Annotated in this window: 209 protein-coding genes, 1 tRNA gene and 1 pseudogene (1 of these 211 only partly in view); 120 read left to right on the forward strand and 91 right to left on the reverse strand. The window is 62.5% G+C overall.

Features of this window, described 5'->3' with window-relative positions; translation table 11 throughout:
• Window positions 1–3,611, reverse strand: a 3,611-nt coding sequence (locus D886_RS27155) for an Ig-like domain-containing protein (RefSeq protein WP_033694288.1), incomplete at its 3' end; no start/stop codon positions are given.
• 188 nt (window positions 3,612–3,799) lie between these two features.
• A complete protein-coding gene (gene norR, locus D886_RS0119545; protein WP_027595501.1) occupies window positions 3,800–5,350 on the reverse strand; it encodes a nitric oxide reductase transcriptional regulator NorR in 1,551 nt (516 codons plus the stop codon).
• A 154-nt stretch (window positions 5,351–5,504) separates the two neighbouring features.
• Here norR and hmpA point away from each other — a divergent pair, with 154 nt between their 5' ends.
• The 15 genes from hmpA (at window position 5,505) to D886_RS0119620 (ending at window position 19,293) form a co-directional block, all read left to right on the forward strand.
• Window positions 5,505–6,683, forward strand: a complete 1,179-nt coding sequence (gene hmpA / locus D886_RS0119550) for an NO-inducible flavohemoprotein (protein WP_027595502.1) — start codon at window positions 5,505–5,507, stop codon at window positions 6,681–6,683.
• 455 nt (window positions 6,684–7,138) lie between these two features.
• Entirely contained in the window at window positions 7,139–7,645 is a 507-nt protein-coding gene (locus tag D886_RS0119555) for a disulfide bond formation protein B (protein ID WP_027595503.1), read from the forward strand.
• Between the two features lie 557 nt (window positions 7,646–8,202).
• Window positions 8,203–9,147: a ubiquinol oxidase subunit II gene (gene cyoA / locus D886_RS0119560; protein ID WP_027595504.1), complete on the forward strand. Its 945-nt coding sequence runs from the start codon at window positions 8,203–8,205 to the stop codon at window positions 9,145–9,147.
• Window positions 9,148–9,150: 3 nt separating this feature from the next.
• Window positions 9,151–11,169 (forward strand): cytochrome o ubiquinol oxidase subunit I, encoded by a 2,019-nt coding sequence (gene cyoB, locus D886_RS0119565; protein ID WP_027595505.1) that lies wholly within the window; start codon window positions 9,151–9,153, stop codon window positions 11,167–11,169.
• A 3-nt stretch (window positions 11,170–11,172) separates the two neighbouring features.
• The gene (cyoC, locus tag D886_RS0119570; protein WP_027595506.1) at window positions 11,173–11,796 is read left to right on the forward strand and encodes a cytochrome o ubiquinol oxidase subunit III; all 624 of its coding nucleotides are present in this window, start codon (window positions 11,173–11,175) and stop codon (window positions 11,794–11,796) included.
• Window positions 11,796–12,128: a cytochrome o ubiquinol oxidase subunit IV gene (cyoD, locus tag D886_RS0119575; RefSeq protein WP_027595507.1), complete on the forward strand. Its 333-nt coding sequence runs from the start codon at window positions 11,796–11,798 to the stop codon at window positions 12,126–12,128. The genes cyoC and cyoD overlap by 1 nt, the downstream gene beginning before the upstream one ends.
• A gap of 11 nt (window positions 12,129–12,139) precedes the next feature.
• Window positions 12,140–13,027, forward strand: coding sequence for a heme o synthase (cyoE, locus tag D886_RS0119580; protein WP_027595508.1), 888 nt, complete (start codon window positions 12,140–12,142; stop codon window positions 13,025–13,027).
• 317 nt (window positions 13,028–13,344) lie between these two features.
• Entirely contained in the window at window positions 13,345–14,553 is a 1,209-nt protein-coding gene (alaC, locus tag D886_RS0119585) for an alanine transaminase (RefSeq protein ID WP_027595509.1), read from the forward strand.
• 115 nt (window positions 14,554–14,668) lie between these two features.
• The gene (locus tag D886_RS0119590; RefSeq protein ID WP_027595510.1) at window positions 14,669–15,796 is read left to right on the forward strand and encodes a hypothetical protein; all 1,128 of its coding nucleotides are present in this window, start codon (window positions 14,669–14,671) and stop codon (window positions 15,794–15,796) included.
• Window positions 15,797–15,967: 171 nt separating this feature from the next.
• Window positions 15,968–16,354 (forward strand): YkgJ family cysteine cluster protein, encoded by a 387-nt coding sequence (locus D886_RS0119595; protein ID WP_027595511.1) that lies wholly within the window; start codon window positions 15,968–15,970, stop codon window positions 16,352–16,354.
• 442 nt (window positions 16,355–16,796) lie between these two features.
• Entirely contained in the window at window positions 16,797–17,045 is a 249-nt protein-coding gene (locus tag D886_RS0119600; protein ID WP_172960340.1) for a hypothetical protein, read from the forward strand.
• Window positions 17,042–17,293, forward strand: a complete 252-nt coding sequence (locus D886_RS0119605; RefSeq protein WP_027595513.1) for a DUF3077 domain-containing protein — start codon at window positions 17,042–17,044, stop codon at window positions 17,291–17,293. Before D886_RS0119600 ends, D886_RS0119605 begins: the two co-directional genes overlap by 4 nt.
• Window positions 17,294–17,638: 345 nt before the next feature.
• Entirely contained in the window at window positions 17,639–18,202 is a 564-nt protein-coding gene (locus D886_RS0119610; protein WP_027595514.1) for a GNAT family N-acetyltransferase, read from the forward strand.
• 144 nt (window positions 18,203–18,346) lie between these two features.
• On the forward strand, window positions 18,347–18,886 hold the full coding sequence (locus tag D886_RS0119615; protein WP_027595515.1) for a hypothetical protein: 540 nt from the start codon (window positions 18,347–18,349) through the stop codon (window positions 18,884–18,886).
• Window positions 18,887–18,906: 20 nt separating this feature from the next.
• Window positions 18,907–19,293 (forward strand): lysozyme inhibitor LprI family protein, encoded by a 387-nt coding sequence (locus D886_RS0119620; protein WP_027595516.1) that lies wholly within the window; start codon window positions 18,907–18,909, stop codon window positions 19,291–19,293.
• Window positions 19,294–19,512: 219 nt separating this feature from the next.
• Here D886_RS0119620 and mnmH read toward each other — a convergent pair whose 3' ends face one another.
• Together mnmH and selD are read right to left on the reverse strand one after the other, a co-directional pair.
• Window positions 19,513–20,625, reverse strand: a complete 1,113-nt coding sequence (mnmH, locus tag D886_RS0119625; RefSeq protein ID WP_027595517.1) for a tRNA 2-selenouridine(34) synthase MnmH — start codon at window positions 20,623–20,625, stop codon at window positions 19,513–19,515.
• A complete protein-coding gene (gene selD / locus D886_RS0119630; RefSeq protein ID WP_027595518.1) occupies window positions 20,625–21,659 on the reverse strand; it encodes a selenide, water dikinase SelD in 1,035 nt (344 codons plus the stop codon). The genes mnmH and selD overlap by 1 nt, the downstream gene beginning before the upstream one ends.
• A 127-nt stretch (window positions 21,660–21,786) precedes the next feature.
• On the opposite strand from selD, the gene D886_RS0119635 reads away from it, so the two are divergent.
• The 4 genes from D886_RS0119635 to phnE are packed head-to-tail and all read left to right on the forward strand — an operon-like array spanning window position 21,787 to window position 25,038.
• Window positions 21,787–22,641: a putative selenate ABC transporter substrate-binding protein gene (locus D886_RS0119635; RefSeq protein WP_027595519.1), complete on the forward strand. Its 855-nt coding sequence runs from the start codon at window positions 21,787–21,789 to the stop codon at window positions 22,639–22,641.
• A gap of 11 nt (window positions 22,642–22,652) precedes the next feature.
• Complete coding sequence (locus D886_RS0119640; RefSeq protein WP_027595520.1) at window positions 22,653–23,453, forward strand: ATP-binding cassette domain-containing protein; 801 nt, start codon at window positions 22,653–22,655, stop codon at window positions 23,451–23,453.
• On the forward strand, window positions 23,447–24,274 hold the full coding sequence (locus D886_RS0119645) for an ABC transporter permease (protein WP_027595521.1): 828 nt from the start codon (window positions 23,447–23,449) through the stop codon (window positions 24,272–24,274). Before D886_RS0119640 ends, D886_RS0119645 begins: the two co-directional genes overlap by 7 nt.
• Window positions 24,271–25,038 carry a phosphonate ABC transporter, permease protein PhnE gene (gene phnE, locus D886_RS0119650; RefSeq protein ID WP_027595522.1) on the forward strand — a complete coding sequence of 256 codons (768 nt, stop codon included), beginning with the start codon at window positions 24,271–24,273 and terminating at the stop codon, window positions 25,036–25,038. The genes D886_RS0119645 and phnE overlap by 4 nt, the downstream gene beginning before the upstream one ends.
• Window positions 25,039–25,067: 29 nt before the next feature.
• Here the strand turns inward: phnE and D886_RS0119655 are convergent, their stop codons facing one another.
• The gene (locus tag D886_RS0119655; protein ID WP_027595523.1) at window positions 25,068–25,958 is read right to left on the reverse strand and encodes a bestrophin family protein; all 891 of its coding nucleotides are present in this window, start codon (window positions 25,956–25,958) and stop codon (window positions 25,068–25,070) included.
• Between the two features lie 222 nt (window positions 25,959–26,180).
• Between D886_RS0119655 and D886_RS0119660 the strand changes: the two genes are divergently transcribed.
• Window positions 26,181–26,474 (forward strand): type II toxin-antitoxin system RelE/ParE family toxin, encoded by a 294-nt coding sequence (locus D886_RS0119660; RefSeq protein WP_033694289.1) that lies wholly within the window; start codon window positions 26,181–26,183, stop codon window positions 26,472–26,474.
• Window positions 26,471–26,767: an addiction module antidote protein gene (locus D886_RS0119665; protein ID WP_027595525.1), complete on the forward strand. Its 297-nt coding sequence runs from the start codon at window positions 26,471–26,473 to the stop codon at window positions 26,765–26,767. The genes D886_RS0119660 and D886_RS0119665 overlap by 4 nt, the downstream gene beginning before the upstream one ends.
• A gap of 10 nt (window positions 26,768–26,777) precedes the next feature.
• Here D886_RS0119665 and D886_RS0119670 read toward each other — a convergent pair whose 3' ends face one another.
• The 3 genes from D886_RS0119670 to D886_RS0119680 all read right to left on the reverse strand — a co-directional run bounded on the left by D886_RS0119670 (window position 26,778) and on the right by D886_RS0119680 (window position 28,605).
• Entirely contained in the window at window positions 26,778–27,257 is a 480-nt protein-coding gene (locus tag D886_RS0119670) for a GNAT family N-acetyltransferase (protein ID WP_027595526.1), read from the reverse strand.
• A 93-nt stretch (window positions 27,258–27,350) separates the two neighbouring features.
• The gene (locus D886_RS0119675; RefSeq protein WP_027595527.1) at window positions 27,351–27,998 is read right to left on the reverse strand and encodes a trypsin-like peptidase domain-containing protein; all 648 of its coding nucleotides are present in this window, start codon (window positions 27,996–27,998) and stop codon (window positions 27,351–27,353) included.
• Between the two features lie 522 nt (window positions 27,999–28,520).
• Window positions 28,521–28,605, reverse strand: a tRNA-Leu gene (locus D886_RS0119680).
• Between the two features lie 106 nt (window positions 28,606–28,711).
• On the opposite strand from D886_RS0119680, the gene queA reads away from it, so the two are divergent.
• The 6 genes from queA (at window position 28,712) to D886_RS0119710 (ending at window position 34,784) form a co-directional block, all read left to right on the forward strand.
• On the forward strand, window positions 28,712–29,761 hold the full coding sequence (queA, locus tag D886_RS0119685) for a tRNA preQ1(34) S-adenosylmethionine ribosyltransferase-isomerase QueA (RefSeq protein WP_027595528.1): 1,050 nt from the start codon (window positions 28,712–28,714) through the stop codon (window positions 29,759–29,761).
• 14 nt (window positions 29,762–29,775) lie between these two features.
• The gene (gene tgt, locus D886_RS0119690) at window positions 29,776–30,891 is read left to right on the forward strand and encodes a tRNA guanosine(34) transglycosylase Tgt (RefSeq protein WP_077068621.1); all 1,116 of its coding nucleotides are present in this window, start codon (window positions 29,776–29,778) and stop codon (window positions 30,889–30,891) included.
• Between the two features lie 42 nt (window positions 30,892–30,933).
• On the forward strand, window positions 30,934–31,269 hold the full coding sequence (gene yajC, locus D886_RS0119695; RefSeq protein WP_027595530.1) for a preprotein translocase subunit YajC: 336 nt from the start codon (window positions 30,934–30,936) through the stop codon (window positions 31,267–31,269).
• A 64-nt stretch (window positions 31,270–31,333) separates the two neighbouring features.
• Complete coding sequence (gene secD, locus D886_RS0119700) at window positions 31,334–33,196, forward strand: protein translocase subunit SecD (RefSeq protein ID WP_027595531.1); 1,863 nt, start codon at window positions 31,334–31,336, stop codon at window positions 33,194–33,196.
• Window positions 33,197–33,206: 10 nt separating this feature from the next.
• Complete coding sequence (secF, locus tag D886_RS0119705) at window positions 33,207–34,115, forward strand: protein translocase subunit SecF (protein WP_027595532.1); 909 nt, start codon at window positions 33,207–33,209, stop codon at window positions 34,113–34,115.
• Between the two features lie 120 nt (window positions 34,116–34,235).
• A complete protein-coding gene (locus D886_RS0119710) occupies window positions 34,236–34,784 on the forward strand; it encodes a glycine zipper 2TM domain-containing protein (protein ID WP_027595533.1) in 549 nt (182 codons plus the stop codon).
• 156 nt (window positions 34,785–34,940) lie between these two features.
• On the opposite strand, the gene D886_RS0119715 is transcribed toward D886_RS0119710, so the two are convergent.
• Window positions 34,941–36,365 carry a class I adenylate-forming enzyme family protein gene (locus tag D886_RS0119715; RefSeq protein WP_027595534.1) on the reverse strand — a complete coding sequence of 475 codons (1,425 nt, stop codon included), beginning with the start codon at window positions 36,363–36,365 and terminating at the stop codon, window positions 34,941–34,943.
• A gap of 351 nt (window positions 36,366–36,716) precedes the next feature.
• On the opposite strand from D886_RS0119715, the gene D886_RS0119720 reads away from it, so the two are divergent.
• Complete coding sequence (locus D886_RS0119720) at window positions 36,717–37,433, forward strand: LuxR family transcriptional regulator (protein ID WP_033694291.1); 717 nt, start codon at window positions 36,717–36,719, stop codon at window positions 37,431–37,433.
• Between the two features lie 3 nt (window positions 37,434–37,436).
• Here the strand turns inward: D886_RS0119720 and D886_RS27160 are convergent, their stop codons facing one another.
• A complete protein-coding gene (locus tag D886_RS27160) occupies window positions 37,437–37,667 on the reverse strand; it encodes a hypothetical protein (RefSeq protein WP_027595536.1) in 231 nt (76 codons plus the stop codon).
• A gap of 138 nt (window positions 37,668–37,805) precedes the next feature.
• Between D886_RS27160 and D886_RS0119730 the strand changes: the two genes are divergently transcribed.
• On the forward strand, window positions 37,806–38,399 hold the full coding sequence (locus D886_RS0119730; RefSeq protein WP_027595537.1) for an acyl-homoserine-lactone synthase: 594 nt from the start codon (window positions 37,806–37,808) through the stop codon (window positions 38,397–38,399).
• Window positions 38,400–38,522: 123 nt separating this feature from the next.
• Here D886_RS0119730 and suhB read toward each other — a convergent pair whose 3' ends face one another.
• A complete protein-coding gene (gene suhB / locus D886_RS0119735; protein WP_027595538.1) occupies window positions 38,523–39,341 on the reverse strand; it encodes an inositol-phosphate phosphatase in 819 nt (272 codons plus the stop codon).
• A 151-nt stretch (window positions 39,342–39,492) separates the two neighbouring features.
• Between suhB and trmJ the strand changes: the two genes are divergently transcribed.
• From trmJ to D886_RS0119840, 21 genes are all read left to right on the forward strand, one after another.
• A complete protein-coding gene (gene trmJ, locus D886_RS0119740; protein WP_027595539.1) occupies window positions 39,493–40,248 on the forward strand; it encodes a tRNA (cytosine(32)/uridine(32)-2'-O)-methyltransferase TrmJ in 756 nt (251 codons plus the stop codon).
• A 3-nt stretch (window positions 40,249–40,251) separates the two neighbouring features.
• Window positions 40,252–41,037, forward strand: coding sequence for a serine O-acetyltransferase (gene cysE, locus D886_RS0119745; RefSeq protein ID WP_027595540.1), 786 nt, complete (start codon window positions 40,252–40,254; stop codon window positions 41,035–41,037).
• Between the two features lie 179 nt (window positions 41,038–41,216).
• Window positions 41,217–41,708, forward strand: a complete 492-nt coding sequence (gene iscR, locus D886_RS0119750; RefSeq protein ID WP_027595541.1) for a Fe-S cluster assembly transcriptional regulator IscR — start codon at window positions 41,217–41,219, stop codon at window positions 41,706–41,708.
• A gap of 47 nt (window positions 41,709–41,755) precedes the next feature.
• Window positions 41,756–42,970, forward strand: a complete 1,215-nt coding sequence (locus D886_RS0119755; protein WP_027595542.1) for an IscS subfamily cysteine desulfurase — start codon at window positions 41,756–41,758, stop codon at window positions 42,968–42,970.
• 46 nt (window positions 42,971–43,016) lie between these two features.
• Complete coding sequence (iscU, locus tag D886_RS0119760) at window positions 43,017–43,403, forward strand: Fe-S cluster assembly scaffold IscU (protein WP_003248539.1); 387 nt, start codon at window positions 43,017–43,019, stop codon at window positions 43,401–43,403.
• 28 nt (window positions 43,404–43,431) lie between these two features.
• Window positions 43,432–43,755 (forward strand): iron-sulfur cluster assembly protein IscA, encoded by a 324-nt coding sequence (iscA, locus tag D886_RS0119765; protein WP_027595543.1) that lies wholly within the window; start codon window positions 43,432–43,434, stop codon window positions 43,753–43,755.
• 8 nt (window positions 43,756–43,763) lie between these two features.
• Window positions 43,764–44,285, forward strand: coding sequence for a co-chaperone HscB (gene hscB, locus D886_RS0119770; protein ID WP_027595544.1), 522 nt, complete (start codon window positions 43,764–43,766; stop codon window positions 44,283–44,285).
• A 42-nt stretch (window positions 44,286–44,327) separates the two neighbouring features.
• Window positions 44,328–46,190 carry a Fe-S protein assembly chaperone HscA gene (gene hscA / locus D886_RS0119775; RefSeq protein WP_027595545.1) on the forward strand — a complete coding sequence of 621 codons (1,863 nt, stop codon included), beginning with the start codon at window positions 44,328–44,330 and terminating at the stop codon, window positions 46,188–46,190.
• A 3-nt stretch (window positions 46,191–46,193) separates the two neighbouring features.
• Window positions 46,194–46,535: an ISC system 2Fe-2S type ferredoxin gene (gene fdx, locus D886_RS0119780; protein WP_027595546.1), complete on the forward strand. Its 342-nt coding sequence runs from the start codon at window positions 46,194–46,196 to the stop codon at window positions 46,533–46,535.
• Between the two features lie 10 nt (window positions 46,536–46,545).
• Window positions 46,546–46,746, forward strand: a complete 201-nt coding sequence (gene iscX / locus D886_RS0119785) for a Fe-S cluster assembly protein IscX (protein ID WP_024762959.1) — start codon at window positions 46,546–46,548, stop codon at window positions 46,744–46,746.
• A 90-nt stretch (window positions 46,747–46,836) separates the two neighbouring features.
• On the forward strand, window positions 46,837–47,262 hold the full coding sequence (gene ndk, locus D886_RS0119790; RefSeq protein WP_012316140.1) for a nucleoside-diphosphate kinase: 426 nt from the start codon (window positions 46,837–46,839) through the stop codon (window positions 47,260–47,262).
• A 28-nt stretch (window positions 47,263–47,290) separates the two neighbouring features.
• Window positions 47,291–48,436, forward strand: coding sequence for a 23S rRNA (adenine(2503)-C(2))-methyltransferase RlmN (gene rlmN, locus D886_RS0119795; RefSeq protein ID WP_027595547.1), 1,146 nt, complete (start codon window positions 47,291–47,293; stop codon window positions 48,434–48,436).
• Window positions 48,437–48,449: 13 nt separating this feature from the next.
• Window positions 48,450–49,211: a type IV pilus biogenesis/stability protein PilW gene (pilW, locus tag D886_RS0119800; protein ID WP_027595548.1), complete on the forward strand. Its 762-nt coding sequence runs from the start codon at window positions 48,450–48,452 to the stop codon at window positions 49,209–49,211.
• Window positions 49,208–50,239, forward strand: coding sequence for a RodZ domain-containing protein (locus D886_RS0119805; RefSeq protein ID WP_027595549.1), 1,032 nt, complete (start codon window positions 49,208–49,210; stop codon window positions 50,237–50,239). The genes pilW and D886_RS0119805 overlap by 4 nt, the downstream gene beginning before the upstream one ends.
• Before the next feature lie 3 nt (window positions 50,240–50,242).
• Entirely contained in the window at window positions 50,243–51,352 is a 1,110-nt protein-coding gene (gene ispG, locus D886_RS0119810) for a flavodoxin-dependent (E)-4-hydroxy-3-methylbut-2-enyl-diphosphate synthase (RefSeq protein ID WP_027595550.1), read from the forward strand.
• 25 nt (window positions 51,353–51,377) lie between these two features.
• The gene (hisS, locus tag D886_RS0119815; protein ID WP_027595551.1) at window positions 51,378–52,667 is read left to right on the forward strand and encodes a histidine--tRNA ligase; all 1,290 of its coding nucleotides are present in this window, start codon (window positions 51,378–51,380) and stop codon (window positions 52,665–52,667) included.
• A 39-nt stretch (window positions 52,668–52,706) separates the two neighbouring features.
• Window positions 52,707–53,348 carry a tetratricopeptide repeat protein gene (locus D886_RS0119820; RefSeq protein ID WP_027595552.1) on the forward strand — a complete coding sequence of 214 codons (642 nt, stop codon included), beginning with the start codon at window positions 52,707–52,709 and terminating at the stop codon, window positions 53,346–53,348.
• A gap of 1 nt (window position 53,349) precedes the next feature.
• Window positions 53,350–54,492, forward strand: coding sequence for an outer membrane protein assembly factor BamB (bamB, locus tag D886_RS0119825; RefSeq protein WP_027595553.1), 1,143 nt, complete (start codon window positions 53,350–53,352; stop codon window positions 54,490–54,492).
• A 117-nt stretch (window positions 54,493–54,609) separates the two neighbouring features.
• Window positions 54,610–56,073, forward strand: coding sequence for a ribosome biogenesis GTPase Der (der, locus tag D886_RS0119830; RefSeq protein ID WP_027595554.1), 1,464 nt, complete (start codon window positions 54,610–54,612; stop codon window positions 56,071–56,073).
• Between the two features lie 211 nt (window positions 56,074–56,284).
• The gene (locus D886_RS0119835) at window positions 56,285–57,433 is read left to right on the forward strand and encodes a pyridoxal phosphate-dependent aminotransferase (protein ID WP_027595555.1); all 1,149 of its coding nucleotides are present in this window, start codon (window positions 56,285–56,287) and stop codon (window positions 57,431–57,433) included.
• Window positions 57,421–58,212 carry an amidohydrolase gene (locus D886_RS0119840; RefSeq protein WP_027595556.1) on the forward strand — a complete coding sequence of 264 codons (792 nt, stop codon included), beginning with the start codon at window positions 57,421–57,423 and terminating at the stop codon, window positions 58,210–58,212. Before D886_RS0119835 ends, D886_RS0119840 begins: the two co-directional genes overlap by 13 nt.
• 113 nt (window positions 58,213–58,325) lie before the next feature.
• Here D886_RS0119840 and D886_RS0119845 read toward each other — a convergent pair whose 3' ends face one another.
• On the reverse strand, window positions 58,326–60,881 hold the full coding sequence (locus D886_RS0119845; RefSeq protein WP_027595557.1) for a sulfite reductase flavoprotein subunit alpha: 2,556 nt from the start codon (window positions 60,879–60,881) through the stop codon (window positions 58,326–58,328).
• A 260-nt stretch (window positions 60,882–61,141) separates the two neighbouring features.
• Window positions 61,142–63,448 carry a TonB-dependent siderophore receptor gene (locus tag D886_RS0119850; protein WP_027595558.1) on the reverse strand — a complete coding sequence of 769 codons (2,307 nt, stop codon included), beginning with the start codon at window positions 63,446–63,448 and terminating at the stop codon, window positions 61,142–61,144.
• Between the two features lie 221 nt (window positions 63,449–63,669).
• On the opposite strand from D886_RS0119850, the gene D886_RS0119855 reads away from it, so the two are divergent.
• Window positions 63,670–64,350, forward strand: coding sequence for a Fe2+-dependent dioxygenase (locus tag D886_RS0119855; RefSeq protein WP_027595559.1), 681 nt, complete (start codon window positions 63,670–63,672; stop codon window positions 64,348–64,350).
• Between the two features lie 3 nt (window positions 64,351–64,353).
• On the forward strand, window positions 64,354–65,103 hold the full coding sequence (locus D886_RS0119860) for a tetratricopeptide repeat protein (protein ID WP_027595560.1): 750 nt from the start codon (window positions 64,354–64,356) through the stop codon (window positions 65,101–65,103).
• 156 nt (window positions 65,104–65,259) lie between these two features.
• Here D886_RS0119860 and D886_RS0119865 read toward each other — a convergent pair whose 3' ends face one another.
• Entirely contained in the window at window positions 65,260–66,423 is a 1,164-nt protein-coding gene (locus D886_RS0119865; RefSeq protein WP_027595561.1) for a type III PLP-dependent enzyme, read from the reverse strand.
• Window positions 66,424–66,928: 505 nt separating this feature from the next.
• Between D886_RS0119865 and D886_RS0119870 the strand changes: the two genes are divergently transcribed.
• The 3 genes from D886_RS0119870 to D886_RS0119880 all read left to right on the forward strand — a co-directional run bounded on the left by D886_RS0119870 (window position 66,929) and on the right by D886_RS0119880 (window position 70,929).
• Window positions 66,929–67,411, forward strand: coding sequence for a sigma-70 family RNA polymerase sigma factor (locus D886_RS0119870; protein WP_027595562.1), 483 nt, complete (start codon window positions 66,929–66,931; stop codon window positions 67,409–67,411).
• 17 nt (window positions 67,412–67,428) lie between these two features.
• Window positions 67,429–68,391: a FecR family protein gene (locus D886_RS0119875; RefSeq protein ID WP_027595563.1), complete on the forward strand. Its 963-nt coding sequence runs from the start codon at window positions 67,429–67,431 to the stop codon at window positions 68,389–68,391.
• A gap of 108 nt (window positions 68,392–68,499) precedes the next feature.
• Complete coding sequence (locus D886_RS0119880; protein ID WP_027595564.1) at window positions 68,500–70,929, forward strand: TonB-dependent receptor; 2,430 nt, start codon at window positions 68,500–68,502, stop codon at window positions 70,927–70,929.
• A gap of 96 nt (window positions 70,930–71,025) precedes the next feature.
• Here D886_RS0119880 and D886_RS0119885 read toward each other — a convergent pair whose 3' ends face one another.
• From D886_RS0119885 to D886_RS0119900, 4 genes are read right to left on the reverse strand one after another with little or no spacing between them, the layout of a single operon-like run.
• A complete protein-coding gene (locus D886_RS0119885; RefSeq protein WP_027595565.1) occupies window positions 71,026–72,183 on the reverse strand; it encodes a betaine/proline/choline family ABC transporter ATP-binding protein in 1,158 nt (385 codons plus the stop codon).
• Window positions 72,180–72,833, reverse strand: a complete 654-nt coding sequence (locus D886_RS0119890; protein ID WP_008090677.1) for an ABC transporter permease — start codon at window positions 72,831–72,833, stop codon at window positions 72,180–72,182. Before D886_RS0119890 ends, D886_RS0119885 begins: the two co-directional genes overlap by 4 nt.
• Window positions 72,830–73,741: a glycine betaine ABC transporter substrate-binding protein gene (locus tag D886_RS0119895; RefSeq protein ID WP_027595566.1), complete on the reverse strand. Its 912-nt coding sequence runs from the start codon at window positions 73,739–73,741 to the stop codon at window positions 72,830–72,832. The genes D886_RS0119890 and D886_RS0119895 overlap by 4 nt, the downstream gene beginning before the upstream one ends.
• 13 nt (window positions 73,742–73,754) lie before the next feature.
• Window positions 73,755–74,468 (reverse strand): ABC transporter permease, encoded by a 714-nt coding sequence (locus D886_RS0119900; RefSeq protein WP_027595567.1) that lies wholly within the window; start codon window positions 74,466–74,468, stop codon window positions 73,755–73,757.
• A 546-nt stretch (window positions 74,469–75,014) separates the two neighbouring features.
• On the opposite strand from D886_RS0119900, the gene D886_RS0119905 reads away from it, so the two are divergent.
• A complete protein-coding gene (locus tag D886_RS0119905; protein WP_027595568.1) occupies window positions 75,015–76,598 on the forward strand; it encodes a peptide chain release factor 3 in 1,584 nt (527 codons plus the stop codon).
• A gap of 344 nt (window positions 76,599–76,942) precedes the next feature.
• Here D886_RS0119905 and D886_RS0119910 read toward each other — a convergent pair whose 3' ends face one another.
• Window positions 76,943–78,349 carry an FAD-binding oxidoreductase gene (locus D886_RS0119910; protein WP_027595569.1) on the reverse strand — a complete coding sequence of 469 codons (1,407 nt, stop codon included), beginning with the start codon at window positions 78,347–78,349 and terminating at the stop codon, window positions 76,943–76,945.
• 64 nt (window positions 78,350–78,413) lie between these two features.
• The gene (locus D886_RS0119915; RefSeq protein WP_027595570.1) at window positions 78,414–79,223 is read right to left on the reverse strand and encodes a nuclear transport factor 2 family protein; all 810 of its coding nucleotides are present in this window, start codon (window positions 79,221–79,223) and stop codon (window positions 78,414–78,416) included.
• A gap of 232 nt (window positions 79,224–79,455) precedes the next feature.
• Here D886_RS0119915 and D886_RS0119920 point away from each other — a divergent pair, with 232 nt between their 5' ends.
• On the forward strand, window positions 79,456–80,346 hold the full coding sequence (locus D886_RS0119920; RefSeq protein ID WP_027595571.1) for a hypothetical protein: 891 nt from the start codon (window positions 79,456–79,458) through the stop codon (window positions 80,344–80,346).
• Window positions 80,347–80,556: 210 nt separating this feature from the next.
• Here the strand turns inward: D886_RS0119920 and D886_RS0119925 are convergent, their stop codons facing one another.
• The 9 genes from D886_RS0119925 to D886_RS0119965 form a co-directional block, all read right to left on the reverse strand.
• Window positions 80,557–81,525: a peptide ABC transporter ATP-binding protein gene (locus D886_RS0119925; RefSeq protein ID WP_027595572.1), complete on the reverse strand. Its 969-nt coding sequence runs from the start codon at window positions 81,523–81,525 to the stop codon at window positions 80,557–80,559.
• Complete coding sequence (locus tag D886_RS0119930) at window positions 81,525–82,493, reverse strand: ABC transporter ATP-binding protein (protein ID WP_027595573.1); 969 nt, start codon at window positions 82,491–82,493, stop codon at window positions 81,525–81,527. The genes D886_RS0119925 and D886_RS0119930 overlap by 1 nt, the downstream gene beginning before the upstream one ends.
• A 10-nt stretch (window positions 82,494–82,503) precedes the next feature.
• Window positions 82,504–83,430 (reverse strand): ABC transporter permease subunit, encoded by a 927-nt coding sequence (locus D886_RS0119935; protein ID WP_027595574.1) that lies wholly within the window; start codon window positions 83,428–83,430, stop codon window positions 82,504–82,506.
• 10 nt (window positions 83,431–83,440) lie between these two features.
• Window positions 83,441–84,451 carry an ABC transporter permease subunit gene (locus D886_RS0119940; RefSeq protein ID WP_016485006.1) on the reverse strand — a complete coding sequence of 337 codons (1,011 nt, stop codon included), beginning with the start codon at window positions 84,449–84,451 and terminating at the stop codon, window positions 83,441–83,443.
• Window positions 84,452–84,542: 91 nt separating this feature from the next.
• Window positions 84,543–86,138, reverse strand: coding sequence for an ABC transporter substrate-binding protein (locus D886_RS0119945; protein WP_033694295.1), 1,596 nt, complete (start codon window positions 86,136–86,138; stop codon window positions 84,543–84,545).
• Window positions 86,139–86,222: 84 nt separating this feature from the next.
• Window positions 86,223–87,602: an OprD family porin gene (locus D886_RS0119950; protein ID WP_027595576.1), complete on the reverse strand. Its 1,380-nt coding sequence runs from the start codon at window positions 87,600–87,602 to the stop codon at window positions 86,223–86,225.
• 188 nt (window positions 87,603–87,790) lie between these two features.
• The gene (locus D886_RS0119955) at window positions 87,791–89,383 is read right to left on the reverse strand and encodes an ABC transporter substrate-binding protein (RefSeq protein ID WP_027595577.1); all 1,593 of its coding nucleotides are present in this window, start codon (window positions 89,381–89,383) and stop codon (window positions 87,791–87,793) included.
• Between the two features lie 153 nt (window positions 89,384–89,536).
• The gene (locus tag D886_RS0119960; protein ID WP_027595578.1) at window positions 89,537–91,162 is read right to left on the reverse strand and encodes an ABC transporter substrate-binding protein; all 1,626 of its coding nucleotides are present in this window, start codon (window positions 91,160–91,162) and stop codon (window positions 89,537–89,539) included.
• Between the two features lie 398 nt (window positions 91,163–91,560).
• Window positions 91,561–92,277 carry an SIMPL domain-containing protein gene (locus tag D886_RS0119965; RefSeq protein WP_027595579.1) on the reverse strand — a complete coding sequence of 239 codons (717 nt, stop codon included), beginning with the start codon at window positions 92,275–92,277 and terminating at the stop codon, window positions 91,561–91,563.
• Between the two features lie 202 nt (window positions 92,278–92,479).
• On the opposite strand from D886_RS0119965, the gene D886_RS0119970 reads away from it, so the two are divergent.
• The 4 genes from D886_RS0119970 (at window position 92,480) to D886_RS0119985 (ending at window position 96,858) form a co-directional block, all read left to right on the forward strand.
• Complete coding sequence (locus tag D886_RS0119970) at window positions 92,480–93,736, forward strand: ATP-binding protein (protein ID WP_027595580.1); 1,257 nt, start codon at window positions 92,480–92,482, stop codon at window positions 93,734–93,736.
• Entirely contained in the window at window positions 93,736–94,296 is a 561-nt protein-coding gene (locus tag D886_RS0119975; RefSeq protein WP_027595581.1) for a response regulator transcription factor, read from the forward strand. The genes D886_RS0119970 and D886_RS0119975 overlap by 1 nt, the downstream gene beginning before the upstream one ends.
• Window positions 94,297–94,504: 208 nt before the next feature.
• Complete coding sequence (locus D886_RS0119980) at window positions 94,505–95,446, forward strand: AEC family transporter (RefSeq protein WP_027595582.1); 942 nt, start codon at window positions 94,505–94,507, stop codon at window positions 95,444–95,446.
• 56 nt (window positions 95,447–95,502) lie between these two features.
• Window positions 95,503–96,858 carry an amino acid permease gene (locus tag D886_RS0119985; RefSeq protein WP_027595583.1) on the forward strand — a complete coding sequence of 452 codons (1,356 nt, stop codon included), beginning with the start codon at window positions 95,503–95,505 and terminating at the stop codon, window positions 96,856–96,858.
• A gap of 25 nt (window positions 96,859–96,883) precedes the next feature.
• Here D886_RS0119985 and D886_RS0119990 read toward each other — a convergent pair whose 3' ends face one another.
• From D886_RS0119990 to gatC, 5 genes are all read right to left on the reverse strand, one after another.
• The gene (locus D886_RS0119990) at window positions 96,884–97,927 is read right to left on the reverse strand and encodes a calcium/sodium antiporter (RefSeq protein ID WP_027595584.1); all 1,044 of its coding nucleotides are present in this window, start codon (window positions 97,925–97,927) and stop codon (window positions 96,884–96,886) included.
• Between the two features lie 61 nt (window positions 97,928–97,988).
• Window positions 97,989–98,363: a septal ring lytic transglycosylase RlpA family protein gene (locus D886_RS0119995; protein WP_027595585.1), complete on the reverse strand. Its 375-nt coding sequence runs from the start codon at window positions 98,361–98,363 to the stop codon at window positions 97,989–97,991.
• Between the two features lie 145 nt (window positions 98,364–98,508).
• Window positions 98,509–99,954, reverse strand: coding sequence for an Asp-tRNA(Asn)/Glu-tRNA(Gln) amidotransferase subunit GatB (gatB, locus tag D886_RS0120000; protein ID WP_027595586.1), 1,446 nt, complete (start codon window positions 99,952–99,954; stop codon window positions 98,509–98,511).
• 11 nt (window positions 99,955–99,965) lie between these two features.
• Window positions 99,966–101,417 (reverse strand): Asp-tRNA(Asn)/Glu-tRNA(Gln) amidotransferase subunit GatA, encoded by a 1,452-nt coding sequence (gene gatA / locus D886_RS0120005; RefSeq protein ID WP_027595587.1) that lies wholly within the window; start codon window positions 101,415–101,417, stop codon window positions 99,966–99,968.
• Window positions 101,418–101,432: 15 nt separating this feature from the next.
• Complete coding sequence (gatC, locus tag D886_RS0120010) at window positions 101,433–101,720, reverse strand: Asp-tRNA(Asn)/Glu-tRNA(Gln) amidotransferase subunit GatC (RefSeq protein WP_027595588.1); 288 nt, start codon at window positions 101,718–101,720, stop codon at window positions 101,433–101,435.
• Between the two features lie 205 nt (window positions 101,721–101,925).
• On the opposite strand from gatC, the gene mreB reads away from it, so the two are divergent.
• The 8 genes from mreB to tldD all read left to right on the forward strand — a co-directional run bounded on the left by mreB (window position 101,926) and on the right by tldD (window position 113,023).
• Window positions 101,926–102,963, forward strand: a complete 1,038-nt coding sequence (gene mreB / locus D886_RS0120015; RefSeq protein ID WP_003255163.1) for a rod shape-determining protein MreB — start codon at window positions 101,926–101,928, stop codon at window positions 102,961–102,963.
• 195 nt (window positions 102,964–103,158) lie between these two features.
• The gene (gene mreC / locus D886_RS0120020; RefSeq protein WP_371098497.1) at window positions 103,159–104,172 is read left to right on the forward strand and encodes a rod shape-determining protein MreC; all 1,014 of its coding nucleotides are present in this window, start codon (window positions 103,159–103,161) and stop codon (window positions 104,170–104,172) included.
• Complete coding sequence (gene mreD, locus D886_RS0120025) at window positions 104,172–104,660, forward strand: rod shape-determining protein MreD (protein WP_027595590.1); 489 nt, start codon at window positions 104,172–104,174, stop codon at window positions 104,658–104,660. The genes mreC and mreD overlap by 1 nt, the downstream gene beginning before the upstream one ends.
• A gap of 33 nt (window positions 104,661–104,693) precedes the next feature.
• Window positions 104,694–105,305 (forward strand): nucleoside triphosphate pyrophosphatase, encoded by a 612-nt coding sequence (locus D886_RS0120030; RefSeq protein WP_027595591.1) that lies wholly within the window; start codon window positions 104,694–104,696, stop codon window positions 105,303–105,305.
• A gap of 54 nt (window positions 105,306–105,359) precedes the next feature.
• Entirely contained in the window at window positions 105,360–106,817 is a 1,458-nt protein-coding gene (gene rng / locus D886_RS0120035; RefSeq protein ID WP_027595592.1) for a ribonuclease G, read from the forward strand.
• A gap of 82 nt (window positions 106,818–106,899) precedes the next feature.
• A complete protein-coding gene (locus D886_RS0120040) occupies window positions 106,900–110,715 on the forward strand; it encodes a YhdP family protein (protein ID WP_027595593.1) in 3,816 nt (1,271 codons plus the stop codon).
• A 14-nt stretch (window positions 110,716–110,729) separates the two neighbouring features.
• Window positions 110,730–111,581: a carbon-nitrogen hydrolase family protein gene (locus tag D886_RS0120045; RefSeq protein WP_027595594.1), complete on the forward strand. Its 852-nt coding sequence runs from the start codon at window positions 110,730–110,732 to the stop codon at window positions 111,579–111,581.
• A gap of 2 nt (window positions 111,582–111,583) precedes the next feature.
• Window positions 111,584–113,023, forward strand: coding sequence for a metalloprotease TldD (tldD, locus tag D886_RS0120050; protein WP_027595595.1), 1,440 nt, complete (start codon window positions 111,584–111,586; stop codon window positions 113,021–113,023).
• A gap of 117 nt (window positions 113,024–113,140) precedes the next feature.
• On the opposite strand, the gene yjgA is transcribed toward tldD, so the two are convergent.
• On the reverse strand, window positions 113,141–113,659 hold the full coding sequence (yjgA, locus tag D886_RS0120055; RefSeq protein WP_027595596.1) for a ribosome biogenesis factor YjgA: 519 nt from the start codon (window positions 113,657–113,659) through the stop codon (window positions 113,141–113,143).
• A 108-nt stretch (window positions 113,660–113,767) separates the two neighbouring features.
• Between yjgA and pmbA the strand changes: the two genes are divergently transcribed.
• The 6 genes from pmbA (at window position 113,768) to D886_RS0120085 (ending at window position 119,165) form a co-directional block, all read left to right on the forward strand.
• Window positions 113,768–115,114 carry a metalloprotease PmbA gene (gene pmbA, locus D886_RS0120060; protein WP_027595597.1) on the forward strand — a complete coding sequence of 449 codons (1,347 nt, stop codon included), beginning with the start codon at window positions 113,768–113,770 and terminating at the stop codon, window positions 115,112–115,114.
• A 251-nt stretch (window positions 115,115–115,365) separates the two neighbouring features.
• Entirely contained in the window at window positions 115,366–115,767 is a 402-nt protein-coding gene (locus D886_RS0120065) for a hypothetical protein (RefSeq protein WP_027595598.1), read from the forward strand.
• On the forward strand, window positions 115,760–117,136 hold the full coding sequence (locus D886_RS0120070; RefSeq protein WP_027595599.1) for a lyase family protein: 1,377 nt from the start codon (window positions 115,760–115,762) through the stop codon (window positions 117,134–117,136). Before D886_RS0120065 ends, D886_RS0120070 begins: the two co-directional genes overlap by 8 nt.
• A gap of 49 nt (window positions 117,137–117,185) precedes the next feature.
• On the forward strand, window positions 117,186–117,647 hold the full coding sequence (locus tag D886_RS0120075; protein WP_027595600.1) for a hypothetical protein: 462 nt from the start codon (window positions 117,186–117,188) through the stop codon (window positions 117,645–117,647).
• 1 nt (window position 117,648) lies between these two features.
• Window positions 117,649–118,260 (forward strand): superoxide dismutase, encoded by a 612-nt coding sequence (locus D886_RS0120080; protein WP_027595601.1) that lies wholly within the window; start codon window positions 117,649–117,651, stop codon window positions 118,258–118,260.
• Between the two features lie 11 nt (window positions 118,261–118,271).
• Window positions 118,272–119,165, forward strand: a complete 894-nt coding sequence (locus D886_RS0120085; RefSeq protein WP_027595602.1) for a ZIP family metal transporter — start codon at window positions 118,272–118,274, stop codon at window positions 119,163–119,165.
• A gap of 324 nt (window positions 119,166–119,489) precedes the next feature.
• On the opposite strand, the gene D886_RS0120090 is transcribed toward D886_RS0120085, so the two are convergent.
• The 10 genes from D886_RS0120090 to D886_RS0120135 all read right to left on the reverse strand — a co-directional run bounded on the left by D886_RS0120090 (window position 119,490) and on the right by D886_RS0120135 (window position 126,491).
• Window positions 119,490–119,762, reverse strand: a complete 273-nt coding sequence (locus D886_RS0120090) for an HPr family phosphocarrier protein (protein WP_027595603.1) — start codon at window positions 119,760–119,762, stop codon at window positions 119,490–119,492.
• Window positions 119,763–119,782: 20 nt separating this feature from the next.
• Window positions 119,783–120,637 (reverse strand): RNase adapter RapZ, encoded by an 855-nt coding sequence (gene rapZ / locus D886_RS0120095; RefSeq protein ID WP_027595604.1) that lies wholly within the window; start codon window positions 120,635–120,637, stop codon window positions 119,783–119,785.
• 2 nt (window positions 120,638–120,639) lie between these two features.
• The gene (gene ptsN / locus D886_RS0120100) at window positions 120,640–121,104 is read right to left on the reverse strand and encodes a PTS IIA-like nitrogen regulatory protein PtsN (protein ID WP_027595605.1); all 465 of its coding nucleotides are present in this window, start codon (window positions 121,102–121,104) and stop codon (window positions 120,640–120,642) included.
• A 12-nt stretch (window positions 121,105–121,116) separates the two neighbouring features.
• Window positions 121,117–121,425 (reverse strand): ribosome hibernation-promoting factor, HPF/YfiA family, encoded by a 309-nt coding sequence (hpf, locus tag D886_RS0120105; RefSeq protein WP_003255135.1) that lies wholly within the window; start codon window positions 121,423–121,425, stop codon window positions 121,117–121,119.
• Between the two features lie 79 nt (window positions 121,426–121,504).
• Window positions 121,505–122,998 (reverse strand): RNA polymerase factor sigma-54, encoded by a 1,494-nt coding sequence (locus D886_RS0120110; RefSeq protein WP_027595606.1) that lies wholly within the window; start codon window positions 122,996–122,998, stop codon window positions 121,505–121,507.
• 175 nt (window positions 122,999–123,173) lie between these two features.
• Window positions 123,174–123,899 (reverse strand): LPS export ABC transporter ATP-binding protein, encoded by a 726-nt coding sequence (lptB, locus tag D886_RS0120115; protein WP_027595607.1) that lies wholly within the window; start codon window positions 123,897–123,899, stop codon window positions 123,174–123,176.
• Entirely contained in the window at window positions 123,900–124,424 is a 525-nt protein-coding gene (gene lptA, locus D886_RS0120120) for a lipopolysaccharide transport periplasmic protein LptA (protein WP_027595608.1), read from the reverse strand.
• Window positions 124,411–124,983, reverse strand: coding sequence for an LPS export ABC transporter periplasmic protein LptC (lptC, locus tag D886_RS0120125; protein ID WP_027595609.1), 573 nt, complete (start codon window positions 124,981–124,983; stop codon window positions 124,411–124,413). Before lptC ends, lptA begins: the two co-directional genes overlap by 14 nt.
• An 8-nt stretch (window positions 124,984–124,991) precedes the next feature.
• Window positions 124,992–125,516: an HAD family hydrolase gene (locus tag D886_RS0120130; RefSeq protein ID WP_027595610.1), complete on the reverse strand. Its 525-nt coding sequence runs from the start codon at window positions 125,514–125,516 to the stop codon at window positions 124,992–124,994.
• Window positions 125,517–126,491 carry a KpsF/GutQ family sugar-phosphate isomerase gene (locus tag D886_RS0120135; RefSeq protein WP_027595611.1) on the reverse strand — a complete coding sequence of 325 codons (975 nt, stop codon included), beginning with the start codon at window positions 126,489–126,491 and terminating at the stop codon, window positions 125,517–125,519.
• 246 nt (window positions 126,492–126,737) lie between these two features.
• Here D886_RS0120135 and D886_RS0120145 point away from each other — a divergent pair, with 246 nt between their 5' ends.
• The 10 genes from D886_RS0120145 to hisC all read left to right on the forward strand — a co-directional run bounded on the left by D886_RS0120145 (window position 126,738) and on the right by hisC (window position 134,740).
• Complete coding sequence (locus D886_RS0120145; RefSeq protein ID WP_016501329.1) at window positions 126,738–127,547, forward strand: ATP-binding cassette domain-containing protein; 810 nt, start codon at window positions 126,738–126,740, stop codon at window positions 127,545–127,547.
• Window positions 127,547–128,344 carry a lipid asymmetry maintenance ABC transporter permease subunit MlaE gene (gene mlaE, locus D886_RS0120150; RefSeq protein ID WP_027595612.1) on the forward strand — a complete coding sequence of 266 codons (798 nt, stop codon included), beginning with the start codon at window positions 127,547–127,549 and terminating at the stop codon, window positions 128,342–128,344. The genes D886_RS0120145 and mlaE overlap by 1 nt, the downstream gene beginning before the upstream one ends.
• Complete coding sequence (gene mlaD, locus D886_RS0120155; RefSeq protein ID WP_027595613.1) at window positions 128,344–128,829, forward strand: outer membrane lipid asymmetry maintenance protein MlaD; 486 nt, start codon at window positions 128,344–128,346, stop codon at window positions 128,827–128,829. Before mlaE ends, mlaD begins: the two co-directional genes overlap by 1 nt.
• Window positions 128,830–128,838: 9 nt before the next feature.
• Entirely contained in the window at window positions 128,839–129,486 is a 648-nt protein-coding gene (locus D886_RS0120160) for a phospholipid-binding protein MlaC (protein ID WP_027595614.1), read from the forward strand.
• A complete protein-coding gene (locus tag D886_RS0120165; protein ID WP_027595615.1) occupies window positions 129,483–129,785 on the forward strand; it encodes a lipid asymmetry maintenance protein MlaB in 303 nt (100 codons plus the stop codon). Before D886_RS0120160 ends, D886_RS0120165 begins: the two co-directional genes overlap by 4 nt.
• 119 nt (window positions 129,786–129,904) lie before the next feature.
• Complete coding sequence (locus D886_RS0120170; protein WP_003255121.1) at window positions 129,905–130,144, forward strand: BolA family protein; 240 nt, start codon at window positions 129,905–129,907, stop codon at window positions 130,142–130,144.
• Between the two features lie 23 nt (window positions 130,145–130,167).
• Window positions 130,168–131,433 carry a UDP-N-acetylglucosamine 1-carboxyvinyltransferase gene (gene murA / locus D886_RS0120175; RefSeq protein ID WP_027595616.1) on the forward strand — a complete coding sequence of 422 codons (1,266 nt, stop codon included), beginning with the start codon at window positions 130,168–130,170 and terminating at the stop codon, window positions 131,431–131,433.
• A gap of 170 nt (window positions 131,434–131,603) precedes the next feature.
• Window positions 131,604–132,239 (forward strand): ATP phosphoribosyltransferase, encoded by a 636-nt coding sequence (gene hisG, locus D886_RS0120180; protein WP_027595617.1) that lies wholly within the window; start codon window positions 131,604–131,606, stop codon window positions 132,237–132,239.
• Window positions 132,240–132,365: 126 nt separating this feature from the next.
• Entirely contained in the window at window positions 132,366–133,691 is a 1,326-nt protein-coding gene (hisD, locus tag D886_RS0120185; RefSeq protein WP_027595618.1) for a histidinol dehydrogenase, read from the forward strand.
• A 2-nt stretch (window positions 133,692–133,693) separates the two neighbouring features.
• Window positions 133,694–134,740 carry a histidinol-phosphate transaminase gene (gene hisC, locus D886_RS0120190; protein ID WP_027595619.1) on the forward strand — a complete coding sequence of 349 codons (1,047 nt, stop codon included), beginning with the start codon at window positions 133,694–133,696 and terminating at the stop codon, window positions 134,738–134,740.
• Window positions 134,741–134,834: 94 nt separating this feature from the next.
• On the opposite strand, the gene D886_RS0120195 is transcribed toward hisC, so the two are convergent.
• Entirely contained in the window at window positions 134,835–136,016 is a 1,182-nt protein-coding gene (locus tag D886_RS0120195) for an alkaline phosphatase family protein (RefSeq protein ID WP_027595620.1), read from the reverse strand.
• A gap of 138 nt (window positions 136,017–136,154) precedes the next feature.
• Here D886_RS0120195 and D886_RS0120200 point away from each other — a divergent pair, with 138 nt between their 5' ends.
• From D886_RS0120200 to D886_RS0120215, 4 genes are all read left to right on the forward strand, one after another.
• On the forward strand, window positions 136,155–136,805 hold the full coding sequence (locus tag D886_RS0120200) for a FadR/GntR family transcriptional regulator (RefSeq protein ID WP_027595621.1): 651 nt from the start codon (window positions 136,155–136,157) through the stop codon (window positions 136,803–136,805).
• Between the two features lie 13 nt (window positions 136,806–136,818).
• Complete coding sequence (locus D886_RS0120205; RefSeq protein WP_027595622.1) at window positions 136,819–138,099, forward strand: MFS transporter; 1,281 nt, start codon at window positions 136,819–136,821, stop codon at window positions 138,097–138,099.
• Between the two features lie 177 nt (window positions 138,100–138,276).
• Window positions 138,277–138,753, forward strand: a complete 477-nt coding sequence (locus tag D886_RS0120210) for a nuclear transport factor 2 family protein (RefSeq protein ID WP_027595623.1) — start codon at window positions 138,277–138,279, stop codon at window positions 138,751–138,753.
• Window positions 138,754–138,770: 17 nt separating this feature from the next.
• Window positions 138,771–139,055, forward strand: coding sequence for a GIY-YIG nuclease family protein (locus tag D886_RS0120215; protein ID WP_027595624.1), 285 nt, complete (start codon window positions 138,771–138,773; stop codon window positions 139,053–139,055).
• A gap of 25 nt (window positions 139,056–139,080) precedes the next feature.
• On the opposite strand, the gene yejK is transcribed toward D886_RS0120215, so the two are convergent.
• A complete protein-coding gene (gene yejK / locus D886_RS0120220; protein ID WP_027595625.1) occupies window positions 139,081–140,088 on the reverse strand; it encodes a nucleoid-associated protein YejK in 1,008 nt (335 codons plus the stop codon).
• Between the two features lie 394 nt (window positions 140,089–140,482).
• Between yejK and D886_RS0120225 the strand changes: the two genes are divergently transcribed.
• The gene (locus tag D886_RS0120225) at window positions 140,483–140,764 is read left to right on the forward strand and encodes an HU family DNA-binding protein (protein WP_003255106.1); all 282 of its coding nucleotides are present in this window, start codon (window positions 140,483–140,485) and stop codon (window positions 140,762–140,764) included.
• Between the two features lie 51 nt (window positions 140,765–140,815).
• On the opposite strand, the gene rlmF is transcribed toward D886_RS0120225, so the two are convergent.
• From rlmF to D886_RS0120250, 5 genes are all read right to left on the reverse strand, one after another.
• Window positions 140,816–141,766 (reverse strand): 23S rRNA (adenine(1618)-N(6))-methyltransferase RlmF, encoded by a 951-nt coding sequence (gene rlmF / locus D886_RS0120230; protein ID WP_027595626.1) that lies wholly within the window; start codon window positions 141,764–141,766, stop codon window positions 140,816–140,818.
• 174 nt (window positions 141,767–141,940) lie between these two features.
• Window positions 141,941–144,787: a valine--tRNA ligase gene (locus D886_RS0120235; protein ID WP_027595627.1), complete on the reverse strand. Its 2,847-nt coding sequence runs from the start codon at window positions 144,785–144,787 to the stop codon at window positions 141,941–141,943.
• Window positions 144,788–144,971: 184 nt separating this feature from the next.
• Window positions 144,972–145,337 (reverse strand): hypothetical protein, encoded by a 366-nt coding sequence (locus D886_RS0120240; RefSeq protein WP_027595628.1) that lies wholly within the window; start codon window positions 145,335–145,337, stop codon window positions 144,972–144,974.
• A gap of 5 nt (window positions 145,338–145,342) precedes the next feature.
• Window positions 145,343–145,771: a DNA polymerase III subunit chi gene (locus D886_RS0120245; RefSeq protein WP_027595629.1), complete on the reverse strand. Its 429-nt coding sequence runs from the start codon at window positions 145,769–145,771 to the stop codon at window positions 145,343–145,345.
• 50 nt (window positions 145,772–145,821) lie between these two features.
• Entirely contained in the window at window positions 145,822–147,315 is a 1,494-nt protein-coding gene (locus tag D886_RS0120250; protein ID WP_027595630.1) for a leucyl aminopeptidase, read from the reverse strand.
• Window positions 147,316–147,616: 301 nt separating this feature from the next.
• On the opposite strand from D886_RS0120250, the gene lptF reads away from it, so the two are divergent.
• Both lptF and lptG read left to right on the forward strand, forming a co-directional pair.
• Window positions 147,617–148,732, forward strand: a complete 1,116-nt coding sequence (gene lptF, locus D886_RS0120260; RefSeq protein ID WP_027595632.1) for an LPS export ABC transporter permease LptF — start codon at window positions 147,617–147,619, stop codon at window positions 148,730–148,732.
• Window positions 148,725–149,786: an LPS export ABC transporter permease LptG gene (gene lptG, locus D886_RS0120265; protein WP_027595633.1), complete on the forward strand. Its 1,062-nt coding sequence runs from the start codon at window positions 148,725–148,727 to the stop codon at window positions 149,784–149,786. The genes lptF and lptG overlap by 8 nt, the downstream gene beginning before the upstream one ends.
• A 222-nt stretch (window positions 149,787–150,008) precedes the next feature.
• Here the strand turns inward: lptG and D886_RS0120270 are convergent, their stop codons facing one another.
• The 12 genes from D886_RS0120270 to D886_RS0120325 all read right to left on the reverse strand — a co-directional run bounded on the left by D886_RS0120270 (window position 150,009) and on the right by D886_RS0120325 (window position 163,233).
• Entirely contained in the window at window positions 150,009–150,497 is a 489-nt protein-coding gene (locus D886_RS0120270) for an RDD family protein (protein WP_027595634.1), read from the reverse strand.
• A gap of 96 nt (window positions 150,498–150,593) precedes the next feature.
• The gene (locus D886_RS0120275) at window positions 150,594–150,806 is read right to left on the reverse strand and encodes a cold-shock protein (RefSeq protein ID WP_027595635.1); all 213 of its coding nucleotides are present in this window, start codon (window positions 150,804–150,806) and stop codon (window positions 150,594–150,596) included.
• A 356-nt stretch (window positions 150,807–151,162) separates the two neighbouring features.
• The gene (gene gcvT, locus D886_RS0120280) at window positions 151,163–152,287 is read right to left on the reverse strand and encodes a glycine cleavage system aminomethyltransferase GcvT (protein ID WP_027595636.1); all 1,125 of its coding nucleotides are present in this window, start codon (window positions 152,285–152,287) and stop codon (window positions 151,163–151,165) included.
• 24 nt (window positions 152,288–152,311) lie between these two features.
• Entirely contained in the window at window positions 152,312–153,688 is a 1,377-nt protein-coding gene (locus D886_RS0120285) for an L-serine ammonia-lyase (RefSeq protein ID WP_027595637.1), read from the reverse strand.
• A gap of 138 nt (window positions 153,689–153,826) precedes the next feature.
• The gene (gcvP, locus tag D886_RS0120290) at window positions 153,827–156,682 is read right to left on the reverse strand and encodes an aminomethyl-transferring glycine dehydrogenase (RefSeq protein WP_027595638.1); all 2,856 of its coding nucleotides are present in this window, start codon (window positions 156,680–156,682) and stop codon (window positions 153,827–153,829) included.
• Window positions 156,683–156,693: 11 nt separating this feature from the next.
• Entirely contained in the window at window positions 156,694–157,077 is a 384-nt protein-coding gene (gcvH, locus tag D886_RS0120295; protein WP_027595639.1) for a glycine cleavage system protein GcvH, read from the reverse strand.
• Window positions 157,078–157,372: 295 nt separating this feature from the next.
• Entirely contained in the window at window positions 157,373–158,566 is a 1,194-nt protein-coding gene (locus D886_RS0120300; protein WP_027595640.1) for a multidrug effflux MFS transporter, read from the reverse strand.
• Between the two features lie 48 nt (window positions 158,567–158,614).
• Window positions 158,615–159,214, reverse strand: a complete 600-nt coding sequence (locus tag D886_RS0120305; RefSeq protein WP_027595641.1) for a thermostable hemolysin — start codon at window positions 159,212–159,214, stop codon at window positions 158,615–158,617.
• A 10-nt stretch (window positions 159,215–159,224) separates the two neighbouring features.
• Complete coding sequence (locus D886_RS0120310) at window positions 159,225–160,706, reverse strand: AMP-binding protein (RefSeq protein WP_027595642.1); 1,482 nt, start codon at window positions 160,704–160,706, stop codon at window positions 159,225–159,227.
• Complete coding sequence (locus D886_RS0120315) at window positions 160,703–161,635, reverse strand: TauD/TfdA family dioxygenase (protein ID WP_050580772.1); 933 nt, start codon at window positions 161,633–161,635, stop codon at window positions 160,703–160,705. Before D886_RS0120315 ends, D886_RS0120310 begins: the two co-directional genes overlap by 4 nt.
• 127 nt (window positions 161,636–161,762) lie before the next feature.
• The gene (locus D886_RS0120320; RefSeq protein WP_027595644.1) at window positions 161,763–162,701 is read right to left on the reverse strand and encodes a LysR family transcriptional regulator; all 939 of its coding nucleotides are present in this window, start codon (window positions 162,699–162,701) and stop codon (window positions 161,763–161,765) included.
• 25 nt (window positions 162,702–162,726) lie between these two features.
• A complete protein-coding gene (locus tag D886_RS0120325) occupies window positions 162,727–163,233 on the reverse strand; it encodes a MarR family winged helix-turn-helix transcriptional regulator (protein WP_027595645.1) in 507 nt (168 codons plus the stop codon).
• A gap of 122 nt (window positions 163,234–163,355) precedes the next feature.
• Between D886_RS0120325 and D886_RS0120330 the strand changes: the two genes are divergently transcribed.
• Window positions 163,356–164,168 (forward strand): alpha/beta fold hydrolase, encoded by an 813-nt coding sequence (locus D886_RS0120330; RefSeq protein ID WP_027595646.1) that lies wholly within the window; start codon window positions 163,356–163,358, stop codon window positions 164,166–164,168.
• Window positions 164,161–165,330 carry an MFS transporter gene (locus D886_RS27165; protein WP_033694297.1) on the forward strand — a complete coding sequence of 390 codons (1,170 nt, stop codon included), beginning with the start codon at window positions 164,161–164,163 and terminating at the stop codon, window positions 165,328–165,330. Before D886_RS0120330 ends, D886_RS27165 begins: the two co-directional genes overlap by 8 nt.
• Here the strand turns inward: D886_RS27165 and D886_RS0120340 are convergent.
• The 6 genes from D886_RS0120340 to arcD (D886_RS0120365) form a co-directional block, all read right to left on the reverse strand.
• Window positions 165,325–166,833: a sigma-54-dependent transcriptional regulator gene (locus D886_RS0120340; protein ID WP_027595647.1), complete on the reverse strand. Its 1,509-nt coding sequence runs from the start codon at window positions 166,831–166,833 to the stop codon at window positions 165,325–165,327. The genes D886_RS27165 and D886_RS0120340 overlap by 6 nt on opposite strands.
• A 149-nt stretch (window positions 166,834–166,982) precedes the next feature.
• Window positions 166,983–167,351, reverse strand: a complete 369-nt coding sequence (locus tag D886_RS0120345) for a DUF5064 family protein (RefSeq protein WP_027595648.1) — start codon at window positions 167,349–167,351, stop codon at window positions 166,983–166,985.
• Window positions 167,352–167,407: 56 nt separating this feature from the next.
• Window positions 167,408–168,337, reverse strand: coding sequence for a carbamate kinase (gene arcC / locus D886_RS0120350; RefSeq protein WP_027595649.1), 930 nt, complete (start codon window positions 168,335–168,337; stop codon window positions 167,408–167,410).
• Window positions 168,338–168,513: 176 nt separating this feature from the next.
• Entirely contained in the window at window positions 168,514–169,524 is a 1,011-nt protein-coding gene (locus D886_RS0120355; RefSeq protein WP_027595650.1) for an ornithine carbamoyltransferase, read from the reverse strand.
• A gap of 69 nt (window positions 169,525–169,593) precedes the next feature.
• A complete protein-coding gene (arcA, locus tag D886_RS0120360) occupies window positions 169,594–170,847 on the reverse strand; it encodes an arginine deiminase (protein WP_027595651.1) in 1,254 nt (417 codons plus the stop codon).
• Window positions 170,848–170,879: 32 nt separating this feature from the next.
• Window positions 170,880–172,307 carry an arginine-ornithine antiporter gene (gene arcD / locus D886_RS0120365; RefSeq protein WP_027595652.1) on the reverse strand — a complete coding sequence of 476 codons (1,428 nt, stop codon included), beginning with the start codon at window positions 172,305–172,307 and terminating at the stop codon, window positions 170,880–170,882.
• A 433-nt stretch (window positions 172,308–172,740) separates the two neighbouring features.
• Between arcD (D886_RS0120365) and arcD (D886_RS0120370) the strand changes: the two genes are divergently transcribed.
• Window positions 172,741–174,168: an arginine-ornithine antiporter gene (gene arcD / locus D886_RS0120370; protein WP_027595653.1), complete on the forward strand. Its 1,428-nt coding sequence runs from the start codon at window positions 172,741–172,743 to the stop codon at window positions 174,166–174,168.
• Here the strand turns inward: arcD (D886_RS0120370) and D886_RS0120375 are convergent.
• The 6 genes from D886_RS0120375 to gap all read right to left on the reverse strand — a co-directional run bounded on the left by D886_RS0120375 (window position 174,148) and on the right by gap (window position 181,040).
• Complete coding sequence (locus D886_RS0120375) at window positions 174,148–174,561, reverse strand: YbaN family protein (RefSeq protein WP_027595654.1); 414 nt, start codon at window positions 174,559–174,561, stop codon at window positions 174,148–174,150. The two genes, arcD (D886_RS0120370) and D886_RS0120375, sit on opposite strands and share 21 nt — an antisense overlap.
• Window positions 174,562–174,615: 54 nt before the next feature.
• Window positions 174,616–175,209, reverse strand: a complete 594-nt coding sequence (locus tag D886_RS0120380; protein WP_027595655.1) for a biliverdin-producing heme oxygenase — start codon at window positions 175,207–175,209, stop codon at window positions 174,616–174,618.
• Between the two features lie 293 nt (window positions 175,210–175,502).
• The gene (locus D886_RS0120385) at window positions 175,503–178,091 is read right to left on the reverse strand and encodes a TonB-dependent receptor (protein ID WP_027595656.1); all 2,589 of its coding nucleotides are present in this window, start codon (window positions 178,089–178,091) and stop codon (window positions 175,503–175,505) included.
• A gap of 150 nt (window positions 178,092–178,241) precedes the next feature.
• Entirely contained in the window at window positions 178,242–179,204 is a 963-nt protein-coding gene (locus D886_RS0120390; protein ID WP_027595657.1) for a FecR domain-containing protein, read from the reverse strand.
• A gap of 91 nt (window positions 179,205–179,295) precedes the next feature.
• Window positions 179,296–179,808, reverse strand: a complete 513-nt coding sequence (locus D886_RS0120395) for an RNA polymerase sigma factor (protein ID WP_027595658.1) — start codon at window positions 179,806–179,808, stop codon at window positions 179,296–179,298.
• A 230-nt stretch (window positions 179,809–180,038) separates the two neighbouring features.
• The gene (gap, locus tag D886_RS0120400) at window positions 180,039–181,040 is read right to left on the reverse strand and encodes a type I glyceraldehyde-3-phosphate dehydrogenase (RefSeq protein WP_027595659.1); all 1,002 of its coding nucleotides are present in this window, start codon (window positions 181,038–181,040) and stop codon (window positions 180,039–180,041) included.
• 263 nt (window positions 181,041–181,303) lie between these two features.
• On the opposite strand from gap, the gene edd reads away from it, so the two are divergent.
• The 10 genes from edd to D886_RS0120450 all read left to right on the forward strand — a co-directional run bounded on the left by edd (window position 181,304) and on the right by D886_RS0120450 (window position 193,297).
• Entirely contained in the window at window positions 181,304–183,130 is a 1,827-nt protein-coding gene (edd, locus tag D886_RS0120405; RefSeq protein WP_027595660.1) for a phosphogluconate dehydratase, read from the forward strand.
• Window positions 183,127–184,086, forward strand: coding sequence for a glucokinase (locus D886_RS0120410; protein ID WP_027595661.1), 960 nt, complete (start codon window positions 183,127–183,129; stop codon window positions 184,084–184,086). Before edd ends, D886_RS0120410 begins: the two co-directional genes overlap by 4 nt.
• A 223-nt stretch (window positions 184,087–184,309) precedes the next feature.
• Window positions 184,310–185,035: a two-component system response regulator GltR gene (gene gltR / locus D886_RS0120415; RefSeq protein WP_027595662.1), complete on the forward strand. Its 726-nt coding sequence runs from the start codon at window positions 184,310–184,312 to the stop codon at window positions 185,033–185,035.
• Window positions 185,016–186,470, forward strand: a complete 1,455-nt coding sequence (locus D886_RS0120420) for an ATP-binding protein (protein WP_027595663.1) — start codon at window positions 185,016–185,018, stop codon at window positions 186,468–186,470. Before gltR ends, D886_RS0120420 begins: the two co-directional genes overlap by 20 nt.
• 143 nt (window positions 186,471–186,613) lie before the next feature.
• On the forward strand, window positions 186,614–187,900 hold the full coding sequence (locus D886_RS0120425; protein ID WP_027595664.1) for an ABC transporter substrate-binding protein: 1,287 nt from the start codon (window positions 186,614–186,616) through the stop codon (window positions 187,898–187,900).
• 135 nt (window positions 187,901–188,035) lie between these two features.
• A complete protein-coding gene (locus D886_RS0120430; protein ID WP_027595665.1) occupies window positions 188,036–188,944 on the forward strand; it encodes a carbohydrate ABC transporter permease in 909 nt (302 codons plus the stop codon).
• A complete protein-coding gene (locus D886_RS0120435) occupies window positions 188,937–189,782 on the forward strand; it encodes a carbohydrate ABC transporter permease (RefSeq protein WP_027595666.1) in 846 nt (281 codons plus the stop codon). Before D886_RS0120430 ends, D886_RS0120435 begins: the two co-directional genes overlap by 8 nt.
• Window positions 189,783–189,785: 3 nt before the next feature.
• Entirely contained in the window at window positions 189,786–190,940 is a 1,155-nt protein-coding gene (locus tag D886_RS0120440) for an ABC transporter ATP-binding protein (RefSeq protein ID WP_027595667.1), read from the forward strand.
• A gap of 41 nt (window positions 190,941–190,981) precedes the next feature.
• On the forward strand, window positions 190,982–192,325 hold the full coding sequence (locus D886_RS0120445; RefSeq protein WP_027595668.1) for a carbohydrate porin: 1,344 nt from the start codon (window positions 190,982–190,984) through the stop codon (window positions 192,323–192,325).
• A 117-nt stretch (window positions 192,326–192,442) separates the two neighbouring features.
• On the forward strand, window positions 192,443–193,297 hold the full coding sequence (locus tag D886_RS0120450; protein ID WP_027595669.1) for a D-hexose-6-phosphate mutarotase: 855 nt from the start codon (window positions 192,443–192,445) through the stop codon (window positions 193,295–193,297).
• Here the strand turns inward: D886_RS0120450 and hexR are convergent.
• Window positions 193,290–194,153, reverse strand: a complete 864-nt coding sequence (hexR, locus tag D886_RS0120455) for a DNA-binding transcriptional regulator HexR (protein ID WP_172960401.1) — start codon at window positions 194,151–194,153, stop codon at window positions 193,290–193,292. The genes D886_RS0120450 and hexR overlap by 8 nt on opposite strands.
• 211 nt (window positions 194,154–194,364) lie before the next feature.
• Here hexR and zwf point away from each other — a divergent pair, with 211 nt between their 5' ends.
• The 3 genes from zwf to D886_RS0120470 are packed head-to-tail and all read left to right on the forward strand — an operon-like array spanning window position 194,365 to window position 197,232.
• Window positions 194,365–195,834: a glucose-6-phosphate dehydrogenase gene (zwf, locus tag D886_RS0120460; RefSeq protein WP_027595671.1), complete on the forward strand. Its 1,470-nt coding sequence runs from the start codon at window positions 194,365–194,367 to the stop codon at window positions 195,832–195,834.
• Window positions 195,821–196,534, forward strand: coding sequence for a 6-phosphogluconolactonase (gene pgl, locus D886_RS0120465; RefSeq protein WP_027595672.1), 714 nt, complete (start codon window positions 195,821–195,823; stop codon window positions 196,532–196,534). Before zwf ends, pgl begins: the two co-directional genes overlap by 14 nt.
• A gap of 17 nt (window positions 196,535–196,551) precedes the next feature.
• Complete coding sequence (locus D886_RS0120470; RefSeq protein WP_027595673.1) at window positions 196,552–197,232, forward strand: bifunctional 4-hydroxy-2-oxoglutarate aldolase/2-dehydro-3-deoxy-phosphogluconate aldolase; 681 nt, start codon at window positions 196,552–196,554, stop codon at window positions 197,230–197,232.
• Between the two features lie 228 nt (window positions 197,233–197,460).
• On the opposite strand, the gene leuA is transcribed toward D886_RS0120470, so the two are convergent.
• The 5 genes and pseudogenes from leuA to D886_RS0120490 all read right to left on the reverse strand — a co-directional run bounded on the left by leuA (window position 197,461) and on the right by D886_RS0120490 (window position 203,689).
• Window positions 197,461–199,134, reverse strand: a complete 1,674-nt coding sequence (gene leuA / locus D886_RS0120475) for a 2-isopropylmalate synthase (RefSeq protein ID WP_027595674.1) — start codon at window positions 199,132–199,134, stop codon at window positions 197,461–197,463.
• Window positions 199,135–199,547: 413 nt separating this feature from the next.
• Window positions 199,548–200,375, reverse strand: a complete 828-nt coding sequence (locus D886_RS0120480; RefSeq protein ID WP_027595675.1) for a M23 family metallopeptidase — start codon at window positions 200,373–200,375, stop codon at window positions 199,548–199,550.
• A gap of 3 nt (window positions 200,376–200,378) precedes the next feature.
• Window positions 200,379–201,758: an exodeoxyribonuclease VII large subunit gene (gene xseA, locus D886_RS0120485; protein WP_033694301.1), complete on the reverse strand. Its 1,380-nt coding sequence runs from the start codon at window positions 201,756–201,758 to the stop codon at window positions 200,379–200,381.
• 418 nt (window positions 201,759–202,176) lie between these two features.
• Window positions 202,177–202,425, reverse strand: a pseudogene (locus tag D886_RS28620) (RHS repeat-associated core domain-containing protein); the annotation flags it as partial.
• Between the two features lie 382 nt (window positions 202,426–202,807).
• Window positions 202,808–203,689: a LysR family transcriptional regulator gene (locus D886_RS0120490; protein WP_027595677.1), complete on the reverse strand. Its 882-nt coding sequence runs from the start codon at window positions 203,687–203,689 to the stop codon at window positions 202,808–202,810.
• Between the two features lie 97 nt (window positions 203,690–203,786).
• Here D886_RS0120490 and D886_RS0120495 point away from each other — a divergent pair, with 97 nt between their 5' ends.
• From D886_RS0120495 to guaA, 4 genes are all read left to right on the forward strand, one after another.
• The gene (locus tag D886_RS0120495; protein ID WP_027595678.1) at window positions 203,787–204,542 is read left to right on the forward strand and encodes a sulfite exporter TauE/SafE family protein; all 756 of its coding nucleotides are present in this window, start codon (window positions 203,787–203,789) and stop codon (window positions 204,540–204,542) included.
• 46 nt (window positions 204,543–204,588) lie between these two features.
• Window positions 204,589–205,146, forward strand: a complete 558-nt coding sequence (locus D886_RS0120500; RefSeq protein WP_027595679.1) for a hypothetical protein — start codon at window positions 204,589–204,591, stop codon at window positions 205,144–205,146.
• Between the two features lie 86 nt (window positions 205,147–205,232).
• A complete protein-coding gene (gene guaB, locus D886_RS0120505; RefSeq protein ID WP_027595680.1) occupies window positions 205,233–206,702 on the forward strand; it encodes an IMP dehydrogenase in 1,470 nt (489 codons plus the stop codon).
• Window positions 206,703–206,780: 78 nt separating this feature from the next.
• Window positions 206,781–208,358, forward strand: a complete 1,578-nt coding sequence (gene guaA, locus D886_RS0120510) for a glutamine-hydrolyzing GMP synthase (protein ID WP_027595681.1) — start codon at window positions 206,781–206,783, stop codon at window positions 208,356–208,358.
• A gap of 275 nt (window positions 208,359–208,633) precedes the next feature.
• Here the strand turns inward: guaA and D886_RS27985 are convergent, their stop codons facing one another.
• Both D886_RS27985 and D886_RS0120520 read right to left on the reverse strand, forming a co-directional pair.
• Complete coding sequence (locus D886_RS27985) at window positions 208,634–208,882, reverse strand: hypothetical protein (protein WP_081717537.1); 249 nt, start codon at window positions 208,880–208,882, stop codon at window positions 208,634–208,636.
• Window positions 208,883–208,956: 74 nt separating this feature from the next.
• Complete coding sequence (locus D886_RS0120520; protein WP_027595683.1) at window positions 208,957–211,917, reverse strand: membrane-targeted effector domain-containing toxin; 2,961 nt, start codon at window positions 211,915–211,917, stop codon at window positions 208,957–208,959.
• Between the two features lie 197 nt (window positions 211,918–212,114).
• Between D886_RS0120520 and D886_RS0120525 the strand changes: the two genes are divergently transcribed.
• Window positions 212,115–213,497 carry a multicopper oxidase family protein gene (locus D886_RS0120525; protein WP_027595684.1) on the forward strand — a complete coding sequence of 461 codons (1,383 nt, stop codon included), beginning with the start codon at window positions 212,115–212,117 and terminating at the stop codon, window positions 213,495–213,497.
• Window positions 213,497–213,982 carry a tRNA adenosine(34) deaminase TadA gene (gene tadA, locus D886_RS0120530; RefSeq protein ID WP_027595685.1) on the forward strand — a complete coding sequence of 162 codons (486 nt, stop codon included), beginning with the start codon at window positions 213,497–213,499 and terminating at the stop codon, window positions 213,980–213,982. The genes D886_RS0120525 and tadA overlap by 1 nt, the downstream gene beginning before the upstream one ends.
• Before the next feature lie 25 nt (window positions 213,983–214,007).
• On the opposite strand, the gene D886_RS0120535 is transcribed toward tadA, so the two are convergent.
• Window positions 214,008–214,541: a hypothetical protein gene (locus tag D886_RS0120535; protein WP_027595686.1), complete on the reverse strand. Its 534-nt coding sequence runs from the start codon at window positions 214,539–214,541 to the stop codon at window positions 214,008–214,010.
• A 234-nt stretch (window positions 214,542–214,775) separates the two neighbouring features.
• Window positions 214,776–216,233, reverse strand: coding sequence for a membrane-bound lytic murein transglycosylase MltF (gene mltF, locus D886_RS0120540; RefSeq protein WP_027595687.1), 1,458 nt, complete (start codon window positions 216,231–216,233; stop codon window positions 214,776–214,778).
• A 302-nt stretch (window positions 216,234–216,535) separates the two neighbouring features.
• On the opposite strand from mltF, the gene purL reads away from it, so the two are divergent.
• Together purL and D886_RS0120550 are read left to right on the forward strand one after the other, a co-directional pair.
• Window positions 216,536–220,435: a phosphoribosylformylglycinamidine synthase gene (gene purL / locus D886_RS0120545; RefSeq protein WP_027595688.1), complete on the forward strand. Its 3,900-nt coding sequence runs from the start codon at window positions 216,536–216,538 to the stop codon at window positions 220,433–220,435.
• A gap of 3 nt (window positions 220,436–220,438) precedes the next feature.
• Window positions 220,439–220,750 carry an NGG1p interacting factor 3 protein, NIF3 gene (locus tag D886_RS0120550; RefSeq protein WP_027595689.1) on the forward strand — a complete coding sequence of 104 codons (312 nt, stop codon included), beginning with the start codon at window positions 220,439–220,441 and terminating at the stop codon, window positions 220,748–220,750.
• Between the two features lie 103 nt (window positions 220,751–220,853).
• Here D886_RS0120550 and tatC read toward each other — a convergent pair whose 3' ends face one another.
• From tatC to tatA, 3 genes are read right to left on the reverse strand one after another with little or no spacing between them, the layout of a single operon-like run.
• Window positions 220,854–221,615, reverse strand: coding sequence for a twin-arginine translocase subunit TatC (gene tatC / locus D886_RS0120555; protein WP_027595690.1), 762 nt, complete (start codon window positions 221,613–221,615; stop codon window positions 220,854–220,856).
• Window positions 221,612–221,902, reverse strand: coding sequence for a Sec-independent protein translocase protein TatB (tatB, locus tag D886_RS0120560; protein ID WP_027595691.1), 291 nt, complete (start codon window positions 221,900–221,902; stop codon window positions 221,612–221,614). Before tatB ends, tatC begins: the two co-directional genes overlap by 4 nt.
• Entirely contained in the window at window positions 221,902–222,135 is a 234-nt protein-coding gene (gene tatA, locus D886_RS0120565) for a twin-arginine translocase TatA/TatE family subunit (protein ID WP_027595692.1), read from the reverse strand. The genes tatB and tatA overlap by 1 nt, the downstream gene beginning before the upstream one ends.
• Window positions 222,136–222,282: 147 nt before the next feature.
• Between tatA and gspK the strand changes: the two genes are divergently transcribed.
• Window positions 222,283–223,248 (forward strand): type II secretion system minor pseudopilin GspK, encoded by a 966-nt coding sequence (gene gspK, locus D886_RS0120570; RefSeq protein WP_027595693.1) that lies wholly within the window; start codon window positions 222,283–222,285, stop codon window positions 223,246–223,248.
• A gap of 35 nt (window positions 223,249–223,283) precedes the next feature.
• Here gspK and D886_RS27990 read toward each other — a convergent pair whose 3' ends face one another.
• Together D886_RS27990 and D886_RS0120575 are read right to left on the reverse strand one after the other, a co-directional pair.
• The gene (locus tag D886_RS27990; protein WP_081717527.1) at window positions 223,284–224,177 is read right to left on the reverse strand and encodes an RHS repeat-associated core domain-containing protein; all 894 of its coding nucleotides are present in this window, start codon (window positions 224,175–224,177) and stop codon (window positions 223,284–223,286) included.
• 182 nt (window positions 224,178–224,359) lie between these two features.
• Entirely contained in the window at window positions 224,360–226,438 is a 2,079-nt protein-coding gene (locus D886_RS0120575; RefSeq protein WP_027595694.1) for a PhoX family phosphatase, read from the reverse strand.
• A 224-nt stretch (window positions 226,439–226,662) separates the two neighbouring features.
• Here D886_RS0120575 and D886_RS0120580 point away from each other — a divergent pair, with 224 nt between their 5' ends.
• The 3 genes in view from D886_RS0120580 to gspD are tightly spaced (at most 3 nt apart) and all read left to right on the forward strand, a layout consistent with a single transcriptional unit that may run on beyond the window.
• On the forward strand, window positions 226,663–228,303 hold the full coding sequence (locus D886_RS0120580) for a hypothetical protein (protein WP_027595695.1): 1,641 nt from the start codon (window positions 226,663–226,665) through the stop codon (window positions 228,301–228,303).
• Window positions 228,300–228,725, forward strand: coding sequence for a pilus assembly protein PilZ (locus tag D886_RS0120585; RefSeq protein ID WP_027595696.1), 426 nt, complete (start codon window positions 228,300–228,302; stop codon window positions 228,723–228,725). The genes D886_RS0120580 and D886_RS0120585 overlap by 4 nt, the downstream gene beginning before the upstream one ends.
• 3 nt (window positions 228,726–228,728) lie before the next feature.
• A protein-coding gene (gene gspD / locus D886_RS0120590) for a type II secretion system secretin GspD (RefSeq protein ID WP_172960341.1) crosses the window boundary here: on the forward strand, window positions 228,729–228,951 show its start. 1,553 nt of this gene lie beyond the right edge of the window; the window shows 223 of its 1,776 coding nt (coding positions 1–223); its start codon is at window positions 228,729–228,731; the stop codon falls past the right edge of the window.

Genomic DNA, 228,951 nt, shown 5'->3' on the forward strand with positions numbered 1-228,951 from the left:
GCGAGACCGATCACCAAATCAACAGGGGCGTCCGGTGGTGAGGTATCGCCGCCGTCGATATCCGGTGCGGTGACGGAGCTGGCAACCGAAGTATTACCGGCAGCGTCAGCTGCGGTGGCTTGCAGTACTTCGCCATCAATCTGGGGCGGATCTAGGTTGATACTGAATACGCCAGTTGGGCCGACCAAGGCGCTGCCCAGTTCGGTGCCATCCGCGGCGAGAATACGAACAGTGCTACCCGGTTCGGCACGGCCGGTAACGACGGTGCCGTTGGCGCTGACGGCCAGCTCACTCGGCGCGGCTGGTGCAGTGATGTCTGGTGCCGTGATTTGTACAGGCAGGGATGACAGACCCGTGTCATCGATGGCGACGACATCCAACAACTCGCCGTTGGCTTGTGGTGGATTGAGTTCAATGGTGAAGGTGCCATCGGCACCGGCAATGGCGCTGCCGACCAGCGTGCCGTTGGCATCGTGTACTTCTACGCGGCTACCGGCCGGTGCGGAACCGGTCAGGGTGGTGCCATCGGCATCGATGGCCAGGTCGCTTGGGCTGGCCGGGGCTGTGGTCGTTGGTACGTCGTATTCGAGGGCAACGGAAGTGTTGCCGCTTGCGTCGGTCTGCACCAGGCTCAGGTGCTCGCCGGGTTGGGCAGCCGGGTCGAGGTCGATCAGGAAGGTGCCGTTGGCCAAGACAGTGCCGGTACCGATCACATTGCCATTGGCATCGCGCACTTCCACAGTGGCACCAGCCTCGCCGCGGCCGCTCAATACCAGACCTCCAGAGCCGACAACGATGTTGCTGACGGCATCAGGCGGAGTAATGTCCGGCGCATCGAATTGCAGTGGGGTCGAGCTGTTGCCAGCAGCGTCCACCAGACGGATGTCCAGTGCTTCGCCGTTCGCTTGAGCGGGTGAAAGGGTCAGGCTGAAGCTGCCATCTGCGCCCACCAGCCCTGTTCCAATCACGTTGCCCGCAGCATCGCGAATTTGCACAGTGGCACCTGGCTCACCGCGACCGGTAAGGGTCACGCCATCGGCCAATGCCAAATCTGTCGGCTGCGCAGGTGGCACTAGGTCTTGCGAGGTGACCGAACCTGGCTGCGAAACATTGCCCGCGGCATCGGTCAGGGTCACTTGCAGGGTGCTGCCATCGATCACGGCAGGATCCAGGGTCAGCAGGAAGGTGCCATCTGCACCCACAGTGCCAGTCGCCAACACATTGCCGGCGGCATCACGCACCTGAACGGTAGTGCCCGCTTCGCCACGGCCAGTCAGTTGGTGGCCAGCGAGACCGATCACCAAATCAACAGGGGCGTCCGGTGGCGTGGTATCGCCGCCATCGATATCCGGTGCGGTAACGGAGCTGGCGGTGGAGGTATTGCCAGCGCTATCGGTAGCCGTGGCTTGTAGAACCTCTCCATCAACCTGAGGTGGATCGAGATTAATGCTGAACACGCCAGTCGGCCCGACCAAGGCGCTGCCCAGCTCGGTGCCATCGGCGGCGAGAATACGAACGGTGCTACCCGGCTCGGCCCGGCCGGTGACAACGGTGCCGTTGGCGCTGACGGCCAACTCACTCGGTGCGGCTGGTGCAGTGATGTCCGGTGCGGTGATCTGTGCGGGCAGAGAAGACAGGCCAGTGTCATCGATGGCGACGACATCGAGCAGTTCGCCGTTGGCTTGTGGTGGATTCAGTTCAATGGTGAAGGTGCCATCGGCACCGGCAATGGCGCTGCCGACCAGCGTGCCGTTGGCATCGTGCACTTCTACGCGGCTGCCCGCTGGTGCGGTACCGGTGAGGGTGGTGCCATCGGCATCGATGGCTAGATCGCTTGGGCTTGCAGGGGCGGTGGTCGTTGGTACGTCGTATTCGAGGGCAACCGAAGTGTTGCCGCTTGGGTCAGTCTGCACCAGGCTCAGGTGCTCGCCGGGTTGCGCTGCCGGGTCGAGGTCGATCAAGAACGTGCCATTGGCCAATACAGTGCCTGTGCCAATCACATTGCCGTTGGCATCTCGCACTTCCACAGTGGCCCCGGCTTCGCCGCGACCGCTGAGGACCAGCCCACCAGCGCCGACCACGATGTTGCTGACGGCATCAGGCGGAGTGATATCCGGCGCATCGAATTGTAGTGGGGTCGAGCTGTTACCAGCGGCGTCCACCAGACGAATATCCAGCGCTTCGCCGTTCGCTTGAGCCGGGGAGAGCGTCAGGCTGAAGCTGCCATCTGCGCCCACAAGCCCGGTGCCAATCACGTTGCCGGCAGCATCGCGAACTTGCACAGTGGCACCTGGTTCACCGCGACCAGTAAGGGTCACGCCTTCAGCCAAGGCCAGGTCAGTCGGCTGCGCAGGTGGCAGCAGGTCTTGGGAGGTGACCGAGCCTGGTTGCGAAACGTTGCCCGCCGCATCGGTCAGGGTCACTTGCAGGGTGCTGCCATCGATCACGGCAGGGTCGAGGGTCAGCAGGAAGGTGCCATCTGCACCCACAGTGCCAGTCGCCAGCACATTGCCAGCGGCATCGCGCACCTGCACGGTGGTACCCGCTTCGCCACGGCCTGTCACCTGGTGGCCAGCAAAGCCGACTACCAGATCCACAGGTGCATCCGGCGCCGTGGTATCCGGAGGCGTTTCAACATCCGGGGCCGTAATGCCAGCAGCCGGCGATGTATTGCCGGCTGCGTCCTGTGCGATCACTTCCAATGCCTGGCCATCGGTCTGCGGTGGCTGCAAATTGATGCTGAACTGCCCGTCAGCCCCCGCCACCGCGCTGCCCAGCAATACGCCACCCGCACCTCGCACCGCCACCGTCGAGCCGGGTTCGGCGCGGCCGGTGAGGGTGGTGCCCTGTTCGTTGATGGCAAGATCGGTCGGTGCCAGCGGTGCCGTTGCATCCGGGGCGGTGACGCTGCCGGGGGCCGAGACATTGCCCGCACCATCGGTCAGGGTGACTTCAAGGTTTTCGCTGTTGATCTGCGGGGGATTCAACGCAACGTTGAAGCTGCCATCGGCACCGACCGTGCCGCTGCCGATCAGGTTGCCCGCGCCGTCGCGAATATTCACCGTGCTGCCGGCTTCGCCGCGGCCCGTCAGGCGCAGGCCATCAGGGGACACCAGCAGGTCGATCGGCGTGGCCGGCGCTGTGGTGTCGCCTGGGTCCGAGCCACCACTGCTGCCACCGCTGCTGTTGTCGGCCGCCGCCGCCGCGCCGCCAATACCCAGCAGGCTGAGCCCGGCAATGGCCCAGGTCGGCATCGCGCTGCCCGCCACACCGATACCCGCGACCAGTTCATCCAGCGAGGCCACTTCGTCGAACGTAAAGCCCGTAAAAGCCACCGCATCGTAGTTCGCATGCCACAGGGTGCCGTCCTCACCGACGAAGACGATGTCGCTGCCGACGCCGGCCTGATCCACGGCGAAGAAGTTGCCGATAGTGACCTTCTCGCCCGACTTCAGGGTGACGATCAGGTCTTGTCCGCGCTGGGTGACGGTTGCCACTTTATCGGGGGAAACCGGCATCTGCACGACGCCTGGCCCGTTGAGACTGACATTGCCCCAGGCACTCTGGGTGGCGACTGCGGATTGCTTATCGGCGACGACGATGTTGTCCATGGATGCTCCCTGCTGGTGTGCGGCTACACTGGCTCGGCTTCAGCGAACCAGGGCCGGCGCAACGTCAATGCAACGTGTTGCGCTCAGCCTCGACCATGACGGCCGTGATACCGGTGGTTAGGGAGATATAGCAGCCCAGCGAGAAGCAACCAGATGGCTTTCTGGGTTAATCCTTTTGTAGGTAAGCCTCAGCGAAGCCCCAGCCGACGCGCCAGCCGACTGAGGTTGGCGCGGTCCAGGCCGAGTTCGCGCGCGGCGGCGGCCCAGTTTTCCGCATGCCTTTGCAGGCAGTTTTCGATCACTTGGCGTTGATAAAGGTCGACGGCTTCACGCAACCCGCCATCGGGCAGAGGCGCCTCCAGCAGCGGCGAGGGGGAGGGCAGCGGGCCCGATGGGGCAGCGGCGCGCAGGTCCAGGTCGATGGCCTCAAGGGTGAGGATGCGCGGCCGTTCCGGGTGCTGGCCGAGCGCCTTGAGCGCCGAGCGGCCGATCAGGTGTTCGAGCTCGCGCACGTTGCCCGGCCAGTCATAGGCGAGCAGTGCAGCTTGGGCGTCGCTGCTCAGGCGCAGGCTGTTCAGGCCCAGGCGCGAACGGTTCTGTTCGAGGAAGTACCCCGCCAATAGCAGCACATCGCGCCCACGTTCACGCAGCGGCGGAACGTGCAACGGGTACACGCTCAGGCGATGGTAGAAGTCGGCGCGGAAGTTGCCATTGCGCACTTCTGCAGCCAGGTCGCGGTTGGTGGCTGCGATCAGGCGGACGTCGACCCGGTGTTCGCGGTCCGACCCCAGGCGTTGCAACTGGCCACTTTGCAGCACACGCAGCAGCTTGGCCTGCACGGTTAATGGCAACTCGCCGACCTCATCAAGAAACAGCGTGCCACCATTGGCCAGCTCGAACTTGCCGAGGCGTTCGCCGTGGGCGCCGGTAAAGGCGCCGCGCACGTGGCCAAACAGCTCGCTTTCCACCAGGGTATCGGGCAAGGCCGCGCAGTTGAGGCTGACCAGCGGTTTGTCGGCACGGTTGCTGGCCTGGTGCAGGGCTTGGGCCACCAGCTCTTTGCCAACGCCGGTCTCGCCGGTGATCAGCACGGTCAACTCGCTGCCGCCGACCAGGCGTATCTCTTCCACCAGGCGCTTGTGTGCCGCGCTCTGGCCAATCAACTCCTTGTCCTGGGCACTGGCCTGGCGGTAGATCTCGGCGCGATGGTGTTCGTCCTCTGCGCGCAGGGCCAGGTGCTCGATACGCTCGGCCACGGTTACCGTGGCGGCAGCCAGGCTGGCGAAAGCCTGCAGCGCATCCAGCTCAAGGCTCTGGAACTGCCCGGGGGTCAGCGCGTCCAGGGTCAGCAGGCCCCAAGGGCGCTCATCGACCATCAACGGGCAGCCCATGCAGTCATGCACTTCAAGCGTGGCATCCGGGGCGTTGACCAGGCCGTCGTAGGGGTCAGGCAGGTCCGAGTCGCTGGCAAAGCGGGTGGGTTGTGGGCGGCTGAGGAGGATCTGGAAGCGCGGGTGCTCGCTGACTCTAAAGCGTCGGCCCAAGGTATCGGCACTCAGGCCGTCCACTGCCAGCGGTACCAGCCACTCACCGTCCAGGCGCAGCAATGCGGCGGCGTCGCACGGCAACAGCCCGCGCATGGCCTGAAGCAAGCGGCGGTAGCGTTCCTGGTCGCTCAGGTCGCGGGACAAGTCGCTGACCAGGGGGAGGAGGGCGGTGAGCAGTGGCTTTGCAGTCATAGGGACTCCTTTTGGTCATTATGACTATACGCCCGAGCGAGTCGTTTTGACATGACACGCGTCAACGCCCTGATTTTGCTGGGTATAAAAGTTGGCACGAATGGTGAAATACCCTAGGCAATCATTCGAAGCCATAGGCTCAGGAGTCGTTGCAATGCTCACTGCCGAACAACGTGCAATCGTCAAAGCCACTGTCCCCCTGCTGGAAAGCGGCGGCGAAGCGCTGACCACTCACTTCTACAAGATGATGCTCAACGAGTACCCGCAAGTGCGTCCGCTGTTCAACCAGGCCCACCAGGCCAGCGGCGACCAGCCACGTGCGTTGGCCAACGGCGTGCTGATGTATGCCCGCCATATCGACCAGCTCGAACAACTCGGCGGCCTGGTCGGCCAGATCATCAACAAGCACGTGGCCTTGCAGATTCTGCCGGAGCACTACCCGATCGTGGGCAGCTGCCTGCTGCGCGCCATCGAAGAAGTGCTCGGCAAGGACATCGCCACCCCAGAGGTGATCGCGGCCTGGGGCGCCGCGTATGGCCAGCTGGCCGACATCCTCATCGGCGCTGAAGAAAGCCTCTATAAAGAGAAGGAGCAAGCCGCCGGCGGATGGCGTGGCACCCGCGAGTTCCGCCTGGTACGCCGCGAGCAGGAAAGCAGCGAGATCGTCTCGTTCTACTTCGCCCCGGTGGACGGCAAGCCAGTGCTCAAGGCCGAGCCTGGGCAGTACATCGGCCTGCAGTTGTTCATCGACGGCGCCGAGCAGCGTCGCAACTACTCGCTGTCGGCCCTGTGCGACGGCAATGAGTACCGCATCAGCGTCAAGCGCGAAGCCGGTGGCAAGGTGTCCAACTACCTGCACGATGAACTGGTAGTGGGCAAGACCCTGCAGCTGTTCCCACCTGCAGGCGACTTCACCCTGGCCGCCAGCGACAAGCCGCTGGTGCTGATCAGTGGTGGTGTGGGGATCACCCCGACCCTGGCGATGTTGCAGGCGGCACTGCAGACCCCGCGTGAAGTGCATTTCATCCACTGTGCGCGTAACGGCGCCGTGCATGCCTTCCGTGATTGGGTGGACGGCCTGGCCGAGCGTCATCCCCAGCTCAAGCGCTTTTACTGCTATGCCGAGCCGCAAGGCGGCGCTGCGGCCGATGCCGTGGGCCTGCTGAGCGAAGACCTGCTGGCCGAGTGGCTGCCACGTGAACGTGACGTCGACGCCTACTTCCTGGGGCCTAAAGCCTTCATGGCGGCGGTCAAGCGCCAGCTGAAAGGTCTGGGTGTGCCGGAGCAGCAGAGCCGCTACGAGTTCTTCGGTCCAGCGGCAGCGCTGGAGTAAACACCCAGCAGTCCTAGCTGTTGTAGGAGCAGCGTTGTGCTGCGAAGAGGCTGGTGATCTCAGAAGATGCTCTGAGCCATCACCGGCCTCTTCGCAGCACAAGGCTGCTCCTACCTGCTTATATACCGGCCTCTTCGCATCACCAGGCTGCGCCTACCTGCTTATATAAAGGAGAGATGAAACAGCCCGCCAAGCTTTCATCTTTAATCCTCCTTTAATCACGGTATCCTTCACTGCCAGGTGTCGAGGGGCTTGCCCCTGCGCTGCACCCGGGTAGCCGCTTTTTTGCCGTGTGACGTTGAACCGACGTCACAATGGCCGGTCTCAGCCATCTCGGATAGCCCTGCGCAGTGCTATCACGTTGCCCCCTCGGCACGCTAAAGGCCCTGCCCAGCGTGTAGAATCGCGCACAGGCAGGCGGACCACGCGGCCACTCTCCATCCAAGGAACCGGCAATGAACGAACAAACATCGCGCCTGAATCGGGAACGGCGCTTTCTGGTGCTGCTGGGGCTGATCTGCCTGTCGCTGATCGGTGGCGCCCTTTATATGCAGGTGGTATTGGGCGAGGCGCCTTGCCCGCTGTGCATCCTGCAGCGCTATGCCTTGCTGTTTATTGCCGTGTTTGCCTTCATCGCCGCCGCGATGCCGGGGCGGCGCAGCCTGACGGTCTTCGAAGGCTTGGTGGTACTCAGCGCCATCGGGGGAATCGTTGCGGCCGGCAACCATGTGTATATACTCGCCAACCCCATGGTCAGTTGCGGCATCGATACCCTGCAGCCGATCGTCGACGACCTGCCCCTGGCCAAGCTGTGGCCGCTGGCATTCCAGGTCGACGGCTTCTGCAGCACGCCGTACCCACCGATCCTCGGTCTGTCGCTGGCGCAGTGGGCGCTGGTCGCATTTGTCCTGACGGCCATTCTGGTTCCGCTGGGCATCTACCGCAACCGACGTCAGGCTTAGACAAAAGTCCCGAATTGCATGAGGTCTTTTGCACGGCGTGAGATGCGCAGAAAGTTGCTCCCCGCTTGATCCAGATCAATCACAAAGCCTTGTAGAATGCGGCTTTGAGGGCTACCCGGCGGGGTGCGACAAACTGTCGCGAAGTTGATTCTTCGGGTCGCATTGTTACGTATTCTGTAAAAGACTGTTGCTCAATAAGTCATAGTCAAGGGTTGGCGACCTATCTACAATCGCCCCCAATTTCCGTTCGGCACTGCTTGCGAGTCGCAGGATTGAAGGAAGCCCAGCGCTCCCTTTTGCTGACTTCGTCAAGTTTCGCCCAGCGGCGATACCGAGCGGACACCCCTCCGCGTTTTCCCGCACCAAATGGACTTGGTCTGAAGTACAGGCCTGTTGCCTACGAAACCATAAGCACCGCTAACACGCTTGAGCCAAGGTCCTGCAGTCGGACCCCAGGCAGGAGCGAGTACGGGCGCGAAATGCCGCACTTGGCAGGACGAAGTGTTGGCTACCAAAACACAAATTGCATTGAAGCAAGCTGATCTAGAGGTTGTGAGATGAGTAAAAAGCGTTACCCCAGACTGTTTGGCATATTGCCCTTTTTAGGCATGCTTTTACTCAGTGGGTGCAACTGGACCCTGCTCGACCCGAAAGGTCAGGTCGGCATTGAGCAAAAGAACCTCATCCTCATCGCTACCGGCCTGATGCTGCTGGTGGTGATCCCGGTCATCATCATGACCGTGGCGTTCGCCTGGAAGTACCGTGCTTCCAACAAGGCGGCCACCTACACCCCCGACTGGTCGCACTCGACCAAGATCGAGGCCGCGGTGTGGATCATCCCGATCATCATCATCATCGCCCTGGGTTATGTCACCTACAAGTCCACCCACAAGCTGGACCCGTATCGTCCGCTGGACTCCGACGTCAAGCCGATCCAGATCGACGTGGTCGCACTGGACTGGAAGTGGCTGTTCATCTACCCGGAGCAGGGCATCGCGACGGTCAACAAGATCAACTTCCCGGCTAACACCCCGGTCAACTTCCGCGTCACCTCTGACGCCGTGATGAACTCGTTCTTCATCCCGGGCCTGGGCGGCCAGATCTACGCCATGGCCGGCATGACCACCAAGCTGCACCTGATCGCCAACGAAAACGGCGAATTCGACGGTATCAGCGCCAACTACAGCGGCGCTGGCTTCACCGGCATGAAATTCAAGGCTACTGCAACTTCCCAGGAAGACTTCGACAAGTGGGTCGCCGAAGTGAAGCAGTCGCCGCTGAAACTGGGCAAAGCCGAGTACGAAGCTCTGGCCAAACCTAGCGAATACAACCCAGTCGCGCTGTACAGCGAGGCCCCGGCAGAGCTGTTCCAGTCCATCGTCGACAAGTACGAAGGCATGAACCGCGGCAAGCCGGTCCACGAAGAAGCAGGCAGCAAAGATCTGGCCACTACCAAGGGTGTGGAATCGAGTATGCAACCAGCTGCCGGTGCAGAGGAGTAAGAGATGTTCGGTAAACTAAGCCTGGAGGCGATACCCTATCACGAGCCGATAGTCATGGTGACGCTTGCCATGATCGCGCTCGGCGGTATCGCTGTCGTCGGTCTTATCACCTATTTCCGCAAGTGGACCTACTTGTGGAGCGAGTGGTTGACGACTGTCGACCACAAGAAAATCGGGGTGATGTACATCATCGTCGCGATGATCATGCTGCTGCGCGGCTTTGCCGACGCCATCATGATGCGTACCCAGCTGGCTGCGGCCACTGGCGGATCCGAAGGCTACCTGCCGCCTGAACACTATGACCAGATCTTCACCGCTCACGGTGTGATCATGATCATCTTCATGGCGATGCCGTTCTTCACCGGCCTGATGAACCTGGCCCTGCCTCTGCAGATCGGTGCACGTGACGTTGCCTTCCCGTTCCTGAACTCCCTGAGCTTCTACCTGCTGCTGGCAGGCGTGCTGCTGGTCAACATCTCCCTGGGCGTCGGCGAATTCGCCAAGACCGGTTGGGTTGCCTATCCGCCGCTTGCGGGTATTCAGTACAGCCCTGGCGTGGGTGTCGACTACTACATCTGGGCGCTACAGCTATCGGGCCTAGGTACGACGCTTACCGGTGTGAACTTCCTCGTCACCGTGATGAAGATGCGCGCACCTGGCATGAAACTGATGGACATGCCGATCTTCACCTGGACCTGCACCTGGGCCAACGTGCTGATCGTCGCTTCGTTCCCGATCCTGACCGCTGCACTCGCACTGCTGACTGTTGACCGTTATCTGGACTTCCACATTTTCACCAACGAGCTTGGTGGGAACCCGATGATGTACGTCAACCTGTTCTGGGCGTGGGGTCACCCTGAGGTTTACATCCTGATCCTGCCGGCCTTCGGCGTGTTCTCTGAAGTGACTTCGACGTTCTCTGGCAAGCGTCTGTTTGGCCACCACTCGATGATCTACGCATCGGGCGCAATCGCCATCCTGGGCTTTGCCGTATGGCTGCACCACTTCTTCACCATGGGTGCCGGCGCGAGCGTCAACACCTTCTTCGGCCTGGCGACGATGCTGATCTCCATTCCGACCGGTGTGAAACTGTTCAACTGGCTGTTCACCATGTACCAGGGCCGTGTGCGTTTCACTGCACCGATGCTGTGGACCCTGGGCTTCATGATCACCTTCTCCATCGGTGGCATGACTGGCGTACTGCTGGCCGTTCCAGGTGCTGACTTCGTTCTGCACAACAGCCTGTTCGTAATTGCTCACTTCCACAACGTGATCATCGGTGGCGCGGTATTCGGCTACATCGCCGGTTTCGCCTTCTGGTTCCCGAAAGCCTTTGGTTTCACCCTGAACGAGAAGTGGGGCAAAGCTGCCTTCTGGTTCTGGATCTCGGGCTTCTACGTTGCGTTCATGCCGCTGTACGCCCTGGGCTTCATGGGCATGACCCGTCGTCTGAACCACTCCGACAACCCACTGTGGGAACCCTACCTGTACGTTGCCGTAGTCGGCGCCGTGCTGATCCTGTTCGGTATCGCTTGCCAGCTGATCCAGCTCTACGTTTCGGTCCGCGACCGCAACCAGAACCTGGACGTGACCGGCGACCCATGGGGCGGTCGTACTCTGGAATGGTCGACTTCGTCGCCACCTCCGTTCTACAACTTCGCCCACATGCCTGAGCAGGTTGGCCTGGATGCATGGCACGAAACCAAGGAAATCGGCGCTGCTTACAAGCCGGCAACCAAGTTCGACGCCATCCACATGCCGAGCAACACCGCTACCGGTTTGTTCATGGGCCTGTTCCTGACCGTCTTCGGCTTTGCCTTCATCTGGCACATCTGGTGGCTGGTAGGTGCGAGCCTGGTTGCAACCATCGCTGTCTTCGTTCGCCACGCTGCGCGTGACGACCAGGGCTACATGGTTCCGGCCGAAGAAGTGGCGCGCATCGAAGGCGAGCGTATGAAAGCGCTGGCCAAAGCAGGTGCTCTGCCTGCCGGCGCACGTGTCGAATCGTTTGAGCGGGTGTAATCAATGTCCAGTCAAGTAATCCACGGCGCTGCTCATGGTCACGACCATGGGCACGACGATCACCACCACGACTCGGGCCAGATGACCGTACTCGGTTTCTGGCTGTACCTGATGACCGACTGCATCCTGTTTGCGTCGCTCTTCGCTACCTACGCGGTGCTGTCCGGCAGTTTTGCCGGCGGCCCGTCGGGTCATGACATTTTCCAGCTCGACTTCGTAGCTGTTGAAACTGCCTTCCTGCTGCTGTCCTCGATCACCTTCGGCTTCGCCATGCTGAAGCTGTTCGATGGCAAGAAAGCAGGTGTATTGGGCTGGTTGGCTGTGACCTTCCTGTTCGGTGCCGGCTTCATCGCGATGGAAATCTACGAGTTCCATCACCTGATCGCTGAGGGCTTCGGCCCGCAGCGCAGTGGCTTCCTGTCGGCGTTCTTCGCGCTGGTCGGTACCCACGGTCTGCACGTGACTGCAGGTCTGATCTGGATGGCAATCCTGATGTATCAGATCAGCACCAAGGGCATTACCCCGACTGCCAAGACCCGCATGAGCTGCCTGAGCCTGTTCTGGCACTTCCTGGACGTGGTCTGGATCTGCGTATTCACCGTCGTCTACCTGCTGGGGGTTCTGTAATGGCTAACGCACACGACACTCATCACGAAGGTAATCACGGCAGCGTGAAGTCCTACATGATCGGCTTTGTACTGTCGATCATCCTGACCGCTATCCCGTTCGGCCTGGTGATGTACCCAAGCCTGCCGAAGAACCTGACCGTTCTGATCGTGGTCGCCATGGCTGTCATTCAGGTTGTAGTGCACCTCGTGTACTTCCTGCACATGGACCGCTCGAAAGAGCAGCGTTCCAACGTGTCGACGTTCCTGTTTACCACCATGGTAATTGCACTGCTGGTCGGCCTGTCGCTGTGGATCATGTTCAACATCCACATCGAAATGATGGCCAAGTGAGGTAAGACTGCATGTCCGTTAAGCACTTTATCCAAATCACCAAACCGGGGATCATTTTCGGTAACGTGCTTTCCGTGGCAGGCGGATTCTTCCTTGCCGCGAAGGGCCATGTAGACTTCGCCCTGTTCCTGGCGGTGGTGGTAGGTACTTCCCTGGTGGTGGCGTCCGGTTGCGTGTTCAACAACTGCATCGACCGCGACATCGACATCAAGATGGAACGTACCAAGAACCGCGTCATGGTCCAGGGCGGCATGTCGCTGCCCCTCGCGCTGATTTACGCCACCCTGCTTGGGGTGGCGGGTTTCAGCCTGCTGTATGTCCAGGCCAACCCACTGTCGGCGTTCTGTGCGCTGATCGGCTTCGTCGTCTACGTCGGTTTCTACAGCCTCTGGCTGAAGCGTAAATCGGTGCACGGCACCTTGGTCGGCAGCCTTTCGGGTGCCATGCCTCCGGTGATCGGCTACTGCGCCGTCAGCAACAGCTTCGACCTGGCTGCAGTGACCCTGCTGGTGATGTTCAGCCTGTGGCAGATGCCGCACAGCTTCGCGATCGCCATCTTCCGCTTCAAGGACTACAGCGCTGCCAACATTCCGGTTCTGCCGGTGGCTCGCGGTATTCTTGCTGCCAAGAAGCAGATCGTGCTGTACGTGCTGGCCTTCGTGCTCGCCACCCTGATGCTCACCCTCGGCGGTTACGCCGGCCTCAGCTACCTGGCCGTGGCAGCTGCCATGGGCTTGTACTGGCTGTACATGGCCTGGGGTGGCTACAAGGCCGAGGACGACAGCAAGTGGGCCCGCAAGGTGTTTGGCTTCTCTATCCTCACTGTCACTGCCCTGAGCGTGATGATGTCGGTGGACAGCCAGACCGCTGCGGACGTGCTGATGACCTACGCACGCTGATACCGCTGCCTGTTACACGAAAACCCCGGCCATGTGCCGGGGTTTTTTTATGGGTGTTCTCCTGTGCCGGACTCTTCGCGGGTAATGTACAGATTTCGCATGTGGGTGCGATCCATGTGGGAGCGGGTTTACCCGCGAAGAGGCCAGCCCTGAAAACACAAAATTCTAATTTTCAAAAAATACATCTGAAAAATTCTAATAAAACAGGAAATTGACCTTTACAGATATCCTGTTTCGGCACTATCTTCTGATCCAGGCCGCCACATCGGCCAACGTCGCTCGGACGGTTCCGGGCGCTTACGTACTCAGAGGAAGCCATGGCCAACCCAGGTTCGCCGCGCCGCTTTGCGCGCATCGATCGTCTCCCCCCTTACGTCTTCAACATCACCGCCGAGCTCAAGATGGCTGCCCGCCGTCGTGGCGAAGACATCATCGACCTGAGCATGGGCAACCCCGATGGCGCGACCCCGCCGCACATCGTCGAGAAGCTGGTGCAGGTCGCCCAGCGTGAAGACACGCACGGCTACTCCACCTCCCGCGGCATCCCACGCCTGCGCCGGGCCATTTCCAACTGGTACAAGGAACGCTACGAGGTCGACATCGACCCGGAAAGCGAAGCCATCGTCACCATCGGTTCCAAGGAAGGCCTGGCTCACCTGATGCTCGCCACCCTCGACCAGGGCGACACGGTGCTGGTGCCCAACCCCAGCTACCCGATCCACATCTACGGTGCGGTGATCGCTGGCGCCCAGGTGCGTTCGGTGCCGCTGGTGCCGGGTGTGGACTTCTTCAACGAGCTTGAGCGGGCGATACGCGAATCGATCCCCAAGCCGAAGATGATGATTCTCGGCTTCCCGTCCAACCCGACCGCGCAGTGCGTGGAGCTGGACTTCTTCGAGCGCGTGGTCGCCCTGGCCAAGCAGTATGACGTGCTGGTGGTGCATGACCTGGCGTACGCCGACATCGTCTACGACGGCTGGAAAGCCCCGTCGATCATGCAGGTGCCGGGGGCCAAGGACATCGCGGTGGAGTTCTTCACGCTGTCCAAGAGCTACAACATGGCGGGCTGGCGTATCGGCTTCATGGTCGGCAACCCCGAGCTGGTCAACGCCCTGGCGCGCATCAAGAGCTACCACGACTACGGCACCTTCACGCCTTTGCAGGTGGCAGCCATTGCCGCGCTGGAAGGCGACCAACAGTGCGTGCGCGATATCGCCGAGCAGTACCGCCAGCGCCGCAACCTGTTGGTGAAGGGGTTGCACGAGCTGGGCTGGATGGTCGAGAACCCCAAGGCGTCGATGTACGTGTGGGCGAAGATTCCGCCAGAGTACGCGCACCTCGGGTCGCTGGAGTTTTCCAAGAAGCTGTTGGCTGAGGCCAAGGTGTGTGTGTCGCCGGGCATCGGCTTTGGTGACTACGGTGACGATCACGTGCGCTTTGCCCTGATCGAGAACCAGGACCGTATTCGCCAGGCGATTCGCGGCATCCGCCAGATGTTCAGGGCGGATGGTTTGACCCGCAAGTAAACAGCGAGGGGCCGCGTGGCGGCCCCTCGTTACATCAGCTGGGCTGGCCTTCCGACTGCCTGGCGATTATTCGCGCCACTACCTTCAGCACTCATTTTCCTGTTCGGGTATTCAAATGAGTGTATTCACAGCGTATTTCTGCGGCACCGGTTCCCATCGCTTCGATGCTGCCAACCCCAATTTCTGGAACGGCGAGCTGGTCTCGACATTGGCCAGCAACGATCAGGGGCGCGAATTCGCCCACTGGATTGCGGTTGACGGGCCGGGCAGCGGCAACCTTCAGGATGACGAATTGTTCGTTGAGCCAGGTGGCTACTTTAACTGGAGTGGTCAGTTGTTTGGTCGTGGGTGGGAAGAAAACGTGAGCCATGTGCTGAACGTCATCAAGGGTGAGAGCAGTTGGCAGCGCACCAAACTCACCGAGCAAGCGTACACAAGGCTGAGAGACGCAGGCGTGCCGATCCCGGATGCGTCCGCCACGGCTTCCTGGTTCTGGCGCACTTATGACTACGGCGATCGCCACCCGACCCCGCAGGCGCTGCAGGAACAGATCATCAAGATATTCCGCGAACCGTGCTTGCCCACCCAGGTCAACCTGGTGGGCTGGAGCCGCGGCGGTATCAGTTGCCATATGCTGGCCAATGCGATGGCTGAGGATCCGCTGCTGCGGGATATCCCGGTCAATATTTTTGCCATTGACCCGGTGCCGGGCACTGGCAACGTGCAGAGCAGGCGGGTCAAACTAGCCGGGAACGTCCATGAGTATGTGGGTTTCTATTCCCGGGATGAACGCTCCAATGGCTTTGCCTGTGTGATCCCAGCGGTCGAAAGCAACACGCGCATGTGTATTTACCCAATGCCAGGCCGGCATGCCACTTTGGTGGGTAATGCATCGGCTGACGGGGCGAGCGACGGCAAGGTGCTGGTCGAACCCGGGTTGATCGTGCGGCATTTCGCCGAAGTCTGCCTGACCCGTTGGGGTGTCGAACTGGACAAGTGCCTGGCGCTGGATGACAACCAGCTGATGCAGCATCACTTGGCCATGGCGGCCGCCGATGAGCACTACCAGGCCATGCGCAGCCAGTCGTATACCGTCATCACCGAAGGCCAAAAAGACGATCGGCTGGTGCACTTCGGCGAAACCCGCACGCGCTTCAGCCAGGTGCGCAGCGACCGTTATGACCCTCGCGAAGGCCTTGGCCTGCAGCACTGGGATGCCAACACTTACAAGGCCCTGCGTTAGGCCGGGCAGGCGGGCAGCCGCTGTGCTGTTCGCCCGTTTTTCGGGCCGTGGGGTTTGCCGGATCAGCGGCAATTTTTTTTGCATTCCCCCTCTATCCAGCCGGCCCCGGTTGGAATGAAAATGGCGCCGCGGGCCCAGCCCCGATAACAACAACCTTCCCTCCGTGGCCTCATGTCCGAATATAACCCTTGCCTTGACTGCGGCGCCTGCTGCGGGTACTTCCGTGTGTCCTTCTTCTGGGGCGAATGCCAGTCTGCCGGGGGCGTTGTGCCTGACGACCTGGTGGTGCAAATCAACCCTACGCGGGTCGCGATGATCGGCACCGATGCCAAGCCTTGCCGCTGCGTCAGCCTTGCCGGCGAGATCGGCAAAGAGGTGGCGTGCACCATCTACGCCAATCGCTCGAGCCCTTGCCGGGAGTTCGATGCGTCCTGGGAGGGTGGGGTGCACAACCCGAGCTGTGACGATGCACGCGCGGCCTATGGCTTGCCGCCGTTGACCCCGCCTGGGGCCAATGAGCCGCATTGGCCGGATGATGATGGGGCTGAGGTGGCCTGACCTTTTAGGGTCGCCTGTGCCGGCCCTTTCGCGGGGCAAGCCCGCTCCCACAGGACCGTTGCAAGACCTGTGGGCGAAGCAAGTCACCGATCCTGTGGGAGTGGGCTTGCCCGCGAAAGGGCCATCAGCTGTAAGAAGATTCTGAACTTGAAACCAAATGCTTCAGAAAGGCAGGCTTGTCGAATTATCCTACGATGCCTGTCGGATGCCGCCTGATAGGCGGGGAAGTACTTCAGCGATAACTTCATGGTTCGCCCATATGGCGAGCGGGTGTGAGAACTCGTTGTTGGTAGTCGGCCTTTTTTATGGCAGCTGTGCGCGTGCAGGCTTCGGTCTGACCGTGGTGACTCCAACACGGGCTTCTCACCTCGCGCACGGCTGCCACCCAAATCTGTGAGAAGGACCAAGGTGGTTGCTCCTTGAAATGTCATTGGAGTTCACCATGAAAAAACTTGTACCTGACCCACCCACTTTCCCAATCCCTTATATCTCGATAATCGCCGACCTCTCCCATGCAGAGGCAAGGTCCCAGGCAGCCAAGCTCATGGGCAGCCTTTCCCAAACCATCGAGCTTTACCTCAAAGCCGAAGACAGCCTGCAACGCAGCGCCCTCCTCGAAAACATGTCCGCCCTGACCGAATTGCTTCATGCGCTGTTCGCCCACATAAAGGCGCAGGAGGCAGTGGAATGAGCAATCACCTGAAAAGCCATACCACCGCTGGCGTGGAGACGTTTCTCGAATTGTTCCGCATCGAACCGGGCATCCCCCTTGATCACGCGTTCGACGAATTGTCTGTGTTGCTGGGGTGCATACGCCACCTCAGCGAGGAGGCCGAGATGGAGGGCAACAAAGTTGCAGGCAGCGCTGCACGGATTCTCAGTGCCATGGCCAAGGCGCTGATCAACGACATGGAAATGGGGTTGAACCGGGGCGGTTGAGTGGTAGCGCAGACGAGCGCCGCGCGCGCGGCGCTTCGCAGCACAAGGCTGCTCCTACACCTGTTGCGGGCCAATTATTCCTGAGTCATTGGCGCGCGCTCAATGTCGGGTCGAACTAACAAGGCGGTCCTGTGCATATGGGACATGCCTCACTGGCCTGAAAAAATGTAGGAGCAGCCTTGTGCTGCGAAGCGCCGCGCGGGCGGCGCTCGATTTCCGCCCCAGCGCGAACCCCCCGCCAGACAACCGCCCACGCTCAAACACACGATAAAACCCAACGCATCCCCCAGCCGCCTCGCTTGACGTTAAACTGTCATCTCCCCAGCAATGGACAGGAGATCCGGCGTGACCCCACCCCGCAGTTTCCCCAGTGACCTCTGCCTCGACAGCCCCCGCCTGCAATTGCGCCCGATGCGCCATGGCGATGCCGCGCAATGGCTGGCGATCATGGCCGACCCCGAGGTCATGCGTTATTGGCACCATGCACCCTGGCAAGACCTCGCCGAGGCCGAAAGCGCCCTGGCTGCCGACCGTGAAGCCTATGCCAATGGCGACCAGCTCAAGCTCGGCATGTACCGCCGTGACAACGGCGAACTCATCGGCATGGTCCAACTGTTCAACATCGATGACGTATCCCGCCGTGGCGAGATCGGCTATTGCCTGGCCAGCGCCGTACAGGGCAGGGGGTACATGGATGAGGCATTGACCTGCTTCATCGACTACCTCGCTCACACCCTGCACATGCGCCGCCTGGAGGGCGAGATCGACCCGCGCAACCAAGGCTCGGCACGCACGCTCGAACGCCAGGGCTTCGTGCTCGAAGGCACCCTGCGGGCGCGCTGGTGCGTGGCCGGTGAGCTGTCCGACTCGGGCATCTATGGCCTGCTGCTGGAACCACCGGTTGCATAGTGTTATGGCTAACCTCGACTTTCATCGTCTGCTGTACATCACGCTATCGGTGGTGACCCTGCGCGGCACTTACTAAACGCCTGGAAGCGGGGCAGGGCCTGGGTTATGGTCGCAGCCTGTCCCGTTTTCCCCAGGTGTGCCCCTTTGCCCGTTTTCTACCTGAGCATCAGCCTGTTCCTGTACCTGCTCGCGCTGTTTTTCGATGGCGTGCTGATGAGTGGCGACCGCCACATGCCCGCCCTGCAGATGTTGCTGTACGGGCCATGGGGCATGCCCTTCGGGTTGTATCAATGGTTTGCCAATCCGCTGCTGGCCGTGGCGATTCTTGCCCATCGACGTTTCCGTCGGTTGGCCTTGGCGTGCGGTGTGGCGGCGTTGTATCTGGCGGCCAGCAGTTTCGGAATCGACCGCCTGCCAGACAGCCAAAGCTACGCGTTTCATGACCGCACCGGTTTTGGTGCAGGCTTTTATCTATGGCTGATTGCGATGGTGGTGTTTTGCGCGGGCCAGGCCTGGCATTGCTGGAAGGCCCGCAGCGCCGACGACATGCCCGGATGGCGCTGGCTCGATGTGGCCTTGATAGCGGCGTTGGGTGTCGCGTTATATGCCGCGACGCAGATGCCGTCGTTGCGTTTCGAGCCGAACAAGGTGCTGATGCCGCCGGAACAGCCACAGACATTTTGATATCCACAGGGGGAATAGTCATGAACAGGTATCACCTGACGGGCCTGGCGCTGGCGTGTGTGCTGCCGCTGGCCATGGCCGAAGAAAATTCGCCGAGCTACGGCCAATGCATGGACAAGGCGTCCAGCACAGTGGCCATGAGCAGTTGCATCCAGGCCGAGACCCAGTTGCAGGACCAGCGCTTGAACCGGGTGTACAAACAGTTGATGGGCAAACTGGAGGCAGGGCAGCAGAAACGCCTGCGCGAGGTACAGCGCAAGTGGATCGCCTACCGTGATGACAACTGCACGTTCCACGTACAGGCCAGTGGCGGGACCCTGGCGCAGCTGGAAGGCGGCGTGTGCGTGATGGACATGACCCGGGACCGGGCGGCCGAGCTTGAGCGAGTACTCAGCCCGGGGCAGTGAGGTTGCCTGTTCCGGCCCAATCGCCGGCAAGCCGGCTCCCACAGAGACAGCAGAGTACTATCGGGCGATGCAGTACCGGTGGGAGCAACTGTCTTGTGGTGCTTGTTCCGGCCTCATCGCTGGCAAGCCAGCTCCCACAGGTGCGGCGCTAGCCTTGGAGGCTACATAGTTCGGGTGGGAGCTGGCTTGCCGGCGATGGGGCGCGAAGCGGCCCTGGTTTTATTTGCGCGGTTCGCGCCGCGCGCGGGCCTTGAGGTATTCGCGCACCTCCACGGCATCCCCCGCAAACTCGATACGCTCAGCCTTGGCATCGCGCTGATAGGCATACATCGGGTCGTAATACTCCTTCAGCAACCCTTCGATCCAGCCCCGGTGCAGCTCCACCGCGCCGCTGCGCTGTTGCTCATCCAGGGCTTGTTGCAAGATGGCGGACAAGCGTTGGCAGCGTTCACCACCCAGGCGCTTGTGGATATTGGCCATGCTCGACAGCATGCGTTCGGCAAACAGTCGGCGGCCCTCTTCGTCGCCGTGCACATCGACGAACTCTGCGCTCAGGTTGACCACGTAATCGCGCAGGATACGTTCAACACGCTGCTCGAAACTGTCCTCCAGCCATACCAACGGGTACTGCTGCATGCCTTGGTACAACGCCAGCGGCACGGTGCAGCTGCCGACGATACGGCCTTCATCTTCGAGCACGAACTGCTCGATGCCACGCGCACGCTTTTTCAGCACATCGATGGCCAGCTTGTTTTCGAAGCCGATTTGCGCCGGCTGCGCGGTGGCACGCTTGCCGAAGCTGGAACCACGGTGGTTGGCATGGCCTTCAAGGTCCAGCCCATTGCTCAACTGGTGCAGTACCTCTGTCTTGCCGGTGCCGGTGAGGCCGCCAATCAAAACGAAATCGCAGTGCGCCACGGCCTGCTCAGTGGTGTCCAGCAGGAAGGTGCGCATCGCTTTGTAGCCGCCCTTGACCCGCGGGTAGTCGATACCCGCTTCATCGCGCAGCCACTGTTGAACGATCAACGAGCGCAGGCCACCGCGGAAACAGTACAGGTAGCCCTCGGGATGCGCCTTGGCGAAGCTGGCCCAGGCGTGCAGGCGGTCGCGCTTGGTCGCGCCACTGACCAGTTGGTGGCCAAGCGTGATGGCGGCGGCCTGGCCTTGCTGTTTGTAGCAGGTGCCGACCTTCTGCCGCTCCTGGTCGTTCATCAGTGGCAGGTTGACGACGCCCGGGAAGGCACCTTTGGCGAATTCGATGGGCGCGCGCATGTCCATCATCGGCACGTCGTTCAAAAATAGCGGGCGAAAATCCGTGCAGTCGGGACGCATCAGATCACCTCGACCGCGTTGCTCTGTCGCTCACCCAGCGTGCCGATGGGCGACAGTTGCAGGCCCAGTTCGGCCGCCACGGCCAGAAACTGCGCTTCACCCTCAGGGCTGACCGCCACCAGCAGGCCGCCGCTGGTCTGCGGGTCGCACAGCAGGTGCTTCTGCTCATCGCTCAGGGCGCCGATCTTGTGGCCGTAGCTTTCGTAATTGCGCAATGTGCCGCCCGGGATGCAGCCCTCGGCCAGGTAGTGATCGACACTTGGCAGGCGCGGTACTGCGGCGTAGTCCAGGTGCGCGGTAAGGCCGCTGCCGTCGGCCAGCTCCACCAAGTGGCCCAACAGGCCGAAGCCGGTCACGTCGGTCATCGCCCTCACACCTTCGAGCTTGCCGAAGCGGCTGCCGGGGGTGTTGAGGGTGCACATCCAGTCGCGCGCCAGGCCTTGGTCCTGCTCGCGCAGCTTGGCCTTTTTCTCGGCGGTGGTGAGGATGCCGATGCCCAGCGGTTTGGTCAGGTACAGGCGGCAACCGGCGGTGGCGGTGTCGTTGCGCTTGAGATGGCGCTTGCTGACCACGCCAGTGACGGCCAGGCCGAAGATCGGCTCCGGGGCGTCGATGGAGTGGCCGCCAGCCAGCGGGATGCCGGCTTCGGCGCAGACCGCACGCCCGCCGCGGATCACTTCGCGGGCGACTTCCGGCGGCAGCACGTTGACCGGCCAGCCGAGGATGGCGATGGCCATCAACGGGTCGCCGCCCATGGCGTAGATGTCGCTGATGGCGTTGGTGGCGGCGATGCGGCCGAAGTCATACGGGTCATCGACGATCGGCATGAAGAAGTCGGTGGTCGAGACCACGCCGCGCTCTTCGTCCAGGGCGTACACGGCAGCGTCGTCGCGCGAAGCATTGCCCACCCAGAGGTTCGGGTCCAGGGCCTGGACGCCGCTTTCGGCAAGGATTACGTCCAGTACCTTGGGGGAGATCTTGCAGCCACAACCGGCACCATGGCTGTACTGGGTCAGGCGGATTGGCTCGCTCATACATACCTCAGCAGATCAAATTGTTGCGCGATTGTAGCAAAGCTGGCCATTGCGCCATGGACACTTATACTTTTCACGGTCGGCACGGCTGCCGACCCTTTAGCTGCCAATGACCCGGAGATTGCCCATGCTCAAACGCCCTCTGGCGCTCGCCGCCGGCCTCGTGCTGTCCTGCTGTGCCGTTGTCGCCCAGGCTGCTGAAACCCTTCGGGTCAGTGCCATCCCCGACGAAGCGCCCACGGAGCTGCAGCGTAAATTCAAGCCGTTGGGGGAGTACCTGGCCAAGCAGCTGGGCATGGAGGTGAAGTTCGTGCCGGTCGCCGACTACCCGGCGGTAGTCGAATCGCTGGCCTCCGACCGCCTCGACCTGGCGTGGCTGGGTGGGTTCACCTTTGTTCAGGTGCACTTGAAAGACCCGAATGCCACGCCGCTGGTGCAGCGTGAGCAGGACGCGCAATTCACGTCCAAGTTCATCACCGCCAACCCCAATGTGAAGAGCCTGGCCGACCTCAAGGGCAAGTCGTTCGCCTTCGGCTCCATATCGTCCACCTCGGGCAGCCTGATGCCGCGTTACTTCATGCTCAAAGAGAACAACATCAAGCCTGAGGACTACTTCAGCCGTGTGGCCTACTCCGGCGCCCACGACGCCACCGCAGCCTGGGTGCAGGCCGGCAAGGTCGATGGCGGGGTGCTCAATGCCAGCGTCTGGCAAAAGTTGGTGGACGCCGGCAAGGTCGATACCAGCAAGGTGAAGGTGTTCGCCACTACCCCGACCTACTACGACTACAACTGGACCGTGCGCGGCAACATGGCGCCGGCACTCAAGGCGAAGATCAAACAGGCGTTCCTCGACTTGGACCCGGCCAACCCCGAGCACAAGGCGATCCTCGACCTGCAGGCTGCCAGCCGCTTTATCGAGACCAAGCCTGAGAACTACCAGGGCACCGAACAAGCCGCGCGTGAGGCCGGCCTGCTCAAGTGACGTCCGCTCCGGTGGCAATTCATCTGCACGATGCCAGCCTGCAGCATGGCCAGGTCCGCGCGCTCGACGCGATCAACCTGCGTGTGGAGCAGGGCGAGCGGGTCGCGATCATCGGCCCCTCTGGCGCTGGCAAGTCCAGCCTGCTGCACCTGATGGCCACTGCCATCCAGCCCAGTGCCGGGCGCCTGGCGCTGTTCGGTGAACAGCCCTGGCAGTTGTCTGGCAGGGCGCGTCAGCGCTTGCGGGCACGGGTTGGCTTGGTGCATCAGGCACCGCCCTTGCCGCCGCGCCAGCGGGTTGTGACCGCAGTGCTGGCGGGGCGACTGGGGCAGTGGGGTATCGTACGTGGCTTGCTCAACCTGCTGTACCCGACCGATGTGCCAGGCGTTCGCCAAGCATTGGCCGAGCTGGGGCTGGCTGACAAACTGTTCGTCCAGTGCGGGCAACTGTCTGGCGGCCAACTGCAACGGGTGGGCATTGCACGGGTGCTGTATCAACGCCCGGACTTGCTGCTGACCGATGAGCCCGTTTCGGCGATGGACCCGGTGCTGGCCGACCACAGCCTGGCATTGCTCAACCGCCACGCCCAGGCCAACGGTGTAACGCTGGTGGCCAGCCTGCATGCGGTCGAGCTGGCGCTGGCGCACTTTCCACGGGTGATTGGCATTCGTGAAGGGCAGGTGGTGTTCGACAGCCCGGCCGAGGCGGTCAGCCCGCAAATGCTCGATGCACTCTATGCCAACGAACACTTGGCTTCGCCTCCCTTGCAGGGCCCTGCAGCAGTGCTGACGGTACAGATCCCGCGATGCTGAAGGCCCATGCCCGCGACCCGGCTGCCCTGCCACGGTTGCTGCTGACCCTGCTTGCTGTGGCGGTGTTATGGCCGGGCCTGCAGTTGAGCGAGCTGAACCCCGGCGTGCTGTGGCAGGCCGAGAACCGTCAGCAGATCGCCAGCTTCACCCAGGCATTCTGGCCGCCGGCGCACGATGCCGCCTTTTTGCAGTTGCTGTACGAAGCCACCTTGCAGACCCTCGCCGTAGCCACGGCCGGCATGACCCTGGCGCTGGTGCTGGCGGTACCTGCCAGCCTGCTGGCCAGCCGTGCCTTGTCGTTGCGCGCGGCCTCCCGTGGCGGGCGGGCCGGGTGGTGGTCGCGGGTGCTGCGGCTGCCGGTACGCGGGCTGCTGATCTTTCTGCGCAGCGTGCCAGAAATCGTCTGGGCCTTGCTGTTGGTGCGTGCCGTGGGGCTTGGGCCAACGGCGGGGGTGCTGGCCATCGCCATTACCTACAGCGGCATGCTCGGCAAGGTCTACGCCGAAATCTTCGAGTCGGTCGACCAACGCCCGGCCCATGCCCTATTGCAGGCCGGCAGTGGTCGGCTGATGGCCTTTTTCTACGGCATCCTGCCCAATGCGGTGTCGGAAGTGGTGTCGTACACCGTGTACCGCTGGGAATGCGCGGTGCGTGCTTCGGTGGTGATGGGGTTTGTCGGCGCTGGCGGGTTGGGGCAGCAGATCGACCTGTCGATGCGCATGTTTGCTGGCGCGGAGGTGGCAAGCATGCTGCTGACGTTTCTGTTGCTGGTATCGCTGGCTGACCTGCTCAGCCGCTTTCTGCGAGGAAGGCTGGCATGAACCGGGCGATCAACCTGCTGGTGCTCGGCGTGATCATCGCGGCGGTGGTGGCCTCGTTCGCCTACCTGGAGCTGGCCCTGCACGCGCTGGTCGGTGATGGCGGGCTAGGGCAGATGGGCGAGTACGCGGGGCGCTTCCTGCACCCGGACGTGACCGTCGAGCATTTGCGCGCGGTCTGGCATGGCGCCTTGGAGACCTTGGCGATGTCGGGCCTGGGGACTTTGCTGGCGGTGGTCCTGGGGATGCTGCTGGCGTTACCGGCGGCGGGCCGCTTCGGCTGGCCGCTACAGGCTGCGGCGCGTGTACTGCTCAATGCCTTGCGGGCCATCCCGGAATTAGTCTGGGCGGCGCTCACCGTGCTGGCCGCAGGGCTTGGCCCGAATGCTGGGACCCTGGCCTTGGCGTTACACACCGCCGGCGTGCTCGGCCGCTTGTTTGCCGAGGCACTGGAAAACGCCCCGGCGGAGCCTGCAGCAGCCATTCGCTTGCAGGGTGGCAGCCAGGTGGCGGCATTCTGCTTTGGTACCTTGCCTAACCTGTGGCCGCAGTTGCTGGCTTACAGCCTGTACCGCTGGGAGAACAACATCCGCATGGCCAGTGTGTTGGGGTTTGTTGGGGCCGGTGGGTTGGGGCAGATGCTCTACACCACCTTGAGCCTGTTCCAGGAGGCGCAAGCCAGCACGGTGATCATCGCCATGCTGGTGCTGGTGTTGCTGGTGGATGCCTTGAGTGATGTGCTGCGCCAGCGCTATGTGCGCGCCTGACTGGGGCTGCAGTGCAGCCCGCGCAAGCATCAAGTGGTCAGTTCGCCATGCTGCGCTTCCCGTTGCATCGACTCCAGGTTGCGCTCAATCGTCTCGCAGATGGTGTCCATCTGGATCTGGTGCTCGCTGAAGCGGAAGGGGCTTTGCAGGTCGGTGCCGATCCGCTCGATGGCCAGCAACATGAACCCCACCACCGTGGACGCCAGCGGTGTGAACCACTCCAGCGACTCGACCAGCCCCACCGGCACGATCAGGCAGAACAGCGTGATGAACAGCCGCGGAAAATACACATAAGGGTAGGGCAGCGGCGTATTGGCGATCCGTTCCATGCCGCCCTGGGCATTGGACAGGTCCACCAAGGTCGACTCCAGCCGCGCCAGGCGAATGCTGTCCAGGCGCCCGGCTTGGTATTCCCGCGCCAGCAGGGCTGCCGAGCCACTGAGGATGTCGTTGGCGAAGTTGTTCGAGCGGTTGCGCCGCTCGAACTCCGCCTGCGGGATGAACGCTATCAGTTCATCCGGGCAGCGGTCGCCCTTGAGATGCGCAGCCAGGCAGTTCACATAGGCGATATGCCGGCGCAGCAAGGTGGCCTTGATCGGGTTCAGCCCGTCATCCGGGTCATCGATCAGCGTCAGCGTCTGCCGGGCAAAACTGCGCGAACTGTTGACCAGCGCACCCCACAACGTGCGCGCCTCCCACCAGCGGTTGTAGGCGCTGCTGTTGCGAAAGCTCACCAGCACCACCAGCGCCGAACCCAGTAAAGTCAACGGAATCAACGGCAGGGTGAACTTGCTGTTGAAGAACAGCATGAAATCGATGGTGACCAGCACATCCCAGATCAGCAGCCAGAACAGCGACCAGCCGATGTAACCGATGGTCTTCACCACCAAGCGGTACTTGCGGGCGATGATCTCTTTCACACGGGGTACCTCGAAACGCGGGGGATGCAGGATCGGACGTCGAGGGATGGGTATGGTTCGGCAGCTGATGTTGCAAGACATTTTTTTGGACGTGTTTGAAAGAAAAAACTGACTGAGGTATCAGACGCTCCTGAGTTCTCTTCGCAAAGGTGAAACGGCAAGGTAGACCGCTTCCCTATCTCGCATGAATGTATCCAAAAGGATACTATTGGTGGCGCCTTGATGTATGCTGTTGAACAAACGGAGAGCTTTGCCCTTTGGCTAGCCACCTTGAAAGACTTGAGAGCCAAGCTTGCAGTCGGTCGTAGATTGGAGCGCGCAGAAAGTGGAAACCTTGGCGACTACAAAAGCGTTGGGGGCGGTGTAAGTGAGCTTCTCATCGACGTTTCTGCAGGTTATCGAGTCTATTTCACGCGTAAGGGAGCCAAAGTGATTTTTCTGCTGGTGGGCGGAGACAAATCTTCCCAGACCGCCGATATCCTCAAAGCGAGAAAGCTGGTGGAGGAGATGAAATGAGCGAAAAATTGATCCCTTTTGATATCGCCGACTTGCTTGACAGTGATGCAGCAATCAGCGAATACCTCAGCCAGGTGCTATCCGATGGCGATACAGATGAGATTATCCGGGCCATCGGTCATATCGCTCGGGCACGAGGAATGACACAAATCGCTGCACAGAGTGGGTTAGGTCGAGAAAGTCTCTATAAAGCACTTAGCCCAGGCGCTAAGCCCCGCTTTGATACAGTGCTTAAGGTCATACGTGCCCTAGGCGTGGAGCTTTTTGTTCAGCCCCATACGTCGTCGCATTAGATTTCGCAGGCTAGGCCAGTACCTGCCTCATCTGCACCAACGCCACTCGCTTCCCATCCGGCGCCTGGCGTTCTTCGATGCCGAACGGCACAAAACCGAGCTGTGGATAAAGCAGCAACCCCGCCGTGTTGTGATTGAAGCACGACACCCAAATCTCTCGCGCCGCAAACTGTTCGCGGGCCAGCTCGATCATGGCGGTTACCAGGTAGCTCGCCACCCCATGGCCGCGGGCAGCTGGCGCCACCACCACGTTGCCCAGGGCGCACACGCCGCCGTGCTCGGCTTTGTAGAAGTTGGCAAAGCCCAGCACCATGCCGCCGCCTTCCACCACCGTAGAGCCGTTGCGCTGGGCGATGGCGTCGGTCAATTGCACGGGGGTTAGGGGGTAGGTGGCTTTGGGGAACATGTAGAACAGTTCGTCCGGGCCCTGGGGGAAGCAGCAGATGGCGGGGATGTCGCTGGGCTGAACAGGGCGGTGGCTGAGGTGCATGGCAGGTCCTTTTGCAGTGCGTTGGCTGGCCGTTTGCGGCCAAGCCCCGCTCACAGGCTAGCACTGCCTCAGTGGCAGATCACCGCCGACTGCTCACGGCTTGGCCGCCACCGCCACAATCCCCTTGATCGCCGCAGGCGCATGAGGCTTGGCCTTGCGTGCCAGCAGGTACTGGAAGCGCCGCCATTCCTTGTCGATCTCGCTGTACGACATGAACACGCTGACACGCTCTTTATCGGCAAGGTCAGGGCGAGTGCGCGCATCGATCTCGTTCTTGGGGATGAACGCAATGTTGATACCCACCACCTGGCCATCATCGGCGAACACTGGCCCGCCCGACATGCCCTTGACCATCGGGCCGTCGTGCAGCGAGTAGAAGACACTGCCCGGCGTACCTTCAAGGCGCACCAGCGACGGCAACGCATGGCCCTTGCCCTGCACGGGAATCATCAGGCTGTTGAAGCCGACCGCCGTCACCGACTCACCCGGTACGTATTGCCGCCAATGCGGCACCTCGCTGGCCTTGTGCTTGAAGAACACCACATCGCCGAGGCCCTCATGGACCACGTTACGCAGGAAGGGGGTGTGTTTGGCGGTCACTGCGTAGTCTTCGTTCCACTGGATGGCGCTGGCCATCAGCAACAGCGGCAGCGGCGCACCTGAGGTGACCACGAAAGCTTGGCTGTAGACGGGATCGGAGACGTAGGACGTTGGCACTCCATTGCACCCACTCAGCAGCATCATTGCTGCCAGAAAGGGCACGGTTGTTTTCATGTGTCACACAGTCGTGGAGAAATGGGGGCGCAAATATGGCTAAGAGCCATCATGCTGGCAATACTTTGTGCATATATCCGACGAGTGACATCTTAAGTAGGGGGGAGGGTAATGGCCAATAGATTCCCGGCATGGCTGCAGGGCTGACAGTCAGGCGTGCGGCGTCAATTTGTGGGTGGGTTGGAGGCCGTGGTTTTGGTGCGTTTTTCAGTTGAGGTGAGCTGCGATGAGCGCAATTGAGCTGCATTTGAGCTGCGATGAGGCTGCCCACTGAGGTCGTTGCGGGAGCTGAGAAGTGCTTGCCGCGACCTTGAGTAGTGGATTTGAGATCGAGCGCCGCCCGCGCGGCGCTCGTTCTTGAGAGCGCTGCAGATCTGAAGGCATGCACCTGTTAGCCACAATGCAATGCCATGGCGCGTACCTGATGCTGCCCCAAGCCAAAATCCAGGCGAAAAAAAACCGACCATAAGGTCGGTTTTTTCCGGATTTTGGTGCCCCGAGGGAGACTCGAACTCCCACTCCTTTCGAAAACGGATTTTGAATCCGCCGCGTCTACCAATTCCGCCATCAGGGCAGTGGCGCGCAGTATAGAGAGGTGCTTCTGGTCGGTCAATCGGGTTTCATGGTCAATTTTCACACATTGGGCTAAACTTCCCGGCCCTGCCGAACCGAACATCATCATGCGCGTCGCCGATTTTTCCTTCGAACTCCCCGATTCCCTGATCGCCCGCCACCCTTTGGCCGAGCGCCATGGCAGCCGTCTGCTGGTCCTCGATGGGCCGAGCGGCGCCTTGGTACATCAGCAATTCACCGACCTGCTCGACTATCTGCGCCCCGGCGACCTGATGGTGTTCAACAACACCCGGGTGATCCCGGCGCGGTTGTTCGGGCAGAAAGCCTCCGGCGGCAAGCTGGAAGTGCTGGTCGAACGTGTGCTCGACAGCCACCGGGTGCTGGCGCACGTACGCTCCAGCAAGGCACCCAAGGTCGGTGCGCAGATTCTCATCGATGGCGGTGGCGAGGCCGAAATGGTCGCGCGCCACGACACGCTGTTCGAGTTGCGCTTCACCGAAGAGGTGCTGCCACTGCTTGAACGCGTCGGGCACATGCCGCTGCCACCCTACATCGACCGCCCCGACGAAGGCGCCGACCGTGAGCGTTACCAGACCGTCTACGCCGAGCGTGCCGGTGCTGTAGCCGCACCCACGGCCGGCCTGCACTTCGACGAAGCGCTGCTGGAAAAGATCGCCGCCAAGGGCGTGGAGCGGGCCTTCGTGACCCTGCACGTCGGCGCGGGCACCTTCCAGCCGGTGCGGGTCGACAAGATCGAAGACCACCACATGCATAAAGAGTGGCTCGAAGTGAGCCAGGATGTGGTGGATGCTGTCCAAGCCTGCCGTGCCCGTGGCGGGCGCGTGGTTGCCGTGGGCACCACCAGCGTGCGTTCGCTGGAAAGCGCTGCGCGCGATGGCGTGCTCAAGGCCTTCAGCGGCGATACCGATATTTTCATCTACCCAGGCCGCCCGTTCCATGTGGTCGACGCCCTGGTCACCAACTTCCACCTGCCGGAGTCCACGCTGCTGATGCTGGTCTCGGCCTTCGCCGGCTACCCCGAAACCATGGCCGCCTATGCGGCGGCGGTTCAAGAAGGGTACCGCTTCTTCAGTTACGGTGATGCCATGTTCATCACCCGCAATCCGGCGCCACGCGGGCCCGAGGATCAAGCATGAGTCGCACCTGTCGAATGTCCTTCGAACTGCTGGCCACCGACGGCAAGGCCCGTCGTGGTCGCATCACCTTCCCTCGTGGCACCGTGGAAACCCCGGCGTTCATGCCGGTCGGCACCTATGGCACGGTCAAAGGCATGCTGCCGCGTGACATCGAGGCCATCGGCGCCGAGATGATCCTTGGCAACACCTTCCACCTGTGGCTGCGCCCGGGTACCGAGGTGATCAAGAAGCACAACGGCCTGCACGACTTCATGCAATGGAAAGGCCCGATCCTCACTGACTCCGGTGGCTTCCAGGTATTCAGCCTGGGCGCGATGCGCAAGATCAAAGAGGAAGGCGTGACCTTCGCCTCGCCTGTGGACGGCTCCAAGGTGTTCATGGGCCCTGAAGAGTCCATGCAGGTTCAGCGTGACCTGGGCTCGGACGTGGTGATGATCTTCGACGAGTGCACGCCATACCCGGCCGAGCACGATGTGGCGCGCACCTCCATGGAGCTGTCGCTGCGTTGGGCCCAGCGTTCGAAAAACGCCCACGCCGATAACACCGCGGCGCTGTTCGGCATCGTCCAGGGCGGCATGTACCAGGACCTGCGCATGCGCTCGCTGGAAGGCCTGGAAAACATCGGCTTCGACGGCCTGGCCATTGGCGGCCTGTCGGTGGGTGAGCCCAAGCACGAAATGATCAAGGTGCTGGATTACCTGCCAGATCAGATGCCCGCTGACAAACCTCGTTACCTTATGGGGGTAGGCAAACCGGAAGATCTCGTTGAGGGTGTGCGCCGCGGCGTCGACATGTTCGACTGCGTGATGCCGACGCGTAACGCGCGCAACGGCCATCTGTTCGTCGATACAGGGGTGATCAAGATCCGCAACGCGTTCCATCGCCACGATGAATCGCCGCTGGATCCGACCTGTGATTGCTACACCTGCACCAACTTCTCCCGCGCGTATCTCCACCACTTGGACAAATGCGGCGAAATGTTGAGCAGCATGCTGAATACCATCCACAACTTGCGCCATTACCAGCGCTTGATGGCCGGTTTACGCGAGGCTATTCAACAGGGTAAATTGGCCGCCTTTGTCGACGCCTTCTACGCCAAACGCGGGCTGCCTGTGCCGCCTTTGGGCTGACTGTCAGCACTAAAATATTAAAATTCAGTAATGGAGTGCCTCATGAGCTTTCTGATTCCCGCCGCTTACGCGGACGCAGCTGCACCAGCCGCCGGCCCAGCCGGTACCGGTTTTGAATGGATCTTCCTGGTCGGCTTCCTGGTCATCTTCTACCTGATGATCTGGCGTCCACAGGCCAAGCGCGCCAAAGAGCAGAAGAACCTGCTGGGCAACTTGCAGAAAGGTGACGAAGTTGTCACCAACGGCGGCATCGCCGGCAAAATCGTCAAAGTTACCGATGACTTCGTGGTGCTGGAAGTGTCCGACACCGTCGAGCTGAAGTTCCAGAAGGGCGCCATCGCCGCGACCCTGCCAAAAGGTACGCTCAAGGCTATCTGAGTTACCGGTTTTATTTTTCCAGTCGGGGCGCGCAACGCGCCCCGCGTCTTGAACGGGCGGCGTGATGCTGAACAAATACCCTCTGTGGAAATACGCACTGATCTTGCTAGTACTGGCGATCGGTTTTATTTATTCCGCTCCCAACCTCTACCCGGATGACCCGGCGGTGCAAGTCAGCGGTGCCAGTTCGGCGCTGCAGGTAAGCCAGGCCGACCTCGATCGCGTCACCAAGGCGCTGACCGATGCCGGTATCACCGTCAAGGGCGGCAGCCTGGGTGAGAAGGGCAGTGCGCTGATTCGCCTGACCAACCAGGAAGACCAGCTTCCAGCCAAGGATGTAGTGCGCAAGGCACTGGGCGATGATTACGTCGTGGCCCTGAACCTGGCACAAACCACTCCGCAATGGCTGCGCAACCTGGGTGCAAGCCCGATGAAACTGGGCCTGGACCTGTCCGGTGGTGTGCACTTCCTGTTGGAAGTGGACATGGACAAGGCCATGAGCGCCCGCATGAAGGTCTATGAAGGCGAGGTCAAAACCCTCCTGCGCAAAGAGCGCATCCGCTACCGCAGCCTGCCTCAGCAGGATGGCGGCATCATGCTGGGCTTCTCTGACGATGCAACCCGCGAGCAGGCACGTGCCCTGATCCGCAAGAATTTCAGTGATTTCGACCTGACCGCCACCGAGCGTAATGACCTCGCTGTGCTGCGTCTGGCGCTGACTCAGGCGAAAGTCGCCGAGATCCGTGAATACTCGATCAAGCAGAACCTGACCACCGTCCGCAACCGTGTCAACGAGCTGGGCGTGGCCGAGCCGCTGGTTCAGCGCCAAGGCGCCAACCGTATCGTGGTCGAGCTGCCAGGCGTGCAGGACACTGCCGAAGCCAAGCGTATCCTCGGCAAGACGGCCAACCTGGAGTTCCGCTTCGGTGCCGAGCCGGGTGCGTCCAAGGCGACCACCGAGGTCTTCGAGTTCCGTGAGGGCGGCCGTTCAGCCCCGGTCGAGCGTGGCCTGATCATCACCGGTGACCAGGTCACCGACGCCCAGGCCAGCTTCGACGAGCATGGCCGCCCGCAAGTGAACATCCGCCTGGATGGCCACGGCGGCGAGCTGATGAGCCGCGCCACGCGCAGCAACGTCGGCCGCAGCATGGCGGTGATCTTCATCGAGCAGAAGCCCGTCACTCGCTACGTCAAGCAGACGGTCGACGGCGTCGAGAAGGAAGTGCCGGTACAGAGCTTCCAGGAAGAGAAAAAGATCATCAGCCTGGCGACTATCCAGTCGCCACTGGGCAGCCAGTTCCGTATCACCGGCCTCAACGGCCAGGGCGAATCGTCCGAGCTGGCGCTGCTGCTGCGTGCCGGTGGTCTGGCCGCGCCGATGTACTTCGCTGAAGAACGTACCATTGGCCCAAGCCTGGGTGCGGACAACATCACCAAGGGTATCGATGCTTCGCTGTGGGGCATGCTGTTCGTCTCGCTGTTCATCATCGCCATCTACCGCGGCTTCGGCGTGATCGCCACCGTCGCCCTGGCGGGCAACATGGTGCTGCTGCTGGCGCTGATGTCGCTGCTGGGTGCAACCCTGACCCTGCCGGGTATTGCCGGTATCGTGTTGACCATGGGTATGGCGGTAGACGCCAACGTGCTGATCTTCTCGCGTATCCGTGAGGAGCTCAAAGCCGGCATGTCGGTGCAGCGCGCCATTCACGAAGGTTTCAACCGCGCTTATACCGCGATCATCGACGCCAACCTGACCAGCCTGCTGGTCGGCGGCATCCTGTTCGCCATGGGTACCGGCCCGGTCAAGGGCTTTGCGGTCACCATGTCCCTCGGGATTTTCACCTCGATGTTCACCGCCGTCATGGTGACCCGCGCTATGGTCAACCTGACCTGTGGCGGGCGTGACATCAAGAAGCTGTGGGTTTGAGGGAGCTGCGATGAAAACCATCAACTTCATGGGCGTGCGCAATGTCGCGTTCGCCATCACTGTGCTCCTTACCGTCCTGGCGTTGTTCAGCTGGTGGCAGAAGGGCCTGAACTTCGGCTTGGATTTCACCGGCGGTACGCTGATCGAGCTGACCTACGAGCGCCCCGCCGACCTCAAGGCGGTACGTGCCGAGCTGGTCGAGTCCGGTTTCCACGAGGCTGTGGTGCAGAGCTTCGGCGCTACCACCGACCTGCTGGTGCGTATGCCGGGCGATGACCCGCAGCTGGGCAGCAAGGTTGCCGAGGCGCTGCAGAAGGCCGGCGGCGACAACCCGGCCACGCTCAAGCGCGTCGAGTTCGTTGGCCCGCAGGTGGGTGAAGAGCTGCGTGACCAGGGGGGCATGGGCATGCTCCTGGCCCTGGGCGGCATCCTTATCTACCTGGCCTTCCGCTTCCAGTGGAAGTTCGCCGTGGGCGCGATCATCTCGCTGATCCACGACGTGGTGGTGACGCTGGGTATTCTGTCGTTCTTCCAGATCACCTTCGACCTGACGGTATTGGCGGCGGTGCTGGCGATCATCGGTTACTCGCTCAACGACACCATCGTCGTATTCGACCGGGTGCGTGAGAACTTCCGCGTGATGCGCAAGGCCTCGCTGATCGAGAACATCAACGTCTCGACCACCCAGACCCTGCTGCGTACCATCGCCACCTCGGTGTCGACCTTGCTGGCCATCGCTGCGCTGCTGTTCTTTGGCGGTGACAACCTGTTCGGCTTCTCGCTGGCACTGTTCATCGGCGTCATGGCCGGTACCTACTCGTCGATCTACATCGCCAACGTGGTACTGATCTGGCTGAACCTGAACAGCGAAGACCTGATTCCGCCAGCCAAGGCTGAGGGTGTGGACGAGCGTCCGTAAGGGCTTTTCCTACGCCGTTTGGCGAATCAAGAGGCGCGAGTATTGAACTCGCGCCTTTTTTTTTGCTCCAAGGCAGGGAGAAGGCGGGCCAAGTCCCGCGGGTATGATCAGGAGGTTCACGTGAATAAATCAATGCTGGTGGGTGCGGTGCTGGGTGCTGTCGGTGTAACTGCCGGAGGTGCTGTGGCGACCTACAGCTTGGTGAACAAAGGGCCTGAGTACGCCCAGGTCACCGACGTGCAGCCAATCAAGCAGCAAGTAAAGACGCCGCGTGAAGTCTGCAAGGACGTCACCGTGACGCGTCAGGCGCCGGTCAAGGACCAGCACCAGATCGCAGGTACGGTGGTGGGTGCCCTGGCCGGCGGCCTGCTGGGTAACCAGATCGGCGGCGGTACCGGCAAGAAGATCGCCACCGTGGCCGGTGCGGTCGGTGGTGGTTATGCCGGTAACAAGGTGCAGGAAGGCATGCAAGAGCGTGATACCTACACCACGACGCAAACCCGCTGCAACACAGTCCACGACATCAGCGACAAGGTCGTTGGGTATAACGTGAAGTACACCATTGGTGATCAGGTGGGGCAGGTGAAGATGGACCACGAGCCTGGCTCGACCATTCCCGTGGACAAGAATGGCAAGCTGATCCTCAGCGAGAATCAGGCCGGGCAGTGATCGCCATCTGCTGAAATCCGTTGTATCTAAAATCCGTTGTAGGAGCAGCCTTGTGCTGCGAAGAGGCCAGTGAAAACACCCTAGATCTACTGTGTTTTCACCGGCCTCTTCGCAGCACAAGGCTGCTCCTACAGTTGGCGCAGCTCAAGGCTGCTTCTACATCACTGGGTGAGCGGCTAGCAGCTTGCGAAGCCTGACGCGGTCCGGCTTGCCGGTGGGGGTCAAGGGTGTTCGCTCGAGTACTGTGACGTTGGCATTGATCCCCAGTCGGTCCAGCCCCCCGCTCAGCTCATTCAACCGCTCCTGGGCGTCAGCGATGTTGGCTTGCACCACCACCTGGGCGCGTCGACGATCGTGCTCGTCGACCAGTATCACCACCCGTTCGAATTTCATGGCCTGTGCAATTTGCGCTTCGAGGGCCGGTGCGAACTGGGTGCCTTGTTTCGTCAGCAGGGCATCGGTCGAACGCCCCATGGGCATCAGGCTTCCGTCGGCCAGGCGCCGGGCGATATCGCCGGTGGCGTAGGCTTGGTCCTCGCAGGGCATGGGGGGAGGTGGGAAGTACCCCGAGCCGCGGTGTGCGGAGCGCGCGATGATTTCGCCGACCTCCGGTTGCGCAGGGTCCAACGCTTTCAATGTGACCTCGACATCACCCACCGGGCGCATGCCGCAACCCACTTGCAGCCCAGGCGCGAAGTTGGCCAGGACCATGCCAAATTCCGTCGAACCATAGATCCGCTTCAGGTGCACACCTAAGTGGCGTTCGCACTCCAGCACCACATGGTCATCCAGGTAGGCACCACCACAGAACGGTTTGCTCAGTGCCGGCAGGCGAATGCCGCGGCTTTGCGCGGCCTGGGCCAGCGCCAGGTACTGTGACGGCAACGCGCTCATTACGCTGATGCGTTGTTCGTGCAGGGTTTGCAGGGTGTTCTCGACGTGGGTGGCATCGCCCAGGTACAGCGTGGCGCCGGTCAGCAAGGCCGGGAACACATGCAGGTCCACCGCATGCCCGCCATCGAGGGTGTGGATGCTCAGGTAACGGGCGCTGGCATCGAGGCCGGCGCTATCGACCCAGTGCATGATTTCCCGGTACAGCCTGTCCTGACGCCACAGTGCCAGTTTGGGTGCCCCGGTGCTGCCGGACGTTTCCTGCATACGCATTAAGCCGGCGCAGTCACGCCAGGCGGGTGTCTTGAGGTTGACGGGTGTCGGCGAGTGCAGGGTAAAGCCAGGGATGCCCAGGCCCGCCGGCACGATGCCGGCTTCGGTCACCAGCAGGGCGGCACCGACCTGGCCTAGACGCATGGCGCGTTGGTGGATGCTGCTGGCCACGCTTACAGGGCAATGAATCAGCCCCAGGCTGGCCATGGCGAACAACAGCGCTACATAACCGCTACTGTTGCCCAGTTGGGTGGCAACCACGTCGCCTTCGCGCAGGCCTGCGGCGTGCAGCCTGGCGCGCAATTGATCGATGTCATGCAGCAGTTCGCCGTAGCTGCGGGTCTTGCCATGGCTATCGACGATCGCCGGGTGGTCGCGATGGCGTGCAACCATGCTAAAGAACTGTTGCTGGAACATGCAGGGGTCTCCTTGAGGGGCAGCCGAACTACAGCTTCAGGTGTCTTCCCTTGCCGTCCATGTGCAAAGCGGTGCAGCCTGCCGGATGCAGGCTGGTGCCACGCTAGTAAATAGGCTGCGCGCGCCGCCTGGTACCTCCCAGAACAGGGAGGTTGTGGTGCGCCTGGCAGTTTTATTACTGTCTTCGACCGCCTGTGTCGGGTGGGTAACTCGTCGGCGGGCACTATTCGCACGTTGATTTCAAAGTGCCACGTAATTATCTTATCGACCCACCTGAATGAGGGAGTCGATATTCCCTCGCGTGTCGTCTCGCCATGAGACCACCGTCAAACGGTGCCTACGAGGAAGGGAATGGCCCTACTGGTAATGGATGAGCTGCTGAAACTCGGCGAAATGGAGCGCTTTGAGGACTGGCTGGCTCACCTGAAACTCCTGACCCGCAAGCTGGGTTACTCGAACTTTCTGATCGGCCTCAAACCTGCCCCCACGGACGCTTGTCAGCAGGTGCTGATCTACAGTGATTACCCCGATGCCTGGCGTACGCGTTACGACGCCGAATCTTACGCGGCAGTCGACCCCGTCGTTCAGCACTGCCTGAACGCCAACCGGCCACTGCTGTGGAACCGCGAGAACTATCGGGGGCCCTCAGAATCGGAATTCTTCGAAGAAGCCGCAGCGCATGGGTTGCAGCAAGGGCTGGCGCTGCCGCTGCATGGCCCGCGGGGCGAGGCGGGCATGCTGTGCCTCAAGCCGGATGAGAGCGGCGAGCAGGCGACTGCTGCGATGATTCAGTCCTTGCCCATGGCAACCCTGCTGCGCGATTACGCGATGGAAGGGATGCTCCGGGCGCGCATTGAATGCTCGGAACCTGTGCACCTGACCACCCGGGAGAAAGAGGTGCTGCAGTGGAGCGCGGCGGGCAAGACTACCTGGGAAATCTCGATGATCTTGTCGTGCACGACCTCGGCCATCGACTTCCACTTCAAGAACATCCGCCGCAAGTTCCAGGTCAGCTCACGCCAGATGGCGGTGCTCAAGGCCATCCAGCAGAAGTCGATCACGCCCTGAGTATCACTGTGGGCGTTGGGCCAGGTCGCTTTCCTCGAGACGGCCGCTGAGGTACAGGCGCAGCAGAATGTACACCGGCGCAGGCACTTGGCTGGTGCATTCGATGCGGCTGGCACAGGCCTGGCTGATGCCAAAGCGCGACCAGAACTCGGTCTGGCTCTGCTTGAGGCCCAGGCGCAGGCTGATGGCTTGATGGGCGACCTCGCGTACGGCGGAGGTATTGAGTAGCTTCATCCGGAATCCATCCTGCAAAAGCCGAAAAATTAACAAGCCCGAGTAACTTCGGCCACCTCCCAAATTAGGTAGGATTTTATTTATTCAGCGTGAATATACCGTGGGCGGCAACTCCAACCCCTGCCGGTATTTGCCCCTATGCTTATCTCCATTGATCGCCGCACTAACATCGATCCACAAGCGCTGAATGCGATGCACAAACTTCGGGCGCGTATTTTCAAGGTTAAAAAGATGTGGGACATCCCACTGATCAACGACATGGAAATCGATGGGTATGATGCGCTCGACCCCTATTACATGATCATCAACCGCGAGGACGAGGCGGGTTATGTGTGTGGCTGCTGGCGCATACTGCCGACGACCGGCCCTAACATGCTGGCGCACACCTTCCCAGAGCTGCTGCATGGGCACCCGGCGCCGTGCTCCGACGCGATCTGGGAGCTGAGCCGCTTCGCCATCGAGCTGCCGGACGGCAACCGGTTCGGCTTCTCCCAAGGCACCACGCAAGCGATTCACGCCATCGTCAACTATGCCATCAGTTGTGAGGTGAAGCAGTTCGTCACGGTGACCACGGTGGGCGTGGAGAAGATGTTGATTCGCCTGGGCTTGGATATCAGTCGTTTCGGTCCGGCATTGCAAATTGGCGTTGAACGCGCGGTGGCACTGCGCATTGAATTGAATGATAAAACCACGGCGGCCTTGGAAGCGGCAATCAATAGCAACTGCCATTGAATAGACGCCGGGTGTATTCACGCTGACTTGCCATCAAGTTGTATGCCCCTCCCCATGCACAGCACACTTATAGCGCCCATAAAAAAAGCACCCCGAGGGGTGCTTTTCTAATACAGCCAGCGCTTAGCGCTTCATGCTCTCTGGCAGGTGCGGCTGAATAGCCGTCAGTACTGCTTTGAAGCACTTGATGTTGCCGGCGACGATGTGGCCTTTGTCGAGGAAGTCGTGGCCACCGTTGAAGTCGCTTACCAGGCCGCCTGCTTCTTGAATCAGCAGTACGCCTGCAGCCATGTCCCACTCGGCCAGGCCCGACTCCCAGAAGGCATCGAAGCGGCCGGCGGCGACGTAGGCCAAGTCCAGGCTGGCGGAACCTGCGCGGCGGATGCCGGCGGTCTGGCCAGTCAGGGCGCGGAACATGCCCAGGTAGTTGTCCAGGTCGGCCATTTGGTTGTCACGGAACGGGAAGCCGGTACCCAGCAGGGCGCCTTCCAGGCTGGTGCGCGAGCTGACGCGCAGGCGACGGCCATTGAGCTGGGCGCCACGGCCACGGCTGGCGGTGAATTCTTCCTGGCGAACCGGGTCGAGTACCACGGCGTGCTCGAGGCGACCACGGTATTTGCAGGCGATGCTGACGGCGAAGTGAGGGATGCCGCGCAGGAAGTTGGTGGTGCCGTCCAGCGGATCGATGATCCACAGGTAGTCCTTGCCTTCTTCGCCGGTGCCCGCGTGCATGCCGGTCTCTTCACCCTGAATGGAGTGGTTCGGGTAGGCTTTGCGCAGGGCGTCGACGATTTTCTGCTCGGCGGCGCGATCGACTTCGGAAACGTAGTCCTTGGCCTCTTTCTCATCGACCTTGATGCTATCCAGGCGTTCGATGGAGCGGAAAATCAGTTCACTGGCGCTGCGAGCGGCGCGCAGGGCGATATTCAGCATAGGCTGCATGGGCGGGTCACCTGGAGATGTTAAAGAAGAAAGCCGATCATTCTAGCAGAAATCTTTGACGGCAGAAGTGTCACATTTGCTTTCATAGCGTTACGTCCGTCGGTTCTGTAAGATCGAAGGCCCTGATATCAGCCTCTGAGAGCACAACACCGTGCTGCAAAATATTCGTGTTGTTCTGGTCAATACCAGCCACCCCGGCAACATCGGCGGCGCTGCACGTGCCATGAAAAACATGGGCTTGTCGCGCCTGGTGCTGGTGCAGCCGAAAGAGTTCCCTGCGGCCGAAGCCAGTGCACGTGCCTCCGGTGCCGACGATGTGTTGAGCAATGCCCAGGTCGTCGACAGCCTTGAGCAGGCGCTGGTCGGCTGTAACCTGGTCATGGGCACCAGTGCCCGCGAGCGCAGTATCCCCTGGCCGCTGATCGGCCCTCGCGAATGCGGGGCCAAGGCCGTGGAGCATGCGCTGGGCGGCGAGGAGATCGCCTTGGTGTTCGGGCGTGAACACGCCGGCCTGACCAACGAAGAACTGCAGCGATGTCACTTCCACGTGCACATTCCCTCGAACCCCGACTTCAGCTCGCTGAATCTGGCCGCCGCTGTCCAGGTGCTCTCTTATGAGGTGCGCATGGCTTGGCTGGCGGCCGAGGATGCACCGGCCAAAGTCGAGAAGGTCGACGCCAGCGAGCTGGCGACCATGGACGAAATGGAGCTGTTCTATGACCACCTGGAAAAGACCTTGGTGGACATCGGCTTCCTTGACCCCGAGAAGCCCAAGCACCTGATGGCGCGCCTGCGCCGGCTGTATGGGCGAAGCTCGGTCGAGCGTCCGGAAATGAGCATTTTGCGCGGCATCCTCACCGAGACCCAGAAAGTGGCTCGGGGCGAACCGCATAAAAGGAAGGGATGACAGATGTTTGAACGTCTGCGTGAAGATATTCAAAGCGTATTCCACCGTGACCCCGCCGCGCGCAATGCCTTCGAGGTACTGACCTGCTACCCGGGCATGCACGCCATCTGGCTGCACCGGCTGGGTAATGCGCTGTGGAAACGTGATTTCAAATGGCTGGCCCGGCTGGTGTCGAACTTCGGTCGCTGGATGACCGGGATCGAGATCCACCCCGGCGCCACCATCGGCCGCCGCTTCTTCATTGACCATGGCATGGGCATCGTCATCGGCGAGACTGCTGAGATTGGCGACGATGTCACCCTCTACCAGGGCGTGACCCTGGGTGGCACCAGCTGGAACAAAGGCAAGCGTCACCCAACCCTGGAAAACGGCGTGGTGGTAGGGGCGGGGGCCAAGGTACTGGGCCCGTTCACTGTCGGCGCCGGGGCCAAGATCGGCTCCAATGCGGTGGTGACCAAGGCTGTGCCGGCAGGGGCGACTGCCGTCGGTATCCCGGGGCGTATTATCGTCAAGAGCGAAGAGACCGAAGTCGAAGCCCGGCGCAAAGCCATGGCCGAGAAGATCGGCTTCGATGCCTACGGCGTCAGTGGCGACATGCCTGACCCGGTCGCGCGTGCCATCGGCCAGATGCTCGACCACCTGCAGGCGGTCGATGAGCGCCTGGAGGGCATGTGCGGTGCGCTGACCAAGATGGGTAGCGATTACTGCGCCAAGGAGTTGCCGGCGCTGCCGGAAGATGACTTCACCGAAGTTGCCCAGGTCGCCCAGCGCGACACTCAGTCGCATTGATCGCGCCGCGCTGAAATCATAGTGACATACGGGGCGTGTGCGCACGCCCCTCGTCTGCTACAATCGCGGCCGCCTCCCGATGCAAAACCCGACTAAAGCAGTAGGTCTTATAGTTGACTTAAATGCTCGGGAATCGCATACTCGCTCACATCCTGTAACTCCCGTGGTACCCAATAGCCATGCGACTGACTACCAAAGGCCGATACGCCGTGACAGCCATGCTTGACCTGGCGTTGCACGCGCAGCATGGGCCGGTGTCTTTGGCCGACATTTCCGAGCGCCAGGGCATTTCCCTCTCTTATCTGGAGCAGCTGTTCGCCAAGCTGCGCCGCAGCAGCCTGGTATCCAGTGTGCGCGGTCCAGGCGGTGGCTATCAGCTGTCGCGGGGCATGGAAACCATCCAGGTGGCCCAGGTCATCGACGCGGTCAACGAATCGGTCGATGCCACCCGTTGCCAAGGCCTTGGGGATTGCCATGCCGGTGACACCTGCCTGACCCACCACTTGTGGTGCGATCTCAGCCAGCAGATCCATGAATTCCTCAGCGGCATCAGCCTGGCCGACCTCGTCAAGCGCCGTGAGGTGCAGGAAGTCGCCCAGCGCCAGGACCTGCGTCGTGTCGCAGGCCGATCCGCCCAGTTGGACAAGATTGAGACGTCCGCCGTCGACTGACCGTTATGACAGCGACGAGCGACGCCACCGCCTGATAGGAGATATCCATGAAGTTGCCGATCTACCTCGATTACTCCGCGACCACCCCGGTCGATCCCCGCGTCGCCCAGAAGATGGCTGACTGCCTGCTGGTCGACGGGAACTTCGGTAACCCGGCTTCGCGCTCCCACGTATTCGGCTGGAAAGCCGAAGAAGCGGTCGAGAACGGTCGTCGCCAGGTCGCCGAGCTGATCAACGCCGATCCGCGCGAAATCGTCTGGACCAGCGGTGCCACCGAGTCCGACAACCTCGCACTCAAAGGTGTCGCGCACTTCTATCAGACCAAGGGCAAGCACATCATTACCTCCAAGATCGAGCACAAGGCGGTCCTGGATACCGCTCGCCAGCTCGAGCGTGAAGGTTTCGAAGTCACCTACCTTGAGCCAGGCGAAGACGGCATCGTCACCCCGGCCATGGTCGAAGCCGTGCTGCGCGACGACACCATTCTGGTCTCGCTGATGCACGTCAACAACGAAGTCGGCTCGATCAACGACATCGCCGCCATCGGTGAGCTGACCCGCGCCCGCGGCGTGCTGTTCCACGTCGATGCCGCCCAGTCGGCCGGCAAGGTCGAAATCGACCTGCAAAAACTGAAAGTCGACCTGATGTCGTTCTCGGCGCACAAGGTCTACGGCCCTAAAGGTATCGGCGCGCTGTACGTCAGCCGCAAGCCGCGTGTGCGTCTGGAAGCGATCATCCACGGTGGTGGCCATGAGCGCGGCATGCGTTCGGGTACCTTGCCGACTCACCAGATCGTCGGCATGGGCGAAGCCTTCGCCATTGCCAAGCAGGAAATGGCCAGCGAGAACGCTCGCATCAAGGCCCTGAGCGACCGCTTCTTCAAGCAGGTCTCGGACCTTGAAGAGCTGTACGTCAACGGCAGCCAGACTGCCCGCGTACCGCACAACCTGAACCTGAGCTTCAACTACGTCGAAGGCGAGTCGCTGCTGATGTCCCTGAAAGACATTGCCGTATCGTCCGGTTCGGCCTGTACCTCCGCTTCGCTCGAGCCGTCGTATGTACTGCGCGCTCTGGGCCGTAACGACGAGCTGGCGCACAGCTCGATCCGCTTCTCCTTCGGCCGCTTCACCACCGAAGAAGAAGTCGACTACGCCGCGCAGAAAGTCTGCGAGGCCGTTAACAAACTGCGTGAGCTGTCGCCGCTGTGGGACATGTACAAAGACGGCGTTGACATCTCCAAGATCGAGTGGGCCGCCCACTAAGCAGTCGCCGGCAAGAGCGGCTCCCTGATGAGGAAGGAATTGCACCATGGCATACAGTGAAAAGGTCATCGACCACTACGAAAACCCGCGCAACGTCGGCAAGATGAATGCCGAAGACCCGGACGTCGGTACCGGCATGGTCGGCGCGCCGGCCTGCGGTGACGTGATGCGCCTGCAGATCAAGGTCAACGAGCAGGGCGTCATCGAAGACGCCAAGTTCAAGACCTACGGCTGCGGTTCGGCTATCGCTTCCAGCTCCCTCGCCACCGAGTGGATGAAGGGCAAGACCCTGGACGAAGCTGAAACCATCAAGAACACCCAGCTGGCTGAAGAACTGGCGTTGCCGCCGGTCAAGATCCACTGCTCGGTACTCGCCGAGGATGCCATCAAGGCAGCCGTTCGCGATTACAAGCAGAAGAAAGGCTTGATCTAAGTCGCCTGTTGCGAGGTAAGGAGTTCTGATGGCTATCAGCATGACAGAAGCCGCCGCCAACCACGTGCGGCGTTCCCTGGAAGGGCGCGGCAAGGGTGAAGGCATTCGCCTGGCCGTACGCACCACCGGTTGCTCGGGCCTGGCCTATGTGCTGGAGTTCGTCGACGAAGTGGCGGGCGAAGACCAGGTATTCGAGAACCACGGCGTGAAGGTCATCATCGACCCGAAAAGCCTGGTGTACCTCGATGGCACCGAGCTCGACTTCGTCAAAGAAGGGTTGAACGAAGGCTTCAAGTTCAACAACCCCAACGTGCGCGGTGAGTGTGGCTGCGGCGAAAGCTTCAACGTCTGAGGCTGGCTGTGGGTACTCCTTGTCATTACGCTCTGTTTGATCTCCAGCCGTGCTTCCGGCTGGACCTCGACAAGCTGGCCACTCGCTACCGCGAGCTGGCCCGCGAGGTCCATCCTGACCGTTTTGCCGACGCTTCCGAGCGCGAGCAGCGGGTAGCCCTGGAGAAGTCCGCGGCCCTCAACGACGCCTACCAGACGCTGCGCAGTGCGCCGCGCCGAGCCCGCTACTTGCTGGCAATCGGTGGCCACGAAGTGCCCCAGGAAGTCACGGTCCATGACCCCGACTTCCTGCTGCAGCAGATGCAGTGGCGCGAAGAGCTCGAAGAGCTGCAGGACGAAGCCGACCTCGATGGTGTTGCCGTGTTCAAGAAGCGCCTCAAGGGTGCGCAGGACACGCTGAACGAGGATTTCGCCGCCTGCTGGGATGTGCCTGCCGAGCGCGAGAAGGCCGAACGCCTGATGCGCCGCATGCAGTTCCTCGACAAGCTCGCCCAAGAAGTGCGCCAACTGGAAGAGCGCCTCGACGATTAACCCGGCGTTGCCCGTGATGACGCCTAAGGTATTCAGATAAGCATGGCCCTACTGCAGATCGCCGAACCCGGTCAAAGCCCTCAGCCGCACCAGCGCCGCCTGGCGGTGGGTATCGACCTGGGTACCACCAATTCTCTGGTCGCTGCCGTTCGCAGCGGTCGCAGCGAGCCCCTGCCGGATGTGCAGGGTAATGTCATTTTGCCGTCTGCGGTGCGCTACCTCGAAGGGCGCAGCGAAGTCGGGCAGGCTGCGCGCGATGCCGCTTCCAGCGACCCTTTGAACACCGTGCTGTCGGTAAAGCGCCTGATGGGGCGCGGCCTGGCCGACGTCAAGCAGTTGGGCGAGCAGCTGCCGTACCGCTTCATTGGCGGCGAGTCGCACATGCCGTTCATCGATACCGTCCAAGGGCCGAAAAGCCCGGTGGAAGTGTCGGCCGACATCCTCAAGGTGCTGCGCGAACGCGCCGAGCAAACCCTCGGTGGCGACTTGGTGGGGGCGGTGATCACCGTGCCAGCCTATTTCGACGACGCCCAGCGCCAAGCGACCAAGGATGCCGCGCGCCTGGCCGGCCTCAATGTGTTGCGCCTGCTCAACGAGCCAACCGCAGCGGCCGTGGCCTATGGCCTGGACCAAAACGCCGAAGGCGTGGTGGCCATCTATGACCTGGGTGGCGGCACGTTCGATATCTCCATCCTGCGCCTGACGGCCGGTGTGTTTGAAGTGCTGGCTACCGGCGGCGACACCGCCCTGGGCGGCGATGATTTCGACCACGCGATTGCCGGTTGGATCATTGAACAGGCTGGGCTGTCTTCCGACCTCGACCCGGGTACTCAGCGCCAGTTGCTGCAGGCCGCCTGCGCCGCCAAGGAAGCCCTGACCGACGCCGACGTGGTCAGCGTCAGCCACGGTGCCTGGCAGGGTGAGCTCAGCCGGGCCGCCTTCGATGCCATGATCGAGCCGCTGATCGCTCGCAGCCTCAAAGCCTGCCGCCGCGCCGTGCGCGACAGCGGTGTCGAGCTGGAAGAAGTGGGTGCAGTGGTCATGGTCGGTGGTTCGACCCGCGTTCCACGCGTGCGTGACGCTGTTGGCACACTGTTCGGCCGTACCCCATTGACCTCGATCGACCCTGACCAGGTGGTGGCCATCGGTGCTGCCATTCAGGCCGACACCCTGGCTGGCAACCGCCGTGAAGGTGGCGAGTTGCTGCTGCTCGACGTCATCCCACTGTCCCTGGGCCTTGAGACCATGGGCGGGTTGATGGAGAAGGTGATCCCGCGCAACACCACCATTCCGGTGGCGCGTGCGCAAGAGTTCACCACCTATAAAGATGGCCAGTCGGCCATGAAGATTCACGTCCTGCAAGGCGAGCGCGAGCTGATCAGCGACTGCCGCTCGCTGGCGCGCTTCGAGCTGCGCGGCATCCCGGCCATGGTCGCCGGTGCGGCGAAAATCCGCGTGACCTTCCAGGTCGATGCCGATGGACTGCTCAGCGTCGCTGCCCGCGAACTGGGCTCGGGCGTCGAAGCCAGCATTCAGGTCAAGCCGTCCTACGGCCTGACCGACGGCGAGATCGCCCGCATGCTCAAGGATTCGTTCGAGCACGCAGGCAGCGACAAGCAGGCCCGTCAGCTGCGTGAACACCAGGTTGACGGTGAGCGCCTGCTCGAAGCAGTACAGGGCGCCCTGGACGCCGATGGCGAGCGCCTGCTCAGCAGCGAAGAGCGCGAAGCCATCGAATTCCAGATGCAAGAACTACGTGATTTGCTGACCGGCACCGATGGCCCCGCCATCGAGCAACAGACCAAGCGTCTGTCGCAGGTGACCGATGCATTTGCCGCCCGTCGCCTTGATTCGACGGTCAAAGCCGCACTGGCCGGGCGCAACCTGAATGAGATCGAGGAGTAACCGATGCCGCTGGTGACATTCCTGCCGCACGAGAAGTTTTGCCCGGAAGGGCTGACCGTGGAGGTCGAGCCTGGGACCAACATCCTGGAGCTGGCCCACGAGCATCACATCGAAATGGAAAGCGCTTGCGGTGGGGTCAAGGCCTGCACCACCTGTCACTGTATTGTTCGCAAAGGTTTCGATTCGCTGGAAGAAGCGGACGAGCTGGAAGAGGACATGCTGGACAAGGCCTGGGGCCTGGAAGCCCAGTCGCGCCTCGGCTGCCAGGTGGTCGTCGCCGACCAGGACCTGACCATCGAGATCCCCAAGTATTCGCTTAACCACGCTGCTGAAGCGCCCCACTGAGGATTTTTGCATGAGTCTGAAATGGGTTGATGTACTTGAGATCGCCATCCAGCTTGCAGAAAGCAAGCCGGACGTCGATCCTCGTTATGTGAATTTCGTCGATCTGCACCGCTGGGTGCTGGCATTGCCAGAGTTCAGCGACGATCCGTCACGCGGCGGTGAGAAAGTGCTCGAGGCCATCCAGGCGGCCTGGATTGATGAAGCCGACTAAGCGCGTCGCTGCAGGTTAGGCAATCCCCTGAAACCCGCGTATAATTCGCGGGTTTAATTTTTCGCAACACTCATATTTCTGGAGTTTTCCATGGCTGTTCAACGTACTTTCTCGATCATCAAGCCTGACGCCGTTGCCAAAAACGTCATCGGCAAGATCACCACTCGCTTCGAAGAAGCTGGCCTGAAAATCGTTGCCTCGAAAATCAAGCAACTGTCCAAAGCCGAAGCCGAAGGCTTCTACGCTGAGCACAGCGAGCGCGGCTTCTTCGGCGACCTGGTTGCCTTCATGACTTCCGGCCCGGTTGTTGTTCAGGTTCTGGAAGGCGAAAACGCCATTGCTCTGAACCGTGAGCTGATGGGCGCTACCAACCCTAAAGAAGCTGCTGCCGGCACCATCCGTGCTGACTTCGCCGAGTCTATCGACGCCAACGCCGTTCACGGTTCGGACTCCGAAGCTGCTGCTGCTCGCGAAATCGCTTACTTCTTCGCTGCTACCGAGGTAACCACTCGCTAAGCGAAAGCTTACGGGTGAGGGTGAATCCATGACGACATCTACTGGCAAAATCAACCTGTTGGGCCTGACCCAGCCGGAAATGGAACAATTCTTCGACTCTATAGGGGAGAAGCGCTTCCGTGCCGGCCAGGTGATGAAATGGATTCACCATTTTGGCGTCGATGATTTCGCCGCCATGACGAACGTCGGCAAGGCCTTGCGCGAAAAGCTCGAGGCTGTTGCCGAAATTCGCCCACCGGAAGTGGTCAGTGAAGACATTTCCGCCGACGGCACCCGTAAATGGGTGATCCGCGTTGCCTCTGGCAGCTGCGTCGAGACCGTCTACATTCCTACCGACGACCGCGGCACGCTGTGCGTATCGTCGCAAGCCGGCTGCGCCCTGGACTGCAGTTTCTGCTCCACCGGCAAGCAAGGCTTCAACAGCAACCTCACCGCCGCCGAAGTGATTGGCCAGGTGTGGCTTGCCAACAAATCTTTCGGGACCGTCCCGGCCAAAGTCGACCGCGCGATTACCAACGTGGTCATGATGGGCATGGGCGAGCCTTTGCTGAACTTCGACAATGTCATCGCCGCCATGAAGATCATGATGGATGATCTGGGCTATGGCATTTCCAAGCGTCGCGTCACCTTGTCCACCTCGGGCGTGGTGCCGATGATTGACGAACTGGCCAAGCACATCGACGTGTCGCTGGCCCTGTCGCTGCACGCGCCGAACGACGAGCTGCGTAACCAGCTGGTGCCGATCAACAAGAAGTACCCGCTGAAGGTGCTGCTGGAGTCGTGCATGGGCTACATGGCCACCCTGGGTGGCAAGCGCGTGTTGACGGTTGAGTACACCCTGCTCAAGGACGTCAACGACCAGCCTGAACATGCCGCGCAGATGATCGAACTGCTGCGCGACGTGCCGTGCAAGATCAACCTGATCCCGTTCAACCCGTTCCCGCATTCCGGTTACGAGCGGCCGAGCAACAACGCCATCCGCCGCTTCCAGGACCTGCTCCACCACGGTGGTTTCAACGTCACCACCCGTACCACCCGTGGCGAAGACATCGACGCCGCCTGTGGTCAGCTGGTCGGCCAGGTCAACGACCGCACCCGCCGCAGTGAGCGCTACATCGCCGTGCGCCAGCTCTCTGCCGACGCCGAGCTGCAAGACAGCGCCGCGCGCCACTGACCGAGAACTCGCCATGACCCTGCGCGCCGCGCTGTCGATCCTTGCGCTTTTGCTGCTGGCCGGCTGCGTGTCGGGCGGCGCGGGTGACCCGCTGGCCAGCCGCCAAGGGCGGCAAGAGGCGGGCAGGGCGTATGTGCAGTTGGGGCTTGGTTATTTGCAACAAGGCTTGACCGAACAGGCCAAGGCCCCGCTGGGCAAGGCGCTTGCCCTGGACGCCAGCGATGCCGGCGCGCATGCGGCGCTGGCGCTGGTGTTTCAGGCTGAAGGTGAGCCAGCCCTGGCCGAGCAGCACTTTCAAAAAGCCCTGCAGGCACGCCCTGGCGATACGCGAATTCGCAACAACTACGGCAGTTTCCTTTATGCTCAGGGGCGATTTGCCGAGGCCAAGAAGATGTTTCGCCTGGCCAGTGCCGATACCCTGTATCCTGAGCGCTCACGCGTGTACGAGAACCTTGGCTTGACCGCCCTGAAGCTCGAGCGTCGAGACCAGGCGCACGCCTATCTGCTCAAAGCGTTGCAACTCAACCCACGGCAACCCAAGGCGTTGCTGGAAATGGCTGAGTTGTCCTACGAAAACAGGCATTATGTGCCGTCCCTGGACTACTACGATCGTTTCAGCCAGTTGAGCGACCACGACGCCCGTAGCCTCCTGCTGGGCAGCCGCCTTGCCCGGGTGTTCGACGAGCAGGGCACATTGGCCAATTTGGGCCAGCAATTACAACGACTTTATCCCGGTACGCCGGAATATCAGCAATACCTGTCGGAGCAACGATGAACGCCGCGCATCCCGAAGTAGCCGTAGCGCCTGGCCAGAACCCCGGTGAGCTTTTGCGTCAGGCCCGTGAGAAGCGGGACTGGTCGCAAGCCGAGGTGGCCCGCAAGCTCAACCTCACTGTCAGTTCGTTGAACCACGTTGAAACCGGCGCCTTCGACAAGTTGCCCGGGCACACGTTCGCCCGTGGCTATATCCGCGCCTACGCCAAACTGATGGACCTGGACCAAGCCACGCTGGTCGAGGCCTTCGACCGTTACACCGGCACCCACGCCAAAGGCAGCGAAGTGCATTCGCTGGGCCGCATCGAAGAGCCTGTACGCCTGTCGCACAACATCCTGCGCGGCGTCAGCCTGCTGCTGCTGCTGGCGGTAGTCGGTGGTGGCTTCGTCTGGTGGCAGGACCAAGGCAGCCTGCGTGGCAAGGACCTGGCCAAGATCGCCCTGGAGCACGTCGAAGTCGAGAGCGCCGACGGCACCACGCAGATTCACCCGCTGGATGAGCCTGAAGACCAGGCCGTGAGCGCCGGCCAGCAACCCGAGAGCGCCCCGTTGCCGCTGGAGCAGCCCGCAGGTGAACCGTCGGCCGCCGCTGCCGAGCAAGCACCCGCCAGCGCTGCGCAGCCCCCTGGAGCAACCGAAACACCAGCCCCCGCTCAGCAGCCCCAAGCGGCCACCGCAGCCGCTGCGCCAACGCCTGCGCCTGCTCCGGCAGCGTCGGCTGCCACCGCGCCCGTGGCTGCCGCGCCCGCTGCCACTGTGCCCGCCGCGCCCGTTGCAGTGCCGGCCGGTAGCGCCAGTGTCTCGATTCAGTTCAGCGCCAATTGCTGGACCCAAGTCAACGACGGCAATGGCAAGGTGCTGTTCAGCGGCGTCAAGCGCAAGGGCGACAACCTCGAGCTGACCGGCAAGCCGCCGTTCGCAGTACGCCTGGGCTTTGCCCGTGGCGCGCAGGTCAGCTACAACGGCCAGGCCGTCGATGTTGCTCCGTTTACAAGTGGCGAGACTGCTCGCCTGAAGTTGGGACAGTAAGTCATGCACGGCGAATCTCCGATCAAACGTCGCGAATCCCGCAAAATCTGGGTCGGCAATGTGCCGGTGGGTGGTGATGCGCCCATCGCGGTACAAAGCATGACCAACACCGACACCAACGATGTCGATGCCACCGTCGGGCAGATCCAGCGCCTGGTGGATGCCGGTGTCGACATCGTGCGTGTCTCGGTGCCAGACATGGACGCCGCCGAGGCCTTCGGCCGCATCAAGCAACGGGTCAGCGTGCCGCTGGTTGCCGATATTCACTTCGACTACAAGATCGCCTTGCGTGTGGCCGAACTGGGCGTCGACTGCCTGCGCATCAACCCGGGCAACATCGGCCGTGAAGACCGTGTGCGTGCCGTGGTCGATGCGGCCCGCGACCGCGGTATCCCGATCCGTATCGGCGTCAACGCAGGCTCCCTGGAAAAGGACCTGCAGAAGAAGTACGGCGAACCGACCCCAGCCGCGCTGGTCGAGTCGGCGCTGCGCCATGTCGAGCACCTGGACCGCCTGGACTTCCAGGACTTCAAAGTCAGCGTCAAGGCCTCCGACGTGTTCATGGCCGTCGAAGCCTACCGCCTGTTGGCCAAGCAGATCATCCAGCCCCTGCACCTGGGCATCACCGAAGCCGGTGGCCTGCGCTCGGGGACAGTGAAATCCGCCGTCGGCCTCGGTATGCTGCTGGCCGAAGGCATCGGCGATACCATTCGTATCTCGCTGGCTGCTGACCCGGTCGAGGAAGTGAAAGTCGGTTACGACATCCTCAAGTCGCTGCATCTGCGTTCGCGTGGCATCAACTTCATCGCCTGCCCAAGCTGCTCGCGGCAGAACTTCGATGTGGTCAAGACCATGAACGAGCTGGAAGGGCGCCTGGAAGACCTGTTGGTGCCGCTGGACGTCGCGGTGATCGGTTGCGTGGTCAACGGCCCCGGCGAAGCCAAGGAAGCCCACGTAGGGCTGACCGGCGGCACGCCGAACCTGATCTACATCGACGGCAAGCCGGCGCAGAAGCTGACCAATGACAACCTGGTCGATGAGCTCGAAAAGCTCATCCGCCAGAAAGCGGCCGAAAAGGTCGAAGCCGACGCGGCGCTGATCGCCCGTGGCTGACACACAGAATTCGTAAGGACTTTTCGTGAGCAAATCGCTGCAAGCCATCCGTGGCATGAACGACATCCTGCCTGAACAGTCGCCACTGTGGCGCTACTTCGAGGGCACCGTGGCCGGCCTGCTGGACACCTACGGGTACAGCCAGATCCGCACGCCGATCGTCGAGTTCACCGAGCTGTTCAAGCGCTCCATCGGTGAAGTGACCGACATCGTCGAAAAAGAGATGTACACCTTCGAGGACCGCAACGGCGATTCGCTCACCCTGCGCCCCGAAGGCACTGCCGCCTGTGTGCGTGCCGTGCTGGAACATGGCATCACCGGCAACGGCCAGGTGCAGAAACTCTGGTACATCGGCCAGATGTTCCGCCACGAGCGCCCGCAAAAGGGCCGCTACCGCCAGTTCCACCAGATCGGCGTGGAAGTGTTCAACCTTGACGGGCCGGACATCGACGCCGAGCTGATCATGCTGACCTGGCGCCTGTGGGGCCTGCTGGGCATCCAGGACGCGGTCAAGCTCGAGCTCAACAGCCTGGGTACCAGCGAAGCCCGTGCCCGCTACCGTGATGCGCTGGTCGAGTTCCTCTCGGCACGCCTCGAGCAGTTGGACGAAGACAGCCAGCGTCGCCTGAAGAGCAACCCGCTGCGCATCCTCGACAGCAAGGACCAGAACACCCAGGCGGTGCTGGTTGGCGCGCCGAAGCTCGAAGATTACCTGGACGAAGAATCCCGCGTGCACTTCGAGGGCCTCAAGGCCCGTCTGGAGGCTGCCGGTATCCCGTTCGTGATCAACACCAAGCTGGTGCGTGGCCTGGACTACTACAGCAAGACCGTGTTCGAGTGGGTCACCGACAAGCTCGGCGCCCAGGGCACTGTTTGCGCCGGTGGCCGCTACGACGGCCTGGTCGAGCAGATGGGCGGCAAGCCGACCACCGGCGTTGGTTTCGCCATGGGTATCGAGCGCCTGATCCTGCTGCTGGAGACCCTGGGCAAGGTGCCCGAGTCGATCAGCCGTCAGGTCGACGTCTACCTCTGCGCCTTCGGCGAACAGGCCGAGCTGGCTGGCCTGCGCTTGTCCGAACGCCTGCGTGATCGTCTGCCAGGCCTGCGCCTGGTGGTCAACGCTGGGGGTGGCAGCTTCAAGAGCCAGTTCAAGAAAGCCGACAAGAGCGGCGCGCTGTTCGCCCTGATTCTTGGCGACGACGAGCTGGCCCAGCAAGCGATCGGCTTCAAGCCCCTGCGTGGTCAGGGCGAACAACAGAACATTGCCTGGGATGCTCTGGCTGAGCACCTGGAAACCGCGGTCGCACAGGCGTAACGCGGTCCAACAAGCGAATAGGCGAAAAGGAGTATTGGGGTGTCGAGTACCGATGATGATGACCTGGCAGGGGTCAAGGACTGGTGGAACCGCAACGGCAAGCCGCTGCTGACGGGCGCGTTGCTGGCCGGTGTGGTGGTACTGGGCTGGAATACCTGGCACAAGTACCAGAACAACCAGTCGCAAGGTGCCTCGCAGCTGTACCAGGCTTTGCTTGAAACCAGCCTGACGCCGAGTGGCCAGCCTGACGCAACCAAGGTCGCGGAACTGGCCGGCAAGCTCAAGAGCGAGTTCGGTGGTACCGCCTACGCCCAGTACGGCAGCCTGTTCGTGGCCAAGGTCGCGGTCGAGAGCGGCAAGCTCGACGACGCTGCTGCCGAGCTCAAAGCTGTGTTGGACAAGCCAGCCGATGCCACCCTGGGCGAGATTTCGCGCCAGCGCCTGGCCCGTGTACTGGCTGCCCAGGACAAGGCCGAAGAGGCACTCAAGCTGCTCGACGGCGATGCCGACAAGGCGTTCCTGGCCAGCCGCGAAGAATTGAAGGGTGACCTGCTGGTGCAGCTGGGTCGCGCCGACGATGCTCACAGCGCTTATGAGAAAGCCAAGGCCTCGCTGTCGGATGAAGCAGCGGTCGGTGGCCTGCAACTGAAGCTGGATGACTTGGCCAAAGGGGACGCGTGACGTGATCGGTTGGAAACAAGCAGCAGTGCTGACCCTGGCCGTACTGGCCGCGGGTTGCAGCAGCAACAGCAAGAAGGAACTGCCCCCGGCCGAGCTGACCAAGTTCACCGAGGAAGTGGTACTGAAAAAGCAGTGGAGCCGCTCGATCGGTGACGGCCAGGGCGAGACGTACAACACCCTGGTACCGGCCATCGAAAACGACCGTATCTACGCCTCCGACGTCAACGGCGAAGTCTTCGCCCTCGACCGTATCACCGGCGACGTGGTGTGGAAAAAAGACCTGGACCTGCAAGTGTCGGGCGCTGTCGGCGTGGGTTACGGGCTGGTCATGCTCGGCACCCTCAAAGGCGAGGTCATCGCGTTGGACTCCAGCACCGGTGAAGAGCGCTGGCGTTCGCGCGTGACCAGTGAAGTGCTGGCACCGCCCGCCAACAACGGCGACGTGGTGGTAGTGCAGACCCAGGACGACCGCCTGATCGGCCTCGATGCCGCGACCGGCGACCGCCGCTGGATCTACGAAAACACCCCGGCCGTACTGACCCTGCGCGGCACCGGTGCACCGATCGCGACCAACCGCCTGGCGGTTGCCGGCCTGTCCACCGGTAAAGTGATCGCGGTGGATATCAACAACGGCGTGCCAGTGTGGGAGAGCCGTGTGGCCATCCCGCAGGGGCGTTCCGAGTTGGACCGCGTGGTAGATATCGACGGCGGCTTGCTGCTGTCCGGTGGTACTCTGTACGTCAGCACCTACCAGGGCCGCGTAGCGGGCCTGGATCTGGAAAGCGGCCGCGTGCTGTGGCAGCGTGATGCGTCCAGCTATGTGGGTGTCGCCCAGGGTTACGGTAACGTCTATGTCAGCGAAGCCTCGGGTACCGTTGAAAGCGTCGACGAGCGCTCTTCCAGCGCCCTGTGGACCAACGATTCCATGGCTCGCCGTCAGCTGTCGGCACCGGAAGTGTTCTCCAGCTACGTGGCTGTCGGGGACTTCGAGGGTTACCTGCACCTGCTCAGCCAGGTCGATGGCCGCTTCGTCGGCCGTGAACGAATCGACAGCGATGGCCTGCGCGCCCGGCCCCTGGTGGTCGGCGACACCATCTACGTCTTCGGCAACAGCGGCAAGCTCGAGGCACTGACCGTCCGCTGAAGCTAAGCTCAAGACCGCCAACGGTCTTGAGCCGCGGTGTAGGAAACGCCGCACAAACTCCGGCCGCTGCCTTGCAGCGGCCTTTGCATTTTCAAGAATTCAAGAGTGGAGAGCCGCATGGTTCCCGTAATCGCCCTGGTGGGACGGCCGAACGTCGGCAAATCCACCATGTTCAACCGCCTGACCAAGACCCGCGATGCCATCGTCGGTGACCTGTCGGGCCTGACCCGTGACCGCCAGTATGGTGATGCCTCCTGGCAGGGTCGTTCTTTCATCCTGATCGACACCGGCGGTATCACCGGTGACGAAGTGGGCATGGACGAGAAAATGGCCGAGCAGTCGCTCATGGCCATCGAAGAAGCCGACTATGTGCTGTTCCTGGTCGATGCCCGTGCGGGCATGACCGCAGCCGACCAGATGATTGCCGAGCACCTGCGCAAGCGCAACAAGTCGGCGATTCTGGTTGCCAACAAGATCGACAACATCGACCCCGACGTTGCGCGTGCCGAGTTCTCGCCGATGGGCATGGGCAACGCCATTCCGGTGGCGGGCTCCCAGGGCCGTGGTATCAACGCCCTGATGGAAGCCGTGCTCGGCCACCTGCCGCGTGATGCCGAGGACGAAGCCCTCGACCAGGACGTCGCCGAAGGCGAGGAAGCCGCGCGCATTCCTGGCCCAAGCGAAAAAGATGGCATCAAGATCGCCATCATCGGCCGCCCGAACGTCGGCAAGTCGACCTTGGTCAACCGCATGCTCGGCGAAGAGCGCGTGGTGGTCTACGACGAGCCAGGCACCACCCGAGACAGTATCTACATCCCGTTCGAGCGCGATGGCGACAAGTACACCTTCATCGACACCGCCGGGGTGCGCAAGCGCGGCAAGATCCACGAGGAAGTCGAGAAGTTCTCGGTGGTCAAGACGCTGCAGGCGATCAAAGACGCCAACGTGGTCATCTTCGTCATGGATGCCCGCGAAGGTGTGGTCGACCACGACCTGAACCTGCTGGGCTTTGCCCTCGAAGCCGGCCGCGCCATCGTCATCGCCCTGAACAAATGGGATGGCATGGAGTCGGGTGAGCGCGCCTACGTGAAGACCGAGCTGGAGCGCCGGCTGTTCTTCGTCGATTTCGCCGACATCCACTTCATTTCCGCGCTTCACGGCACGGGCGTGGGCAACCTGTACAAGTCGGTACAGGCCGCGTTCACGTCGGCGGTCACCCGTTGGCCAACCAGCCGCCTGACGCAGATCCTCGAAGATGCGGTCAGCGAGCACCAGCCGCCGTTGGTCAATGGCCGCCGCATCAAGCTGCGTTATGCCCACCTGGGCGGTGCCAACCCGCCGCTGATCGTGATCCACGGCAACCAGACCGAGAGCATTCCCAAGTCGTACTCGCGTTACCTGGAAAACACCTACCGCCGCGTGCTGAAACTGGTCGGTACGCCGATCCGCATCGAGTATAAAGGTGGTGAGAACCCGTACGAGGGCAAGAAAAACACCCTCACCGATCGCCAGGTCAACAAGAAGCGCCGCTTGATGTCGCACCACAAGAAGGCCGAGAAGAAGCGCCGCGACAAGCGCTGATTTCGCGTCGACTTCTTCGCGGCTAAAGCCGCTCCCACAGGGATAGCGCAGTCATCGAGTGCAGCGCAGTACCTGTGGGAGCGGCTTTAGCCGCGAAGGGGCCCTTTGATCCAACGCAATCCCCCTATTGTTTCAACCTTTTTCCTGACCGCTCGATCCGCTATGCTCGGACTCCACCCCGTGCCGGATAAACCCCAGGAAAGAGGGCTCCATGATCCGCAGCAAACTGCCGAATGTCGGCACGACCATCTTCACCACCATGTCCCAGCTCGCCGTGCAGACCGGTGCGCTCAACCTTTCCCAAGGCTTCCCCGACTTCAACGGCCCGCAGGCGTTGCTCGATGCAGTGGGCCGGCATGTGGCCGCCGGGCATAACCAGTACGCGCCAATGACTGGCCTGCCGGCCCTGCGCCAGCAGGTAGCGGCCAAGGTCGCACGGTTGTATGGCGCACAGGTGGATGCCGATCACGAAGTGACCATCACCCCAGGTGCCACCGAGGCAATCTTTTGCGCCATTCAAGCGGTGATCCAGGCCGGTGACGAAGTCATCGTCTTCGACCCGTGCTATGACAGCTACGAGCCGTCGGTGGAATTGGCCGGTGGCCGTTGTGTGCATGTGCAATTGAGCGACGGCGACTTCCGCATCGACTGGCAGCGGTTCAGCGATGCCCTCAGCCCGCGTACACGCATGGTCATCCTCAACTCGCCGCATAACCCCAGCGGCGCGCTGATCACCCGTGAAGACCTGGACCAGCTGGCGCAGCTGATCGCTGAGCGCGATATCTACCTGGTCAGCGACGAAGTCTACGAGCACCTGGTCTATGACGGCGTACGCCACGCCAGCGTGCTGGCCCATGCCGAGCTCTATAACCGTGCCTTCGTGGTCAGTTCGTTCGGCAAGACCTACCATGTGACCGGTTGGAAAACCGGCTACGTGATCGCCCCGCCGGCCCTGAGCGCGGAGCTGCGCAAGGTGCACCAGTACGTCAATTTCTGCGGCGTCACGCCGTTGCAGTGCGCGCTGGCCGACTTCATGGCCGAGCACCCCGAGCACCTCGATGAACTGCCAGGCTTCTACCAGGCCAAGCGCGACCTGTTCTGCGACTTGCTCGAAGGTTCGCGCTTCAGTTTCCGCCGTACGGCCGGCACCTATTTCCAGCTGGTGGACTATTCGCAGATCCGCCCGGACCTGAACGATGTCGAGATGTCGTTGTGGCTGACCCGTGAGCACGGCGTGGCGACCATTCCGGTGTCGGTGTTCTACCAGCAACCCATCCCCGAGCAACGCCTGGTGCGCCTGTGCTTTGCCAAACGTGAGGAGACGCTGCGTCAGGCGGCGGAAAAACTATGCGCGATCTGAGTACACTGCCCGACCTGAAAATCGCCTTGGTGCAGACCACCCTGGCCTGGCACGACCGCGAGGCCAATTATGCGCACTTCGAGGAACTGCTGAAGCAAGTGGGTGAGGTGGACCTGGTGATCCTGCCAGAGATGTTCACCACCGGCTTCTCGATGCAGTCCGAAAGCCTGGCCGAGCCCGAGAACGGCCCGACCTACAAATGGCTCAAGGCCCAGGCGAAGAAGTACAACGCGGTGATCACCGGCAGCGTGATCATCCAGGCCGCCGATGGCAGCCACCGTAATCGCCTGCTGTGGGCGCGCCCGGACGGTGAGATCTTGCACTACGACAAGCGCCACCTGTTCCGCATGGCGGGCGAGCACAAGCATTACACCCCCGGTGAGCGTCAGGTGCAGTTCGAGATCAAGGGCTGGCGGGTGCGCCCGTTGATCTGCTACGACCTGCGCTTCCCGGTGTGGAGCCGTGATGCCCAGGACACCGACCTGCTGCTGTACACCGCCAACTGGCCGGCGGCGCGCCGCCAGCACTGGAACCGACTGCTGCCGGCGCGGGGCATCGAGAACCTGTGCTTTGTCGCGGCGGTGAACCGCGTGGGCACCGATGGCAAAGGCTTCGCCTATTCCGGTGACAGCCAGGTGCTGGACTTCCAGGGCGAGAGCCTGCTCAGTGCTGGCGAAGCGGACGGGGTGTTCACGGTGGTGTTGAGAGCGGCGGAGCTGGCGGCGTACCGGGCCAAGTTCCCGGCGAACCTGGATGCCGATACCTTCGAGCTGCACTAACAGCCTGCACTGGCCCTTTCGCAGCACAAGGCTGCTCCTACACGTTATGCGCTACACCTGTAGGAGCAGCCTTGTGCTGCGAAAGGGCCAGATGCCTTTACATCAATATCTGATCAGTACACATCCCGCCGATACCGCCCATCCTCGATCAGTTGCTCGACCATTTCATCGCCGAGAATGCCCTTGAGCGCCGCATCAACGCCGGCCGCCATGCCCTGCAAGCTGCCGCAGACATACACACAGGCGCCATCCGCCACCCAGCGCTTGAACGCTTCAGCCTGCTGCAGCAACACATCCTGCACATACACCTTCTCGGCCTGATCCCGCGAAAACGCCAGGTCCAGGCGTGCCAAATCGCCGCTGTCGAGCCAGCCTTGCAGTTCGTTGCCGCACAGCAGGTCATGCGCGCGGTTACGTTCACCGAACAGCAGCCAATTGCGTTGTTCGCCCGCGTTGACCCGCGCGCGCAGCAGGCTGCGCAGCCCAGCCAGGCCAGTACCGTTGCCGATCAGAATCATCGGCACCGGTGACTCGGGCAGGTGGAAGCCACTGTTGCGGCGCAGGCGCACGTTCAGCAGGCCATTCACCGGCAGGTACTCGGTCAGCCAACCAGACCCCAGCCCGAAATTGCCATCCGGGTGACGTTCCTGGCGCACGATCAATTCCAATACACCGTCACTGGCGATCGAAGCGATGGAGTATTCACGCGTGCCGATCGGTACCAGCGCATCGACCAGCGCCTGCGCGTGCAAGCCCACCAACTGATCGCGCCGGCTGGGCAACTGACGGCTGGCCAGCGCCTGGCCCAAGGTCTCGCTCAGGCCGTCGAGCTGCACGGGGGCGTTGGCATCCAGGCCCAGGCCGTCGAGGAAGGCGTCGACCCGCAGCTGAGCATTGCGCGGCAGGATTTCTACCAGGTCGCCGGCTTGCCAGCTGGCAGGCTCCTCGGGGCGCAGGCCGATCAGGTAGACCGGCAAGCCCTGGCTGCCCGGGTTCATCAACTCACGTTGCACCAGCGTCCAGTTGCCGAAACTCGGCGGCTGCCAGGCCGTGACCGGCTGGGCCCCCGTCAGCTGCGCCAGTGCCTGTTGCCATTGTTGCAGCGCCGCCTGGTCGGCGTTGTCCACCTCCACCGGGCTGAACGCCGTGCTGGCGCCGCGTTCACCCAACCAAGCCTGCAGGCGACGGGCAAAGCCGCAGAAGTGCGGGTATTGGCGGTCGCCTAGGGCGAGCACGGCATAGTGCAGGTTGTTCAGCGCCCAGGGTTGGCCAAGCACCTTGCGCTCGAACGCGCGGGCGCTATCTGGCGCTTCGCCATCGCCGAAGGTACTGACCACGAATAAGGCGCGACGGGCCTGGCGCAAGTCATCCTCGCCCAGTTCGGCCAAGGCACGGACTTGCACCGGCAGGCCAGCCGCCTGCAATTGCCCGGCACTTTGCCAGGCCAGCTGTTCGGCGAAGCCGCTCTGGCTGGCAAAGCCGATCAGCCAGCTGTCGCTGCCAGCCTGGGTGCTGTCGACGCCGCCTCGGGCAGCGCGAACCTGGCGTTTCTTGCGGCGGCGGTCAAGGTACAGCAGCCAGCCGGTGACGAAGAACAGCGGCATGGTCAGGCTGGCGAGGGTGACGATGATCCGGCCCGGCAAGCCGAAGTATTCGCCTACGTGCAGGGCGTAAACGCTCTGCAGCAACTGCGCCTTGAAGGATTTGTCGGTGTAGCGGTCGTGGCTTTTCACCTGGCCGGTGGCCGGGTCGAGGACCAGCGTGTTGAAGGCGCGCGGGTGCGCGGCATCGTCCACTAGGTAGAAGAGGTTGGCCGGCTGGCCACCTGCCGGTGGCAGGCGAAGGTTGTACATGGCCAGGCCCGGGCCCGCGGCCTCCTTGAGGTTGGCCCAGATAGCGTCGTAGTCGACCACCAGCGGCGGTGCGTTCTTGTCGACCTTCTGTGGCCCGTGGCGGCCACGGCCTTCGCCGCGTTTTTGCTGCTGGCCCGCTGCCGGCGTATCGGCCAGCAGTTTGTTCAGGCCTTCGCGGTACCATTCATAGGACCAGAACAGGCCGGTGAGGGCGAACAGCAGGTAGAACAGCAGGCACCAGGTACCGGCCACGGCGTGCAGGTCCCAGTTGAAGGCGCGGCCTTTCTTGGCCCATTCGAAGGTCAGCCAGACCCGCCAGTTGAGCGCCTTGCGCGGCCAGCGCAGGTACAGGCCAGAGAGGCAGAAGAAGATCAGCATCAGGGTGCAGGCACCGGTGATCTGCCGGCCGCTGTCGCCCATGGCCAGGAACCGGTGCAGGTTGAGCATCAGGTTGAAGAAGTCCTGCCCGGCCACTTCACCCTTGAGCTCGCCGGTGTACGGGTCGGCATAACGCAGCTCACCACGGCGCTGGCCTGGCGGCGGTGTGAAGAAGATCCGCGCAGCGTTGCCTTCGTGCAGGTCCACCCACAGCATCGCGACCTTGTCGCCTCGTGCGGCCTCGACTCGCTGCACCAGTTCGGCGGGCGGTAATACGCCCTCGGGGCGTACTTCGACCTTCAGCACATCGGCATTGAAGGCCCGAAGCAGTTCTTCCTGAAACGACCAGATCGCCCCGGTGATGCCCATCAAGGCCAGCACCAGGCCAGCGGTGATGCCAAAGAACCAGTGCAATTGGAACAGCGTCTTCTTCACCACATCGATCACCTTGTCTTGCCGTTTCAGTTCAGGCGGCGTGCATTATGCCTTGATACGCAAAAGCCCCGCTCAATGAACGGGGCAGGGGTGGGTGTTGTTTACCGGTTGTATGTAGCCTGTGCCGGCCTCTTCGCGGCTAAAGCCGCTCCCACAGGGACACCACGAAACTCGAGGTCAGTGGAATACCTGTGGGAGCGGCTTTAGCCGCGAAAGGGCCGGCACAGGCACAGCCCATTCAACAGATCAACCCAATCCCGACATCAGAAGTGAACGCTGGTGGTCAGCAGCGCCGTCCGCCCAGCCGCCTGGTTGGCGAAGTGGGTGGAGAACGCCTTGTCGTAGTACACCTCGTTGGTCAGGTTCTGCACGTTCAGCTGCAGGTCGACGTTCTTGGTCAGCTTGTAGGCGGCCATGGCGTCGTAGCGCACGTAGCTGTCAACCATGGTGGTGTTGGCCACGCTGCCGTACACGTCATCCACATAGAACGCGCCACCCCCGACGGTCAGCTTCGGCGTGATCGAATACGTGGTCCACAGGCTGGCGCTGTTGTTCGGTGTGTTCGGCAGCTGGTTGCCATCGTTAACCTTGCCCAGGGCGCCGCCATCGATCTGGCGCGCCTGCATGTAGGTGTAGCCGGCAAAGACCTGCCACTTGTCAGTGAGCTTGCCGCTGGCCGACAGCTCGATACCCTGCACGCGGGTTTCGCCGACGTTTTCGTAGGTGGTGGTGTCCACCTGAACGCGGGCGTTTTCCTTCTCGGTGCGGAACAGCGCGGCGGCCAGGGACAGGCGCTGGTCGAGCAGGTCCCACTTGGTGCCGATCTCGTAGTTGGTGGTTTCTTCCGGCTCCATGTCGCTGCTCAGCAGGTTGCCGGCGCGGTCGCTGGTGTTGCCCAGTGGGTTGCCTTCGGTGCCCTCGCCGAGCATCGCGCCGGGTGGCGTCGCGGAGGTGGCGTAGGAGACATAGATGCTGCCGTTTTCGGCCGGCTTCCAGACCAGGCCCAGTTGGCCGGTGACGAACTCGCTGGTATCACGGCCCTTGGAGGCCACGCCCTTGGCGTTGACCACGGTGGCGCCAGCGGCATCGTAGGTACGGTACTGGGTGTCAAAGTGGTCGTAGCGCAGGCCCATGTTCAGCAGCCAGTCAGGCGTCAGCTCCAAGGTGTCGAAGACGTACAGGGCGCGGGTATTGCTCTTGGTATCGGTGCCAGCGTAGTTGCGCGAGATCGCGCCATTCCACGGATCATCCGGGTTCGGATTGCTCAACGAGGTGCAGTTGTAGCCGCTGTTGGCGCCGATCAGGCTTGGGTTACACGCCGTGGCAGACGAGCCGCCAGTTGCGGTATCAACGTTGTACGACGAACGCTTGCTCTCTTCCCGGCTCAGCTCGATGCCGGTGGAGAAGCTGTTCTTCATCCCACCCACATAGAACTCGCCAAACAGGTCGGTCTGGTTGGTGGTGGTGGCGGTGTTGCCAACGCGGCTGTTGGCGCGGCGCCAGACGCTGCCGTTGTTGACGTTGCCCTTGCTGTCGTCAGGCTGGGTCAGGATGTAATCCTGCATGCTGTTGCCGTGACGCAGGGTGTTCTTGATGGTCAGCGCGTCCGTCAGGTCGTGCTCGATCGCGAAGGTGGCGATGTCGACGCGGCTCTTGCGGAAGTCGCGGCCGGTCAGGCCATAGAAGTTGTCGCTGTCACCGCCATCGTACGGTTTGCTCGGGTGCGCCGAGGTACGGGCGCCGCTACCACCGGTAGGAATGGTGTACGGGATGCCGGAATCCGGCAGGTCGTCGCTTTCCAGGTGGTAGTAGTCGAGGTTGACGCGGGTCGGGGTGCCCAGGCCGAAAGCCAGGGACGGGGCGATGCCCCAGCGGTCGTAGTTGACCTTGTCGCGGCCGGCGACGTTGCTCTCGTGGGTCATCAGGTTGAGACGACCGGCCACCGTGTCGCTGAACTGGTAGTTGCCATCGAAGGTGTAGCGTTGGGTCTGGTCACTGCCCCAGGTCCAGGCGCCATCCAGCGAGTTGCCCAGGTGCGCGCGCTTGCTCACCAGGTTGATGGTGCCGCCTGCTGCGCCACGGCCACCGATGGCCGAGTTCGGGCCCTTGGCCACTTCCACCGACTCGATGGCGAAGATCTCGCGGGTTTGCGCGCCGGTATCGCGTACGCCGTCCAGGTAGGTGTCGCCCTGGGCGTCGAAGCCGCGGATGAATGGCCGGTCACCTTGCGGGTTGCCGCCTTCACCGGCACCAAAGGTGATGCCAGGTACCGTGCGCAGGGCGTCCTGCAGGCTGAGGGCGTTGGTGTCCTTGATGACCTGTTGCGGGATCACCGTGACCGAGCGTGGCGTGTCTACCAGCGGCGCGGTGTACTTCTGCGATGAGGCTTTCTCGACCTTGTAATCGGTGCTGGCCTGTTCGGCCTTGCCGTTGACGCTGGTGGCATCCAGGGTGACAGCGTTGTTGGCGGCAGGCTCGGCAGCGTAGGCGGTCGAAGCAGTGATGGCGACGCCGATGGCGGTCACGATCAGGCGTGGTGAACTCACAGCAGATGGCACGTAGTGACGCATTGGTAAGGACCTTCCCCAAGGTGATAAGGCGGCGGATCTTAATGTAAGCAATTGTGACTAACAATTGAGAGTAGTTACCATTCGTGAAGAATTTACAATCTTTACAGTTTGGCTTTACGGTTTTCAGTGGCTGAAACGTCTTAAGCGGCGAATGGGGCTTGTGGTATGTAAAAGGGAATCAATATCATTGACGCCTTTACATTTGCCCAGGTGCCGTCGCCATGCTGCTTCACATTCCCGGCCTGTTCGATGCCGACGAACTCACGCGTATCCGCGAGGCGCTGGAGCAGGCTGATTGGGCCGATGGTAAGGTCACTGCCGGGTATCAATCGGCCAAGGCCAAGCACAACCTGCAGTTGCCTGAAGGCCACCCGCTGGCCAAGGAACTGGGCAGCGCGCTGATTGACCGCCTGTGGAACACGCCGCGCTTCATGTCAGCAGCGCTGCCGCACAAGGTGTTTCCACCGCTGATCAACTGCTACCGCGAAGGCGGCAACTTCGGCTTCCACATCGACAATGCGCTGCGCCAGCCCAAGGGCAGCCCGGAGCGCGTGCGTACCGACTTGTCCTCGACGCTGTTCCTCAGCGACCCGGACAGCTACGACGGTGGCGAACTGGTGATCCAGGACACCTATGGCGTGCAGCAGGTGAAGTTGGCAGCGGGCGACCTGGTGCTGTACCCCGGCACCAGCCTGCACAAGGTCAACCCGGTGACCCGCGGCCAGCGTTATGCGGCGTTTTTCTGGACGCAGAGCCTGGTGCGCGAGGACAGCCAGCGTGCGCTGCTGTTCGAGATGGACAATGCCATCCAGCAACTCACTGCCGATGTGCCCGATCACCCATCGCTGCTGCAGTTGACGGGGACTTACCACAACCTGCTGCGCCGCTGGGCTGAGGTCTGAACCGTGTCATACCCGTTGCGTCGTGAAGAAGTGGTGGATGTTGCAGGCCTCAAGGCCATGCTCGAAGACAGCCCCGGCAAGGCGGCCCAGGCGATCCTGGCGGCAGCGGGGGAGGGGGTGGTCGAGGCGCAGTTGCTGCTGGGTCAGATTCTGCTCGATGGGCGCGGTATTGAGCAGGATGTAGACCTGGCCCGGCGCTGGTTCGCCATTGCCACGCAGGGAGGCAGTGTCATGGCCTGCAACATGCTGGGGCGTTGCCTGGAGCATGGCTGGGGCGGTGAAGTCAGCCTGACGCAGGCGGCCATTCACTATGCCCGGGCGGCAGACGCCGGGCTGGACTGGGGCCTTTACAATTTGGGCAACCTGCTGGCCACCGGGCGCGGGGTGCCGGCCAACCAGGCCCAGGCCTTGGTCTGTTACGAGAAGGCCGCGCAGTTGGGGCATGCCAAGTCGATGAACCTGTACGGGCGTTACCTGGAGCAGGGCATTGCCACGGCGGCAAGCCCGGCGCGGGCGGTGCGCTGGTATCGGCGTTCGGCCGAGGCGGGGGACTTTCGCGGGATGTTCAGTTTGGCGATGGTGCTGGTCGAGCGGGGGCAACTGACTGAAGCCGGGCCTTGGCTGGAGCGGGCGCGGGTTGAGGGGAATGTGAATTTCTTGCGCAGTGCGGTGGCTACATTGCGTGGGGCTGGGCCGTTGCTGGCGGGGTATGCAGCAGGGTATGCCGAGGAACTCGAACAGCGCGGGGAATGATGTCTAGACTGCTGGCCTCTTCGCGGGGCAAGCCCGCTCCCACAAGTTATCTGTTGCCTGTGGCACATCAGGGTCCTGTGGGAGCGGGCTTGCCCCGCGAAGAGGCCGGCACAAGCCAGCACACATGAAAACGGGGCCTTGCGGCCCCGTTGTTCATTACAGGTAGTAGGCCTTCAGCGGCGGGAAGCCGTTGAATTCCACTGCGCTGTAGCTGGTGGTGTAGGCACCGGTCGACAGCCAGTACAGGCGGTCACCGATCGCCAGGTTCAGCGGCAGGCCGTACTTGTAGTGCTCGTACATGATGTCGGCGCTGTCGCACGTCGGGCCGGCGATGACCACTTCTTCCATCTCGCCTTTCTTCTCGGTCCAGATCGGGAACTTGATGGACTCGTCCATGGTTTCGATCAGGCCCGAGAACTTGCCCACGTCGGTGTACACCCAGCGCTCGACCGCGGTGCGCGACTTGCGCGCCACCAGCACCACTTCGCTGACCAGGATGCCGGCGTTGGCGATCAGCGAACGGCCTGGCTCGAGGATGATTTCCGGCAGGTCGTCACCGAAGTCTTCCTTCAGGAAGCGGATGATTTCTTCGGCGTAGGTTTCGAGGCTGTTGGTACGGGTGATGTAGTTGGCCGGGAAGCCGCCACCCATGTTGATCAGCTTCAGTTCGATGCCGTCTTCTTCTTTCAGGCGCTCGAAGATCACCTTGACCTTGGCGATGGCAGCGTCCCAGACGCTGATGTCGCGCTGCTGCGAGCCCACGTGGAAGGAAATGCCGTAGGGCACCAGGCCCAGGTCGCGGGCGAGGATCAGCAGGTCCATGGCCATGTCGGTCTGGCAGCCGAATTTGCGCGACAGCGGCCAGTCGGCAGTGGTCGAGCCTTCAGTGAGGATACGCACGTAAACCTTGGAGCCCGGTGCGGCCTTGGCGATGTTGCGCAGGTCGGCTTCCGAGTCGGTGGCATACAGGCGCACGCCCTTCTCGTAGAAGTAGCGGATGTCCTTGGATTTCTTGATGGTGTTGCCGTAGCTGATGCGGTCGGCGCTGACGCCACGGTCCATCACTTTGTCCAGCTCGTAGATCGAGGCGATGTCGAAGCTTGAACCTTTTTCTTTGAGCAGGTCGATGATCTCGACCGCCGGGTTGGCCTTGACCGCGTAGTAGACCTTGGCGAATTCGAAACCGGCGCGCAGGTCGTCATAGGCCTGGCTGATCATCTGGGTATCGATGAGTACGAACGGGGTTTCCTGCTTGTCGGCGAACGCCTTCATTTTCTGGAAGGTGTCACGCGCGAAATAGTCTTCGACCTGGATCGACATGCTCAGGGACTCCATGGGCAAACTGAAAAGATAAGTGGCTGCAAACTGAACGTCCTCCGTATCCCCACTTTGGTTCGCCTACTCAGTACTTGAGCCGGATGGATCGTTTCCAGCATGGACGTTCGGCGCGCACTTTAGGGCGTGAAGAATGCAAGATCAACAGGCAATCCGGGCGTGTTCGTCGCGGATCGACGACCTGCCATTTGAATAACCGACTCATGTGACCGGCAGATGTTCCCCTGGGGTTCGCAAGCGTAAAAAATTGTGGAATAGACCGTGTTGTCCCTTTCGCGGGTAAACCCGCTCCCACAGGGATTACGCTATGCCTGTGGGAGCGGGTTTACCCGCGAAGGGGCCGGTGGTGTTCATATTTATGGCCACGATTTGCTGGCACACCCGTCCATGAAATCCGCAAAAATTTTTTGTTACCGACTGGCGGATTTGCCGGTTTTGATGAGAAACATTACTATTCGCACCCTTGTCTGCCTCCCTGACGACTACCACCGTGTCCGCACACAAAGGCTTCCTCGACCACTACCATGAGCTGATCGGCACCTGGACGCGCAAGCTGCGCAGTCGCCAGCAGGCCGAGGACCTCACGCACGATGCCTTCGTCAGGGTTCTGGAGAACCCCCGCGAGCAGGTCGAGCAGCCACGCGCTTACCTGCACCAGACGGCGCGCAACATTGCCGTGGATGGTTTTCGCCGCGAGGACCGGCGCCAGGCGCTGGAAGTGTTCGATGAAAGCAGCACAAGCAGCAGCGGCGACCCCGAAGCCTACGTGCACGCCCTGGAGCTGGCCGACAGCGTCGAACGGGCGCTGGCCGAATTGCCCCTAAACTGCCGCCGGGTGTTCATCTGGCAGAAGCTCGAAGGCCTGACCCAGGCCGAGATCGCTCAGCGCATGGGCTTGAGCAAGAACATGGTCGAAAAGTATATGATCCGCACGCTCCGACACCTGCGTGAACACCTGGATGTGTCGGGATGATGAGTCAGGAGACCTCGATGAAACAGCACGGCACCGACACCGTCCGCGAGCAGGCAGCCGAATGGTTCGCCCGCGTGCAGGACGCGCCGCGGGATGCCGAGCTGCAGGCGCGCTTGCACACCTGGTTGGCAGCGGACCCGCGCCATCGCGATGAATTCGAGCAGCTTGCCAGCCTGTGGCGCGCCGCCGACTTCATTCCGCGCCAGCGCCTCGAGGCGCTGTGCCAACCAGAACCGGTGCATCAACTGCCGCGCCGGCGCCTGGCACGCCAGGCATTGGTGGCCGGGGTGGCGGTGGTTGCCCTGGGCTTAGGCTGGAGTGGCTGGCAGTACCAGCGCCTCAACCATCAGGGCCAGTTGCAGACCGCCTTTGCCGAACGGCGGCAGGTCGCGTTGCCGGATGGGTCGCAACTGACGCTGAACGGCGGCACGCAACTGCAGGTCGATTTCAGCGCGGGGCGTCGGCACATCCAGCTGAATGCCGGCGAAGCGATGTTCATCGTGGCCCACGACAGCAGCCGGCCGTTTGTGGTCGACACCGCCCAAGGCCGCGTGACCGTCACCGGCACCCGCTTCGATGTGCGCCTGGACCCGGCCGCCACCCGCGTGGCGGTGGAGCAGGGTTCGGTGCGTGTGCAGGGCAAGGATGCCTCGCAGGCGCAACTGACGGCCGGCCTGGGCGCGCATATAGACGCACAAGGCAAGGTGACGCCTCCCTTCGCGGTCAATGCCGCCGCGCTTACCGCCTGGCGCCAGGGCAAGCTGGTGTTCGACAACGCCACCCTGGCCGAGGTGGTGGCCGAAGTGTCGCGCTACCGCACTGAGCCGCTGCGCGTTGCCCCCGGCAAGGTGGCGCAGTTGCGCCTGTCCAGCACCTTCAGCAGCGACGACACCGATGCCTTGTTGCGCGCCTTGCCGAGCATTCTGCCGGTGGCTATCAAAGCCCATGAAGACGGTTCTCGCGAAATAATCGCGAAATAGATTCAGGTTTTTTTCAGCCCGTTCGTCTTCCTCGCCAGCTGCAACTGCCAAGCATTTCCATTTGCATGCGGTTGGCGTTTATCCCGAACTTCAGGATGTCTTGACGACGTGAACAACAACAAGCCTTTCCCACGCGTGCGCGCCCTGGCGCTGGCCCTTGCGGTCAGTGCCGTGGCCGTCAACAGCCAGGCCGAGCAGGCCGGCACTGCCATTCAGATCCAGGCGCAACCGCTGGCTTCGGCGCTGAGCCAGCTGGGCCAACAAACCAACCTGCAGCTGTTCTACCGCCCGGAGCTTGTGGCTGGTAAGCAGGCCCCGGCAGTGTCCGGCAACCTGGCGCCGGTGCAGGCGCTGCAACAGTTGCTGCAAGGCAGCGGGCTGACGTTCGAGGTGTCGCAGGACACCGTGGTGGTCAAGCCACTGCCCACCACGCTCGACCTGGGCAGCGGTAGCCTGGAGCTGGCGCCCACTGACATCAAGGTTGTCGGCGACTGGCTGGGCGATGCTGACCAGGCCGTGGTCCAGAACCACCCAGGCGCGCGCACCGTGGTGCGGCGTGAGGCCATGGTGGAGAAGGGCGCGATGAACGTGCGTGACGTGCTGCGCGGTATCCCTGGCGTACAGGTGCAGGATTCCAATGGCACCGGTGGCAGCGACCTGTCCCTGAACGTTGGCGTGCGCGGCCTGACCTCGCGTTTGTCACCACGCTCGACCGTGTTGATCGATGGCATCCCGGCTGCCTTCGCCCCCTATGGCCAGCCGCAGTTGTCGATGGCGCCGATCTCTTCGGGCAACCTCGACAGCATCGACGTGGTGCGCGGTGCCGGCTCTGTGCGCTATGGCCCGCAGAATGTCGGTGGGGTGATCAACTTCGTCACCCGGGCAATCCCGGAGCAGGCCTCGGCGCAACTTTCCACCACCCTGGAAACCTCGCAGCACGGCGGCTGGAAGCACACCGAATCGGCCTTCGTCGGCGGCACCGCCGACAACGGCATGGGCGTTGCGCTGTTGTACACCGGGGTGAACGGCAACGGCTACCGCGAGAGCAACAACGGCAATGACATCGACGACGTCATCCTCAAGACCCACTGGGCGCCGACCGACGTCGACGAGTTCTGGCTCAACTTCCACTACTACGATGGCCGTGCCGACATGCCCGGTGGCTTGACCCAAGCTCAGTACGACAGCAACCCGTACCAGTCGCTGCGTGACTACGACTACTTTGCCGGCCGGCGCAAAGACGTGTCGTTCAAGTGGCAGCGCCAGCTCGACGACGCCACCCAGTTCGAAGTGCTGACCTACTACACCGACAGTTTTCGCGGCAGTGCCATCGCCTCGCGTGACATGAAGACCCTGTCCTCGTACCCACGCAACTACCACACCTTCGCCATCGAGCCGCGGGTGTCGCGGATCTTCTTCGCCGGCCCGACCACCCAGGCAGTCAGTGTTGGCTATCGCTACCTGAAAGAAGCCATGCGCGAGCAGTCGACCCGCCTGGCGCTGATCGACAACGTACCGACGTCGACCCCGACCTCCGACGGCCACGTGTTCCAGGACCGCAGCGGCGGCACCGAAGCCAGCGCCTACTACATCGATGACAAGATCGACGTCGGCAACTGGACCATCACCCCGGGCGTGCGCTTTGAGCACATCAACACCGACTGGCGCGACCGCCCGGTGCTAGACGCTAACAACCGCCCGGTGGCGGAGAAAAAGCGCAGCATCACCAGCAACGAGCCGCTGCCGGCGCTGAGTGTGATGTACCACCTCTCCGATGCCTGGAAGGTGTTCGCCAACTACGAGACCTCGTTCGGCAGCCTGCAGTACTTCCAGCTGGGCCAAGGCGGCACCGGCAACAGCACGGCCAATGGCCTGGAGCCGGAAAAGGCCAAGACCTACGAGGTGGGTACGCGTTATGACAATGGCGGCTTCGCCGGTGAGCTGACAGCGTTCTATATCGACTTCGATGACGAGCTGCAGTACATCAGCAACGATGTCGGCTGGACCAACCTGGGTGCGACCAAGCACCAAGGGATCGAGGCGTCGGTGCGCTATGACCTGGCCGGGCTGGATGCACGGCTGGAGGGGCTGTCGGTCAATGGCGGCTATACCTATACCCGCGCGACCTACGAGGGGGAGATTCCTGGTTTCAAGGGCCGTGATCTGCCGTTCTATTCACGCCAGGTGGCCACTGCCGGCGTGCGTTACGCGGTCAACCACTGGACCTGGAACCTGGACGCCTACGCCCAATCCAAGCAGCGCGCGCCGGGTACCGGTATCAATGCCGATGGCAGCTTCAATGGCGACTACATCACCGAGCCGAGCGCCGATGGGCAGTATGGCGACATTCCGGGCTACGTGACCTGGCATGCCCGCGGTGGGTACGACTTCGGGCCGAAGCTGTCCAACCTGACGCTGGCGGCGGGGGTGAAGAACCTGTTCGACAAGCAGTACTTCACCCGCTCCAGCGATAACAATGCGGGGATTTATGTGGGTGAGCCGCGGACGTTCTATGTGCAGGCCAGTGTAGGGTTCTGATGTAGCGTCGCCTGCTTCGCGGGTAAACCCGCTCCCACAGGAGTTACGCAGGACCTGTGGGAGCGGGTTTACCCGCGAAGAGGCCAACTCATTTCTTCAGGAGACCACCGCCTCAGCCGGCGAAACAATGCTGGTCTTCGCCCCCCGCGAACGCCCCGAGCTCAGGTAAGCCGCAATCGACTCCTGCGTCACCTCGCCCAAAAACACCTGCTCGGCATCCAGCACCGGCAACCACGCCCGATTGAACTCGTACATCCGCGACAGCAGGATGCGCAAGTGCTCATCGTGCGACGCCGTGGCGTTGAATTGGCGCAGGAAGTCGCCACAGGTCCCTTGCTGGCGGTGCATGTCGCGCCGGCGCACATAGCCCATCGCCTTGTTCTGCGCATCGGTCACTACCACATAGCGGCGGTCGTGCTCGTCCAGCAGCTCCAGCGCGTCGCTCACCGGCGTCTCCGGGCTTACCGACGGTGCGTTGTCTGCCGCATCCTCGGCGCGCACCAGCAACAGGCGTTTCAATGTGCTGTCCTGGCCGACGAAGTTGCTGACAAAATCATCCACCGGGTGCGCCAGCAGGGTGTCCGGGTGGTCCAGCTGCAACAGCTTGCCGGCACGGAAGATGGCGATCTTGTCGCCCAGCTTGATCGCTTCGTCGATGTCGTGGCTGACCATGATCACGGTCTTGTTCAGCGCCCGCTGCATCTCGAAGAACTCGTTCTGGATCATCTCGCGGTTGATCGGGTCGACCGCGCCGAATGGCTCGTCCATCAACAACACCGGGGCCTCGGCCGCCAGGGCGCGGATCACGCCAATACGCTGCTGCTGGCCGCCGGACAACTCGCGTGGGTAGCGCTGCAGGTACTGCTTGGGTTCGAGCTTGATCATGTGCATCAGCTCGCGGGCGCGGTCGTGGCACTTCTGCTTGTCCCAACCCAGCAGGCGGGGGACCACGGTGATGTTCTCTTCGATGGTCATGTTGGGGAACAGGCCGATCTGCTGGATCACGTAGCCGATGCGCCGGCGCAGGGTCACTTCGTCCAGCGCGCTGGTGTCTTCGCCATTGATGAACACTTGGCCCGAGGTGGGCGTGATCAGGCGGTTGATCATCTTCAGCGTGGTGCTCTTGCCGCAGCCCGAGGGGCCGAGGAACACGCAGATTTCGCCCTCGTTGACGGTGAGGTTGACCGCGTCGACGGCTTTGACGTCCTTGCCGTTGACGTTGAAGGTTTTGCTGAGGTTCTTGAGTTCGATCATGAGCGCAGTCCTTCTGGAGTCAGGGCACGTTGCAGGGTTTGCAGCAGCAGGTCGGCGATGATCGCCAGCAGGCTGACCAATACGGCGCCGACCAGCAGCATCGACATGTCGCTGCGGCTGATGGAGGTGAGGATGAGGACGCCCAGGCCGCCAGCACCGATGGTCGCGGCAATGGTCATCACGCCGATGTTCATCACCACGGCGGTGCGTACACCGGCCAGGATCACCGGCACCGCGATGGGCAGTTCGACCATGCGCAGGCGCTGGCCGAAGGTCATGCCGATGCCGCGCGCGGCTTCACGGATGCCGGGCTCGACGTTGGTCAGCGCCAGGTAGGTGTTGCGCAGAATCGGCAGCAGTGAATAAAGGAACACGGCGGTGATCGCCGGCAGTGGGCCGAGGCCCTGGCCGAACTTGGAATAGAACGGCAGCAGCAGGCCGAACAGGGCGATCGAGGGGATGGTCAGCAGCACCGTGGCACTGGCTTGCAGGGGGCCGGCGACGGCCGGGAAGCGAGTCATCAGGATGCCCAGTGGCACGCCAACGAGGATGGCCAGGCTGACGGCAATGCCGACCAACATGATGTGCTGCCAGGTCAATTGCAGGACCTGGGCCCAATCGAGGTGGGCGAAGGTGTCGAGCAGGCTCATGGCTGTACCTCCTTCAAGGGGTGTTCACGCAGGAAGGCTGCGGCCACGGCGGTCGGGTTCTGGTGTTCGACGTCGACCTTGGCGTTGAGCTGACGCATGGTGTCGTCGTCGAGCTGCTCGGCCAGCGGTTTGAGCAAGGCGGCCAGTTGCGGGTTGGCGTCGAGCACGGCTTTGCGTACGACAGGCGCAGCGGTGTAGTCAGGGAAGTAGTGCTTGTCGTCTTCGAGCAACTTGAGGTCGAACGCGTTCAGGCGCCCGTCGGTGGTGTAGACCAGCCCGGCGAACACCTGGTTGTTGTGCATGGCGGTGTAAACCAGCCCCGCGTCCATCTGGCGGATGTTGGCCCTGCCGACTTGCAGGTCGTACATGGCTTTGAGGCCGACCAGGCCGTCCGGGCGATTGGCGAACTCGGTGTCCAGGGCTACCAGGTGGTTGCGTTTGCTTTCGTCACGTAGCACCTGGTTGAGGTCGCTGATCGTATTCACCTGCGGGTAGGCCTCGGCGACCTCTTTAGGCAGGCCAAGGGCATAGGTGTTGCTGAATTTCGACGGGGTCAGCCAGATCAGGTCTTTTTTCGCATCAAGCGCCTTGACCTTGGCGTAAGTGGCTTCGGCGTTTGGCATGCGTTCATCGATGTGGTTGTACGACACCAACGACACACCGGTGTACTCCCACATCAGGTCGAGCTGGCCGGTTTCCTGCGCCTGGCGTGCAATGCTGCTGCCAAGGCCGGTGGTCACGCGCACATCGAAGCCGTTGGCGCGCAGGTATTGGGCGGTGATTTCGGCAAGCACGGTCTGTTCGGTGAACACCCGCGCACCGATACGCACCAGCGGTTTGTCCGCTGCTTGGGCAACACCTGCAAACAGCAGGGCTGCGCCGAGCAGCAAGGCGATTCTCTTCTTCATACGTTCCCTCGTCTTATTGGGCCAGGCCACGTTCCAGCCAGCGCTTGCTGGAGAAGCTCACCAGGGCGTCGAGCAGCAATGCCAGCAGCGCCGTACACGCGGCGCCCAGCAGCAGCTGCGGCTGGTTGTTCAGGGCAATGCCAGGGAAAATCAGGCTGCCCAGGCTGTTGGCACCAATCAGGAAGGCCAGGGGTGCGGTGCCCACGTTCAGCGCCAGGGCCACACGCACACCGCCGACGATGATTGGCACGGCATTGGGCAGTTCCACCTGCCACAATTGCTGGCGCGGGGTCATGCCGATGCCGGTGGCGGCTTCCTTGAGCGAGGCGGGGACGTTTTTCAGGCCTTCGTAAGTGTTGCGCACGATGGGCAGGAGGGAGGCGAGGAACAGCGCGAAGATCGCGGGCCCGGCGCCGATGCCCAGGATACTGAGCGCGATGGCCAGAACGGCCAGCGGGGGGATGGTGTTGCCAACGTTGAAGAACTGCATGAAGCGCTCGGCTTTGTCGACCCGGTGCGGTCGACTTAGCGCAATGCCAGCGGGGATGCCCACGGCCAACGCCGCCGCCATCGAAGCCAGCACCAGTATCAGGTGCGCTTGCAGGTAGAACCCAAGATCGTCGCGGTAACGCGCGATCGTGTCGATGCCGATCCAGTGGATCAGCAGGGCCAGGATGACGAGCACGGTGGCGCATCCCAACAGCCCTTTTCCGTAGCGTGTAGCCACAGGCGGACTCCTTGTGTTGTCGGCGAGCACACTCTTTTTTTGGCCGGCCATACCTGGCAGCGAGTGGTGTGTTCGCGAGTAGCAGCGTGAAGCAACCGAAGGCTGCGATCAGGCCATGAGCCGAACCCCGTCGGGCCCGAAAAAGCTGATGAAACCAGTCCCCAACCGAAGCGGGTTGCAGGGGAGTGGACGTCTCCGAGGGCGTAAAGGTTCCCATCTGAGGCGGCATTTGGCCAGTGTTAATCACTGGTGGATATGAAATATGGCGAGAAAAAACAGCGACTTAACGCGCTGGAGGCGTTGAAATAACTGGCCTGTGGCCTTTTGTCGTGATAAAGCGTTTGCCTTCTGAATTTGTATTGGCTGTGCCGGCCCTTTCGCGGGTAAACCCGCTCCCACAGGGTTAAGCCTTGTACGGTCCGTGTGGGAGCGGGTTTACCCGCGAATAGGCCGGCACAGGCACCACTCATTCCTCCAGTTTTGGTCCAGGCCCAACTTCAGGTATGATATCGCCCCTTTTTGAATCCCCCAGTCAGGCGATTTCCCATGACCAACCAGGCCGCCGAAGTCGCGAAGCGCCGCACTTTCGCCATTATTTCCCACCCCGACGCCGGTAAGACCACCATCACCGAGAAGCTCCTGCTGATGGGCAAGGCCATTGCCGTCGCCGGTACCGTGAAGTCGCGCAAGTCCGACCGCCACGCCACCTCCGACTGGATGGAAATGGAGAAGCAGCGCGGCATCTCCATCACCACCTCGGTGATGCAGTTCCCGTACCGCGAGCACATGATCAACCTGCTCGACACCCCCGGCCATGAAGACTTCTCGGAAGACACCTACCGCACCCTGACCGCAGTGGACTCGGCGCTGATGGTGCTCGACGGCGGTAAAGGTGTAGAGCCGCGGACCATCGCCCTGATGGATGTCTGCCGCCTGCGCGACACGCCCATCGTCAGCTTCATCAACAAACTCGACCGTGACATCCGCGACCCGATCGAACTGCTCGACGAGATCGAAGCCGTTCTGAAGATCAAGGCCGCGCCGATCACCTGGCCGATCGGTTGCTACCGCGATTTCAAGGGCGTGTACCACCTGGCCGGCGACTACATCATCGTCTACACCCCGGGCCACGGCCATGAGCGTACCGAGGTCAAGATCATCGAGAAGCTCGATTCCGATGAAGCCCGTGCGCACCTGGGTGACGAGTATGATCGCTTCCTCGAACAGCTTGAGCTGGTTCAGGGCGCTTGCCATGAATTCGATCAGGACGAGTTCATCAACGGCCAGTTGACGCCGGTGTTCTTCGGTACCGCACTGGGCAACTTCGGTGTCGACCATGTGCTCGACGCCGTTGTCGACTGGGCGCCGCGCCCGCTGGCCCGTGTGGCCCACGAGCGTACCGTGGAGCCGGTGGAAGAGAAGTTCACAGGCTTCGTGTTCAAGATCCAGGCGAACATGGACCCGAAACACCGCGACCGTATCGCTTTCATGCGCATCTGCTCGGGCAAGTACGAGAAGGGCATGAAAATGCGCCACGTGCGTACCGGCAAGGACCTGCGCATCGGTGACGCGCTGACCTTCTTCTCTTCCGAGCGCGAGCAGTTGGAAGAAGCCTTTGCTGGCGACATCATCGGCCTGCACAACCATGGCACCATCCAGATCGGCGACACCTTCACCGAAGGCGAGGCGCTGGGCTTCACCGGTATTCCGCACTTCGCTCCAGAGCTTTTCCGCCGTGTGCGCCTGAAAGACCCGCTCAAGTCCAAGCAGTTGCGTCAGGGCCTGCAGCAATTGGCCGAAGAGGGCGCGACCCAGGTGTTCTTCCCCGAGCGCAGCAACGACATCATCCTCGGTGCGGTCGGTGTTCTGCAGTTCGACGTGGTCGCCAGCCGCCTGAAGGAAGAGTACAAGGTCGAGTGCGCCTACGAGCCGATCACTGTGTGGTCCGCGCGCTGGATCAGCTGTGACGACAAGAAGAAGCTCGAGGAATTCCAGACCAAGGCCATGGAGAACCTGGCCATCGACGGTGGCGGTCACCTGACCTACCTGGCGCCGACCCGGGTCAACCTGTCGCTGATGGAAGAGCGCTGGCCGGACGTCAAGTTCCGTGCTACCCGCGAACACCACTGACCCCAGGGCTGATCTAGCCCCCTGTAGGAGCAGCCTTGTGCGGCGAAGAGGCCGGTAATAACACCCACATAGGTGGTGGTTTCACCGGCCTCTTCGCAGCACAAGGCTGCTCCTACAAAAAGCCCTGTTGATGCTGATTGCCCAGATCCACGTCTGCGCTATCTGCGAACATCACTGACCCCAGGGCTGATCTAGCCCCCTGTAGGAGCAGCCTTGTGCTGCGAAGAGGCCGGCAATATCACCCACATTAGGTGGTGGTTTCACCGGCCTCTTCGCAGCACAAGGCTGCTCCTACAAAAAGCCCTGCTCCTACAAAAGCCATGCTAATTGCACCTGCAGCTTTATCACTGCATGAAGCCTTCCATGAAGTCTGCGAGCGAGCTGGCCAGGCGCCGCCTCCAAGGCGCGCTGGCGGGGTTGGCGAGGGTTCGGTCCTCGTGCACGAAGCTTTGGATGATCGCGTTGTAGCCCAGCCAGCGGCAGGGCTCGGCCGGCCAGGTGGCCAGGCTCGACAGCGGACGGTTGTCGAGCACCCAGGGTTGTGCGGTCAGTGCGTTGTGCTGGTTGAGGATCAGCGCAGCCAGGGTGCGCCCGCCGAGGTTGGTGGCACCGACGCCTTCGCCGCCATAGCCACCGGCCAGGGCAAGACCGCGTTGGCGGTCGCACAGCATGTGCGGGCGGAAGCGCCGGGCCATGCCCAGGTTGCCGCCCCAGGAATGGGTGATGCGCACATGCTTGAGCTGGGGGAACAGCTCGCTGAATAGGTAGCGGCGCAGGTCAACTTCGGCATCGCTCAGGGTGAAGTCTTCGCGTAGCCGGCCACCGAAGCGGTAACCGCCGCGGGCGCCGAACACCAGGCGATTGTCGGCCGTGCGCTGGCCATAGGTGACCTGGCGGCTGCTTTCGCTGAACGCCTGGCCCTGGCTCAGGCCGATCTGTTCCCAGGTCGACTCCGGCAGTGGCTCGGTGGCCACCAGCAGGCTCTGCACTGGCAGTTGATGCTTGCCCAGCGGTGGCAGGCTGGCGGCGTAACCTTCCACAGCGGGCACCGTCCACTGGCAGCGGATGCGTGCCAGCGGGGTACGCACTTCACCCGGCTGCCAGTCGATGGCAGGGGTGTTCTCGTAAATCGGCACGCCGAGGTTTTCTACCGCCCGGGCCAGGCTGCGCGCCAGCTTGGCCGGCTGGATCGTTGCGGTGTGCGGGCTGTAGATCGCACCGTAGGCGTTACTGACCCGCAACTGGGCGTCCAGCTGCTCGGGGCGCAGCCAGCGGTAGTCATCTTCTGTCATGCCCTGGCGATAGAGGTCGTCCAGGTAGGCGCGCAGGCTGCGCTCCTGCTCGGGGTAGCGGGCAGCGCAATACAGCACGCCACCTTTGCGGTAGTCGCAGTCGATGGCTTCGCGTTGCAGCACGGCGTGCACTTCATCTGGAATGCCGTGCAGCAGGTCGATGCTGGCGCGGCGTTGTTGCGGCGACAGGCTGGCGAGCAGGCGGTCCTCGCCGAGCAGGTTGCCCATCAGCCAGCCGCCATTGCGCCCCGATGCGCCGAAGCCGGCGATGTTGGCCTCGATCACCGCGATGTTCAGCTGTGGCGCCTGGCGCTTGAGGTAGTACGCGGTCCACAGGCCGGTATAACCGGCGCCGATGATGCACACGTCAACGTCGAGGTCATCGCGCAGTGCCGGGCGCGCGCACAGCGGCTCGTCGAGCTGGTCCATCCACAGGCTGAGCGTGCGCAGGGGTTGCATCGGGTTCGGCTCCACATCGGTCAAGGTCTGTGGGCGATCCTAGTGCTGTCAGCCAGCGGCTGTCTTACGTGCGTGCACGCAGAGAAATTTGCTTGAGGTAAGCCTTGGGCGTGAGTCCGGTGTTTTCCCGGAAGCACTTGTAGAACGCCGACAGCGAATTGAAGCCCGCGCTGAATGCCAGGTCGTCGATCGGAGCATGGGCAGTATTGTCGTCCAGGCTGGCCATCAGGTGCTGCAGGCGCGCCTGGTTGACGTAGCGGTAGAAGCTTTGGCCCAGCACCTGGTTGAGCAGGTAGGAGATCTGGTTGCGGCTGTAGCCACTGGCATCGGCGACCTGTTGCAGGTCCAGTTCCGGGTCGAGGTAGGGGCGTTGACGCTGAAAGTAGTGCTCCAGGTCCTGGGCCATGGTCGACAGCTGGCGCGGCGAAAGGCCGAGGCGGCTGGTGGCCGGTCGCGGCCCGGCGTTGGTCAGCCCCTTGCCCTGCTGTCGCACCAGCGTGGCGTATTCGTTGACCCGCCAGATCAGGCCATCCTTCACGGTGATGGCCTCGCTGGACTGGAACGCGACCAGGCCTTCGCCGCCCTGCACGGTGACCTGGTACTGGATGAAGGCAGTGCAGCCATCGACGCGGATGCGGTCGCTGTGGACGATATCTTCACCCGCCTCACGTGGCAGGCTGGCGCGCACGTAGTCGCGCAGGTCGTTGAAGCCGAGCACGCGGTTCTGGAAGAAGTCGTGGTACCGCACGTCTGGGTGATACAGCGCAATGACGCCGTCGAGGTCGCGGTGCTTCCAGCACAGGTGATAGCGCATCACGGTTTCGGCGGTGATGGGCGTCTGTTCGGGGCCGTCGGCAGGGGGGGTAGAACGCATTGGCAAATAGTGCCGGGGGCAGGGGCGGTAGGCAAGCCAGTGGGCGCGGCCAGAAGACATTGCATAAACCCTGAGCCTGTACGAGCAAACCGGGTGTTTTGCACGACTCCAGGAAACGTGTTTGAGCTAACCCGTTGATTCGCTTGAAAGTCATTTTTTGACACATGTGGCACGGCCTCTGCACCGATCATCACGCGACTGCTCCCGATGCTCACAATAAAGGCGAAAAACCATGATCCCCTCTGCCGAATATCCGTATGTCGATTCCCAGAATCGTTCAGGCGTGTCCTGGGCGGCCATCTTCGCGGGTGCCGCTGCTGCTGCCGCGCTGTCTTTGATCCTTGTGGTGCTCGGTGCGGGGCTTGGCTTTGCCGCCACTTCGCCCTGGGCAGATGAAGGTGCCAGCGCCCAGACCTTGGGCGTGTCGGCGATCATCTGGTTGTTGTTGACGCAGATTCTCGCTTCAGGCCTGGGCGGCTATATCGCCGGCCGGCTGCGGGTGAAGTGGGCCAATCTGCATGGCGATGAAGTGTATTTCCGCGACACGGCCCATGGCTTCCTCGCCTGGGCAGTGGCCACGCTGGTTGCAGCCATGCTGATCGTTGGCACCGTCGGTGGTTTGGCCGGTGCGGGCGTGCAGGCCGGGGCGACGGCGGTTGGGGCGGCTGCGAGCATGGCGCCCAAGCCTGATGCCAATGGTTACTTCGTCGACAGCCTGTTCCGTAGCGATGGCCCGGCAGCGGTCAGCGACGATGCTGCCAACGGCGTAGCGGCGCGCATCCTGGCCAAGTCCATCGCGCAGGGTGGCACGCTGGCTGAAGGTGACCGCGCGTATCTCGCGCAATTGGTGGCCCAGCGTACCCGCTTGAGCCAGGCGGAAGCCGAAGCACGGGTAGATGAAGTGTACGCCCAAGTGCAGCAGGCCAAGGTGCAGGCAAAACAGGCGGCTGATACGGCGGCCAAAGTGGCGGCCTGGACGGCGCTGTGGACCTTTGTTGCGCTGCTCTGCGGTGCGTTCTTTGCCAGCCTGGCTGCGTTGTTCGGTGGCCGTCAGCGTGATCGCGTGCTGTGGCTGGAAGGGGAAGGCGTGGGCTACACGACCCATCGAAGCATTCAACGTTAAGGAAGGAGAAACAACATGCGCTCATTACTGCTGTGGATGCTTGGGGTACCGATTCCGGTGATCATCCTGATCGCGATATTCATGCATTGAGAACGTGGGGCCGCTTTGCGGCCCATCGCCGGCAAGCCGGCTCCCACAGATACGGCGCAGGTTTGAAGCCTGCGCCGTACTTGTGGGAGCCGGCTTGCCGGCGATGAATGTCACACCGAACTAGAGAAATTGCTCGGCATAATGACAGGCGACCTGCCGGGTCCCAACCTGCCGAAACGCAGGCACTTCCTTCCCACACCGCTCCGTCGCATACGGGCAACGCTTGTGAAACGCGCAGCCATCCGGCGGGTTCAACGGGTTGGGTAATTCCCCCGCAATGCGAATCTTGGGTTTCAACGGGTCTGGATGAATCGCCGGTGTTGCCGACAGCAATGCCTGGGTATAAGGGTGCAGCGGCTTCTCGTAGATATCCGCTTTCGGCCCCATCTCCGCCGGCCGCCCCAGGTACATCACCAACACCTGATCCGCCACATGCCGCACCACCGCCAGGTTGTGCGAGATGAACACGTAAGCGGTGTTGAATTCCTTCTGCAGGTCCATGAACAGGTTCAGCACCTGTGCCTGGATCGACACGTCGAGTGCAGAGGTCGGCTCGTCCGCCACCAGCACCTTGGGCTGCAGCATCATGGCCCGGGCCAGGGCGATACGCTGGCGCTGCCCCCCCGAGAACATGTGCGGGTAGCGCTGGTAGTGCTCGGGTCGCAGGCCGACCTGCTCCATCATCTTCTGCACTTTCTCGCGCCGCTCGGCCTTGCTCAGCGAGGTGTTGATCAGCAAAGGCTCGGCCAATTGGTCGCCGATCTTCTGGCGCGGATTCAGCGAGGCATACGGGCTTTGGAAGACCATCTGCACATCGCGGCGCAATTGCTTGCGCTCGGCCTTGCTGGCGCCTGTGACCTCGGTGCCGGCGATCTGTAACGAGCCGGAGGAGGGCTCTTCGATCAAGGTCAGGGCGCGGGCCAGGGTCGATTTGCCACAGCCGGATTCACCGACCACAGCCAGGGTCTTGCCGGCCTCCAGTTCGAACGATACGCCATTGAGCGCACGCACCAGGGCGTGGCCCTTGAACAGGCCGCGGGACACTTCGTAGTGGCGAGTCAACTCGCGGGCAGTAAGTACGACGGCCATCACGCCACCTCCTGGTTCAGCGGGTAGAAGCAACGCACCAGGCTGTGTGCCTGGGGGGCGAGGGGCGGACGCTGTTGCCGGCAGTTGTCCTGCACGTACGGGCAGCGCGGCGACAGCAGGCAACCTTGCGGCCGGTCGTAACGGCCAGGGACGATGCCGGGCAGGGTGGCCAGGCGCTCGGCGCCCAGGCTGTGCTCGGGGATCGCCGCCAGCAGGGCTTCGCTGTAGGGGTGGGCGGGGACGTCGAACAGCTCGGGCACCTGGCCCACTTCTACCGCTTGCCCGGCGTACATCACACACACGCGCCGGGCGGTTTCAGCCACCACGGCCAGGTCATGGGTAATGAGAATGAGCGCCATGTTGCGCTCTTTCTGCAGGTTGACCAGCAGCTCCATGATCTGCGCCTGGATGGTCACATCGAGGGCGGTGGTAGGTTCGTCGGCGATCAGCAGCTTGGGTTCGCCGGCAATCGCCATGGCGATCGCCACGCGCTGGCTCATGCCGCCAGACAGCTGGTGCGGATACGCGTCCAGGCGGCTTTCCGCGGCCGGGATCTCGACTTTTTTCAACAGTTCCAGGGCCCGCTGGCGCGCAGCCTTGCCCTTCAGGCCCAGGTGCTGGCGCAGCACTTCTTCGATCTGATAGCCCACGGTGAAGCTCGGGTTGAGCGCGGTCATCGGGTCCTGGAAGACCATGGCGATGTCCTTGCCCACCACCTTGCGCCGCTGGCGGCCGCTGAGCTTGAGCATGTCGGTGCCGTTGAACGTCATGGTATCGGCGGTGATGCGCCCGGGGGCGTCGATCAGGCCCATCAGGGCCATCATGGTGACGGATTTGCCCGAGCCGGACTCGCCGACGATGGCCAGGATCTCACCGGCATCCACGGCCAGGTCCAGGCCATCCACCACCGGTACTGCATGGGCGTCGCCGAAGCGCACATTGAGGTTGTTGATCTGCAACAGTGACATGGCGTTCTCCTCAGGCGGCGTTCTTGAGTTTCGGGTCCAGCGCATCGCGCAGTCCGTCGCCCATCAGGTTGATTGCCAGCACGCTGAGCAGAATGGTCACCCCCGGCAGGCTCACCACCCACCAGGCCCGCTCGATGTAGTCGCGGGCCGAAGCCAGCATGGTGCCCCACTCGGGGGTGGGCGGTTGCACGCCCAGGCCGAGGAAGCCTAGGGCCGCGGCGTCGAGGATCGCCGAGGAGAAACTCAAGGTAGCCTGCACGATCAACGGCGCCATGCAGTTGGGCAGCACGGTGACGAACATCAGCCGCGGCAAGCTGGCACCGGCCAGGCGGGCGGCGGTGACGTAGTCGCGGTTGAGTTCGCCCATTACCGCGGCGCGGGTCAGGCGCACATAGGCAGGCAGCGAGACAATGGCGATGGCGATCACGGTGTTGATCAGGCCAGGGCCGAGGATGGCGACGATGGCCACGGCCAGCAGCAGCGAGGGCAGGGCCAGCATCACGTCCATCAGGCGCATGATCGAGGGGCCGAGGAAGTGCGGGAAGAAGCCGGCCAGCAGGCCCAGCAGAATCCCTGGGATCAGCGACATCACCACCGACGACAGGCCGATCAGCAATGACAGCCGGGCGCCCTGGATCAAGCGCGACAGCAGGTCGCGGCCCAGTTCGTCGGTGCCGAGGATGAACTGCCAGGTACCGCCTTCGAGCCACACCGGCGGGGTCAGCAGGAAGTCGCGGTACTGCTCGCTCGGGTCATGCGGGGCGACCCAAGGGGCGAACAGGGCGCAGAACACCACCAGGCACATGAAGGCCAGGCCCATCACCGCGCCTTTGTTGCGCGAGAAGGCGTGCCAGAATTCCTTGTACGGCGAGGGGTAGAGCAGGCTTTGGTCCACCGGGCTGGCCGGTGCGACGGATTTTGCAATCGGGCTAGTCATGGCGAAGGCCTCAGCGCTGATGACGGATGCGTGGGTTGGCCAGGCCGTAGAGGATGTCCACGACGAAGTTGACCAGAATCACCAGGCAGGCGATCAACAGGATGCCGTTCTGGACCACGGGGTAGTCACGGGCACCGATGGCTTCGATCAGCCATTTGCCGATGCCCGGCCAGGAAAAGATGGTTTCGGTCAGCACGGCGCCGGCCAGCAGTGTGCCGACTTGCAGGCCGAACACCGTGAGCACCGGGATCAGCGCGTTACGCAGGCCGTGCACGAACACCACGCGGGCGGGCGACAGGCCCTTGGCGCGGGCGGTGCGAATGTAGTCTTCACGCAGTACTTCGAGCATGGACGAGCGGGTCATGCGGGCGATCACCGCCAGCGGAATGGTGCCCAGTACGATGGCCGGCAGGATCAGGTGCATCACCGCATCCTTGAACGCGCCTTCTTCGTCACTGAGCAGGGTGTCGATCAGCATGAAACCGGTTTTCGGCTCGATGTCGTAGAGCAGGTCGATGCGCCCGGACACCGGCGTCCAGCCCAGGCTGACCGAGAAGAACATGATCAGGATCAGGCCCCACCAGAAAATCGGCATGGAGTAGCCAGCGAGCGAGATGCCCATCACCCCATGATCGAACAGCGAGCCCCGCTTCAGTGCCGCGATCACCCCGGCCAGCAGGCCGACGATACCGGCGAACAGCAGGGCGGCGAAGGCCAGCTCCAAGGTGGCGGGGAACAGAGTGAGGAATTCGGTCCACACGCTCTCGCGGGTACGCAGCGATTCGCCCAAGTCACCCTGGGCGAGCTTGCCCACATAGTCCAGGTACTGGACCGGCAGTGGCTTGTTCAGGCCCAGGCGCTCCATGGCCTGGGCGTGCATTTCGGGGTCGACCCTGCGCTCGCCCATCATCACTTCCACCGGGTCGCCGGGGATCAGGCGTATGAGCGCGAAGGTGAGCAACGTGATACCGAAGAAGGTCGGGATCAGCAGGCCCAGGCGCCGGGCAATAAAACTCAACATTGTCGGGGTTACCTCTTCAGGCCAGGCGGCAGTCAGCACGCCACGGCAGTGCCGCCGGTCCCCGTGTGGGCTGCCGGCGGTCGTTGTTTTTCTACTTCACCCGGGTGGTGGCGAAGTTGTTGTTGGTCAGAGGGTTGATCACGTAACCCTCCACGTTGTCACGCATGGCGGTAAACACCTTCGGGTGGGCCATGCTGATCCAGGGCTGGTCGTCATCGTACACCTTCAATGCCTCGCTATAGAGCCTTGCACGCGCGTCGTTATCGATCACCTCGCGGGCTTGGGTGATCAACGCCTGGAATTTCGAGTTGCACCAGCGCGCGTAGTTCTCGCCATTTTTCGCCGCCTCGCAGCTGAGCAGCGGTGTGAGGAAATTGTCCGGGTCGCCGTTGTCGCTGGCCCAGCCGGTGGACACCAGGTCGGCTTCGCCTTTTTTGGCCCGGCGCAGCATCTCGGCCCACTCCATGACGCGGATGTCGAGCTTGATGCCAACCTTGGCCAGGTCTGATTGCAACATCTCGGCCGACAGCCGCGGGTTGGGGTTGGTCGGGCCGCCGCCGTTGCGGGTGAACAGGGTGATGACCGTACCCTCCGGCACACCGGCCTCCTTGAGCAGCGCACGTGCCTTGTCGAGGTCGCGGGGTGGGTTTTTGTTGTCGCGGTTGAAGCCGATCATTGACGGCGGGTAGGGGTTGATAGCGACCAGGGCGTTGCCTTTGCCGAATAGCTGATCGACGTGGGACTGGCGGTCGAAGGCCATGTCGATGGCTTTGCGCACCCGCACATCACTGAGGTATTTGTGCTCGGTGTTCATGGCGATGTAGCCGGTAACCAGTGCTTCGGTGTTGGCGATCTTGAGCTTAGGGTCTGCCTTGATCGACGGCACGTCCTCGGGCTTGGGGTACAGCGCCACCTGGCATTCGTTGGCGCGCAGCTTCTGCAGGCGGACGTTGCTGTCGCTGGCGATGGCAAAGATCAGGGCATCGGCCGGTGGCTTGCCACGGAAGTAGTCTGGGTTGGCCTTGTAGCGGACCTGTGCGTCCTTGCTGTAGCGCTGGAAGATGAACGGGCCGGTGCCGATCGGCTTGCTGTTGAGGTCGCCTGTCTTACCTGCCTTCAGCAACTGGTCGCCGTATTCGGCGGAGTAGATCGAGGTGAAACCCATGGCCATGTCACGCAGAAACGGTGCTTCCGGGCGGGTGAGGGTGATCACCACGGTGTGATCGTCAGTCTTGTCTACCGACTTGAGCAATTTGCCAAAGGCCATGCTTTCGAAATACGGGTAGCCGACGCTGGTCTTGTCGTGCCAGGGGTGTTGTGGGTCGAGCTGGCGGCGCAGGCTCCACAGCACGTCGTCGGCATTGAAGTCGCGGGTGGGCGTGAAGTAGTCGGTGGTGTGGAACTTAACCCCCTGGCGCAGGTGGAAGGTGTACGTCAGGCCATCAGCGGAGATGTCCCAGCGTTCCGCCAGTGCCGGCTGGATGTCGGTCGTCCCGGGGGTGAAATCGACCAGGCGGTTGAACAGGGTTTCGGACGAGGCATCGAACGTCACGGCCGTGGTGTACTGGACGACATCGAAGCCCTCGGGGCTGGCTTCGGTACACACCACCAGCGGCTTGGCCGCAAGCGGCGCGGCGCTGCCCAGGATGAGCGCTGCCAGGGCAGCGCGGAGCGGTAGCGATTTCATGAATACTCCCTGCAAGCTTTGATTCCAGCGTAGCCGCCACGGCCTGTTTTTTTCAGTGGGCGAAGCAGGCCGTGGCGTCATGGGTCAGAGGATGTTGAACGGAATGGTGGTCACCACGCGGAACTCGTCCAGGCTGCCATCGGCCTGGGCCTTGCTGGCGCGGTGTGCGGTGTAGGTGGCGCGGATGCTGGTGTCTTTCAGCGGGCCGCTCTGCACCGCGTAGCTGGTGCCGATGCCCCACTCGTAGTGGGTCTCGCCGTCCATCCCCTTCACGTCATAGGCGGTGCCGCGGTAGTGCGTGCCGTCGATGCCCCAGCCGCGGGCGTTGTACAGGTTGAACTTCAGGCCCGGCACGCCGTAGGGCGCCATGTTCAGCACATAGGAAATCTGCAGGGATTTCTCGTTGGGGCCGTTGAAGTCCGAGAGCAGCGAGTTGGCCAGGTAGATGCCGTTGGTTTCGTGCAGGTAGTCGAAGTACTCGTTGCCGTTGACCTGCTGCCAGGCGGCCGAAAGGGTATGGGCCTGGTGGGTCAGGCCAAGCGACAGGCTGTAGGTGTCGTTGTCGATCTCACCCATCTTCTTGCTGCCTTCGTCCACGGTCTTGTAGTAGTTCAGACCGGTGCTCAGGCTGAGTACGGCGCTGTCACCCAGCACGTGGTTAGCGCCGAAGTAGTACTGGTTCCAGAAGTCGTCGACCTTGGTGGCGTACAGGCTGGTGGTCAGGCTCTTGAACGGCTGGTAGTTGACCCCGGTGGTGCTGGCGCGGTCGGTCTCGATGCCAGCGGCGCCATACTCGCTGCGGAATTTGCTGAGGCTTTGCTCGGTGCGCGGCGAGACGCGGTCGAAGGTGCCCAGGTCGAACGAGAGGTTGTCGAATTCGGCACTGTGCAGAAAGGCACCTTGGAAGCTCGAAGGCAGGGCGCGGTTGCCGATGTAAGCGATCATCGGCGTGTCCACTGACTGGCGGCCGACGGTGAGTGTGGTGTTGGACACACGGGCTTTGATGTTGCCCAGGCCCAGTTTGCTCCACTGGCCAATGGGGTCGCCGTCGCTGTGGGTCAGCGTCCGGTTGTTGGGGCCGGCGATGGCCTCGCGGTCCTGTAGCAGGGCAACGGCGTTGTAGCCGGCCGCCTCGACGGCAAAGCCCACGGTGCCTTGGGTAAAGCCCGAGCTGTAGTTGAGGAGGGTGCCTTGCAGCCAGTTCTCGCGGCTGTGGGTGTCGTGGCGGGTGCCGTCGCTTTTGTAGTACTTCCACAACGGGCCGCGGGTGGCGCGCTCGCGGGCGTACCAGTTGCGGGTAGAGCCAGACAGGCTCTGGCCGTCGACGAAGCCGGTCGCCTGGTCTTGCTCACTGCCTGTCTTGAGGGTGAGCGGGACGTAGTCCTGGCTCTGAGGGTCGGCTTCGACCACGGAGCAAAAGCTGCCGATGGTTAAGGCCAGTGCGGTTGAGGTGAATATTCTCAAGGTGAAAGCTCCCTTTCCTTTTTCTAGTTATTACCGGCCTTGTGAGCCGGATTTTTTGCTGCGGTGTTGCCAGGTTTGCCTGGGGTTGCCGGGCTAATCAGGGGGAGAGGTGTTGCCTGCACTGGCCGCTTCGTGGGGAACCTGTGGGAGCGGGTTTACCCGCGAAGAGGCCGGTGCAGGTTGAAAAATCAATCAACACTCACACCGGAAAAATCATTGCGGCCAAAGGGGCTGACCTTGAAGTCGGAAACCTTGACACTGATCGGCTGGTTCACCGTGGAATGCGCCACCGGGGTAATCGGCACCTGTTGCTTGAGCCGCTGCTGGGCCTGGCGGTAGAGGGCGGTGCGCTGTTCGCGGTCGGTCACCTGCTTGGCCTGCTTGACCAGGCTGTCGTACTGCGGGTCGCACCACAGGGAGTAGTTGTTGCTGCCGATGGCATCGCAGTTGTAGAGGGTGCCGAGCCAGTTGTCGGGGTCGCCGTTGTCGCCGGTCCAGCCGATCAGGGCGATGTCGTGCTCGCCGCTTTTCATGCGCTTGAGGTACTCGCCCCATTCGTAGCTGACGATGCGCACCTTGAAGCCCAGCTTGTTCCAGTCGGCCTGGAGCATCTCGGCCATCAGCTTGGCGTTGGGGTTGTACGGGCGCTGCACCGGCATGGCCCATAGGGTGACTTCGGTGCCGTCCTTGACCCCGGCCTGCTTGAGCAGTTGCTTGGCTTTTGCTGGGTCGAAGGGGGCGTCCTTGAGACTGTCGTCGTAGGACCATTGGGTGGGCGGCATGGCGTTCACCGCCCGTTGCCCGGAGTCCTGATACACCGCCTGCAGGATCGCCTGCTTGTTGACCGCCATGTCCATGGCCTGGCGCACTTCCAGGCGGTCGAAGGGCGGGTGCTGGGTGTTGTAGGCGATGTAGCCGAGGTTGAAGCCGGGCCGTTGCAGCACCTCGAGCGTCTTGTCGGCCTTGAGCGCTGGCAGGTCGGCCGGCCGAGGGTGCAAGGTGACCTGGCATTCGTTGCGGCGCAGCTTCTGGATGCGCACCGAAGGGTCGGTGTTGATCGAGAACACCAGGTTGTCGATCTTCACCTCATCCGGAGCCCAATAGTCCTTGTTGCCCTTGAAGCGGATCTGCGAATCCTTCTGGTAGCGCTGGAACACGAACGGCCCGGTGCCGATGGGCTGCTGGTTGATGTCGCTAGGGCGCCCGCGGGTCATCAACTGCTCGGCGTATTCGGCAGACAGGATGGACGCGAAGCTCATGGCAAGGTTCTGGATGAACGCGGCGTCGACCTTGTTCAGGGTGAACACCACGGTCAGCGGGCCGGCCTTCTCGATGCGGGCGATGTTCTTGTCCAGGCCCATGCTGACGAAGTAGGGGAACTCGGTGGGGTAGGCCAGCCGGAACGGGTGGCCCTTGTCGAGCATGCGGTTGAAGGTGAACAGCACGTCGTCGGCATTGAAGTCGCGGCCTGGGGTGAACGCCTTGTTGGCGTGGAACTTCACGCCCTCGCGCAGGTGGAAGGTGTAGCGCAGGCCATCCTCGGAGATGTCCCATTTGGTTGCCAGGGCCGGGTGCACGGCAGTGCCGCCGCGTTCGAATTCGACCAGGCGGTTGTAGATCGGCTCGGCGGCGTCGTTGTCGGTGGCGCTGGTGTACTGGGCGGTGTCGAAACCCGCCGGGCTGCCTTCGGAACAGAACACCAGGTTTTTCGCGAGCAGGGCCGGGGATTGGCTCATCAGGCCCAGCGCGAGCAGGGTCGAAAGGGCGGTGGCATGGCGCATGGCAAGTCCTTGTTCGTCTGTTTCGCCGCCTCGGGGTACGAATGGCGGCAACAGGTTGCCTATCCCGCTGCGGGTAGCAGCAGGCAGGCGTTATGGGGGTTGGCTGTGGTGGGGCAGGCACCCGCCGCGCGGCGGGTGCCGGGGGCTACCCTATTAGTTGTCCACGCTGACGCCGTAGAAGGCATTCAGCCCAAACGGACTGATCTTGAAGTCCTTCACCTTGACACTCATGGGCTGGTACACGGTGGAGTGGGCGATCGGGGTGATCGGCACCTGCTGCTTGAGGATGTGCTGCGCCTGTTGATACAACTCGGTGCGTTTGGCTTGGTCAGAGGTGGCTTTGGCCTGTTTGATCAGGTCGTCGTAGGGCTTGTAGCACCACTTGGAGAAGTTGTTGCCGTCGATCGCATCACAGCCGTACAGGGTACCTAGCCAGTTGTCCGGGTCACCGTTGTCGCCGCTCCAGCCGATCAGCATGGCGCCCTGTTCGCCGCCTTTGGAGCGCTTGATATATTCGCCCCATTCATAGCTGACGATCTTCGCCTTGATGCCGATCTTGGCCCAGTCCGATTGCAGCATTTCGGCCATCAGCTTGGCATTGGGGTTGTACGGGCGTTGCACAGGCATGGCCCACAGGGTGATCTCGGTGCCCTCCGGGATGCCGGCTTGCTTGAGCAGCTGCTTGGCCTTTTCCGGATCGTAGGGGGCGTCCTTGATGCTGTCGTCATAGGACCACTGGGTGGGCGGCATGCCGTTTACCGCCAGCTGGCCGGCACCCTGGTAAACCGATTCGATGATCTTTTTCTTGTCCACCGCCATGTCCAGTGCCTGACGCACTTCGAGCTTGGCCATGGGGTTGGGCACGCTGCTGCCCTTGATCTTGTCCATCACGTTGTAGGCAATGTAGCCGAGGTTGAAGCCGGCCTGTTGCGGCATCTGCAGGCTCTTGTCGGCCTTGAGCGGCTCGATGTCGGCCGGGCGCGGGAACAGCGTGACCTGGCACTCGCCTTTCTTGAGCTTCTGCATGCGCACCGAGGCATCGGTGGTGATGGCGAAGATCAGGTTTTCGAGCTTCACGTCCTCGGGTTTCCAGTAATCCTTGTTGCCCTTGAAGCGGATTTGCGCGTCTTTCTGGTACTTGCTGAACACGAATGGGCCGGTGCCGATCGGTTTCTGGTTGAGGTCGGCAGCCTTACCGCCTTTCAGCAACTGGTCGGCATACTCGGCCGACTGGATGGACGCGAAGCTCATCGCCAGGTTCTGGATGAACGCAGCGTCCACGTCGTTGAGGGTGAAGCGCACAGTGTGCTCGTCGACCTTCTCGAGCTTGGCGATGTTCTTGTCCATGCCCATGTCGGTGAAGTAGGGGAATTCGGTGGGGTAGGCCTTACGGAACGGGTGGTTCTTGTCGAGCATGCGGTTGAACGTGAACAGCACGTCATCGGCATTGAATGTGCGGGTGGGCTTGAAGTAGTCGGTGGTGTGGAACTTGACCCCTTCGCGCAGGTGGAAGGTGTAGGTCTTGCCGTCGTCGGACACTTCCCATTTAGTCGCCAGGCCCGGGATCACGGCGGTACCGCCGCGTTCGAACTGGGTCAGGCGGTTGAACACGGTCTCGGCCGAGGCGTCGAAGTCGGTTCCCGTCGTGTATTGCCCTGGGTCGAAGCCAGCCGGGCTGCCTTCGGAGCAGAACACCAGGTTGGACGCTGCGTGGGCGAGCGGGGCGCCGGCCAGCAAACCTGCACCTAGCAAGAACGGAATGACTGCGTGTTTGAGCATGGTGGCCTCATTGTTGTCATTTTTGATTGAGGTGGCCTCGTGAGCCGACCTGAGGATACTTATGCAGGGGCTGTTCCCAATGCAACACTCAGAAGGATAGTTGGCGCCAGAAAGGTGGCACGAGCGTACATGGATGTCGCATCGGTATAACTTTCGACGAAGTTGAACGTTTGCGCGGGCAAAATGATGGCAATTGCAGGATGTTTCGAGGGGGAGGAATCTGTAAGCCGCACCTTAAAAGTGCGTAGGAAATGTCTTAAATTGCAGAATTGGGGCTGCTTTGCAGCCCAGCGCGACGCAAGGCCGCTCCTACAGGTGCAGCGCAAGCCTTAGGCTCTGCGCTGCCCCTGTGGGAGTCGGCTTGCCGGCGATTGGGCCGCAAGGCGGCCCCATTCAGATCAGGGCATCTGAACTTCGATCAAACCATCGGCATTCATGCTCACTTCGCTGGTGCCCGCTTCGATATCCGGCGCCGGCGCCGCTTCGTCAGCGCCCATGGCTTTCATGGCCATCGGTGCGCTGCGCAGGTACGGGCGTGGGTAGCCGCTGCTGTTGAGGTTCAGGTTGACCACTTTGTAGCCCTTGCCCCCCAGCGCCTCGGTGGCCAGCTGTGCGCGTGCCTTGAAGGCATTGACCGCGTCCTTGAGCAAATCATCTTCGCTGGCCTTGCGCGTGGCCGGGGCGATGGAGAAGTCCATGCCGCCCATTTTCAGGTCTTGCAGCAGGTCGGCGGTCAATTGCGACAGGGCTGGGAAGTTGGCGCTTTCCAGGCGCAGCTCGGCGCGTTCACGCCAGCCGGTGATTTTCTGCCCTTTGCTGTCATAGACCGGGTAGCTGTTGCGGCTGCCCTGGCTGATCTTCACATCCTTGACCTGGCGAGACTGCTGCACAGCCTTGTTCATGGTCTCGGTGATCTCTTTGGCAAGTTTGCCCGGGTCGGTGTTCTGCGCTTCGCTGTAGAGGGTCACGACCATCAGGTCGCGTGGCACTTCCTTGCTGACTTCGGCACGCAGCGACACCTGGTTGAAGCGCGGCTCATCGGCCGCCAGCGCAGGCAGGCTGGCGAGCAGGCCGCAAGACAGGATCAAGGCAGTGCCGCGACGAGGGATTTGCATGTAAGACTCCTTGGCAATAAAAGGGCGTGGGTGCTGGCTCTCCATTCCACGCATGGCCCATCAGACCGGGAACAGTGTAGTGGGTTCAAAAGTGCCATCATGAACCTGTGACAAAGTGTGGCGCTTTGCCGCATCGCTGCAGCGAGGCGCCCGGCTTCGGTATACTCCAGCCGATTTTCTGGAGCACTCATCAGGAGAGCTCATGCTCGCCGACGTACAACCGTTGTCCGCTACACGTCAGAACCTCTGGCGCCTGACTGTTATTCGCGTGCTGGTCCTGGCTGCCCAGGCAGGCTCCGTGGGCGTCGCCTACTGGACCGACCTGCTGCCCTTGCCGTGGTTTTCGCTGGCGGCGACGCTAGCCCTGTCGTCCATCTTGTGCGCCTTCACCGCGTTGCGCCTGCGTCTGTCGCTGCCGGTCACCGAAATGGAATATGCACTGCAGCTTGCCTGTGACCTGCTGATCCACAGTGCCTTGCTGTATTACTCCGGCGGCTCGACCAACCCGTTCGTTTCGTATTACCTGGTGCCGCTGGCCATTGCTGCGGTGACCTTGCCCTGGCTCTATTCGCTGATTCTTTCGGGCATTGCCCTGACGGCCTACAGCCTGCTGCTGGTGCAGTTCTACCCGCTGGAAGGGCTGCCGCTGGCGCGCGACAAGATGCAGGTCTACGGCATGTGGCTGAGCATCGCCCTGGCGGCAGCGGTCATTACCTTCTTTGCCGCGCGCATGGCCGAAGAACTCCGCCGCCAGGAACAGCTGCGTTCCGAGCGCCGTGAGGAGAGCCTGCGCGATGAGCAGTTGCTGGCCGTGGCCACCCAGGCCGCTGGCGCTGCCCACGAACTGGGCACCCCGCTGGCGACGATGAGCGTGCTGCTCAACGAAATGCGCCAGGACCACCCCGACCCGCTGTTGCAGGAAGACCTGCAGATCCTTCAGGACCAGGTCAAACTGTGCAAGGAGACCTTGCAGCAACTGGTGCGTGCCGCCGAGGCCAACCGCCGCCTGGCGATGGTCGAGCAGGACGTTACCGCCTGGCTCGACGAAGCGCTCAACCGTTGGCACCTGATGCGGCCCGAGGCCAGCTACCGCTTCCAGCGCCTCAGGGATGGCCAGGTACCGCGCCTGACCCCGCCACCGGACCTGACCCAGGCGCTGCTGAACCTGCTGAACAATGCAGCCGACGCGTGTCCGGACGATCTCGAGGTGCGCCTTGACTGGGACGCCCAGGACATTGTCATCAGTATCCGTGACCATGGCCCCGGTGTGCCCCCAGCGATCGCCGAGGCGATTGGCAAACCCTTTATTACCACCAAGGGCAAAGGCTTCGGCCTGGGCCTGTTCTTGAGCAAGGCCAGCGTGACGCGTGCGGGCGGTTCGGTGAAACTCTATAGTCATGAGCAGGGTGGCACCCTGACCGAATTGCGCCTGCCCCATGGCAAGCGAGGAGATGAATGATGAGTGACGAAACCCAGCTTGAAAGCGAAGAGCTGCCGCACCTGCTGCTGGTGGATGACGATGCCACCTTCACCCGGGTCATGGCGCGCGCCATGAGCCGTCGCGGGTTCCGCGTGAGCACTGCAGGCTCCGCCGAAGAAGGGCTGATCCTGGCCCAGCAGGACCTGCCTGACTACGCCACGCTGGACCTGAAGATGGAAGGCGACTCGGGGCTTGTGCTGCTGCCCAAGCTGCTGGAGCTGGACCCGGAAATGCGCGTGGTGATCCTGACGGGTTATTCCAGCATCGCCACCGCGGTGGAGGCGGTCAAGCGCGGCGCCTGCAACTACCTGTGCAAGCCGGCCGATGCCGACGATGTACTGGCTGCGTTGCTTTCCGAGCATGCCGACCTGGATGCCCTGGTGCCGGAAAACCCGATGTCGGTCGACCGCCTGCAGTGGGAGCACATCCAGCGTGTGCTGAACGAGCACGAGGGCAATATCTCGGCCACGGCGCGGGCGCTGGGCATGCACCGGCGGACCTTGCAGCGCAAACTGCAGAAGCGGCCGGTTCGGCGCTGAATCGGCGTTGACCCTTTCGCGGGGCAAGCCCGCTCCCACAGGGACACCACTGAGCCCGAGAAGGGTGGTTACCTGTGGGGGCGGGCTTGCCCGCGAAGGGGCCGGCACTGACAGAAATTGCCCTGTATCACATCCCGATCCCCGCAACTCGCAGCCGTTGACGTATCATTAGCCCCCTAACGGCAACTCCCTGCAGGATCGCTTGCGCATGCTCGCCCTTCTTATCCAGACGCTGAACATCACGGCACCTGTCTTCGCCATGCTGTTCATGGGCGTGATGCTCAAACGCATCCACCTGATCGACGACAACTTCAACCGCGTCGCCTCACAGCTGGTGTTCAACGTCTGCATGCCGGCGCTGCTGTTCCTCGGCATCTACCACGCCGACCTGGCAACGGCGGTCAAACCTAGCGTGTTGCTGTACTTCGTCGCGGCCACCCTGGTTGGCTTTGGCGTGGCCTGGGGGCTGGCCATCTGGCGTTGCCCGCCAGCGGACCGCGGCATCTACACCCAAGGCGCGTTTCGCGGCAACAACGGCGTAATCGGCCTGGCCCTGGCCGCCAGCCTGTATGGCGACTACGGCATCTCGCTGGGCGCGGTGCTGGCAGGCCTGGTGATCCTCCTGTACAACTCGCTGTCGGCGGTGGTGCTGGCGGTGTACAGCCCGGACCTCAAGTCCGACCCGTGGAGCATCTGCAAGAACATCTTCAGCAACCCATTGATCATCAGTGTGCTGGTGGCAACGCCCATGGCCTATGGCCAGGTGCCGTTGCCCAACTGGTTGCTCACTTCAGGCGACTACCTGGCGCAGATGACCTTGCCGCTGGCATTGATGTGCATCGGTGGCACCCTGTCGCTGGCGGCGCTGCGTGACAGTGGCAGGCTGGCCATTGATGCCAGCCTGGTGAAGATGGTCTGGTTACCGCTGATCGGCACACTGGGTGCGTGGCTGTGCGGGTTCCGCGGTGCCGAGCTGGGCATTTTGTTCCTGTACATCGGCAGCCCGACGGCGGCAGCCAGCTATGTCATGGCGCGGGCGGCCAACGGCAACCATGAGTTGGCGGCTTCGATCATCGTGATCACTACGCTAATGGCGGCGATCACCACCAATATCGGTATTTTCATCTTGCAGTGGGGCGGATGGATCTAGATCCTTGACTGCAAATAACAGCAATAACACTGCCTCACTGAGCTAAAGGACACTTCATGCAAGACCAGAGCACGCCCGAGCGCTTGCAGCGCGGGCTGAAGAATCGCCATATCCAGCTGATCGCGCTGGGTGGGGCCATCGGCACCGGGCTGTTCCTGGGGATCGCCCAGACCATTCAACTGGCCGGCCCTTCCGTTTTGCTGGGCTACGCCATCGCCGGCCTGATGGCTTTCTTCATCATGCGCCAGTTGGGCGAAATGGTGGTCGAAGAGCCGGTAGCCGGCAGCTTCAGCCACTTCGCCCACCAGTATTGGAGCGAGTTCGCAGGCTTCGTCTCGGGCTGGAACTACTGGGTGGTGTACGTGCTGGTGGGCATGGCCGAACTGACCGCCGTGGGCATCTATGTGCAGTACTGGTGGCCCGATTTCCCCACCTGGGCGACGGCGGCGATCTTCTTCGTGGCGATCAACCTCATCAACCTGACCCAAGTGAAGGTCTACGGGGAGATGGAGTTCTGGTTCGCATTGGTCAAGGTAGTGGCCATCGTCAGCATGATTGGCTTTGGTGCCTGGTTGCTGAGCAGCGGCCACGGCGGCCCGGATGCCAGCGTGGCCAACCTGTGGCAATACGGCGGGTTCTTCCCGAATGGCGTTACTGGCCTGATCATGGCCTTGGCTGTGATCATGTTCTCTTTCGGTGGGCTGGAGCTGGTGGGTATCACCGCCGCCGAGGCAGATAACCCGCGCCAGAGCATCCCCAAGGCCACCAACCAGGTGGTCTACCGCATCCTGATTTTCTACATCGGCGCCCTGGCGGTGCTGTTGTCGCTGTACCCGTGGCAGAAGGTGGTGCAGGGGGGCAGCCCGTTCGTGATGATTTTCCATGAGCTGGACAGCGACCTGGTGGCGACCATCCTCAATGTCGTGGTGCTGACGGCGGCGCTGTCGGTCTACAACAGCTGCGTCTACGCCAACAGCCGCATGCTGTTCGGCCTGGCCAGCCAGGGTGATGCGCCGCGCCAGCTGCTCAAAGTCAGCCGCAGTGGTGTGCCGCTGACGGCGCTGGGTGTTTCGGCGTTTGCCACGGGCATGTGCGTACTGATCAACTACCTGATGCCGGGTGAAGCCTTTGGCTTGCTGATGGCCCTGGCAGTGTCGGCGCTGGTGATCAACTGGGCGAGCATCAGCATCACCCACCTCAAATTCCGCAAAGCCAAGCTGGCGTCGGGTATTACCCCGTTCTACCAGAGCTGGGGGCACCCGGTTACCAATTACCTGTGCCTGGCGTTCATCGTGCTGATTCTGGTCGTGATGTACCTGACGCCGCCGATTCGCATCTCGGTGATGCTGATTCCGGGTTGGATTGCGGTGCTTTGGGTCGCGTTCCGGTTGAAGAAGGCCCGGCAGGGCTGAGGGCTTGTGGCGCCCTCCGCTGGCCTCAGTGCTGCCGCCGCCACGCACGTACGGTGGTGTACAGCAGCACCAAGGCCAGCACTGGCAGGACATAGAACAGCATGAGCCGCTCCAGGCGGCCGGCCAATGGCATGCCGGTGGTAAAGGCCACCACATGCAGCCCATAGGCCAGGTACAGGCAGAGAAACACCAGGCCTTCAGCGCGCGTGATCCGGTAGCCCGAATAGAACACGGGCAGGCTCAAGACGGCGACGCCCAGCATCACGGGCAGGTCGAAGGCCAGCGCGTTGGGTGAGATTGACAGCGGTTCAGGGGTGATCAGCGCGGTCAGGCCCAGCACGCCCAGCAGGTTGAACAGGTTGCTGCCGATCACCGTGCCAACGGCGATTTCCCGTTCGCCGCGAAGGGCGGCAATCATCGCGGCGGCCAGCTCTGGCAATGACGTGCAGACCGCGACCACGGTCAGGCCGATGATGCGTTCGGAAAGGCCCAGGTCAGTCGCCACCTCAACGGCGGCTTCCAGTAGCAAGTGGCCGGCCAGGCTCAGCAGGCCAAGGCCAAGCGCAATCTGCAGCAGCGTGCTTGACCAAAAGCGTGCACCACTGACCTTGATGTTGCTGGGTGCGGGGTAGGTGCGAGCGTAATGGCGTGATTGATGCCAGAGCATGACCAGGTAGCCCACCAGCGCCAGCAACAGCAGCAGGCCCTCCCCGCGGCCCAGGTAGCCATTGGCGGCCAGCGCATACACCAGCGCACTGGCGACGATCATCAAGGGGATGTCCAGCCGAACCAGTTGGCGTGAAACACGCAGCGGGATGATCAGCGCGGCCAGGCCAAGAATCACCAGTACGTTGAAGATGTTGCTGCCAATCACGCTGCCGACGGCGACATCCGGTGCGCCCTGGAAGGCGGCCTGTAGGCTTACCGTAAGCTGCGGTGCGGTGCTGCCGAAGGCTACCAGGCTCAGCCCGATGATCAGTGGGCGCACGTGCAGGCGCAAGGCCAGGCGCAGGGCCATGCGTACCAACAGCTCGGCACCGCAGGCCAGCAGCAACAAGGCGACGCCCAGTTGCAGGAGGCTGAAGGTGGGAAGGGTGGCCAGGTCGAAAATGGTCAGGGCTCCAGTAGGGTCAGTCGCTCAGACCTTGTACCCGCACGCGCGCCGTTCCGCTACGGAGCATGCCGATTTTTTCTGCTGCAGCGCGTGACAAGTCGATCAGCCGGCCGCGTGTGTGCGGGCCGCGGTCATTGATGCGCACCACCACGCTGCGTTGGTTGGCGAGGTTGGTGACCAGCACGCGGCTGCCGAACGGCAGGCTGCGGTGAGCGGCGGTAAGGCCGTGCTGGTTGAACGGTTCGCCACTGGCCGTGCGTTTGCCGTGGTGGCGCGAGCCGTAATAGGAGGCGGTGCCGGTCTTGTCGTAGCCGCGGGGGTCGATATCGTGGCTGGCGCAGCCGGCCAGCAGGGAGAACAAGGCGAGGGTGCCGAGGGATCGTTTTAGCAAGTCAAAGGCTCTCCAGTGCGACCATTCGCGGGCAAGCTCGCTCCCACAGGTATGTCAGCGTCTGTGAGAGCGGCGCTGTACCTGTGGGAGCGGGCTTGCCCGCGAACGAGGGCGAAGCCCTCGCAGGATTACAGGGTCAAAACAATCACCCTTCGAGCTTGGCTTTGAGCAATTGGTTCACTTGCCCCGGGTTGGCCTTGCCCTTCGATGCCTTCATCGCCTGGCCGACGAAGAAGCCGAACATCTTGCCGCGCTTGGCCTCATCGGCGGCGCGGTACTGTTCGACCTGTTCGGCATTGGCAGCCAGCATTTCGTCGAGCATCTTGTCGATCGCACCGGTGTCGGTGACCTGCTTCAGGCCACGGATCTCGATGATGCTGTCGGCATCGCCTTCACCGGCGGCCATGGCCTCGAACACGGTTTTGGCGATCTTGCCGCTGATGGTGTTGTCACTGATACGCAGCAGCATGCCACCCAACTGCTCGGCGCTGACCGGTGCCTGGTCAATCTCGACCCCCAGCTTGTTCAGCAGGCTGCCCAGCTCGACCATGACCCAGTTGGCTGCCAGCTTGGCGTCGCCGCCAATCTTCACCACTTGTTCGAAGTAGTCTGCCTGTTCGCGGCTCGATGCCAGCACGTTCGCGTCGTAGGCCGACAGGCCGTACTGGCTCTGGAAGCGCTCGACCTTCTGCGGCGGCAGCTCTGGCAGGCCGGCGCGGATGGTGTCGAGGAAGCTGTCCTCGATGACCACCGGCAGCAGGTCTGGGTCGGGGAAGTAACGGTAGTCGTTGGCTTCCTCCTTGCTGCGCATGGAGCGGGTCTCGTCCTTGTTCGGGTCGTACAGGCGGGTTTCCTGGATGACCTTACCACCGTCTTCGATCAGGTCGATCTGGCGCTGGATCTCGCTGTTGATCGCACGTTCGATGAAGCGGAACGAGTTGACGTTCTTGATCTCGCAGCGGGTACCGAACTCGGCCTGGCCTTTTGGCCGGATCGACACGTTGCAGTCGCAGCGCAGCGAGCCTTCGGCCATGTTGCCGTCGCAGATGCCCAGGTAGCGCACCAGGGCGTGGATCGCCTTGACGTAGGCCACGGCTTCTTTGGCGCTACGCATGTCCGGCTCGGAAACGATTTCCAGCAGCGGCGTGCCGGCGCGGTTCAGGTCGATGCCGGTGGAGCCGCTGAAGTCTTCGTGCAGGCTCTTGCCGGCGTCTTCCTCCAGGTGCGCACGGGTCACGCCGATGCGCTTGATGGTGCCGTCTTCCAGGGCGATGTCCAGGTGGCCCTTGCCGACGATCGGCAGGTCCATCTGGCTGATCTGGTAGCCCTTGGGCAGGTCGGGGTAGAAGTAGTTCTTGCGCGCGAACACGTTGCGCTTGCCGATCTCGGCATCGATCGCCAGGCCGAACATGCACGCCATGCGCACGGCTTCCTGGTTCAGCACCGGCAGTACGCCGGGCATGCCCAAGTCAACCAGGCTGGCCTGGGTGTTCGGCTCGGAGCCGAAGGTGGTGGCGCTGCCGGAGAAGATCTTCGACTGGGTGGCGAGCTGAGTATGAATTTCCAGCCCGATCACAACTTCCCATTGCATGTGTGAACTCCTCAGAAGCCGTTGGGGGCGCGGGTGTGCCAGTCGGTCACTTGCTGGTAGCGGTGCGCGACGTTGAGCAGGCGGCCTTCCTGGAAGTAGGGCGCCAGCAGTTGCACGCCGACCGGCAGGCCATCGACGAAGCCAGCCGGCATCGACAGGCCCGGCAGGCCCGCCAGGTTGGCGGTGATGGTGTAGACGTCTTCCAGGTAGGCGGCGACGGGGTCGCTGCTCTTGGCGCCGAGCTTCCAGGCCGGGTTCGGCGTGGTCGGGCCGAGGATCAGGTCAACACCTTCGAACGCGGCCATGAAGTCGTTCTTGATCAGGCGACGAATCTGCTGGGCTTTGACGTAGTAGGCGTCGTAGTAACCGGCCGACAGGGCGTAGGTGCCCACCATGATGCGGCGCTGCACTTCGGCACCGAAGCCTTCGCCACGGGAACGCTTGTACAGGTCGGTCAGGTCTTTTGGCGCTTCGCAGCGGTAGCCGAAGCGCACGCCGTCGAAACGCGACAGGTTGGAGGATGCCTCAGCAGGCGCGATCACGTAGTACGCCGGGATGGCGTGCTGCATGTTCGGCAGGCTGATTTCCTTGACCACGGCGCCGAGCTTTTCCAGCTCCTTGACGCTGGCTTGCACCAGGTCAGCGATGCGCGGGTCCAGGCCTGCGCCGAAGTATTCCTTCGGCAGGCCGATGCGCAGGCCTTGCAGCGAAGCGTTGAGGTTGGCGCTGTAGTCCGGCACCGGCTCTTCGATGCTGGTGGAGTCCTTGGTATCGAAACCGGCCATGCCTTGCAGCAGCAGCGCGCAGTCTTCGGCCGTGCGGGCCAGTGGGCCGCCTTGGTCGAGGCTGGAGGCGTAAGCGATCATGCCCCAGCGCGAAACACGACCGTACGTCGGTTTCAGGCCAGTCAGGTTAGTCAGCGCTGCCGGCTGTCGGATCGAGCCGCCAGTGTCGGTGCCGGTGGTGGCCGGCAGCAGGCGCGCGGCGACTGCCGCAGCCGAGCCGCCCGACGAACCGCCCGGGACGTGCTCCAGGTTCCACGGGTTTTTCACCGGGCCGTAGTGGCTGGATTCGTTGGCCGAACCCATGGCGAATTCGTCCATGTTGGTCTTGCCCAGGGTGACCATGCCGGCTTCAGTCAGCTTGGCGACCACGGTGGCATCGTACGGCGCCTTGAAGTTGTCGAGCATCTTCGAGCCGCAGCTGGTGCGTACGCCGTTGGTGCAGAACAGGTCCTTGTGGGCAATGGGCGCACCCAGCAGGGCGCCAGCCTCGCCAGCGGCGCGACGGGCGTCAGCGGCACGGGCCTGGCCCAGGGCCAGTTCCTCGGTGACGCTGATGAAGCTGTTGATTTGCGGGTCGAGCTGTTTGATGCGCGCCAGCAGGGCGCCCGTCAGCTCTTCGGATGAAAACGACTTGTCGGCGAGTCCGCGGGCGATCTCGGCCAGGGTCAATTGGTGCATGGCAGGCTCTATCCCTTACTCGATGACTTTGGGAACCAGGTACAGACCGCTTTCGGTCGACGGTGCGATGGCCTGGTAGGCCTCGCGCTGGTTGCTTTCGGTGACCTGGTCGGGACGCAGTCGCTGGCTGGCCTCCAGGGGGTGGGCCAGGGGCTCGATGCCAGTGGTGTCGACCGCTTGCATCTGGTCGACCAGCCCGAGAATGCTGTTCAGTGCATCGGTAATGCGTGGCAGTTCGCCATCATTCAGCCCCAGACGGGCCAGATGGGCGATCTTTTCCACGTCGCAGCGTTCAAGCGCCATGGGGATCTCCAGGGGAAACAAAGAACGGAATTAGGGTCCGTGATGAGGAACATGTCGGCATTCTGGCGGTCATACGGCCGCGATCATCTGCTGGCGTGCTCGGAAAAACGACCAATTTAACATATTGGCTCCTTGCCCAAAATCCCTGCCATTGTTAGAGTTTGCCGCACTTTTTTACCCACGCTTTCCCCAGGGTCACTTTCCCATGTTCAAGAAACTGCGTGGCATGTTTTCCAGCGATCTTTCCATCGACCTGGGTACTGCCAACACCCTTATTTACGTGCGTGAGCGCGGTATCGTCCTGAATGAGCCCTCGGTTGTTGCCATCCGTACCCATGGCAATCAGAAAAGCGTCGTCGCCGTCGGTACCGAAGCCAAACGCATGCTGGGCCGTACGCCCGGCAACATTGCTGCCATTCGTCCGATGAAGGACGGCGTCATTGCCGACTTCAGCGTTTGTGAAAAAATGTTGCAGTATTTTATCAACAAGGTTCACGAGAACAGCTTCCTGCAGCCCAGCCCTCGCGTGCTGATCTGCGTGCCGTGCAAGTCGACCCAGGTAGAGCGCCGCGCGATTCGCGAGTCGGCCCTGGGTGCCGGTGCCCGTGAAGTGTTCCTGATCGAAGAGCCAATGGCCGCCGCCATCGGTGCCGGCCTGCCGGTCGAAGAAGCCCGTGGTTCGATGGTCGTCGATATCGGTGGTGGTACCACTGAAATCGCCCTGATCTCGTTGAACGGCGTGGTTTACGCCGAATCCGTCCGCGTCGGCGGCGACCGCTTCGACGAAGCCATCGTGACCTACGTGCGCCGCAACTACGGCAGCCTGATCGGCGAGTCCACCGCCGAGCGCATCAAGCAGGAAATCGGCACCGCCTACCCAGGTGGCGAAGTGCGCGAAGTTGATGTCCGCGGCCGTAACCTGGCCGAAGGCGTACCGCGTGCCTTCACCCTGAATTCCAACGAAGTGCTGGAAGCCCTGCAAGAATCCCTGGCGACCATCGTCCAGGCGGTCAAAAGCGCCCTGGAGCAATCGCCGCCGGAGCTGGCCTCCGACATCGCCGAGCGTGGCCTGGTGCTGACCGGTGGTGGCGCGCTGCTGCGCGACCTCGACAAACTGCTGGCCCAGGAAACTGGCCTGCCGGTGATCGTCGCCGAGGACCCGCTGACCTGTGTCGCCCGTGGCGGCGGTCGCGCCCTGGAGATGATGGACAAGCACGCGATGGACCTGCTCTCCAGCGAGTGATGCTGCTCGCTGTTCCTGAGCGCCCGGTTTACAGGTAGCACGCACAGTGCTACCTGTATGCGCTGGGCTGGCGTCCGTCCGGGCGTCGTTTCCGTCAACCCGCAACCAGGCTGGTGCGTTGTCCCATGTCCAATGACCTCCTGAGTCGTCCACGAGGAACGGCCCATTAAACCGCTTTTCTCCAAGGGCCCTTCGCTGGGCGTTCGTCTGCTCGTATTGGTGGTGCTGTCGGTCGCGCTGATGGTGGTCGATGCGCGCTTTGCCGTGCTCAAACCCGTGCGCAGCCAGATGGGCCTGGTATTGATGGAGTCGTACTGGATCACCGATTTGCCGCAGCGTTTGTGGCAAGGCGTGGCAGGCCAGTTCGGCAGCCGTACCGAACTCATCGCGGAAAACGAAAAACTCAAGACCGAGGCCCTGCTGTTGCAGGGGCGCCTGCAGAAGCTGGCGGCCCTGACCGAGCAGAACGTGCGCTTGCGTGAACTGCTCAACTCGTCCGCCCTGGTCAACGAAAAGGTTGAAGTGGCCGAGTTGATCGGCGTCGACCCCAACCCGTTCACCCACCGCATCCTGATCAACAAGGGCGAGCGCGATGGCGTGTTCCTCGGCCAGCCGGTGCTCGATGCCCGCGGCCTGATGGGCCAAGTGGTCGAGTTGATGCCCTACACCTCGCGGGTACTGCTGCTGACCGATACCACCCACAGCATTCCGGTACAGGTCAACCGCAACGGCCTGCGCGCCATCGCCAGTGGCACCGGCAACCCGGAGCGCCTGGAGCTACGCCATGTGGCCGATACCGCCGACATCAAGGAAGGCGACCTGCTGGTCAGTTCCGGCATGGGCCAGCGCTTCCCCGCGGGTTACCCGGTGGCCACGGTCAACGAAGTGATTCACGACTCCGGCCAGCCGTTCGCCATCGTTCGTGCCATCCCTACCGCCGCGCTCAACCGCAGCCGCTACATGCTGCTGGTGTTCAGCGACCGACGCAGCCCGGAGCAACGCGCCACTGACGCCGCGATCGCGCAGGAAGAGGCCGACCGCAAAGGCACGTCGGTCGGCGTCCAGCCTGGCGCCAATGGCGAGCAGGGCGCACCTGCCACCCCGGCGGCGACGCCTGCAGCACCTGCAGCCGCTACCCCGCAGCCCACCGCGGCCCCTGCAGCGCCGGCCACGCCTGCGGCAGCGCCCGCCCAACCTCGGAGGCAATGATGGCTGCATCACGCCGTAATAATGGCTGGGTCATCTGGCTGACGTTCGCCATCGGCCTGCTGCTCAGCGTTTCGCCGATGCCGCAGTTCATGGAAGTGTTCCGGCCTATGTGGCTGGCGCTGCTGGTGTCGTTCTGGACACTTGCGGTCCCAAGCAAGGTCGGCATGACCACGGCCTTTGTGCTAGGGCTGGCCGAGGATGTGCTGTATGGCACGTTGCTGGGGCAGAACGCGCTGATCCTGACCTTGATCACCTTCCTGGTGCTGTCATTGCAACAGCGCCTGCGCATGTTCCCGATGTGGCAGCAGAGCCTGGTGATTCTGGTGATTTTCGGTATTGCCCAGTTGATCCAGCTGTGGCTCAGTGCCTTGACCGGTAACCGCCTGCCGACCTTGGCGCTGGTGTGGTCAGCCGTCATCAGTGCCTTGCTCTGGCCATGGATCAGCTTTGCCCTGCGCGACCTGCGCCGACGCTTGCGTATAAATTGACGGCGTTGCCGCGACTGACAGGGAGATGTCTACATGAACCCGCTTTACCTGGCCTCTGGCTCGCCACGTCGTCGTGAATTGCTGACCCAGATCGGCGTACCGTTCACCACGGTCAGCGCCCCCATCGATGAAACCCCGCTCGCCGACGAAGGCGCTGCAGCCTATGTCGAGCGCCTTGCCCGGGCCAAGGCAGAGGCTGGCCTGGCCTGCCTGCAGGGCCCGGCTGTCGTCCTGGGCGCAGATACGGCGGTGGTCCTCGAAGGCCGTATTCTCGGCAAGCCCGAAAACCGCGAACATGCCCTGGCCATGCTGGCCGAGCTGTCTGGCCGCGAGCATCAGGTGCTGACGGCTGTCGCCCTGAGCGATGGCCAGCGCAGGCAAAGCCTGTGCGTCAGCAGCAACGTCCGTTTTCGTACCATCAGCGCCGATGAAGCTGCCCGTTATTGGGCCAGTGGCGAGCCTGCCGACAAAGCCGGTGGCTATGCCATCCAGGGGCTGGCGGCGGTATTCGTCACCGCCCTGACGGGCAGCTACTCCGCCGTGGTCGGCTTGCCGTTGAGCGAGACCGCCGATTTGCTGGCCCAGTTCGGCATTGCCTGCTGGCAATTGCCCGCGCTTTCTTCAGAGGTAACAAACCCGCGGTAGCCAGTACCGCGTACGCGATCCATCATTATCCAAGACCTTTGACGAGAGCCTGCCATGAGTGAAGAGATCCTGATCAACATCACCCCGATGGAGTCACGTGTGGCGGTGGTGGAAAACGGGGTGCTGCAGGAAGTGCACGTCGAGCGCACCCTGCGCCGCGGCATCGTCGGCAATATCTACAAGGGCAAGGTGGTGCGCGTGCTGCCCGGCATGCAGGCGGCCTTCGTCGACATCGGCCTGGAGCGGGCGGCGTTCATCCACGCCTCGGAGATCTCCCAGCGCGAAGGCTCGGCGGTAGAGAACATTACCGCGCTGGTGCATGAAGGCCAGGCCCTGGTGGTACAGGTGACCAAAGACCCGATCGGCACCAAGGGCGCACGCCTGACAACGCAGTTGTCGATCCCTTCGCGTTACCTGGTGTACATGCCGCGCAGCAGCCATGTCGGTATTTCCCTGAAGATCGAAGACGAAGCTGAGCGTGATCGCCTCAAGCAGGTAGTCAGCAGCTGCATGGACAGCGAGAACATCAAGGATGCCGGTGGTTTCATCTTGCGTACTGCCGCCGAAGGCGCGCGCGCTGAAGAAATCCTGCAGGACATTCGCTACCTGCGCCGCCTGTGGGAACAGATCGGCAGCCAGATCCAGAGCTGCGGCGCACCCACGGTAATCTACGAAGACCTCGGCCTGGCACTGCGTACCCTGCGCGACCTGGTCAACCCGAAGATCGAGAAAATCCGCATCGATTCGCGCGAAACGTTCCAGAAAACCACGCAGTTCGTCGGCGAACTGATGCCCGAAATCGCCGATCGCCTCGAGCATTACCCTGGCGAACGGCCGATCTTTGACCTGTACGGCGTCGAAGACGAGATTCAGCGCGCCCTGGAGCGCAAGGTGCCGCTCAAATCCGGTGGCTACCTGGTGGTCGACCCGGCTGAAGCGATGACCACCATCGACGTCAACACCGGTGCCTTTGTCGGCCATCGCAACCTCGAAGAGACCATCTTCAAGACCAACCTCGAAGCCGCCACCGCCATTGCCCGGCAACTGCGTCTGCGCAACATCGGCGGCATCATCATCATCGACTTCATCGACATGGAAGATGAAGAGCATCAGCGCCAGGTGCTGCGCACCCTGGAAAAACAGCTCGAGCGTGATCACGCCAAGACCAACATCATTGGCATTACCGAGCTGGGCCTGGTGCAGATGACCCGCAAGCGCACCCGCGAGAGCCTCGAGCAGGTGCTGTGCGAGCCGTGCCTGGCTTGCCAGGGGCGCGGCAAGCTGAAAACCCCCGAGACCATCTGCTACGAAATCTTCCGTGAAATCCTGCGCGAGGCACGTGCCTATCAGGCCGAGGGCTACCGCGTGCTGGCCAATCAGAAGGTGGTCGACCGGCTACTGGACGAGGAGTCCGGCAACGTTGCGGAGCTCGAAACCTTCATCGGCCGAACTATCCGCTTCCAGGTCGAGTCGATGTACTCGCAGGAACAATACGATGTGGTGCTGCTCTGAGGCTTCGCGAAACGCGCCACAGGATGGCCGGGCTGGCAAAACCGGCACTTAGGGCCATCATGGATAAACGACCTGGAGGGCCATGGCCATGGGACGTCTGAACCGCGTTCTTGTCGCCTCGACCCGCTGGGGGCTGGGCATTTGCGCGCTGCTGGCGGTGTTGGTGGCGCTGTACGTTAGCGTTGGCCGGCAACTGGTGCCGCTGGTGGCCGAATACCGGGCCGATGTCGAGCACAAGGCCGAGCAAGCGTTGGGCTTGCCGGTGCACGTTGGTGCCCTGGAGGGCCGCTGGAGCGGGCTTGCGCCTGTACTGCGCGTTCGCGACCTGCAATTGGGCGAAGGTGCTGGCGCGTTGCGCCTGGACGAGGTCAAGCTGGTGCCAGACCTCTGGGCCAGCCTGACCTCCCGTGAGGTGCGCCTGGCACGTATCCAGCTGGGTGGCTTGCAACTGATCCTGCGCGAAGACGCGCAAGGCGCCTGGAACCTCGAAGGGCTGCCGAAGAAGGATGATGCCCCGCTCGACCCTGCCGAGTTGCTGCAGCGCCTGCGCCAACTGGGGCGCATCGATGTGTTCGACAGCCAGGTAACCCTGCATCCCTGGCAGCGCGACCCCCTGACCTTGACCTACGTGAGCGTGGGCTTGCAGGCCGGTGCCTCGCGCCAGGCCCTCGACCTGCGCGCCACGCTGCCTGACGGCCAGCCCCTGGCGCTGAACCTGCGCAGCCGCGCGTCGGCCGATGCCTGGCGCGATGGCCAAGTTGCCGCCTACCTGAGCCTGCCGCAAAGCGACTGGGCACGCTGGTTGCCGCCGAGCCTGCTGGGCAAGTGGCACGCCAGCGCATTGCGCGCGGGTGGCGAGTTCTGGGTCGACTGGGGCAAAGGCCAGTTGCAGCAAGCCGTGGTCCGGCTCAATGCGCCCCAGCTACAAGGCGCTTATGCCGAGCGCAAAGCAGCGACCTTGGAGAACCTGGCGTTGTCTGCGTGGTTCCAGCGCAACGAGCAAGGTTTTGATGTGATGGTCGATTCCCTGGCCATGAATATCGGCAAGAACCGTTGGGAATCCCACCTTCAATTACGTCAGCGCCCAGGGCAGGTCCCCGCTGATGACCGCTGGCAAGTGCAGGCCGACCGCCTCGACCTCACCCCCTTGACCCCGTTGATCGATGCCTTGGCACCGTTGCCGGACAACCTCATGGCCGTGGTCGATGGCCTGAACGTCACCGGCGCGCTGCGCAACGTGCGCCTGGAGGCGCGGCCCAAAGCCGAAGGCGACCAGCGCCTGCAGTTTGCCGCCAATCTAGAGAAGGTTGGTTTCAACGCATACCACGGTGCCCCGGCGGCCGGCAATGTCAGCGGCAGCGTCAGTGGTGACCTGGGCCACGGCGAGCTGCGGCTGGATACTGATGCGTTCATGCTGCACCTGTACCCGATCTTCGCCAAACCCTGGCATTACCAGCAGGCCAATGCGCGCCTGACCTGGGCCCTCGACAAAGAAGGCTTCACCCTCGTCGCGCCCTACCTGAAGGTACTGGGCGAGGAGGGCAAGATCGCCGGTGACTTCCTCATTCGCCTGCTGTTCGAAGAGGGCCGCGAGGACTACATGGACCTGCGCGTCGGCTTGACCGAGGGCGATGGCCGCTACACGGCCAAGTACCTGCCCGAAGTGCTGAGCCCGGCCCTCGACGAATGGCTGCGCAGTGCGATCGTCAAAGGCACCGTGGACGAGGGCTACTTCCAGTACCAGGGCTCGCTGAACCATGGCGCCGCGCCAGAGGCGCGCAGTATCAGCCTGTTCTTCAAGGTGCGCGACGCGGTGTTGGACTTCCAGCCCGGCTGGCCACAGGTGCAGCAGGTGGACGGTGATGTGCTGATCGAGGACAGCGGTGTGCGCATCAAGGCTCACCATGGCCTGTTGCTCGACACCAAGGTCAGTGACGTCAGTGTCGATATCCCCCACGTCGAGGGTGACCAGCACAGCCACCTGTATCTCGATGGCGATTTCGACGGCGGCCTGGACGACGGCCTGAAAATTCTCAAAGAGGCGCCGATCGGCACGGGCGAGATCTTCGCCGGCTGGGAAGGCGAGGGCCCGCTCAAGGGCAAGGTCAAGCTCGATATCCCTCTGGCCCACGGGGAACGGCCCAAGGTTCAGGTGGACTTCGCCACCGCTGATGCCCGCCTCAAGGTGGCCCCGCCTAGCTTGGAGTTGAACCGCCTGAAAGGCGACTTCAGCTTCGATTTAGACAAAGGGCTCAGTGGCAAGAACATCAGCTTGCAGGCGTTCGGCAAGCCGGTCACCGCGCAGATCGTTGCCGAGGGCGCGCCAGGGCAGATGCAGACCCGCATCAACGCCAATGGCCAGGTCGCGCTGAAGGCGCTGACCGAGTGGCTGCAATTCAACCAGGCCTTGCCGGCCTCGGGCGACTTGCCATATCAGTTGCAGCTCAACCTCGGCAGCCGGGACAACAGCCTTAGCGTCAATTCCTCACTCAAGGGCCTTGCCATCGACTTGCCTGCGCCCTTCGGCAAGGCCGCTGCGGACACCCGTGACAGCCGTTTCAGCATGAACCTGCAAGGCTCGGAGCGGCGCATTGACGCCGGTTATGCCGACCTCGCGCGCTTCGCCTATGCCGCGCCTTCCGACAAGCTGGCCCAGGGCCGCGGCGAATTGCTGCTGGGCACGGGGCAGGCGCAAGTACCGGCCGGCCAAGGCTTGCGCGTACGTGGGCGCCTGGAAACACTCGACCTGGCCCCGTGGCAGGCCAAGGTGGCCAGCCTGGGCGGTGATGACCCCGGTGGCAGTGCGCGGCAGATCCTGCAAAGCGTCGACCTGAGCATTGGCCAACTGAAGGCCTTCGGCATGGACCTCAACCAGGCGGTGGTACGCCTGGCCCGGGGTGGCCCTGCGTGGGACCTGCGGCTGGACAGCAAGGAAGTCATCGGCAACGCACGCGTGCCGGATGCCAAGGGCGCGCCCATGTCGATTCGCTTGCAGACCTTGCGCCTGCCGGCGGCCGACCCGGCCCAGGCCCAGGCCGAGGAAGGGCCTGACCCGTTGGCCTCGTTCGACCCGCGCAAGGTACCTGCGCTGGACCTGAGCATCGACAAGCTCTACCGCGGCGACGACCTGTTCGGCAGCGCCTCGATCAAGCTGCGCCCAACCGCGCGCGGCGTGTCGGCAGACGATATCGACCTGGACTTCAAAGGCCTGCACATCGACGGCGGCGGTGGTTGGGAAGGCCAGCCGGGCAGCACCAGCAGCTGGTACAAAGGGCGCCTGGATGGCAAGAACCTGGCCGATGTGCTCAAGGCGTGGGGGTTCGCGCCTACCGTGACCAGCCGCGATTTCCGCCTGGATGTCGATGGCCGTTGGCCCGGTTCGCCTGCTTGGGTGGGCCTGAACCGCTTCTCCGGGAGCATGGACGCGGCGTTGCGTACTGGCCAGTTTGTCGAAGTTGAAGGCAGTGCCCAAGCCTTGCGCGTGTTCGGCCTGCTCAATTTCAACTCCATCGGCCGTCGCCTGCGCCTGGACTTCTCCGACCTGTTCGAAAAAGGCCTGGCCTATGACCGGGTCAAAGGCCTGCTGGTGGCCAGTAATGGCGTGTACGTGACCCGTGAACCGATTACGGTGACCGGCCCTTCGAGCAATTTCGAGCTCGAGGGCACCCTGGACATGGTCCGTGACCGGGTGGATGCCAACCTGCAAGTGACCCTGCCGGTCACCAACAACCTGCCGCTGGCTGCCTTGATCGTCGGTGCTCCAGCGGTCGGGGGCGCGCTGTTCCTTGTGGATCGGTTGATCGGCGACCGGGTCTCACGCTTTGCCAGCGTGCATTACCGCGTCGAGGGGCCGTGGAAAGAGCCTAGAATCACATTTGTGAAACCTTTCGAGAAATAGCGCCAGGAGTATTCATGAAGGCAGCGGTGATCCAGATGGTCAGCCAGGACGACGTACTGGCCAACCTGCAGCGGGCCGGCGCCCTGCTTGAGCAGGCCGCGCTCGGTGGCGCACGCCTGGCCGTGCTGCCAGAGAACTTCGCTGCGATGGGGCGCAAGGATGCTGCGGCGATCGGGCGTGCCGAGGCCTTGGGAGAAGGGCCGATCCTGCCCTGGTTGAAACGCACGGCGCGCGACCTCAAGTTATGGATTGTCGCCGGCACATTGCCGTTGCCACCGGTCGGCCAACCTGATGCCAAGGCCCATGCCTGCTCGTTGCTGATCGATGAAGACGGTGAAGTGGCCGCGCGTTATGACAAGTTGCACCTGTTCGATGTGGACGTCGCCGACAACCGCGGCCGTTATCGCGAGTCTGACGACTATGCCCATGGCGCACAGGTGGTGGTGGCCGATACCCCGGTGGGGCGCCTGGGCTTGAGCGTATGCTATGACCTGCGCTTCCCCGAGTTGTACAGCGCATTGCGCGCAGCCGGGGCAGAACTGATCACCGCACCTGCCGCCTTCACGGCGGTGACGGGGGCGGCGCACTGGGACGTGCTGATTCGCGCGCGCGCCATCGAGACACAGTGCTACCTGTTGGCCGCAGCACAGGGCGGCACCCATCCAGGGCCACGGGAAACCCATGGCCATGCAGCGATCATCGACCCTTGGGGGCGGATCGTTGCGCAGCAGGCGCAGGGCGAAGCGGTATTGCTCGCCGAGCGCGACATTGACGAACAAGCGTCCATTCGGGCGCGCATGCCGGTGGTATCGCACCGGCGCTTTTTCTCGCAGGACGCCTTGCGGCCTGCGCACACCTCGGAGTGACTATGAGCCAGATGTTATCCACCGTCAGCGAGCAGCTCCTGGCCCCAGGCGGATTGACCCTGGACAGCCTGCAGGCTGTGCTGGGTGAGTTGGCCGGCCCGGGCATCGATGCCGCCGACTTGTATTTCCAGGGCCAGATCTCGGAAACCTGGGCGCTCGAGGACGGCATCGTCAAAGAGGGCAGCTTCAACCTGGATCAGGGCGTGGGCGTACGTGCCCAATCCGGTGAAAAGACCGGCTTCGCCTACAGCAATGCTATCAACCTGGAAGCCTTGACCTCGGCCGCCCGCGCCGCGCGTTCGATTTCCCGCGCTGGGCAGAATGGCACGGTACAGGCGTTCCGTAGCCAGGATGTGACCGCCCTGTATGCTCCGGACAACCCGCTGGATGTGCTGACGCGCGCCGAAAAGGTCGACCTGCTCAAGCGTGTCGACGCGGCGACCCGTGCGCTGGACCCGCGTATCCAGCAGGTCAGCGTGAGCATGGCCGGGGTCTGGGAGCGCATTCTCATCGCCGCGGCTGACGGCAGCCTGGCCGCCGACGTGCGCCCGCTGGTGCGTTTCAACGTCAGCGTCATCGTCGAACAGAATGGCCGCCGCGAACGCGGTGGCCAGGGCGGTGGCGGGCGTACCGACTACCGGTTCTTCACCGAAGACAAGGTCATGGGCTATGCCCGTGAGGCCTTGCGCCAAGCGCTGGTGAACCTGGAGGCGATTCCTGCGCCGGCGGGCACCTTGCCGGTGGTGCTGGGCTCGGGTTGGTCGGGCGTGTTGTTGCATGAAGCGGTGGGCCATGGCCTGGAAGGCGACTTCAACCGCAAGGGCAGCTCGGCGTTCAGTGGCCGCATCGGTGAGCAGGTGGCGTCAAAGCTGTGCACCATCGTCGACGACGGCACCCTTGAAGGCCGCCGTGGCTCACTGAGCGTGGATGACGAAGGCACCCCGACCGAGTGCACCACGCTGATCGAAAACGGTGTGCTCAAAGGCTACATGCAGGACAAGCTGAACGCCCGCCTGATGGGCATGGCGGTGACCGGCAACGGCCGTCGCGAGTCCTACGCGCATCTGCCGATGCCACGTATGACCAACACCTACATGCGTGCCGGCGAGAGCGACCCGCAAGAAATCATCGCCTCGGTGAAAAAAGGCATCTACTGCGCCAACCTTGGTGGTGGCCAGGTGGATATCACCAGCGGCAAGTTCGTGTTCTCCACCAGTGAGGCGTACTTGATCGAGGACGGCAAGATTACTGCGCCGGTCAAAGGGGCAACGCTGATTGGTAACGGACCGGAGGCGATGAGCCGCGTGTCGATGGTCGGCAATGACCTGGCCCTGGACAGTGGTGTCGGGACTTGCGGCAAGGATGGGCAATCGGTGCCGGTAGGGGTAGGGCAGCCGACGCTGAAGCTGGATGCGATCACAGTTGGCGGTACTGGCGCGTGATGGCGTTGGGGACCGCTTTGCGGTCCTTTCGCAGCGCAAGGCTGCTCCTACAGGGGCATGCGATGCCTGTAGGAGCAGCCTTGCGCTGCGAATGGGCCGCAACGCGGCCCTACGGCATCAACGCAAGCCGCGCTGCAGCTCGTCGAGGTCGCGGATGTACTTGAACACCTTGCGCGCAGCAGCAGGCGGCTTGTTCCGCGCTTTTTCGTGCTGGGCATGGCGGATCAGCGAGCGCAGTTGCTGGCGATCGGTGTCGGGGTATTCGTTGACGAAGCGCTCGAGGTCTTCGTCATTACCGTCGATGAGCCGGTCGCGCCAGCGCTCCAGGCCGTGGAAGCGCTCGTTGTACTGGCGGGTCGAGCTGTCCATCTGTTCGAGCAAGGCATGGATGGCATCCAGGTCCTGGACGCGCATCAGCTTGCCGACGAACGACATGTGCCGTTTGCGGGCTCCGTGAGCTGTGTGCTTGCTGGCCTCGGCCAACGCTTTGCGTAGCTCGTCGGTCAACGGCAGGCGTGCCAGGGTGTCGGCCTTGAGCGTAGTGAGGCGCTCGCCGAGTTCAACCAGTTCATGCAGTTCGCGCTTGATCTGGGTTTTGCTTTTTTCGCCGTCGTAGGCGTCGTTTGAATCAACCATGGTGGCAGTCCGCTAGAAATCGCCGCCATGATAACCAGTCGGGGGCCGCTTGTCCGGCCCGGTCGTAGAATGACCCTCGCCGAACGCAGAATTTGAGTGGAGAGAACCATGAGTGCAGTCCAGAGCGTAGGTCCGAAAGACCTGCCAGCGTTGCAGGAACAGGTCGAAGCGATCATCGCCGAAGCGCGTCGCCAGGGTGCCAGTGCCTGCGAAGTTGCGGTGTCGCTGGAGCAGGGCCTGTCCACCACGGTGCGCCAGCGTGAGGTCGAAACGGTCGAGTTCAACCGTGACCAGGGCTTTGGCATCACCCTCTATGTCGGCCAGCGAAAAGGCTCGGCCAGCACCTCCGCGAGTGGCCCAGACGCGATCCGCGAGACCGTTGCCGCAGCCTTGGCCATCGCCAAGCACACCTCTGAAGACGAGTGCTCGGGGCTGGCCGATGCCGCGCTGATGGCGCGCGAAATCCCTGACCTGGACCTTTATCACGACTGGGATATCGAACCCGAGAAGGCGATCGAGATGGCCTTGGCCTGCGAGGCTGCGGCGTTCGACGCCGATGCCCGCATTCTCAACGCCGATGGCACCACCCTCAATACCCATCAAGGGTGCCGGGTCTATGGCAACAGCCATGGATTCATCGGTGGTTACGCGTCGACCCGGCACAGCCTGAGCTGTGTGATGATCGCCGAGGGCGACGGGCAGATGCAGCGCGACTACTGGTATGACGTGAACCGCCAAGGCACCTTGCTGGCTGACCCGCGCAGCATCGGCCAGCGCGCGGCCCAGCGTGCGGCCAGCCGCCTCGGCGCGCGCCCTGTACCAACCTGCGAAGTGCCGGTGCTGTTCTCGGCGGAGCTGGCCGGCGGCCTGTTCGGCAGCTTCCTCTCGGCGATTTCCGGCGGCAACCTGTACCGCAAGTCGTCGTTCCTTGAAGGCACCCTTGGCCAGCGCCTGTTCCCAAGCTGGCTGACCCTCGATGAGCGCCCGCATATTCCTCGGGCCTTGGGCAGTGCCGCGTTCGATGGCGATGGCTTGGCGACCTACGCCAAACCGTTCGTCGACAAAGGTGAGTTGGTGTCGTACCTGCTGGGCACCTATTCAGGTCGCAAGCTCGGGCTGCCGAGCACGGCCAACTCCGGTGGTGTTCACAACTTGTACGTAACCCATGGCGTCGAAGACCAGGCTGCCCTGATCCGCCGCATGGGGCGTGGCTTGCTGGTGACCGAGCTGATGGGGCATGGCCTGAACATGGTGACCGGCGATTATTCGCGTGGGGCTGCGGGTTTCTGGGTCGAGAACGGCGAGATTCAGCATGCGGTGCAGGAAGTGACCATTGCCGGGAACATGAAGGATATGTTCCAGCAAATTGTCGCGATCGGTAACGATCTAGAGACACGCAGCAATATCCATACGGGCTCGGTGCTGATCGAGCGAATGACGGTTGCAGGGAGCTGATAGGTAACCTGCTCTGGCCTCTTCGCGGGTAAACCCGCTCCCACAGGATCACCGACTGGCTTCAGGGTACTGTGGGAGCGGGTTTACCCGCGAAGAGGCCGGTACAGCCCAACCTGTTTCAGACTGATGTAGAGAACCCGGCCCTGGCGCCGGGTTTTTTATGCGTCCTACCTCACGGCTTTAGTCGATCCGCACTTGAAGTGATTCTATTTATCACTTAATAATGAATATCATTACCCAATTGCTTGGCGATGGTGTTCATGAAATCCGTCCTTCACGAATTGCCCTATTTGGAAAACTGGCGCTGGCTCAGCCGGCGCATTCGCTGCGCGCTCGAGCCCGATGAGCCGCGTCTTATCGAGCACTACCTGGCCGAAGGCCGTTACCTGGTGTGCTGCACCGAAACCTCGTCCTGGACGGTGGCGTTGACCTCCTTCCGCCTGCTGCTGGATACCGCCTGCGACCGCATGCTGCCGTGGCATTGGCGGTGCCTGTGCCTGGACCAGGCCTGGCGCCCGTTGCTGGACCTGCGCAACCTCGACCGCCGCGAACAGAACCAGCGCTGGCAGCCCTACGCCCTGCAATTGGCCAACTGCGTGCTGCTGCCTTCGATTTCTCCCGATGAACTGATGCAAGGATTAGACGATGAGTAATACCCGTATCGAGCGTGACAGCATGGGTGAGCTTCAGGTGCCTGCCGAGGCCCTGTATGGCGCCCAGACACAGCGCGCGGTCGACAACTTCCCGATCAGCGGCCAGCGCATGCCGGCCCAGTTCATTCGCGCATTGCTGCTGGCCAAGGCGGCAGCGGCCAAGGCCAACATCGAGCTGGAGCAAGTGACCGCCGACCAAGGCCAGGCCATCGTCAAGGCGGTCGAGCAACTGCTCGCGGAAGATTTTATCCAGCATTTCCCGGTGGACGTGTTCCAGACAGGTTCCGGCACCAGTTCGAACATGAACGCCAACGAAGTGATCGCCACCCTGGCCAGCCGGGTGCTCGGTGATGCGGTCAATGCCAACGACCATGTGAACTGCGGCCAGAGCAGCAACGACATCATCCCGACCACCATCCATGTCAGTGCCGCCTTGGCGCTGCACGAGCAGCTGCTGCCAGCGTTGCGGCACCTGGTGCAGGTGATCGAGGCCAAGTCGGTGCAGGTGCAAGTCTTTGTAAAAACCGGCCGTACTCACCTGATGGACGCCATGCCCGTGCGCATGAGCCAGGTGCTCGACGGCTGGGCGGCGCAAATCAACGGCGCGCTGGCGCACATTGAGGCGACCCTGCCGAGCTTGCAGGCGCTGGCCCAGGGCGGTACCGCCGTCGGGACCGGCATCAACGCTCATCCACAGTTCGCTGCCGGTTTCGCGCGTCAGCTGAGTGCCCTGACCCAGGTCGAGTTCACCCCCGGGCAAAACCTGTTTGCGCTGATCGGCTCGCAAGACACGGCGGTGGCCCTTTCCGGCCAGCTCAAGACCACCGCCGTGGCACTGATGAAAATCGCCAACGACCTGCGCTGGATGAACTCCGGCCCCTTGGCCGGCCTCGGCGAGATCGAGCTGCAAGGCTTGCAGCCGGGCTCGTCGATCATGCCGGGCAAGGTCAACCCAGTGATCCCGGAAGCCACCGCCATGGTCGCCGCGCAGGTGATCGGCAATGACGCGACCATCGCCATCGCCGGGCAGTCGGGCAACTTCGAGCTGAACGTCATGTTGCCGGTGATCGCCCGCAACCTGCTGGAAAGCATCGAGCTGATGGCCAACGTCAGTCGCCTGCTGGCCGACAAGGCCATCGCCACCTTCAAGGTCAATGAAAGCAAGCTCAAGGAGGCGCTGGCGCGCAACCCGATCCTGGTCACTGCGCTGAACCCGATCATCGGCTACCTCAAGGCTGCCGAAATCGCCAAGACCGCCTACAAGCAGGGCCGCCCGATCATCGACGTGGCCCTGGAACACACCGACTTGTCGCGTGACCAGCTCGAGGCCCTGCTGGACCCGGAAAAACTCACGGCCGGCGGTATCTGACTCAGCGTCACCGCCGAGCGTACGAGCCATCGCGCTCAGGAGAAACGTCATGCAGCACTGGAAACGCACCACTGAAACCGCCAACCGCCTGTTCGAGCAAGGTGAATGGGTCGATGCCCGGGAACACTACCTGCAAGCCTTGGCCTTGGCCCAGGTGCTGTTCGAGCGCTGGCATGACGTCGACGAAGCGGTGGCGGTGTTCGTCATCGCTCACCACAACCTGGCCGACCTGCACCTGCGCCTGAACCAGCCGCACGAGAGCGCCGACTACCTGTGCTCTGCACACCAGCGCCTGCTCCAGGCCAGCCAGGAGGCCCGCTTGCCCCAGGCGCTGCGGGATGCAGCGCTGCGCCACAGTTCACGCACCTACACCGAATTGCTGAGTTTCATTGCCGAGTACGGACAGTACCCGCGCACCGAGCGCCTGCTCAACCGTCACGCCCCCGCCGCCAGCGAGCTGGCCGCGCAAACAGGCGTGACACCCAGAACCCACGCTTACGGAATCCATTGATATGCCACATACCTTGCCTGCGTTGCCTTATGCCTACGATGCGCTGGAGCCGCACATCGATGCCCAGACCATGGAAATTCACCACAGCAAGCACCACCAGACCTACATCAACAACCTCAACGCTGCCATCGAAGGCACCGAGTGGGCCGAATGGCCGGTGGAGCAGCTGGTAAGCGCGGTCAAGCAGCTGCCAGAAAAGCTGCAGGGCGCCGTGATCAACCAAGGCGGCGGCCACGCCAACCACACGCTGTTCTGGACGGTGATGGCGCCACACGGCGGCGGCCAGCCACACGGTCAGGTGGCCAAGGCCATCGAGGCCGAGCTGGGTGGGTTCGACGCGTTCAAGGACGCCTTCACCAAAGCAGCGCTGACCCGCTTTGGCAGTGGCTGGGCCTGGCTCAGCGTCACCCCGGGCAACACGTTAGTGGTCGAAAGCAGCGGTAACCAGGACAGCCCGCTGATGCACGGCAACACGCCGATTCTCGGGTTGGACGTGTGGGAGCACGCCTACTACCTGAAATACCAGAACCGTCGCCCTGAATACATCGGTGCCTTCTACAACGTCGTCGACTGGGCGGAAGTGGAACGTCGTTATCTCGAAGCCTTGAAGTGAGTCGATCCGGTATGCGTTCACAGGTGTTGTCCGTCAGCAGCGTGCGTCTGTTTCGTCTGGCGATAGGAACCTTGCTGTTGCTGGCGGGCACAGCATTGCTGCTGGCGCAGGGCATTGCCTGGCTGGGCCTGGAGCCGCGCATGCTGCGTGCCCTCGAAGGGGGCGCATTGTGTGCGTTGGGGACAGCGCTGGGCGCGGTACCGGTGTTGGTGATTCGTAACATGCCGGTAGCCCTGGCCGACACACTGCTGGGCTTCGGCGCGGGTGTGATGCTGGCGGCCACCGCGTTTTCCCTGATCATCCCGGGGCTGGAGGCGGCGCAAGGCATCGGCTTCAGCCCTTGGGGCGCGGGCGGCTTGATCAGCTTTGGCCTGATGTTTGGCGCCTTGTGCCTGTTCCTGGTCGACCTCAAGGTCTCCGGTGCCTCGCCAGAAGCCTTGGTCGGCACGGACAACCAGCCGGTGATCGCCGCGCGAATCTGGTTGTTCGTGATCGCCATCATCGCCCACAACATTCCTGAAGGCATGGCCATTGGCGTGTCTGCGGGCGGCGGCATGGCCGATGCCGACAGCCTGGCAATGGGCATCGCTTTGCAGGATGTGCCGGAAGGGCTGGTGATTGCGTTGGTGCTGGCGGGGGCGGGCATGCCGCGTTTCAAGGCATTCTTGATTGGTGCCGCTTCAGGCCTGGTCGAACCGGTGGCAGCGGTTATCTGTGCCTGGCTGGTGAATGTTGCCGAACTGCTGTTGCCGTTGGGCCTGGCGTGTGCCGCCGGGGCGATGCTGCTGGTAGTGACCCAGGAGATCATCCCCGAGTCGCGTAGTAATGGGCATCACCGCCTGGCTAGTTTGGGATTGTGTATCGGTTTTTGCCTGATGATGGTGATGGACACGGCGATGTCTTGAATTGATTGCGCCATGATGATTGTGTCGTGGTTGCGACCGTTCGGCGGGAGATTGTCTGGGCCTGTAAGGCCGAGCGCCGCCCGCGCGGCGCTTCGCAGCACAAGGCTGCTCCTACATTTGTTTCGGGCCAATTACCCCAGCGTCATAGGCGCACGCCACTTGGCATATGGCACGATATCGTGTTGTGAAAACAAGACGGTATCGCGCTGGCACAGGCGTTACTGGCCCGAAACAGATGTAGGAGCAGCCTTGTGCTGCGAAGCGCCGCGCGGGCGGCGCTCGATCTCACAGGCGCTGAAGGTGTTGTGACAAGCCCAGCGTTCCCTACTCGCCTTCGTCGAAGTAGTTGTTGATCAACTCGACCAGTGCGTCCAGCGCGTCGTTGTCCTGTTCGCCTTCGGTCAGCAAGTGCACTTGGGTGCCTTTGCCTGCCGCGAGCATCATCACCGCCATGATGCTCTTGCCGTCCACCAGCTTGTCTGGCGCGCGGCCTACCTTGACCTGGCAGGGAAAGCGCCCGGCCACGCCGACGAACTTGGCCGCCGCCCGGGCATGCAGGCCCAGCTTGTTGATGATGGTGATTTCGCGGGCGGGCATCGTGGGGTGGATCCTGTGGGCTAGAGGTCGCGGTGGCGGACCTGGACGTTTTTCAGGGATTGCTGCAGCAACGTGCCGAGGCGTTCGGTCAGGTACACCGACCGGTGATGGCCACCGGTGCAACCAATGGCGATGGTGACATAGGCACGGTTGCTGGCGGCGAAGCGGGGCAGCCATTTAAGCAGGTAGCTGGAAATGTCGTTGAACATCTCTTCGACGTCCGGCTGGGCGGCGAGGTAGTCGATTACCGGTTGTTCGAGACCAGAATGCTCACGCAATTCGGGCTTCCAGTAGGGGTTGGGCAAGCAGCGCACGTCGAACACCAGGTCAGCATCGACCGGCATACCACGTTTGAAGCCAAAGGATTCGACCAGGAACGCGGTGCCAGGCTCTGGCTGGTTGAGCAGGCGCAGCTTGATCGAGTCGCGCAACTGGTAAAGGTTAAGGCTGGTGGTGTCGATCTTGAGGTCGGCAAGGTCGGCGATCGGCCCCAGCATGTCGCTTTCCACGCGTATCGCTTCTGCCAGGGAACGGTCGGCATTGGTCAGCGGGTGACGCCGACGGGTCTCCGAAAAGCGCTTGAGCAGGGTGTCTTCGTCGGCATCCAGGTACAGCACATCACACTTGATATGCCGGGCACGGGCCTCTTCGAGCAGCTCGGGGAAACGCGTCAGGTGGCTGGGCAGGTTGCGCGCGTCAATCGACACGGCGACCTTGGGCTGCAGCAACTCGGTATTGATCAAGGCATCTTCCGCAAGCTGCGGCAGCAGCCCGGCGGGAAGGTTGTCGATGCAATAGAAACCGTTGTCTTCCAGGACATCGAGGGCGGTGCTCTTGCCGGAGCCGGACCGGCCGCTGACGATGATCAGGTGCATGTTCAGTGCTCGTTCTGTACGTCCAGGACAACCTGGTACAGGGCCTCGTTACTGCTGGCGGCACGCAGACGATCACGGACCTCTTTGCGATCGAGCATGCTGGCGATCTGGCGCAGCAGTTCCAGGTGCGCATCGGTGGCAGCTTCGGGCACCAGCAGGACGAACAGCAGGTCCACGGGTGCGCCATCGATGGCGTCGTAGTCGATCGGCGCCTCCAGGTGCAGCAGTGCGCTGACCGGGGCGGTGCATCCTTCGAGTCGGCAGTGGGGGATGGCGATGCCGTTGCCGAACCCGGTCGAACCGAGTTTTTCACGGGCGACCAGTTTTTCGAAGACGTCTTGCATCTCCAGCTCTGGCACTTGTTCGGCGATGACGGTGGCGACCTTTTCGAGGGCGCGCTTCTTACTGCCGCCCGGCACGTTCACGAGGGAACGGCCGGGGGTCAGGATGGTTTCAAGTCGGATCATGGATGAGGGGGATCAGCGGGCAGCTGCACCTTGCAGCAGGCTTTGCTGTTTTTCCTTGTGTTTTTTCAGTTGGCGGTCGAGCTTGTCGGCCAAGGCGTCGATCGCTGCATACATGTCTTCGTGTTCCGCGTTGGCTACCACTTCACCGCCCGGAATCTGCAGGGTCGCTTCGACCTTCTGCTGCAGCTTCTCGACCTTCATGATGACCTGCACGTTAGTGATCTTGTCGAAGTGACTTTCCACGCGGGCGAGCTTTTCAAGCACATAATCGCGCAGCGGCTGGGTGACTTCTACATGCTGTCCACTGATATTGACTTGCATACAGCTTCTCCTTTATTGCCCGTGCATAAAGAGGCAAGTCTTGCACCTGCCCCAAAAACGCTGTGGCACATACCAGGGGCTACATCAGTCGCTTGCGCTCGCTCGACGGTGCGATGCCGAGAGACTCGCGGTACTTGGCGACGGTGCGACGGGCTACCTGGATGCCTTGTGCCTCCAGTAAACCAGCGATCTTGCTGTCACTCAATGGCTTTTTCTGATTTTCCGCCGCAACCAGTTTCTTGATGATCGCGCGGATCGCTGTGGACGAGCATTCTCCGCCTTCGGCGGTGCTGACGTGGCTTGAGAAAAAGTATTTCAGTTCGTAGATGCCGCGGGGCGTGTGCATGTATTTTTGCGTGGTGACCCGCGAAATGGTCGACTCGTGCATCCCGACGGCTTCGGCGATGTCATGCAGGACCAACGGCTTCATCGCTTCGTCGCCATGGTCGAGGAAGCCGCGCTGATGCTCGACGATCTGCGTGGCCACTTTCATCAGGGTTTCGTTGCGGCTTTGCAGGCTCTTGATGAACCAGCGCGCTTCTTGCAACTGATTGCGCATGAAGGTGTTGTCGGCGCTGGTGTCGGCGCGGCGGACAAAACCTGCGTACTGCGGGTTGACGCGCAGGCGCGGGATGGCTTCCTGGTTAAGCTCCACCAGCCAACGGTCGCTGTCCTTGCGCACGATGACGTCGGGTACGACGTACTCGGGCTCGCTCGATTCGATCTGCGAGCCAGGGCGCGGGTTGAGGCTTTGCACCAGTTCGATGACCTGGCGCAGCTCGTCTTCCTTGATCTTCATGCGCCGCATCAGCTGGCTGTAGTCGCGGCTGCCGAGCAGGTCGATGAAGTCGGTGACCAGGCGTTTGGCCTCGGCCATCCACGGCGTGCTGGCCGGTAGCTGGCGCAGTTGCAGCAGCAGGCATTCGCCCAGGTTGCGTGCGGCGATGCCGGCAGGCTCGAACTGCTGAATGCGGTGCAGGACCGCTTCGACCTCATCCAGCTCGATATCCAGTTCGGGGTCGAAACCGGCGCAGATCTCTTCGAGGGTGTCTTCGAGGTAGCCCTGGCCATTGATGCTGTCGATCAGGGTGACGGCGATCAGGCGATCGGTGTCGGACATCGGCGCCAGGTTCAACTGCCACAGCAGGTGGCTTTGCAGGCTTTCGCCGGCCGATGTGCGGGTGGTGAAGTCCCACTCGTCGTCATCGTTGCTCGGCAGGCTGCTGGCGCTGGTCTGGTAGATGTCTTCCCAGGCGGTATCGACGGGCAACTCGTTGGGGATTCGCTCGCTCCACTCGCCGTCTTCCAGGTTTTCGGCACTGTTGGTGCTTTCCTGGAAGCTGTTGTCCTGGACTTCGGCGGCCGGTTTGTTCTCGGCGTTATCGGCCATCGGGTCGCTGTTGTCGAAGTCCTCGCCGTCTTCCTGACGTTCGAGCATCGGGTTCGATTCCAGCGCTTCCTGGATTTCCTGTTGGAGGTCCAGGGTCGAGAGCTGGAGGAGGCGGATGGCCTGTTGCAACTGAGGCGTCATCGTCAGTTGCTGGCCCATTTTTAGGACGAGCGATGGTTTCATGGCAGGGGCTTAATACCTTGTTCGCCGGCGCGCATGCGCCATCCACTACACGAGGGCGCCGGAGCGCCAAATTCAAGCAAGTTTTATGCCTTAAATTGTAGCGTTTGCCTAGAGCACCGTAACAACTTAAACCCCGACAGGGTCGATTTGCCAGTGCTCCAGGTGCGTCCCGGGGTTAGAGCCGGAACTCGTGACCCAGGTAAACCTCTTTGACCAGTTCGTTGGCCAGGATGGTCTCGGCGTCGCCTTCGGCGATCAGTCGGCCATCATTGACGATATAGGCGGTTTCGCAGATATCCAAGGTCTCACGCACGTTGTGGTCGGTAATCAGTACGCCGATCCCCTTGGCCTTGAGGTGATGGATGATCTGCTTGATGTCACCGACGGAAATCGGGTCGACGCCCGCGAAGGGTTCGTCGAGCAGGATGAACTTCGGTGCGGTCGCCAGGGCGCGTGCGATCTCGACACGGCGGCGTTCGCCACCCGAGAGGCTCATGCCGAGGTTGTCGCGGATGTGGCTGATGTGGAACTCCTGCAGCAGGCTTTCCAGCTCCTTGCGGCGGCCGTCGCGGTCGAGCTCCTTGCGGGTCTCGAGGATCGCCATGATGTTGTCGGCCACCGACAGCTTGCGGAAAATGGAAGCTTCCTGCGGCAGGTAGCCGATGCCGGCACGCGCGCGACCGTGCATGGGCTGGTGGCTGACATCGAGGTTGTCGATCAGCACGCGCCCTTGCTCAGCCTGGACCAGGCCGACGATCATGTAGAAGCAGGTGGTCTTGCCGGCGCCGTTAGGGCCGAGCAGGCCGACGATCTGGCCGCTGTCGATCGACAGGCTGACGTCGCGCACGACTTGCCGACCCTTGTAGCTCTTGGCCAGGTGCTGGGCTTTGAGGGTTGCCATTTACTCGGCCTTCTTCTTCGGCTGGATCACCATGTCGATGCGCTGACGTGGTTGAGTCACGTTGCCACCACGACCGGCGGTCGCAACCTGGGTCTTGGTGTTGTAGACGATCTTCTCGCCTTCAGTGGTATTGCCTTCATTCTCGACCTTGGCGCGGTCGGTGAGGATCACCGTGTCTTTCTGCGCCTGGTACTGAATGGTCACGGCCCAGCCTTTCATCTTGTCCGGCTTGGCGGTGCTCTGCTGCTGTTCGAAGTAGGCCAGGTTGCCCACCGAGGTGACCACGTCGATGTCGCCGTTGGCGGCGCGGGTCATGGTCACGGTGTTGCCTTTGATCATCATCGAGCCTTGGGTGATGATGACGTCACCGGTGTAGGTGGCCACGCCTTGCTTGTCGTCCAGGTGCGCGTTGTCGGCCTGGATGCGGATAGGCTGGTCACGGTCGGTCGGCAGTGCGAAGGCGCTCGCGCTTCCCAGTGCTGCGCTCAGGCTGAGCAAAAGGGGGAGGGTTTTAACGAGCCTCATACTGTCCTCTTACGTTAGAGAGCAGGTCCATCCTGCCTTCTTTCAAATACGCTTTCATTCCTTTGCCCGTGGTCGTGCCACCGGCGCCGTCGATTCTAACGGCTTGCTCGGTCTGCGCATATTGCTTCTGCGGGAATACGGTCATGCGTGAGCTGGTGATAATCGTTTCACGCTTCTTTTCGTCGGTGCGGGCAATGCGCACCTGGTCGATCAGCTCGACCTCGGTGCCGTCCGGGTTGACCTCGGCACGGACACTTTGCACGTGCCACGGGTACTCGGTGCCGCGGTACATGTGCAGGTCTGGCGTGGTCACCAGTGTGACCTCGGTGGCCGTCAGGTGTTCGACCTTGTCGGCGGTCATTTCGTACTGCAACTTGCCGTCGGGCAGGAACTGCACGCTGTGGGCATTGATCGCGTAGTAGTCGATGGCGCTCTCGTCGACCTGGGCCGTGGGCTGGTCGAGGAAGCTCTCGGGGCTGACATTCCAGTAGCCGATCGCCGCCAGCAGGGCGCCGATGGCCACGAGCAGCACAATATTGCGGGCTTTCTTGCTGAACATGAGCAGCCTTAAAGGTAATGTGCGTTGGCAGCGTCCAGGGTGCCCTGGGCCTGCATGATCAGTTCACAAAATTCACGCGCCGCGCCTTCACCGCCGCGGGCCTGGGTCACCCCGTGCGCATGTTGGCGAACGAAGGGGGCGGCGTTGGCCACCGCCATGCCCAGGCCGACCCGGCGGATCACCGGCAGGTCGGGCAGGTCGTCGCCCAGGTAGGCGACTTGTTCATAGCTTAGGCCGAGTTCGGCGAGCAAGCCGTCGAGTACCACCAATTTGTCCTCGCGGCCCTGGTACAGGTGCGGGATGCCGAGGTTTTTCGCACGTCGCTCGACCACCGGGGTTTTGCGCCCGCTGATGATTGCCGTGGTCACGCCCGATGCCATGAGCATCTTGATGCCCTGGCCGTCGAGGGTGTTGAAGGTCTTGAACTCGCTGCCGTCTTCGAGGAAGTACAGGCGGCCGTCGGTGAGCACGCCGTCAACGTCGAACACGGCAAGCTTGATGGCCTGGCCACGTTGAATCAAATCCTGGGTCATTTACATTACTCCGGCGCGCAACAGGTCGTGCATGTTCAGGGCGCCGGTCGGGCGGTCGTCCTGGTCGACCACCACCAGCGCGTTGATCTTGTGGTCTTCCATGATTTTCAGCGCCTCGGCGGCCAGCATTTCGGCGCGGGCGGTCTTGCCATGCACGGTCATCACCTGGTCGATCAAGGTGGTGTGCATGTCGATATTGCGGTCCAGGCTGCGGCGCAGGTCGCCGTCGGTGAAGATCCCAGCCAGTTTGCCGTCCGGTTCGAGGATCACGGTCATGCCCAGGCCTTTGCGCGACATTTCCAGCAGCGCGTCCTTGAGCAGGGTGCCGCGTGCCACCTGGGGCAGTTCGGCGCCTGCGTGCATCACGTTCTCGACCTTGAGCAGCAGGCGGCGGCCAAGGGCGCCTCCGGGGTGCGAAAAGGCGAAGTCTTCGGCAGTGAAGCCACGGGCTTCGAGCAGGGCGATGGCCAGGGCGTCGCCCAACACCAGCGCTGCGGTGGTCGAAGAAGTGGGGGCCAGGTTCAGCGGGCAGGCCTCCTGGGTGACGCGGGCGTCGAGGTTGACCTCGGCAGCCTGGGCCAGGGGCGAATCGGCATTGCCGGTCAGGCTGATCAGTTGGATGCCGAGGCGCTTGATCAGCGGCAGCAGGGTGATGATTTCTGCAGTGCTGCCAGAATTGGACAGGGCCAGGATGACATCGTCCCGGGTGATCATGCCCATGTCGCCATGGCTGGCTTCGGCGGGGTGCACGAAGAACGCAGGCGTGCCGGTGCTGGCCAGGGTGGCGGCGATCTTGTTGCCGATATGCCCCGACTTGCCCATGCCGACCACCACGACCCGGCCCTTGCTGGCCAGAATCAGCTCGCAGGCCTTGACGAAGTTGGCGTCGATACGCGGCGCCAGGCTTTCCACGGCCTCGACTTCGAGGCGCAAGGTGCGCAGGGCGGACTGGATCAGCTCACTGGATTGGCTCATGTCGTCAAACAATGCCTGATGAAAAGGCGGCGATTATAGCCGCAATGGAAGAAAGCCTCATCCTTTCGATTGCCCGGCAAATGCCATGGAAGTCTGTCGTTGTGCTGAACGACACGTTCCATGGCCTTGGGGCCGCCCTGTCAGCGGTGCTATAGTTCGCCGCTATTCGGCCTGTCAGGGGCACGTGTGCCTTCACGATGAGGGCAAGCGTCCACTAGGACGAGGCTGCACTAGCAAGGAGTCTAGATGAGTGTGGATAGCGCCTACGCGGTCGAGTTGAAGGGAGTGACCTTCAAGCGCGGTTCGCGCAGCATTTTCAGCAATGTCGACATACGCATCCCGCGCGGCAAGGTCACCGGCATCATGGGGCCATCGGGTTGCGGCAAGACCACATTGCTACGCCTGATGGGTGCGCAACTGCGTCCGTCCAGCGGCGAGGTATGGGTTGCCGGGCAGAACCTGCCGACGCTGTCGCGCAGCGACCTGTTCGACGCGCGCAAGCAGATGGGCGTGCTGTTCCAGAGCGGCGCGCTGTTCACTGACCTCGATGTGTTCGAGAACGTGGCCTTCCCGCTGCGCGTGCACACCCAGCTGTCGGAAGAGATGATTCGCGACATCGTGTTGATGAAACTGCAGGCTGTCGGCCTGCGCGGTGCCATTGACCTGATGCCTGACGAACTGTCCGGTGGCATGAAGCGCCGGGTGGCGTTGGCGCGTGCGATCGCCCTGGACCCGCAGATCCTCATGTACGACGAACCGTTCGTCGGCCAGGACCCGATCGCCATGGGGGTACTGGTGCGCCTGATCCGCCTGCTCAACGATGCCCTGGGCATCACCAGCATCGTGGTTTCCCACGACCTGGCCGAAACCGCCAGCATCGCCGACTACATCTACGTGGTAGGGGATGGCCAGGTGCTGGGGCAGGGCACGCCTGACGAGCTGATGGGCTCGGACAACCCGCGTATTCGCCAGTTCATGAAAGGCGACCCGGATGGCCCGGTACCCTTCCACTTTCCCGCGCCTGATTACCGCGCCGACCTGCTGGGGGCGCGTTGATGCGCAGAAAATCCTTACTCGAACGTGTTCGCCTGTTCGGTCGCTCGGCGATCGACGTGCTGGCCGTGCTCGGGCGTTCCTGTCTGTTTCTGTTCCATGCGCTGATCGGGCGTGGCGGTATTGGCGGTGGCTTCCAGCTGCTGACCAAGCAGCTGTACTCGGTGGGCGTGCTGTCGCTGGCGATCATCGTCGTGTCTGGTGTGTTCATCGGCATGGTGCTGGCGCTGCAGGGCTACAGCATCCTGACCAAGTACGGCTCTGAACAGGCGGTCGGGCAGATGGTGGCCCTGACCCTGCTGCGTGAGCTCGGGCCGGTGGTGACCGCACTGTTGTTCGCCGGCCGCGCAGGTTCTGCTTTGACCGCCGAAATTGGCAACATGAAGTCCACCGAGCAGCTGTCGAGCCTGGAAATGATTGGCGTCGACCCGCTCAAGTACATTGTTGCGCCACGCCTGTGGGCCGGTTTCATCTCGCTGCCGCTGCTGGCGCTGATCTTCAGCGTGGTCGGCATCTGGGGTGGGTCGTGGGTCGCCGTGGATTGGCTGGGCGTCTACGAGGGCTCGTTCTGGGCCAACATGCAGAACAGTGTTTCCTTCACCGACGACGTGCTGAACGGCTTGATCAAGAGCCTGGTGTTCGCCTTCGTCACCACCTGGATCGCCGTATTCCAGGGGTACGACTGTGAGCCCACCTCAGAAGGGATCAGCCGTGCCACCACCAAGACCGTGGTCTATGCCTCGTTGGCTGTCCTGGGTCTGGACTTTATTCTGACCGCCTTGATGTTTGGAGATTTCTGATGCAAAACCGCACCCTGGAAATCGGTGTCGGCCTGTTCCTCCTGGCCGGGATCCTGGCGCTGCTGCTGCTGGCCCTGCGAGTCAGCGGGCTGTCGGCCAGCCCGAGCAGCGATACCTATAAAGTTTATGCGTACTTCGACAATATCGCCGGTTTGACGGTCAGAGCTAAAGTGACCATGGCCGGTGTGACGATCGGCAAGGTCACCGCCATCGATCTGGACCGTGATTCCTACACCGGTCGGGTGACGTTGCAGCTGGACAAGACCGTCGACAACCTGCCGACCGACTCCACTGCTTCGATCCTGACCGCCGGGTTGCTGGGCGAGAAGTACATCGGCATCAGCGTGGGCGGCGAAGACGACGTGCTCAAGGATGGCGCGACCATCCACGACACCCAGTCGGCACTGGTGCTGGAAGATCTGATTGGCAAGTTCCTGCTCAACTCCGTTGGCAAGGAACCGAAAGAAGCGCAACCGGCTAATTAAGGAGTTTCCATGATTTCGATCCTGCGACGTGGCCTGCTGGTCCTGCTGGCGGCCTTCCCTTTGCTGACCGTGGCGGCGCAGACGCCTCACGATGTGGTGCAAGGCACGACCAACGAATTGCTTGGCGACCTCAAGGCCAACAAGGAGCAGTACAAGTCCAACCCCAACGCCTTCTACGATGCGCTCAACCGCATCCTTGGCCCGGTGGTGGACGCTGACGGCATTTCCCGCAGCATCATGACCGTGAAGTATTCGCGCAAGGCCACGCCTGAGCAGATGCAGCGCTTCCAGGAGAACTTCAAGCGCAGCCTGATGCAGTTCTATGGCAACGCCCTGCTGGAATACAACAACCAGGGCATCGTCGTTGACCCGGCCAAGGCTGATGACGGCAAGCGTGCCAGCGTCGGCATGAAGGTGACCGGTAACAACGGTGCCGTGTACCCGGTGCAGTACACCCTGGAGAACATTGCCGGCGAGTGGAAGGTGCGTAACGTCATCGTCAACGGCATCAACATCGGCAAACTGTTCCGCGATCAGTTCGCCGATGCCATGCAGCGCAACGGCAACAACCTGGACAAGACCATCGACGGTTGGGCCGGTGAAGTGGCCAAGGCCAAGGAAACCGCCGATAAGTCGCCCGAGAAGGCAGTGCAATGAGTGAGGCTGGCGTAAGCATGGCCGAGCCGGGCGTACTGCGTTTGACCGGCGTGCTGGACTATCGCAGCGGCCCGGCCTTGCGCAAGCAAGGCAAGGCATTGATCGACGCCTCGCGCGAGCCGCACATGGTGCTGGATTGCTCGGCCGTGGCGAAATCGTCCAGCGTCGGCCTGTCGCTGCTGCTGGCGTTTATCCGCGATGCCCAGGCGGCCGGCAAGGCCTTCGAAGTACGCGGTATGCCCGACGACATGCGGGAAATTGCCGGGGTTTATGACCTCGATGAAGTGCTGGCTACTTGATGGCAGTGCACTGAAGGATGGCCCCTCGGTCAGCGCACGCCCTCAGTGGGCTTCGCAGGCGAGGGGCTTTTTTGTATGATGGCCGACCCGTGCGCATCGGGCGCCGATTGAGGTTGAGCATGCAGGCCGTAGAAGTTAAAAGCTTCCTTGAAGAAAAATTGCCGGGATCCCGGGTCGAAGTTGAAGGCGAAGGCTGCAACTTCCAATTGAACGTGATCAGCGACGAGTTGGCTGGCCTGAGCCCGGTCAAGCGTCAGCAGGCGATCTATGCTCACCTTAATCCCTGGATCGCCAATGGCAGCATCCATGCGGTAACCATGAAATTTTTCAGCAGCGCAGCCTGGGCTGAGCGCACCTGAGCCAACTTGGCGGCGAGACTCCAATGGACAAACTGATTATTACTGGCGGCGCTCGCCTTGACGGCGAGATCCGCATTTCGGGCGCGAAGAACGCGGCATTGCCGATTCTGGCGGCGACCCTGCTGGCTGACGGCCCGGTCACTGTGGCCAACCTGCCGCACCTGCACGACATCACCACCATGATCGAGCTGTTCGGGCGCATGGGCATCGAGCCTGTGATCGACGAAAAGCTGGCCGTGGAAATCGACCCACGCACCATCAAGACGCTGGTCGCGCCGTACGAGCTGGTCAAGACCATGCGCGCCTCGATCCTGGTGCTGGGCCCGATGGTTGCACGTTTCGGCGAGGCTGAAGTAGCCCTGCCTGGCGGTTGCGCCATCGGTTCGCGCCCTGTCGACCTGCACATCCGTGGCCTTGAAGCCATGGGCGCGAAGATCGAAGTCGAAGCCGGCTACATCAAGGCCAAGGCGCCTGAGGGTGGCCTGCGCGGTGCGCATTTCTTCTTCGACACCGTCAGCGTGACCGGTACCGAGAACATCATGATGGCCGCTGCCCTGGCCAAAGGCCGCAGCGTGCTGCAAAACGCTGCCCGTGAACCTGAAGTGGTCGACCTGGCCAACTTCATCAACGCCATGGGCGGCAATGTTCAGGGCGCTGGCACCGACACCATCACCATCGAAGGCGTCGAGCGTCTGCACTCGGCCACTTACCGCGTCATGCCCGACCGTATCGAAACCGGTACCTACCTGGTCGCCGCAGCCGTCACCGGCGGCCGCGTCAAGGTCAAGGACACCGACCCGACCATCCTTGAAGCGGTACTGGAAAAACTCAAGGAAGCGGGCGCCGACATCACCACCGGTGAAGACTGGATCGAGCTGGACATGCACGGCAAGCGGCCCAAGGCTGTCAACCTGCGTACCGCGCCGTACCCAGCGTTCCCGACCGACATGCAGGCGCAGTTCATCTCGCTCAACGCCATCGCCGAAGGCACTGGCGCGGTGATCGAGACGATCTTCGAAAACCGCTTCATGCACGTCTACGAAATGCACCGCATGGGCGCGCAGATCCAGGTCGAAGGTAACACCGCCATCGTCACCGGCGTCAAGACGCTGAAGGGCGCGCCAGTCATGGCCACCGACCTGCGTGCTTCCGCCAGCCTGGTACTGTCGGCGCTGGTGGCCGAAGGCGATACGCTGATCGATCGCATCTACCACATCGACCGTGGTTACGAGTGCATCGAGGAAAAACTGCAGATGCTGGGCGCCAAGATCCGCCGCGTACCGGGTTAATAGCCCACAGGCGCACGATGTGGGAGCGGGCTTGTCCCGCGAAGGAGGCACTGCGGTGTATGGCACCGGCGTTGCCGGTGTTCGCGGGGCTAGCCCGCTCCCACACACGAATTGAATGAGGTCGGGCCTAGGCCCGGCCGGCAGTAGCCGCTTAAGGACCGACGTTTCCCATGTTGACCATCGCGCTATCCAAAGGCCGAATTCTCGACGATACCCTGCCATTGCTGGCCGAGGCCGGTATCGTGCCGACCGAGAACCCGGACAAGAGCCGTAAACTGATCATCCCCACCACGCAGGACGACGTACGCCTGCTGATCGTGCGTGCCACTGACGTGCCGACCTACGTCGAGCATGGCGCCGCCGACCTCGGTGTGGCTGGCAAGGACGTGCTGATGGAGTACGGCGGCCAGGGCCTGTACGAGCCGCTGGACCTGCAGATTGCCCGCTGCAAGCTGATGACCGCTGGCGTGGTCGGCGCACCTGAGCCCAAGGGCCGTCTGCGTGTGGCCACCAAGTTCGTCAACGTCGCCAAGCGTTATTACGCCGAGCAGGGCCGTCAGGTCGACATCATCAAGCTGTATGGCTCGATGGAGCTGGCACCCCTGATCAACCTTGCCGACAAGATCATCGACGTGGTCGACACTGGCAACACCCTGCGCGCCAATGGCCTGGAACCCCAGGAAATGATCGCCACGATCAGCTCCCGCCTGGTGGTCAACAAAGCATCGATGAAGATGCAGCACGCCCGTATCCAGAGCCTGATCGACACCCTGCGCAAGGCCGTCGAATCGCGACACCGCGGCTGACTCCTGCGCGCGACCTCCGCTGTCGCGCCCGTCTATCCGCGTCATAGCCACTTTTCTCGGGTGCCCGCGCGGATGGACTGGTAGCCTAGGGCGCCTGAGCATTCGCTAATAATCGAGGCCCTCGCCATGACCGTGTCCACTGCAATTGCCCGTCTCAACGCCGCTGATCCGGATTTCGCCCGACATCTGGATCATCTGCTGAGCTGGGAAAGTGTGTCCGATGACGCGGTCAACCAGCGCGTGCTCGACATCATCAAGGCCGTTCGCGAACGCGGCGATGCGGCCCTGGTGGAGTTCACCCAGCGCTTCGATGGTGTCGATGCTAAGTCCATCGATGACCTGATTCTTGGCCGTGAACGCCTTGAGCTTGCCCTCACGCGCATTACCGACACCCAGCGTGCAGCCCTGGAAAAGGCCGCCGAGCGCGTGCGCATCTACCACGAGCGGCAGAAGCAGGATTCCTGGCAGTACACCGAAGCCGACGGCACCGTGCTGGGCCAGAAGGTCACGCCGCTGGACCGCGCAGGCCTGTACGTACCAGGTGGCAAGGCGTCGTACCCGTCCTCGGTACTGATGAACGCCATTCCCGCCAAGGTCGCGGGCGTGACCGAAGTGGTCATGGTGGTACCGACCCCGCGTGGCGAGGTCAACGAACTGGTGCTGGCCGCTGCCTGCATCGCCGGTGTCGACCGTGTGTTCACCGTGGGTGGCGCACAGGCCGTCGCCGCGCTGGCCTATGGCACCGAGAGTGTGCCGCAGGTGGACAAGATCGTCGGCCCGGGCAACATCTATGTCGCCACCGCCAAGCGCCACGTGTTCGGCCAGGTCGGCATCGACATGATCGCCGGCCCGTCGGAAATTCTCGTGGTGTGTGACGGTCAGACCGACCCGGACTGGATCGCCATGGACCTGTTCTCCCAGGCCGAGCACGACGAAGACGCCCAGGCCATCCTGGTCAGCCCGGACGCTGAGTTCCTCGACCGCGTTGCCGCCAGCATCGATAAGCTGCTGCCGACCATGGAACGCGCCGAGATCATCGAGAAATCGGTCAATGGCCGCGGCGCGCTGATCCAGGTGCGTGACATGCAGCAGGCCATCGACGTGGCCAACCGCATCGCCCCTGAGCACTTGGAGCTGTCGGTCGCCGACCCGCAGGCCTGGTTGCCGCAGATTCGCCACGCCGGTGCGATCTTCATGGGCCGCCACACCAGTGAAGCACTGGGTGACTACTGCGCAGGCCCCAACCACGTGTTGCCAACCTCCGGCACCGCGCGCTTTTCGTCGCCACTGGGGGTGTATGACTTCCAGAAGCGTTCGTCGATCATCTTCTGCTCCGAGCAGGGCGCATCCGAACTGGGCCACACCGCGTCTGTCCTGGCCCGTGGCGAGTCGCTGACCGCCCACGCCCGCAGTGCCGAATACCGTATCCTGACCCAAGAGAAGGGGAACTGAGCATGAGTCGATTCTGGAGCCCCTTCGTCAAGGACCTGGTGCCTTACGTGCCGGGCGAGCAACCCAAGCTGGCCCGCCTGGTCAAGCTCAACACCAACGAGAACCCCTATGGCCCGTCGCCCAAGGCGCTGGAAGCCATGCGCGGCGAGCTGAACGACAACCTGCGCCTGTACCCGGACCCGAACGGTGACCGGCTCAAGCAGGCGGTGGCCGAGTACTACGGCGTCACCCCGGGGCAGGTGTTTGTCGGCAACGGTTCGGACGAGGTGCTGGCGCACATCTTCCACGGCCTGTTCCAGCACGATGCACCGCTGCTGTTCCCGGACATCAGCTACAGCTTCTATCCGGTGTACTGCGGCCTGTACGGCATTGCCTACGAGCAAGTGGCGCTGGACGAGCAGTTCCAGATCCGCGTCGAGGACTACAAAAAGCCGAATGCCGGGATCATCTTCCCCAACCCGAATGCGCCGACCGGCTGCCTGATGCCGCTGCAAGCGGTCGAGCAGCTGCTGCAGGGCAACCCGGATTCGGTGGTGGTGGTGGATGAGGCCTACATCGACTTTGGTGGCGAGACGGCCATCAGCCTGGTAGACCGCTACGACAACCTGCTGGTGACCCAGACCCTGTCCAAGTCCCGTTCGCTGGCTGGCCTGCGCGTTGGCTTGGCAGTGGGCCACCCGGACCTGATCGAAGCGCTGGAGCGGATCAAGAACAGCTTCAACTCCTACCCGCTGGACCGTGCGGCGATTGTCGGTGCGGCCGTGGCGTTCGAAGACCGTGCTTACTTCGAAGAAACCTGCCGCAAGGTGATCGACAGCCGTGAAGTGCTGGTCGAGCAACTGACGGCCAAGGGCTTCGAGGTGCTGCCGTCGGCGGCCAACTTCATCTTCGCCCGTCACCCGCAGCAGGATGCGGCCGAGTTGGCGGCTCGCTTGCGTGAGCAAGGCGTGATCGTGCGGCACTTCAAGCAGGCGCGGATTGCCCAGTTCCTGCGGATTACCATCGGTACGCCGGAAATGAACCAGGCGTTGCTCGATGCGCTGAACTGATCAAGGTAGGCTCAAGCAGCCGCCTGCTTCGATCTGACCCCGCCTGGCATCGGCTGCCAGGCGGGGTTTTTGCTTCAAGGGCTGAACCTGGCTCTCAATAGGCTATTTCCTCGATGCTGTACGGCATGCCGGCCGGCCTGTTGCGTACGGCCGCCGGGGTGCCATCGAGTAGCAGCACATAGTCGTTGACGTCATCCATACCGTCCGGGTCGGTCCACTGCTCGGCCCCTGCCGGTACTTGTGCAACCACATGCCCGTTCTTGAGGATGGTCAGGTAGCCCTTGGCGGTACTGTGCCAGCGCAGGCGGGCAGTGGCTTCATCGGCCCTTGCTTTGCGAGCGCCCGTGTTACCGAGCAGAGGTGTGCCGTCGAGTAGCCATTTCGGCTCTAGTGCCACGCCCATGTGGCGCAGGACGGTGGGTGCCACTGAGGTCTGCGCAGGCAGACGGTACAGGTTGTTTGGCCCTGGGTTTTCTTTCGGAATGCTGGGCTGGGTCAGTTCTTTGTTCAGCGGTTTATTGCTGGCGATGAAGATGGTCTTTTCCTGTTCTGTGACGCCGCCATGGCCTTTGCCCCAATAGTCGCGGCCATGGTCCGTGCTGACAATCACCAGCCAGTCTTCACGCAGATGGCGGCGGCTGCGTAGGTCGACCGCGTCCAGCAGTTCCCCCACTTGGTTGTCGGCCTTTCGCAGTGCCTGCTGGTAGCGGTTGTCGAAACCACCGTTGTGGCCGGCTGCATCAGGTTCGCCCAGCTGGATGAAGGTGAAGTCGGCGGGCGTGGTGTCAAGTATCTGCAGCGCCCGCGCGATGACGTTATCGTCGGATAAGCCACTTTCGCGTACGTCGTTGCCGTGGGCGTCCTCGAGCAGGAACGCGGTGTTGATCGGCGACCAGTTCACCACACTGGACAGGTAGGCGGTGGGCAGCGCCTGGCGCAGCCGTTTGAACAGGCTAGGGAAGGCCGGGGCGACCCGCAGCGACTCGGCATTCGAGTTAACGCCATGCTTGTTGCTCCAGACCCCGGTGAGCAGGGTGACCCAGCCAGGGCCGCTGAGCGTTGGCTGTTCGCTGGCCTTGCCAGTGATGCCGCCGGTGTAAGCGCTGCCGTAATACAGGCGTTGCTGCAGATTGCTGGCGTCGCCCAAGGCTTCGTAACGATCGAGTTGCACGCCTTCGATGCCGATGATCAGGGTTTTCGGTTGCCGCGCAGGCTGCGCCGGCTCGCAAGCTGCCAGCAGCGTCAGTGTCATCAGAAGCAGGGCTGATAATCGCATGAAGGGGCATCCGGGAACGGTACAGCGAGCGTTGCAATAAAGCGTGCCGCTCACAACTGGCAGAAATACCAGGTGGTTTGCTGTTCAGAGGGCTTTCCATTAGGCTGCAGTAATTCATCGGATGATTGGTTGAATGTAATGAGCGTAGAGTTGGCCAAGCGTTCCCTGGTCGAACTTGCCGTGGAGCGCATGCGCGAGCGCATCCTCAACGGCGACTGGCAGGTAGGGCAGCGCCTGCCGACTGAGCCGGAGCTGGCTCAGGAATTGGGCATCAGCCGCAATACCGTGCGTGAGGCCATGCGCGTGCTGGCGTTCAGTGGCCTGGTGGAAATACGGCAGGGCGATGGCAGTTACCTGCGCACCGCCCAGGACCCGTTGATGGCGGTGCAGGCGATGTCCCGCTGCACCCCCGAGCAGGCGCGGGAGACGCGCCATATCCTCGAAGCCGAGGCCATCGGCCTAGCAGCGCTGCGCCGTACCGACGCCGACCTGCACGGGTTGCGTGAAGCCCTTGCGGGCAGCGCCGGGCATTTTCACGGTGACATCGAGGCGTATGTGAGCTGCGACCTGGTGTTCCACCAGCGTTTGGTGGATGCCGCCCACAACCCGGCACTGAGTGAGTTGTACCGGTACTTTTCCGGCGTGGTGGCCGCTGCGCTGCAGCACAACATGACCACTGTTCCGCGCTGCCAGTCCACGTTCGATCTGCACGGGGAAATCCTCGACGCCATCGAGCAACGTGATTCGGAGCGGGCCAAGCGCCTGAGCCGGACCCTCATCGAATCCTGACCACGAGAAGCCCATGGCTGAATCAATGACCCGTAGCAACCCGCCCGGCGAGCGGGAACTCGACGAACTGCTGATCGACGCCGAAGCCGATGACGAGCAGGTGCAGCAACAGCCTGTGCTGCTGCGCCGGCCCTGGCTGTTGCTGCTGGGCCTGGTATTGGTGGCGCTGAACCTGCGGCCGGCCTTGTCGAGCATGGCGCCGGTGCTGGGCCTGGTGTCCGATGGCCTGGGCTTGAGTGCTTCGCAGGCCGGTTTGCTGACCACCTTGCCGGTGCTGTGCCTGGGCCTGTTTGCGCCACTGGCGCCGGTGCTGGCGCGGCGTTTTGGCAGTGAGCGGGTGATCCTCGGCATTCTCCTGACCTTGGCCTTGGGCATTGGGGTGCGCAGTGCCTTTGGGGTGGCCGGGGTGTTCCTGGGCAGCCTCATGGCCGGCGCCAGCATTGGCATTATCGGCGTGCTGTTGCCGGGCATCGTCAAGCGCGACTTCCCACAGCATGCCGGCACCTTGACCGGGGTCTACACCATGGCGCTGTGCCTGGGGGCGGCCATGGCGGCCGGCGCCACGGTGCCCCTGGCCCAGCACTACGAAGGCAACTGGGCGCTTGGGCTGGGCTTCTGGGCCGTGCCGGCACTGTTGGCCATGTTGGTCTGGCTGCCGCAGGCGCGCCAGGGGCACGGCCTGCACAAGGTTGCCTATCGAGTGCGTGGCCTGTGGCGTGACCCACTGGCCTGGCAGGTGACCTTGTACATGGGCCTGCAATCGTCGCTGGCCTATATCGTTTTCGGTTGGTTGCCTTCGATTCTGATGGGTCGTGGTCTGAGCCCAACCGAGGCGGGGCTGGTGCTGTCGGGCTCGGTGATCGTGCAATTGATCAGCTCGCTCAGTGCGCCCTGGCTGGCCACGCGCGGCAAGGACCAGCGCTTGGCCATCGTAATTGTCATGCTGGTGACCCTGGCCGGGCTGTTTGGCTGCCTGTATGCGCCTATTTCCGGGCTGTGGGGGTGGGCGGTGCTGCTGGGCCTGGGGCAGGGCGGGACGTTTGCCCTGGCATTGACGTTGATCGTGCTGCGCTCCAAAGACGCCCATGTGGCGGCGAACTTGTCGAGCATGGCGCAAGGGGTGGGTTACACACTGGCGTCGATGGGGCCGTTTGCGGTGGGGGTGGTGCATGACCTGACCGGTGGCTGGGCGGCACTGGGGTGGATCTTTGCCGTGCTAGGCCTGGGTGCCATTGTTTTCGGGCTTGGGGCTGGGCGGGCGTTGCATGTGCAGGTGACCAGCGAAAAAGTCTGAGACTGATTGTGCCAGTGCCGGCCCATTCGCGGGACAAGCCCGCTCCCACAGGATGGGAGTGCTTTCTGGACTGCGGGCTCCTGTGGGAGCGGGCTTGTCCCGCGAATGGGCCGGCACTGGCGTAAGCGCATCGAGCAGATTATCGTGCACCTTTCGATCCCAGGATGGACCTGCCCCATGAGCGACGCCAACCGCGACCTGATCACCCGCTTCTACCAGGCCTTCCAGCGGCTGGATGCCGAGGCCATGGTGGCCTGTTACAGCGACGATATCGTCTTCAGCGACCCGGTCTTCGGTACCCTGCGCGGCAAGGATGCGGGCGACATGTGGCGGATGCTCACCACCCGCGCCAAGGACTTCACCCTGACCTTCGACAACGTCCGTGCGGACGAGCGCGGTGGCAGTGCGCACTGGGTCGCGACCTACCTGTTCAGCCAGACCGGCCGTACCGTGGTCAACGCTATCCAGGCACGTTTCGTCATTCGCGATGGCTTGATCTGCCAGCATGACGACAGCTTCGACCTTTGGCGCTGGTCGCGTCAGGCACTGGGTGCGCCTGGGGTGCTGCTCGGCTGGTCGCCGCTGATTCAGAACAAGGTACGCCAGCAGGCGTTCAAAGGCCTGCGGGCGTTTCAGCACAGCCAAGGCAACTAACGGAAAGAGCAGGCGTCGTGAGTGAAGCAGTGCCGGATCAGGCGGTAAAACCCTGGTATGTCTACTTGGTGCGGGCGGCCAACGGGTCACTGTATTGCGGGATCAGTGATGACCCGCAGCGGCGCTTTCTGGCGCATCAGAAAGGGCAGGGGGCGCGATACTTCAAGACCAGCCCGGCGCAGGCGCTGGTGTATGTCGAGCAGTGGCCCGACAAAGGCGAAGCGCTGCGCCAGGAGCGGCTGGTGAAGCGGCTGCGTAAATCGGCCAAGGAGGCGCTGGTGGCCTCGTTCAGCAACGCCTAGGGCGCGCTACGCGCCCCGGGCGGTATCAGTCTTTGCGCCGCTTCAGCTGATCGATCAGCTGCGTCGGCAGCCCCTTGATGATCAAGGTCCCCGCCACCTCGTCATACTCCACCTTGTCGCCCAGCAGGTGCGCCTCGAAGCTGATCGACAGCCCCTCGGCACGGCCAGTGAAGCGGCGGAACTGGTTGAGGGTGCGTTTGTCTGCAGGGATCTCCGGCGACAGGCCGTAGTCTTTGTTGCGGATGTGGTCGTAAAACGCCTTCGGGCGGTCTTCGTCGATCAGGCTGGACAGTTCTTCAAGGGTCACCGGCTCGCCCAGCTTGGTTTGGGTGGTGGCGTAGTCGACCAGGGTCTGGGTCTTCTCGCGGGCCGATGCCTCCGGCAAGTCTTCGCTTTCGACGAAGTCGCTGAAGGCCTTGAGCAGGGTACGGGTTTCACCTGGGCCGTCGACGCCCTCCTGGCAGCCGATGAAGTCACGGAAGTAGTCGGAGACTTTCTTGCCGTTCTTGCCTTTGATGAACGAGATGTACTGCTTGGAATTCTGGTTGTTCTTCCACTCGGACAGGTTGATGCGCGCCGCCAGGTGCAGTTGGCCGAGGTCCAGGTGGCGCGATGGCGTCACATCGAGGTCCGCGTTCACCGCCACGCCTTCGCTGTGGTGCAGCAGGGCGATCGCCAGGTAATCGGTCATGCCTTGCTGGTAGTGGGCGAACAGGATGTGCCCGCCGGTGGACAGGTTGGACTCTTCCATCAGCTTTTGCAGGTGTTCGACGGCGATGCGGCTGAACGCCGCGAAGTCCTTTTCTGCTTCCAGGTACTGCTTCAACCAGCCACTGAGCGGGTAGGCACCCGATTCGCCGTGGAAGAAGCCCCACGCCTTGCCTTGCTTGGCGTTGTAGCTGTCGTTGAGGTCGGCCAGCAGGTTTTCGATGGCATCGGAGGCGCCCAGTTCGGTATCGCGTGCGTGCAGCACGGCGGGGCTGCCATCGGGCTTCTTGTCGATCAGGTGAACGATACAATGACGGATTGGCATGAAGTCCTCGGCGAGTCTGGGGGCGGTGCACGGCCGCGCTGCAAAAGTCGTCCAGTTTACCCCAGAGACAAGGTGATGCAGTGGCCGGATGTTGGCAGAAATGCCGGTTGTTCGTTTTTTGTTCAGTTTTGTGCGTTTTAAGCTAAAACCCCCGAAAAACCTGCATTAAATCGAAGTGCGCAGCGGATATTTATCCATTCCTGTGGTAGCTTTGCGCGGTCTTGCGCCCCTCGCGTGGCGCATTGCTGGCAGCACGCTAGCGTCGTGTCGAACCAAACGCCGATTTACGTATCTACATACGCGATTGGCGCGGCCCTCCAGAATTCAGGGGCTGGCCCGATAACGTCGTAGCTCGCTGCTTAACTACTGAATTTGATAGGGAAGGAACATCACCATGGCATTGACCAAAGACCAACTGATTGCCGACATCGCCGAATCGATCGCCGCGCCAAAAGCCACCGCCAAAAACGCACTGGAGCAACTGGGCCAGATCGTTGCTGACCAACTGGAAAACGGCGCTGAAATCACCCTGCCAGGCATCGGCAAGCTGAAAGTCTCCGAGCGTCCTGCCCGTACCGGCCGCAACCCTTCGACTGGCGCTGCCATCGAAATCGCTGCCAAGAAAGTCGTCAAGTTCGTGCCAGCCAAAGTGCTGACCGACGCCATCAACAAGTAATTGTTGACGCTGTGACGAAACCGCGCCCGGCTTGCCCGGGCGCGGTTTTTTTCAGCCTTGTGTTTTACGCCGTGCGTGCCAGGCCTGGCGCGCGTTGTCGTCCTGGAAGCTCCAGGCGACCATGCGGCTCTGCTTCTGCCCTTGGCCCATCTCGATGATGCGCACGGCCTTGGCGCCTGCTTTTTTCAGCGCAGCCTCGATGCCTGGCAGGTTGCTGGCCTTGGACACCAGGCTGGTGAACCACAGTACGCTTTCGGCGTACTGCGCGCTTTCCCCGACCAGTTGCGTCACGAAGCGGATCTCGCCGCCCTCACACCACAGTTCGTTGTTCTGGCCGCCGAAATTGAGCACGGGCAGTTTGCGCTTGGGGTCCTGCTTGCCCAGGTTTTTCCACTTGCGCTGGCTGCCGCGGGTGGCTTCCTCGCGTGAGGCATGGAAGGGCGGGTTGCACAGGGTCAGGTCGAAGCGCTCGTCCGCCTGCAACAGGCCGCTGAGAATGTGCGTGCGGTTGGCCTGCTGGCGCAGAGTGATGGCCTTGCTCAGGCCATTGGCCTGGACGATGGCCTTGGCCGACGCCAGTGCCACAGGGTCGATATCCGACCCCAGGAAGCGCCAGCGGTAGTCGCTGTGGCCGATCAGCGGGTAGATGCAGTTGGCACCCACGCCGATGTCCAATGCGCGCACCTGGGCGCCCTTGGGGATCTCACCCGCATTGTCTTCGCCCAGCAGGTCGGCGAGCACATGGATGTAGTCGGCGCGACCGGGGATGGGCGGGCACAGGTAGTCGGCGGGGATGTCCCAGTGCTGGATGCCGTACTGGGCCTTGAGCAAGGCGCGGTTGAACACCCGTACCGCCTCGGGGTTGGCGAAGTCGATGCTGGGTTTGCCGTGCGGGTTGGTGATGGTGAAGCGGGCCAGGTCAGGGTGGGCCTTGATCAGGCTGGGGAAGTCGTAGCGACCCTGGTGGCGGTTGCGCGGGTGCAGGGTGGGTTTCTGGGTCATGGTCAGGTCCGGTGCTGCAGGTGCTGGCCAGGGGGCTGCTGTGCGGCCCCTTCGCGGCACAAGGCCGCTCCCACAGGATAGTGAGGCTCCTTGAAGGCAGCGCAATTCCTGTGGGAGCGGCCTTGTGCCGCGAACGAGGGCGAAGCCCTCGCTGGTCAGGTCAGCATTGTCAGGTTACAGCGCTGCAATCCGCGCATGCTGCTCGGTGAAGTTGGCCAAGGCCTGTTCGGACTCGGCCAGCTTGGCGCGCTCCTTCTCGATCACCGCAGGCGGTGCCTTGTCGACGAAGGCAGCGTTGGACAGCTTGCCGCCCACGCGCTGGACTTCACCCTGCAGACGCTGGATCTCCTTGTTCAGGCGAGCCAGTTCGGCGTCCTTGTCGATCAGGCCGGCCATCGGCACCAATACCTGCAGATCGCCCACCAGTGCGGTGGCCGACAGTGGCGCTTCGTCGGCGTCGCCGAGCACGGTGAACGACTCGACCTTGGCCAGTTTCTTCAGCAGGGCTTCGTTTTCCTGCAGGCGGCGTTGGTCGTCGGCATTGGCGTTTTTCAGGAACAGTGGCAGCGGCTTGCCCGGGCCGATGTTCATTTCGGCGCGGATGTTGCGCAGGCCGACCATCAGCTCCTTGAGCCACTCGATGTCACCTTCGGCAGCGGCATCGATGCGGCTTTCATTGGCCACCGGCCACGGCTGCAGCATGATGGTCTTGCCCTGAATACCAGCCAGCGGCGCGATACGCTGCCAGATTTCTTCAGTGATGAACGGCATGAACGGGTGCGCCAGGCGCAGGGCCACTTCCAGCACGCGCACCAGGGTGCGACGGGTGCCACGGGCGCGCTCGACCGGGGCGTTCTCGTCCCACAGCACAGGCTTGGAGAGTTCCAGGTACCAGTCGCAATACTGGTTCCAGATGAACTCGTACAGGGCCTGGCTGGCCAGGTCGAAGCGGAACTGCTCCAGCTGGCGGGTCACTTCGGCTTCGGTACGCTGCAGTTGCGAGATGATCCAGCGGTCGGCCAGCGACAGCTCGTAGGCTTCGCCGTTCTGGCCGCAGTCCTCGCCCTTGTCCAGCACGTAGCGGGCGGCGTTCCAGATCTTGTTGCAGAAGTTGCGGTAGCCTTCGACGCGGCCCATGTCGAACTTGATGTCGCGGCCGGTCGAGGCCAGCGAGCAGAACGTGAAGCGCAGGGCGTCGGTGCCGTAGCTGGCGATGCCGTCCGGGAACTCGGCCTTGGTCTGCTTGGCGATCTTCTCGGCAAGCTTGGGCTGCATCATGCCGCTGGTGCGTTTTTCCAGCAGGGCGTCGAGGGTGATACCGTCGACGATGTCCAGCGGGTCCAGGACGTTGCCCTTGGACTTGGACATCTTCTGGCCCTGGCCATCGCGCACCAGGCCGTGCACGTACACGGTCTTGAACGGAACCTGCGGGGTGCCGTCCTCGTTCTTGATCAGGTGCATGGTCAGCATGATCATGCGCGCAACCCAGAAGAAGATGATGTCGAAGCCGGTGACCAGCACATCGGTGGAGTGGAACTTCTTGAGGAACTCGGTCTGTTCTGGCCAGCCCAGCGTCGAGAAGGTCCACAGGCCCGAGCTGAACCAGGTGTCGAGTACGTCGTCGTCCTGGCGCAGGGCAACATCGGCGCCCAGGTTGTGCTTGGCGCGGACTTCAGCCTCGTCACGGCCGACATAGACCTGGCCGGCCTCGTCGTACCATGCCGGGATGCGGTGGCCCCACCACAGCTGGCGGCTGATGCACCAGTCCTGGATGTCGCGCATCCAGGAGAAATACATGTTCTCGTACTGCTTGGGCACGAACTGGATGCGGCCATCTTCCACGGCGGCGATGGCAGGCTCTGCCAGCGGCTTGGTGGAGACGTACCACTGGTCGGTCAGCCACGGTTCGATGACGGTGCCCGAGCGGTCGCCTTTCGGCACTTTCAAGGCGTGGTCGTCGATGCTGACCAGCAGGCCCTGGGCGTCCAGGTCGGCGACGATCTGCTTACGCGCGACAAAGCGGTCGAGGGTGGCGTACTGGGCGGGCAGGGTGGTGTCGACCTGCTCGTTGACGCTGCCGTCGAGGTTGAAGGCCTGGGCATTGGCCAGGACCATCGCGTTCTTGTCGAAGATGTTCAGCAGCGGCAGGTTGTGGCGCTTGCCGACTTCGTAGTCGTTGAAGTCGTGTGCCGGGGTGATCTTCACGCAGCCGGTGCCGAATTCCGGGTCGCAGTAGTCGTCGGCGATGATCGGGATGCGGCGGCCGACCAGCGGCAGCTCGACGAACTTGCCGATCAGGGCCTGGTAGCGCTCGTCGTTCGGGTTGACCGCGACGGCAGCGTCACCCAGCAGGGTTTCCGGACGCGTGGTGGCAACCACCAGGTAGTCCTTGCCTTCGGCGGTCTTGGCGCCGTCGGCCAGCGGGTAGCGCAGGTTCCACAGGTGGCCCTTCTCGTCGTGGTTTTCCACTTCGAGGTCGGAGATGGCCGTGTGCAGCTTGGTGTCCCAGTTGACCAGGCGCTTGCCGCGGTAGATCAGGCCGTCTTCGTGCAGGCGCACGAAGGCTTCTTTGACGGCTTCAGACAGGCCGTCGTCCATGGTGAAGCGCTCACGGCTCCAGTCGACCGACGAGCCCAGGCGGCGGATCTGACGGCTGATGTTGCCGCCGGACTGGTCCTTCCACTCCCAGACTTTTTCCAGGAACTGTTCGCGACCCAGGTCATGACGGTTCTGGCCTTTGGCCTCGAGCTGGCGCTCGACCAGCATCTGCGTGGCGATACCGGCGTGGTCGGTGCCCGGCTGCCACAGGGTGTCGCGACCCTGCATGCGGCGGAAACGGATCAGGGCGTCCATGATCGCGTTGTTGAACCCATGGCCCATGTGCAGGCTGCCAGTGACGTTCGGCGGCGGGATCATGATGGTGTAGGACTCACCTGCACCTTGTGGAGCGAAATAGTTCTCGGACTCCCAGGTGTTGTACCAGGAAGTTTCGATAGCGTGCGGCTGGTAGGTCTTATCCATGCGCGGCGGGACCCTGTGCATTTATTCGGGAAAGCCGAAAAGTATAACGAAGGCACAGGGTTTAGGCGACAGGCCGGGGGCTGCTTTGCAGCCCTTTCGCGACACAAGGCCGCGCCCACAGGCACCGCGATCCCTGTAGGAGCGGCCTTGTGCCGCGAATGGGCCGCAAAGCGGCCCCGGAATATCACTCAGAACGCTTGATCAAGCGCTCAATACGCGCATCCAGCCGGCGCTTGATTTCGTTCTCGATATGCGGGGTAAAGTCATTGATCACGTCTTGCATGATCGCCTGCGCCGCGGCGCGCAGCTCGCTTTCCAGGTGCAGCAAGGTGTCCTGGCGGCGGGTTTGCGAGTCTTCCTCGGGGGCTGCGGCGATCGGCTCGACGGCCGATACGGGGTTGCCGGCGGGTTCGTCCAGTAACAGTGGAATCTGCTCCACCGTCTCGGTCAGCAGCGGCGGTTGCAGGTCGGCGTCGCCAAGTAACTGGCGGATCGACTCGAGGTCATCGAGCAGATGGGCGGAGTCGGGCAAAGGGGAGGGCTTGTCCATCGTCGTCAAAGTCGCTGTAAGCGGTGGTCTTGCAGAGCATAGCCCTGTTCGCGGTAGAAACGGAACCGCTCACGGGCCGATTGGCGGATGCCTGGCTCCTCGACGACGATCTCGGCCACCCGTTCGAACTGGCCGACGAACGCAGGCACGCCAGCGCCCAGGTTGATCAGCAGGTCGCTGTGTTGCCCGGCATGCTCGGCAATCCCTAAGGCCACCGTGGCATCCGCGTGCAATTCCGCGAGGTCGTGGGGCACGAAGGCTTCGCCCTTGAAGTGCCAGAGGCGTTGGTCCAGTTCGCTGCGCTGTTCGGCATCCTGGCAATGCAGGTAGACCCGGTGGCCGAGGCGCCAGGCTTTTTCGCACAGTTTGCAGGCGAAATCGAGCCGCGCCGACAAGGCGTCGGTGGGCAGGATATAGAAATCGACTTTGCTCATGGTGGTCTCTGCCGGCCGGTGGCGCGCAAGGCGCCACCGGCCTCACGGCATCAGGCGCCAGCGCGGTCCAGCAGGTACTGGGTCAGCAGCGGGACCGGGCGGCCAGTGGCGCCCTTGTCCTTGCCACCGCTGATCCAGGCCGTGCCGGCGATGTCCATGTGCGCCCAGTTGTAGGCCTTGGCGAAGCGCGACAGGAAGCAGCCTGCGGTGATGGTGCCGGCCTTCGGCCCACCGATGTTGCCCATGTCGGCGAACGGGCTGTCCAGTTGTTCCTGGTACTCGTCGAACAGCGGCAGCTGCCAGGCACGGTCGTCGGCGCGCTTGCCGGCATCCAGCAGTTGGCCGACCAGGTCGTCGTTGTTGCCCATCAGGCCCGAGGTGTGGCTACCCAGGGCGACGATGCAGGCGCCGGTCAGGGTGGCGATGTCGATCACCGCCTGGGGCTTGAAGCGTTCGGCGTAGGTCAGGGCGTCGCACAGCACCAGGCGGCCTTCGGCGTCGGTGTTGAGAATTTCGACGGTCTGGCCGCTCATGGTGGTGACGATGTCGCCCGGGCGGGTAGCGCCGCCGCTCGGCATGTTTTCAGCGCAGGCCAGCAGGCACACCAGGTTGATCGGCAGCTGCAGTTCGAGCACCGCACGCAGGGTGCCGAACACGCTGGCGGCGCCACACATGTCGTATTTCATCTCGTCCATGCCGGCGCCTGGCTTGAGGCTGATGCCACCGGTGTCGAAGGTGATGCCCTTGCCCACCAGCACGAACGGCTTGTCTGCTTTCTTGCCGCCCTGGTAATTGAGGACGATCAGGCGTGGCGGCTGGTCGCTGCCCTGGCCCACGGCGTAGAACGCGCCCATGCCCAGGTCCTTGATCTTCTTCTCGTCGAGCACTTCGACCTTGAGCCCTTTGTGCGCCTTGCCCAGCTCCTTGGCCTGTTCGGCGAGGAAGCTTGGGTGGCACAGGTTGGGCGGCAGGTTGCCCAGGTCGCGGGTGAAGGCCATGCCGGTGGCAATCGCCGTGGCGTGCTTGACGGCACGCTCGACCTCGGCCAGGCCGGCCTTGTCGGCCAGCAGGGTGACCTTTTTCAGGGCGCGCGGCTCGGCTTTCTGGCTTTTGAAACGGTCGAACACGTATTCGCCGTCTTGCAGGGTCTCGGCCAGCAGGCGGTACTTGCCGTAGTGGGCGTCGCGGTTGCTGACGGCGATATCATCCAGGGCGAGCACGGCGTCGCCACCGTTAAGGCCTTTCAGGACGCCGGCGACGCTGGCCACCAGTTTGCGCCAGGCGCGGTCGCCCAGGGCTTCGTCCTTGCCGCTGCCAACCAGCAGCACGCGTTCGGCCTTCAGGCCTGGCAGGCTGTGCAGCAGCAGGGTCTGCCCCGGTTTACCGGCCAGGTCGCCACGTTTGAGCACGGCGCTGATGGCACCTTCGCAGGCTTGGTCGACGGCCTTGGCAACAGCGCCGAGCTTGCGGCCTTCACCTACCGGTACAACCAGCGTGGCGGTTTTTACGGATGCAGCAGCTACGCTTCTTACAACCAGTTCCATGTCAGGGTCCCCGAATGATTGATACAGTTGGCGCTTTGCATTCAAGCGCTCTGGGCGGGCCAGGCCGCGTGGTCGCGTACCCGTGGAAAAGCTGCCAGTTTGAGCCTGCGGCCAGCGTGCTGACAACCCTGTTTTGCGGCTTCATGCGCGGCCAAGTGACAGGGGCGGTCAATCACAGGATAATGCGCGCACTTTACATGGAGGTTCGCCTGTGGCGAACCGACATTGGTCTTGGCTGTACTAAGTCATTGTTTGGCGCCAATGTTTGGCAGTCCGCCCTGACAACCCAGGAGTGTCTGGTTTGATCGTCTTTCGTTATCTGTCCCGCGAGGTCCTGGTGACCTTGAGCGCCGTCAGCGCCGTGCTGCTGGTGATCATCATGAGTGGGCGTTTCATCAAGTACCTGGCCCAGGCGGCGCAGGGCGTGCTCGACCCGAGCGTGCTGTTCCTGATCATGGGCTTCCGTCTGCCGGGTTTCTTGCAACTGATCCTGCCTTTGGGGCTGTTCCTCGGCATTTTGCTGGCCTACGGCCGTTTGTACCTGGAAAGCGAGATGACCGTGCTGTCGGCCACGGGCATGAGCCAGCAGCGCCTGCTGGGCCTGACCATGGCGCCCGCCGCCCTGGTGGCCTTGCTGGTTGCCTGGCTAAGCCTGAGCCTGGCGCCCCTGGGCGTGGCCCAGGTGCAGCAGATCATCAGCCAGCAGGACGCCCTGACCGAGTTCGACACCCTGGTGCCTGGGCGTTTCCAGACCCTGCGTGATGGCTCGCGGGTGACCTACACCGAGCAGCTGTCGGACGACCGCATCAACCTTGGTGGCGTGTTCATCTCCGAAAAACGCTTCAACCAGGACAAGACCAAGGACCGCGCCCCGTCGGTACTGGTCGCCGAAAAAGGCCACCAGGAAGTGCAGGCCGATGGCAACCGCTACCTGGTGCTGGAAAACGGCTACCGCTACGACGGCAACCCTGGCCAGGCCGATTACCGCGCCATCAAGTACGACACCTATGGCGTACTGCTGCCCAAGCCTGAAGTCAGCGAGGAAGTGACCGAGCGCGAAGCTATTCCGACTTCGCAATTGTTCGGCCAGGAGGGTTTGCGCGAACGCGCCGAGCTGCAATGGCGGTTGTCGTTGCCGATCCTGGTCTTCGTCGTGACCCTGTTGGCAGTGCCGCTGTCGCGGGTCAACCCACGCCAGGGCCGCTTCCTCAAGTTGCTGCCGGCGATTCTTCTGTACATGGCCTACCTGACAATGCTGATTTCCGTACGCGGCGCCCTCGAGAAGGGCAAATTGCCGATCGCCCTGGGCATGTGGTGGGTGCACGGCCTGTTCCTGCTGATCGGGCTTGGGCTGATGTACTGGGAACCGCTGAGCCTCAAACGCGCTGCCCGTCGTGCGGAGGTGGCCCGTGGTTAAACTGGATCGCTACATCGGCATGAGCGTGCTCATGGCCATTTTGGCCGTGCTGGGGATCATCCTCGGCCTGGCTTCGCTGTTCGCCTTCATCGATGAGATGAGCGACCTGAGCGACACCTACACGGTGATGGATGCCGGCTGGTTCACGCTGCTGACCGCACCGCGCCGTTTGTATGACATGTTGCCGATGGCGGCATTGATTGGCTGCCTGATCGGCCTGGGCAGCCTGGCCAGCAGCAGCGAACTGACCATCATGCGCGCTGCCGGTGTTTCCATCGGCCGCATCGTCTGGGCGGTCATGAAGCCGATGCTGGTGCTGATGCTGGTGGGCGTGTTGATTGGCGAGTACGTGGCGCCGGTCACCGAAAACAAGGCCCAGGCCGACCGTTCCCTGGCCCAGGGTGGCGGTGAGGCGCAGAGCTCCAAGCGGGGTATGTGGCACCGTCAGGGCGAAGAGTTCGTGCACATCAACGCCGTGCAGCCCAATGGTTTGTTGCTGGGCGTGACCCGCTACCGTTTCGACAGTGAGCGCAAGATCGTCACCTCCAGCTTCGCCCGCCGGGCGCAGTACAACGACGACCACTGGCAGCTCAGCGATGTCAGCACCACGTATTTCCGTGGTGACCACACCGAAGTGGTGAAGACGCCGGAAGAGCGCTGGGACGTTTCGGTCACGCCGCAGCTGCTCAATACCGTGATCCTGGCGCCGGAATCGCTGTCCATCACAGGCTTGTGGGATTACATCCACTACCTGTCCGACCAAGGCTTGAACAATGCCCGCTATTGGCTGGCGTTCTGGACCAAGGTGTTGCAGCCGGCCGTGACTGCGGCACTGGTGCTGATGGCGATATCCTTCATCTTTGGCCCCCTGCGCTCGGTGACCCTCGGCCAGCGGGTATTTACCGGTGTGCTGGTGGGCTTCGTGTTCCGCATCGCCCAGGACCTGCTAGGCCCTTCGAGCCAGGTGTTCGGCTTCCCGCCGTTGCTGGCGGTCGTGATACCGGCCGGGATCTGCGCGCTGGCAGGGTTGTGGTTACTCCGCCGAGCGGGTTGAGGGTTTGATCGAAGTGCAAAAGCCGACCTAAGGGTCGGCTTTTTTGAGGGTTCAATTCTGGCTTTAGGCGTGTGCTTGACCTTGGCCTGTAGGAGCAGCCTTGTGCTGCGAAGAGGCCGGTGACAGCACAATCAAGCTTGGCTGCTGTCACGGGCCTCTTCGCAGCACAAGGCTGCTCCTACAGGTACTGTGGCGGCATTGAAGAGTGTGCGTAACTGAGCGTCATTTCTTCTGCTTCGGCACCCGCACCAGCTGTGTCTCCGAATAGATGTCATGCCACCCGCGTTTGCGCTTGTCGATCAACGCCCAGAAAAACCCCAGCCCCAGGCACAGCCACGACGCGATCGAGACCACGAAGCGCAACAGTGCCTGCCACAGGCTGATGGCACTGCCATCGGCATTCTGCACCCGCACGCCCCACACCTGCATGCCCAGGGTCTGCCCGCCGTGGGTCCAGAACTTGGCAAAGAAACCAAACAGTGCGAACACCAGGATCGTCGACAACAACGGGTCGCCATCCAGCGCCCCGGCATCGGTCAGCTCACGCATGCGGGCCTCGCCGATGATTGCCATCTGGATCATCTTGTAAGCGCCCGCCGTCACGATCAGCAGGGCAGTGCACAGCAAAAAGTCATAGAACATCGCCGCCAGCCGGCGGCCTAGCCCAGCGGGCGGGAAGTCACCCTGGGGCAAGAGGGGAGGCTTGGACATTACGCTGCAGCTCCAGATGGCAAAGGCCCATTTTAGGGAACTGCGGGCAAAAAAAAGCCCCTGCGCGTCAACGCAGGGGCTCTTTTTTAGGGATTATCAGGCTTCTGGCTGGACTTCGTCAGCCTGCATGCCTTTTTGGCCTTGAACGGCTACGAAGGTAACCTTCTGGCCTTCTTTCAGGCTTTTGAAGCCGTTGCCTTGAATGGCACGGAAGTGTACGAACAGATCCGGACCGCTCTCTGGAGTGATGAAACCGTAACCTTTCTCGTCATTGAACCACTTGACGGTACCGTTCTGACGCGCTGCCATTTTCTTATTTCCTATAAATCTATTAATTGATAACAGTTACTTTCACATCGTTATTGAATGAAAGCTTACTGGGCTGGGTTGCTGGAAAGTAAGAGACGTCGAACGGGTTGTAGCAGATTGCGGCTACTGGCCCAGGTCACGAACTGTTGCGACCCATGCAAACACAGTGCAGTGACTCTACGCCAACTCCTGCGCGAAAAACAAGCCCTTGCTCGTCAGGAAAACAGGGCTTTTGCCGATAGCCGAACAATTTGTCGCAAACGGCATGGCGCCTGGGCTGGCGCCATGTTCGTTCGTTATTGAACAGGTTCGAAATCGAATAGGGCGAGCCTGTTCACCGACCTCATGTTCTGCATTCAGCCACGGTAGTAACGTTGCGGCACGAAAGGCATTTTGCTGACTTTCAAGGCAACCTTCTTGCCCCGTACCAATGCAAACAGTGGGGTGTCTAGCGCGCCATGTTCGATATCGACATAACCCATTGCAACCGGTGCGCCAAGTGTTGGGCCAAAGCCACCACTGCAGACTTTGCCCACTGGGTTATCGGATGCATCGACAATCTCTGCGCCTTCTCGTACCGGTGTACGTTCTTGCGGCAGCAAGCCGACACGCTTTTGTTTTACACCGTGCTGCTGCTGGCCAAAGATGATGTCAGCACCGGGGAAGCCGCCAGCGCGTTGACCGTCGGCGCGGCGCACTTTCGAGATGGCCCACAGCAGGCTGGCCTGAATCGGCGTGGTCTCGGTGTTCATGTCGTGGCCATACAGGCACAGGCCGGCTTCCAGGCGCAGCGAGTCGCGCGCACCCAGGCCGATGGGTTGCACTTCGGGCTCGGCCAGCAGGCGGCGGGCCAGGGCGTCGGCGGCGTTGGCCGGCACCGAAATTTCGTAACCGTCTTCACCGGTGTAACCTGAGCGGCTGACGTAGCAGTCTTCGCCGAGCAGGGTGACCGGGCGGAACTGCATGAAGGTCATGCCAGCCACTTCCGGGGCCAGGCGTTGCAGCACCTTGACCGCCGCCGGGCCTTGCAGGGCCAGCAGCGCGCGGGCCTCGAACAGTGGCTGAATCTCGCAGCGGCTGCCGATGTGTTTTTGCAGGTGTGCCAGGTCCTGGTCCTTGCAGGCGGCGTTCACCACCAGGAACAGCACGTCATCGCCCAGGTTGGCGACCATCAGGTCGTCGAGGATGCCGCCTTGCTCGTTGGTGAACATGGCATAGCGCTGCATGCCCACTGGCAGGTCGATGATGTCCACGGGCACCAGGCTTTCCAGCGCCTTGGCAGCGTCGCTGCCGCGCAGGATGATCTGGCCCATGTGCGAGACGTCGAACAGGCCTGCCTGCTCGCGGGTGTGCAGGTGCTCCTTGAGCACGCCCAGCGGGTACTGCACCGGCATGTCATAGCCGGCAAACGGCACCATGCGCGCGCCCAGCTCGAGGTGCAGGGCGTGCAGCGGGGTCTTGAGCAGTGTTTCGGACATCAGTGACTCCTTGGTGTTGTTATTGGGTCAACACTCGATGATGTTGACGGCCAGACCGCCGCGGGCGGTCTCCTTGTATTTGCTTTTCATGTCGGCGCCGGTCTGGCGCATGGTGCGGATGACCTTGTCGAGCGAGACGAAGTGCTGCCCGTCACCGCGCAAGGCCATGCGCACGGCGTTGATCGCCTTCACCGAGCCCATGGCGTTGCGCTCGATGCAGGGCACCTGAACCAACCCACCAATCGGGTCGCAGGTCAGGCCCAGGTTGTGTTCCATGCCGATCTCGGCGGCGTTCTCGACCTGTTGCACGGTACCGCCCATGACTTCGCACAGGGCTCCGGCGGCCATCGAGCAGGCCACGCCCACTTCGCCCTGGCAGCCAACCTCGGCGCCGGAGATGGAGGCATTTTCTTTGTAGAGAATGCCGATGGCCGCCGCCGTGAGCAGAAAGCGCACCACGCCGTCTTCGCTGGCACCTGGTACAAAGCGCATGTAGTAGTGCAAGACCGCTGGGACGATGCCCGCGGCGCCATTGGTGGGTGCGGTGACCACACGGCCGCCGTAGGCGTTCTCTTCGTTTACCGCCAGCGCGTAGAGGTTGACCCAGTCGAGCACCGACAGCGCATCGCGCAGGCTGGCTTCCGGGTGTTGGCTGAGCTGTCGGTACAACGCCGGTGCCCGGCGCTTGACCTTGAGCCCACCCGGCAAAATGCCTTCATGGCGGTAACCGGCCTCGACGCAATCCTGCATCACTTGCCAGATACGCAGCAGGCCGGCACGGGTCTCGGCCTCCGGGCGCCAGGCCGCCTCGTTGGCCAGCATCACCTGGCTGATCGACAGGTGTTGCGCGGTGCAGTGCCCGAGCAGCGCCTTGGCGGACTTGAATGGGGAGGGCAGCGGCGTGCTGTCCTCGACGATACGGTCGTGGCCGGCAGCGTCCTCGTCGACCACGAAACCGCCGCCTACCGAGTAGTACTCGCGGCTGCGGATCTGCAGGCCGGCGTGGTCGAAGGCGCGGAAGATCATGCCGTTGGGGTGGTAGGCCAGTGGCTTGCGGATCATCGCCAGGTGCTGCTTTTCGACGAACGCGATGTCGTGTTCGCCGAGCAGGCACAGGTGCCCGCTGTCGCGGATCGCCTGCAGGCGGGCGGGGATGGCTTCGGTATCGACGGTATCGGGGTGCTCGCCTTCCAGGCCGAGTAACACCGCCTTGTCGCTGCCGTGGCCTTTACCCGTGGCGCCGAGCGAGCCATACAGCTCTGCCTTGACGCTGACCGTGCTGGCCAGCAGGCCGTCGCGGCGCAGGCCTTCGGCAAAACGTGCGGCGGCGCGCATCGGGCCGACCGTGTGGGAGCTGGAGGGGCCGATGCCGATCTTGAACAGGTCGAAGACGCTCAGTGACATGCTGCTTCCTCCAGGTAAGGCTTGAAGGCGACACTGGACCCTGTGGGAGCGGGTTTACCCGCGAATGCGTCAGTGAGTCCACAATTGCATTCGCGGGTGAACCCGCTCCCACAGGTCAGGCGGTGGGCCGATGAGCTATCAGGCGTCCTGGTAGCTCTCGATCGACGGGCAGGCGCAGACCAGGTTGCGGTCGCCGAACACGTTGTCGACCCGGCCGACAGGTGGCCAGTACTTGCTTTCCACCAGGCTCGGCAGCGGGTACACCGCCTGTTCACGGCTGTAGCCGTGGGCCCATTCGCCAACCAGCTCCGCTGCGGTGTGCGGGGCGTTTTTCAGTGGGTTGTCGTCCTTGTCCAGGCTGCCGTTCTCGACGGCGCGAATTTCTTCGCGGATCTGGATCATCGCGTCGCAGAAGCGGTCCAGCTCTTCCTTGGACTCGCTTTCAGTCGGCTCGATCATCAGCGTGCCGGCCACCGGGAAGGACATGGTCGGGGCGTGGAAACCGAAGTCGATCAGGCGCTTGGCCACGTCGTCGACGCTGATACCGCTGGTGTCCTTCAGCGGGCGCAGGTCGAGGATGCACTCGTGGGCAACCAGGCCATTACCACCGGTGTACAGAACAGGATAGTGCTCTTCCAGGCGGCGGGCGATGTAATTGGCGTTGAGGATGGCCATTTGCGACGCGCGCTTGAGGCCGGCACCGCCCATCATGCGGATGTACATCCAGGTGATCGGCAGGATGCTGGCGCTGCCGAACGGTGCGGCACACACCGCGCCCTGCGGGTTCTCCAGCTGCGCGTGGCCGGGCAGGAACGGCGCCAGGTGCGACTTGACGCCGATCGGGCCGACGCCCGGGCCGCCACCACCGTGCGGAATGCAGAAGGTCTTGTGCAGGTTCAGGTGCGAAACGTCGCCGCCGAACTTGCCAGGGGCACACAGGCCGACCATGGCGTTCATGTTGGCGCCGTCGATGTAAACCTGGCCGCCGTTGTCGTGGATGATCGCGCAGATTTCGCCGATCGCTTCTTCGAACACGCCGTGGGTCGACGGGTAGGTGATCATGATGGCGGCCAGGCGCTCGCGGTGTTCAATGGCCTTGGCGCGCAGGTCCTCGACATCGACGTTGCCACGGGCGTCACAGGCGGTGACCACCACACGCATGCCCGCCATGTTCGCGGTCGCAGGGTTGGTGCCATGGGCCGAAGACGGGATCAGGCAAATGTCGCGGTGGCCTTCGCCGCGGCTGCGGTGGTAGGCACGGATGGCCAGCAGGCCGGCGTACTCGCCCTGGGAACCGGCGTTGGGTTGCAGCGACACCGCGTCGTAACCGGTGGCGGCGCACAGCATGGCTTCCAGCTCGGTGGTCATCTGCAGGTAACCCTGGCTTTGTTCAGCCGGGGCGAACGGGTGCAGGTTGCCGAATTCGGCCCAGGTGACCGGGATCATTTCACTGGCAGCGTTGAGCTTCATGGTGCACGACCCCAGCGGGATCATGCTGCGGTCCAGCGCCAGGTCCTTGTCGGCCAGGCGACGCAGGTAACGCATCAGCTCGGTTTCGCTGTGGTAGCGGTTGAACACCGGGTGTTCGAGGATCGCCGACTGGCGCAGCAGGTTGGCCGGCAGCAGCGAGCCCGTGCTGGCCGCGAGGGCGGCGAAGTCCGGTTGCGGTTGGTCGCCGGCCAGCAGTTGCCAGAGCGCTTCGACATCCGCCTGGGCGGTGGTCTCGTCGAGCGACAGGCCGACGTGGCCAGCGTCGACCTGGCGCAGGTTGATGCGCTGGTCACGGGCTTTGGCATGCAGGCTGGCGGTGGCTTCGCCGGTGGCCAGCGTCAGGGTATCGAAGGCGCTGTCGCCGACGACCTGGACGCCCATGGCCTTGAGGCCGGCGGCGAGGATGGCGGTCAGTGCATGGGTGCGTTGGGCGATGCGCTTGAGGCCGGCTGGGCCGTGGTACACGGCGAACATGCTGGCGATGTTGGCCAGCAGCACCTGGGCGGTGCAGATGTTGCTGGTGGCCTTCTCGCGGCGGATGTGCTGTTCGCGGGTTTGCATGGCCAGGCGCAGGGCGGTCTTGCCGAAGCGGTCGATCGACACGCCGACCAGGCGGCCCGGCATGTCGCGCTTGAAGGCATCGCGGGTGGCGAAGTAAGCCGCGTGCGGGCCGCCAAAGCCCAGTGGCACGCCAAAGCGTTGGGCGCTGCCGATGGCCACGTCAGCGTCGAACTCGCCTGGCGGGGTCAGCAGGGTCAGGGCCAGCAGGTCGGCAGCCACGGCCACCAGGGCGTTGGCCGCGTGGAAGCGCTGAACCAGGTCGCGGTAGTCGAACACGTCACCGTTGCTGGCCGGGTATTGCAACAGTGCGCCGAAGAAAGCGCTGACATCGGTCAGTTCACGTTCGTCGCCAACCACCACGTCGATGCCCAGCGGCTCGGCACGGGTGCGCAGCACGTCGAGGGTTTGCGGGTGGCAGTGGCTGGAAGCGAAGAAGGCATGGCTGGCCTTGTTCTTCGACAGGCGCTTGCAGAAGGTCATGGCTTCGGCGGCAGCGGTGGCTTCGTCGAGCAACGAGGCGTTGGCGATCGGCAGGCCGGTCAGGTCGCTGATCAGGGTCTGGAAGTTCAACAGCGCTTCCAGGCGCCCCTGGGAAATTTCCGGCTGGTAAGGGGTGTAGGCGGTGTACCAGGCCGGGTTTTCCAGCAGGTTGCGCAGGATCGGTGCCGGGGTGTGGGTGTTGTAGTAACCCTGGCCGATGTAGCTTTTGAACAGCTGGTTGTTGCCGGCGATGGCTTTCAGCGAGGCGAGTGCGTCTGCTTCGCTCTGGCCGTCTTCAGCGCCGAGCACGCTGGTGCCCTTGATGCTGTCGGGGATGACCGCGGCGGTCATGGCGTCCAGGGAATCGAACCCCAGGGTGGCGAGCATGGCCTGTTCGTCAGCGGCGCGTGGGCCGATGTGGCGGGCGATGAATTCGTTGGCGGTGCCGAGGTTGATGGTCATGGTGCGGTTCCTCAGACGTCGTCGTTGGCTTTGATCAGGCGGTCGTAGGCGTCCTGGTCGAGCAGGGCGGTTACTTCGCTCATGTCGGCCGGGTTGAAGCGGAAGAACCAGCCTTCACCCATCGGGTCTTCGTTGACCAGTTCCGGGCTGCTTTCGAGCTGGCCGTTGACCTCGACCACTTCGCCGGTCAGCGGCATGTACACGCCACTGGCGGCCTTGACCGATTCGACGGTGGACGCTTCGCTGCCTTTCTCATACTGCTGCAACTCTGGCAGTTGCACGAAGACCACATCGCCGAGGGCGTTCTGGGCGTAGGCGGTGATGCCCACGGTGACGCTGCCGTCAGCTTCGACGCGCAGCCATTCGTGATCTTCAGTAAAACGCAACTCGCTCATGGGAAATCCTCGAAAAGCAGGGCGGTAGGCGTGGTCAGCCACGCACTTGTTGGATTTCCTGTAGCAAAAATGTGGCCAATAAAATAAAGCGCTTATAAATCAATGGTTTGATCGATTATCGAAGTGCTCGTGAAAACGAGACCGGAATGAAATCGATACAGAAGGTCCACGGCCCAAATCGCCAGTCGTGGCAAACCCTTATAGATACAGATCGGTGTCGGTGTGTATTGATTCCATTACGATGTATTGAAATCAATACACACACGTCATCTAAGCCTAGCGGTCGGCACCTGGCTCAGGCTGGCGACGCCTGGCGCTGTTGCAGGCGCACCGTCAGCATCCCCGACAGCGAGATCAGCCAGAGCACCAGGAACACGCCCGCGATCGCCAGGTTGGACGCCAACGGCAGCGCACTGACGATGCCCGACGCCAGCGACCCGAACACCAGCATCAGGCAGCCTTGCAGGCTTGCCGCTACGCCTGCGCGGTCGGGGAACAGGGACATGGAGCGGGCCATGGCGTTGGAAAAGATAAAGCCCTGGCCGAACGCGACAAGCATGATGCCACCCAGGATGCTGACCAGGTTCAGCCCAGCCGGCATGGCGGCAATGCTCAACACGCCGAGCAGGAACAGCAGCATGCCCGTCCACATCAACGTGGCCGCCTGGACCCTGCGGATCAACGCGCGATTGACCAGCGTCCCGACCAGATAGCAACTGCCCACCGCCAGTGCCGTGGTGCCGAAGTACTGTGCGTCATGGCCCAGCCGTTCCTGGACGATATGCGGGCCAATCACGTTCCACAGCAGAAACGCCGAGAAACTTGCCCCCAGCACGATGACCGAAGAACGAAAGCGCCCATCAGCCAGGATGCACCGGTAGCCCACCATCGTTTGCATGGCACTGCGACGGGCAGTGGCGGGCAGCGATTCCTTGAGCCCAGCCAGGACGAACGCCATCACGATCACGGCGTAGACCGCATACAGGACGAAATTGTAGCGCCACCCCAGGTAGACCTCGATCATGCCGCCCACATAGGGTGCGATGACGGGCCCGAGGCCGAACGCCAGGCTCAGGTAGATGATCGCCACATAAAAGCGCGGGCCCTTGACGATATCGACCAGCAAGGCACGGGCAACCACTTGGCAGGCACCGATCGCAAAACCTTGCAGTGCGCGGGCCACCAACAGCATTTCGATGGAGGTCGAGAAGGTGGCCAGCAGGCTACCGCTGAGGAACAGCGCCAGGCCCAGGATTACTGCCGGCCTGCGCCCGCGCGCATCGGTCATGATGCCGAAAAATAGCTGGCCGATGGCATAGAACAGCAAGGTGATGGTGATGGTGTTTTGCATGAGCGACGGGCTGGCGCCCAGCTCATGCCCGATTGACGGCATGCTCGGCGCATACAGGTCGATGGCGATCCCCCCGACGCTGTTGATCAGGGGCGCAAGGAACACGATGAAATTCTCGTAACGCTTGTTTGCGTTCATGGTTACCTCCAGTGCTCCGGGCACGGCCATGCCCGGAGCCAGATGTGGTCAGGCGGATGCCTGGCAGGTGAAATGCGGCTGGCTCAGCGCCAGGGCGGGGGCATTGCCCCAGGTACTCGGTGCAGACAGGCGCGAAGCCACCACCCGTGGTCCGTGTTCGTAGTAGTTGCCCCAGTTGACGCCAGGGTCCTTGAGCCTGCTGCGGTCGGCACCGCCCAGGTCCTCAAGGGTGTCTACCAGGGGGATCAGCAGCTGGCGCACCTGCTCGGTCGCGGTCAGCACCACCAAGCCGAAATTTCGCAGGGCCAGTGTCTTGATCACGTTGTTGAGCAAGTACTTCCCGGCCCCACTGCCGCTATGGAACGAGGCGAAGGCGCCCACTTCGGCAATGCGTGCCCGATCAATGTGGTAGCGCTCATCCAGGCTTTGATCCAGGTAGTACTCGCTGAACAGCTTGCCGGAATCGCCGTAGCTGATCCCCGCACAGGCGTAACCTGGGGCCCCACCGTTGGCACCGGTCAGGCAGACGAACAGATCGGGCTGGGGCTCTGGCGTCGCGCCATAGTGCTTGAGGTAGTGGGCACGTACCGCTTCCTGCAGGCATCGGTAGCCAGGTCGGCCTTTGTAGAAATTACGCACGATGTACATGGTGGCTTCCTCAGGCGTACATCTGGTCGATGAACCGCGCTTCGATCTCAGCCCTGCGTGGCCGCCCCGTGACGGTGTAGAACTGATCACGGAAGGAGGCGATGTCAGCGATGACACGAATCTGCCTGACCCTGGCAAAGTCGGCGAGCCGGTGCTCCAGGCGCGCCATTTCCTGGCGGACCGAGTCAGCGCAGGCGCTGCTCAAGACGATGGCGCAGGGCTCGTCCTTGCCTTCGCCCATGACGATCATGTCGTCTACCAGGGCGCTCTCTTTGTAGACGTTCTCGACCCATTCAGGCGAAATGTTGCGTGCGGTAGACAGGATGATCACGTGCTTCTTGCGGCCGGTGATGTACAGATAACCGTCGCGAAATTCGGCGATATCGCCGGTATGCAGATACCCGTCGGACAGGTCGCAGGCAGTATCGTCGGCGTTGTAGTAACCGGCGCAGAGGGTCGGCGTGCGGACCAGCAATTCACCGTCGACCAGCTTGGGTTCGATACCATCGAGCAGTGTGCCTGCCGAGCCGATACGCCGTTGCGCCGGTGAGTTGAGCGAAATGATCGAAGAGTTCTCGCTCAGGCCATAGGCTTCGAACACCTGCACGCCGTGCGCTTCCAAGGCTTCCAAAACCGTTACCGGAATCTTCGCGCCGCCGGTGATGATGTGCGGGCGTTGTGGCCCGAACAGTTCCTCGACCGAGCAGTGCTCGAGCAGCAGGTTGGCCTCTTCCAGCAGCTTGGGCGGCAGGTACAGGAAGTTCGGCTGGTTGGGTGCTATCAGTTGCAGGTACTGCCGTGCGTTGCCGCTGGCTGCGCCGTATTCGGTCATGCCTTCGGGCATGAGGGTCAAGGTGCCGCCGGACAGAATCGGGATGAACACCCCCAGCACCTGCTCGATCAGCAAACTCATGGGGACGATCGAGAAGTAGTGCAGCGGCTGTTGTGGCAGGCGCTTCATCACGTTATCGACCAGCAACCCGACGGCCTCGTCGCGGATCATCACCCCTTTGGGTTTGGAGGTGGTGCCGGACGTGTGGATGATCGAAACAATGCCGTCCGGGATGAGCTCGTCCTCCTGGCGCCATTCATCACCAATGGTCTCGTGCATGAGTTGCGCGGGGATGAAGCACGCCTTGTCCGGCAAAATAGCGTGCAGGCGGCCGGCGGTTTGCTCATCGCTGACGAACACTGCCGCTGCCTTGCCCAGCAGGCTGCCGATCTGGTCGTCGGAGAACTCGATGGGCACCGGTAGCAACACACCGCCCACTTTCTGGATCGCCAGCAAGGTGTACACCCACTCGTAGCAAGAGCGCATGGCGATGCCGAACACTTTGCGTTCGCAGCGGCCAACCCGCCCCTCGAGGGCACTGGCCAGTCGCATCACGTCACGGCGCAATTCGTGCAACGTGTAGGCGCGACCGTTCATTTCCTTGATCACTACGCGGTCGGGGGTGGCGGCCAGGTAGTCCTGCATTTTTTGGCTGATCATTGGCCGATACCTCCAATGCGGTAGCTTTGCGCGCCGAATATGCGCCGTGAGGGGTCATCCAGGCGTCGGCGACCGTGCATCACCCGGGTGTTGTCGATTACCACCAGGTCGCCCTTCTGCCAGAAGTGGCTATAGGTATTGCGGGCGGTGACTTCTTTGATTTCGTCCCAGATATCCAGGGCGATATCTTCACCATCGGCCCACGTGATAAGCGGCGGTTCATAATTGACGCTGGGGCCGAGCATTGAATTGCAAAACGCTTGCTTGCCGCTGAAGCAACTGGTTTCAACCGCGGAGATAACCAGTTCGGACGCAATCAGGTTCTGATCAATGCGACGGTAAGTTTGGCCACTGACGAGTTGATTGACGTGGTGCAAATGCTCGTCGGTAATGTCATCGATGGGCAGTTGCAGTTCAATGCTCAGAAAACGTTTTACATTGTTCCAAGGGATGCGCCGGCTGTAACGGATCTCACGGTTCTCAAAACACTTTCGGGTTTTCGAAGACAAGTCGAACAGTACGCGTTGGCCGTCGCACAAGGTCGTCTCAGAGCCCACGGCTGCAGGCTCCAGGCAGTAGAACCACTGCAGGTCGGGGTTGAATGGCAAGTTACCGTTCTCACGGTGAAGCCCCATTTCATTCACCCCGGCCTCGATTTCTGCCGTGTTGGACGTGGCGGCTTTGCGGGCCGGGTCGAATGTCACGCGGGCGGAATGCGCACTGACGAAGTCGTTGAAGTCCGGCAGCGTATCGGCAAAGTCGCGGTAGATAATTGCGCCACTGTGGGCGAGGTCTTCATACAGTGTTGCACTGTTGATTGAATCGCCTACCCGCAGGTCGCGGTCGACGGCATAGATACATTCAAAACCGTAGCACGGCGTCGGTTGTCGATAGAACGGAAACACCGTGGGTTGTACGTGCGCCAGCATGACTTATTCCTCCGTGAACTGTGGGTCAGGTAGAACACCGCTACCCGATGACCTCACAGTAAGTGAAAAGAACAAGCTGCTGGTTTTAAGAAATTTAAACGCGATGGGAAAATTTAATAAAGCCGGGTCATCGTTCCGTCAACAGCGTTTGCGCCACCGCTTCGACCAGTGTGCGCAGGCTGGAAATATCCTTGCTGTCGCTGCGGTCGCGCGACCAGATCATGTCGAGGGTGAAACTGGGGAACCCCAGTGGCGGTTTGCACACCTTAAGCCCAGGCGCGATGCGCAGGTGCGGCAACAGGCGTGCGGGCAGTGCCACCGTGGCGGGCACGGCGGCCACGATATTCACGCAGGCCTGATAGCCGTTGGCGCGCACCAGCACGTTGCGTGATCGGCCAACCTTGTCCAGCCAGCTGTCGACCATGTTCTTTTCCGATATCCACGGTGTGGGGAACACATGGGGCGACGCACAGAACTCGTCCAGGCTCATGGCCTCTTCACTGGCGAGCATGCCTTGGCTGGTTACGCACACGAAATCATCGCTGAGCACGGGTTGCCACTGCAGCTCGGGGTGCATCTGGTGATAGCCGGGGCCAAAGCCGATGGCAATGTCGATGTCGCCTGAAATCAGCCGGTCCACCGGCAGGTCACGGCTCAAGCGTTCGAGGTGCAGCGAGGTATTGCCGTGGGTACGTGACAGTACCGCCAGCGCCTGCGGCAAGAAGGACAGTTCGAAATACTCGGGCGCGCAGATGCGCCAGATCTTGCGCTGTGCTTGTGGCGAGACGCTGCTGTCGTCCTCGGCACAGCGGTTGACTGACTCGACCACCACGCGCAGGTACGGGGCAATCTTTTCCGCTTTGGTGGTGGGTTTCAGCACCCCTTGCGACGACGAGAACAAGGTGTCGTCGAAGCACCCGCGCAGGCGCTTCAGGCAATAACTGACGGTGGGCTGGCTGACATTCATCAATTCGGCAGTCCGCTTGGCGCTGCGCAGTTCGAGCAGGTTGATGAACACCACGATGTCCTGCAGATCCAATTGCTTCAGGTAATTGCTGTGAAGCATGAAAATTCCTCCTGAATTTTCCAGTTCATTGCCTGGGCGCACCCTCACCTGGCAGATGAGCGAGCATTTGCTTCAACAGCTGAGCGAAGTGTGCTCGCTGCTCGGCGCTCAGGGGGGCCAGTACCAGCTCCTGGATCTCAGTATGGGTAAGGACGGCCTTATCAATCAATGCCTTGCCCTGTGCTGTGAGGGCCACCTGGGAGCTGCGCTTGTCATGATTGTCGGCAATGCGCTCGACCATGCCGGCGCTTTCCAGTCTCGCCAAGCGGTTGGTCATCGCGCCGGACGTTATCAGCAACGAGCGATACAGCTCGGTGGGCGTCAGGCGGTAGGGCGCCCCCGCACGGCGCAAGGTTGCCAGGACGTCGAATTCGCCCTCCTTGAAACCATACTGCGCCAGGGCTTCTGCACGCATGCGCTCCAGGTGCTTGCTGATACGCGCCATTCGGCCAAAGATTTCCATGGAGGAAACATCCACGGAAGGCATCGCCTGCGCCCACTGCGCGACGACGAAATCGACATGATCGTTCATTGCTGCACTCATCGTTCAACCTGGAAATGTGTAACCAGCGCACCTTCTGAACCCCCGCACCTTTTAACAATCTTAACGTTAAGCTATCTTGGCGCGGTGAAGCTCAAGGATCAGGAGGCAGCATGGCTTTTTTCATACATGGACAGCATCGTCACTATTATCATGACACCGGCTCCGGTAGCCCTGTACTCCTGCTGCACGGGTTGGGCAACAGCGGCAGGGCGTGGATGCCGCAGCTCAGCGCGCTGCTTGGCCTCGGGCACCGTGTCATCGTACCCGACCTGCTAGGGCACGGTGCATCCAGTGATGCACCCGAAGGCATCACCGCGCACGCCCAAGCCTTGGAGATGCTGGCGCTGCTGGACCACCTTGGGCTCGACAGCATCCAGCTGATCGGCTTGTCCCTGGGGGGCATGGTGGCCCTTGAGATGGCCTGCCATGCACCGCACGCCGTAGAGAAACTGATCGTTGCCGGCACCTTCGCCAGCATGAGCACGGCGCATCGCCGAGGGCTGCTCAGCGAGTGGGCGGCCGCCTTAGACAAGCAGGATGGTTGCCTCAAGCGGTTCAAATCGAGCTGGCCTGCATTGGTGGGTGCGGACTTCGCCGCCTCGCCCGATGGCCAGCGGCTTTACCAGGCGTGGCACGCCCAGGCGGCGCAGTTACGGGCGCACAACCAGGTGCGCTGGTGCGAGGGCATGAAGCAGTACGACCTGACTGGCGATTTGCCACGCATTGAGGCTGCCACACTGGTGCTCGCCGCAGAATTTGACCCGATCAGCCCCAGCGCCGAGGCCGAAACCCTCTGCAGCAACATCGGTCACGCTCGCCTGGCCACCCTCGCTGGCGAGGGGCACGTATTCAACGTACCGCTGGCACAGGCATTCAACCAGGTAACCGGTGCGTTTCTGCAGGAGCCCCTCCATCATGTCTGATACTCCCAACAAAGCCTGTGTCGGGTTGCTGGCGATACTGATCGGCTTGAACCTGCGCCCGGTCATGGCTGCCATCGGCCCGCTGCTGCAGTTGCTGCAGCACGACCTGGGGCTGAGCAATACCCAAGCCGGCCTGCTGACAACCTTGCCGGTGATGATGATGGGCCTGTTCGCGTTGTCCGGCCCCTGGCTGCTGCGTCTGGTCGGCGAGACCACGGGCGTGGCGACAGGCATCGTGCTGATTGCGCTGAGCTGCGCTGCACGCGCCTACGTCAGCACTGCCGAAGCGCTCATCGCCACGGCGGCACTGGGCGGTATCGGCATTGCGATCATTCAGGCGCTGATGCCAGCGTTCCTCAAAGGCAGCCATCCGCAAAGTGCCGGCATGCTGATGGGGTTGTTCACCACCGGCATCATGGCGGGCGCCGCGTTGGCCGCCGCCACGGCAGCACCCGGCGCGAGCCTGTTCGGCTGGCAACTGTCGTTGGGCTACGCTGCCGTCCCCGCATTGGTCGCCCTGATCGTCTGGCTGTTGCTAGCGCGTGGTACCCCTGGCGGACAGGTGGCGGCGACATTGCCCTTCCGCAGCGCGCGGGCCTGGCTGCTGTTGCTGTTCTTCGGCATTGGCACAGGTGCCTACACCTTGGTGCTGGCCTGGTTGCCGCCGTTCTACATCGAGTTGGGGTGGACAGCGGCCGAGGCGGGTTACCTGCTGGGGGCACTGACCGTCACCGAAGTGCTCGCCGGGTTGCTCGTGTCATCCTTGATCCAGCGCTTTCCTGACCGCAGGCACCCCTTGGTGTTGGTCATTCTGTTGTTGATAGCAGGGTTGGCGTGCCTGATGGTCGCGCCGGTAGCGTTGGCGGCCGTGGCGACGGTATGCCTGGGCCTGGGCATTGGGGCGCTTTTCCCTCTCTCGTTGATCGTTGCCATGGACCACGCGGATTCACCATCCAAGGCCGGTGCGCTGTTGGCGTTCGTGCAAGGTGGTGGGTACCTGATCGCCGCCAGCATGCCACTGCTCGCCGGTATCGTGCGTGACCAGCTCAGCTCATTGCACTGGGCTTGGGCGGTGATGATGATCGGTGCCTTCGTGCTGTTGGGGTTGAGCACCCTGTTGCGTCCGGTCAATAACCTTCGGGCTGTTCAACAGGCCTCATGACTTTCCGGGTATACCGTACTTGCGCAGCCGCTGCGCAATGGCGGTATGCGACGTTTGCAGCCTGCCGGCCAATTGCCGTGTTGAGGGGTAACTTGCATATAAGCGCTGCAAGAGTTCCCGCTCGAAGTCGCCCACAGCCTGCTCCAGGCTCGCCACTTCGCCGTCCTGGCCGCGGGCCACCGAAGTGCCGGCGATGTCCAGGTCGCCAATGTCCACCAGGTTGCCTTCGCAGATGGCCGCAGCGCGGAAAATCACGTTCTGCAACTGCCGCACGTTGCCTGGCCATGGGTTGGCAAGCAGCGCCGAGTGGGTGGCTGGCGTAAGCCGGCAGGGTGGGCGCTGGATCTGCGTGCAGGCCTGCTGCATGAAGAAGTGCGCCAGCATCAGGATGTCCTGGCCACGGTCGCGCAGCGGTGGCACCTGCAGGTTGAGCACGTTGAGGCGGTAGAACAGGTCTTCACGGAAGGTGCCTTCGGCCACCATGCGTTCCAGGTCGCGGTGGGTGGCGCTGATGATGCGTACATCCACCTTCACCTCACGGTCGCCACCCACGCGACGGAAGCTGCCGTCGCTGAGAAAACGCAGCAGCTTGGCCTGCAGGTAGGGCGACATTTCGCCGATCTCGTCGAGAAACACCGTGCCTTGGTTGGCCAGTTCCATCAGCCCCGGTTTGCCACCGCGTTGCGCACCGGTAAAGGCGCCTGGGGCATAGCCGAACAGCTCGCTCTCGGCCAGGCTCTCGGGCAGCGCGGCGCAGTTCAGGGCAAGAAACGGCGCGGCATGGCGGCTGCTGATGGCGTGGCAGGCGCGGGCCACGAGCTCTTTGCCAGTGCCGGTCTCGCCATGTACCAGCAAGGGTGCGTCGAGGGCCGCCACGCGCAGGGCACGGGCTTTGAGGGTACGGATGGCCGGTGACTCACCGAGCAAGGCATCGAAGCCTTCGGCGTGGTCATGGTGCAAGGCCGACAGGCGCTCGCCCATGCGCGTCGGCGGGTACAGGGTCAGCAGGCCGCCGGCGTTGGTGATGGGGGTGGCGTCGAGCAACAGGCTCTGGCCATTGAGCTGCATCTCGCGCATTGGCAGGTGGAAGTTGTTGTCTTGCAGGGCCTGAAGCAGCCCGTTGTCGCCGAACAGTTCACCCACCGAGCGCCCGGCCGACTCGCGCCCGCACAGGGCAATCAACGCCGGGTTGGCCAGCAGCACCAGGCCTGCGCTGTCCACCGCCAGTACCGGGTCGCTCATGGCCGCGAGCAGGGCGTCGAGCTGCAGGTGGCGGCGTTGGCCCGGGAGGATGTCGACCACATCCACCGACTGCACGCCCTGCACTTCGAACAAGGCGTCGTGCAACTCTTCGAGCACGGCGGGGCTGAGGGTCGGGGCGTCGATGTAGACGTTCGGCGGGACCATCTCCACGGCGTCCAGGTTGAGGTTGCGGGCACCGAGCAGGGCGAGGACTTCCTGGGTGATGCCGACGCGGTCGATGAAGCTGACGTGGATGCGCATGGGGGAGGCGGATGGTCATGGCCGGGGAGGCCAGTAGTATGCCTTGGGAGCAGTGTTAAACCCAATCGCCGGCAAGCCGGCTCCCACAAGTACCCCGCTGGACCCAAGATAGTGGAGTACCTGTGGGAGCCGGCTTGCCGGCGATTGGGTCACTCCAGATGTTCAGGCTTGATCGCGTCGCCCGACTTCACGTCCAGCTTTTCGCGAATGTCCGCGAACATGTAATCGTAGAGTTTGTGCGGTGAACTGAGGTTCTCGAACTTCTTCGGCGGGGCCAGGTAAGACTGAGCCTTGCGGGTCAACAGCATGAGGAAGCTGGGCAACACTTGGTCCTTGGCGAGGAAGAACTTTTCTTCCACCGGCTTGCCTTCGATGCTGCCATGCATGCGGAACTGAATGCCTCTGCCTTCCTTGGGGTCCGTCGCGGCCTCGTATTCGATGTTCAGGTCATAGCTGTGGTCATTGGTGTTCAGCGCGCTGCGCTCGATGTGTACATGACCAGGGTGGTACTGGGCCATGGCAAGCTCCTTTGGAAGGTCGAAAATGGCGGGCGCTATGCGCCCGCCCACTGCATTCAACGGTAGCTGATCCCAGGCTTGGCGGTGGAAACCCGGGTGCCGGCGGTGCCTTTGACGATGTCTTCGATGTTCTCCAGCGAGCTGATCACCGCCACTTTGCCGGTGTTGCGGGCAAAGTCACTGGCCGCCTGCACCTTCGGCCCCATCGAGCCAGCGGCGAAGCCCAGGCGTTCGAGTTCGTCGGGGTGAGCCTGGGCAATGGCCTTTTGCGTAGGCTTGCCCCAGTCAATGTAGGCCGCATCGACGTCGGTGGCGATTATCAGAAGGTCGGCTTCCAATTGCTCGGCCAGCAGTGCCGAGCACAGGTCCTTGTCGATGACCGCTTCGATACCTTTGAGCTTGCGGTTTTCGTCGTACATGGTGGGGATGCCACCGCCACCGGCGCAGATCACGATGCTGCTTTTTTCCAGCAGCCACTTGATCGGGCGGATCTCGAAGATGCGCTTGGGTTTGGGGCTGGCCACCACACGGCGGTACTTGTCGCCGTCGGGCTTGACCACCCAGCCTTTTTCCTTGGCCAGGCGTTCGGCTTCTTCCTTGCTGTAGACCGGGCCGATGAATTTGGTCGGGTCTTTGAAGGCCGGGTCGTTGGCGTCCACTTCGACCTGGGTGAGCAGGGTGGCGAACGGCACTTCGAACGCCAGCAGGTTGCCCAGCTCTTGTTCGATCATGTAGCCGATCATGCCTTCGGTTTCGGCGCCGAGCACGTCCAGCGGGTAGGCTTCGTCCGGCTTGTAGGACAGCGCCTGCAGCGACAGCAGGCCCACCTGTGGGCCGTTGCCGTGGGCGATGACCAGTTCGTTGCCGGGGTGAATCTTGGCGATCTGCTCGGTGGCGGTGCGGATATTGGCGCGCTGGTTGTCAGCGGTCATGGGCTCGCCGCGACGCAGCAGGGCGTTGCCGCCCAATGCAACAACGATACGCATGGGGAATGTCCTTTATCGGAAAAGTGGGTGCTGCTCCCAAGACGGGCACCGACCCTGTGGGAGCGGGTTTACCCGCGAATGCGTCGGCAAGGCCAGTGATGTCTTCTGGGCTGACGCTTTCGCGGGTAAACCCGCTCCCACAGGGTTCAGGGTTGTTCCTCCCGTCGAGTCAGCCCTTACAGGTCAGCCAGGGTCGACACCAGGATCGCCTTGATGGTGTGCATGCGGTTTTCCGCCTGCTCGAAGGCGATGCAGGCCGGCGACTCGAACACGTCATCGGTCACTTCGATACCGTTGGCCAGGTCTGGGTACTGTTCGGCGATCTGCTTGCCCACCTTGGTGTCCGAGTTGTGGAAGGCCGGCAGGCAGTGCATGAACTTGGTCCGTGGGTTGCCGGTGGCCTTCATCAGCTCGGCATTCACCTGGTAAGGCTTGAGCTGCTTGATGCGCTCGCCCCAGGCTTCGATCGGCTCGCCCATCGATACCCAGACGTCGGTGTGCACGAAGTCCACGCCCTTGACCGCCGCTTTCGGGTCTTCGGTGAGGGTGATGCGTGCGCCGCTTTCTTCCGCGTATTTCTTGCAGCGATCGACCAGGTCGTCGTGTGGCCACAGCGCCTTGGGCGCGGCGATGCGTACGTCCATGCCGAGCTTGGCGCCGATCAGCAGCAGCGAGTTGCCCATGTTGTTGCGGGCATCGCCCAGGTAGGCGTAGCTGATGTCGTGCAGCGGCTTGTCGCTGTGCTCACGCATGGTCAGCACGTCGGCAATCATCTGGGTCGGGTGGTATTCATCGGTGAGGCCGTTGAACACGGGCACGCCAGCGAACTTGGCCAGTTCTTCGACGATCTCCTGCTTGAAGCCGCGGTACTCGATGGCATCGTACATGCGCCCGAGCACGCGGGCGGTGTCCTTCATGCTTTCTTTGTGGCCGATTTGCGAGGAGTTGGGGTCGATGTAGGTGACGTTGGCGCCCTGGTCATAGGCGGCGACTTCGAAGGCGCAGCGGGTGCGGGTCGAGGTCTTCTCGAAGATCAGGGCGATGTTGTTGCCCTTCAGGTGCTGCTGCTCGGTACCGGTGTACTTGGCGCGCTTGAGGTCGCGGGACAAGTCCAGCAGGTAGCGCAGCTCGCGCGTGGTGTGATGTTCGAGGCTGAGCAGGTTGCGGTTGTGAATATTGAACGCCATGACAGTTTCTCCTTGAGTTTGGCAAACATCCCGGCCGCCGCTTCGTGGGCGCGGCCGGGCGTATGGTCGTTAGTAGTCGATTGGGTCGCGCACGATTGGGCAGGTCATGCAGTGGCCGCCGCCACGGCCCCGGCCCAGTTCGCCGGCGCTGATGGTGATGACCTCGATACCGGCCTTGCGCAGCAGGGTGTTGGTGTAGGTGTTGCGGTCGTAGCCGATGACCACGCCCGGCTCGATGGCCACCACGTTGTTGCCGTCATCCCACTGTTCGCGCTCGGCGGCAAAGCTGTTGCCGCCGGTTTCGACCACGCGCAGCTTGACCCCCAGTTGCTCGCCCACCACCTCGATGAACGACTTGTTAATGCGGCGCACGTCCATGCCGTAGGGCTTGCTTTCGTCCGGGCGGATGATGAACGGCACGATCTCTTTGACCACTTCCGGGAAGACCGTGACCAGGTCGCGGTCGCAGAAGCTGAACACGGTGTCCAGGTGCATGGCGGCACGGGACTTCGGCAGGCCGGCGACGATCACTTCCTTGACCGCGCCCTTGGCGAACAGGTTTTGCGCCAATTGGCCGATGGCCTGGCGCGAGGTGCGCTCGCCCATGCCGATCAACACGATGCCCTTGCCGATCGGCATCACGTCACCGCCTTCGAGGGTGGCGTTGCCGTGTTCCTTGTCCGGGTCGCCGTACCAGACCTGGAAGTCGGCACCGGTGAACTCCTTGTGGAACTTGTAGATGGCGGTGGTCAGCAGGGTTTCCTGACGACGCGCTGGCCAGTACATCGGGTTGAGCGTGACGCCGCCGTAGATCCAGCAGGTGGTGTCGCGGGTGAACTGGGTGTTGGGCAGCGGCGGCAGGATGAAGCTGGAGTGGCCCAGGTAGTCGTTGTACATCTTGACCACATCGGCGCCTTCGCTCTGCGGCAGGTCCTGGCCTGCCACACCGCCGATCAGGAACTCGGCCAGGTGGCGGGGATCAAGGCCTTCGAGCCAGCTGCGCACTTCGTTGGTGAGGCCCACGCCGACGGTGTCGGGGGTGATCTTGCGGTCGAGGATCCACTTGAGGGCGTCTTTGTTCTGCACGATGTCGGTCAGCAGGTTGTGCATTTCCAGCACATCGACGCCGCGCTCGCGCATCTTGGTGACGAAGTCGAAATGGTCGCGCTTGGCCTGGTCGACCCAGATCACATCGTCGAACAGCAGTTCATCGCAGTTGCTCGGGGTCAGGCGCTTGTGGGCCAGCCCAGGGGAGCAGACCATCACTTTGCGCAGTTTGCCGGCTTCGGAGTGGACACCGTACTTCTGTTTTTCAGCGGACATTGTTCATTCCTCCATGTGTGCGAAGACGTGGGTCAAAGGGTCAGGAAGCCGTCGTACAGGCCATAGGCAGCCACCAGGGCGCCGACGACCACGGCCGCGAAGATCAGTTTTTCCACGTTGGTAAAGATGGGTTGGCCAACCTCGCGCTTGGCCTTGGCGAACAGGATGGCCCCAGGGGCGTACAGCAGGGCCGAGAGCAGCAGGTACTTCACGCCGCCGGCGTACAGCAGCCAGATGGCGTACAGCAAGGCGACGGCGCCGATGAACAGGTCCTTCTTGCGTTCGGCCAGGGCTTGCTCGTAGGTTTCGCTGCGCAGTGCCAGCAGGAAGGCATACGCCGCCGACCACAGGTAAGGCACCAGGATCATCGAGGTGGCGAGGTAGATCAGCGACAGGTAGGTACTGCTGGAGAACAGCGTGATGACCAAGAAGATCTGCACCATGGCGTTGGTCAGCCACAGGGCGTTGGCCGGTACCTGGTTGGCGTTTTCGCGGCGCAGGAACTCCGGCATGGTGTGGTCTTTGGCGGCCGCGAACATGATCTCGGCGCACAGCAGCACCCACGACAGCAGCGCCCCCAGCAGCGAGATGATCAGGCCGACGCTGATCAGCACCGCCCCCCAGTGGCCGACCACATGTTCGAGCACGGCGGCCATCGACGGGTTCTGCAGCTTGGCCAGTTCTGGTTGGGTCATGATGCCCAGCGACAGCACGTTGACCAGCACCAGGAACAACAGCACGGTGACAAAGCCGATGACGGTGGCCTTGCCCACGTCAGCGCGTTTTTCCGCCCGTGACGAGAAGATGCTCGCGCCCTCGATGCCGATGAACACCCAGACGGTGACCAGCATCATGTTGCGCACCTGGTTCATCACGCTGCCCAGCTCCGGAGTGCCCAGGCCCCAGATATCGGCGGTGAACACATCCAGTTTGAAGGCGAACAGGCAGATGAGGGCGAACAGCACCAGCGGCACGATCTTGGCGACCGTGGTGACCAGGTTGATGAACGCCGCTTCCTTGATCCCCCGCAGCACCAGGAAGTGCACGGCCCACAGCAGAATCGAGGCGCCAATGATCGCGGCGGGGGTGTTGCCCTCACCGAAGATCGGGAAGAAGTAACCGAGTGTGCTGAACAGCAGCACGAAGTAACCGACGTTGCCGAGCCAGGCACTGATCCAGTAACCCCAGGCCGACGAGAAGCCCATGTAGTCACCGAAACCGGCTTTGGCGTAGGCGTACACACCGCCGTCCAGGTCAGGTTTGCGGTTGGCCAGCGTCTGGAACACGAACGCCAGGGTCAGCATGCCGACCGCGGTGATGGCCCAGCCGATCAGCACTGCACCAACCCCCGCGCTGGCCGCCATGTTTTGCGGCAATGAGAAGATCCCGCCGCCAATCATTGAGCCCACTACCAGTGCAACTAACGCACCGAGTTTTAGTTTTCCGGATGAATCAGACATTTAACAACTCCTGCCAGGAGAAAGTTGACGACAGAGTAAATCCGACGCCTGCACCATGGGCTGACTTGGGTCAGTTCACGGGCACGTAAAGTAGGAAAAATCCTTCACGTGGCTCCTGGAGAGTGCCGACAGCTTTGCTGCAGGCCTTGCACGCTGGCACCTCCATGTCCTTCTAGAGCAAACGCTCTGTTCGGCCTGCGATGCTTGAAGCTAGCTGTTTTTGAGGCTTTCGCAAATTTTTCACAAGAATTTCGAGTTTTAACAGTTTCTTCCCTAGTTGCTGGGCAGCTGCTAGTTTTTACTGAGGCATCGCATAGACAAAGCAGTTATGACTGCTATAGCTTTTATGGCCTTATTCAATATAAATCATGCCTTTTATATGGCCGCCACGGCTGTTTCAAACGCATGACAGCGGGTGAAAAAAGGGAGGCACATGAGCGAACCGGGACAGAAGCTGCGCTTGGGCGCGTTGATCGCACTGGTGGTTGGCTCGATGATCGGTGGCGGGATTTTCTCGCTGCCGCAGAACATGGCGGCGCGTGCCGATGTGGGTGCTGTGCTGACCGGCTGGGGCATCACCGCGGTTGGCATGCTGGCCCTGGCGTTCGTGTTCCAGACACTGGCCAACCGCAAGCCCGAACTGGACTCAGGTGTATATGCCTACGCCAAGGCCGGCTTTGGCGACTACATGGGCTTCTCGTCGGCCTGGGGTTATTGGATCAGCGCCTGGCTCGGCAACGTCGGCTATTTCGTGCTGCTGTTCAGTACGCTCGGGTTTTATTTTCCAGTGTTTGGCGAGGGCAACACGCCCATCGCCATCGGCTGTGCTTCGCTACTGCTGTGGGCGGTGCACTTTCTGGTGTTGCGCGGGATCAAGGAGGCGGCGTTCATCAACCAGGTGACCACCGTGGCCAAGGTGGTGCCGTTGCTGATTTTCATCGTTATCGCGGCCTTTGCGTTCCGGGCCGAGATCTTCACCCGTGATATCTGGGGCGTGAGCAACCCGCAGTTCGGCAATGTGCTGGACCAGGTGCGCAACATGATGCTGGTGACCGTGTTCGTGTTCATCGGTATCGAAGGCGCCAGCGTGTATTCCGGGCGTGCGCAGCGCCGCTCGGATGTGGGCAAGGCCACGGTGATCGGTTTTCTGGGGGTGCTGGCGCTGTTGGTGCTGGTCAACGTGCTGTCGCTGGGCGTGATGACCCAACCAGAGCTGGCGGGCTTGCAGAACCCGTCGTTGGCCTCGGTGCTGGAGCACATCGTCGGCCCGTGGGGTGCGTTGCTGATCAGTATCGGCTTGGCCATTTCGCTGCTCGGCGCACTGCTTTCCTGGGCGTTGCTGTGTGCGGAGATCCTGTTTGCCACCGCGCGTGACAAGACCATGCCGCGCTTTCTGGCCAAGGAAAACGCCAACCATGTACCGGCCAACGCCCTGTGGCTGACCAACTGCATGATCCAGGGGTTTCTACTGATTACGCTGTTTTCGGCTGGAACCTACACCAGCCTGATCTACCTGGCGTCTTCGATGATCCTGGTGCCTTACCTGTGGTCAGCGGCGTATGCGGTGTTGTTGGCGGTACGTGCAGACACCTACGCCGGGCAAGCGGCGTTGCGGCGCAAAGACCTGCTGGTGGCGTTGGTTGCTCTGCTGTATGCGGTGTGGCTGCTGTATGCCGGTGGGCTCAAGTACCTGCTGCTGTCGGCACTGTTGTATGCCCCTGGGGTGATTCTGTTCGCCAGGGCCAAGCACGAGCAGGGGCAGACCCTGTTCACGACGTGGGAGAAGCTCATTTTTGCCGCGGTGCTGGCGGGCGCTGCGCTGGCGGCGTATGCCCTGTATTCAGGGTTGCTGAGCTTGTGAGCCGGCTGGGCAGGCCTGTTCTGGGCGTGACCAGATCCACAGGTTGCCCAGGGTCATGCCGCCAATCGCCAGAAACACGGGCCAGTGATGGTCGAGGAAGGTCAGCATCAGCCCCGCGCACAGCAGCATGCTGAGGGTTGCACTGACCTTGGCCCGACGCTGAATCACCTTCCCATTGCGCCAGTTGAACAGAATCGGCCCGAACAACCGATGGTTCTCCAGCCAGGCAGACAGGCGCGGTGAACTGCGGGTGGCGGCCCAGGCGGCCAGCAAGATGAACTCGGTGGTCGGCAGGCCAGGAATGACGATCGCAACCAAGCCTATCCCCAAGCTGACGTAAGCCAGGATTCCATACAGCAGGCGGGCGATTTTCGAGCGGGCAGGTCGGGTCATGGTCTCACTGCAAAAAACGGTTCGGCCACCGGTGGGGTGGCCGGGCATAGCGTGTCAGACCAGCGCGGCATCCGCGGCATAGGCGTGTTTGAGCAGCTCGGTGAAGCGCTCGAAGGCTGCGACTGCGCCGCGTTCGGCGGCGGCCTCTTCGTCGGCCGACAGCGCCAGGCCATCGAGGATACGGGTGAACTGTTTCCAGCCTTCGGCACGGCCGCCGGCCGGTTCGCCCAGGTGGCGAGCGCCAAAGCTGTCGGACAGCTCCAGGGCCACGGCCCGCTTGATCAGAAACGCAGCGCCCAGTTTGGAGCCTTCGGAGACGAAGATCCAGCCCATGGCTTCGCCCAGGCTCGGATTTTGTACCGCGCCGGGCACTGGGCCAGGCACTTCGGTGTCGAGGTCGGCGAGGTCCAGGCGAGCCTGCTCGGCGCGGCAGCGCTCGGCCAGATCGGGGACGATGGCGATCAGTTGCGGGTCGGTGTACAAGGCCTTGAGTTCGGACTGGAACAGGTACTGGGCGACCACGAAGCGGGCGAAGCTTTCACGGCTGTCGAAGGGCGCGTGGGACTTGACCAGGGCATCCAGCTCGGCGTGCGGGGCGTGGGTGATCTGGTTGAGGCGCTGGGAGCGCAGGGCTGGGCGTTCGGTCATGGGGGCAGTCCTTGGAAAAAGGGGGCGTCTAGAGACAAGACGAAATAGCGGGGGCGGGACAGTAAAAAAACTGGGGTTTTCGGGTGTGGGCCTTGAGAGTTGTAGCGCCTTTGGGATCGAGCGCCGCTCGCGCGGCGTTTCGCAGCACAAGGCTGCTCCTACACCTGTTTGCGTGCGCCCTTACCTCAGGAGTAATTGGCCCGAAAAAATGTAGGAGCAGCCTTGTGCTGCGAAGCGCCGCGCAAGCGGCGCTCGATCTCAAGCACTGCAACAATCAAGGCCTACCCAAGCGATCAGATATCCCACACCACATTGATGCCAAAGTTACGCCCCGGCATGGTCAGGCGGTCCATGTTGGCCGGCTGGGTCACAGCCGCTTCACCCTGGCCGTCGTAGCTGCGCACCGAATCCCACTGCCAGTACTTCTTGTCGGCAAGGTTGTACAGGCCGGCGTTGATGGTGACGTCGTCGGTCACCTTGTAGAAGCCGGTCAGGTCCAGCACACCATAGCCCGGGGTGCGGAACTTGCTGCTCGAACCGTCGGGCGCGTAGAAGTGGGTGTCGTCCACGCGGGTCTTGCGCTTGACCAGCGTCCAGCTCAACAGGCCGCCGTAGTTCTGCTGCTCGTAACCCAGGCCGAACACGCCCTTCAGCGGGTTGACGGTGTTCAACGGCTGGCCGGTGTCATCGTTGCGGCCGTAGGTGTAGGCAATCGAGCCTTGGGTGTACAGGCCTTGCGGTGCACCGAAGTGATCCAGGTTCAGGCGGCCCTTGACCTCGGCACCCTTGATGGTGGCGTGCTTGATGTTGTTGGCCTGGAAGGTTTGCTCCAGGTTGGCGCTTTGCACGGCGTCTTCGTCGATGAAGTCGCGGTACTTGTTGTAGTAAACCGCCACATCGAAGTTGCCGGCATCGAAGTTGCCGCGCAGGCCGGTTTCGTAGCTTTTGCTCTTCTCAGGTTCAAGCCCCGGGTTGCCCTCTACGCGGTAGCCTTGCTCCAGGTTCTGGAAGCGGCCGTACATGGACTTGGCGGTCGGGGTGCGGAAGCCTTCGGCGTACTGGCCGTACCAGGTGTAGTTGTCGTTGAAGGCGTAGGTCAGGCCGAATTTGGGCGAGACGCGGTGCCACTTCTTGTCCGAGTCGTCCTGGGAGGTAGGCGCCGTGCCGGTGGACTCCAGGCCACGCAGGAAGGCGTCGGTGAACTTGGGCTCCATGTGCGTGTAGTCGTAGCGGGCGCCGGGCAGGAAGGTCCAGTTGTTCCAGCGGATCTCGTCCTGGACGAACAGGCTGTAGGTGTTCACGGTCGGGTCCGGGAAGTCGCTGACCAGGGCCTGGCCGTCTGCCGGGCGGTCTGCACCGGCGGCGCTGCAACCTGAGCCAACCGCCAGGCAGGTGCCAGTGCCACTGCGTGAACCGTCGACCTTCTCGTGCTTGAGGGTGGTGCCATAGGTCAGCAAATGGTCGGTAGCACCGATGCTGAAGGCCTTGTCCAGCTGGGCATCTAACACCCACTGGCGGTCTTTGTAGGTGGTGTCGCGGGTGCGCAGAACCTGACGGCCAGGTGGTGCGTAGACTTCCTCGGTGTGCTGGTCGGTCTTGGCGATTTGGTAGTTCAGGCTCCACTTCATGTGGTCGGCTACCAGCGAATCCAGGCCAAACTCGTGGTTGATGCCGAAGCGCTCGCGGGTAATGGTGTCGTTGCCGTTACGTGCCTTGTAGAAGCCCATCGCGGTGGTGCCTCCGATGAACGGCCCACCCACCGCACTGAGAATATTCTGGTCGCGGTCATCCTTGTAACGCTCGTAGGTGAACCCCAGGCGTGCGTCGTCGGCGTAGTTCCAGCCCAGTTTGGCCAGCACGTTGGTGGTGCGCGCGTCCTGCGGGTTGGCTTCGGTGCGGGCCAGGCCGTCACCGCTGTGGCCACCGTACGATTCGGTCTCGTGGCCGTTGCGCTGGCTCAGGTGCAGCAAGCCATCGACGTCGCCCTGGCGGCCGGCAACGGTGGCGGAGGTCAGCCAGCTTTCGTCGGCCGAGCTGTAACCGGTCTTCAAGCGGGCGCCGACATCTTTGCCGGGTTTGATGATGTCGTCTGGGTCGAGGGTGAAATAGCTCACCGCACCGCCGATGGCGTTGCTGCCGTACAGCACCGACGCCGGGCCGCGCAGGATCTCCACGCGCTTGACGATTTCGGGGTCGACATAGTTGCGCTGGGTCTGGGCGTAAGGGCCGTAGAAGAAGCTGTCGGGGATCGACACGCCGTCGATCTGGGTGAGGATCCGCTCACCGTCGATGCCGCGGATGTTGTAACCGTTCAGGCCGCTGCGTTGGCCGGTACCCGCCACCGAAACCCCCGGCTCGTAACGCACCAGGTCCTGAATGTTGTTGACGTTTTGCCGGTCCAGTTGCTCGCGGGTCTGCACGCTGACGGTGCTCGGCACCTGGCTGACGTCCTGGGCGCTGCGCGTGGCGCTGACAGTCACCTGCTGCAGGGCGATGACATTGCCCGTGGTCTGGCGTTCGAGCACCACATTGCCGTTACTGATCTTGCGATAGCCTAGGCCCGTGCCCTTGAGCAGGCGCTTGAGCGCAGCTTCTGGTGGCAGTGCACCTTGCACCCCTGGCGAGGCCACGTTATCGGCCAACTCGGCACTGAAACCGACTTGCCAGCCGGTCACCTGGCTGAAGGCATTGATGGCCGAGACCAGCGGCTGCTGGCCGATGCTGAAGCGATAGTCGCCCATGCGCGGGCTGCTGGCCTGGGCAGGTTCGGCGGCCAGGGCTGGCAGGCTGCAGGCGCCGCAGGCGAGCAGGGCCAGGCTCAGCAGGGACAATTGCCCTGTACGGCGGGAAAGTGTGGACGGGCGAGTTGGACCTGTGGACATCGAAAGCGCTCCCAGACGCGCGAACTGTTATAGGTGATGACCGTTCTTGTTTTCAAACAAGAATCAGTTGCATTGGCTATAACGAGACGGGCGGGGCAGCGCGATCGCGTAAAAATAATTTATCGCGCAGGCAAGGGATGCAGCGGTCACTCAGTTGAGGATGACCACCGCGGGGTATTCATGCAGCCGGGCAGAGGTGATGTGGGCTAAGGCACGCAGGGTTTCCAACGGTTGGTCGAGGCGATAGTTGCCGGTCACCGCGACGTCTTCGAGGCCGGCGTTACGGTTGATGATCCAGCCGGGGTAGTAGCGCCTGACCTCGGCCAGCACCTGGCTCAACGGGCAGTTCTCGAACACCAGGCGGCCATCGACCCAGGCCAGGTCCTTTTGCATGTCTGCGCGCTGTCGCTGGCCAAAGCCCTGAGGGCCGACGCTGATGCTGTCGCCGGCACTGAGGCGGATGCGCTGGTCACTTGAGGCCTGCAGGTCAACGTCACCGCGCTGGACCCGCACCTGGGCTTCGCCGTCCAGGTAACGCACGGCAAAGTCGGTATCACGCACCTGGGCGCGCAAAGGGCCGGCCTGCACTTCGAGCGGCACTTGCCCGCCTTCAGGGACCTGGAAGTAGGCCTCGCCCTGGAGCAGACGGGCCACCTGACGCCCTTCGCGCAGGTCGCTGGCAAACGCCGAATTGGTGTTGAGCAGCACTTTTGCACCGTCGTCCAGTTGCAGGCGCTGGCGCTCACCGACCACGGTCAGGTGGTCCGCCTGCAGGCGCATGGGCAGGTTGCCGAGGGTGAACAGGCCGACCAGCAGCACTGCCGCGGTGGCCAAGGGCTTCCAGTGGCTGCGCAGGCGCCCGCGCAACGACCGACGCTTGCCCTGATGCAGTTGCCCGGCAGCCTGGTGCAGCGGCATGCCGTTCCACAGCGCTTCTGCTTCAACGTAGGCTTCGGCGTTTTCCGGTGCGGCGCTGAGCCAGGCTTCAAAGGCCTGGGTGTCCTGTGCATCGGCGCATTGCAGGCGTACCAGCCAGTCCAGCGCCTCGTCCCTGGCACGGGCACGGGCATTGAGCCCGGCGGGTGTCGGGCGAGGGGCGGGGTGGTCGGTCACGGTGAATCCTTGAAAGGGTTATTCACGAATGATCAAGGCTAAGGCGGGGTGTGGCAAGCGCTTTGCGTTGCCTGGCGGGCCGGTGGTCGTTTCACTTGAGGCGGTCGGCGACGCCCATGCAGATCGCCATGATCAATTTCAGTTCCTTCTGAACCGTGCTGGCCGAGACGTTCAATTGCTCGGCGATTTCCAGGTAGGTGGCGCCATGCAGGCGGCTGAGGATAAAGATGCGCTGCTGGCGCTCGCTGAGTTGGTTGAGGCTGACGCTGAGGTGCTCGAGCAACTGCTCGGCGTGGGCGGCGTCTTCGCTGCTGCTGGCAGGGGCGGCAATGCTGTGCAGCACCTCGTCGGGCACGTCATCGACCAACATGCGTGCTTGCACCCGGCGTGCGCGCAGGTGGTCGAGGGCCAGGTTGCGCGCAGTCTGGAACACGAAGGGTTCGATATGCTCGATGGGCCGCTCACTCAAGGCACGGGACACCCGCAGATAGGTTTCCTGCAGCAGGTCCTCGGCCGTGCTGGGGTTGCCCACCATGCGTTGCAGGGTGCGCAGCAGGGTCAGGCGTTGGACGAGGAAGACGGAGTTGAACCGGGACTGACTCACGGGGGGACCTGGCCGACGAAAGGTTAATGATAATGCTTATCATCTGTACCAAAGGTCAAGTCTGGAAGTGTTTAGAAATGGTAAAGATTGTGATTAATCCAACCTAGCGCCTCCCGCTGTAGGAGCAGCCTTGTGCTGCGAAGAGGCCGGTAGACGCACCGAAAATGCTGGGCTGTACCGGCCTCTTCGCAGCACAAGGCTGCTCCTACAGGGAAACGTATGCCGCTGGGTTACTGGGCGCTGCACAACGCCAGGCAGTTATCCAGCATCCGGTTAGAGAAGCCCCATTCATTGTCATACCAGGCCAGCACCTTGAGCATCCGCCCATTGGCCCGGGTATGGTTGGCATCGAAGATCGACGATAACGGGTTGTGGTTGAAATCGCAGGAAACCAAAGGCAACGCGTTGTAGCCCAATACTCTGGAATGCCGGCTGGCCTCCAGGAACAGTTGGTTGACTTCGTCGGCACTGGCTTCGCGCTTGAGGTTAACGGTGAGGTCCACCAGCGACACGTTGATCACCGGTACCCGTACCGCCATGCCGGTCAGCTTGCCGGCCAGCTCCGGCAGCACCAGGCCCACGGCTTCGGCGGCGCCGGTCTTGCTGGGGATCATCGACTGGGTGGCCGAGCGCGCCCGGTACGGGTCGCTGTGGTAGACGTCGGTGAGTACCTGGTCGTTGGTGTAGGCATGGATGGTGGTCATCAGGCCCTGCTCGATGCCGAACTCGCGGTGCAGCACCTGGGCGATGGGCGCCAGGCAGTTGGTGGTGCAGGAGGCATTGGAAATGATCTGGTGCGAAGCGCGCAGCACGTCGTGGTTGACCCCGTACACCACGGTGGCATCGGCACCTTTGGCTGGCGCCGAGACGATCACTTTGCCAGCCCCGGCGGCGAGGTGCGCGGCGGCCTTGGCGCGTTCGGTAAACAGCCCGGTGCATTCGAACACCACGTCGATCGCTTCGGCCTTCCAGGGCAGTTCGGCCGGGTTGCGGATGGCACTGACTGCGATGCGGTCACCATTGACCGTCAGGCTTTCATGATCGGCTTCGACGCTGGCGTCGAAGGTGCCGTGCACGCTGTCGTACTTGAGCAGATGGGCGTTCATGGCGCTGTCGCCCAGGTCGTTGATGGCGACGACCTGCAGGTCCTGGCGGTAGCCTTGGGTATACAGTGCGCGGAGGACATTACGCCCAATGCGGCCGAATCCATTGATGGCGATGCGAAGGGTCATGGCATTACCTCTGGCGGTTCGAGTGAGGCCTGTGGCACAAAGGGGCTTCACTGAAACGGTTTTGTTGTTGGAATTACAAGATTATTCACTATCAGATAGAAAACAAGCCTTTTTAGTGGCAGTATTTTGTTTAAACATACAACGAGTGGTCGGGCAGGCCACCCCAGCGAGACCTCCAGGCCCTTTCCTAGAGCCTAGGTCGCAATCGTTTGGAGGGGAAATGCCCGGTAAGCCGCCCCTACAGTTAGCCTGGAGTCCAGTACATGCACCCGCGCATCCTTGAGGTCACCCAACGGCTGGTCGAACGCAGCCGTGCCACCCGTGAACGCTACCTGCAGCTGATTCGCGGCGCGGCCAGTGACGGACCCATGCGTGCCAGCTTGCAGTGCGCCAACTTCGCCCACGGCGTCGCCGGTTGCGGCGCGCAGGACAAGCAGAGCCTGCGCCTGATGAACGCGGCCAACGTCGCCATCGTCTCCGCCTACAACGACATGCTCTCGGCCCACCAGCCGTACCAGCACTTCCCCGAACAGATCAAACAAGCCCTGCGCGACGTCGGCTCGGTTGGCCAGTTCGCCGGCGGGGTACCGGCCATGTGCGATGGCGTGACCCAGGGCGAGCCGGGCATGGAGCTGGCCATTGCCAGCCGTGAAGTGATCGCCATGTCCACCGCTGTTGCCCTGTCGCACAACATGTTCGATGCCGCGCTGATGCTCGGCATCTGCGACAAGATCGTCCCCGGCCTGATGATGGGTGCGCTACGCTTCGGGCACTTGCCGACCATTTTCGTGCCAGGTGGCCCGATGCTGTCGGGCATCTCCAACAAGCAGAAGGCCGACGTGCGCCAGCGCTACGCCGAAGGCAAGGCCAGCCGCGAAGAACTGCTGGAGTCGGAGATGAACTCCTACCACAGCCCAGGCACCTGCACCTTCTACGGCACCGCCAACACCAACCAGCTGGTGATGGAAGTGATGGGGCTGCACCTGCCGGGCGCCTCGTTCGTCAACCCTTACACGCCATTGCGTGACGCGCTCACCACCGAGGCGGCGCAGCAGGTCACGCGCATGACCAAGGCCAGTGGCAGCTTCATGCCGCTGGGCGAGATCGTCGACGAGAAGGCGCTGGTCAACTCGATCGTTGCCTTGCACGCCACCGGCGGCTCCACCAACCACACCTTGCACATGCCGGCGATCGCCCAGGCGGCAGGCATCCAGTTGACCTGGCAAGACATGGCCGACCTGTCCGAAGTGGTGCCGACGCTGTCTCACGTCTACCCCAATGGCAAGGCGGACATCAACCACTTCCAGGCTGCCGGCGGTATGGCTTTCCTGATTCGCGAGCTGCTCGATGCCGGCTTGCTGCACGAAGACGTCAACACCGTGGCAGGCCATGGCTTGCGCCGTTATACCCAAGAGCCGTTCCTCGACAACGGCAAGCTGGTCTGGCGCGAAGGGCCGACGCAGAGCCTGGACGAAAGCATTCTGCGCCCAGTGGCGCGGCCGTTCTCGGCCGAAGGCGGCCTGCGGGTGATGGAAGGCAACCTGGGGCGTGGTGTGATGAAAGTCTCCGCCGTTGCCCCCGAACACCAGGTGGTGGAGGCCCCGGCGCGGATCTTCCACGACCAGCAGTCGCTGGCCGATGCCTTCAAGGCTGGTGAGCTGGAGCGCGACTTCGTCGCCGTGGTGCGCTTCCAGGGGCCGCGTTGCAACGGCATGCCCGAGCTGCACAAGCTGACGCCGTTCCTGGGCGTGCTGCAGGACCGCGGCTACAAAGTGGCGTTGGTGACCGATGGGCGCATGTCGGGCGCGTCGGGCAAGATCCCGGCCGCCATCCACGTGTGCCCCGAAGCCTACGATGGCGGCCCGCTGGCGCGCGTGCGCGAGGGTGATATCGTGCGGGTCGATGGCGTCGCCGGCACGCTGCAGGTGAAGGTATCGGCCGAAGAACTGGCCAGCCGTGACCTGCCACCCGCCCCCCAAGGCAATGATCTGGGTTGCGGGCGCGAGCTGTTCGGCTTCATGCGCATGGCGTTCAGCCCGGCCGAGCAGGGCGCCAGCGCCTTTACCTCGGCTTTGGAGAACCTCAAATGAAGGACTTGCTGGTTGGCGACATCGGTGGCACCAATGCCCGTTTTGCGTTGTGGCGTGACAACCAGCTGTACCAGGTGAAGGTATTCGCCACCGCGGACTACACAAGCCCTGAGCAGGCCATCGAGGCCTACCTGAAGGATCAGGGCATTGCCCGGGGTGGCCTGTCGGCGGTGTGCCTGGCGGTGGCCGGGCCGGTCGATGGCGATGAGTTTCGCTTCACCAACAACCATTGGCGCCTGAGCCGCCGTGCGTTCTGCAGCACGCTGCAGGTCGAGCGGCTGATGCTGATCAACGACTTCTCGGCCATGGCGCTGGGCATGACCCGCCTGCAAGCGGGCGAGTTTCACGAGGTGTGCCCTGGCCATGCCGACCCGCTGCGGCCTGCGCTGGTAATCGGGCCCGGTACCGGGCTGGGTGTCGGCAGCCTGCTGCGCCTTGGCGAGCAGCACTGGCAGGCGCTACCCGGTGAAGGTGGGCATGTCGACCTGCCGGTGGGCAATGCCCGCGAGGCCGCGATCCACCAACAGATTCACAGCCAGATTGGCCATGTCAGTGCCGAGACCGTGCTCAGTGGCGCAGGCCTGGTGCGCTTGTATCAAGCCCTGTGCGCGCTGGATGGCGACACACCGCGGCACAAGACCCCGGCGCAGATTACCGATGCCGCCCTGGGCGGTGAGCCGCGGGCGTTGGCGGTGGTCGAGCAGTTCTGCCGCTTCCTGGGCCGCGTGGCGGGCAACAATGTGCTGACCTTGGGCGCGCGCGGTGGGGTTTATATTGTCGGGGGGGTGATCCCTCGGTTTGCCGAGCTGTTCCTGCGCAGTGGGTTTGCCGCGAGCTTTGCCGACAAGGGCTGCATGAGTGGGTATTTTGCCGGGGTGCCGGTGTGGTTGGTGACGGCGGAGTTTTCGGGGCTGCTGGGGGCCGGGGTGGCGTTGCAGCAGGCGCTGGATCACTGATGGGGCCGCTTTGCGGCCCTTCGCAGCACAAGGCTGCTCCTACAGGATGGCGCTGGATCATTGGTGGGGCGCTTTGCTGCCCTTCGTACAGGATGGCGCTGGATCATTGATGGCGTGGTTCCTGTAGGAGCAGCCTTGTGCTGCGAAGGGCTGCAAAGCAGCCCCAATGGCAATACCCGACAGCAGGCAAAAAGACCTGCACACAACAAGAGGACGGACCATCTTGAGCACTGCCGGAAAATCGATCCTGATGGTCGACGACGACCAGGAAATCCGCGAACTGCTGCAAACCTACCTGAGCCGCTCCGGCTTCCTGGTACACGCCGAGGCCGACGGGCGGGGCTTTCGTCAGGCCCTGGAAAGCACGGCCTGCGACCTGGTCATTCTCGATGTGATGCTGCCCGATGAAGATGGCTTCAGCCTGTGCCGCTGGGTGCGTCAACACCCGCGTCAAGCGCGGGTGCCGATCATCATGCTCACCGCCAGCTCTGACGAAGCCGACCGGGTCATCGGCCTGGAGCTGGGCGCCGACGACTACCTCGGCAAACCGTTCAGCCCGCGTGAACTGCAGGCGCGGATCAAGGCCTTATTGCGCCGCGCCGAGTTCGGCCAGGCGGCGCCGAGCAGCGCCGTGCTGGCCTTCGATGACTGGCGCCTGGACACGGTCAGCCACCGCCTGTTTCACCGCGATGGCGAAGAGGTGATCCTGTCGGGTGCCGATTTCGCCCTGCTGAAACTGTTTCTCGATCACCCCCAGCAAATCCTCGACCGCGACACCATTGGCAATGCCACCCGGGGGCGTGAACCGATGCCGCTGGACCGTATCGTCGACATGGCGGTCAGCCGCCTGCGCCAGCGTCTGCGCGACACCGAAAAACCACCACGGCTGATCCGCACCGTGCGTGGCAGTGGCTACCTGCTGGCTGCCCATGTCTGCTGCGCTTCCTGAGCGGCGCTGGCGCCTGCTGCCTCGCTCGCTGCTGGGGCGCATGCTGCTGCTGACCTTGCTGGTGGTGCTGCTGGCCCAAGGCTTGTCCAGCGTCATCTGGGTCGCTCAATTGCGTGCCAGCCAGTTACAAGGCCTGCGCGCCAGTGCCAGCAGCCTGGCCCATTCGATGAGTGCCAGCGTCAGCTACTTCCGCTCGCTGCCCGTGGCCTACCGGCCGATGGTGCTCGACCAGCTGCGCAGCATGGGTGGCACGCGCTTTTTCGTGTCGCTCAACGACAAGCCGCTGGACATGCCGGTGCTGCCCGTCACCCCACGCAAGCAGGCGGTGATCGAGGTGTTCCAGCAGGTGCTGCACGAACGCTTGGGGCCGCAGATGGAAGTCAGCGTGGCGTTCGTCGCCCCTGATGACCTGCGCATTTTCAACAGTGGCCTGAAACTCGATGAACTGCCACGTTCCTGGGCGCATTATTCGTTGACCCTAGAGCCGCTCAACCCACCCGTACTGGTGACACAGATCCGCCTGGGCGAGGGTGAGTGGCTGTACATCGCCTCGCTGCTGCCTGAGCCCTACACCGGCCTTGAGGCCGAGCGCCTGCCCCGCCAGCAGATCGGTTTCATCGTGCTCACCACCGCCTTGCTGTTGCTGTTCATCGGCCTGTTGGTGCACTGGCAAAGCTGGCCACTCAAGCGCCTGGCGCGCGCTGCGCGGGAGTTGTCGCTGGGCGCCGATGTGGCCCCCGTGGCCGAAGGCGGGGGCAGCGAGGTGGTTGAAGTCGGCCGGGCCTTCAACAGCATGCGCGAGCGTATCAGCCGCTACCTGACCGAACGCAGCCAGCTGTTCAGCGCTATTTCCCATGACCTGCGCACGCCCATCACGCGCTTGCGCCTGCGCGTCGAACTGCTGGAAGACGAGCGCCTGCAGGCCAAGTTCAGCCAAGACCTGGATGAGCTGGAGCTGTTGGTCAAAGGCGCGTTGCAGTGTGTGAAAGACACCGATATCCACGAGAACATCGAGCCGGTCGACCTTAACCAGGTGCTGGACATCCTGGCCGAGCCTTACCTTGGCGATGGCCGCATCACGGTGGAGGGCCAAGCGCTGGCGCCCTACCCGGGCAAGCCGCTGGCGTTGCGCCGCTGCATCGGCAACCTGATCGACAACGCCATCAAGTACGGCGAGCGCGCGCGGCTGCGGGTTATCGACAGCGCCGAGGGCTTTGTCCTGCAGGTCGATGACCACGGGCCGGGGGTGCCGCAGCAGCAGATGGAGCAGGTGTTCGAGCCGCACTTCAGGCTGGCCGGGCAGCAGCAGGGGTACGGGCTGGGCTTGGGGATTGCGCGCAACATCGCCCATAGCCATGGCGGTGAAGTGAGCTTGCTCAACCTGCGCGAGGGTGGTTTGCGGGTCACGTTGTATCTGCCGCGAGGGCTGGAGTGAGCGTGTGCGGGTATCCCCGCGAATGTCACCAAACGATGACATTCGCGCATCGCTTCGTTACCTGGCGCATCGGCCACGCCGCTTAGACTGCATGCAACGCAAGCGACCGACTTGCACGGCATAACAACAAGAAAGGTGCTTCGATGAATTCCACGCTCCGTCTCGCTGCCGCGATTTCCCTCGCTTCTCTGTTCCCGCTCAGCGCCCTCGCTGCCGATGCCAAAGGCAATGTCGAGGTCGTGCACTGGTGGACCTCCGGTGGTGAAAAGGCCGCTGTCGATGTGCTCAAGGCGCAAGTCGAGAAAGATGGTTTTACCTGGAAGGACGGTGCAGTTGCCGGCGGTGGCGGTGCCACGGCCATGACCGTGCTGAAAAGCCGCGCGGTGGCCGGCAACCCGCCAGGTGTCGCGCAGATCAAAGGCCCCGATATCCAGGATTGGGCCGCGACCGGCTTGCTCGACAGCGCCGTGCTGAAGGACGTGGCCAAGGACGAAAAATGGGACAGCCTGCTCGACCAGAAAGTCGCTAACGTCGTCAAGTACGACGGTGACTACGTCGCGGTGCCGGTCAACATCCACCGCACCAACTGGCTGTGGATCAACCCCGAGGTCTTCAAAAAAGCCGGCATCGAAAAAGCGCCCGCGACCCTCGACGAATTCTACACCGCCGCCGACAAGCTCAAGGCGGCCGGCTTCATCCCGCTTGCCCACGGTGGCCAGCCGTGGCAGGACAGCACTGTCTTCGAAAGCGTGGCGCTCTCGGTGATGGGCGTGGAAGGCTACAAGAAGGCCATGGTCGACTTGGACAACGCCACACTGACCGGCCCGGACATGATCAAGGCGTTGACCGAGCTGAAGAAGATCGCCACCTACATGGACCCTGACGGCAAAGGTCAGGACTGGAACCTGGAGGCGAACAAGGTCATCAACGGCAAGGCCGGCATGCAGATCATGGGTGACTGGGCCAAGAGCGAGTGGACCTTGGCCAACAAGGTCGCGGGCAAAGACTACCAGTGCGTGCCGTTCCCCGGCACGAGCAATGGCTTCCTGTACAACATCGACTCGCTGGTGGTGTTCAAGCAGAAGGACCCCGGCACGGCTGCCGGCCAGCAGGACATCGCCAGGAAGGTGCTGGGTACGGACTTCCAGAAGGTGTTCAGCACCAACAAAGGCTCGATCCCGGTGCGTAACGACATGCTCGCCGACATGGGCGCGTACGGCTTCGACGCCTGCGCCCAGACCTCGGCCAAGGACTTCCTGGCTGACGCCAAGACCGGCGGCCTGCAGCCGAGCATGGCGCACAACATGGCCACCACGCTGGCCGTGCAGGGCGCCTTCTTCGATGTGGTGACCAACTACATCAACGACCCCAAGGCCGATCCGGCCGACGCAGCGAAGAAGCTGGCAGCGGCGATCAAGGCCGCCCAGTAATTCATCTGTAGGAGCAGCCTTGAGCTGCTAAGAGGCCAGTGCCAGCGCTGAAGATTGCAGTGACTTCACCGGCCTCTTCGCAGCACAAGGCTGCTCCTACAGGGGTACGCGTCGTTATCCAAATGGGGATCAACCATGACCACAACCACCGCGCAATTGCGGGCCTCACCCCTGGACGCTCTCCAGCGCTGGCTACCCAAACTGGTACTGGCACCGAGCATGTTCATCGTCCTGGTCGGCTTCTACGGCTACATCCTGTGGACCTTCGTGCTGTCGTTCACCACCTCGACGTTCTTGCCCACCTACAAGTGGGCGGGTTTGGCGCAGTACGCGCGGCTGTTCGACAACGACCGCTGGTGGGTGGCGAGCAAGAACCTGCTGCTGTTCGGCGGCCTGTTCATCGCCATCAGTCTGGCCATCGGCGTGTTGCTGGCGGTGCTGCTGGACCAGCGCATTCGCCGCGAAGGCTTCATCCGCACTATTTACCTGTACCCCATGGCCCTGTCGATGATCGTCACCGGCACCGCCTGGAAGTGGCTGCTCAATCCCGGCATGGGCTTGGACAAATTGCTGCGCGACTGGGGCTGGGAAGGTTTTCGCCTGGACTGGCTGATCGACCCTGACCGAGTGGTGTACTGCCTGGTGATCGCCGCGGTGTGGCAGGCCTCTGGCTTCATCATGGCGATGTTCCTGGCGGGCCTGCGTGGCGTCGATCAGTCGATCATCCGCGCCGCCCAGATGGACGGCGCCAGCCTGCCGCGCATCTACTGGACCGTGGTGCTGCCAAGCCTGCGCCCGGTGTTTTTCAGTGCGCTGATGATCCTCTCGCACATCGCCATCAAGAGCTTCGACCTGGTGGCGGCGATGACCGCTGGTGGCCCGGGGTACTCCTCCGACCTGCCGGCGATGTTCATGTATTCGTTCACCTTCAGCCGCGGCCAGATGGGCATGGGCTCGGCCAGCGCCATCCTCATGCTCGGGGCGATCCTGGCGATCCTCGTGCCTTACCTGTACTCGGAGCTGCGGAGCAAACGCCATGCATAGCCCTGCTGACAAACCGGCGCTGAGCCTCGGCCGCCTGGCCATCCACGCGGTACTGCTGCTTGCGGTGGTGCTGTACCTGATACCGCTGGTGGTGATGCTGCTGACCAGCTTCAAAACCCCGGAAGACATCAGCACCGGCAACCTGCTGAGCTGGCCGACGGTGGTCAGCGGCATTGGCTGGGTCAAGGCCTGGGGTACCGTCAGTGGTTACTTCTGGAACTCGATCTTGATCACCGTACCGGCGGTGCTGATCTCCACGGCCATTGGCGCGCTGAATGGCTATGTGTTGTCGATGTGGCGCTTCCGCGGTTCGCAGCTGTTCTTCGGTTTGCTGTTGTTCGGCTGCTTCCTGCCGTTCCAGACCGTGCTGCTGCCAGCCTCGTTCACCCTCGGCAAGCTCGGCCTGGCCAGCACCACCGGTGGCCTGGTGCTGGTGCACGTGGTCTACGGCCTGGCCTTCACCACGCTGTTTTTCCGCAACTTCTACGTGAGCATCCCCGATGCGCTGGTCAAGGCCGCGCGCCTGGACGGTGCCGGGTTTTTCACCATTTTCCGCCGCATCATCCTGCCGATGTCGACACCGATCATCATGGTCTGCCTGATCTGGCAGTTCACCCAGATCTGGAACGACTTCCTGTTCGGCGTGGTGTTCTCCAGCGGCGACTCGCAACCGATCACCGTGGCCCTCAACAACCTGGTCAACACCAGCACCGGGGCCAAGGAATACAACGTCGACATGGCGGCGGCGATGATCGCCGGCCTGCCAACCCTGCTGGTCTATGTGGTGGCAGGCAAGTATTTCGTCCGCGGCCTCACGGCCGGCGCCGTCAAGGGGTAAGTCATGGCAACGCTTGAACTTCGCAATGTGAACAAGACCTACGGCAGCGGCCTGCCGGACACCCTCAAGGACATCCAGCTGTCGATCAAGGACGGCGAGTTCCTGATCTTGGTCGGCCCTTCGGGCTGTGGCAAGTCGACCTTGATGAACTGCATCGCCGGCCTCGAGCACATCAGCGGCGGCGCGATCCTGATCGATGACCAGGACGTCAGCGGCATGAGCCCCAAGGACCGGGACATCGCCATGGTGTTCCAGTCCTACGCGCTGTACCCAACCATGAGCGTGCGCGAGAACATCGAGTTTGGCCTGAAGATTCGCAAGATGCCTCAGGCCGCCATCGACGAAGAGGTGGCGCGGGTCGCCAAGCTGCTGCAGATCGAGCACCTGCTGGCGCGCAAGCCGGCGCAGTTGTCCGGTGGCCAGCAGCAGCGTGTGGCCATGGGCCGGGCGCTGGCGCGGCGGCCGAAGATCTACCTGTTTGACGAACCGCTTTCCAACCTCGACGCCAAGCTGCGGGTCGAGATGCGCACCGAAATGAAACTGATGCACCAGCGCCTGAAGACCACCACGGTGTATGTCACCCATGACCAGATCGAAGCCATGACCCTGGGCGACAAAGTGGCGGTAATGAAGGACGGCATCATCCAGCAGTTCGGCACCCCGCAGCAGATCTACAACGACCCGGCCAACCAGTTCGTCGCCAGCTTCATCGGCTCGCCGCCGATGAACTTCATCCCAGCTCGCCTGGCCCGGCAAGAGGGGCGCCTGCTGGCGCTGCTCGACAGCGGCCAAGCGCGTTGCGAGCTGCCCTTGGGCCTGGCCAGTGATGAATTGGACGGGCGCGAGATCATCCTCGGCATCCGCCCCGAGCAGATCGCCCTTGGCACGGGGGAGGGCAACGGCCTGCCCGGCATTCGCGCCGACGTGCAGGTGACCGAGCCCACCGGGCCTGACCTGCTGGTGTTCGTCACCCTCAACCAGACCAAGGTCTGCTGCCGCCTGGCCCCGGATGTGGCGTGCCGGGTTGGCGATAGCCTCAACCTGCAATTCGACCCGGCGCGGGTGCTGCTGTTCGACGCCGCCAGCGGTGAGCGCCTGGACGTGAGCACCGTCAACGCTTCAGTGAAGGACAACGTGACTCACTTCAAGAGCCGTTGAATCGTCTACACCATCAATAAGAAAAAAGAGGACGCAAAGGGATGGAACAGCGCAATCGCATCAAGACCTTGGGCTCATTGGCCTTGCTTGCCGTGGTGGGCAGCAGTGGGGCGCAGGCCGCCGAGGCTTTCTCCAGTGAGTCAAAATGGATGACCGGCGACTGGGGCGGCACCCGCACCGAACTGCTGGAAAAAGGCTACGACTTCACCCTTGACTACGTCGGCGAAGTGGCCGGTAACCTCAACGGCGGCTACAACGACGACAAGACGGCGCGCTACAGCGACCAGTTTGCCCTTGGCGCGCACTTGGACTTGCAGAAGATCCTGGGTTGGCACGATGCCGAATTCAAATTGGCGATCACCGAGCGCAGCGGCCGCAACCTGTCCAACGACCGCATCAGCGACCCGCGTGCCGGGCAATTCAGCTCGGTGCAGGAAGTGTGGGGGCGCGGCCAGACCTGGCGGCTGACGCAGATGTGGGTCAAGCAGAAGTACTTCGACGGGGCGCTAGACGTCAAGTTCGGCCGCTTCGGCGAAGGCGAGGACTTCAACAGCTTCCCCTGCGACTTCCAGAACCTGGCGTTCTGCGGCTCGCAGGTAGGCAACTGGGTGGGTGGCATCTGGTACAACTGGCCGGTCAGCCAGTGGGCGCTGCGGGTCAAGTACAACATCACGCCGGAATTCTTCGTCCAGGTCGGCGCCTTCGAGCAAAACCCCTCGAACCTTGAAACCGGTAACGGCTTCAAACTCAGCGGCAGCGGCACCAAGGGTGCGATCCTGCCGGTGGAGGCGGTGTGGTCGCCCAAGGTCAATGGCCTGCCGGGTGAATACCGCCTGGGTTACTACTACAGCACGGCCAAGGCCGACGACGTGTACGACGACGTCAATGGCAACCCGCAGGCCCTGACGGGCGCGGCTTTCAAGTCGCATTCGAGCAAGCACGGTTGGTGGGTGGTGGCGCAGCAGCAGGTCACGGCCCACGGCGGTGACGTCAACCGTGGCCTCAGCCTGTTTGCCAACTTTACCGTGCACGACAAGGCCACCAACGTGGTCGACAACTACCAGCAGGTCGGCCTGGTGTACAAGGGCGCCTTCGATGCTCGGCCCAAGGATGACATCGGCTTTGGCGTGGCGCGGATCCACGTCAACGACGACGTGAAGAAGCGCGCCGAGCTGCTCAATGGCCAGAGCGGCATCACCGACTACGACAACCCAGGCTTCGTGCCGCTGCAGCGCACCGAGTACAACGCCGAGCTCTATTACGGCTTCCACGTCACCAACTGGCTGACCGTGCGCCCGAACCTTCAGTACATCAAGAGCCCCGGTGGTGTGGATGAGGTGGATAACGCGCTGGTCGCGGGCTTGAAGATTCAGTCGTCATTCTGAGGGCATTTGTTGTAAATTTACGCCAATCCATTTTCGGCTCCCGGCATCCACTGGCTTGCAGTGGTTGTCGGGGATAGGCCGAGACAGCGCTATCTCAAACAACAAGAGCTCTGAACCATGCCCGAACATCCGCTACATCGCTTCTTTTCCTCGCAACGGCCCCGGCCGACGTTCGAGTGGGAGCGTTACCAGCAGCGCGATGTGCTGATCATCGACCACCCCCGTTGCCAGGCGGTATTCAGCCGGCAGGGCGCGCAATTGCTGCACTTTCAACCGGCCGGCGAACGGCCTTGGCTGTGGTGCGCCGAACAATGGCCGCAAGTGGGGGCCATTCGTGGCGGTGTGCCGGTGTGTTGGCCCTGGTATGGCCGCCACCCCAGCGAAGACTTGTGGCCGGCCCATGGCTGGGCGCGCCTGCTCGACTGGAAGCTGGTGGACAGCCGCGAGGATGAAGAGGGTGTGACGCTGAAGTGGCGGTTGGACCTGTGCGACTGGCAAGTCGACCTGCATGCGCGGCTGGGCAGCCGTATGGAGCTGAGCCTGAGCACTGAGCACCAGGACAGCGAACCCTGCCAGCTGAGCCATGCGCTGCTGGCGTACTGGCGTATCAGTGACGTGTCCGAGATAGCGCTGTCTGGGCTTGAGGATATCGAAGGTTACGACCGCCTGAACCGCCAGGCCTGCCGCGAAGATGGCGCGCTGAAGCTCAAGGGCGGCTGCCAGAAAGTGTACCCGGGCACCCCGCGGGTGCAGCTACAGGACCCGGCCTGGCAGCGGGAGCTGTGCATCGATACCGGTGACAGCGACGATACCGTGGTCTGGCACCCGGGCAATCGCCCGCTGATGGGCGTGAGCGGTCGCGAGTGCCTGGGCTTTGTCTGTGTCGAAGCCGCCAGTGGCAGTGGCGAGGGCCTCAGCCTGGCCCCGGGGCAGCGTGCCCACTTGCGTTTGCAGGCGCACCGGCTCAGTTGAGCTCGTCGTCCTCGATCGGGTAGCGGCTGGCGTTGAGGCTTTCCTTGATCTTGCGCAGGTGCGGCTGGAAGTCCACGCCGCGGCGCAGGGTCATGCCCGTGGCCAGCACGTCGAGCACGGTCAGCTGGATGATCCGCGAGGTCATCGGCATGTAGATGTCGGTGTCTTCTGGCAACGGAATGTGCAGGCTCAGGCTGCAGGCCTGGGCCAGCGGCGAGCCGGCAGCGGTCAGGCCCAGTACCGAGGCGCCGTTTTCGCGGGCCACGCGTGCCACCTCGACCAGCTCACGGGTACGGCCGGTGTAGGAGATGATCACGAACAGGTCGCCGGTGTGGGCCACCGAGGCCAACATGCGTTGCATCAACACGTCGGCGTGGGCCGACACCGCCAGGTTGAAGCGGAAGAACTTGTGCTGGGCGTCCAGCGCCACGGGGGCCGAGGCACCCAGGCCGAAGAAGTGGATCTGCCGGGCCTGGATCATCATGTCCACGGCGCGGCTGACCTGCTGCGGGTCGAGTTGCTGGCAGGCACTGTCGAGCGAGGCGATGGCGCTGCCGAAAATCTTCTGGGTGTAGGCGGCAGGGTCATCGTCGGCCTCGACCGCGCGGCTGACATAGGCAGCGCCACTGGCCAGGCTCTGCGCCAGTTGCAGCTTGAGCTCCGGGTAGCCGCTGACGCCGAACGAACGGCAGAAGCGGTTGACGGTCGGTTCGCTGACCTTGGCCGCCTGGGCCAGCGCAGCAATGCTGAACCGGGTGGCTTGTTGTGGGTTGAGCAGGATGACTTCGGCGACTTTGCGTTCGGCCTTGTTCAGCTCGTCGAGGCGTCCCTGGATCTGTTCCAGGAGGTTTCGCACGCGGTCCATGGGTGTGTCCTTGGGTCGGGAAGACAGCCGGCTGACGGAGCAGCAGGCCTTTTGCATGGTCGTCTATCGTACTGTCGGTGCGTGCGGCGCACCACTTGTCTGTAATACTCGTCGGTAATGTTGTTAGTTTTACTACATTACCCCTTGAAAACCGTATGTGAAAGCGGTATTCCTAGACCAACTTTAGGAAAGAACCAACATCATGGCTGCGATCAGTGTCGAACCTTGCACCTTTGCCCTGTTTGGCGCCCTGGGCGACCTGGCATTGCGCAAGCTGTTTCCTGCGCTCTACCAGCTCGACCGCGCCGACCTGCTGCACCCGGACACGCGTCTGTTGGCGCTGGCCCGCGAGAGCGGCAGTGCGCAGGAACACCTGAACACCATCGAAGCGCATTTGCGCCGGCATGTCCCCGACGCCGACCTCGAGCCCGCGACACTGGGCCGCTTCCTCGGCCGGCTGAGCTACCAGCACCTGGATTTTCTCCAGCCCGAGGGCTACCAGGCGCTGGCTGAGCAGTTGCCGGGCGAGTTGCCCTTGATTGCCTATTTCGCCACGGCGGCGGCCGTTTATGGCGCCATCTGCGAGAACCTCGACAGAGCCGGCCTGGCCTCCCGTACCCGGGTGGTGCTGGAAAAGCCGATCGGCCACGACCTGGAGTCGTCGCGCCGGGTCAACGATGCCGTGGCACGGTTCTTCCCCGAGAACCGGGTGTACCGCATCGACCACTACCTGGGCAAGGAGACGGTGCAGAACCTGATCGCGCTGCGCTTTGCCAACAGCCTGTTCGAAACCCAGTGGAACCAGAATTCGATCTCCCATGTGGAGATCACCGTGGCCGAAAAGGTCGGCATCGAAGGCCGCTGGGGCTATTTCGACAAGGCCGGCCAGCTGCGTGACATGATCCAGAACCACCTGCTGCAGTTGTTGTGCCTGATCGCCATGGACCCGCCCAGCGAACTTTCAGCCGACAGCATTCGCGACGAGAAGGTCAAGGTGCTCAAGGCCCTGGCACCGATCACCGGCGAAGGGCTGAGCACCCGTGTGGTGCGTGGCCAGTACATTGCCGGTTACAGCGACGGCAAACCGGTGCCCGGTTATCTGGAAGAAGACAACGCCAACGCGCAGAGCGACACCGAGACGTTCGTTGCCCTGCGCGCCGACATCCGCAACTGGCGTTGGTCGGGCGTGCCGTTCTACCTGCGCACCGGCAAGCGCATGCCGCAGAAGCTGTCGCAGATCGTCATCCACTTCAAGGAAACACCGCACTACATCTTCGCCCCGGAACAACGTTTGCAGGTGGGTAACAAGCTGATCATCCGTCTGCAACCGGACGAAGGTATTTCTTTAAGGGTGATGACCAAGGAGCAAGGCCTGGACAAGGGCATGCAACTGCGCAGCGGCCCGTTGCAGCTGAATTTTTCCGATGCCTGGCGCAGCGCGCGGATTCCGGATGCCTACGAACGCCTGTTGCTCGAGGTGATGCGCGGCAACCAGAACCTGTTCGTGCGCAAGGATGAAATCGAATATGCCTGGAAATGGTGCGACCAGTTGATCGCCGGCTGGCAAAGCGCAGGTGATGCGCCCAAGCCTTACGCGGCGGGCTCCTGGGGGCCGATGAGCTCGATTGCACTGATCACACGAGATGGGAGGGCGTGGTATGGCGATATCTGAACTGCAACTGCCGGTGGCGGTGAAGGCGCACGAACTGGCGGATGCCAAGACCCTGGCCGCAACGCTGGCCCGGGATGTGGCCGAGCGCCTGCGGGCGGCAATTGCCGCCAAAGGCCAGGCCTGCGTGGTGTTGTCCGGTGGGCGCAGCCCGGTGCCGTTTCTCGAGCGCTTGGCCGCCGAGGCGCTGGACTGGTCGAAGGTCACCGTGAGCCTAGCGGATGAGCGCTGGGTGCCGGTGGAGCATGCCGACAGCAATGCTGGCCTGCTGGCCCGCCACCTGCTCAAGGGCACTGCCGCCAAGGCACGCTTCATGGGCCTGTATCAGCAGGCTGAAAATCTTGAACGCGCCGCCGCCAACGCCGACCAGGCGCTGGCAGACCTGCCCGCCATCGACGTGTTGGTGCTGGGCATGGGCGACGACGGCCATACTGCTTCGCTGTTCCCGAACAGCCCCAACCTGGACGACGGCCTGGCCCCAAACAGCTCCCGTCGCTGCCTGCCGATGCTGGCGCCCAGCGTGCCGCATCAGCGCCTGTCGATGACCCGCGCCTTGCTGGCCAGTGCCGCGTTTACCGCGCTGTCCGTGCAAGGCCAGGGCAAACTCGCTACCCTGCGCGCCGCGCTGGCGGGCGAAGACCTTACCGAAATGCCGATACGCGCCTTTCTTCACGACCCCCTGGACATCTACTGGTGCCCATGAGCCAAGGATCCACTGTCATGACCACCCTTGAACGCCCACAGACTCTGCTCTCGATGGCCGACAAAGCCGCCCGGATCGACGCGATCTGCGACAAGGCGCGCATCCTGCCGGTGATCACCATCGCCCGTGAGGAAGACATCCTGCCGCTGGCCGACGCCTTGGCTGCGGGCGGCATTCGTACCCTTGAGGTGACCCTGCGTTCCCAGCACGGCCTGAAGGCCATTCAGGTGCTGCGCGAGCAGCGCCCAGAGCTGTGCATTGGTGCCGGTACTGTGCTCGATCGCAGCATGTTCGCGGCAGTCGAAGCGGCTGGCGCGCAGTTCGTGGTCACCCCGGGCATCACCCAGGACATTCTCGAAGCCGGTGTGCAAAGCGATATCCCGCTGCTGCCGGGTATCAGTACGCCGTCCGAGATCATGATGGGCTACGCCCTGGGCTATCGCCGGTTCAAGCTGTTCCCGGCGGAAATCAGCGGTGGCGTGGCGGCGATCAAGGCGTTTGGCGGCCCGTTTGGCGACATTCGCTTCTGCCCGACTGGCGGGGTCAACCCGGCCAATGTGCGCAACTACATGGCGCTGCCCAATGTGATGTGCGTGGGTGGCACCTGGATGCTCGACAGCAGCTGGATCAAGAACGGTGACTGGGCGCGGATCGAGGCGTGCAGTGCTGAGGCGATGGCATTGTTGGACGCTAACTGAATTTGTTGTGTGCTTTACGGCTTATGGGGCGCTTGGTCGGCGCCCCTTTTTTTTGCCTGCAGGTTTTGTGTTGATGGTAATGGCCTCTTCGCGGGCAAGCCCGCTCCCACAGTAAACCTCCGTAGATCCACCATTCCTGTGGGAGCGGGCTTACCCCGCGAAGAGGCCGGCACAGGCAATAAAAAAGCCCGCATCAAGGATGCGGGCTTGTGACCATCAAACTACTGCTTACGCCGCTTTAGCCTCTTGCTGGCTCAGCGACCGGTTCAGCGCGCTGAACAGTGCCTTGAAGCTGGCGGTGGTGATGTTTTCATCGATACCCACGCCATGTACCGGACGGCCACCGGCCACGCGCAGCTCGATGTACGCTGCCGCCTTGGCATTGGTGCCAGCGCCAATGGCGTGCTCGTTGTAGTCCATGATTTCTACGGCGATCGGCAGGCCGGCCACCAGGGCTTCCAGGGCGCCATTGCCCTTGCCGCGCCAGTGCAGGGTGGTTTCGCCTTCGCCGGCGACTTCCACTTCCACGGCGCTGTGGCCGTTTTCTTCCTGCAGGCGGTGGCTGACCAGCGCATACGGGGCGTTGGCCTGGAGGTATTCCTTCTGCAGCAGGCTGTAGATCTGCTTGGCGGTCATTTCCAGGCCGAGGCGGTCGGTTTCACCCTGTACCACTTGGCTGAATTCGATCTGCATGCGGCGCGGCAGGCTGATGCCGTATTCCTGCTCGAGCAGGTAGGTGATGCCGCCTTTGCCCGACTGGCTGTTGACGCGGATGACCGCCTCGTAGCTGCGGCCGATGTCGGCCGGGTCGATCGGCAGGTAGGGCACTTCCCACAGCTCGCCTTCCTGTTGCTTGGCGAAGCCCTTGCGAATGGCGTCCTGGTGCGAGCCGGAGAACGCGGTGTGGACCAGGTCGCCCACGTACGGGTGACGTGGGTGCACCGGCAGTTGGTTGCACTCTTCGACGACTTTGCGCACGCCGTCGATGTCGGAGAAGTCCAGTTGCGGGTCGATGCCTTGGGTGTAGAGGTTCAGTGCCAAGGTCACCAGGTCCACGTTGCCGGTACGCTCGCCGTTGCCGAACAGGCAGCCTTCGGCGCGGTCGGCGCCGGCCATCAGGCCCAATTCGGTGGCGGCGATGCCGGTGCCGCGGTCGTTGTGGCAGTGCAGGCTGATGATCACGCTGTCACGGCGGCTGATATTGCGGCAGAACCACTCGATCTGGTCGGCATAGATGTTCGGCGTGGCGACTTCTACGGTGGCCGGCAGGTTGAGGATCAGCTTGTGCTCAGGGGTCGGGTTCCACACCTCGATGACCGCGTCGCAGACTTCCTTGGCGAACTCCAGTTCGGTGGCGCTGAAGGTTTCAGGCGAGTACTGGAAGGTCCACTGGGTTTCAGGCTGCTGGGCGGCGTACTTGACGAACAGTTTGGCCGCGTTCACCGCGATGTCTTTCACGCCTTGCTTGTCCTGGTTGAAGACAATGCGGCGGAACGACGGGCTGGTGGCGTTGTACAGGTGGACGATGGCCTTCTTGGCGCCGCGCAGCGATTCGAACGTACGGGCGATGAGGTCTTCACGGGCCTGGGTCAGCACCTGGATGGTGGTGTCGTCCGGGATGTGGCCGTCTTCGATCAGGGTGCGAACGAAGTCGAAATCGGTTTGCGAAGCGGATGGGAACGAGGCTTCGATTTCCTTCACGCCAACCTGCACCAGGGTCTTCCAGAAACGCATCTTCTTCTCCGAATCCATCGGCTCGATCAGCGACTGGTTGCCATCACGCAGGTCGGAGCTGCACCAGATCGGCGCTGCAGTGATGGTTTTCGACGGCCAGGTGCGGTCAGGCAGGTCGATGGTCGGGAACGCGCGGTATTTCTTCGAAGGGTCTTTGAGCATGGTCATGGAAGCAATCCTTTTGTATGCGGCCGAGATCGGGCCTGCCGAGCAATAACGAGATGAAAAGGCGAGGCGACGCGATTCACCCTGGTAGTCGGGCACTGACCAGGCAGAGGCTGCGATGTTGTCGGAGCAGAATGAGGGTGCTGAAGGTTTTCATGCCTCAACCCTAACCAGTGGGGTGAGGGATGGCAAGTGTTCGTAAAAAATTGAGAGGAATGCTTAAAAAAAGCTGAGTGGCGAGATTTTATCGCTGAAAATTAATTCAGGTCTTTGAATTGTTGCGCGGTATATTTCGATGGCGCAACAGAGGGGAAGTGATGTCGACTGTGACGGCCTCTTCGCGGGTAAACCCGCTCCCACAGGGTTTCGCGATCCCTGTAGGAGCGGGTTTACCCGCGAAGCAGGCGCTGCCGATCTCAGGGCTGGAATGCGCCGATGAAGATAGCGGGATCGACCCGAGCATCATTCAGGCTGACATTCCAGTGCATGTGCGGCCCGGTCGCCCGCCCGGTCGACCCCACGCGCCCGACCACATCGCCTCGGCGCAGCTGTTGGCCAACCTGCACATCGATCTTCGACATGTGGCAGAACATGCTGATAAAGCCCTGGCCATGGTCGACGAACACGGTACGGCCATTGAAGAAGTAATCCCCCACCAGGATCACCTGGCCATTGGCCGGGGTCTTGATTGGCGTGCCGGCCGGCACGGCGAAGTCCAGCCCGGCATGCGGGTTGCGCTCTTCGCCGTTGAAGAAGCGGCGCACGCCGAACTTGCTCGACAGCGGACCGCTGACGGGTTTGTCGAGGACCAGGTTGCTTGGCAGTACCGGGCTGAAACTGCGATACGCCTTGATCTGCTCGGCCAGTTCACGGTCGATGCGCTTGAGGTCGTCCGGGTTCGGATTGACCTGGCGGGTGTTCTTCAAGGTGATGTGCTGCTCGGGGTACTTCTTGCTGCCGACGCTGAAGGGCAGGCTGCGGCCGCCCTGGGTCAGCACGGCGGTGCCGGGCTTCTGGGTCAGCGGGATGCCGACGATGGCCAGCCAGCTGTCCTGCTCCTTGACCACCAGCACCGGCTTGCCATCGAAGCGTGCGCTCGGCGCCGTTGCCGCCGGGCCGAGGTCGACCACCGCCACGCCACCCGGCACGGGTTTGTTCAGGGTGCGGGTGATGTAGCTGGCCTGGGCGCCTGCGGCCAGCAGCATGAGGGAGAGGGCGAGCAGGGGCGCGAACAGGCGGGGCATGGGTCAGTCCAGTAGTGAGAGGGTGACGGGCGTCAGGTGGTTGTCTTCGACGCGCACCTGCAGTTCGCCTTCATTGAGGCGGGCGGTCAGGCGCTGGCCGTTGTGGGTTTGCTCGGCGCTGCGGATGGCCTGGCCACGCTCATCGAGCAGGATGCTGTAGCCGCGGGCGAGGGTGGCCAGCGGGCTGACCACTTGCAGCGTCTGCAGTTGTGCCTGGAAGCGCTGGCGACGGTCCTTGAGCACCTCGCGCATGGCCCGGGGCAGGCGTTCGGCGAGGCTGTCCAGGCGCTGGTTGAGCAGCTTCAGGGTGCGACCTGGGTGTTGCGCGGCCAGGCGCGTGTCGAGGCGCCCCAGGCGCTCGCGGCGCTGGTTGAGGTTGTTCATGAAGGCGCGACGCAGGCGCATGTCCAGGTCGTCCAGGCGCTGGGCTTGCTGGCGCAGGCGCTCACCCGGATGGCGCAGGCGTCGGGCCAGCGATTCCACGCGCAGGCGGTCGTGGCTCAGGCGGTTTTGCATGCGCAGCAGCAGGCGCCGTTGCAGGCCGTCGAGGCGTTGCTGCAGGCCGCTGTTGTCGGGGGCCAACAGTTCGGCGGCGGCCGATGGCGTGGGGGCGCGTACGTCGGCGACGAAATCGCAGATCGACACGTCGGTCTCATGGCCGACGGCGCTGACGATGGGCGTGACACAGGCGGCCACGGCACGTGCCACGGCTTCCTCGTTGAAGCTCCACAGGTCTTCCAGTGAGCCGCCGCCACGGGCCAGGATGAGTGCATCGAAACCAAGGCTGTCGGCCAGTTGCACGGCGCGCACGATCTGGGCGATGGATTCGCGGCCCTGTACCGCCGTCGGGATCAGGTTCAGTTCGACCTGCGGGGCGCGGCGGCCGAATACGCTGATGATGTCGCGGATCACCGCGCCGGTGGGCGAGGTGATGATGCCGATACGCTGCGGGTGGGCCGGTAGCGGCTTTTTGCGCTCGGCGCTGAACAGGCCCTCGGCGCCGAGTTTTTCTTTCAAGGCCTCGAATGCCAGGCGCAGGGCGCCATCCCCGGCCGGTTCGACGGTGTCGAGAATCAGCTGATAGTCGCCACGCCCCTCGAACAGCGAAACCTTGCCCCGCACCCGCACCGCGAGGCCATCACGCAGGGCCTGGCGGACCCGCGTGGCGTTCTGGCGGAACAGCGCGCAGCGCACCTGGGCGCCGCTGTCCTTGAGGGTGAAGTACATGTGGCCGGAGGCCGGGCGGGCGAGGTTGGAAATCTCGCCTTCCACCCAGACGCTGCGGAATACGTCTTCCAGCAGCACCCGGGCGCGGCCGTTGAGCTGGCTGACGGTGAGGACCTCGCGGTCCAGGCCGAGTCGTTCGAAAGGGTCTCTGATCATGGTGGGCATCATCGCAGTTGCGGGTGGCGTGCTTCAAGCGATTGGTTCAAACCGAATTGCGCCGGGCTACGTGAAGACGGCTTCTCAGGTCGTTTGCCAGCGCCGAGAGCTCGGCCTGGCTCGTTGAGCGTTCTAGTGGACTCGGTAGCGCAGTCACTTGAGCCGCCGCAGGAAGATCGACGAGAGAGCCGGTTCGGCTACTTGCCAGGCTTTCCATCGAAGCGTAGGGGGTTGCTTCTGCAGGGCTGGGTGCTGGACGTGGTTGCAGTCGCTGGTGGAGATCTTGCTGTACGTGCTCGAGCCTATTCAACTGCGCGTTTACATCAATTAACTGCTGTTCATCCAGGCTAGGGGCAATGCTGGGAATTCGGTCTGCTGAGGGGGTGCGCTTCAGGTTGGCAGACAAAGAACCTTTGATGAAAGCATGGCCGCTAGGGTCGGCAAGGTTGATGGGGTCCCCCATGCAATATCCATATGCATTAAGTCCCCCTCTGCCGAATGGGCTCAAACAATCGGGTGAGTGAAAGCGCATAAGGGAGGGCTTATAAGCGCGGTAACCATTGCCCAGTAGATAGCAACCCAGAAAGCGATTCAGGTGCTCTGCGTTGAAACCAAGTAAGGCTACTTGCTGACCATTTACTCCGTTGTGCCCGTAGGGGGTATAGGCAGGGTAGGGGCGGTTGGGGGTGGAAGACTGTCGCATGAGTGTTTACCTCCATTTGAGATGGGATAAGTTTCAGATGTATTGGGATAAGCCACCACTGATAGATATGCCAGGTCGGTGCTTCGCAGCACAAGGCTGCTCCTTGTATGCTGTGTCTAGCCTGATGGGAGGGGTTATTCCTGGGGCATGGGCGCGCGATCCCTTTCTCGTCCGCCTCAATATCGCGTCGGACCAACAAGGCGGTCGCGCGCGCCTGTCACAGGCGTTACTGGCCCGAAACAGACGTAGGAGCGAGCGTTGCTCGCGATGCGCCGCGCGGGCGGCGCTCGATCTCCCAGGCGCTAAAAATCCCCCGTCATGCACCAAGGCCCCCATCACCTCCCCATCACGCCCCCTGCATCGCCGCCAAAAACTGGCGCACCATCAACCCAGCATCCCGCCGACACGCCAGTGCCACCGTACTCTCACACACCTCACCCAGCGCCACGAACCTGACCGATGCCGGCGCAATATCGCGCATGCATGCCGGCAACAGCGCTACCCCGAACCCCGCCTGAATCAGCTGCAACTGCGTGGTCTTGCGTGAAACCACCTGGGCCGCCTGCGGAAAGAACCCTGCATTCATGCACAGCGAGGCCGACAAATAGCTCAACCCGCCGCGGTCCCGGTGAGGAATCGAAATGAAGCGCTCGCCACGCAGCTGCTCCAGTTGCACGACCGGCGCTTCAGCCAAGGGGTGCCCAGCGGCGACAGCCAGCAATAGAGGCTCGCTGAACAGCTCATGCAGCACCACGCCTTCATGCTGGCGCAGCACCGGCAGCCGCAACAGGCCGATATCCAGCCGCCCAGCGGCGATATCCTCCAATTGCGCCTCCGAGGACTGCTGCGCAATCTCCAGTGCAATCCCAGGGTTGCCTTGCAAGTACGCGCCCAAGCGAGCCAGCAGAGGCCCGGTCAGCGGCACGGTGCTGGAGTGGTTCAGGCGCAGGCTGCCTTGCAAGCCGTCGCCCATGTCGCGGGTGATGCGCTCGGCCTGTGCCAGGTCGGCCAGCAAGCGGCGGGCACGCTGCAAAAAGGCGTCCCCGGCGAGCGTCAGGCGTGGCAGGCGCGCAGTGCGTTCGAACAATGGCGTGCCCAGGTGCTGCTCCAGCTCCTTGATCTGCCGGCTCAGCGCCGACTGGGCGATGTAGAGCCGCTCGGCGGCGGCGCTGAAACTGCCGCTCTCGGCAATTTCCACGAAGTAACGCAGCTGGCGGATCGACGTCATGTCATGCCTTTTCGAGATGGGTAATGGCGCAAAGGCATATTAGTCGGCATGGCTCATGGCTGGCTAACCTTTGCGTGACTTCTCAGGAACACACGCCATGCTCACCTCATTGTCCTTTTCCGGCCTCGATTGGCTGCCCATCCTGCTCGGTGTCGGCCTGGCCTACATCGTTTTCGGCATTGCCGGTTTCGGCACTGCGCTGGTCGCGGCGCCGGTGCTGATCCACTTCATGCCGCTGTCCCGGATCATCCCGCTGTTGGTGCTGCTGGACTTCGTGGCGGCCTTCGGCAACTTGCTGCCGTCGCGCCGGGATGTGGTGCGCGGCGAGATGCTGCGTCTGCTGCCCTTCATGGCGATAGGGTGCACCTTGGGGGTGGTGTTCCTGCTACGTCTCAAGTCCGACCTACTGCTGTTGCTGATGGGCCTGTTCGTCAGTGCCTATGCGTTCTACAACCTGGCGGTGAAGGTGCGTCCGGCGACCTTGTCCGGCTTCTGGGCGGTACCCATGGGCACGGTAGGGGGCTTGTTCGGCGCATTGTTCGGCAGCGGCGGTTTTCTCTATGCGCTGTACCTCAGTGCTCGCCTGGAGGCGAAAGAGCAGGTGCGGGCTACCCAAAGTGCGTTGATCAGTTGCAGCACGGTGGTGCGCCTGTCGCTGTTCCTGATTGCCGGGGTCTACGCCGACAGCAGCCTGCTGTTGCTCGCTGCCTGCCTGTTGCCGGTGATGTTCGTCGGCTTGTGGGTAGGGCGCCGGCTGACGCTGAAACTGTCCCGCGAGGCCTTTGTGCGCCTGGTCACGTGGCTGGTGCTGGCCAGTGGCTTGGCCATGATCGGTCGCTACCTGAGCCTGTGAGCGGTAGAATTACGGGATTACCGCAGTTCGCAGGTTTGCTTCCTTAATGAACACCCAGAGCATCATCGTCCCCAAGCTTTCCACCGTTCCGGCCAACGAGGCCCGCGCCCGGGCGATCGTACGCTGGCTGGTGCGCGAGAAAATCGTCGAAGAGCAACTCACCACCTGTGGCCGCACCGGAAACCGCATGGGCCATGCCTTGGCCGAAGGTGCGCGCAAGGTAGCCCTGCACCCCGAGAAACTGCCCTTCGGTGAGCAGGCCAGCGGCCTCGAGATCATGCTCAAGCGCTGCATCTATACCCCGACCGACGGTTTTCTCGAAGAAGCCGGCTGCCCGGAGTGCCGCCGTGAAGTCGGCGAGCCGCTGTTCGAGAGCCTGGAAGAGTGGATGCCAGGGGTCAGTGACAACTTCACCTGCCCGCTGTGCGGCTTCGAAGACGACATCAATGGCTTTCTTTACCTGCAGCCATGTGCCTTTTCCAACCTGGGGTTCATCTTCAACAACTGGGGCGAGGCCGGGTTCACCCAGGCCTTTCTCGACAGCTTCGCCGACTGGCTCGACCAGCCAGTGGCGGTCGTGCAGGTAAAACTGCCAGAACGCTGACCGAAGGCCCTTATTTTGCATTGAGCGGCGCGCCGTGGATGAGTATAATGGCGCGCTTCCATTTTTCCCGCCCGGGAGCCCCCGCGATGCTGCGTATCAGCCAAGAAGCCCTGACTTTCGACGATATCCTCCTTGTACCTGGCTATTCCGAGGTACTGCCCAATGAAGTCAGTCTCAAGACCCGTTTGACTCGTGGCATCGAGCTGAACATCCCTCTGGTTTCCGCCGCCATGGATACCGTGACCGAAGCGCGTCTGGCCATTGCCATGGCTCAGGAAGGCGGCATCGGCATCATCCACAAGAACATGACCATCGAACAGCAGGCCGGCGAAGTGCGCAAGGTCAAGAAGTTCGAGGCTGGCGTGGTCAAGGACCCGATCACCATCGAAGCAGACGCCACCGTGCGCGACCTGTTCGACCTGACCCGCCTGAACAACATTTCGGGTGTTCCGGTGCTGGAGAACGGTGACCTGGTCGGTATCGTCACCTCCCGTGACGTGCGCTTCGAAACCCGTCTGGATGCCAAGGTCCGCGATGTGATGACGCCCAAAGAGCGTCTGGTCACCGTGCGCGAAGGCGCCAACAAGAACGAAGTCCGCGAGCTGCTGCACAAGCACCGCCTGGAAAAAGTCCTGATCGTCGACGACAAGTTCAGCCTCAAGGGCATGATGACCGTCAAAGACATCGAAAAAGCCAAGGCCTACCCGCTGGCCAGCAAGGACGACCAAGGTCGCCTGCGCGTCGGCGCTGCCGTCGGTACCGGCAAGGACACCGGCGAGCGCGTTGCTGCCCTGGTTGCCGCTGGCGTTGACGTGGTGGTGGTCGACACCGCCCACGGTCACTCCAAAGGCGTGATCGACCGCGTACGCTGGGTCAAGGAAACCTACCCGCAAGTGCAGGTGATCGGCGGCAACATCGCCACCGGCGCTGCGGCCAAGGCCCTGGCTGAAGCTGGCGCTGACGCCGTCAAGGTCGGTATCGGCCCAGGCTCGATCTGCACCACCCGCATCGTCGCCGGTGTCGGCGTGCCGCAAATCAGCGCCATCGCCAACGTCGCCGCTGCGCTGGAAGGCACGGGCGTCCCGCTGATCGCCGACGGTGGCATCCGCTTCTCCGGTGACCTGTCCAAGGCCATCGTTGCCGGTGCTTCCTGCGTGATGATGGGTTCGATGTTCGCCGGTACCGAAGAGGCCCCGGGTGAAGTCGAGCTGTTCCAGGGCCGCTCCTACAAGGCCTACCGCGGCATGGGCTCGCTGGGTGCCATGGCACAGGCGCAGGGCTCGTCCGACCGTTACTTCCAGGACTCCTCGGCCGGCGCCGAGAAGCTGGTACCGGAAGGCATCGAAGGCCGTGTACCGTACAAGGGTGCCTTGGCAGCCATCATCCACCAGCTGATGGGCGGCCTGCGTTCGTCCATGGGCTACACCGGCAGCGCAACCATCGAAGAGATGCGCACCAAGCCGGAATTCGTGCGCATCACCGGTGCCGGCATGGCCGAGTCCCACGTGCATGACGTGCAGATCACCAAAGAAGCCCCTAACTACCGCGTAGGCTGAGGCTTCCAGCACTATCAGCATGCGGGGCTGTCACGACAGCCCCGCGTCGTTTCCGATTTCCACTGACGAGATTGAGTCATGGCCCTCGACATTCACGCTCACCGCATCCTGATCCTCGATTTCGGTTCCCAGTACACCCAGCTGATCGCCCGCCGCGTGCGCGAGATCGGTGTCTACTGCGAACTGCATCCGTTCGACATGGACGATGAAGCGATCCGCGAATTCAACCCGCGCGGCATCATCCTCGCCGGCGGCCCCGAGTCGGTACACGAAGCCAACAGCCCGCGCGCGCCGCAGGCTGTGTTCGACCTGAACGTACCGCTGCTGGGCATCTGCTACGGCATGCAGACCATGGCCGAGCAACTGGGCGGCAAGGTGACCGGTTCCGACCTGCGCGAATTCGGCTACGCCCGCGTTGATGTAGTCGGCAAGAGCCGCCTGCTCGACGGCATCGAAGACCACGTAGACGCCGACGGCGTGCTGGGCCTGGACGTGTGGATGAGCCACGGTGACAAGGTCACCCAGATGCCTGGCGACTTCCACGTGCTGGCCAGCACCCCGAGCTGCCCGATTGCCGGCATGTTCGACGACGCGCGCGGCTACTACGGCGTGCAGTTCCACCCGGAAGTGACCCACACCAAGCAGGGCGGTCGCATTCTCTCGCGCTTCGTCCAGGACATCTGCGGCTGCGAAGCCCTGTGGACCCCGTCCAACATCGTCGAAGACGCCATCGCCCAAGTGCGTGAGCAAGTTGGTTCGGCCAACGTCCTGCTGGGCTTGTCCGGTGGCGTGGACTCCTCCGTGGTTGCCGCGCTGCTGCACCGCGCCATCGGTGACCAGCTGACCTGCGTCTTCGTCGACAACGGCCTGCTGCGCCTGCACGAAGGCGACCAAGTGATGGCCATGTTCAAAGAGAACATGGGCGTCAAGGTGATCCGTGCCGACGCCGAGGCGCAATTCCTGGGCAACCTGGAAGGCGAAGCGGACCCTGAGAAGAAGCGCAAGATCATCGGTCGCACCTTCATCGACATCTTCGATGCCGAAGCCAGCAAGCTGGACAACATCCAGTTCCTGGCCCAGGGCACCATCTACCCAGACGTGATCGAGTCGGCTGGCGCCAAGAGCGGCAAGGCCCACGTGATCAAGTCGCACCACAACGTCGGTGGCCTGCCAGAGGAAATGAACCTCAAGCTGGTCGAGCCGCTGCGCGAGCTGTTCAAGGACGAAGTCCGCAAGATCGGCCTGGAGCTGGGCCTGCCGTACGACATGGTCTACCGCCACCCGTTCCCAGGCCCGGGCCTGGGCGTGCGTATCCTTGGTGAAGTGAAGAAGGAATACGCCGACATTCTGCGTCGCGCTGACCATATCTTCATCGAAGAACTGCGCAAAGCCGACTGGTACCACAAGACCAGCCAGGCCTTCGTGGTGTTCCAGCCGGTCAAGTCGGTTGGCGTCGTTGGCGACGGCCGTCGTTACGCCTGGGTCGTGGCCCTGCGTGCCGTCGAGACCGTGGACTTCATGACCGCGCGTTGGGCACACCTGCCGTACGAGCTGCTGGAGACCGTCAGCGGCCGTATCATCAACGAAATCGAAGGCATCTCGCGCGTCACTTACGACGTGTCGAGCAAGCCGCCGGCCACTATCGAGTGGGAATGATTTCGCGCCCGGCCGCGGCCGGCGTCCGATAGCAGGAAGCTACCAAAAGCCCGCATGATTGCGTAATGCTGTTCACTTAAGAATGCCGGGGCCGCTCTGCGGCCCTTCGCGGCACAAGGCCGCTCCCACACCGACCGCGTAATAACCCTATTTACAGGGCATGCGCGAACATTGTGGGAGCGGCCTTGTGCCGCGATGGGCCGCAAAGCGGCCCCCATACAGGCGATGGATAACTCAAGTGAACAGCATTACGCATGATTGCGGGCTTTTGCGTTTTACCGAGCGCGTCTATCGACCCTGAGCTGCAAGATCTCATCTCCCGCTTCGTCGTGCTCGCCTGTCGACGTCCAGGCCACGAAGCCTGGGCCGCTTCCATCGCGAATGCCGCTGCTCCAGGAATCGACGGTGATGCCTAGCGCGCGCAGGTCTTCTTCTGTGAACGCGTTTTCCCGGGTCAATGCCCGCAGGGTCATACACGCTGCGGCATCTTCAGGTACTGCAGGGCGAAAGGTTATGGCTGTCATACGTTTGGCCTCACGTTGAAAGCGCCATTGTGCGTATACGACGGTCTGCGAGTCTGTGAGCAAACGTAAGCAGCTCAAGGTGTGATGTGCCGCATACCACGCTGCCTCAGCCAAGTATGTAGATCGGAAAGGTGCGCCAGGCGGCGTTGATGGAGGGTTGGCCAGTCTGGCCGTTCTATGTAGTAGAAGCGCCCATCCCGCCTGATCAAGGTGCGCCGCAGGCGCATGTCACGGCTGCGGTTAACCAGGTACTGCTCGCCGTTGGCCTCTTCGAAGGTGTAGTCACCTGGCCTGACCAGCATGCTTTCCAGGTCTGGTGACGGTGAGCGCGCAGGGGTTACCGCCGCTTGCAGCCGCAGGTCGCTTTGCAAGTGCCACAGCTTGCCTTTGCTGTCAGCGGAATCCGTGCCGGGGTCGGCCGTGTAGGTATCGACTCCACCGGCAGGGGTGTCTTCAACCCGCAAGCCAATCGCACCTTCTGTTTCAGCCAGGCCGGTAACGCCATGGAAGTTGTTGGCGTGAGTGTTACCGACTAGCGCAACCCACCTTCCCGGGCCACGCGTAGCCTGGTCAGCGTCGATGATCAGGTGGGCGTAGAAATTCATCATCTGCTGACGCGCCACATCGGACACCGGCTCTGCCCATGCCTGACGATAGCTGGCCATGCAGTCGATGGACTGGATGCGCACGCCGTTTTTGTGTGCTTCAAGCAGTATCCGGCGGAAGGTGTAGCGGCCGGCAGGGTCGGTGTGGTGCCCGAAGTCCTGAGCCGTGACATACCGCTCCAGCGCCCTCGGCATCACGCCGCTACGGTTGAAGGTGTCGAGGTCCGCTTGCTGGAAATCGGTGGTGAAATGCTCCATGTACAGCGTCTTCACTTTCAGCTTGCGCAACTGGCCCATGTTTTCGATCAACAACCGCTTGCTGCCAAGGCTGCTGTGCGCCTCGCCGACCACCAGGCCGTTGCTGTTTTCATAGATACGTTGCAGTACCTGCTTAGGCGTAGTTCCAGCAGGTAATTCAGGTATTGGCGGGCGAGCTGGCACGTCTACCGTGGTCATGAACTGGTTGGCATCGGTCGCCAGTTGCTCACGCAGGGCGCGAAAGCGCTCGATGGCGGCGTATCGTTCAGGGTCGTGAATGTTTTCCCGTGCGCCCGTGATCTCTTCGTCCGCCACGTCTTCAAGTGCAGGGCGCAAGCTGGGGGGTACTTCATAAGGGGTTTCGGCAAGGGCAGGCACGTTCGCCGCCGCTGATGGCCTGCCCCAGATCTTCAGCCGTGAGAGCATGCCGCCTTTGAGGCTGCCACGCTCGATGGGGTACCACTGGTCATCGGCATCAAGGCGGATCGGTTGGTGCTTGTAGAAAGAAAACGGGTTTTCCGGGTCGACGATGGTCCAGGTTTTCAGCTCCGGCACAAAGCGCACCTGGTAAGGTTGCTCCTCGACCAGCGCATAAAACTGCCCGTCTTGTGTGTAAATGCCTGCGAAGGTGCCCGAGCCAGGCTCGCCGCTAAGCAGCACATTGGTCTCGAAAGGCTGCAACAGCGCCCAGCGTTCCACTGGCTGGAAGGGCGCTGGTACCCAGGTTTTCACGGCGTCCACTACGCTTGAAGGCTCTTCGTCGCCGGGTTCGGTTTCGCCAGCAGTTGCGGGTTCTTCTGGCGCTGTGGGGCTTTGGCCTGCACCCGTTTCCGCGCCTGCTTCAGCGGCTTCGCCGAGTTCGGCGAGTGGTTTGCTCGGTGCGCTGAGCAAAAACGTTGCGTTGAACAGCGTCTCGATGGCAGCAAAGATTGCCCCTGTAACGCCTGCCTTGCGTTCGCGGGTGGTATGCCCGGTAATTGCCTGGTCGATGTTCAAGCCCGTTTCAGCGATGCCGGCGCCGACCAGCGCCAATGCCACGGGCCAGTCCACTGCCGCCAGGGGGCCAAACACTTTCAGGCCGGCACTCAGGTAGCCGATCCACAGTTGTTTGCGCAAGTCGGCGTTGGAGCGCAGGGAGAAGTGCGCATCATCGATCATCCGCTGTCGGGCTTTGTCGCGCAGCCAGTCGAAGGCGTCCTTATGAATCTGCTGATCGAGGGTGTTGATGCCGGAATAATCATCCTTGCCCCAGCCTTGGTACAACAGATCGACCAGGTGATTGAGGCCGACCTTGCTGTCGCCCTCATCGCGGTCATCGAGGGAGAAGTGCGCCAGGAAGCGTGCCCGGTTATCGGCATGGTTGCAGTTGATGAGTACCCACCAGAACAACGCCTGGTCATCCGCAAAGTAATGCAGGCCATCGACGTCGCCAGGTAGGTAGATCAGCTGGCTGCCATCTTTGAGCTGAACACGCAGGATATCTGTGGCCACATGCCCGCCGATATCGAACGTGCACACGCGCACGCCAGCGCCAGGTACTACCTGTTGTTGCAGCGCTTCCAGTGACGGCGGCCAGGCTGTGTCGCCCGCCAGCGCCTGCACGACATCGCGGCAGTGGCTGGCCAGCGCTGACGCGGGGGCATGTGCGCAGGCTTCCAGTACTTTGCTGAGGAAGTTGGCCTTGGCCAACGTTCGGAAGTGGCCCGCCTGTTTCGACCAGAAAGACGTCAGCCGAGCTTTGAAGTCAACGGCAAAATCGATGCTCCAGAAGTATTCCAGAACGTCCTTGGCCTCGAGCCGGATTTCATTACGCTCGTCGTAGGCATCCCCGCCAGGCCCTTCGGTGTAAAAGCCAACGAGGTAACTCAGCAGGTCGGCGTTGTCCTGGTCGTTGGCATCGAAGCGGTGCATGACCAGTTGGGGCAAGGTCAGCGATTCGTACGGCGGGTCCAGGTGCTGCCAGCCGTTGAAAGTTTTGTGGCTGCTGACGGCGGTGTGAAAGCGGTGCAGGTAAACGTTGTCGGGGTCCAGTGTTTTCAGGCCGTGGCGTTCAAGAACCTGTTGGGCAACTTCGCGGGCCATCTCGCGCATGTCAGGGCAGGCTTCGGTGAGCTGGCGGGCCAGCGTTAGCAGGCTTTGCTGTTCGTTGGAAGTGGGGGGGTTGGAGGGCATCACGTTTGTCCTGGCTAGAAGGATAAACGTCAGTCTCGAAGGGGTACGGGCCATGAAGGTGGTGCATATTGCTTGCCTGAACGGCCAGTAATGGTGGCTTTCACTTAATCTTTCCCATTTGCAGGTGTATCGTATTTGCCCTTCATCGCCAGCCCTGCTGGCAGCTTGATTGCGCCGAACACGAGGTACCCGCACCGATGTCCTTCACCCGTCGACAAATGCTCAAAGGCCTCACCGGCCTGGTTGTGGTAGGCCTGGGCGCCGGAGGCGCAGCGCGGTACTGGCTGGGCAAGGTCGAGGACGAGAATGCCGGGCACGACTACGAGCTGATCGCCGCGCCCTTGGACGTGGAACTGGTGCCGGGCTTCAAGACCGAGGCTTGGGCCTTTGGCCCTTCGGCGCCAGGTACCGAGCTGCGGGTACGCCAGGGCACCTGGCTGCGGGTGCGGTTCATCAACCACTTGCCGGTCGAAACCACCATTCACTGGCATGGCATCCGCTTGCCGCTGGAAATGGACGGCGTGCCGTACGTGTCGCAGCTGCCGGTCAAGCCGGGCGAATACTTCGACTACAAGTTCCGCGTGCCGGATGCCGGCAGCTACTGGTATCACCCGCATGTCAGCAGCTCGGAAGAGCTCGGCCGCGGCCTGGTCGGCCCTCTGATCGTCGAGGAGCGCGAGCCTACCGGGTTCCTGCACGAGCGCACGCTGAGCCTGAAAAACTGGCACGTGGACGAGCAGGGCGCCTGGCTGCCGTTCAGCATCCCGCGTGAGGCCGCGCGTAACGGCACTGCCGGGCGGCTGATCACCATCAACGGCCAGCCCGACGCGGTCACCGAGCTGCCGGCCGGCCAGGTGGTGCGGGTGCGCCTGCTGAACCTGGACAACACCTGGACCTACCGCCTAAACCTCAAGGGCAACTGCGAGGCGAAGATCTACGCCCTCGACGGCAACCCGGTGACCCCGCGGCCATTGGAAGATGAGTACTGGCTTGGCCCTGGCATGCGCATCTGCCTGGCCATCCGGATTCCCGAAGCGGGTGAGGAAATTTCCCTGCGCGACGGTTTCGTGCGCCTGGGTACCCTGCGTTCGGTGCCGAGCAACGACGCGCCGAGTGACTGGCCGCCAGCGCTGCCGGCCAACCCGATCGCCGAGCCGGACCTGGAGAATGCTGAAAAGCTCAACTTCAATTTCGAGTGGGCGGCCAAAGTTTCTGTCACCCCTGACCCGAACAAACCATCGAGCCTGTGGCAGATCAACGGCCAGGCCTGGGACATCACCGACAAGACATGCGCCGACCGGCCCATCGCCACGCTGCAGAAGGGCAAGAGCTACATCTTCGAGCTGAAGAACATGACCCAGTACCAGCACCCGATCCACCTGCATGGCATGAGTTTCAAGGTGATTGCCTCCAACCGCCACGACATCAAGGAGCCGTGGTTCACCGATACGTACCTGCTGGGCAAGAACGAGCGGGCCCAGGTGGCACTTGTGGCGGATAACCCGGGCACCTGGATGTTCCACTGCCACGTCATCGACCACATGGAAACCGGCCTGATGGCCGCGATAGCGGTGGTCTGATGCGCCCACACATCATCGATCGCAGCCGCGATCAGGAATTCATGCGCATTGCTCTGGCCCTGGCGGCTGAGGGCGCGGCCATGGGCGAGGTGCCGGTGGGGGCGGTGCTGGTGCAGCATGGCCAGGTAATCGGCCAGGGCTTCAACCGGCCCATTATCGACAGCGACCCGAGTGCGCATGCCGAAATGGTTGCCATTCGGGCTGCGGCGAAGTCGGCGAGCAACTATCGGCTGCCGGGCAGCACGCTGTATGTAACCCTGGAGCCCTGCAGCATGTGCGCGGGTTTGATCGTGCATTCGCGGGTGGCGCGGGTGGTGTACGGGGCGTTGGAGCCCAAGGCGGGTATCGTGCAGAGCCAGGGTCAGTTCTTCGGCCAGGGCTTCCTCAACCATCGGGTGATGGTAGAGGGCGGGGTGCTGGCGGAGGAGTGTGGCCAGATCCTCAGTGACTTTTTCAAGGCGCGAAGGGTAAAGAGGGGGGGATAGCAGGTGGCTAACGATACATAGGTTGTTATAGGTTGTTGGTATCTACACAAGTTAGCTTTCCAGCGATGTTTCCGCTCCTGTAGGCGTTCTTCTGCATTTTTAATCCACTGACGATCAGTTCCCCGTTTTCAATATTTCTAAGTTCTGAGAGAGGGATCTTGCTTGTATTAACTGCATCGTCAGTTACCTCGAGTATGAAGCGCCAGTCATTTTCTGGGCAATAGCTGTAGTCAGATTCTTTTACAGGTCTGTCGCTCCCCAGTTTGATGGTGTTCCCCTTTGATGCATTGCTTACCTTAAAAAAATAAACCTGATCATTGCCGCAGTTGTAACTGCCCCTGTAGGCAGCGTTTCTTCGATATTCTATGTTCAAAGATGTGCAGGCACTGTCGGTTGCGTTCTTGTAAAGATGAAGTTTGCCTACGGGCACGGTTGGGTGGCTGGCGTGTGACTCCGCCCTTTTCACTTCTGCTGCCTTGTAATCATCTTTGAGGGGTGATTGTGCCTGTGCGAACGCAGTCAGGCTGAGCAGCCCAAGAATAATAAGGGGCCTGGTCATGCTTGTCTCCAACACCGTGGTTGTGGAGAAGCATCTATAGAAGGGTGGCTGCTAGGCGGCAACTGGCATTTTTACCAGTTGCGTAATCGTTAGGTTTTTGCTGTTACATCAGGCGATGTCTAACGTTCCCAGAGACTTGAAACGTAAATCGCTTAGGGTGAGGTGTGTAAACTTACGGATGAAGCCGGGAAGGGAGTGAATGCCGGTCATTCCTGCGAACAGGCCCGTACAGGATTACATCGGCGGCGACTGCTCTGCCGGCTTGTCCTTGTTTACCCCAGGCACATGCAAGTTGCCCTCGGCCATCTGGCCTTCGAGCTGCGGCTGGGTCACCCAGGTCAGGATGTCGTAGTAACGGCGGATGTTGGCCACGAAGTGCACCGGCTCGCCGCCGCGGGCATAGCCGTACTTGGTCTTGCTGTACCACTGCTTCTGCGCCAGGCGCGGCAGCATTTTCTTCACGTCCAGCCACTTGTTCGGGTTGAGCTTCTCGCGCTTGGCCAGGGTGCGGGCGTCTTCCAGGTGGCCGCTGCCAACGTTATAGGCAGCCAGGGCGAACCAGGTGCGGTCGGGTTCCTGGATGCTGTCGTCGAGTTGCTCTTTGATCAGCATGAAGTACTTGGCACCACCCTGGATGCTCTGTTTCGGGTCCAGGCGATTGGACACGCCCATGGCCTGCGCCGTGCGCTGGGTGAGCATCATCAGGCCGCGCACGCCCGTCTTGGAGGTGACTTCCGGCTGCCACATCGATTCTTGGTAGCCGATGGCCGCCAGCAGGCGCCAGTCCACCTGTTCGACCTTGGCGTAGCTCTTGAAGTGCTTCTCGTACTTGGGCAGCCGCTGCTGCAGGTGCTGGGCGAACGTATAGGCGCCGACGTAGCCGAGTACATCGACATGGCCGTAATAGCGGTCTTTCAGGCGCTGCAGGGTGCCGTTCTTCTGGGCCTTGTCGAGAAACTCGTTGACCTCGTTGAGCAGGCTGTTGTCCTCGCCGGCCGCCACCGCCCAGCGCTGGTCGCGGGTGTCGCCCAGGTCGAAGGCGACCCGAACGTTGGGGAAGTACACCTGGTTCATCGCCAGTTCGTTGGAGTCGACCAGGGTCAGGTCGATCTGGCCTTCATCGACCATGCGCAGCAAGTCGACCACCTCGACGGCGTCGGATTCTTCGTATTCCAGGCCCGGATACTGCTTTTTCAGCTCGGCCAGCTGGTCAGCATGGCTGCTGCCCTTGAGCACCATGATCTTTTTGCCGACCAGGCCCTTGGCTTCGGTCGGGCGCGAGCGGCCGTTGCGGTAGATGACTTGAGGGGTGACTTCCAGGTACGGGTGGGAGAATTTCGCCTGGGTCTTGCGCCGCTCGCTGCTTACCAGACCGGCGGCTGCCAGCACTGGGCCGGAGGGCTTGCCCAGCTCGTCGAACAGTTGGTCGAGGTTGTCGGCGGTCTCGATCTCCAGCTTTACGCCGAGATCATCGGCGAAATGCTTGACCAATTCGTATTCGAAGCCGGTTTCGCCGTTACGGTCCTGGAAATACGTCGCCGGGCTGTTGCGGGTGATTACGCGCAGCACGCCATCCTCCTTCACGCGCTCGAGGGTGCTGGGTTTTTCAACACAGGCACCGAGCATCAGAAAGAGTCCGGTTGCGATGAGCCATCTGGCGCAGCGCTGGCGCAAAGCAGTGTGGGCGAACATAGCTTGCAGTATACGCAAAGGACAGGCGGCGCCATATCTCGACAACAGATAGCTTGTCTGGTAGCGGGTTCTGTGTTCAGGGTGTTTGCCGTTAGAGGTGTGCCGCCTGGCAGATCGAGCGCCGCCCGCGCGGCGCTCGATCTGCCAGGCCATAAACCTCTTGAGGCGAGCACCCGAAATATTGACCCGAAAGTCCGGTTCCACCGCCCGACAGGCGCGGCGTAGAGCAGGTGCCGAAAGCCGTGGAATTAGGCTAGAATGCACGGCCTCTAAGCACACCCCTTCCTGAGGCTGTCCCGACGATGTTGATCCTGCGCGGCGCTCCTGCCCTTTCTGCCTTTCGCCACGGTAAATTACTCGAGCAACTGAGCCAGAAAGTCCCCGCTGTTACTGGTTTGTATGCCGAATTCGCCCACTTCGCCGATGTCGACGGCGAGCTGACCGCCGACCAGCAGCAGGTGCTGGGCCGTCTGCTCAAGTACGGCCCGAGCGTGCCGGTACAGGAGCCGACCGGCCGCCTGTTCCTGGTCGTGCCGCGCCTGGGCACCATCTCGCCCTGGGCCAGCAAGGCCAGCGACATTGCCCACAACTGCGGCCTGCAGTCGATCCAGCGCCTTGAGCGCGGCATCGCCTACTACGTCGCCGGCAACCTGAGCGAAGCCGATGCACAGGCCGTCGCCGCCGAACTGCACGACCGCATGACCCAGCGCGTGCTGGCCCAGCTGGAGCAGGCATCCGACCTGTTCAGCCACGCCCAGCCCAAGCCGATGACCTCGGTCGACATCCTCGCCGGTGGCCGCGACGCCCTGGCCAAGGCCAACGTCGACCTGGGCCTGGCCCTGGCTGAAGACGAGATCGACTACCTGGTCGCCGCTTTCCAGAACCTTGCGCGCAACCCGAACGACATCGAACTGATGATGTTCGCCCAGGCCAACTCCGAGCACTGCCGTCACAAGATCTTCAACGCCAGTTGGGACATCGACGGCCAGGCTCAGGAAAAGAGCCTGTTCGGCATGATCAAGAACACCTACCAGATGCACAGCGAAGGCGTGCTGTCTGCTTACAAGGACAACGCCTCGGTGATCGTCGGCAACGTTGCCGGCCGTTTCTTCCCGAACCCTGAAACCCGCCAGTACGGCGCGGTGCAGGAGCCGGTGCACATCCTGATGAAGGTCGAGACGCACAACCACCCGACCGCCATCGCGCCGTTCTCCGGTGCTTCCACCGGCTCCGGCGGCGAAATCCGCGACGAAGGCGCCACCGGCCGTGGCGCCAAGCCCAAGGCTGGCCTGACCGGCTTCACCGTGTCCAACCTGCGCATCCCGGGCTTCGAACAGCCATGGGAGCAGGCGTACGGCAAGCCTGAGCGCATCGTCGACGCCCTCGACATCATGGTCGAAGGCCCACTGGGTGGCGCCGCGTTCAACAACGAATTCGGTCGCCCGGCCCTGACCGGCTACTTCCGTACCTTCGAGCAGGCGATCAACACCCCGCACGGCGAAGAAGTGCGCGGCTACCACAAGCCGATCATGCTCGCCGGCGGCATGGGCAACATCCGTGAAGACCACGTGCAGAAGGGCGAGATCACCGTCGGCGCCAAGCTGATCGTGCTCGGCGGCCCGGCCATGCTGATCGGCCTGGGTGGCGGTGCGGCGTCGTCGGTCGCCACCGGTGCCAGCTCTGCCGACCTGGACTTCGCTTCGGTACAGCGCGAAAACCCGGAAATGGAGCGCCGTTGCCAAGAGGTCATCGACCGCTGCTGGCAGCTGGGCGACAAGAACCCGATCGCCTTCATCCACGACGTTGGCGCCGGCGGTATCTCCAACGCCTTCCCTGAGCTGGTCAACGACGGTGGCCGCGGTGGCCGCTTCGAACTGCGCAATGTGCCCAACGATGAGCCGGGCATGGCCCCGCACGAAATCTGGAGCAACGAATCGCAGGAACGTTACGTGCTGGCCGTCAGCGCTGTCGACTTCGACCGCTTCCAGGCCATCTGTGAACGAGAGCGCTGCCCGTTCGCCGTGGTCGGCGAGGCGACTGAAGAGCCGCACCTGACCGTGACCGACAGCCACTTCGCCAACACCCCGGTGGACATGCCGCTGGACGTGCTGCTGGGCAAGCCGCCGCGCATGCACCGTTCGGTCACCCGTGAAGCCGAACTTGGCGATGAATTCGACCCAAGCACCCTGTCGCTGGCCGATTCGGTCGAGCGCGTGCTGCACCACCCTGCGGTGGCCAGCAAGAGCTTCCTGATCACCATCGGCGACCGCACCATCACTGGCCTGGTAGCCCGTGACCAAATGGTCGGCCCATGGCAGGTGCCGGTGGCCGACTGCGCCGTTACCGCCACCAGCTTCGACGTCTACACCGGTGAAGCCATGGCCATGGGTGAGCGCACCCCGCTGGCCCTGCTCGACGCCCCGGCGTCTGGCCGCATGGCCATCGGCGAAACCCTGACCAACCTTGCCGCCTCGCGGATCGAGAAGCTGTCCGACATCAAACTGTCGGCCAACTGGATGTCCGCCGCCGGCCACCCGGGTGAAGACGCCCGCCTGTACGACACCGTCAAGGCTGTCGGCATGGAGCTGTGCCCTGAGTTGGGTATCACCATTCCGGTCGGCAAAGACTCGATGTCGATGAAGACCAAGTGGAGCGAAGAGGGCGTCGAGAAGAGCGTGACCTCGCCGATGTCGTTGATCATCACCGGCTTCGCCCCGGTCACCGACATCCGCAAGACCCTGACCCCGCAACTGCGCATGGACAAGGGCGAAACCGACCTGATCCTGATCGACCTGGGCCGCGGCAAGAACCGCATGGGCGCCTCGATCCTGGCGCAGACCCACGGCAAGTTGGCCAGTGCCGCACCGGACGTCGACGATGCCGAAGACCTCAAGGCCTTCTTCGCCGTGATCCAGGGCCTCAACGCCGACGGCCACCTGCTGGCCTACCACGACCGTTCCGATGGTGGCCTGATGACCACCGTGCTGGAAATGGCCTTCGCCGGCCATTGCGGCTTCGACCTGGAGCTGGACACCCTGACCAGCAAAGCGGAAAAAGTCGCCGCCATCCTCTTCAACGAAGAGCTGGGTGCGGTCATCCAGGTTCGCCAGGATGCCACCCCAGACGTACTGGCCCAGTTCAGCGCCGCTGGCTTGGGTGAAGACTGCGTCGCGGTGATCGGCCGGCCGACCAACAACAGCGAAGTGGTCGTGCGCCTGAACAGTGAAGAACTGTTCAAGGGCGACCGTCGCCTGCTGCAACGCCAGTGGGCCGAGACCAGCTACCAGGTTCAGCGCCTGCGTGACAACGCCGAATGCGCCGACCAGGAATTCGACGCGCTGCTCGAAGAAGACAACCCGGGCCTGTCGGTCAAGCTGGGCTACGACGTCAACGACGACATCGCTGCACCGTACATCAAGAAAGGCGTGCGCCCGCAAGTGGCGATCTTGCGTGAGCAGGGCGTCAACGGCCAGGTCGAGATGGCTGCTGCCTTCGACCGCGCCGGCTTCGCCGCCATTGACGTGCACATGAGCGACATCCTCGCTGGCCGTGTCGACTTCGAAGCCTTCAAGGGCCTGGTTGCCTGCGGCGGCTTCTCGTACGGTGACGTGCTGGGTGCCGGTGAGGGCTGGGCCAAGTCGGCACTGTTCAACGCCCGTGCCCGCGATGCCTTCCAGGCCTTCTTCGAGCGCACCGACAGCTTCGCCCTGGGCGTGTGCAACGGTTGCCAGATGATGTCCAACCTGCACGAGCTGATCCCGGGCACCGAGTTCTGGCCGCACTTCGTGCGTAACCGTTCCGAGCAGTTCGAAGCCCGTGTGGCCATGGTCGAGGTGCAGAAGTCCAACTCGATCTTCCTGCAGGGCATGGCCGGTTCGCGTATGCCGATCGCCATCGCCCACGGCGAAGGCCATGCCGAGTTCGCCAACGAAGCGGCACTGCTGGAAGCCGACCTGTCCGGTTGCGTGGCCCTGCGCTACGTCGACAACCACGGCAAGGTCACCGAAACCTACCCGGCCAACCCGAACGGCTCGCCGCGTGGTATCACCGGCCTCACCAGCCGTGACGGCCGCGTGACCATCATGATGCCGCACCCGGAGCGTGTGTTCCGCGCTGTGCAGAACTCCTGGCGCCCGGATGAGTGGCAGGAAGATGCTGCGCTGATGCGTATGTTCCGCAACGCGCGCGTCTGGGTGAACTAAGGCGTGTACAAGCTCGCCTTCTTCGTCCCGGCCAGCCATGTCGAGGTGGTCAAGGCTGCCGTATTCGCCGCCGGTGGCGGGCGTATCGGTGACTATGACCACTGCGCCTGGCAAACCTTGGGTCAAGGCCAGTTTCGCCCGTTGGACGGCAGCCAGCCGTTTCTCGGGCAAACCGGCCAGGTCGAGGTAGTCGAGGAATGGAAGGTAGAGCTGGTGGTGGCTGACGACCTGATCGCTCAGGTCGTTGCCGCGCTCAAGCAGAGCCACCCGTACGAGACGCCAGCCTATGAAGTCTGGCCACTGGCCGACTTCTAGAGCGCATCAAGGCTTTTCGCGGGCAAGCCCGCTCCCACAGGGATATCACCGGTACTGAAGCTTGTGATATCCCTGTGGGAGCGGGCTTGCCCGCGAAGAGGCCCTACAATCCCGCCACAACTTCATTGCCAGGCTCAGGCCGCTTCAACCCGCTGCACGCCAACAACCCCACCTCGAACAGCACCCACATCGGCACCGCCAGCATCGTCTGCGAAAACACGTCCGGCGGCGTCAGAATCATCCCCACCACAAAGCACCCAACGATCACGTAGGGCCGGCTACGGCGCAGGGTCGCCACATCCGCCAACCCCACCCAGACCACGATGAACGTCGCCACCGGGATCTCGAACGCCAGCCCGAATGCCAGGAACAGCGCCATGATGAAGTCCAGGTACTGGCTGATGTCGGTCATCATCGCCACCCCATCGGGCGTGACGCTGGCGAAGAAGCCGAACATCATCGGGAACACCAGAAAGAACGCGAACGCCATGCCGGCATAGAACAGCAGAATGCTCGACACCAGCAGCGGCAGGGCAATGCGCCGTTCCCGGCGGTACAGCCCCGGCGCCAGAAACCCCCAGGCCTGGTGCAACAACAGCGGCATGGCGACGAACAGCGCGCACATCGCGGTCAGCTTGAAGGGGGTCAGAAACGGTGAGGTGACACTGGTCGCGATCATGCTGGCGCCCTCTGGCAGGAAGCGGCGCAATGGCTCCGAGATCAGTGTGTAGAGGGTCTGGGCGAAGGGGAACAGGCCGGCGAACACCAACGCGACCAGCCCCAGGCAACGCACCAGGCGCTTGCGCAGTTCGCGCAGGTGCTCGGTCAGCGGCATGCCTGCCGCAGGGTCCATGGCAAGGCTCATGAGGCATTCTCCCTGGGTGCAGCGACGGTTGCCCGGTCATTGGCCGGTAGTGCGGCAAGGCTGATGCCCTGGCGCATTTCCTGTTCCAGGCGCTGCAGGGGCGCGCTGTCGAAGTTGGGCAACTCGATCTCGCGCTCCATCTGTGCGCGCAGGCCCTGCATGGCCCTGCGCGCCTGGCCCAGGCCGCGCCCAAGCGTGCGTGCCGCAACCGGCAGCCGCTCAGGGCCCAGCACCAGCAGTGCGACGATGCCGACCAGCAGCAACTCGCTGAAGCCTACCTCGAACATCAGGCCTGACGGTCCGCTTGCGGCTGGGGCGTTGCCTGGCCGGTCAACGGCGCCTGTTGCTGCACCTGGGCGGTGCCGGGCGGGGCGACGTCGTTGTCACCGCCCATGGACTTGCGAAACCCCTGGATCGCCTCGCCAACATCGCTGCCCAGGCCCTTGAGGCGCTTGGTGCCAAACAGCAGGAATACGATCATCAGTACGATCACCAGTTGCCAGATTCCAATGCCACCCATTGCGACTACTCCTGTAAGGCCATGAAAAGGAAGGGCAATCCTGCCTCGTGCAGATGACGTGAACATGACGGAACGCACCCTTGCCATCTACCTGCAACAACCGGCGTGTTGACTGGCGCTTTTACAGGCCATGAGAGGCGGGTGCAGATGGGTGGTAAACGACAGCACGGCGCGGCCCTGCTGATGGTGATGCTGGTGTTGGCGATGCTCGCCGCCGGTATGGCCTGGCTGGTGGAAGATGGCCGGCGCCAGGTTGATGAAGTGCGCTTGTTGCACCAGCGGGTGCAGGTCAGGGCCATGGAACAGGCCGGCTTGGCCTATGCCGAGCAGGCGCTGCGCGACCCGGCCTGGCGGCTGAGCCCGTTGTTCTGGCAGGCCTTGCGCGGGCAACCGCTGAACTACGATTTTGGCGCAGGCCAGGCGCAACTGCGGGTGCGCGACCAGCACACGTGCTTCAACGTCAACGCATTGCTCGGTGCCGACGGTGAGCGCGCCGAGCGCCAGTTGCGCCGCTTGCTGGGCGACGACATGGCGGCAGAACGCCTGGTCGATGCCCTGGCCGATTGGTTGGACAATGACAGCGATACTCGCCTGCAAGGGGCTGAAAGTGCCCAATACCTGCGCCAGCAACCCGCGCGCCTGGCGGCCAACCAACCGATGCTCGACACCAGCGAGCTGAACCTGCTGCTGGAGATGGATGCAACGCGCCAGGGCCGCTACCCGATGCTGTGCGCTTTGCCGCAGACGACCGGCTGGCGTTTGAACGCCAATGCCTTGGGCCTGGAGCATCTGCCCATGCTCGAAGCGTTGTACGAGGGGCGCTACCCACGCGCGCTGCTCAGCCGCATCATCAGTGGCCGGCCGGCGTCGGGGTATGTGGATGCCGCTGCGCTGCGCAAGGCGTTGGGGGCGGTGGATGATGAGACGTTCGAACGGTTGAGCGAAGGGTTGCTGCTCAACAGTGGGCATTTTCTGTTGCAGCTGTCGTTCGAGGAAGAGGGGCGGGTGATGCGCAGCGAGTTTCAGGTAGAGGCGCTAGGGGTGGTGCAGTGGCATGCGCGGGTGCCGGCGCAGCAGGTGCGGGTGCGTAGTCGGGAGCCGATGATTTGGTAAGCGGAACATCCTTGAAAAGAGGGTTTAAAATCTTATCACTCACCTCTGGCAATCCTCATTGCTACCAAGGGGTCAGGCGTGCTGGCTAAGTCAAATGTCACCACAGGGCGTGGGCCCGCCCCTATAGCAAAAGTTTGACTTTCCGCAAAAGCATGGAGGCCGATACCAGCGAGCACTGTTATGCTCGCAACAGTTACTGGGGGCCACTTGGCGATAACGTTAATGCCCCAATGATAAGTGGCGTGCATTTCTATAATTTTGCGGTCAACAGTCTCTGTCATATGTCTAAAACCAGAGATGCGGTTTGCTAAGGCTTCATATAAGTTCGGGTGCACCTTATTTATTACCGTTTTAGTGATTGGAGGCGTGGGGCCGACACCATCGATATCGTCTAGTAAAGGCCTTACAGTTGGTGATGCTCCAGGCGCGGGGTAAATAGTTTGCAGAAACCAGTTCCCTGCTCGTTGTAGCAAGTGCCAGATTCGTCCGTTGGGATCCAGCCTATTGACAGGGTCATTTTGGCAGTATGCATAGCTATTAACGCCGCCTTTACCGAAAGGTGATAACGAGTCAGATTGGCCGAACCGCATCACCCTTGGATTGAACCAACGATGACCATGGCCCAGTGGGTAACATCCCGACATTGCATTAAATCGTTGCCCGCTAAAGCCTAGTGGTGTTTTGAAACTGCCTGGGGCAGGAAAACCGTAAACAGTGAAGCGCTGTTGATGAGGCCCGTCGGTGGTCCCCAGCACAGTCATGAGTTGATCAACCCTGTAAAGCGAGGTGCTAGCGCCTGGCGTGCACTGCGCCACGACGCCTGCCTCACTGGCAAAGTAGCGCGTTGTGCAGGGGCCTATCTCGATCGAGAGTGCGCCATTCTGATAAAACAGTTTATGAGTACGTGACAGAGGGCCATGAGACTGCATGATGAACCTGCCATGAAGTATGGGATGTCCGAAGATTCGGGCATTTCCCTCTCTCGGTCTACTGACAGAATTACCAGGTATTGGGTCCAGACGCTTTTTGGCCTACGCAGGTAACTCGAAACGGAATAAGCATCCACCGAGTTACCTGCCTGGCTCAACTGAGTCTATGGAAAGCCTTTCGATCAGACCGTCCCGATCTCCCCGCCATCATCACGCTGAATCACCACCGTCGAAGCCCGCGGCCTTACCGTAGCCCCAGCCGGGGTCGCATCGGTCGCCTTATCGGTATACGGCCAATTCTCCGGGTGCTGGATGTTGACGAACATCGACTTGTTGTCCGGGCTGAAGGCAATCCCCGTCACTTCGCAACCGTTCGGCCCGACAAAGAAGCGCCGCAAGTCCACCTGGTTCTGCGCGTTGACTGGCACTTGCTTGCCCGTGGCATCTACCAGGTCAGTGGGGATTACCGCCAGCAACTGGTCATTGGTGTAGTCGGTCAGCGTGGTTTCACCGTTGTCGGTCTCGAACCACAACACGCCACGGCTATCGAAGCTCATGCCGTCAGGGCTGGCGAACTGGTTCAGTTCGGTCAGGCCTGAGCGGTTGATGTCGGCGGTACCGGCGGCATTGGCGCCAAACACGAAGATGTCCCAGCTGAAGCTCAACTGGTCGTCGCTGTCGTGCCAGCGAATGATGTGGCCGTGGCGGTTCGGGCCACGCGGGTTGGCCGCGTCGACTTTCTCTGGCGTACGCGCGCTGTTGTTGGTCAGGGTCAGGTAGACATCGCCATTGAGTGGGTTGACCGTGGTCCATTCTGGGCGGTCCATCGGGGTCGCGCCCACGGCATCGCCAGCACCCCGGGTGTTGAGGATGATGCCCGGCAGGTCACCGTACAGCGCGCCAAGGGTGCTGCCGGCGGTGGTGGGGGTGGCGACGTCGAGCAACAGCCACACGCCGGTACCGTCGGCATTGAAGCGGGCCACATAGAGCTTGCCTTGGTCCATGTACTTGGCACCGGTGGCCAGGCGGTCGGCCGGGCTGGCGTCAGCGGCGTCCCACACGGCCGTGGAGACGAACTTGTACAGGTACTCGTTGTTCGAGTCGTCGCCCATGTACCAGACCAGCGGCTTGCCTGCCACCGGCAGGCCTGGGCAGCACCCTTCGTGGCGGAAGCGGCCCAGCGCGGTGCGCTTGGTGGCCAGGGTGGAGCTGTTGTACGGGTCGATCTCGACGATGTAGCCATAGGTGCTGGCTTCGTTGCGGTAGTCGTCGGTGGCGCTGGCGCCTTTGACCGTTACGTCGAAACGGGCGAATTCGTCATTCACCTCGGTGCTGTCACCGGCGGCGCTTTCCCATTTGTACTGGCCGCTGGAGGTGCCTACGCCGATACGGCGCTGGTCTTCAGGGCGGGTGCCTTTGTTGACGAAGATGCCCGGCCAGTTCTCTTCGCAGGTCAGGTAGGTGCCCCACGGGGTGTAGCCGTTGCCGCAGTTGTTGTTGGTGCCGCGGCAGTGGGTGCCGCCCGTGGAGTACTTGGTCTTCACGTGGTCGGTGCCGCGCAGCGGGCCGGTGATCTCCATGCGCGAGGCGGTGGTGAAGCGGCGGTTCAGCGGGTCGTTGTCGACCACCTGCCAGCGCCCGCTGACTTTCTGCAGGCGTACCACGCCGGCGCCGTGGGCGTTGATCTCTTTGCGGATTTCTTCGGCCGGGCGCTTGCCGTTGACGTCAGTGGTCGGGCCGGCGGGGTGCAGGGCTGCCGCGTCGATGTATTCGAAGTTGATGGCCAGCAAGCCGTCTTCGGAGCTGCCATTGATCGGGAAGAAGTGCATGCCGTCATGGTGCATGCCCATGGCATTGGCCTGGTCGGTCGAGGTGTTGCTGCCATCGGACTTCCACGGGTTGCCATTGCTGTTCAGCGGGGTGCCCCACGGCGCCAGCACATAGGCGCTGTAGCCTGCCGCGACGACACAGGCATCGGTGCGCGAGCCTGGGATGGACTGGAAGCCCAATGCCAGTTTCGGGACTTCCGGTTCGGTTACCGGTGGCTCGGTCACCGGTGGTTCGGTGACAGGATCATCGTGATCGGAACCGCCATCACCGTCGAAGCAGCCTGTCAGGCCGGTCCCGGCGATCATGGCGATGGCCGCGCCCAGGCTGCCGCGCATGATGCTGCGGCGGCTTAGGTAGGCGTCCATGACGCTGGCCATCGGCAGATTGCCGCTGTGGTTCCGGTCCAGGTTGTCGCCGGTATCTCGACTCATCAGGGTGTCCTTATGTTGGCTGAGTTAGAGGAAACCGCGACTTTAGAGCGCAAGTATGATGATTCCTTGGCAGAAATATGAACGCGCGCTTAAAACTACTCGTTCTTACGTTTGGCCCTGACAGATCAATTCGGAATTGCTGTCTGATTTCTGCCATCAAACTGTCATGCGAACGCCGCAACATCCGGAGCCCAACGTGAACTTGGTTAAGGATGGCGGGCTCGATGGTAAGCAGTGTGAACAGGCGCGAAGTGATCAGCTGGATGGGCGTCGGTGCCTTGGCACCCTTGCTCGGCGCCTGTTCCGCCTTGCCAGGCCAACGTGGTGGCAATGCCAACCTGGATTTGCTGTATGTCGCCGACACCCTCGATGCCCGCCAGCCCGGGTTGGCCGTTGTCCCGGCAACGCGGCTGGGGCCGGTCAGCCACCTGGGGCGTGCGCCGTGGATGACCGGTGCCAGTGCCAGCATCGCCTTCCCGCACTTGGCCCCCTTGCTGGATGCCAGCCAGGCCGCGCACGCCAATCTCGGTGGTTACGCCGTGCTGGCCGCATTGCTGGAGCAGTTGCGTGGCGAGGCCGGGGCGGGCAACAGCCTGACCTTGGAAAACGGCCAAGGCTGGAACGGCAGCGGCCTGGCCTACCTGACCCAGGGTGAAAGCGGCGTGCAGGGCAGCCAATTGCTGGGCAGCGACGCACGCGTCAGCAGTGACGAGCGTGTGCTCTGGCCGCAGCGCAGCACGGCGCTTTACCGGCAGGCTGCTGCCATTACGCTGGGCGCGGGGCTGGCCGACGAACAACGCGAAACCCTGGGGCTTGAAGCACTGCACCTGTTCGAGCGGGGCGGTGCGCGGATTGCCGTGGTCGGCGTGACCGACCCTTACGCCCAAGACCAGAAAGCCTCCCTCAAACAGTGGTACCAGTCTTTGCTGCCGGTATTCGAGCAGGCCCGGCGCGAAGCCGACCTGGTCGTGGCCATGGCCGATGTCGGCACCGGGCCTGGGCTGTGGCTGGCTGAACGGCTGCCGGCAATCGACGTGTTGCTCTGTGCGCGTGGCCAGGACCTGTGGCCAACGCCCGTGCAGGCCACCCAGGCCAGCGGCCGCCGCGTACCGGTGCTGTTTGCCGGGTGCCGGGGCAGCGGGGCGTTTCGCCTGCGTTGCCAACAGGTGGCCGGGCAATGGCAGTTCGAGGGGCGTTTCTTCCCTGCGTTCGAACAGCAGCTTTCCCCGGCTGCACGGGTGCGCGCCGGGCAATTTCAAGCACAACTGAACCAACAGCGCGGCGGCCACGCGGCGTGGCTCGATCAACCGCTGGCCAAGGCACCCCAGGCCTTGTGGCGGCGTGACACCCGCGGCGGCAGCTGGGACCGCCTGCTGCACCAGGCCCTGGCCGATGACAACAATTTGCCTGTGCTGCTGCCGGGCCTGCGTTATGACTGCCCATTGGCCGCAGGTGCAGCGATCACCCGCGAGCACCTGATCAGCCTGACCGGCGGCTACCCGGCCCCGGTGGTCGAGGCCCCGGCCCGGCAGGTGGAGCAAGTGCTGGAAAATGCCGCGGAACAGTTGTTCGGCGACCCGCTGCTGCTGGACAACAGCCAAGACCTGCCGCGCTGGCAGGGCCAGGCCTGGGGTGTCAGCTACAGCCCGCAAGGCAAGCGCATCACCGGCCTGGAACCGGTCCAAGGGCTGTGCCGCACCTTTGGCCTGCAGTTCGCGTCGCAGGCCGGCGAGCCACTTTGGCAGCGGGTAGAAGCCTGGCTGACGCGGCAAGGCGCCGACTGGCAACTGGCGCCGCTGCAGGTGCCCGAGGTGCGCTATGTGCAGGGGCACCCGGGCTGGCATCCACGGCAGTTGGCTTCGTGAGCCTTGGCGCGCGGCTGCTCACCGGTGGCTGCCTGACGTTGGCCGGTTGGCTGGCGGCGCAGTGCGTGCTGCAACTGGGCCGCCAGCCACTACCGGCCAGCCCCGTCCAGGCGGCTGCAGCCCAGTTGCCTGGGTTGATGGTCGGCCATTGGCAGGCGCCGGTCGATGACGGCGCGATCGTTATTACCCGTTTGCCACTGCATTACCTGGGTGGCCTCAAGGCCCAGCCGTTGTCGGCCAGCGTGGTGGTGCTGCGCTACGGCCAGCAGGTGCGCACACTGGCCCGCGGCCAGCGCCTGGCGCCAGGGATCGTGCTGCAGGACATCGACACCGATGGCCTGATTTTCAACAACCAGGGGCGGCGCGAACGCCTGCCCTGGCCGCCACGCCCCGCCGTGACCGGCTTCAAGCGGCAAGGATGAACGATGCCTGTTAAATACTGCGTGGCGGCTGCGCTGAGCCTGGCCCTGGCCGTGGCCTTACCCCAGGCCAGTGCCGAGGAGCCGGTGTTCGATGACAACGGCACGCCGATGTACGAAGTGAACTTCGTCGACACCGAACTGGGCGAGTTCATCGACAGTGTGTCGCGCATCACCGGCACTACGTTCATCGTCGACCCTCGGGTAAAGGGCAAGGTCACCGTGCGCA

The sequence above is a fragment of the Pseudomonas sp. LAIL14HWK12:I7 genome, assembly GCF_000483465.1.
In the GTDB taxonomy this organism is placed as follows: domain Bacteria; phylum Pseudomonadota; class Gammaproteobacteria; order Pseudomonadales; family Pseudomonadaceae; genus Aquipseudomonas; species Aquipseudomonas kermanshahensis.

Bases quoted from the DNA above. Each gene is read 5' to 3' on its own strand.
- norR (WP_027595501.1), bottom strand. From the start codon at position 5,350: ATGACTGCAAAGCCACTGCTCACCGCCCTCCTCCCCCTGGTCAGCGAC.
- hmpA (WP_027595502.1), top strand. From the start codon at position 5,505: ATGCTCACTGCCGAACAACGTGCAATCGTCAAAGCCACTGTCCCCCTG.
- D886_RS0119555 (WP_027595503.1), top strand. From the start codon at position 7,139: ATGAACGAACAAACATCGCGCCTGAATCGGGAACGGCGCTTTCTGGTG.
- cyoA (WP_027595504.1), top strand. From the start codon at position 8,203: ATGAGTAAAAAGCGTTACCCCAGACTGTTTGGCATATTGCCCTTTTTA.
- cyoB (WP_027595505.1), top strand. From the start codon at position 9,151: ATGTTCGGTAAACTAAGCCTGGAGGCGATACCCTATCACGAGCCGATA.
- cyoC (WP_027595506.1), top strand. From the start codon at position 11,173: ATGTCCAGTCAAGTAATCCACGGCGCTGCTCATGGTCACGACCATGGG.
- cyoD (WP_027595507.1), top strand. From the start codon at position 11,796: ATGGCTAACGCACACGACACTCATCACGAAGGTAATCACGGCAGCGTG.
- cyoE (WP_027595508.1), top strand. From the start codon at position 12,140: ATGTCCGTTAAGCACTTTATCCAAATCACCAAACCGGGGATCATTTTC.
- alaC (WP_027595509.1), top strand. From the start codon at position 13,345: ATGGCCAACCCAGGTTCGCCGCGCCGCTTTGCGCGCATCGATCGTCTC.
- D886_RS0119590 (WP_027595510.1), top strand. From the start codon at position 14,669: ATGAGTGTATTCACAGCGTATTTCTGCGGCACCGGTTCCCATCGCTTC.
- D886_RS0119595 (WP_027595511.1), top strand. From the start codon at position 15,968: ATGTCCGAATATAACCCTTGCCTTGACTGCGGCGCCTGCTGCGGGTAC.
- D886_RS0119600 (WP_172960340.1), top strand. From the start codon at position 16,797: ATGAAAAAACTTGTACCTGACCCACCCACTTTCCCAATCCCTTATATC.
- D886_RS0119605 (WP_027595513.1), top strand. From the start codon at position 17,042: ATGAGCAATCACCTGAAAAGCCATACCACCGCTGGCGTGGAGACGTTT.
- D886_RS0119620 (WP_027595516.1), top strand. From the start codon at position 18,907: ATGAACAGGTATCACCTGACGGGCCTGGCGCTGGCGTGTGTGCTGCCG.
- mnmH (WP_027595517.1), bottom strand. From the start codon at position 20,625: ATGCGTCCCGACTGCACGGATTTTCGCCCGCTATTTTTGAACGACGTG.
- selD (WP_027595518.1), bottom strand. From the start codon at position 21,659: ATGAGCGAGCCAATCCGCCTGACCCAGTACAGCCATGGTGCCGGTTGT.
- D886_RS0119635 (WP_027595519.1), top strand. From the start codon at position 21,787: ATGCTCAAACGCCCTCTGGCGCTCGCCGCCGGCCTCGTGCTGTCCTGC.
- D886_RS0119645 (WP_027595521.1), top strand. From the start codon at position 23,447: ATGCTGAAGGCCCATGCCCGCGACCCGGCTGCCCTGCCACGGTTGCTG.
- phnE (WP_027595522.1), top strand. From the start codon at position 24,271: ATGAACCGGGCGATCAACCTGCTGGTGCTCGGCGTGATCATCGCGGCG.
- D886_RS0119660 (WP_033694289.1), top strand. From the start codon at position 26,181: ATGTATGCTGTTGAACAAACGGAGAGCTTTGCCCTTTGGCTAGCCACC.
- D886_RS0119665 (WP_027595525.1), top strand. From the start codon at position 26,471: ATGAGCGAAAAATTGATCCCTTTTGATATCGCCGACTTGCTTGACAGT.
- D886_RS0119670 (WP_027595526.1), bottom strand. From the start codon at position 27,257: ATGCACCTCAGCCACCGCCCTGTTCAGCCCAGCGACATCCCCGCCATC.
- D886_RS0119675 (WP_027595527.1), bottom strand. From the start codon at position 27,998: ATGCTGCTGAGTGGGTGCAATGGAGTGCCAACGTCCTACGTCTCCGAT.
- queA (WP_027595528.1), top strand. From the start codon at position 28,712: ATGCGCGTCGCCGATTTTTCCTTCGAACTCCCCGATTCCCTGATCGCC.
- tgt (WP_077068621.1), top strand. From the start codon at position 29,776: ATGTCCTTCGAACTGCTGGCCACCGACGGCAAGGCCCGTCGTGGTCGC.
- yajC (WP_027595530.1), top strand. From the start codon at position 30,934: ATGAGCTTTCTGATTCCCGCCGCTTACGCGGACGCAGCTGCACCAGCC.
- secD (WP_027595531.1), top strand. From the start codon at position 31,334: ATGCTGAACAAATACCCTCTGTGGAAATACGCACTGATCTTGCTAGTA.
- secF (WP_027595532.1), top strand. From the start codon at position 33,207: ATGAAAACCATCAACTTCATGGGCGTGCGCAATGTCGCGTTCGCCATC.
- D886_RS0119715 (WP_027595534.1), bottom strand. From the start codon at position 36,365: ATGTTCCAGCAACAGTTCTTTAGCATGGTTGCACGCCATCGCGACCAC.
- D886_RS0119720 (WP_033694291.1), top strand. From the start codon at position 36,717: ATGGCCCTACTGGTAATGGATGAGCTGCTGAAACTCGGCGAAATGGAG.
- D886_RS27160 (WP_027595536.1), bottom strand. From the start codon at position 37,667: ATGAAGCTACTCAATACCTCCGCCGTACGCGAGGTCGCCCATCAAGCC.
- D886_RS0119730 (WP_027595537.1), top strand. From the start codon at position 37,806: ATGCTTATCTCCATTGATCGCCGCACTAACATCGATCCACAAGCGCTG.
- suhB (WP_027595538.1), bottom strand. From the start codon at position 39,341: ATGCAGCCTATGCTGAATATCGCCCTGCGCGCCGCTCGCAGCGCCAGT.
- cysE (WP_027595540.1), top strand. From the start codon at position 40,252: ATGTTTGAACGTCTGCGTGAAGATATTCAAAGCGTATTCCACCGTGAC.
- iscR (WP_027595541.1), top strand. From the start codon at position 41,217: ATGCGACTGACTACCAAAGGCCGATACGCCGTGACAGCCATGCTTGAC.
- D886_RS0119755 (WP_027595542.1), top strand. From the start codon at position 41,756: ATGAAGTTGCCGATCTACCTCGATTACTCCGCGACCACCCCGGTCGAT.
- iscU (WP_003248539.1), top strand. From the start codon at position 43,017: ATGGCATACAGTGAAAAGGTCATCGACCACTACGAAAACCCGCGCAAC.
- iscA (WP_027595543.1), top strand. From the start codon at position 43,432: ATGGCTATCAGCATGACAGAAGCCGCCGCCAACCACGTGCGGCGTTCC.
- hscA (WP_027595545.1), top strand. From the start codon at position 44,328: ATGGCCCTACTGCAGATCGCCGAACCCGGTCAAAGCCCTCAGCCGCAC.
- fdx (WP_027595546.1), top strand. From the start codon at position 46,194: ATGCCGCTGGTGACATTCCTGCCGCACGAGAAGTTTTGCCCGGAAGGG.
- iscX (WP_024762959.1), top strand. From the start codon at position 46,546: ATGAGTCTGAAATGGGTTGATGTACTTGAGATCGCCATCCAGCTTGCA.
- ndk (WP_012316140.1), top strand. From the start codon at position 46,837: ATGGCTGTTCAACGTACTTTCTCGATCATCAAGCCTGACGCCGTTGCC.
- rlmN (WP_027595547.1), top strand. From the start codon at position 47,291: ATGACGACATCTACTGGCAAAATCAACCTGTTGGGCCTGACCCAGCCG.
- pilW (WP_027595548.1), top strand. From the start codon at position 48,450: ATGACCCTGCGCGCCGCGCTGTCGATCCTTGCGCTTTTGCTGCTGGCC.
- D886_RS0119805 (WP_027595549.1), top strand. From the start codon at position 49,208: ATGAACGCCGCGCATCCCGAAGTAGCCGTAGCGCCTGGCCAGAACCCC.
- ispG (WP_027595550.1), top strand. From the start codon at position 50,243: ATGCACGGCGAATCTCCGATCAAACGTCGCGAATCCCGCAAAATCTGG.
- der (WP_027595554.1), top strand. From the start codon at position 54,610: ATGGTTCCCGTAATCGCCCTGGTGGGACGGCCGAACGTCGGCAAATCC.
- D886_RS0119835 (WP_027595555.1), top strand. From the start codon at position 56,285: ATGATCCGCAGCAAACTGCCGAATGTCGGCACGACCATCTTCACCACC.
- D886_RS0119840 (WP_027595556.1), top strand. From the start codon at position 57,421: ATGCGCGATCTGAGTACACTGCCCGACCTGAAAATCGCCTTGGTGCAG.
- D886_RS0119850 (WP_027595558.1), bottom strand. From the start codon at position 63,448: ATGCGTCACTACGTGCCATCTGCTGTGAGTTCACCACGCCTGATCGTG.
- D886_RS0119855 (WP_027595559.1), top strand. From the start codon at position 63,670: ATGCTGCTTCACATTCCCGGCCTGTTCGATGCCGACGAACTCACGCGT.
- D886_RS0119865 (WP_027595561.1), bottom strand. From the start codon at position 66,423: ATGTCGATCCAGGTCGAAGACTATTTCGCGCGTGACACCTTCCAGAAA.
- D886_RS0119875 (WP_027595563.1), top strand. From the start codon at position 67,429: ATGAAACAGCACGGCACCGACACCGTCCGCGAGCAGGCAGCCGAATGG.
- D886_RS0119885 (WP_027595565.1), bottom strand. From the start codon at position 72,183: ATGATCGAACTCAAGAACCTCAGCAAAACCTTCAACGTCAACGGCAAG.
- D886_RS0119890 (WP_008090677.1), bottom strand. From the start codon at position 72,833: ATGAGCCTGCTCGACACCTTCGCCCACCTCGATTGGGCCCAGGTCCTG.
- D886_RS0119895 (WP_027595566.1), bottom strand. From the start codon at position 73,741: ATGAAGAAGAGAATCGCCTTGCTGCTCGGCGCAGCCCTGCTGTTTGCA.
- D886_RS0119905 (WP_027595568.1), top strand. From the start codon at position 75,015: ATGACCAACCAGGCCGCCGAAGTCGCGAAGCGCCGCACTTTCGCCATT.
- D886_RS0119910 (WP_027595569.1), bottom strand. From the start codon at position 78,349: ATGCAACCCCTGCGCACGCTCAGCCTGTGGATGGACCAGCTCGACGAG.
- D886_RS0119915 (WP_027595570.1), bottom strand. From the start codon at position 79,223: ATGCGTTCTACCCCCCCTGCCGACGGCCCCGAACAGACGCCCATCACC.
- D886_RS0119920 (WP_027595571.1), top strand. From the start codon at position 79,456: ATGATCCCCTCTGCCGAATATCCGTATGTCGATTCCCAGAATCGTTCA.
- D886_RS0119925 (WP_027595572.1), bottom strand. From the start codon at position 81,525: ATGGCCGTCGTACTTACTGCCCGCGAGTTGACTCGCCACTACGAAGTG.
- D886_RS0119930 (WP_027595573.1), bottom strand. From the start codon at position 82,493: ATGTCACTGTTGCAGATCAACAACCTCAATGTGCGCTTCGGCGACGCC.
- D886_RS0119935 (WP_027595574.1), bottom strand. From the start codon at position 83,430: ATGACTAGCCCGATTGCAAAATCCGTCGCACCGGCCAGCCCGGTGGAC.
- D886_RS0119940 (WP_016485006.1), bottom strand. From the start codon at position 84,451: ATGTTGAGTTTTATTGCCCGGCGCCTGGGCCTGCTGATCCCGACCTTC.
- D886_RS0119945 (WP_033694295.1), bottom strand. From the start codon at position 86,138: ATGAAATCGCTACCGCTCCGCGCTGCCCTGGCAGCGCTCATCCTGGGC.
- D886_RS0119955 (WP_027595577.1), bottom strand. From the start codon at position 89,383: ATGCGCCATGCCACCGCCCTTTCGACCCTGCTCGCGCTGGGCCTGATG.
- D886_RS0119960 (WP_027595578.1), bottom strand. From the start codon at position 91,162: ATGCTCAAACACGCAGTCATTCCGTTCTTGCTAGGTGCAGGTTTGCTG.
- D886_RS0119965 (WP_027595579.1), bottom strand. From the start codon at position 92,277: ATGCAAATCCCTCGTCGCGGCACTGCCTTGATCCTGTCTTGCGGCCTG.
- D886_RS0119970 (WP_027595580.1), top strand. From the start codon at position 92,480: ATGCTCGCCGACGTACAACCGTTGTCCGCTACACGTCAGAACCTCTGG.
- D886_RS0119975 (WP_027595581.1), top strand. From the start codon at position 93,736: ATGAGTGACGAAACCCAGCTTGAAAGCGAAGAGCTGCCGCACCTGCTG.
- D886_RS0119980 (WP_027595582.1), top strand. From the start codon at position 94,505: ATGCTCGCCCTTCTTATCCAGACGCTGAACATCACGGCACCTGTCTTC.
- D886_RS0119985 (WP_027595583.1), top strand. From the start codon at position 95,503: ATGCAAGACCAGAGCACGCCCGAGCGCTTGCAGCGCGGGCTGAAGAAT.
- gatB (WP_027595586.1), bottom strand. From the start codon at position 99,954: ATGCAATGGGAAGTTGTGATCGGGCTGGAAATTCATACTCAGCTCGCC.
- gatA (WP_027595587.1), bottom strand. From the start codon at position 101,417: ATGCACCAATTGACCCTGGCCGAGATCGCCCGCGGACTCGCCGACAAG.
- gatC (WP_027595588.1), bottom strand. From the start codon at position 101,720: ATGGCGCTTGAACGCTGCGACGTGGAAAAGATCGCCCATCTGGCCCGT.
- mreB (WP_003255163.1), top strand. From the start codon at position 101,926: ATGTTCAAGAAACTGCGTGGCATGTTTTCCAGCGATCTTTCCATCGAC.
- mreD (WP_027595590.1), top strand. From the start codon at position 104,172: ATGGCTGCATCACGCCGTAATAATGGCTGGGTCATCTGGCTGACGTTC.
- D886_RS0120030 (WP_027595591.1), top strand. From the start codon at position 104,694: ATGAACCCGCTTTACCTGGCCTCTGGCTCGCCACGTCGTCGTGAATTG.
- rng (WP_027595592.1), top strand. From the start codon at position 105,360: ATGAGTGAAGAGATCCTGATCAACATCACCCCGATGGAGTCACGTGTG.
- D886_RS0120040 (WP_027595593.1), top strand. From the start codon at position 106,900: ATGGCCATGGGACGTCTGAACCGCGTTCTTGTCGCCTCGACCCGCTGG.
- D886_RS0120045 (WP_027595594.1), top strand. From the start codon at position 110,730: ATGAAGGCAGCGGTGATCCAGATGGTCAGCCAGGACGACGTACTGGCC.
- tldD (WP_027595595.1), top strand. From the start codon at position 111,584: ATGAGCCAGATGTTATCCACCGTCAGCGAGCAGCTCCTGGCCCCAGGC.
- yjgA (WP_027595596.1), bottom strand. From the start codon at position 113,659: ATGGTTGATTCAAACGACGCCTACGACGGCGAAAAAAGCAAAACCCAG.
- pmbA (WP_027595597.1), top strand. From the start codon at position 113,768: ATGAGTGCAGTCCAGAGCGTAGGTCCGAAAGACCTGCCAGCGTTGCAG.
- D886_RS0120065 (WP_027595598.1), top strand. From the start codon at position 115,366: ATGGTGTTCATGAAATCCGTCCTTCACGAATTGCCCTATTTGGAAAAC.
- D886_RS0120070 (WP_027595599.1), top strand. From the start codon at position 115,760: ATGAGTAATACCCGTATCGAGCGTGACAGCATGGGTGAGCTTCAGGTG.
- D886_RS0120075 (WP_027595600.1), top strand. From the start codon at position 117,186: ATGCAGCACTGGAAACGCACCACTGAAACCGCCAACCGCCTGTTCGAG.
- D886_RS0120080 (WP_027595601.1), top strand. From the start codon at position 117,649: ATGCCACATACCTTGCCTGCGTTGCCTTATGCCTACGATGCGCTGGAG.
- D886_RS0120085 (WP_027595602.1), top strand. From the start codon at position 118,272: ATGCGTTCACAGGTGTTGTCCGTCAGCAGCGTGCGTCTGTTTCGTCTG.
- D886_RS0120090 (WP_027595603.1), bottom strand. From the start codon at position 119,762: ATGCCCGCCCGCGAAATCACCATCATCAACAAGCTGGGCCTGCATGCC.
- rapZ (WP_027595604.1), bottom strand. From the start codon at position 120,637: ATGCACCTGATCATCGTCAGCGGCCGGTCCGGCTCCGGCAAGAGCACC.
- ptsN (WP_027595605.1), bottom strand. From the start codon at position 121,104: ATGATCCGACTTGAAACCATCCTGACCCCCGGCCGTTCCCTCGTGAAC.
- hpf (WP_003255135.1), bottom strand. From the start codon at position 121,425: ATGCAAGTCAATATCAGTGGACAGCATGTAGAAGTCACCCAGCCGCTG.
- D886_RS0120110 (WP_027595606.1), bottom strand. From the start codon at position 122,998: ATGAAACCATCGCTCGTCCTAAAAATGGGCCAGCAACTGACGATGACG.
- lptB (WP_027595607.1), bottom strand. From the start codon at position 123,899: ATGGCAACCCTCAAAGCCCAGCACCTGGCCAAGAGCTACAAGGGTCGG.
- lptA (WP_027595608.1), bottom strand. From the start codon at position 124,424: ATGAGGCTCGTTAAAACCCTCCCCCTTTTGCTCAGCCTGAGCGCAGCA.
- lptC (WP_027595609.1), bottom strand. From the start codon at position 124,983: ATGTTCAGCAAGAAAGCCCGCAATATTGTGCTGCTCGTGGCCATCGGC.
- D886_RS0120130 (WP_027595610.1), bottom strand. From the start codon at position 125,516: ATGACCCAGGATTTGATTCAACGTGGCCAGGCCATCAAGCTTGCCGTG.
- D886_RS0120135 (WP_027595611.1), bottom strand. From the start codon at position 126,491: ATGAGCCAATCCAGTGAGCTGATCCAGTCCGCCCTGCGCACCTTGCGC.
- D886_RS0120145 (WP_016501329.1), top strand. From the start codon at position 126,738: ATGAGTGTGGATAGCGCCTACGCGGTCGAGTTGAAGGGAGTGACCTTC.
- mlaE (WP_027595612.1), top strand. From the start codon at position 127,547: ATGCGCAGAAAATCCTTACTCGAACGTGTTCGCCTGTTCGGTCGCTCG.
- mlaD (WP_027595613.1), top strand. From the start codon at position 128,344: ATGCAAAACCGCACCCTGGAAATCGGTGTCGGCCTGTTCCTCCTGGCC.
- D886_RS0120160 (WP_027595614.1), top strand. From the start codon at position 128,839: ATGATTTCGATCCTGCGACGTGGCCTGCTGGTCCTGCTGGCGGCCTTC.
- D886_RS0120165 (WP_027595615.1), top strand. From the start codon at position 129,483: ATGAGTGAGGCTGGCGTAAGCATGGCCGAGCCGGGCGTACTGCGTTTG.
- D886_RS0120170 (WP_003255121.1), top strand. From the start codon at position 129,905: ATGCAGGCCGTAGAAGTTAAAAGCTTCCTTGAAGAAAAATTGCCGGGA.
- murA (WP_027595616.1), top strand. From the start codon at position 130,168: ATGGACAAACTGATTATTACTGGCGGCGCTCGCCTTGACGGCGAGATC.
- hisG (WP_027595617.1), top strand. From the start codon at position 131,604: ATGTTGACCATCGCGCTATCCAAAGGCCGAATTCTCGACGATACCCTG.
- hisD (WP_027595618.1), top strand. From the start codon at position 132,366: ATGACCGTGTCCACTGCAATTGCCCGTCTCAACGCCGCTGATCCGGAT.
- hisC (WP_027595619.1), top strand. From the start codon at position 133,694: ATGAGTCGATTCTGGAGCCCCTTCGTCAAGGACCTGGTGCCTTACGTG.
- D886_RS0120195 (WP_027595620.1), bottom strand. From the start codon at position 136,016: ATGCGATTATCAGCCCTGCTTCTGATGACACTGACGCTGCTGGCAGCT.
- D886_RS0120200 (WP_027595621.1), top strand. From the start codon at position 136,155: ATGAGCGTAGAGTTGGCCAAGCGTTCCCTGGTCGAACTTGCCGTGGAG.
- D886_RS0120205 (WP_027595622.1), top strand. From the start codon at position 136,819: ATGGCTGAATCAATGACCCGTAGCAACCCGCCCGGCGAGCGGGAACTC.
- D886_RS0120210 (WP_027595623.1), top strand. From the start codon at position 138,277: ATGAGCGACGCCAACCGCGACCTGATCACCCGCTTCTACCAGGCCTTC.
- yejK (WP_027595625.1), bottom strand. From the start codon at position 140,088: ATGCCAATCCGTCATTGTATCGTTCACCTGATCGACAAGAAGCCCGAT.
- D886_RS0120225 (WP_003255106.1), top strand. From the start codon at position 140,483: ATGGCATTGACCAAAGACCAACTGATTGCCGACATCGCCGAATCGATC.
- rlmF (WP_027595626.1), bottom strand. From the start codon at position 141,766: ATGACCCAGAAACCCACCCTGCACCCGCGCAACCGCCACCAGGGTCGC.
- D886_RS0120235 (WP_027595627.1), bottom strand. From the start codon at position 144,787: ATGGATAAGACCTACCAGCCGCACGCTATCGAAACTTCCTGGTACAAC.
- D886_RS0120240 (WP_027595628.1), bottom strand. From the start codon at position 145,337: ATGGACAAGCCCTCCCCTTTGCCCGACTCCGCCCATCTGCTCGATGAC.
- D886_RS0120245 (WP_027595629.1), bottom strand. From the start codon at position 145,771: ATGAGCAAAGTCGATTTCTATATCCTGCCCACCGACGCCTTGTCGGCG.
- D886_RS0120250 (WP_027595630.1), bottom strand. From the start codon at position 147,315: ATGGAACTGGTTGTAAGAAGCGTAGCTGCTGCATCCGTAAAAACCGCC.
- D886_RS0120270 (WP_027595634.1), bottom strand. From the start codon at position 150,497: ATGTCCAAGCCTCCCCTCTTGCCCCAGGGTGACTTCCCGCCCGCTGGG.
- D886_RS0120275 (WP_027595635.1), bottom strand. From the start codon at position 150,806: ATGGCAGCGCGTCAGAACGGTACCGTCAAGTGGTTCAATGACGAGAAA.
- D886_RS0120285 (WP_027595637.1), bottom strand. From the start codon at position 153,688: ATGTCACTGAGCGTCTTCGACCTGTTCAAGATCGGCATCGGCCCCTCC.
- gcvP (WP_027595638.1), bottom strand. From the start codon at position 156,682: ATGACCATCAACCTCGGCACCGCCAACGAATTCATCGCCCGCCACATC.
- gcvH (WP_027595639.1), bottom strand. From the start codon at position 157,077: ATGAGCGAGTTGCGTTTTACTGAAGATCACGAATGGCTGCGCGTCGAA.
- D886_RS0120300 (WP_027595640.1), bottom strand. From the start codon at position 158,566: ATGAACGCAAACAAGCGTTACGAGAATTTCATCGTGTTCCTTGCGCCC.
- D886_RS0120305 (WP_027595641.1), bottom strand. From the start codon at position 159,214: ATGTACATCGTGCGTAATTTCTACAAAGGCCGACCTGGCTACCGATGC.
- D886_RS0120310 (WP_027595642.1), bottom strand. From the start codon at position 160,706: ATGATCAGCCAAAAAATGCAGGACTACCTGGCCGCCACCCCCGACCGC.
- D886_RS0120315 (WP_050580772.1), bottom strand. From the start codon at position 161,635: ATGCTGGCGCACGTACAACCCACGGTGTTTCCGTTCTATCGACAACCG.
- D886_RS0120320 (WP_027595644.1), bottom strand. From the start codon at position 162,701: ATGCTTCACAGCAATTACCTGAAGCAATTGGATCTGCAGGACATCGTG.
- D886_RS0120325 (WP_027595645.1), bottom strand. From the start codon at position 163,233: ATGAACGATCATGTCGATTTCGTCGTCGCGCAGTGGGCGCAGGCGATG.
- D886_RS0120330 (WP_027595646.1), top strand. From the start codon at position 163,356: ATGGCTTTTTTCATACATGGACAGCATCGTCACTATTATCATGACACC.
- D886_RS27165 (WP_033694297.1), top strand. From the start codon at position 164,161: ATGTCTGATACTCCCAACAAAGCCTGTGTCGGGTTGCTGGCGATACTG.
- D886_RS0120340 (WP_027595647.1), bottom strand. From the start codon at position 166,833: ATGCGCATCCACGTCAGCTTCATCGACCGCGTCGGCATCACCCAGGAA.
- D886_RS0120345 (WP_027595648.1), bottom strand. From the start codon at position 167,351: ATGGCCCAGTACCACCCTGGTCATGTACACATCGAGCGCAGCGCGCTG.
- arcC (WP_027595649.1), bottom strand. From the start codon at position 168,337: ATGCGTATCGTTGTTGCATTGGGCGGCAACGCCCTGCTGCGTCGCGGC.
- D886_RS0120355 (WP_027595650.1), bottom strand. From the start codon at position 169,524: ATGGCGTTCAATATTCACAACCGCAACCTGCTCAGCCTCGAACATCAC.
- arcA (WP_027595651.1), bottom strand. From the start codon at position 170,847: ATGTCCGCTGAAAAACAGAAGTACGGTGTCCACTCCGAAGCCGGCAAA.
- arcD (WP_027595652.1), bottom strand. From the start codon at position 172,307: ATGTCTGATTCATCCGGAAAACTAAAACTCGGTGCGTTAGTTGCACTG.
- arcD (WP_027595653.1), top strand. From the start codon at position 172,741: ATGAGCGAACCGGGACAGAAGCTGCGCTTGGGCGCGTTGATCGCACTG.
- D886_RS0120375 (WP_027595654.1), bottom strand. From the start codon at position 174,561: ATGACCCGACCTGCCCGCTCGAAAATCGCCCGCCTGCTGTATGGAATC.
- D886_RS0120380 (WP_027595655.1), bottom strand. From the start codon at position 175,209: ATGACCGAACGCCCAGCCCTGCGCTCCCAGCGCCTCAACCAGATCACC.
- D886_RS0120385 (WP_027595656.1), bottom strand. From the start codon at position 178,091: ATGTCCACAGGTCCAACTCGCCCGTCCACACTTTCCCGCCGTACAGGG.
- gap (WP_027595659.1), bottom strand. From the start codon at position 181,040: ATGACCCTTCGCATCGCCATCAATGGATTCGGCCGCATTGGGCGTAAT.
- edd (WP_027595660.1), top strand. From the start codon at position 181,304: ATGCACCCGCGCATCCTTGAGGTCACCCAACGGCTGGTCGAACGCAGC.
- D886_RS0120410 (WP_027595661.1), top strand. From the start codon at position 183,127: ATGAAGGACTTGCTGGTTGGCGACATCGGTGGCACCAATGCCCGTTTT.
- D886_RS0120420 (WP_027595663.1), top strand. From the start codon at position 185,016: ATGTCTGCTGCGCTTCCTGAGCGGCGCTGGCGCCTGCTGCCTCGCTCG.
- D886_RS0120425 (WP_027595664.1), top strand. From the start codon at position 186,614: ATGAATTCCACGCTCCGTCTCGCTGCCGCGATTTCCCTCGCTTCTCTG.
- D886_RS0120430 (WP_027595665.1), top strand. From the start codon at position 188,036: ATGACCACAACCACCGCGCAATTGCGGGCCTCACCCCTGGACGCTCTC.
- D886_RS0120435 (WP_027595666.1), top strand. From the start codon at position 188,937: ATGCATAGCCCTGCTGACAAACCGGCGCTGAGCCTCGGCCGCCTGGCC.
- D886_RS0120440 (WP_027595667.1), top strand. From the start codon at position 189,786: ATGGCAACGCTTGAACTTCGCAATGTGAACAAGACCTACGGCAGCGGC.
- D886_RS0120445 (WP_027595668.1), top strand. From the start codon at position 190,982: ATGGAACAGCGCAATCGCATCAAGACCTTGGGCTCATTGGCCTTGCTT.
- D886_RS0120450 (WP_027595669.1), top strand. From the start codon at position 192,443: ATGCCCGAACATCCGCTACATCGCTTCTTTTCCTCGCAACGGCCCCGG.
- zwf (WP_027595671.1), top strand. From the start codon at position 194,365: ATGGCTGCGATCAGTGTCGAACCTTGCACCTTTGCCCTGTTTGGCGCC.
- pgl (WP_027595672.1), top strand. From the start codon at position 195,821: ATGGCGATATCTGAACTGCAACTGCCGGTGGCGGTGAAGGCGCACGAA.
- D886_RS0120470 (WP_027595673.1), top strand. From the start codon at position 196,552: ATGACCACCCTTGAACGCCCACAGACTCTGCTCTCGATGGCCGACAAA.
- leuA (WP_027595674.1), bottom strand. From the start codon at position 199,134: ATGACCATGCTCAAAGACCCTTCGAAGAAATACCGCGCGTTCCCGACC.
- D886_RS0120480 (WP_027595675.1), bottom strand. From the start codon at position 200,375: ATGCCCCGCCTGTTCGCGCCCCTGCTCGCCCTCTCCCTCATGCTGCTG.
- xseA (WP_033694301.1), bottom strand. From the start codon at position 201,758: ATGATCAGAGACCCTTTCGAACGACTCGGCCTGGACCGCGAGGTCCTC.
- D886_RS0120490 (WP_027595677.1), bottom strand. From the start codon at position 203,689: ATGACGTCGATCCGCCAGCTGCGTTACTTCGTGGAAATTGCCGAGAGC.
- D886_RS0120495 (WP_027595678.1), top strand. From the start codon at position 203,787: ATGCTCACCTCATTGTCCTTTTCCGGCCTCGATTGGCTGCCCATCCTG.
- D886_RS0120500 (WP_027595679.1), top strand. From the start codon at position 204,589: ATGAACACCCAGAGCATCATCGTCCCCAAGCTTTCCACCGTTCCGGCC.
- guaB (WP_027595680.1), top strand. From the start codon at position 205,233: ATGCTGCGTATCAGCCAAGAAGCCCTGACTTTCGACGATATCCTCCTT.
- guaA (WP_027595681.1), top strand. From the start codon at position 206,781: ATGGCCCTCGACATTCACGCTCACCGCATCCTGATCCTCGATTTCGGT.
- D886_RS27985 (WP_081717537.1), bottom strand. From the start codon at position 208,882: ATGACAGCCATAACCTTTCGCCCTGCAGTACCTGAAGATGCCGCAGCG.
- D886_RS0120520 (WP_027595683.1), bottom strand. From the start codon at position 211,917: ATGCCCTCCAACCCCCCCACTTCCAACGAACAGCAAAGCCTGCTAACG.
- D886_RS0120525 (WP_027595684.1), top strand. From the start codon at position 212,115: ATGTCCTTCACCCGTCGACAAATGCTCAAAGGCCTCACCGGCCTGGTT.
- tadA (WP_027595685.1), top strand. From the start codon at position 213,497: ATGCGCCCACACATCATCGATCGCAGCCGCGATCAGGAATTCATGCGC.
- D886_RS0120535 (WP_027595686.1), bottom strand. From the start codon at position 214,541: ATGACCAGGCCCCTTATTATTCTTGGGCTGCTCAGCCTGACTGCGTTC.
- mltF (WP_027595687.1), bottom strand. From the start codon at position 216,233: ATGTTCGCCCACACTGCTTTGCGCCAGCGCTGCGCCAGATGGCTCATC.
- purL (WP_027595688.1), top strand. From the start codon at position 216,536: ATGTTGATCCTGCGCGGCGCTCCTGCCCTTTCTGCCTTTCGCCACGGT.
- tatC (WP_027595690.1), bottom strand. From the start codon at position 221,615: ATGAGCCTTGCCATGGACCCTGCGGCAGGCATGCCGCTGACCGAGCAC.
- tatB (WP_027595691.1), bottom strand. From the start codon at position 221,902: ATGTTCGAGGTAGGCTTCAGCGAGTTGCTGCTGGTCGGCATCGTCGCA.
- tatA (WP_027595692.1), bottom strand. From the start codon at position 222,135: ATGGGTGGCATTGGAATCTGGCAACTGGTGATCGTACTGATGATCGTA.
- gspK (WP_027595693.1), top strand. From the start codon at position 222,283: ATGGGTGGTAAACGACAGCACGGCGCGGCCCTGCTGATGGTGATGCTG.
- D886_RS27990 (WP_081717527.1), bottom strand. From the start codon at position 224,177: ATGCAGTCTCATGGCCCTCTGTCACGTACTCATAAACTGTTTTATCAG.
- D886_RS0120575 (WP_027595694.1), bottom strand. From the start codon at position 226,438: ATGAGTCGAGATACCGGCGACAACCTGGACCGGAACCACAGCGGCAAT.
- D886_RS0120580 (WP_027595695.1), top strand. From the start codon at position 226,663: ATGGTAAGCAGTGTGAACAGGCGCGAAGTGATCAGCTGGATGGGCGTC.